Raw genomic sequence first — 206,312 nt, forward strand, 5'->3', positions numbered from 1 at the left:
GCGGGCGCACCAGTCCGGCCGGGCGCCGGAGGGGTGGACGTTCGTCGTCGACGGCAGGCCGGACGTGTCGGAGCAGCGGGCCGACTGGGTGATCCGCGACGAGCCGACGACGACCGAGCGTCTCCCCAACCGCAACCGCGCAGAGTTCCAGGGCTGGGGCCCGGGCACGAGCGTCTTCGGGCGCGATCCGGTCATCCAGGTGCGCTACGTCCACGAGTTCTGGGGCACCGCGACGGGCTGGTCCACAGTGCGCCCGCGCGCGGGCAGCGCGCCGTACCAGGTGCAGGCGACGTGGCAGGTCGACTCGTGCGTCGGGGGGTCGCCCCTCACCGCGAGCGGACGGTCCTCCAACGCGCCGGACGGGTCGTCGGCGGCGTTCACGTTCGGCAACGGGGGTCTGCGCTACTTCGACGCCGAGGGCCGCCCGCTCGCCCATGAGGCCGGCACGTGGAACGTCCCCGTCGGCGCCGCGAGCGTCGAGGGCGTCGCGGTCACCGCCGCGTGGGACGCCCAGGGCTGGGGCCTCGCACCGGCCAGCACGACGTTCTCCGGCTCGTGCCAGCCGAACAACGGCAACCCTCCGGCACCCTGACCCCCGGGCATCCGCCCCTCCCATCCCGATCCCCGGGCCCACGACGAAGGACACGACATGACCATCACCCAGGAGCAGGCCGACTGGTTCGCGCAGACGTTCGGGCAGATCGCCGACAACGTCGAGCGCGCCGTGCTCGGCAAGCGCCACGTGGTGGAGCTCGTCCTGACGGCGATGCTGAGCGACGGGCACGTGCTGCTGGAGGACGTGCCGGGAACGGGCAAGACGTCGCTCGCGCGTGCCATGGCGCAGTCGGTGCAGGGAACCAACACCCGCATCCAGTTCACCCCCGACCTCCTCCCGAGCGACATCACGGGGCTCAGCGTGTACGACCAGAAGGAGGGCGTGTTCGAGTTCCACGCGGGCCCGATCTTCGCCAACATCGTCCTCGCCGACGAGATCAACCGCGCGAGCCCCAAGACGCAGTCCGCGCTGCTGGAGGTCATGGAGGAGGGCCGGGTGACCATCGACGGCGTGTCGCGCGAGGTCGGCGTGCCCTTCCTCGTGCTCGCGACGCAGAACCCCGTCGAGCAGGCGGGCACGTACCGGCTGCCCGAGGCGCAGCTCGACCGCTTCATGATGCGCACCTCGCTCGGCTACCCCGACCACGCCGCGACGGTGCGGATCCTCGACGGCGCGGCGATCGCCACGGCGGACCTGACCCCGATCATCACGCCGCAGGCCCTCATCGGCATGGCCGACCTCGCCGCCCAGGTGTACGTGGACGCCCTCGTGCTGGACTACATCGCGCGCCTCGTGGAGGGCACCCGCACGGCCGACGAGGTGCGGCTGGGCGTCAGCATCCGCGGCGCGCTCGCCCTCACGCGCGCGGCACGCACGCGCGCCGCCTCGCAGGGACGCGTGTACGCGACGCCCGACGACGTCAAGACGCTCGCCGTGCCGGTCCTCTCCCACCGCCTGATCCTGCACGCCGAGGCCGAGTTCGACGGCGTCACGCCCGAGACCGTGGTCGGACAGGTGCTGCTGGATGTCGTACCGCCCGCGAGGCGCGAAGCGGTATGAGCACCGCCCGGCAGCGAGACGCGGTGGGGTCCGCCCCGGCGCGGCTCACCCGCACGGCCCAGTCCACGGGGACGACGGGCCGGACGCTCACGACCGCCACGGCGACCGCGACGAGCGTGGCCCCATCGGGCCGCGGACGCGCGTTCGTGCGGTTGGCGGTGCGGGGGACACGGGTCTGGCGCGCGGCCGGTGCGGCGATCGGGGCCGCCGCGGAATGGGCGGGCGACACGATCCGGCCGGCGGGCGTCCTCGTGGCCGTCGCCGCCACAGCGGGGATGGTGCTGGGCATCGTCTTCGGCTGGGTCGAGTTCATGGTCGCGGGGGCGGCATCCCTCCTCCTGCTCCTCGCGGCCGTGCCGTTCCTGTTCGGCGCCCGCGCGTACGACGTCGACCTCTCGCTGACGCACGAGCGGGTCGTCGCCGGCGCCGGCGTGCACGGCAGCATCGCCGTCCGCAACGACGGCCACCGCATCGCCCTCCCCGGCCGCATCGACGTCCCCGTCGGTGCCGGTCTCGTGGAGTTCGGCGTGCCGCTGCTGCGTCCGGGGCACGCCGTCGATCAGCCGCTGGACATCCCGGGCCTGCGTCGCGGGATCGTGCGGGTGGGTCCGGCGACGACCGTGCGCAGCGACCCGATCGGGCTGCTGCGTCGCGAGCACTCGTTCCACGACGTGCACGACGTCTACGTGCACCCGAGGACGACCTCGCTGCCGTCCTCGAGCGCGGGACTCATCCGCGACCTCGAGGGCAGCCCGACGCGGCGCCTCGTCGACGCCGACATGTCGTTCCACGCGATCCGCGAGTACGCGCCCGGTGACTCCCGCCGTCAGATCCACTGGCGCTCGACGGCGAAGACCGGCCGGCTGATGGTGCGCCAGTACGAGGAGTCCCGGCGATCGCGCATGGCCGTCGTGCTCGCCGTGGCCGAGGCGGAGTACGCCGACGCCGACGAGTTCGAGCTGGCCGTCTCGTGCGCCGCATCGCTCGGGCTGCGCGCCGTGCACGACGCCCGCGACGTGCAGATCGTGACCGGCTCCGAGATCCCCCGCGTCGTGCGCGGTCGCCTCCGTGCGATCACCCGGATCCCCGCCGCCGCGCCCCGCCCCATGCTCGACGGCTTCAGCGGCGTCGTCCTGCTGGACGGCACGATGCCGGTGGCCGAGGTCTGCCGCCTGACGGCGGAGTCGACGGAGCGCCTCTCGATCGCGTTCGTCGTGGTGGGGTCCGCCGTCTCGCTGTCGCGTCTCCAGCAGGCGGCACTCGCGTTCCCCGCCGACACCGCCGTCGTCGGCGTCATCTGCGACGAGCGCTCGCATCCGCGCATGCAGCCGCTCTCGGGCATGACCGTGCTGACCGTCGGCACCCTCGACGACCTGTCCGGTCTCCTCCTGCGTGGGGCCGCCTCGTGAGCGCCCGGGAGCCGGCGACGGGAGGTGCGCCTCCGGCGCGGGAGGGGACGGATGCCGCGCCCCGCGGCGACGGCGGCGCGCTCGGGCTGCGCGGGTCGTGGTGGGCGCCCCGCATCGCGGCCGGCGTCGTGTTCACGGTGCTCATCGCGACGATCGCCGCGGTCGCGGCCTGGCCGATCTACCGCTCCGGCGGGCTCGTGGTCCTCGTCATCGCCGGCGTCGTCACCGGCGGCGCGATCGCCGCCGTGGCGCGCGCCCGGCGCTGGAGCGGCTGGATCGTCGCGGCCCTGCTGTCGGCGGCGGTGCTGGTGCTCGGGATCCCGCTCGCCGTGCCGTCGCGCCTGGGCGGGCCGAGCGAGCTGGCGCGCGGGCTCACCGAGCTCGCGAGCGGGCTGCTGTTCGGCTGGAAGGACCTGCTCACGGTCGAGCTGCCCGTCGGCGCGTACCGCAACCTCCTCGTGCCGGCGCTGGTGGTGTTCCTCATCGGGACGTGCGTCGTGCTCCTCCTCGCCTGGCGCGAGGACCGCGTCGCCTACGCGGCGGTGCCCGTCGCCCTCGTCATGGTGACGTTCGGGCTGTTCTTCGGACGCACCACCGTGAGCGCGCCCCTCGTCCTCGGCCCGGTCGTCCTCCACGCACCGCTCGAGACCGCGGTCGGCGTCGCGGGCCTCACGACCTGCCTGCTGTGGCTGGCCTGGCGCACCCACGACGAGCGCGTGCGCGCGCTGCAGCGCGCCGCGGCATCCAGCGGCGTCCGCATCTCGCGTCGTCCCTCTGCGGCGGACCGCCGGCGCACGGCGCTCGGCGCGTCGATGGTCGCGGGGGCTCTCGTCATCGCCGTCGTCGTCGTGCCGTTCGCCGCCCGCGGGGCGGAGCGCGAGGTCCTGCGCTCGGCGGTCGGCCCCGACATCGACGTCTCGGCCGAGGTCAGCCCGCTGTCGGAGTACCGCGCCCTGTACGCCGACGACCGGGCCGACGACGTGCTCTTCACCGTCGAGCCGGTCTCGGGCGCCCTGCCCGAGCGGCTGCGCATCGCGACCCTCGACGCGTATGACGGCGAGGTCTTCCGCTCCGGCGGCGAGGGCGCCGTCGAGGCCGGTCGCTTCGTGCGCGTGCCGTCGTCGCTGGACGCCGGGGACGGCTCGGCCGTCGTCGCCCGCATCCGCATCGACGACTGGGACGGCATCTGGATGCCGACGCTCGGCCGGCTGTCCGCCGTCGAGTTCGCCGGCGAGAGGGCGGCATCCCTGGCCGACGGCTTCTACTACAACGCGTCGGCGTCGGCCGGTGTGCAGACCGCCGCCGGCGGCCTCCGAGGCGGCGATCGCTACGTCGTCCGCGGCGTCCAGCCCGCGACGGACGATCTCGCCGGACTCGAGGCGCCGGGCAGCCCCGGCGGGGTCGCGGCGCCCGAGAGCCTGCGGGCGTGGATCGGCGAGCACGCGACCGGCGCGGACGGCGAGGCCCTCGCGGGCCTGGTGACGCTGCTGCGCGAGCGCGGCTACCTGAGCCACGGACTCACGCAGGACGAGGCGACGCCGGCCTGGGCCCGGGCGCTCCCCGACTACCGGTTCCAGCCGAGCGCATCGGGGCACTCGCTGGCCCGGATCGAGACGATGTTCGCCCGGCTGCTCGAGCGCGAGAGCGACCCGCGCGCGGCGGCATCCGGGAACTACGTCGCGGCGATCGGGGACGACGAGCAGTTCGCGGTCGCGACGGCCCTCATCGCCCGCGAGCTGGGCTTCCCGTCGCGCGTCGTGCTGGGCGCCCGCCTGTCGTCGGCCGAGCCCGGTCTCGCGACGTGCGACGACGGCGCGTGCCGTGCCCGGGACCTCTCGGCCTGGGTCGAGGTGCAGTCGGCCGACGGCGAGTGGGTGCCCGTCGACGTCACGCCGCAGTTCGCGCAGTCGCCGAGCCTCGAGGTCACCGAGCAGCGCGACCCGGAGAACGTGACGGAGGTGCGACCGGAGACCGTCGAGGAGGTCGTGCCGCCCGATCCCGCGCAGGAGGACACGGTCGACGATCAGGCGACCGACGAGGGCGCGGGCCTGGACCTTGCGTGGCTGTGGCCGGCGCTGCGGACGGCCGGCATCGCGCTGCTCGTGGCGGCGCTGGTCCTCGGCCCGTTCCTCGTGGTGCTGGGGGCGAAGGCGGCGCGCCGCCGCGGCCGCCGACGGGCTCGGAGCCCGGCGTCGCGCGTCGCGGGCGGCTGGGACGAGTACGTCGACGCGGCGCTGGACAGTGGCCGCCCGCTGCCCCGCGCGGGCACCCGCACGGAGCTGGCCGTCGCCTTCGACACGCCTGCCGGGATCGCCCTGGCGCGCGACGCCGATCGCGCGGTCTTCTCCCACGCCGCCGTATCGGACGAGGAAGCCCGCCGCTACTGGGATGCTGTAGACGCGGAGCGGCGCGCTCTGCGTCGCGCAAGGGGCTTCTGGCGAGGGGTCCGCGCGACCGTATCGTTGAAATCGTTGGTCCGCCCGCTGGCGCCCGAGAAGCGCGTCGGCACGAGATTCGCCGAAAGGGGGAGACGCCGGGCCGAGCCCGTGCGTCCCACGCCATGAACGCCACCGATGCCACTGGAGCGCTCTTCGGATCGCTGACCAGCCTGCTGCTGTTCGCCGGCCTCTACGTCTGGACGGCCCTCGCGCTCTCGGCGGTGTTCCGCAAGTCCGGCGTCGAGCCGTGGCAGGCGTGGGTCCCCGTGCTCAACCTCGTGGTGCTGCTGCGCCTCGCCGGCCTCTCGCCCTGGCTCCTGCTCCTCGCCCTCATCCCCTTCCTCGGCTGGATCCCGCTGCTGGTGGTGTTCGCGCTGGCCGTCTACCGCCTCAGCGTCGCGTTCGGCTTCGGTGCGGGGATGACGGTGCTGGCCATCCTCGCCTTCCCGGTGTGGGCCTCCGTCGTGGGCTGGGGGAGCGCGCGCTGGGTGGGCTGGGAGCAGAGCGGCTCCGGGGTGCGCCGCTCCTCCGACGCCGGTCTCCCGCCGCTGCCCCCGTTCGCCTCCACCACCCCGCACGCCGACACGGGTGCGTTCCCGCCGGCACCGCCCGCACCGGCCGCCGCGTCCGCCTTCGCGCCGCCGCCGGCTCCCGTCGCGACTCCGTCGCCCGCTGCGGCGTCGTCTCCCGCCGCGGACTGGCCGTCCGCCGGGGCCTCGCCGTCCGTCGAACGCGTCGCCCCCAGCTCGGCGGCGGACGCGTCGCCGGTCGCCCGGTCCGGTACCGGCCGTGCCGAGGACGGACGCGCGCCGCGCGCGGACGTCGCTCCGCCCGCCGGTGGATGGGCGCCGCCGCCCCTGCCGGGGCGTCCCGTCGCCACCACGCCGGCCCCCGCCGGTCGCGCGGACGACGCCGATCCGTGGCAGGGCTTCGCACTGGACTCGACCGATCACGGCGACGAGGTGACTGGGGCGTTCCCCGGCGCGCCCGCCCCGATCTCCGCCGTCCCGGCCGTCCCGGCAGCCGAGGCCCCCGCCGCGCCCGCTCCGGCGACTCCCGCCGGGCCGGCGCTGCCGCCGGCCGAGCCGGACGCCGACGCCGCCGCGCCGGCTCCGCTCGCGGCTCCCACGGCGCCGCTCCCGGCGGCGTCGGTGCCGGCCGCTCCGGTCCCCGCGGCGCGCGAGGAGTCGGCCGCGCCCGTGACCGACGAGGCCGACGACGTCTCCGCGCAGCCGCCCGTCACCCGGGTGCCCGCCGCCGCCCCCGGCCGCGACGGCTACGGGGGCTGGGCCCCGACCCGCTCTGCGGTGGACGACGCGGATGCGTTCCCCGAGGCATCCGGGCCGGTGTCGGCCGTCTACGGCGCCCCCGACGCGGGTGCACCGCGCGCGGCCCGCTCGTCGGTGTCGGCCTTCCACGGCAAGCCCGAGATCCCCGACGAGGACGACATCGACGCCCTCGACCAGACGATCATCGCCCGCCGCAAGCGCAGCGACTGGACGCTCGTGCCGCCCGCCGGCGAACCGGTGGCGCTGTCGGCCGACGTGGTGATCCTCGGCCGCCGGCCGGCGAGGGACCCCGAGTTCCCGCAGGCGCAGCTCGTCGCCATCCAGGACGGCACCGTGTCCAAGACCCACGCCCGGCTGCGGCTGCGCGACGACCGCTGGTACGTCACCGACCTCGACTCCACGAACGGCGTGCTGTTCGCCACCGTCATGGGCACCGAGGTCGAGGTCCCTCGCGGTGAAGAGGTCGAGGCCGGCGACCGGTTCCTGCTCGGCGACGCGGAGGTGCGCCTCCAGCGGAGCGACGGGTGATCGACCCCGACGACGAGCGCACCGCCTGGTCGCGGCGCAGGGGGCCCGCCGAGCCGGTCGACGATGTCACGGTGCCGCGTGCCGGCGCTCGCGGCGCCGCGTCGGCCGCCACCGGGGACGCGGTCGCCCCGGCCGCAGCGGAACCCGGCGAGCAGCCGACCGCGTCCGACGCGCCGCCGGGACCGCGGCGCCGCGGACCGGCGGAACCCCTCGACGAGTCGACGAGCACGCGCCTGCGCTCACGCGGACGCATCGACGCCGCCACCACGCAGACCGAGCATCGCGGAGCCGGCGCGGCCGCCCCGCCGCAGGAGGTGGGCGGCGACGTGCCGGCGGTCGGCGGGCGAGTGGCCCATGGCCCCTCGACGGCCGAGGCGTACCGGGCACGCGCCCTCCCGGCCACCCCGCCGAGGACGCGGGAACCGCAGCCGCGCTCGCCGCAGGCGTTCGTCGACACCGCGGCCGCAGCGGCCCGCGAGCGGCGGCGGACGCGTCGGCGAGCCGTGCTGCTGGTGGCCGCGGCATCCGTCTGCGCCCTCCTGGCGGTGACCGCGCTGGTCGCGCTGCTGACGATCGGCTGACCGTCAGGGGCGCGCGTTTGCCCACCCCCCGAAACCCACGTATCATAGATCGGGTGTGCGCTCACGCGCGCCGTCAACCGTGCCTCGGTGCGGCGAACGGTGTGGGCGCCGCATCTCAGGGACCGGCCTGCGAACAGGCCGCCCCCACGGCATATCCATCACACAAAGCGCGGAAGTCATTCTGCCGCGCCGATGGATCCACGTGAGCCCGCAGCGTCATGGATCGAAAGATCCGGATGCCGCGGGGGAGACCACGACGCTGTCACCGTGCAGCACAACAAGGAGAGAACGTGCCAACCATTCAGCAGTTGGTTCGCAAGGGCCGCTCGCCCAAGGTCGCGAAGACCAAGGCGCCCGCGCTCAAGGCGAACCCGCAGCAGGCGGGTGTCTGCACCCGCGTGTACACCACCACCCCGAAGAAGCCGAACTCGGCGATGCGCAAGGTCGCCCGTGTGAAGCTCCGCAACGGCACCGAGGTCACCGCCTACATCCCCGGCGAGGGCCACAACCTGCAGGAGCACTCGCTCGTGCTGGTCCGCGGCGGTCGTGTGAAGGACCTCCCCGGTGTCCGCTACAAGATCATCCGCGGTGCGCTCGACACCCAGGCTGTCAAGAACCGTAAGCAGGCCCGCAGCCGCTACGGCGCGAAGAAGGGCTGAGAAAGATGCCTCGTAAGGGACCCGCCCCGAAGCGCCCCGTCGTCAACGACCCGGTGTACGGCGCCCCCGTCGTCACCCAGCTCGTCAACAAGATCCTCGTCGACGGCAAGAAGTCGCTCGCCGAGTCGATCGTCTACGGCGCCCTCCGCGGCGTCGAGGCCAAGAACGGCCAGGACGCCGTCGCCACCCTCAAGAAGGCCCTCGACAACGTGCGCCCGACCCTCGAGGTCAAGTCGCGCCGCGTCGGCGGCTCGACCTACCAGGTGCCGGTCGAGGTCAAGCCTCACCGCGCCAACACGCTCGCCCTCCGCTGGCTCGTGAGCTACGCCAAGGGCCGTCGTGAGAAGACGATGACCGAGCGCCTCCAGAACGAGATCCTGGACGCCTCGAACGGCCTCGGTGCCGCGGTCAAGCGCCGCGAGGACACCCACAAGATGGCCGAGTCGAACCGCGCCTTCGCGCACTACCGCTGGTAACCAGCATCCCGCCGCTCCCGTGACCCACGGGAGCGGCGGACCCCCCGAAACCCGGTTGTCGAGCAGGCGCACGAGCGCCGTATCGAGACACAACAGCTAAGGACACCCCGTGGCACAAGAAGTGCTCACCGACCTCAACAAGGTCCGCAACATCGGCATCATGGCGCACATCGATGCCGGCAAGACGACGACGACCGAGCGCATCCTGTTCTACACGGGCGTCAACCACAAGATCGGCGAGACGCACGACGGCGCTGCCACCACCGACTGGATGGAGCAGGAGCAGGAGCGCGGCATCACGATCACGTCGGCCGCCGTCACCTGCTTCTGGAACAAGAACCAGATCAACATCATCGACACGCCCGGCCACGTGGACTTCACGGTCGAGGTCGAGCGCTCGCTGCGCGTCCTCGACGGCGCGGTCGCCGTGTTCGACGGCAAGGAGGGCGTCGAGCCCCAGTCCGAGACGGTGTGGCGTCAGGCCGACAAGTACGACGTGCCCCGCATCTGCTTCGTCAACAAGATGGACAAGCTGGGCGCCGACTTCTACTTCACGGTCGACACCATCGTCAACCGTCTGAAGGCCAAGCCGCTCGTGCTCCAGCTGCCCATCGGCTCGGAGAGCGACTTCGTGGGCGTCGTCGACCTCGTCGAGATGCGCGCGCTGGTGTGGCCCGGCGACGCCAAGGGCGACGTGACCATGGGCGCCAAGTACGAGATCCAGGAGATCCCGGCCGAGCTCGCCGACAAGGCCGCCGAGTACCGCGAGATCCTGCTCGAGGCCGTCGCCGAGTCCGACGAGGAGCTTCTCGAGAAGCACTTCGGCGGCGAGGAGCTGACGGTCGCCGAGATCAAGGGCGCCATCCGCAAGCTGACCATCGCCTCCGAGCTCTACCCCGTGCTGTGCGGCTCGGCGTTCAAGAACCGCGGCGTGCAGCCGATGCTCGACGCGGTCGTGGACTACCTGCCGTCGCCGCTGGACGTCCCCGCCATCGAGGCGAAGGACCCCAAGAACGAAGAGATCATCATCGAGCGCCACGCCGACCGCGAGGAGCCCTTCGCGGCGCTCGCGTTCAAGATCGTGACGCACCCCTTCTTCGGTCGCCTCACCTACATCCGCGTCTACTCGGGTCACCTCGACTCGGGCGCCCAGGTCGTCAACGCGACCAAGGGCAAGAAGGAGCGCATCGGGAAGATCTTCCAGATGCACGCCAACAAGGAGATGCCGGTCGACTCGGTCACCGCCGGTCACATCTACGCGGTCATCGGCCTCAAGGACACCACCACCGGTGACACCCTGGCCGACTCGAACAACCAGGTCGTCCTCGAGTCGATGACGTTCCCGGAGCCGGTCATCGAGGTGGCCATCGAGCCCAAGACCAAGGCCGACCAGGAGAAGCTGGGTCTGGCGATCCAGAAGCTCGCCGAAGAGGACCCGACGTTCCGCGTCGAGCAGAACGCCGAGACCGGCCAGACGGTCATCAAGGGCATGGGCGAGCTGCACCTCGACATCCTCGTGGACCGCATGAAGCGCGAGTTCCGGGTCGAGGCCAACGTCGGAAAGCCCCAGGTGGCGTACCGCGAGACGATCCGCAAGACCGTCGAGCGTCACGACTACACCCACAAGAAGCAGACCGGCGGTTCGGGCCAGTTCGCGAAGATCCAGTTCGCGCTCGAGCCCCTCGAGGTCACGGCCGACAAGACGTACGAGTTCGAGAACAAGGTCACCGGTGGCCGCATCCCGCGCGAGTACATCGAGCCCACCAACCAGGGCTTCCAGGACGCCATGAACGTCGGCGTGCTCGCCGGCTACCCCATGGTCGGCGTGAAGGCCACCCTCATGGACGGCGCGTCGCACGACGTCGACTCGTCCGAGATGGCGTTCAAGATCGCGGGCTCCATGGGCTTCAAGGAGGCCGTCCGCAAGGCGAACCCCGTCATCCTCGAGCCGCTCATGGCGGTCGAGGTGCGTACTCCCGAGGAGTACATGGGCGACGTCATCGGCGACCTGAACTCGCGTCGCGGCCAGATCCAGTCGATGGAGGACGCCCAGGGCGTCAAGGTCGTGCGTGCGCTGGTCCCGCTCTCGGAGATGTTCGGCTACATCGGCGACCTGCGTTCGAAGACCTCGGGCCGCGCGGTGTACTCGATGGAGTTCGACAGCTACGCCGAGGTTCCTCGCAACGTGGCCGACGAGATCGTCCAGAAGACCAAGGGCGAGTAACCCTGCACTCCGGGATGCCTCGGCGACGAGGCATCCCGGAGCACAACTTCACACAGAATCACCAGAACCGTCTCCACTAAGGTGGAGATATCCCCGTAGACGTCCGGTCGCAAACCAGTGCCCGGAACTTCTACATGACCGTCCTGAGGAGGACCCAGTGGCTAAGGCCAAGTTCGAGCGGACCAAGCCGCACGTGAACATCGGAACGATCGGTCACGTCGACCACGGCAAGACCACGCTCACCGCAGCGATCTCGAAGGTGCTCGCCGACAAGTACCCGTCGGCCACCAACGTGCAGCGTGACTTCGCGTCGATCGACTCCGCTCCCGAGGAGCGTCAGCGCGGTATCACGATCAACATCTCGCACGTCGAGTACGAGACCCCCAAGCGTCACTACGCTCACGTCGACGCCCCGGGTCACGCCGACTACATCAAGAACATGATCACCGGTGCCGCCCAGATGGACGGCGCGATCCTCGTCGTCGCGGCCACTGACGGCCCGATGGCGCAGACGCGCGAGCACGTGCTGCTCGCCAAGCAGGTCGGCGTGCCCTACCTGCTGGTCGCGCTCAACAAGAGCGACATGGTCGACGACGAGGAGATCCTGGAGCTCGTCGAGCTCGAGGTCCGCGAGCTGCTCTCGTCGCAGGACTTCGACGGCGACAACGCCCCCGTCGTGCGCGTCTCGGGCCTGAAGGCTCTCGAGGGCGACGCCGAGTGGGTCGAGAAGATCGTCGAGCTCATGGACGCCGTCGACGAGTCGATCCCCGACCCGGTGCGTGACAAGGACAAGCCGTTCCTCATGCCCATCGAGGACGTCTTCACCATCACCGGCCGTGGCACGGTCGTCACGGGCCGCGCCGAGCGCGGTACCCTCGCGATCAACTCCGAGGTCGAGATCGTGGGTCTGCGCCCGACGCAGAAGACGATCGTCACCGGTATCGAGATGTTCCACAAGCAGCTCGACGAGGCGTGGGCCGGCGAGAACTGTGGTCTGCTCCTGCGCGGCACCAAGCGTGACGACGTCGAGCGCGGCCAGGTCGTCGTGAAGCCCGGTTCGGTCACCCCGCACACCAACTTCGAGGGCACGGCGTACATCCTGTCCAAGGAGGAGGGCGGCCGTCACAACCCGTTCTTCACGAACTACCGTCCGCAGTTCTACTTCCGCACCACCGACGTCACCGGCGTCATCACGCTGCCCGAGGGCACCGAGATGGTCATGCCCGGCGACACCACCGACATGACGGTCGAGCTGATCCAGCCGATCGCCATGGAGGAGGGCCTCGGCTTCGCGATCCGTGAGGGTGGCCGCACCGTCGGCGCCGGCACGGTGACCAAGATCATCAAGTAAGTCCTTTCGGACGTCAGACGGATGCCGCGGCATCCGTCGCCGACAAGGGGTCGGGCTCTCGGAGCCCGGCCCCTTTCGTCGTTACCCCGGACTGTCGCCGGGGCGACGTGACAGGCCAGAATGGCCTCGGCGCACCCCACCCGGGGGTCGCGGTGAGGAGCCGGAATGGGTATCGAGGACATCGTCAACCAGGGGAAGGACTTCCTGGAGCAGAACAAGGACAAGATCGACGACGTCATCAAGTCCGAGCACGCCGAAGGTGTCAGCGACAGCGCTCTCGACGCCGCCGCCGAGTTCGTCAAGAAGGTCGCGCCCGACAGCGTCGACCAGCACGTGGACGGCGTGCGCGAGAACATCGACAAGGCCGTCGGCAACGAGTAGGGCTCAGAGCGAAGGGCGGTCCGCGAGGCGGACCGCCCTTCGTCCGCGCGTCGCGGGGGAGTATCGCGAGCGCGCCGCCGATCTGCGTCGAGCTTCTCTTCGGGGGTCAGAGAGCTTGCGCGACGACCGGCGGGGTCACGGGGGCGCCATGGCGCGCCATCCAGGTGGTGAGGTTCTCGTCGAAGCGCGGGCCGTCGAACTGCTGAGCGTGCCGCACGACCTCCTCCGTCGGCAGGGCGACGGCGCGCGTCGCGGCGGCGACGAGATCGCTTCGAGAACGGGGATCGAACAGCGCGCCGCCGACGCCCTCCCGGATGGATTCGCTGGCACCGCCGACGCGGTTGGCGATCACCGGCGTACCCGCCGCCATCGCCTCGACGGCGACGATGCCGAAGTCCTCGACCGGTGGGAAGACGAACAGGCCGGCGCGCTCCATCAGTGCGAACAGCATCGCGTCGGACGGCGCGACCTGCAGGTGCACGGGTACCCGCGCGGTGCGGCCGCGCTCGCGCAGCTCGCCCTCGAGCGGCCCCGATCCCGCGATGAGGACGGGCATGCCCAGCGCCTCGCCGGCCGCGATCACCAGGTCCAGCCGCTTGTACGGGATGAACCGGGACACCCCGAGCACGAAGTCGCGCGGGAGGGCGTCGAGCCGGCGCCGCTCGCGGTCGGTGAGCTGGTCGCGCCACGCGCCCGACGAGATGTACGAGACGTCGACCGGCGGATTGATGACCGTCGCCTCCACGCCCCACGCCCGCTGCACCCGCTGCGCCACGAAGCGGCTGTTGGCCGCCACGGCGGTCGCGCGCGCCGCGGTGCGCCGGTCGAGGGCCCGCAGCGGCGGGCCGGCGATCCGGGCGGCGAGGTTGTCACCCCGGCCGTCGAGCTCGGGCGCCCACAGGTAGCGGGCCGGGGTGTGCGCGTAGACGAACGTCGGCGTGCCGGGCTGGGTGAACTGGACGTGATGGGCGAACGCGTAGGAGCTCACCAGCGCCCAGTCGGGTGAGCCGTGGGCGGGGCGCCGCCACGCGAGCGGCATGAGCGGCAGCGCGAGCGCCTTGTGATGTCGTAGCGGCGTGCGGGCCAGCCACGTCTCGCGCACCTTGCGGCCGCGGTGCCTGCCGGGCGCGTCGTTCCACAGGCACAGGATGTCCGCGTCGGGGAACAGCCCAGCGAAGCGGTCGACCACGCGCTCGGCACCGCCGACCGCTTCGATCCATTCGGCGACGATCAGCCCGCTCATGCCGTCGTCCTTCCCGGAAGCAGCGCGGCGCGCGCGGTGCGGAGCATGATGACGAAGTCGCCCGCGAGAGTCCAGTTGTCGACGTACGACAGGTCCAGCCGCACCGACTCCTCCCACGACAGCGACGAGCGTCCGCTCACCTGCCAGAGGCCGGTGATGCCCGGTTTGACCATGAATCGCCTGTGCACATGGTCGGCGTACCGCGCCACCTCGCGGGGGAGCGGCGGCCGGGGGCCGACGAGCGACATCGACCCCATCAGGACGTTCACGAGCTGCGGCAGCTCGTCGAGGCTGTACTTGCGCAGGAACCGTCCGATCGGCGTCACGCGAGGGTCGTCCAGCATCTTGAAGAGCACCTCGTTGCCGACCTCGCGTCCGGGCTCGAGGCCGGCGAGCATCTCTTCGGCATCCGGCACCATCGTCCGGAACTTCAGCATCTGGAAGGCGCGGCCGTCCAGGCCGATACGGGTCTGGCGGAACAGCACCGGCCCTGCCGACGTCCTGTTGATGATGAGCGCGAGGGCGGCCATGAGCGGCGCGAAGAAGACCAGCGCGAGGGCGGAGACGGCGATGTCGGCCGTCCGCTTGAGGAAGCGCTGACCCTTGCTGTACCGCGGCGTCTCGACGTGGATCAGCGGCAGGCCCGCGACCGGACGGGTGTGGATGCGCGGACCGACGATGTCGGCGATGCTCGGCGCCAGGATGAGGTGACGGCGGTCGGCCTCGAGGGCCCACGAGATGCGCTTGACCCCGGACGGCGGGAGCTCGTCGGTGCTGGTCACCGCGACGGTGTCGGCCCCGGCGGCGTCGAGCGCCCCCAGAACGCCTCGGATGTCGCCGCGCACCGGGATGTCGGTGCCCGGCACGGTCTGCCCCGGCTGCCCGTCCGGGATGCAGGCGCCCACGACGTGGTAGCCGGCGCTCGGGGACCGGCGCAGCGCGGCGGCGATCTGCGCGACCGACTCGCTCGAGCCGACCAGGAGCACCGTGGCGCTCCAGTCGCCGCTGACGCGGCGCGTGATCAGCCAGCGCCGCCACGCCCAGCGCTCGATGAGCAGGAGCGCGATCCCCAGCGGGAAGCTGATGAGCAGGTACCCGCGGGCGACGTCCACGCGCAGCAGGAACGCCAGGATCGCGATGATCCCGAACAGGCGCGTGCTCACCGAGATGATGCGGGTGTACTCGGCCGACCCGCTGCCCGCGATCCGCGCGCTGCGCGAGTCGACGAGGCTCAGCGACCACATCCACACGGCCAGCAGAATCGCCGAGAACGCCCAGTACGACGCGCCCGTCAGGAACGAGTCCTCGCGGATCACCACGTTCGAGCTGTCGAGTCCGAACCACGCGATCTGCGTGCCGAACACGACCCCGGCGAGCACCGCGAGATCGCTCAGCCACAGCCGGCGCGAGTATCGATCCCGCCAATGGTCCGTGCCGGTCGGCCGCGCGGGTGCGCGATCGACGCGAGCGACGGTCTCCCCAGACTCGACCCGCTTCTTGGAACTTCTTGTCAATGCGTCGACATACGGCCTTTTAGCCGCGTCGACAAAATGCGACGCCACTGCTTTCCCTCCCCGTCGCAACCGCACGCAGTCCTTCGGGTCCTGCGTGCCGACGGAACTCCCCAGTTCGCCAGCGGTTGCGTGTGGTCATTCTGCCACGACCTCGCCGGTGCGGGAAGCACCGGGCGCAAACTCGGCTCGGCGAGCCTGCTCGGGCGGGTGCCAGGCTGGGAAGGCGCCGAGCATAGCCGCGTCCCGACACGCCCGAGTTTGCGACACGCCCGGGCTGCACGTAGACTAGTGAGGTTCCACATTCCGGCGCCCCTCTTGGCGTGCGCCGGATCACTGCCAGGGCAGTGCATAGGCAGCGCACATGCGCAGAGTCCTAGGCCGCGGGCAGCAGAACCACCACATCTCGAGTCCACCCACTGCGGAGCACCGTTTCGCGTGGGCGGAGAACGGATGACGGGAGCAGCGCTTCGGCGCGGCATCCGGATTGACATGAGAACAGCGGTGCCCCTCGACGGGCTCGGCGGCCGGAAGGTCGCCGGCCGCGAGAAATGTGCCCGGCGCGCAAGCGCCATGTGCGTCCAATGCCCGAGAGGTACGACGCGGAAAGAGAGTGAGCAGACTATGGCGGGACAGAAGATCCGCATTCGCCTGAAGTCGTACGACCACGAGGTCATCGACTCGTCGGCGCGGAAGATCGTCGACACCGTGACCCGTGCGGGCGCGACGGTCGTGGGCCCCGTGCCCCTTCCGACGGAGAAGAACGTGATCGCCGTGATCCGTTCTCCCCACAAGTACAAGGACAGCCGCGAGCACTTCGAGATGCGCACCCACAAGCGTCTGATCGACATCGTCGACCCGACGCCCAAGGCGGTCGACTCGCTCATGCGCCTCGACCTTCCGGCCGATGTCAACATCGAGATCAAGCTCTGAGGTTCGACATGGCTGACATCAACTCCAAGGTTTCCAAGGGCCTGCTCGGCACCAAGCTCGGCATGACCCAGGTCTGGGACGAGAACGGCAAGCTCGTTCCCGTCACCGTGATCGAGATCGCTCCGAACGTCGTGACCCAGGTCCGCACGCCGGAGAAGGACGGCTACAAGGCCGTCCAGATCGGCTACGGCCAGATCGACCCCCGCAAGGTGAACCAGCCCCTGACGGCCCACTTCGAGGCCGCCGGTGTCACCCCGCGCCGTCACCTCACCGAGATCCGCACCGCGGACGCCGCTGACTACTCACTCGGTCAGGAGCTCACGGTGGACGGCACGTTCGAGGCCGGCCAGCTGGTCGACGTCGTCGGCACCAGCAAGGGCAAGGGCACCGCGGGTGTCATGAAGCGCCACAACTTCAAGGGCGTCTCCGCCTCGCACGGTGCGCACCGCAACCACCGCAAGCCCGGTTCGATCGGCGCCTCGTCGACCCCGAGCCGCGTTTTCAAGGGCATGCGCATGGCCGGCCGTATGGGTGGCGAGCGCGTGACCGTCCTCAACCTCACGGTGCACGCCGTCGACGCCGAGAAGGGTCTGCTGCTCGTCAAGGGCGCCGTCCCCGGCGCGCGCGGCCGCATCGTCTACGTCCGCAACGCAGTGAAGGGTGCCTGATCGCATGGCTGACTCGACTCTCGCGCTCGACGTCGTGAACGCAGACGGCAAGAAGGCCGGCTCCATCGAGCTGCCCGCCGCGCTGTTCGACGTCAAGACGAACATTCCGCTCATCCACCAGGTCGTCGTCGCGCAGCTCGCGGCGGCTCGCCAGGGCACCCACTCGACCAAGCGTCGCGGTGAGGTCTCGGGCGCCGGCCGCAAGCCCTTCAAGCAGAAGGGCACGGGCAACGCCCGCCAGGGCTCGATCCGCGCGCCGCAGATGACCGGCGGTGGAATCGTGCACGGCCCGAAGCCGCGCGACTACTCGCAGCGCACCCCCAAGAAGATGATCGCGGCCGCCCTCCTCGGCGCGCTCAGCGACCGCGCCCGCGGCGAGCGTCTCCACGTCGTGGAGTCGTTCGGCATCGAGGGTGCTCCGTCGACCAGGGCCGCCGCCGCGGTGCTCACGGGTCTCGGCGCCGTCAAGAACGTGCTCGTGGTGGTGGACCGCTCCGACGACATCAACGTGCTGAGCGTCCGCAACATCCCGTTCGCGCACGTGCTGCCGTTCGACCAGCTCAACGCCTACGACGTGCTCGTCTCGGACGACATCGTCTTCACCAAGGCCGCCTACGACGCGTTCGTCGCGTCCAAGACCGCCACCACCGAGGAGGCCTCGGCATGACCGCCGTCAACAAGGACCCGCGCGACATCATCCTGAAGCCGGTCGTTTCGGAGAAGAGCTACGGGCTCATCGACGAGGGCAAGTACACCTTCCTCGTCGACCCCCGCGCCTCGAAGACCGAGATCAAGCTCGCGATCGAGAAGATCTTCGGCGTCAAGGTCGCAGCGGTCAACACGCTCAACCGCACGGGCAAGGCTCGTCGCACCCGCTTCGGCACCGGCAAGCGCAAGGACACCAAGCGCGCCATCGTGACCCTGAAGTCGGGCACCATCGACATCTTCACGGCAGTCGGCTGACGGTCGGGACAGAGGACTAGAGAACTATGGCTATTCGCAAGTACAAGCCCACGACCCCGGGTCGCCGCGGCTCGTCGGTGGCCGACTTCGCCGAGATCACCCGATCGACGCCCGAGAAGTCGCTCCTCCGCCCGCTCAGCAAGACCGGTGGCCGCAACAACCAGGGCCGCATCACCACCCGCCACATCGGCGGTGGCCACAAGCGTCAGTACCGCGTCATCGACTTCCGTCGCAATGACAAGGACGGCGTCAACGCCAAGGTCGCTCACATCGAGTACGACCCCAACCGCACCGCGCGCATCGCGCTCCTGCACTACTTCGACGGCGAGAAGCGCTACATCCTCGCGCCGAACAAGCTGGCGCAGGGCGACATCGTCGAGTCGGGCGCCTCGGCTGACATCAAGCCGGGCAACAACCTGCCGCTGAAGAACATCCCCACCGGTACCGTGATCCACGCCATCGAGCTCCGCCCCGGCGGCGGCGCGAAGCTGGCGCGCTCGGCCGGCACGTCGGTTCGCCTCGTGGCGAAGGACGGCCCCTACGCCCAGCTGCGTCTGCCCTCGGGCGAGATCCGCAACGTCGACGCGCGCTGCCGCGCGACCGTCGGCGAGGTCGGCAACGCCGAGCAGTCGAACATCAACTGGGGCAAGGCCGGCCGCAACCGCTGGAAGGGCATCCGCCCGACCGTCCGCGGTGTCGCGATGAACCCCGTCGACCACCCGCACGGTGGTGGTGAGGGTAAGACCTCCGGTGGTCGTCACCCGGTTTCGCCGTGGGGTCAGGCCGAAGGCCGCACCCGTCACGCGAACAAGGAAAGCGACAAGTACATCGTCCGTCGTCGCAACGCCGGCAAGAAGCGGAAGTAGGAGTAGAGGAAGATGCCTCGCAGCCTTAAGAAGGGCCCCTTCGTCGACGAGCACCTGCTTCGCAAGGTCGTCGTCCAGAACGAAGCCGGCACCAAGAACGTCATCAAGACCTGGTCGCGCCGTTCGATGATCATCCCGGCCATGCTGGGTCACACCATCGCCGTGCACGACGGTCGCAAGCACATCCCCGTGTTCGTGACCGAGACCATGGTCGGCCACAAGCTGGGCGAGTTCGCGCCCACCCGCACCTTCCGCGGCCACGTGAAGGACGACAAGAAGGGCCGCCGCCGCTGACGCGGGGGCAGAGGAGAGAGAAATGGTGGAGTCCATCGCACGCGTGCGACACATCCGCGTGACCCCTCAGAAGGCTCGTCGTGTCGTCGCGCTCATCAAGGGCAAGCAGGCTGAGGAGGCCCTGGCCATCCTCAAGTTCGCGCCGCAGGGTGCGAGCGAGCCGATCTACAAGCTCGTCGCCTCGGCGATCGCGAACGCTCGCGTGAAGGCCGACAAGGACGGCGAGTACCTGGACGAGCAGGACCTGTACGTGAAGAACGCGTACGTGGACGAGGGCACGACGCTCAAGCGTTTCCAGCCCCGTGCACAGGGCCGCGCCTTCCAGATCAAGAAGCGCACCAGCCACATCACCGTCGTGCTCTCGACCCCCGAGGTCGCGGAGACGGCGCCGGCTGCCAAGAGCAAGAAGGCGAGCAAGTAATGGGACAGAAGGTCAACCCGTACGGCTTCCGCCTCGGCATCACCACGGACCACGTGTCGCGTTGGTTCTCGGACTCGACGAAGCCCGGACAGCGCTACGCCGACTACGTGGCCGAGGACATCAAGATCCGTCGCCTGCTGACGACGTCGCTTGACCGCGCCGGCGTGAGCAACATCGAGATCGAGCGCACGCGTGACCGCGTCCGCGTCGACATCCACACCGCCCGCCCGGGCATCGTGATCGGCCGCCGCGGCGCCGAGGCCGAGCGCATCCGTGCCGACCTCGAGAAGCTCACCGGCAAGCAGATCCAGCTGAACATCCTCGAGGTCAAGAACCCCGAGGCCGACGCCCAGCTCGTCGCGCAGGGCATCGCCGAGCAGCTCACCGCTCGCGTGGCGTTCCGCCGCGCGATGCGCAAGGGCCTGCAGGGCGCTCAGCGCGCCGGCGCCAAGGGCGTCCGCATCCAGGTCTCCGGCCGCCTCGGCGGCGCCGAGATGAGCCGCTCGGAGTTCTACCGCGAGGGTCGTGTGCCGCTGCACACGCTGCGCGCGAACATCGACTACGGCTTCTACGAGGCCAAGACCACCTTCGGCCGCATCGGCGTGAAGGTCTGGATCTACAAGGGCGACCTGACCAACAAGGAGCTCGCTCGCGAGCAGGCCAACCAGAAGCCGGCGCGCGAGCGCGGCGACCGCCGTGGCCCCCGTGGCGACCGTGGCGACCGCGGTGACCGCGGTGACCGCCGCAACGAGGCCCCCGTGGCAGAAGGAGCGTCGGCGTAATGCTCATCCCCCGCAAGGTCAAGTACCGCAAGCAGCACCACCCCGGCCGCTCGGGCCAGGCCACCGGCGGCACGAAGGTCTCCTTCGGCGAGTTCGGCATCCAGGCCCTCACGCCCGCGTACGTGACGAACCGTCAGATCGAGTCCGCTCGTATCGCGATGACCCGTCACATCAAGCGCGGCGGCAAGGTGTGGATCAACATCTACCCCGACCGTCCGCTCACCAAGAAGCCGGCCGAGACCCGCATGGGTTCCGGTAAGGGCTCGCCGGAGTGGTGGGTCGCGAACGTCAAGCCGGGTCGCGTCCTCTTCGAGGTCGCCGGCGTCAACGAGGAACTCGCTCGTGAGGCGCTGACCCGTGCCATCCACAAGCTGCCTCTCAAGGCACGCATCATCAAGCGCGAGGAGGGCGACGCGTAATGGCGATCGGCACCAAGACGCTCGCTCCGAGCGAGCTCGACACGTTCGAAGACCAGCGCCTCGTCGAGGAGCTGCGCAAGGCCAAGGAAGAGCTGTTCAACCTGCGCTTCCAGTCGGCCACCGGCCAGCTCGAGAGCCACGGCCGCATCCGTGCGGTCAAGCGCGACATCGCGCGGCTCTACACCGTGATCCGTGAGCGCGAGCTCGGCATCCGTGCCACGCCCGCTCCGCTGGAGACGGCGACGAAGGCGAAGAAGACGAAGGCCAAGAAGGCGGATGCCGCCGACTCGGCCGCGAAGGAAGAGGCCGAGTGATGGCTGAGAAGAAGCAGGCCGAGGTCGCCGCCAAGGGCCACGAGTCGGCCGAGCACGACGTGCGCGACGCGGACGCCCGTGGCTACCGCAAGGCCCGCCGCGGCTACGTCGTCAGCGACAAGATGGACAAGACCATCGTCGTCGAGGTCGAGGACCGCGTGAAGCACCCGCTGTACGGCAAGGTCATCCGCCGCACCTCCAAGGTGAAGGCGCACGACGAGGGCAACACGGCCGGCATCGGCGACCTCGTCCTCATCAACGAGACCCGCCCGCTGAGCGCGACCAAGCGCTGGCGTCTGGTCGAGATCCTGGAGAAGGCCAAGTGATTCAGAACGAGTCCCGCCTCAAGGTCGCCGACAACACGGGTGCCAAGGAGCTGCTCACCATCCGCGTCCTCGGTGGCTCGAACCGCCGCTACGCGGGCGTGGGTGACATCATCGTGGCCACCGTCAAGGACGCGATCCCGGGCGGCAACGTCAAGAAGGGCGACGTGGTCAAGGCCGTCGTCGTCCGCACCGTCAAGCAGACCCGTCGTCCCGACGGCTCGTACATCAAGTTCGACGAGAACGCCGCCGTCATCCTGAAGAACGACGGGGAGCCCCGCGGCACCCGCATCTTCGGACCGGTCGGCCGTGAGCTTCGCGACAAGAAGTTCATGAAGATCGTCTCGCTCGCACCGGAGGTGATCTGACCCCATGGCCAAGATCAAGAAGGGCGACCTGGTTCAGGTCATCTCGGGCGCCAAGCCCGAGCGCGGCGGCGACCGCGGCAAGCAGGGCAAGGTCCTCGAGGTCCTTGCCGAGCAGAACCGCGTGATCGTCGAGGGCGTGAACTACGTCACCAAGCACAACCGCGTCGGCCAGTCGCAGCGCGGCACCAAGACGGGCGGCATCGAGACGATGGAAGCCCCGATCCACATCTCCAACGTCCAGCTCGTGGACCCCTCGACCAAGAAGCCGACCCGTGTCGGCCACCGCGTCGAGGAGCAGACGAAGGACGGCGTGAAGCGCAACGTCCGCGTGCGCTACGCGAAGAAGTCAGGCAAGGACCTCTGAACATGAGCACCACTGCCGTGGAGGCTGGCAAGATCCAGCCCCGCCTGAAGCAGAAGTACAACACCGAGATCAAGAAGGCCCTGCAGGACGAGTTCGGCTACGCCAACGTCATGCAGACGCCCGGCCTGGTCAAGGTCGTCGTGAACACCGGTGTCGGCGAGGCAGCTCGCGACAGCAAGGTGATCGATGGCGCGGTCGACGACCTCACCAAGATCACCGGCCAGAAGCCGGTCGTGACCAAGGCCCGCAAGTCCATCGCGCAGTTCAAGCTGCGCGAGGGCCAGGCCATCGGCGCGCACGTCACCCTCCGCGGTGACCGCGCGTGGGAGTTCATCGACCGTCTGGTCAACCTGGCGCTGCCCCGCATCCGCGACTTCCGCGGCCTGTCGGGCGCCCAGTTCGACGGCAACGGCAACTACACCTTCGGTCTCCAGGAGCAGTCCGTGTTCCACGAGATCAACCAGGACAAGATCGACCGCGTCCGCGGCTTCGACATCACCATCGTGACGTCGGCGAAGACGGACGACGAGGGCCGCGCGCTCCTGCGCCACCTCGGCTTCCCGTTCAAGTCGGACGACGCCCAGGCGTGATCCATTGACGGATGCCGCGACCGGCGCGAAGGCGGCGGTCGCGGCATCCGATCCCATAACTGAACACCGTCATCATGGAAGGTCGTCTGTCGTGTAACGGCAGCCGAAACCTCGTGAACAAAGGAATCAACTCATGACAATGACAGACCCGGTCGCAGACATGCTGACCCGTCTGCGCAACGCGAACTCGGCGCACCACGACTCCGTGTCGCTGCCGAGCTCCAAGCTCAAGACCCACATCGCCGAGATCCTCAAGCAGGAGGGCTACATCTCGTCGTGGGAGGTCAGCGACGCACGCGTCGGCCAGACCCTCACGCTGACGCTCAAGTACGGCCCGAACCGCGAGCGGTCGATCGCCGGCATCAAGCGCGTCTCCAAGCCCGGTCTGCGCGTCTACGCGAAGTCGACCGAGATCCCCCGCGTGCTCGGCGGGCTCGGCGTGGCCATCCTGTCCACCTCCTCTGGCCTCCTCACGGACCGCCAGGCCGAGCAGAAGGGCGTGGGTGGGGAAGTCCTCGCCTACGTGTGGTGATCTGACATGTCGCGTATCGGTCGTCTTCCGATCGACATCCCCGCCGGTGTGACCGTCTCGGTCGAGGGTCAGGATGTCGCCGTCAAGGGCCCCAAGGGCGAGCTGTCGCTCACCGTGGCCCGTCCCATCGAGGTCAAGGTCGAAGAGGGCCAGGTCGTCGTGACCCGCCCCGACGACGAGCGCTCGTCGCGCTCGCTGCACGGCCTGACCCGCACGCTCATCAACAACAACATCATCGGTGTCACCCAGGGCTACTCCAAGGGCCTCGAGGTGGTCGGCACGGGTTACCGCGTCGCGCAGAAGGGCACGTCGGTCGAGTTCGCTCTCGGCTTCTCGCACCCGGTGCTCGTCGAGGCGCCCGCCGGCATCACGCTGACGGTCGAGGGCAACAACAAGCTCACCGTCTCGGGCATCGACAAGCAGGCTGTCGGCGAGACCGCGGCCAACATCCGCAAGATCCGCAAGCCCGAGCCGTACAAGGGCAAGGGTGTGCGCTACGCCGGCGAGGTCGTCCGGCGCAAGGCCGGAAAGGCTGGTAAGTAACCATGGCTGTGAAGTCGAAGTCCGACGCGCGCGCGCGTCGTCACGCCCGCCTTCGCAAGAAGGTCGTCGGCACCCCCGAGCGTCCGCGCCTGGTCGTCACGCGCTCGGCGCGCCACGTCTTCGTGCAGATCGTCGACGACAGCAAGGGCCACACGCTGGCCTCGGCCTCGACCCTCGAGACCGACCTGCGCGTGTCCGACGCTGACAAGACCGCCAAGGCCCGCAAGGTCGGCGAGCTCCTCGCCGAGCGCGCGAAGGCCGCCGGCGTCTCGGACGTCGTGTTCGACCGTGGCGGCAACCGCTACGCCGGCCGTGTCGCGGCGATCGCCGACGGCGCCCGCGAGGGAGGTCTGAACCTGTGAGTGACAACAAGGAGAACATCGTGACCGACCAGGCTGCAGCCGAGGCTCAGGCCCCGGCCGCCGAGGCGCCCGCCGAGCGCGAGCGCGAGCCGCGCCGCGGTGGTCGCGAGCGCAACCCCAACCGCGACCGCGGTGGCCGCGACCGCAACGAGAGCCAGTTCCTCGAGCGCGTCGTCACCATCAACCGCGTGTCGAAGGTCGTCAAGGGTGGCCGTCGCTTCAGCTTCACCGCGCTCGTCGTCGTCGGCGACGGCAACGGTGTGGTCGGCGTCGGCTACGGCAAGGCCCGTGAGGTGCCGCTGGCGATCTCGAAGGGCGTCGAGGAGGCCAAGCGCAACTTCTTCCGCGTGCCCCGCGTCGGCTCGACCATCCCGCACCCGGTGCAGGGTGAGGCCGCTGCCGGTGTGGTGCTGCTGCGCCCGGCCGCTGCCGGTACCGGTGTCATCGCCGGTGGCCCGGTGCGTGCCGTGCTCGAGTGCGCCGGCATCCACGACGTGCTGTCGAAGTCGCTCGGCTCGTCGAACACGATCAACATCGTCCACGCGACGGTGGAGGCCCTGAAGCAGCTCGAGGAGCCCCGTGCGGTCGCCGCACGCCGTGGCCTCGACTTCGACCAGGTCGCCCCCGCCCGTCTCGTCCGTGCCGAGGCTGAGGCCGCGGCCGCTGCGAAGGCAGGTGTCTGATGGCTGCGCGTCTGAAGGTCACGCAGGTCAAGTCCAAGGTGAGCGAGAAGCAGAACCAGCGCGACACGCTGCGTTCGCTCGGTCTGAAGCGGATCGGCGACTCGGTCGTCCGTCCCGACGACGCGCAGACGCGCGGCTACGTCCGGACCGTCGCCCACCTCGTCAAGGTTGAGGAGATCGACTGATGGCTGAGAAGGCCGAGAAGAACGAAGCCGTCGAGGCTGAGAAGAAGGCCCCGAAGAAGGCTGCCGCCTCCAAGGCCGCCTCCTCCAAGGCCGCCGACAAGGCCCCCGCCGCCGCCAAGGCCGACAAGGCTGAGAAGGCTGCGCCGGCCAAGAAGGCGCCGGCCAAGAAGGCTGCTGCCAAGAAGGACGTCCCGGCTGCGCGCCCGGGCGTGCTGAAGGTGCACCACCTGCGTCCGGTCCCCGGCTCGAACACCCCCAAGACCCGCGTGGGTCGCGGTGAGGGCTCGAAGGGCAAGACGGCCGGCCGCGGTACCAAGGGCACCAAGGCCCGCTACCAGGTCAAGGTCGGCTTCGAGGGCGGGCAGATGCCGCTGCACATGCGCACCCCGAAGCTCCGCGGCTTCAAGAACCCGTTCCGCGTCGAGTACCAGGTCGTGAACCTGGACAAGCTCGCGGAGCTGTACCCGGCCGGTGGCGACGTCACCGTGGGCGACCTCGTCGCCAAGGGTGCGGTGCGCAAGAACGAGAAGGTCAAGGTGCTCGGCACCGGCGACATCTCGGTGAAGCTCAACGTGGCGGTCGACAAGGTCTCGGGCTCTGCCGAGCAGAAGATCGTCGCCGCGGGCGGCACCGTCAAGTAATACGCGCGCAGTGGGGGTCGGAGCTTGCTCCGGCCCCCACTGGGTTACCCTGGACGTCGGCACGTCTGCGTGCCGATGCCCCCCACTGGAGGAATCCTCTTGTTCAGCGCCATCGCGCGGATCTTCCGCACTCCTGACCTTCGGCGGAAGATCGCATTCACCCTGGCGATCATCGCCCTGTACCGCTTCGGTGCCCACGTGCCCGCGCCGTTCGTCGACTTCCCGAACGTGCAGTCGTGTCTCCGGCAGTCCGCCGGCACCGAGGGTCTGCTGTCGCTGGTCAACCTCTTCTCGGGTGGCGCTCTGCTGCAGCTGTCGATCTTCGCGCTGGGTGTCATGCCGTACATCACCGCGACGATCATCGTGCAGCTGCTGCGCGTGGTCATCCCGCACTTCGAGACCCTCTACAAGGAGGGCCAGGCGGGCCAGGCCAAGCTCACGCAGTACACGCGGTACCTGACGATCGCGCTGGCGCTCCTCCAGTCCACCACCCTGGTCACCGTCGCCCGCAGCGGTCAGCTGTTCGGCGTCACCGGCGTGCCGGAGTGCGAGAACCTCCTCACCGAGGAGGCGTGGTGGGCGCAGCTCCTCATGATCATCACGATGACGGCCGGCACCGGCCTCATCATGTGGTTCGCCGAGCTGGTGACCGAGCGCGGCATCGGCAACGGCATGTCGCTGCTCATCTTCACCTCCATCGCCGCGGCCTTCCCCGCCTCGATGTGGGCGATCTGGCAGTCGCGCGGCTTCGAGGTCTTCCTCCTCGTGCTGGCCGTCGGCATCGTGGTCGTCGCGCTCGTCGTCTTCGTCGAGCAGTCGCAGCGCCGCATCCCCGTCCAGTACGCCAAGCGCATGGTCGGGCGCCGCACCTACGGCGGCACCAACACGTACATCCCGATCAAGGTGAACATGGCCGGCGTCGTGCCCGTCATCTTCGCCTCGTCGCTGCTGTACATCCCCGCACTCATCGCGCAGTTCAACCAGCCGCAGCCGGGCGAGGAGGTGCCGGGCTGGGTGCAGTGGATCCAGGCGTACCTCGTCACCGGCGACAACGCGCTGTACATGCTGCTGTACTTCCTGCTCATCGTCGGCTTCACGTACTTCTACGTCGCGATCACCTTCAACCCCGTCGAGGTCGCCGACAACATGAAGAAGTACGGCGGGTTCATCCCCGGCATCCGCGCCGGCCGCCCGACCGCCGAGTACCTCGACTACGTCCTCACGCGCATCACGCTCCCGGGCTCCATCTACCTGGGTCTGATCGCGCTCCTCCCGCTCGTCGCCCTCGCCACGGTCGGCGCCAACCAGAACTTCCCGTTCGGCGGAGCCTCGATCCTCATCATCGTCGGCGTCGGACTCGAGACGGTGAAGCAGATCGACGCGCAGCTTCAGCAGCGCCACTACGAAGGGCTCCTCCGATGACCCGACTTCTGATCGTCGGCCCGCAGGGTTCAGGCAAGGGCACGCAGGGCGTGCGCATCGCCGAGGCGTTCGGCATCCCCGCCATCTCGACCGGCGATGTGTTCCGCGCGGCGGTCGCAGAGGGCTCCGAGCTCGGCCTGCAGGTCAAGGCCATCATCGAGGCGGGCGACCTGGTCTCCGACGAGCTGACGAGCGCGGTCGTGCGCGACCGCCTCGCGCAGGCCGACGCGGCGGAGGGCTTCCTGCTGGACGGCTACCCCCGCAACATGGCCCAGGTCATGCACCTCGACGAGTTCCTCGAGGGGCGCGACGAGTCCCTCGACGCGGTGATCGAGCTGGCCGTGCCGCGCGACGAGAGCATCGCCCGCATCGCCGGGCGCGCCGCCGAGCAGGGCCGCAGCGACGACACCGAAGAGGTCATCGCCAACCGCCTGGCGATCTACGAGCGCGAGACGGCGCCGATCCTCGAGGTGTACCGCACGCGCGGCATCGTCGACGACATCGACGGCGTGGGCTCGCTCGACGAGATCACCGACCGCATCATCGCCGCGCTCGAGGCGCGCGGCCTGGTGCGCGTCCCGGTCTCCTGAACGTGTCGCTGCGCCGCTCCATCTACAAGTCCCCCGCCCAGCTGCGGGCGATGGTGGAACCCGGTCTCATCACCGCCGCCGCCCTCGACGCGGTCCGCGGCCTGATCGCGCCCGGCGTCACCACCGCGGAACTGGATGCCGCGGCATCCGAGGTCATCACCGGCCGTGGGGCGAAGTCGAACTTCCAGATGGTCCGCGGGTACCGCCACACCATCTGCGCGTCGGTCAACGAGCAGGTCGTGCACGGCATCCCGGGCGACCGCGTGCTGGCGCCCGGTGACATCCTGTCGATCGACGCCGGAGCCGAGTACAAGGGGTGGAACGGGGACTCCGCGTTCACCGCGGTGCTGCCCGACGAGACGCGCCCCGCGGTCGTCGCGGAGCGGCAGCGCCTGTCGGACGTGACCGAGGGGTCGCTGTGGGCCGGCATCGCGTCGCTCGCGACCGCCCGCCACCTCGGCGAGGTGGGCGCCGCCATCCAGGAGTACATCGAGGCGAACTCCCCGGAGTCCGGCGCCTACGGCATCCTGCGCGAGTACGTCGGGCACGGCATCGGCCGCAAGATGCACGAGTCGCCCTCGGTGTTCAACTACCGCGTCGCCGATCCGGGGCCCGAGGTGCGACCCGGCCTCGTCCTCGCGATCGAGCCGATGGTCGTCATCGGCGACCAGGCCACCTTCATCGAAGACGACGGGTGGACCGTGTCGACGCTCGACGGCACCGCCGGCTCCCACTGGGAGCACAGCGTGGCCGTGCACGAAGACGGAATCTGGGTGCTGACCGCACCCGACGGCGGAGCCGCGGGCTTGGCGCCCCTCGGCATCACGCCGCGTCAGATCGCCTAGGGAGGCTCTCGAAATGGCACAGGCCGGCGCACGCAAGGTCAACTGGTTCGCGATCTGGGTGACCATCGCCGTGGTGGTGGCGCTCGTGCTCGTCGCGGTGCTCGTGGTGACGCTCAACAACCAGGCCGCGCCCAAGCCGCTGCCCACCGAGGTCAACCCTCCGTCGGCGTCGAACATCGACACCGAGACCGGTGCGATCCTCGTCGGCGAGGGCGAGGACCGCCTCGACACCTACGTCGACTTCATGTGCCCGGTGTGCAACCAGTTCGAGCAGGTGTACGGCGCCGAGATCGAAGGCCTGGTCGACGACGGCAGCATCACGCTCGGCATCCACCCCATCTCGATCCTCGACCGGCTGTCGAACGGCACGCAGTTCTCGACCCGCTCGGCCAACGCCGCGTATTGCGTGGCCGAGGCCGACCCGGACGCCTCGCTGCCCTTCCTGCAGGCGATGTTCGAGAACCAGCCCGCCGAGAACACCGACGGCTTGACGAACACCGAGATCCTCGAGATCGCGTCGGGCGTGGGCGTCACCGGGATCGACTCGTGCGTGAACGACGGCAGCTACGCCGGCTTCGTCACAGCGATGACGGAGCAGACGCCGGTGCAGCCCGGACAGTCCGGCATCGCCACGCCGACCGTCGCCGTGAATGGCGAGGTCATCTCCAACTCCGACCTGCCCCCCGCGGGCGCGCTCGCGACCCTCTTCGAGTGACCGGATGCCGCGCCCCGCGGCATCCGCCCCTCCTCCCACGCGCGTCGGCGCACGCGGGCGCCCGGCGCGCCCGGGCGTTCGCCGCACGCGGGCGTCCGGCGTGGGCGGCCGCCCGGCGTGGGCGCCTGGCGTGGGCGGCATCCGTTCCCCAACATTCAGGGTAAACACCGCGTGCGCGACGAGACACCGTGCGGCACCGTGGTGTGCCGTCGCGTTTGCGGTGTATCGCCCGCTCGAGGGACCGTGACGGGTCAGCGGGCGACGGGTCAGCGGGGCGACGGGTCAGCGGCGCGGTGGATCAGCGGCGCGCTGCGGGCGTGCCGGCCGCGGGTGCGCTGGGGACAACGGGCGTGCGGGAAACGGCGGGCGTGCGCGGGAGAGAGCGCGGGTTGGCCCGCATGGTCGCGAGCAGCCGGCTCCGCGGTGCGGCGACCCGCGGCACGCCGAGCCGTTCCAGCTCGCCGATCACCGGCGCGACGGCCATGCACGCAGCCCAGTCCCACCGACCGAACTCCCGGCAGTGCCGTCGCAGCCGGTCCTCGCGCCGCTTCTCGGCCTGGACGCCCTCGAGGGTCTCCTCGGCGGTCGCTCGGACGTACTTGCCGTAGCCGTCGGATTCCGCGACGGCCTTCGCGCTCTCCCACCAGAAGTCGGTCCGGTCGGTGATGCCGTCGGTGACGAACACGCGCTGGAGGTCTGGCGGCTCGAAACCCGACCAGACGATCACCGCGCGGCTGACGCTCTCACCCGGCGACTCAGCACGCGCATCGACCATGGGCAGCAGAAGGTTGCGCAGCGCGCGCCCGCGCGTGTTCGGAAGGGCCGCGGCGGCCGCCTCGAGGTCGGCGACGGCGAGCATCCCTCCTTGCACCCGCGACACCGCCGCATCTCCGACGGCAAGTCCGAACGGTGGCGGCAGCACGCGCATCAGATCCGCCGTCGTGGTGGCGGGCGTCGTCATCGTGTGGGCGCCGAGCGTCACGGTCTCGGGGACGGCGACGCAGCTGTGCACGAAGACGTCCCCGAAGCGTCGCGACCTGGTCCGGGCCAGCGCGTACACGTGGATCAGAGCAGGCTCGCCGAAGACGGGTAGCCCGAGCAGCGCGGCAGCGGACTCGTATGCGAAGACGGCGTCGGAATTCACCAGCGCGTACGCGTGCACGCGCGCGAGATACCGCTCCCAGGGGCGCAGCGCGTCCCATGCCGGTCGGGCGGCATAGACGCCGGTACGCACGCGGTGGAAGTGCGCGCTGTTGCGGAGCCCACGCGTGCCGGCGAAGGCGTCACGGACGCTGACGAGTTCGATGGGCGAGGGCCGGACCACGCCGACCGGCAGAACCTGTGCCATGCGGCCATGGTCGTGGCCGCGGCATCCGCTCGTTCCGCGCCTGCGCTCAGACGTGAGGAACTCGCGCCCCGTGCCCGAGGTTGCGCCCCCGTGGAGGAAGGGCAGACACCGCATCGCTCGCGAGACACCGCGCCCGAGTGTGGCGCCTCGTCGCGAACGTGGTGTTTGCCCTGGAAAGGGGGTGCGCAGACGTCGGGGGAGAACGGATGCCGCGGGCGCTGGGATGCCGCGGGCCTGGGGCACCGCGGTCCGGCCGAGTCGGGGTCCTGGGGATGCCACGGGCCCGGCGATGCCCGCCACCCGAGGGGAATCCTGAGCGGCAGCCGTGACGGCGCGGCGGGCATTTGCCGAGGCATCCGCTATCACGTATGCTTGATCTTTGGTGCGTTGCGCCTTCATCGGCGTGTCGTCGCACCGACATCCCATCCACCCGCAGACCGACCGGTCTGCACAAGTGTTAGCGAGCGTATGGCGAAGAAAGACGGTGTCATCGAGATCGAGGGCGTCGTGTCCGAGGCGCTGCCCAACGCGATGTTCCGCGTCGAGCTCACCAACGGACACAAGGTTCTTGCCACGATCTCAGGCAAGATGCGGCAGAACTACATCCGCATCATCCCCGAGGACCGTGTGGTCGTGGAGCTCTCGCCCTACGACCTGACGCGCGGTCGCATCGTCTACCGCTACCGCTAGACCGGTCGAGAAGTAACGCCCCACGCGGCACACGCACGCGTGCCCGGCGAAGACAGCGAAGAGAAGAAATCATGAAGGTCAACCCCTCCGTCAAGCCCATCTGCGACCACTGCAAGGTCATCCGCCGCCACGGTCGCGTCATGGTCATCTGCAAGTCGAACCCGCGTCACAAGCAGCGCCAGGGCTGAACGGATGCCGCGCCCCGGCGCGGCCCGCGACTCACAACTCAATACACACACAGGCAGCATCAGAACCCGCACCGCGGGGGACACCTCGGGCGGAGGCCCGGGCACCGATGCTGCTCCACACCTCCACTCACTCCTAGGAGAGCCGCATGGCACGTCTTGCCGGCGTCGACATCCCGCGCGACAAGCGCGTGGTGATCGCCCTTACCTACATCTACGGCGTTGGCCGTACCCGCTCGAACGAGATCCTCAAGGCGACGGAGATCGACGAGAACATCCGCGTCAAGGACCTCAGCGACGACCAGCTCATCGCACTCCGCGACTACATCGAAGGCAACTACAAGGTCGAGGGTGATCTCCGCCGCGAGGTCGCCGCCGACATCCGCCGCAAGGTCGAGATCGGCTCCTACGAGGGCCTGCGCCACCGCCGCGGCCTCCCGGTGCGCGGTCAGCGCACCAAGACGAACGCCCGCACCCGCAAGGGCCCGAAGCGCACCGTCGCCGGCAAGAAGAAGGCGCGCTAAGGCGCGGCCCCCAGGTTCAGGAGAGCAAAGCAATGGCACAGGCCAAGTCCGCCGCGCGCAAGCCGCGCCGCAAGGAGAAGAAGAACATCGCGCTGGGCCAGGCCCACATCAAGTCGACGTTCAACAACACGATCGTCTCGATCACCGACCCGTCGGGCGCCGTCATCAGCTGGGCATCGTCCGGTGGCGTGGGCTTCAAGGGCTCGCGCAAGTCGACGCCGTACGCCGCCGGCATGGCCGCGGAGTCCGCTGCCCGCCAGGCGCAGGAGCACGGTGTCAAGAAGGTCGACGTCTTCGTGAAGGGCCCGGGCTCGGGCCGCGAGACCGCGATCCGCTCGCTGACGGCTGCCGGCCTCGAGGTCGGCTCCATCCAGGACGTGACGCCGCAGGCCCACAACGGCTGCCGTCCGCCCAAGCGCCGCCGCGTCTGACTTCCCGCCCTTCGACGGGCTCAGGATCCGTATCGGTCACTGAGCCCGTCGAAGGGCTACCGCACGCTTAACGGATGCCTCGATCCGAGGCATCCCCGAGTAAAACTCAACACCTCACCCACCGCACGTGTCATATAGCGGGCACGTGATCGAAAGGAACACATAGTGCTCATCGCACAGCGTCCCACTCTGACCGAGGAGAAGGTCGGGGAGTTCCGCAGCCGTTTCGTCATCGAGCCGCTGGAGCCCGGCTTCGGCTACACGATCGGCAACGCGCTGCGTCGCAGCCTCCTGTCCTCCATCCCCGGCGCGGCCGTGACGTCGATCCGCATCGACGGCGTCCTCCACGAGTTCAGCACCATCCCGGGTGTGAAGGAGGATGTCACCGAGATCATCCTCAACATCAAGCAGCTCGTCGTTTCGAGCGAGCGCGACGAGCCCATCACCGCGTACCTGCGCAAGACCGGCGCCGGTGAGGTCACCGCCGCCGACATCTCCGCTCCCGCCGGTGTCGAGGTGCACAACCCCGAGCTGGTCATCGCGACCCTCAACGACACCGCGAAGTTCGAGCTCGAGCTCACGATCGAGCGCGGCCGCGGCTACGTGTCGGCGACGCAGAACCGCAACGAGTACGCCGAGGCCGGCCAGATCCCGGTCGACTCGATCTACTCGCCGGTGCTCAAGGTCTCGTACCGCGTGGAGGCCACGCGTGCGGGTGAGCGCACCGACTTCGACAAGCTCGTGCTGGACGTCGAGACCAAGTCCTCGATCGCCCCGCGCGACGCCGTCGCGTCGGCCGGTCGCACGCTGACCGAGCTCTTCGGCCTGGCCCGCGAGCTCAACGTCGAGGCCGAGGGCATCGAGATCGGCCCGGCGCCGGTCGAGACCGTCCTCTCGAACGAGCTGTCGATGCCGATCGAGGACCTCGACCTGTCGGTCCGCTCGTACAACTGCCTCAAGCGCGAGGGCATCAACACCGTGTCGGAGCTCGTCGCCCTTTCGGAGACGCAGCTGATGAACATCCGCAACTTCGGTCAGAAGTCGGTCGACGAGGTGCGCGACAAGCTCGTCTCGCTCGGCCTGTCGCTGAAGGACTCGGTCCCCGGGTTCGACGGCGCGCACTTCTACGGCGGCTACGACGACGAGACCGTCTGAGTTTCGGCTTTCGACCTTTAAGACACTGGAGTAACTGAGAATGCCCAAGCCCACCAAGGGTCCCCGCCTCGGAGGCGGCCCCGCCCACGAGCGTCTGCTGCTTGCGAACCTGGCCGCCGCGCTGTTCACCCACAAGTCGATCAAGACGACCGAGACCAAGGCCAAGCGCCTGCGTCCGCTCGCCGAGCGCCTGATCACGTTCGCCAAGCGCGGCGACCTGCACGCGCGTCGCCGGGTGCTGTCGGTCATCGGCGACAAGTCGGTCGTGCACGAGCTCTTCACCGAGATCGCGCCGCTGGTCGCGGACCGTGAGGGCGGCTACACCCGCATCACGAAGGTCGGCAACCGCAAGGGCGACAACGCGCCCATGGCCGTGATCGAGCTCGTGCTCGAGCCCGTCAACCCGAAGCCGAAGTCGGCCAAGAAGTCGGCTTCCGCCGCCGCCCCGGCCGCGGCCGAGGAGGCCCCGGCCGAGGAGACCACCGCCGAGGAGTCGAACGTGAGCGAAGAGCCCGTCGAGGACACCACTCCCGAGGAGTCGGCCACCGCGGCCGGCGCCGAGTCGCCCGAGGAGGGCGAGGCCGCCGAGGCTGCCGCCGAGGACGCCGTCGTCGAGGACGACAAGAAGTCCGAGTGATCGGACGCCGGGCGTCGCCGCCCGGCAGGTCGCGGCATCCGTGCCCGGCCACCCTTGCACCGCGAGACCCGTCACCCGTCAGGGTGGCGGGTCTCGCTGCATCTTGCCCGCGCTGCGCGACCCTCGCGCCGCCTGCGCCCATCGCTCTCACGCGGTCGCGGGGCCGCCGCTCGGCCTCCCCGCGGCTACGGCGACGGCGTGAGGTCGAGCTGCAGGCCGCGGATGAGGTCGTTCGCATAGGCGCGGCGCTCCCTCGCGAGTTCGTCGACGGCGGCGGCGACCGTGTCGGCGAAGATGCGGCCACCCGCGTCGCCGGGGTGGATGCGGTCCTGGGCGAGCAGGTTCTCGTGCGCCGCGATCGCTCCCGACCAGTCGGCGACGATGACGTTGCGGTGCGCGTCGGCGAAGGCAGCGAGCTGGGCGTTGACGCCCGGGATCCAGTCGCGCGGCGCGTGGGCGTTCACCAGCACGAGACCCCGCTCGGGGCCGATCGCGTCGGCGAGCTTCTCCAGTGCGCCGGGGTCGACGGGGCCGTTCGTGCCGAGCGCCACCACGACGTACGGGCGCAGCCGGTCGGTCGCGGTGAGCGACCCCAGGATGCCGGGCCCGGCCCACATGGACCGCGAGACCTCTGCGTCGATCTCGATGCCGGGGAGGCGCTTGACGAGTCCGCCGGCCGACGCCAGCATGACGGAGTCGCCCACGGCGGTGATCTGGTCTCCCGCGACCTCGTCGTTGGCGGGCGCGGCGGCCGTGGCATCCGTCTGCTGTCCCGATCCGGGCGGAGGCGCCACGGGGGCGGGTGGGCGTTCACGCATCGCCTCCGCCAGTGCCTCGCGGCCCGCCTCGACCGCGGCTTCGGCGCTGGACTCCTCCGGCGCGGCGGCGAGCGCGGCGCCGGTGCCGGCCAGCACCAGCACGCCCGCCAGGGCGACGCCGAGCGCGCGCAGGCGCGCCCGAGGCCCGCCGCGGAGCCGCCGGCGCAGCATCCGAGCCGAGGCGCCGAAGCCCAATCGGCGGACGGGCGTCTCGACGAACCGGTACGAGAGAGCGGATGCCGCGCCCGTGACGCCGAGCACCCCGAGGCCCAGCCACACCGGGACGGCGGCGACGGTGGCGTCGGGCGCGAACACGGCGACCGCGAGCACCAGCAGCGGCCAGTGCCACAGGTAGATGCCGTAGGAGCGGTCGCCGATCCAGCGCAGCGGCGCGGCGTCGATGCCGCGCCCGAGCCAGGAGCCCGGCCACACGCCCGCCACGATGACGACGGCGCTCAGCAGGCTCGCGACCAGGAGCGCGCCGGGGAAGGTGGCGGCGCCGTCCTGCGGCGGCATCGACGCCAGCACGACGACACCGCCGATCGCCAGCACACCCGCCGCCCCGGTGAGGTGCCGCGCGACCGGCGAGAGCGCGAACGGCCGCCGCAGGAGCGGCGGCAGCGCGAAGGCGAGCGCGACGCCCAGGAGCAGCCCGAAGGCGTGCGTGTCGGTGCCGAAGTAGGCGCGGGTGGGGTCGTCGGCACCGGTGACGACCACGCCCATCCAGACCGCCGAGACCGCGGCGAGGCCCGCGGCCAGCGCCGCGCGGAAACGTGCGCCCGGCAGCAGGAGCAGCAGCGGAAGCAGCAGCGGCCACAGCAGGTAGAACTGCTCCTCGACCGCGAGCGACCAGACGTTGCGGAACAGCTCCGGCGTCGTCGCGGCGAAGTACGTCTCGCCGCCGGCGATGGAGAGCCAGTTGTAGCTGAAGGTGGCGGCGCCCACCACTTGCGCGCCCAGGCGCACCAGCACGTCTCCGCCGACGACCCAGGCGAGCGTCGAGCAGACGCCGACGACGAGTGCGAGCGCCGGCAGCAGCCGCCGCGCGCGGCGCTGCCAGAACCGGCCGAGCGCGATGCGGCCCGTGGCGTGATGCTCCCGCAGGAGCAGGCTCGTGATGAGGAACCCGCTGATGACGAAGAACACGTCGACCCCGACGAAGCCGCCGGGAAGGACGGCGGGCGGGAACAGGTGGTACAGCACCACCAGGATCACGGCGATCGCGCGGAGCCCGTCCAGTCCCGCGAAGCGGGCGGCGGGGCGAACGGCGGGCGCAGTCGACGTCATGGCTGGTTGTACGAGGAGGGGAAACGGCAAGTCTACGCGGCCCGCCTCAGGACGCACGGCAGCCGCCCGCGGGTCGGGGCCGCGCGAGGCGACCGCGCGGCGGGCGAATAGGGTGGAGTCCGTGCGCATCCGGCTCGACATCGCCTACGACGGCACGCACTTCCGCGGGTGGGCGCGTCAGCCCGGGCTGCGGACCGTGCAGGAGACGCTCGAGTCCGCGCTCGCCCGCGTCGTCGGCGGCGACCCCCGCCTCGTCGTCGCCGGGCGCACCGACGCGGGCGTCCACGCCACCGGGCAGGTGGCGCACGTCGACCTCGACGACGCCCAGCAGAGCCGCATGCTCGCCAGGCACGCCCGGCCGGGCGCGGGCGCGCAATCGCCGGACGACCGCGCCGCGGCGCTGGCCGCACGGATGAGCGGGGTCGTGGGCGCGTACGCCGACGTCGCCGTCCTCGGCTCCCGCATCGCGCCGGTCGGCTTCGACGCGCGCTTCTCGGCGGCGTGGCGTCGGTACGAATACCGCATCGGCGACACCGTGACCGGGTACGACCCGCTCGAGCGTCATCGCACCACGTCGGTGCGCGCCTCCTTGGATGCAGAGGCGATGGATGCCGCGGCCCGCGCGCTCATCGGGCTTCACGACTTCGCCGCGTACTGCAAGCCCCGCGAGGAGGCGACCACGATCCGCACGCTGCTCGAGTTCGACTGGCGACGCGACGGCGCCGGCGTCCTGGTCGCGAACGTCAAGGCCGACGCGTTCTGCCACAGCATGGTGCGCGCGCTCGTCGGCGCGTGCGTCGCGGTGGGCGAGGGCAGGCTCGACATCGACGACGTGGTCGACATCCGCGACGCGCGGGAGCGGGTGCCGGAGGTCAAGGTGCTCGCCGCGCGCGGTCTCACCCTGACGGAGGTCGGCTACCCCGCCGACGACCTGCTCGGGCAGCGCGCCGAGCAGACCCGCGCGCGCCGCGACCGGGAGTAGGCCGCCTCACCGGACGGGCTGCGCGCGCTCCCAGCGGTGTCCGCCCGCGCGCTGCGCACGCTCCATCGCCTCGTGGGCCGCCGCGCTGAGGGTCGCGAGGTCGTACGCGCCGTCGGCAGTCTTGGCCCAGCCGACGCTCGTCGAGAACTCGACCGCGAGCGGCTGATCCGGGGTGACCGTCGAGACGCGGTCGAGGAGGTCGCGGATGCAGTCCCGGATCGCTCCATCAGGTCGGGAGATGAGCACGAAGTAGCCCGACGGACCGTCGGCGCCGATGTCGGCGTCGGCGGGGAACGACGCGCGCACGTTGGCGCGGAACCGCGCGAGGATCCGCCGGAAGGCGACCTCGCCTCCGGCGACGCGCAGCGAGTCGGTGTCGTCGAGCGACACGCTCAGCAGCGACCACCCGGACTCGTTCGACTCCCGCGCGCGCGCGAGCCGGTCGGCGGCGACGGCCGGGAAGGGGTCGGCGGGCTCTTCGGACCCCGCGGCGTCGGGGGAGCGGGCGAGCGACAGCAGCGTGACGATCGCGCAGGTGAGGTAGGCCAGGAGCCCGATCGCCTTGAGGTCCGGCAGCGCCGGGGCGGTGAGGTGGGAGCCCAGCGTCACCGTGGCCGCGATCAGACTGGCCACGGCGATGAGGGGAAGCGTCGCCGAGGCGATCGTCAGCGGCAGCAGCCGGCCCATGCTGCGCTCGTCGCGGTGCAGCAGCTCAAGCGCCGACAGCGCGGCGAGCGCCGCCGAGGCCACGTAGGCCAGCGAGAACACCAGTGTGTGGGCGTCGGTGCCGTCGGTGACCGCGTACGCGACGCCGGCGACGAACCCGAGGGCCGGGCCGAGCCAGGGCAGCGATCGCTTGTCCTGGTCGGCCCGCAGCCCCGACCAGACCAGCGCCGGCGCGCCGAGCGCGAAGCCGGCCGAGGCGTCGGCGAGCTGGTGCAGCGATGCCGCGTTGGCGACGACCGTGCCGTAGGCGGACAGCGTGACCTGGAGGAACATGAGCGACCACAGGAGGGTCGCCAGGCGTGGGCGGTAGAGGAATCCGAGCCCGATCATGATCATCGACATCAGCGTCGCCAGGACCGCCAGCACGACGGCGTCGTCGAGGCTCGAGTAGGTCATGAGGCCTCCGCGGGGATGCGCACCGTGACGGTCGTTCCCGTGCCGGGCTCGCTGGCGATGTCGATCGTCCCGTCGTGCGCCTCGATCACGTCGCGCACGATCTGCAGGCCGATGCCCGTTCCGGGGATGCCGCTGTCGACGGCGGCGGCGGAGCGGAAGTAGTGGTCGAACACGCGCGGGAGGTCTGCGGCGGGGATGCCGATGCCGCTGTCGGCGACCACGAGCTCGACATCAGTGCCCGTACGTCGTGCCGAGACCTCCACCGTCCCGCCGGGCGGTGTGTACTTGACGGCGTTGCCGAGCAGGTTGTCGGCCATCTGGCGGAGGCGGAATGCGTCGCCCCAGATCAGCACCGGCGGGCCGGGCGAGAGGGAGAGCGCGACCCGCCGCTCCGAGGCGTTCGCAGCGAACGACTCCACCGAGGCGTCCAGGATCGCCCGGAGGTCGGTGACCGCGCGCGCGTCGCGGTCGGCGCGGGTCGTCGCGTCGGTCGGCGCCGAGAGGATCGAGGTGATCAGATGCATCATCCGCTCGCCCGATTCCTCGATGACGGCCAGGCGCCGCCGCACGTCGGAGTCGAGGTCATCGCGCTCGAGAAGCCGGTCGGCGTGGCCCAGGATGCCGGTGAGCGGATTGCGCAGCTCGTGGGAGATGACCGCCGCCAGCGCATCGCGTCGCCGGTCCGCCGTCAGGAGGCCGGTGACGTCCTCGGCGATCAGCACCGTGCTCGGCTCCTCGTCCTCGCGCGGCTCCTGACGCCGGCTCGTGACCGACAGCGCGTGCCAGTTCCCCTCGACGTCGTACAGCCACACGCGCTCGGCATCCAGCTCCTCGCCCCGCGCGGCCCGTGCGTACGTCCGGGCGCCTTCTCTCAGCGCCGTGCCGCGCAGCCCGTCGTACTCGATCGAGCGGGGCGGCTGACTCGGGTCGGCCCCGTCCAGTCCGTAGAGCTCACGGTACGCCGTGTTGGAAGAGATCAGCTCCCCGGACCGGTTGATGCGGGCGATGGCGATGTGAACCCCGTCGAGGGTCTCGCTCACGCGCCGCCGTTCGATCGAGGCGGTGTCGAGAGAGTGACGGATGCGTCGGGCCTGACGACGCAGGAGCGTGCGGTAGGCGTGGCCCTGGCGGGCGGTGGCATGCACCGTCGCGCCGACGAACGCCAGCGCCAGGAGCACGATGAGCACGCGGAGGGCGCTCGCGGGCGTGGTGCCCGAAGCCAGGATCTCGGCGACGCCGATCGCGCCCACGAGCGCGAGTCCGACGGCGAGCCGCCCGAGGCTGAACAGCGCCGCCAGCCACGCGATGGGGACGACCCAGAGGTGCGAGAGGCGCAGGTCGGTGCCGAAGGTCAGCAGGCCCACCCAGATGATGTCGAGGTAGGGCAGCACCGTCGCGGCGGACTCGGGGTACTTGTGCCAGGGCACGATCAGCGCGGCGACCGTGGTGACGAAGACGCCGGCGACGCCGATCGCGAGGGGTGGCACGACCAGCACCTGCGGATCCATGATCGCCGTCAGGACGGTGATGATCCCCACGACTGCCCCGAACGACAGCTGCCAGATCCAGACCGTGTGGACGCGGCTGTCCGTCTCGCGGGGATCGTAGACCGGGTCGGAGGACCGGGTGAGTTCCGTCGTGGCGTGCACGCCGACCGCCTATTCGCGCGCGGCGGCGGACGTGAGGCGGTAGCCGACGCCCCGCACGGTCTCGATGTACCGCGGATCGCCCGGGTCCTCGCCGAGCTTCCGTCGGAGCTTGGCGATATGGGTCTCGATCGTGCGCATCTCGACCTCGGTCACGGGCGCGTCGGCCGCGCCACGGCTCTCGCCGCGCGACACGCGCACCAGCTCCTCCTTGGTGCGCACCCGGCGGCCGGTCGACAGCAGCGCCGCCAGCAGGTCGAACTCGGTGCGGGTGAGGCCGACGTCGACGCCGCCGCGCTCCGCGATGCGCGTCGACGGGTCGACGACCAGGTCGTCGTGCACGAGCGCCGCCCCGTCGGAGGCGGGCGCGGGCGGGCTCGGAGAAGCGCTCGAGTCGCCGGCACCGGCCTTCGGCGAGGGCGCGACCGACTTGGACCGTCGCAGCACGGCATCGATCCGCGCCCGGAACTCGCGGGCGCGGAACGGCTTGGCGACGAAGTCGTCGGCCCCCGACGAGAGTGCGAGCACGGCATCCGCCTCATCGGTGAGCGCGGAGACCACGATGATGTGGGTGGCGCTGCGATCGCGGATGCGCCGGGTCGTCTCCAGGCCGTCGATCCCGGGCATGTTGATGTCGACCGTCGTGATGAGGGGCTCGTGGACCGCCACGGCTTCGATCCCCTCCGCGCCCGAGGATGCGCCGAAGGCGGTCAAGCCCGCCGACTGGAAGATGTCGACCAGCAGATCCCGCACGACGTCGTCGTCTTCGATCACCACGGCGGCTGCCGACATGGCCTCGCTCATGCTGTCTCCTCGCGTCGCACCTGCCCGAATTGTTCCACACGCCCCCTCGGCCCGCGCGGCTGAGCCGGACGGGACGCGCCGGGCATCGCTCACTGTCGCTCCGACTGGCTGAGCAGCCGCTCGACGACGGTGGCGCCGACGCGCTCCCACCGGTCGCCGCCCTTCTCGCTCGCCAGCGCCGCGGCCTCCCGCGCGGTGTACACCAGCGCGTCCAGTTCGTACCCGAGCACCGAGGCGGGCGCCCAGCCGGCGCTCGCGGTCGGCCGGATGGGCATGGCGCCGTGCACGTCGAGCGAGGTGACCCGCTCGAGGCTGGTGCGCAGCAGGTCGCGCACGGCGGCGTCGGGCCGGGGGACGAGGACGACCACGGCGCCGGGGGCGGGCGCACCCACGTCGGACTCCGCAGGGAAGACCCCGCGCACCTCGTCGACGAGCCGCTCCGAGAGGTTCGCGAAGGCGGGAGCCCCGGCGGTCTGGCGGATGTCGGCGGCGTCGTCGAGGCTGAGGTACACGACCGACCAGGGCTCGGAGGTGCGCGCTGCGCGCAGCAGGCGATCCTGCGCGATCCGCTCGAACTGCTGCCACGCCGTCGAGACCGTGGCGATGCGGCCGAGACCGCTGTCGCGGGCCGTCGTTCCGACCACGGCGATGAGCGCGCACGCCACGTACACCAGCATCCCCACCGATGACACCAGCCGCACGAGGGCGAAGTCGTCGCCGCCCGACGGCGGGAAGACGAAGCCGGCGACGAGGGTCGCCGCGCCGGTGACCGAGAAGGCGATCGAGACGATGCCGAAGGGCAGGAGCAGCTTGTCGCTGCGCCGGGAGGCCGCCGACAGCCAGTCCATCACGAACAGGGCGGCGAAGACGGATGCCGCGAAGAAGACGGCGCGGTACGCCACGGTGAACCACACGATGCCGTCGACGGCGGCGAGGGTCACCGCCGAGCCGGCGGCGACCACCGCTCCGGTCCAGACGAGCGGACGGAACCGCCATGCCGCTCGGAAACCCGACCAGAGGAACGCCGGCGCGCCCATCAGCGCCCCGAGCGAGGCGCGGCGCAGCGCTTCGGAGCCGGAGACTTCCCCGGCCACGACGCCGTAGGTCGCGAGCATCGCGAGGGTGAACGCGATGCTCCAGTACAGCGTCGCCGTTCCCGGTCTCACCAGGAACGCGATCCCGATCGTGAGCATCGTGGCGAGCGTCGTGATCACCGCCTGCGCGATGAGGAGCTCCACGCCCGATCCGACGATGAGGTCGGTCATGCTCGTCCTTCCGTGCTGCGCGACGCGGCCGAGCCGGTCTCCAGCTCCGCCGCCCGCGGGAGGCGCACGGTGACCGTGGTGCCTGCGCCCGCCTCGCTCTCGATGGTCAGGGTGCCGCCGTGGGCGCGCACGATGTCGTTGCTGATGCCGAGCCCGAGGCCGGTGCCGCCCGACGTCTTCTTCGCCTCGGCGGTGCGGAAGTAGGGCGTCAGGATCAGGGGGAGGTCATCGGCGCCGATGCCGATCCCGGTGTCGGAGACGGTGAGCGCCACGGTGTCGCCCTCGGTCGCTCCCACGATCCGCACCCGCCCGTCGCGCGGCGTGTACTTGATGGCGTTGCTGACGATGTTGTCGACGACCTGACGCAACCGGAACCCGTCGGCGGTCACCCACAGCGGGTCGTCCGCCTGCAGGTCGATCGCGATGTCGCCGGCCGCGGCCGTCGGGCGGAACGACGTGACCGAGTCGAGGAGGATCTGGCGCAGGTCGAGGTCGTCGAGCGTGTCGCGCCCGGAGAACCCGCGGCGGGACGTCGAGCCGAGGCTCTCGGTCATCTTCAGCATCCGCTCGCTTGCGGCGACGATCGACCGGAACCGCTCGCGCGTGCGCGGTGTCAGGTCGTCGAGCTCGAGGGCGAGCTCGGCGTTGCCGATCAAGACGGTGAGCGGATGCTTCAGCTCGTGCGACGCCATCGCGGTGAAGCGCTCCCGCTCGCGCTCGGCGTACGTCAGTGCGGTGACGTCGTGCACCAGCAGGAGGATCGAGGACTCCTCGTCGCCGCGCGCGGCGAGGCGCTTGGCGGTGACCGAGAGGGCGCGCCACTCGCCGCCCGCGGTGAAGAGCCACACCGACGCGTCCACGAACGTCTCGCCGCGCGCGGCGCGTGCGAACGGACGCTCCGAGAACGGCACGGGCATGCCGCGCAGGCCGGTGTACTCGACGGAGCGCGCGGGCAGGGTGAGATCCAGCGGGTCGAGCCCGTACAGGCGCGAGTAGGCGTCGTTGACGGCCAGGACGGCGCCGCCCTCGGAGATGCGCACGATGCCGGTGTCGATGCCGTTGAGGATCTCGGTCGTGCGCCGCTCCTGGTCGGAGCGGCGGTCGAGCGTCGCCGTGAGCCTGCCGGCCTGCCGGCGCAGCAGGCGGCGCAGGGCGCGGGTGCGACGCAGCGCCAGGTGCGACGTGATCCCGATGAACGTCAGTGAAAGCAGCACGACGAAGGCCCGCAGCGCCGCCATCGTGCCCGTGAGCATCGCCGAATCGATGAGGATGATGAGCCCGATGAGCGCGAGCATCGCCGCCAGCGCGGTCGCGCGGAAGTGCATGGCGACCCACATGACGGGAAAGCCCCAGAGGTAGCCGAGGCGCAGATCCAGGTCGCTGGAGAGCAGGCCGATCGCGACCGCGTCGGCGAAGGGCACCGCGAGCACGGCGGAGGCGGGGAGCTGCGACCACGGCAGCGCGAGCACGGCCAGCGTGAGCAGCACCACCGCGAGCGTTCCGACGAGGAAGGTCCACCGGCCGAAGATCGCGGGCTGCAGCGCCATCGCGAGGACGGCGGTGATCAGCACGCTCGCGGCCAGGACGAGCTGCGTCAGCCAGATCGACCGGGTGCGGGCATCGGGCGTGCGCACGACGAACACTGGTCGTGCAGCCCCGGTAGCCATGACGCGATCCTATTGGCCCGGCCCGCCCCTCCCCGCCGAAGTGACAGAGAGTCGGAGAACGCCTTCTTGCGGATCTCTTGCGGAAACCTTGCGCCGGTGCTCGCGCCGCCTCGGAGGCCGCTTGCGGTAGGCGGGGGATGCTTGGTGCGTGCCGGAGAGACCGGCCGAGAAGCGAAAGCGACGAACGTGTCAGACCAGGTCCCGCTCACCCGCAGCACGCGGACGATGCGCGTCAGCGAGGGAACCCCTCTCGCCGAGCACACCGCCGCATCGTGCGGGTCCGCCGATGACCTGGGGGCGGTGCTCGATGACACCTCGGCGCATCGGTCGTCGATCGGCTGCGTGGTCCCGGCGCGCAACAAGGAGGACTCGATCGCCCAGGTGCTCGAGGCGCTGCTCGGCCAGACCCGGGTGCCGGACGTCATCCACGTGGTCGTCAGCAACACGTCCGACCGCACCGTGGGCATCGCGTCGTCGTATGCGGGACCGCACGAGGTCGCGACCGAGCTCGGGGAGCAGTTCACCGAGGTGTTCGTCCACGACATCGGACGGATCCCCGGCACGCGGGCCGGCGCGCTCAACTACGGCTACACGCTCGTCGAGGGCCACGACTACCTGCTGGGTGTCGACGGCGACGTCGTCGCCGACGTCACGGCGGTCGAGCACCTCGAGGCCGAGGCGACCTCCGACAGCCGCATCGGCGGCATCTCGGCGATCTCGTCGCTCGGCGCCCTCTTCTCGATCTTCTTGACGCAGGCGCTGCGCGACGTCATGAACGACAACCACCGGTCCACGCCATGGATCGACGGTTCCGAGGACGCGGACACACTGTCGCGGCAGCTCGAGAGCGCCGGCTATCTCAGCCGGGTCGTGACGGAGCGGCAGGCGCTGTCCATGCTCTTCAGACTCATCCGTCGAAAGGGCGGGTGCAAGGTCTGATCCGGACCCGAAGCGGATCAGAACTGGGGAAGACGCCGGGGAGGGGAGCCCCGGCGAGGGGGAGGCGGAGAGGGTGCCCGTTTGGGGAAGCGGGCACTCTCCCGGAACGCAGCCGCGGAGGCATCCGCTCGTCTGGGGCGGGCGGATGCCTCCGCCGCGGCATCCGTCGATCAGACCGCTTCCGAGGTCAGCCGGTAGCCGACGCCGCGCACCGTCTCGATGTACCGCGGGTTGGCGGCGCTGTCGCCGAGCTTGCGGCGCAGGTTGGTCATATGGGCCTCCACCGCCCGCTTGTCGGCGTCGCCGACGAAGTAGCTGGTGACGTAGGACTCTCCGCGCAGCACCAGGGTGAGATCGGCCTTGCTGCGCACGCGGCGCTGGGACTCCAGCAGCGTGGCGAGCAGGTCGAACTCGGTGCGGGTGAGGTCGAGCTCCTCGGCGCCCAGGAGCACGATGCGGTTCTCGGGGTGCAGCCGCAGATCGCGGTGCGCGAGCCATTCCGCCGAACCGTCGACGGCGGGGACGGATGCCGCCACCGCGGGCCCGGCAGACTCCGGCACCGCCGGGGTCCAGGTGGTGGTCTGCTCGACCGGCTCGGCCGGCTCGGTGCTCGTGCGGGCGCGACGCATCAGCGCCTCCACGCGGGCGCGGAGCTCCCGCGGCCGGAAGGGCTTGGGAAGGTACTCGTCGGCGCCGGCGCCGAGGCCCGCGATGACGTCCGCCTCGTCGTTGAGTCCCGTCAGCATGATGATGAGGGTGTCGGACTGGGCGCGGATGCGCTTGGCCGCCTCGATGCCGTCGATGCCCGGCATGTTCACGTCGATCGTGGTGAGGACGGGCTGGTAGGTGAGCACGGCCCGGACGCCGTCGATCCCGTTGCCCACCGAGACGGTGGAGAACCCGGACGACTCGAGCACTTCGGCCAGCACGTGACGGATGTCGGCATCGTCCTCGATGATGACGGCGGTCTTCGGCACGTCGGGTGGGGTCGACATGGGAGGTGTGTCCTCTCAGGCGGTTGGACAGCGTGCACCGATCACCGACCCCAGCAGCGGACCCCGACGCGTCGCAAGTACTCCCGATGCTACACAACCCGCGAATGCCTGGTCGGGCGTCAATCCACGACGCGTGCGCGGATCCGACCGACCGCCTCGCCTCCGAGCCGTCGCGGGGCTCAGGCCGTCCGGGGACGCGCGCCGCGCAGGCGCACCGCCGGTGCGGCGCGGCGCACCGCAGGTGCTGCGGAGCGGGCGCGCGAGGCGGCACCGGTCTTCGAGCCCACCAGCTCGAGCAGGGCGGCGGCGAGCGGACTGGCGGAGGACGCCTCGGCCTCGAACGCGCGGGCGACGATCGTCGCGGCGCGCTCGAACTCGCTGGCCTTCTCGAGCGCGGCCCGGCGTTCGCCGACGACGCGGTCGGCGGCGGCGTACTCGGCGCGCAGCCGCGCGCGCTCGTCCTCGTCGAGCCCGCGGCGCTGGGCCGTGCGCTCGAGCGCCTCGCCCGCGCGCGTGCGGGCGGCCACGCTGCGGCGCAGCTCGCGCTCGGCGGCCTCGCGTGCGGTGCGGCTGGCGGTGAGGGCGTCGGTGAGGTCGGCCCGGACGGTGCCGGCGGAAGCGGAAGCGGACATGGGATCCTCCTGGGTCGGGTCTGTCGTGACGGTTCACGGTCGGGCGCCGTAGTGCGGCACACCACTTCAGAGGCGGGGCATCCCGTTTTCGTACATCCCGTGCGCGATGCTCGGAGCGTGGTGAGAAGTCACGACATGGTCTTGTCAAGGCCACCCGGCGCCCGGGCCTGCGGAATAGGCTGGCCCCCGACATGAAGGTCATCTCGTACAACCTGCGCAAGCACCGGGCAGCCGGTGAGCTCATGCATCTGGTCGAGCGTCACGGCGCCGACGTGCTCTGTCTGCAAGAGGCCGACACGTCCGACATCCCGGACGAGATCTCGGGCCTCCGTCTGGCGGACTCCACCCAGCGGAACCGTCTCGGCCTCGCCGTGTACTACCGCGAGAACACGTATCGCGCCGTCGAGGTGCGGGCGCTGGCGCTCAAGAAGTCGCTGCACGACCGGGTGCTCAAGCCCGCCGAGGAGAGGCTGCTGGGAGTGCGGCTGCACGACATCGACGAGAACACCGACCTCATCGTGGCCTCGTTCCACGCGGCGCCGCTGACCGCGCTCAACTCGCTGCGCCGCCACCAGATCCGCACGGCGCTGTCCGAGCTGCAGCAGCTGGGCGAGGGGCTGCCGGCGCTCATGGTCGGCGACTACAACTATCCGGTGTTCAAGGAGCACCTCAGCCAGCACGTGCGCGAGCAGGGGTACGAGCTGAACCTCAGCGACTCGCGCACGTACACGCGGTACCGCTTCTTCCGCGGCCACTACGACTTCGCCACGTCGATCGGGTTCGAGATCGACCGGGTGCGGACGCTCCCGCAGGGGCTCAGCGACCACCTGCCGATCCTCGTGACGGCGCATCCCGCCGCCGGCGTCCGCCGTGTCGTCGAGGTGGCGGAGGCGGAGTCGGGCGCCGCCTGACCCTCCCCGGCGTCGTGAACCGTCAGGTGGCGATGAGCGTCGGGTCGGGGTCGGACCACTTCTCGAGGCCCTGCACCACCCAGAACGCGAAGAACAGCGTGAGGGCGGCCGCCTCGAGGATGAGGACGATCGGGATGCCGGAGCCGTCCGCCTGGGGCAGCAGGATGACGTACGCCACGAGCACCAGCACGAGGCCGACCGCGATCGCGGTGTAGAGGACTCGGAAGACGGGCGCGGGCCGGGGTCCTCGCCGGGGGAAGGCGCTGCGCAGCGCCACCGCGGCGAACAGTGCGAAGAAGAGCGTGGTCGCGACGAAGTGGCCCTGCTGGAGGAAGAGGTCGCGCGCGAACGCCCAGGTCAGCCCGGTCGCGGCGAGGATGACCGCCGCGATGAGGAGCGACGTCCACACCGCGGGCAGCGACACCTGCCGCAGCGCCGCGAGGAGCAGTGCGACGAGCAGGACGAGCACGCCCAGCACGAGGTAGACCGCGACGCCGTTGGCGGCATCCGCTTCATATTCCGGCGGGAAGCAGCGCTCCGCGCACGAGACGGCCACCCCTGGCACGGCGTCCGGCGGGATCGTCGTCGGAACGAGCGCGATCAGCGGTGCGAACAGCGCGGCGGCGTCCAGGAGCGCCCGCTCTGCGCCGCGGCCTGACAGCGCGACGAGGGCGAGCGACACGGCGATGAGCGCACCGACGAAGACGTTGCGGGCGGGCGTGTAGAAGTAGTCGCTGACCGTCGTGAGCCAGCCATAGGTCGCGGCGGCCTGGCCGATGGCGACGAAGATCGCGACCACGGTGCCGGCGACGCCGATGCGGAGATACCGGTAGGTGCGCTCGAGCGAGGTCGAGACGACGACGTCTGGTGCGGCCACGGGCTCACGATATCCGCTCCCGCCGGTAGACTCGCCGCACACTGCGCGGCATCGTCGCGGCGCCCGACCGAGGGGAGCCGCGATGACGGATGCGCCCCTGTCGTTCGACCGGTCACCCGATCGGGGCGCGGACCGCGCGAGACGGACCGGCCTTCGCCTCCTCGTCCTCTACGGTGCCGTGCTGGCGGTGATCGCGTTCTGGCCGACGCCGGTGGATCGGGACGCGACGGGACTGCTGCGCGAGATCGCGCGCGTCGTGCCGCTGCTGTCGTACGACGTCGTCGAGTTCATCGCGAACGTCGCGCTCTTCATGCCGCTCGGCGTCCTGCTCGCGCTGGCGCTGCCGCGCCGCCGCGCACTGGTCGTGCCGGTGGCGCTCGCCGTCACGATGATCATCGAGCTCGGGCAGGCGGCGTTCCTCGCCGAGCGCACCGCGAGCCTGAGAGACATCTTCGCCAACACGCTGGGGGCGGCGCTGGGGCTGCTGATCGTGGTGATCGCCGAGCGGGCGTCGTCAGGTGCCGTAGTAATAGCGAACCGAATCGCGCGACCCGGCGACGGCGAGGACGTAGAACGCCAGGGGTAGGCAGACGGCCACGATCACGGTGGCGACAAGAACAGTCATAAGGGCACGGAGCAAGAGAGGTCACGTTCGGGGGAGACGACGCGGGGTGCCTTCCAGCCTACGAGCCGTCGGCGTCGGCTCTTGACGAGGCGGTGTCCCCTTTTCGGGGGACAAGCGCCGACGGCGGGGTGCGGCCCGCGCCGAGTGAAGTCGCGGTGTTCTCACAACCTCGGACGGTTAGCATGGCACCGTGCAACCCCAAGATGCGCCGATGGGCGAGGAGAACTCTCTGCGTCGTCACGCGCGTCAGGCGACCGTGCAGGCCGACACGGCCCCGGCGGCGGCATCCGACGATATGGCCGACCTCTACGAGCCCGATCCGGCACCGGTCGGACGGCCACGCAAGCGTCGTGTCTGGCTGTGGGTGGTGCTCTCGATCATCCTCGTTCTGCTCGTCGCAGGCGTGATCGCGGGCGTGCTGGCCATGCAGTTCATCTCCGAGGCGAAGGTCGCGCGGTCCGCGCTGGAGCGGGCGAAGACCGGGATCACCGCCCTCAACTCCCAGCTGGGGTCGGAGGACCCGACGAAGCTGGAGGCGACCGCCGCCGACATCACGGCGAATGTGAAACTGGCTGCCGAGACGGTGGACGGCCCGCTGTGGGACATCGCCGCGCGTGTGCCGTTCGTGGGGCAGAACGTCGACGCGGTGCAGCGGGTGACTCGCGCGGTGGACGTGCTGGTGCTGCGGGCGCTGCCGCCGGGCATGCAGTTCATGTCGACCGCCGACCTCGACAAGCTCACCGTCGAGGGCGGCGGCATCAACCTCGAGCCGTTCCGGCAGGTGCAGGGCTCGATCCCCGAGATCGCCTCCGCCTTCGCCGACGCGCAGGCACTCGTGGCTCCCATCGACCGGGCGTCGCTGCTGCCCGAGGTGGGCGAGCCGATCGCCGACATCCTCGATGTCATCGGCGATGCCGCCCCCGCGCTCGCGGTGGCGGAGAAGTACCTCCCGACGCTGCTGAACATCGCGGGATCGGGCGGCACGAAGACCTACCTCCTGGTCTTCCAGAACAACGCCGAGATCCGCGCGACCGGCGGCAACCCGGCCTCGACCATGATCGTCACGATGACCGACGGCAAGCTCGGGTACGCCGACCAGGCGACCTCGGCGACCTTCTACGAGGCGGGCACCCAGGGCAACGAGTACATCTCGCTTCCCGCCGAGACGACCGGCCTCTACCTGCCGACGCTCACCCGCCACAACCAGGACTACAACTTCACCCCGGACTTCCCGACCACGGCTCAGCTGTTCCAGGCGATCTTCGCCGACACCACCGGGCAGTCCTTCGACGGTGTGATCTCCATCGACCCGGTGGTGCTCTCGCACATGCTGGCCGTCGCCGGCCCCGTGACCCTGAACACGGGCGAGCAGCTCAATGCCGAGAACGCCGTCAAGGTGCTGCTGAGCGACTCGTACGAGATCTACCCCGACGGGGCGACATCCGACGCGTTCTTCACCGACACGGCCAAGCGCGTGTTCGACCACCTCACCGCGGCGTCGTGGGATCCGCTCAAGATGCTCGACGCGCTGGAACAGTCGGCCGAGGAGCAGCGGGTCTACCTCTCGTTCACGGACCCTGCCGCGCAGGCGCTGGCCGACGAGTTCGGCCTCGACGGCGCGCTGAAGCCCGACAACACGACCCAGACCCAGGTCGGCATGTACCTCAACGACTCGTCGGTCGGCAAGCTCGAATACCACCTGTCGTCGACGGTCAACGCCTCGTGCGACCCCGCCGCCCGCACCATCACCACCACGATGACGCTGCACAACGGCATCACCGACGACATCAAGAGCGAGTACACGCTCGGGTGGCGCAACGACAACTACGGGCTGCCGCGGACGACCATGATGCTCGACGTGCTGTTCTTCGCACCGCCCGGCGCGCAGATCACCTCCACCGACCCTGCGGTCGGTCAGGTGGCACGGTGGGAGCGCAGCGGTGTCGAGAAGGGCAACACGGCGCTTAGCAAGACCGTGTTCGTGCCGAAGAACGAGACGGTGACCGTGTCGTACACGGTCGCGCTGCCGCAGGGCGAGCTCGGTCCGCTGAACCTGCGTTACACACCGACCGCCAACGCCACCCCGGTGACCATCGACTCGAGCTGCAACGCGCTCTTCCCGCCCGCCGCTGGCTGAGCAGGCATCCGGCGCGAAACGGTGCGTCGGTGGCGCATTCCGGGACTTCCGCTCGATTTCACAGATCCGTCCACGTCGGGCGGACTCGCCGGGGCTAGGATCGCATCGATCGATGGCCACACCCGACGGTCGCGGCATGTGGGATGCCGTAGGCCTGAGGCCGAGAAGATGCTTGGGGCATCGCTGGGAAGAACGTGTCGGAACGACGCCTGCGTCTGTGGGAGACGCCAAGTGACAACGCCGGATCAGACCGCGCGCAGCGGCTCGGCGTGCCTGCGCTCGAACCTGTCGCCGCTGTCGGCATCGAGTTGGAGTCGGATGCCGGCGGGTTCACCGTGCGCAACGTCTCGGACTCGGACCATTCGGTCCTCATCACACTGATGGCGCGCGCACGCGGAGCGGATGAAGCCTCGGCCCGTGCGCGACTGCTCGTGCTGACGTCGTCCCGATCTGCGGCGGCGGTGCTGCGTGTCGCGGCGGCGGACGACGCCGCGTACGCGTGTCTCTGGCTCGGCGACATCGAGGCCCATGAGCGCGCCGCCGGCGACGTCTCGGCCGCCCGTTCCGGGGCGGTCGTATTGCCCCTGCGTGCGGGTGCCTCATACCGGCTGGCGCACGAGCCCGCTGCCCTGCAGCAGGGTGTCGTCGTCGCCGCGATCGCCGCGCTGGGGGTGGGCATCGACGGGGCTCTCATCCCCGTCGAGCGCGGGCCCTCGGCATCGATCGGCGAGCGGCCGGTCCTGCCTCTCTGAGCGGGCCGGGGCGCCTCAGGTGTTCGCCGCGTCGGAAGAGGTGCCACCGCGGGTTGACCCGGGGTTGGGAGCGTCCGCCCCGGAAACGCTGAAGGTCGCCATGGCGATCACCGGCAGCGACCACGCGGCGGTCTTCATGACGCTCCGCCGGCCTGCGACGAGTGGTCCGGTGGTCGGCGACGCCTCACTGTCGACCATCTCTGCTCCTCTGGGTCCGTCGGATTCGGGACCTCGTCACGACTCTGCCGATCGGCGGCGAGGGAGATGGACGCGCTGGCGCGCGACAGCGGGGACGTGTCGCGGATTGACGCCTCGGTGACCGGCGGTCGTCTCAGCGCGCGCGGGCGGCCTGCGGAGTCGGGGCGCCGATGGCGTGCAGGCCCCGTCGCATCGCCGCTGCGTTGGTGAAGCCGGCGTGCGTGGCGATCTGCGACGTGGTCAGGGCGTCGTACCGCGGGTCGCGCAGCAGGGAGAGGGCCAGTTCGGCGCGGACATTGCGCAGCTCGGCGGCAGGAGACGTCCCCTCCTTGGCGAACAGCCGCTGCAGATGGCGCGTGGACAGGTGCAGGTCTCGTGAGAGTTCCTGCAGTCCGTACTCGGGGTCGGCCCGGTTCAGCAGCATGAGCATGCGTGCGCGGTGCATCGGGCGGACGGCGTGGAAGCCCGCGGCATCCGTCTCCCGATGTTCGAGCAGGACGCCGTAGGCCATCTCGACGAGCAGCCGCTCGACGACGTAGTCCGAGACGCGGGTCTGGACTTCGGGCCGCTGCGCGATGGACTCGGCGAACCCGTGCAGTCCCGTTGCAAGGGCGGTGCGCGAGAGTTCCACGGGCTGAGGCGCCGGCGGCACACTCGTGTCGATGACGGAGTCGGTGTCGAGCCAGACGACGGTCGCGAGGGCGTCGGCCGTCCAGCGCAGCAGCGCTGTGTGGGTGTTGTGCAGCAGCACGCCCGCGCGGCGCGTCGGAGACGTTTCGCCGAGCGCGAGGCCGCCTTCCGATGCGAAGACGACGGCGGTCAGCGGGCGGTCGGCAGGCTGCGCGCTCCAGCGCCACGTGGGGGTGCGCACGCGGTGGGCGCTGACGACGGCTGTGCGGTATTCCTGCACGCCGATGAGGCCGTGGCCTGTGGCCTCCGGGCCGAGATGCGCGGTGAGTGCGCGTCGAAGTGCTCCGTTTGGCATGGTGTCCGATCACGTCAAATTGATGTGGTCGACCGCAGCTTCGTCGCGAGCAGCCTCAGGGGAGTCTAATGGACGACTTCCGGGGGCTCCATTACGCGACCCACCAGGGTGTCGAGGAGCGTTATGCGCCTACCTGCATCGACAGGACGACCGGATGCCTGCCGGCGAGGTGAGGACGCGTCCCGGAAACATCTCCTGCCTACTGTGGCGGCGGGGGAGCTTCGTCCGAGAGGAGGAGTCTGCGATGGGTCGACGAACACGTGCGCGCCAGCGTCGCTACGAGGACGCGCGGGAGCCGTTCCTGCTGCGGGAGTTCGGGGGCGCTCCTGGGTGGATGCTGATCATCGCCCTGCTGATCGTGGCGGGGATCGTCGTCGCCGCGGTCCTCAACCTGGCGTGAGCAGCAGGCGCGCGCGACGTGAGCGATCATGCTCGCCGGCGCGCGCCCTGCGCAGGCTTCAGCCGTCAGGGACGCCCCATGCCGCGGTAGTCCCACCCCGCGTCGCGCCACGCTGCGGCATCGAGACAGTTCCGGCCGTCCAGGATGATGCGCCCGGTTGCGAGGGTGCTCGCGTGCTCGGGCGAGAGCTGCCGCCGGTACTCGTCCCATTCCGTCACCACGATCACCGCGTCGGCGCCTCGCAGCGCTTCGTCGCGGTCCTCCACGTAGTTGAGCTGCGGGTGGATGCGACGCGCGTTCTCGATCGCCGCCGGATCGGTGATCGTGACCCAGGCGCCGAGGCCGTGCAGCCGCACGGCGACGTCGAGTGCCGGCGAGTCGCGGATGTCATCGCTGTGCGGCTTGAACGCCGCACCCAGCACAGTGACGTTCTTCTTGAAGACCGAGCCGCCGAAGGCTTCCACTACGAGCTCCACCGCGCGATCGCGGCGCCGGAGGTTGATGGCGTCGACCTCGCGCAGGAAGGCGATCGACTCGCCCTTCCCGAGCTCTTCGGCGCGCGCCGAGAACGCACGGATGTCCTTGGGGAGGCATCCGCCGCCGAATCCGATGCCGGCTCCGAGGAAGCGACGGCCGATGCGCGCGTCGTGTCCGATCGCGTCGGCGAGCTGCGTGACATCGGCGCCCGTGACCTCGGCGATCTCAGCCATGGCGTTGATGAACGAGATCTTGGTGGCGAGGAAGGCGTTCGCGGCGACCTTGACCAACTCGGCGGTGGCTCGATCGGTGACGATGAACGGCGTGTTCTTCGCAATGGACGGGTGGTAGACCTCGCGCAGGATGTCCGCCGCCCGCTGGCCGAGTTGTCCCTCGGGGACACCCGCCACAAGGCGGTCGGGGTCGATGGTGTCCTGAACGGCCCACCCCTCGCGCAGGAACTCGGGGTTCCAGACCAGCGTCGCGCCGGTCTCCTCGATCCGGGGGGCCAGCCCCGCCGCGGTCCCGACGGGAACCGTCGACTTTCCGGCGACGACATCACCCTCGGTCAGGTAGGGGAGCAGCCCATCGACGGCGGCGTTGACGTACGTCAGGTCGGCCGCGTAGCCGCCGGCCTGCTGCGGCGTTCCCACGCCGATGAAGTGGACCTTGGCCCCCTCGGCCGCGGACATGTCGGTGGTGAACGTGAGCTTGCCCGACTCGATGCCCGCAGCGAGGATCTCCTGCAGTCCGGGCTCGAAGAATGGCGCCTCACCGCGCGAGAGCGAGTCGATCTTGCGCGCGTCGACGTCGATGCCGACCACCTCGTGGCCGATCGACGCCATCGCCGCGGCGTGCACGGCACCCAGGTAGCCGCAGCCGATCACAGACAGACGCATGGAAGCTCCTCATGTGTAGGGGACTGCCACGCCGGCGGACCGTTGGCGGCGAAGAGGCAAGACTTTCCTATCAGAGTGTGTAGGGCAGGCCCGGTAGGAAGATCGGCGGGGACTATCGCGCGCCGGGTTCGAGCGCGGATCTCGGGTCCGCAGTGCCACTCGATCGCTCGCCAGGCCTCGCCGGCCTGACCTCCGTCCTGGACTAGTTGCCTGATCAACGCCCCACTCTGCGCGACCGGCAGCACAGTCTGCCTGAGCACAACTAGCAGTCAGCGAACGTGGCCGACTGCGAGCGATCCCAGTTTGTCGTGAGGTGGATCAATCGTGTCGTGCGTCGTAAACATAAACCGAATGGTCGCTCTGCGGCTCTGCCAGGTCGCTTTCTTGACGCCGTTGCATCGTATGGTTGGCGTGCATCCCAATGCTGTCGGTGCGCGGACATACGGCGATTCGGGAGGCGGTTCATCATGACCAGATCAGTGGCCATACTGGGAACGCGAGGCTATCCCAGCTACTACGGAGGCTTCGAGACAGCGGTTCGCAAGCTCGCCCCGTTCCTCGCCGAACAGGGTTGGGACGTCACTGTTTATTCTCGCGAAGGCGCGGTCCGAGAGGATGATCCCTTGCGGGACCCGCGTGTCAAGGTGGTCTACACCTCTGGTCTGGAACGAAAGTCCGCGAGCACTCTCAGCTTTGGGTACACGGCGTCGCGCCACGCGATTCGAGCTCGCCCGGACGTGGCGCTCGTCATGAACGTCGCCAATGGCTATTTTCTCCCTTCTCTAAAGCGCGCCAGCATCCCGACCGTCGTGAATGTCGACGGTATCGAGTGGCACCGCGCTAAATGGGGGCGTTTGGCGAAGGCCATGTTCAAGCATGGCGCAACGCTAACTGCAAAGTGGGGCGACGCTCTCGTCTTCGACGCCCTAGAGATCGGCAGATTCTGGAACGAACAATTCTCCCGGGATGGTTGGTACATTCCCTATGGTGGGGACCCAGTACCGCCGCTCCCCGTCGAGCCCGGATACACAAGCGGCGACTACGCGCTCGTCGTGGCCCGGTTTGTGCCTGAAAACACGATCCCCGAGTTCATCGAAGCGACGACTGAGATCGCTACCTCTCACCGCGTCGTGATCGTGGGCTCCAGTGGTTATGGCGGCGAGATCGAGACGCGAGTACGTGAACTCGTCGCTTCGAACGAGAACATCGCTTGGCTCGGTCACGTGAGCGACGATGCGCGGCTGCACGCCCTCTGGCAACACGCTGGTGCGTACTTCCACGGACATAGCGTGGGCGGCACGAACCCGGCACTGGTGCAGGCAATGGCAGCCGGTGCTCCCGTGGTCGCTCGCGATACCGTGTACAACCGGGAAGTTCTCGGTCAGGGTGGCCACTTTGTGCCGCCGGATCCGCACAGCATTGCTATGGGTGTCCGAAGGATGCTAACTGATCAAACTCTGCGCAATGAGTCTCGCCGTAACTCGTTGCAGAGAGCTCAAGCGGAATACACGTGGGAATCGGTTTGTGCCCGATATGAGGAAGCGTTGCTCTCTGTGATTGAGCACTCGAAGGCGGTCCGTGAGTACGTCTAATCGGACGCTCCGTCTCATCCCCGAGCTCAGGAACTACCACATTGCGAACCGAGACGACCTTTCGCCATCGGACACATTCTACTTCGAACGCAAGTACGACCTAGTCGGCGAGATCCCCGACACTTTTCAGCAGGTCGCGTTTAGACGCGCGTTGCGACTCGCGCTCAGTGGCCGTTACACGCAACTCGTGATGTGGGAGCCGCTCTGGGTGAGGCTGCTTCCGAAGCACGGCATTGTCATACTTGCATGGAAGCTCGGGACTATCCGTCGCCGGCCGGTTCTCAGCTTCGCGATGGAGAACAATAGTCTTGCATCACTGATGACGGGGGGCCGATCCCTGCCGCGTTGGGCTGTGGCCGCATTCGGGTGGGTTCTAGGCTCCTATATTCGGTTTGCTTACGCGAGAATCGCCTATGCGAGCGATGGCGCACGCCGAAACTATGAGCGACTTCCCGGAGTCCGCCAAATTACCAGTACGACGATACCGAATCTGCCAGCCCGAGGCCCGCTGAGCGCCGCAGACGGAGCGCCGGGCACAGTCGTGATGGTCGCACGAATGGAGTCCCGGAAGGGAACAGGCGTGATCGTCCAGGCGTGGCCGGAAGTTGAGAAGGCCAATCCCGACGCGAGGTTGCGCATCGTAGGTTCCGGTCCAGACAGTGACCTGATCTCGCGTTGGGCTGCGGAGTCTCCTGATACGCGTGAGTTTCTGGGCGCACAGGCGCACGAGTCGGTCATGCGGATTGTCGCCGACGCTCAGGTTCTCGTCCTGCCGTCAGTACGCGACGGACGGTGGCGCGAACAGATCGGGCTACCGATTCACGAGGCACTCCTCAACGGACTTACGGTCGTCACGACCGACGAAACAGGGCTCGCTGATTGGCTCGCCTCGCGGGGCCACTACGTCGTCCCGATGCAAGCCGTCGTAGACGCGCTCCCAGCTGCAATCCTCGGAGCACTCAACTCTCCGATCTCGCGTCATGAGGTCGTTTCACAGCTGCCCGATCGTGACGCGCGGGTGGTCGCCGACTTGTGGCTTACCGGAGCGTCCAATGCGCCCTGAGAGTCGCGTCGTGGTAGTCAACACTCTCGGTGGCGCACTTGCTCATTACACAAGAGAGCTGGTGCACGACTTAGAAGAGTCTGCCATCGAGGTTGAGGTGGTCGCCATCGACGAACCGTCTCAGACGAACGGCTCTTCGCTCCAGTGGCTGCGAGCTTACATTCGTGCCCTGCGGTTCGCGAGACGACTAAGGCGACCGATCCTCGTCACATGGCCGTTACTGGGATACATCGATCTGTTGATTCTTCGCGTGTTCGCGGGCCGGAGGGGCTCGATAGTCGTCCACGATCCGCGTCCACTGGTTGCCGCTTATGGATATGGAAGACTGGCACAAGCCGTCGGGGCGCTGGTCAGCGCTCAACCCATCATTGTGCACTCCATCCAGGCTCAGCAGGCCGTCGAAAACCGGCGACTTCGCGGATCGGCGCAACTCGTTGCTCACCCCATGCTCCGGCCGATCGAGAAGCATCGGGAGGCCGGCGCCGAGAGACTGGTGCGTGTACTCGGCCAGTTCAAGCCCGACCGTGACCTTGACGTGCTGCGGGACCTCGGTAGCCGTATGTCGAACGTACGTCGCGAGGTCGTGGGGCGAAGGTGGCCGAAGATTGACGGCTGGTCGGTGCGAGACGAGTTCGTCCCCGAGAGCGAGCTTGCCGAGCTGCTCACAAGCAGTGACGCAGTTCTCGTGCCCTATCGACGGTTTTTTCAGAGCGGCATCGCGATCCGTTGTCTTGAAGTCGGAACTCCCGTCGTCGGTCCCACGGGCACGAGCATGGACACATTGCTCGGCGTTGCCTCGCAATTGCTTGCCGCGGATGACTGGGTGCCGTGCGTTGAGTTTGCCGTCTCCGAGGAAGGACTCGCGGCCGCTGCCAACGCCGCGGCCGCCTGGTACATTCGGGCGGTTTCTGACTGGAAGTCGTGGGCGCAGCGACAGGGAGTCCACAGTGACTAGACGCGACGAGCTCCTGCGGCGGGCCGTATCCATCCTCGAGGAAATCGCGATGGAGTTGCGGAACCGGTTTTCTCGCCGTCGCGTGGTCGCAGCCGATGGTGAATCTGTCGTCAGCCTCACGAGCTACGGCACACGGTCGCTCCGCGTCTATCTAACCATCGAGAGCATCGGCCGGGGGCGGACGCGACCTCGGCGGTTGCTGCTCTGGCTTGACGACGGGCAGATCCTCGCTCATCCCCCAAAGCAACTCGTTCGTCTTCAACGTCGTGGCCTCGAGATACTCGCCACCCGCGACCTCGGCCCCCACAAGAAGTACTTCCCGTATGTGACATCGAACGAGCTTTCCGCACCCCTTGTGACGGCGGACGATGACGTCTACTACTCCAAGCACTGGCTGGAGACGCTCGAACAAGCCCACATTGACGCGCCCGATGATGTAATCACTCTACGTGCTCGGTGGATCCGACTCACGGACTCGGGAGTCGCGCCATATGCGCGGTGGTCGCGCGCTCCCCTCGGGACTGCCTCGCCAAGGGTGTTTCCGACCGGCATCGGTGGCGTGCTCTACCCGTCTGCCGTGCAGCGTGCGTTGCGCGACGCCGGCGACGCGTTCGTTGATTGCGCTCCGCGCGCGGACGACATCTGGTTACATGCGACGACGATTCGCGCCGGTGCAGTCGCGCGGCAGGTGGCCGCGCCAACTCGTCTCGAGATCATCCCGGTTCGCGCTGCTGGCGAAAGTGGACTGTGGGAATCCAATGTTGTCAAGAGCGGCAACGATATCCAAGCGACGGCTACCTATTCCGCCGATGACCTGGCACTCTTGAGAAACGCCGACGCCTCTGGGGATCGCCGGACTGCTTCCTAATTCGATTGGCAGGGCTTGAGGTGTTCTCCAGGGTTCGAGGCGCACGAATGCTCGTAGCGACCGCTGTTTCCGCGCTCCTTGTTTTGACCGCGTCCGTCGGTGGAACGCGTCCCGCATTTGCCGCGGCAGACGACACGACATTGATTATCAGGTCGGCAGACTTTTCCGCGATCGCCACCTCCCAGGAAGGACTCATCGTCGATTGGCGATCCCAGATTCGGGATAGGGCTGAGCTTCTCCTCGGGAAGGAGCCGGTCGCCTACAACTCGCAGGACCTTCTCGAGGGTTCGCGCGAGATCCTGCGGCGCACGTACGACCTCGGGTTCATGTGGCGAATCACTGGTGATCAGCGCTACGCTGCCCGACTCGCTCAAGAGCTCGAAGCTGCTGCGGCGTTCCCGAAGTGGAACCCGAAGGACGACCTCTCTCTCGGGGAGATGGCGCATGCGACAGCAATAGGGCTGGACTGGCTTCGCAACTACCTATCGAGCCAGCAGCAGACGACTATTAGCAGCGCAATCGTCCTCAAGGCACTCGAGCCCGCGGCGGAGCAATACTCCAACCCTGCCTCGAGCCAATGGGTCAACGCCGAGGGCAACTGGAACGTCGTCGTGAACGCTGGCGTATCGCTCGCTGCGCTGGCCGTGAGGGACTTCGAGCCGACCCTGTCGGGACGCGTGCTCGGCTCCGCACGTCAGAGCATCAGATCGGGACTTCGCGCCTACTCGCCCGATGGCTCCTACTTCGAGGGACTGACCTACTGGAACTACTCGACGACTTACCTAGTCACGCTGATTGCAGGCCTCAGGACTGCCGCGGCAACGGACTGGGGCCTCCTCGACGTTCCCGGGATCCGCCAGACATTTCAAGCTCCGACGCATCTGCTCGGACCGAGCGGGCGGTCATTTGCGTACGGTGACGCATGGAGCACCGAATCCTTCACAGAGCCGCTTCTCGGTCTTGCGTCACTGACTGGTGATCCGATGGCCCTGCGGCAAGCCGTGGTGGGTTACGGTCGCTCATCCGCCGACAACGTTTCAGCGCGGTCGCTCATCTGGTACCTGCAATCAGCCGATCTCGACGCACCTGACGTGCCCTTGGACCATTCCTTCCCCGATACCGGAATCTTTGCGGCGCGTTCGGCATGGGATGATTCGCGTGCTTCGTTCCTCGCGTTCAAGGCGAGTAGCCGACTCGCGAACGGCCACACAGACCTCGATGCAGGCACGTTTGTGTATGACGCGCTTGGAGTCCGCTGGTTCTACGAGCTCGGCGCCGACTCGTACTCTCTGCCTGGGTACTTCGACACCACGGGGGGGCAAAGGTGGGGGTACTATCGCAAAGCGCCGGAGGGTCAGAACAGCCTTGCGTTCGACGGCCACCTCGCTTCCTCCGCTCGCGCCAGTTCGGCGTCCTTCACTGCATTGCGCCCCGACGTTGCAGCGGCAGTCGCGGACCTCAGCGACGCCGCGCCCGCTGGGGTTTCGTGGAAGCGCGGGGTGAAGCTATTCGATGGTAGGCAGCAATTGCTCGTTCAAGACGAGGTCCAGGCGGGGACCCCGACCTCATTCTGGTCGTATTTCCACACGCAGGCCGACATCGCGCTGGCCGAGGATCGAAAAAGCGCTGTTCTATCTCTGGATGGACGTCAAGCGCTCGTGCGGCTGGTATCGCCCGTTGGTGCAGTCCTGACCGGAACAACCGCGACTCCGTCGCCAACTTCTCCTCAGTCGCTCGCGCAAGATGGGAACGCCGCATTCAATAAGCTTGCTGTCCGAATAGAAGACACCCGCTCAACAACCGTCACCTTGCAGGTGACACCCCTCGTGCCCGGCCAAGCGCCAGCGTCGCGGGCAGGGGTGGTCGCCCTGTCGGCGTGGACGTCGACACGCGAGAGCGCAGCACTGACGAGCCTCAAAGTGGGCGGCATCCCTGTTCCAGACTTCAGGGCCGATACTCTCCGATACACCTGGGGAACGGGAACGCAGGACGTTGTCCGAACAGTGTCCGCCACCGCGCCGACCGGCTCCGCGGTCACCGTGAAACAGGCTACGGGATTGCCTGGCTCGGCAACTGTGACCGTGACGCGGTCGGGGGCTATACCGCAGACGTACACCATTAGCTTCGTTCGCGCCGCGATGACTGTTGCCGGAGTATCGGCGACGATCTCGACGAACGCCGCAAACGTCGTCGACGGCGACCTCTACTCACGGTGGACAGCCTCGGGCTTCCACCGGGTCCATCTCGACCTTGGCGTCGTGAGACGCGTCAACCACGTCGAGGTCAATTGGGGGGTTGGTGGAGCGAGCGGCGTGCCATACAACATCCAGGTCTCCTCAGATGGGGCATCCTGGCAGGTGGTGTTCGAGGGCACTGCCACCTCGACGCGAGCATTTCAATGGGCGTCGTTCAATACGGGACCTCGAAACGCTCGCTATGTCCGGATAGGCGTCAACCCAGACGGGCAAAGTCGCAAAGTGGTCATCAACGAGGTCCGTGCTTACGGAGACAACGACCCGTACTTCGCCGAGTCCCCTGTAACAGCCAAGCCGGAGCTTAACGTCCCGGCTATACCGGAACTTCATGTCGGGGATTCTCATCCAGTTTCCACGAAAGTCAATGATGCCCCAGCCGCGGTCGGCGCTGTCAGTCACTCGTCGTCGAACACCGCCGTAGCACGGGTATCTGCCGACAGGGTCGAAGCCGTCAGTGCAGGGCGAGCAGTAATCGTGTCAGAGGTGTCGGCGTCCGGGTGGCTTCTGCGCGAGTACACCAGCGTGACCGTCATCAACACCTCAGAGGTTGTGCTAAAGCCTTCCGCAGATGCTCATGTGCAAGGTGGTGCCCCAGGAGACACGAACTTCGCTCGATCCCTCAAGATGTATGTCAGGCATATTGACGCCTATCCCCAATTCGATCGGTATGCCTATGTGTCGTTCGACCTAAGTGGGATAGCCGCTGCGGAGATCGAGTCTGCGGTACTTTCAGCCACTGCAAAAGTCGAGGATCAGGGAGGGCGGGTCGAAACGCTGAATGCGCGCGCGGTCAGTTCGGTATGGGACCCGTCCGTGTTGACCTTCAACAACCGCCCAGCCATGGGAGGGACGGTTGGATCCATGCAGATCTCTCCGATCGCCGCTCGCGTCAGCATGGATCTGACGGACTATATGAAGTTGCGCGCCGGAGGAGTCGCTTCGTTCGGCATCACCCAAGATGCTCCGGCAGGCGGGGTAGGACAGCTGAGCGTTATCGACACTAGTCGCACCAGCAACTCTCCCACGTTGACCATCACGCTCCGCGATCCGGGCGCACCCGTGCTGGCCACCCCATCGATCAGCGTCGCGCGCACTGATAGCGGTAGTCAGGACGGTTTTGTTATGGGTGGGGCTTCTGGCTCCGCCGGCTCAACCGCGATTGTTCAAGCATTCGCTGCACCGACTGGCCAGTGTCTTCCGGTTGCCGAATCCGGAAGCCTGATCGGAGAGACCGAAGTTACTTTTGACGCATCCGGCATGGCCGCTTACACGGTCAGTGGTGGAGTCCCGACGGGAAGCGATGTGTTCGCTCGCCTGACACAGGGTTCCCGAGTGTCCACGCCGTCAGCATGTCAGACACCTGATGCCGGTGAGGTCGTGTTGACGCCGTCCGCTGATGTGCATGTTCAGGGGGGGTCAACAGCGGATACCAATTTCCGTCGTTCGGTTCAGATGTACGTGAGGCATGTAGATGCCTACCCGCAATACGACCGCTACGCGTACCTGTCGTTCGATCTTGCTTCGATCGACGCAGAGCAGATCGAATCCGCTGTGCTATCCATGACAGCGATGCTGGAAAGCCCCAGCGACCGCACTGAGACCCTGAATGCTCGCGCAGTCAGCGCATCATGGGACGCGGCCACACTAACGTTCAACACCCGGCCCGCGCTCGAAACAACGCTAGGCAGTATGTCAGTTTCAAGCAGCATCTTCCGTGGAGAGATTGACCTCACCGAGTACATGCGCTCACGCGCCGGCGGGGTCGCGTCCATAGCGATCACACAGGACGCCCCTTTCGACGGCATTGGTCTCTTGAGCGTTGTTGACAGCAGCCGATCGAGTAACCCGCCCACACTCACTATCACCTTCACGGGGTAGCTGCTCACGCGCGGCCCTCGACACGCTTCATTGCACCGACACGATTGGACAATTCCTTGTCGACCAGCCCCAGCCTGTACTGGTTCTCGCCCATGCATTCGGCTCGGAGCGCGCTTTCTGAGCTGCGACAGCACGGGAGCGCGTGGCTTCGACTCGTCAGCCCGCGACGGCCGAGGGTCTCGAACTACGGAGACGAGCTAAGCCGCTTGATCGTCGAGCGTGTCTTGGGCGAAGGCGTGCGCTGGGCGACCATCGGTGCTGCTGACATGGTTGCTTTGGGATCGGTGATTGACCTGTACAACTCGAGGGCGGGTGCCGGTCGGATATGGGGAAGCGGAATCGCTGACCCTGACCGTGAGTACGACCTGGACAGGATCGCACCGGCAGTCATCGGCGTGCGGGGCCCGCTCACGCGCGAACGTCTCGGCCTGCCGGCGACCACCCCGCTTGGTGACCCAGGCCTTCTGGCACCGCAGTTCTGGCAGTTCGGATCCCGCCAGCGCAACCTCATGGTGCTCGTGCCACACTACAGCGCATTCAATACTGCGGCTGGGCGTGACGCAATCAATACACTTCGACGGAACGGATTTACCATCGCGCCGCCGAACATGAAGCCAGAAGAGATGATGTCCCTGATTGCCCGCGCTCAGTATGTGGCCAGCTCAGGACTGCACGGGATCATCCTCGCGCACGCGTTTGGTACGCCCAGCACGCTCGTAAGCCTTAAGTCCCGCACCGCCACTTCCCCCGCTTTTAAGTATCGAGATTTCTTCAGCTCGATTGGGATCGAGCCTCGGCTCGTCGATTGGCGGGCCACTCTTCCGAGCGACAACCGGTCGATCGCCGAGCGGAAAACCGCGCAAGATCGGCTCGACGCGGCTCAAGGGGCAGTTGCGCAGCTTACCCGTGAGCTGGAACTGTCTGCGACCGCCCTGACGAACGACGCGTCGCGCACGACCACGTGAGCAGGCGAGACGCGGCGCTTGATGCGCTCCGAGTCCTCGGCATAACCGCGGTCGTTGCTGGACATGTCTGGGACAACCAGGCGATTCGCGAACTCATTTATACGTGGCATGTGCCACTCTTCTTCGTTCTCAGTGGTTACTTGTGGAAGCGGGGGCGCTCCGTTCGGGCCGAGGCAGCGAGTCGGTGGCGCACTATCGGCCTGCCGTACGTGGCGTGGCTTGTGATCATTGCAATCCCCTTCTTGATCGTGAACGCTCAAGGCGGTACGGACGTTCTTGCTCAGACCGTAAGGATCATCGCAGGCGGCGCCTACATTGGCCGGCCATTCTCGGCGTTCTGGTTCATGACTGCCCTGCTCATCGCGTGCGTCGTCTTTCGATGGCTTGAGCGATTCCCGCCGATAATGGCGTGGTCCACCGCGCTCTTCGGACTTGGTTTGGCGACTTTCGTGCCGAACCTGGTGGCCAAGGTGCCGCTCTCCGGAGGTGTTGCGGTAGCCGCCATCACCTTCCTCCTCATCGGCCAGGCCATGCGAGATCTGCGTCATCGCATCGGTCGGCCCGTCGTCGTCGGCTTTGCGTTGCTCTGCCTTTCAGCGGCGCTCATCATCGCGCAAGTTGCCCGACCACTTGACTTGAAGCGATCCGACTTCGGTACGCCGATTTTGAGTCCGTTCGTCGCCGCTGCGATCTGCATCGGACTCATCCTCCTTAGCGAGGCGATTTTCGCGAAGGCTGAAGGATGGCTCCCACGCACGCTCACATCGCTAGCGACCGTCGGCACCGTGGTTGTTCTCAGTCACGCCGTCGTGCTGTGGATACTTGATACTCCCAAGAATGGCTCGTGGCTGGACTTCCTGCCCGCGCTGACGATTCCATGGGTGGCCGCGTGGTTGCTTGCCCGGACGATGGCGTCGCCAGTACTGGTTGGGGCGCCGAGATTCGTCGCGATCAATCCGATGGGACGCTCCGTATAGCGAGCGGGCGAACCTGCTTGGGATCGCTCTGCTACGTCGTCCCCATCACTCGAAGCGGCACTACCCGCGCACAGGGTTCGAGTCGCGCAGGCGGCGGCTTCGGTTTGCTTCCGGTTAAGACGAATCGCGAACGCGCATCAGCCGATTGAGCGAGCGGGACCTCATCCCTAGGCTGCTCGATGTGCGGGCTCAGGGAGGTGCGCGTTCGTCTCATGATCCTCGGCATTCGCCACGGCTGGCGCTGCCAGCGAAGCGAGAGCCACGAACGCCCAGAGAATCGCGGCACTGGCACTGTTCGTGGCGAGCGAACTGAATGTCTGGACCATGACGAGAGCTGTAAGTGCGGCAAACCGAGCTCCACCAAGAGCGTTCCGCCCAAGGAAAATGAACGCCAATGCTAGCGCGAAGTACCCAACGCTGAACAGCACGCCATAGTCCACCGAATACATCAAGCCCGCGCTCTCGAGCGAAGAACGCAAGCCCTCCTGACGTTGAAATTCAGCCGACCCACCGGGGCCCCACCCCACAATTGCGAACTCGCCGACCCGGCGACCGAACGCCTCCATCGCGGCGAAGCGCACTGAGCTGGATCCGCCATCGTCGGCGAACTTCTCGAAGACATTGGTTGCGAGTGGTCCCTGGAACACCAGAATCGCGGCAACGGCGCCACCCGCCGCGGCGGTCACGCGGGCGCCAACCGTGCGACCCTTGCGGAGGACGATGAAGGCTCCGCCGATCAGCGCGGCGATCAACCCGGTTCGACTCTCCGTAAGCATGATCCCGCCGATGATCGCCGCGAAGAGAACGAACTGAAGCAAGCCCGAGCGGAGCGTGACGAGCAATGGCACCGTGCACGCGAGAAGTAGGGAGAGAACGAGCGGATGGTCAGTCGTCCCCATGCCGCGCGTGTAGTCGCTGGTGAACCAGTAATACGCGGCGAACTGATCCACGAAAAGGAAAGGTGCGCCAGCAATCCAAGTGGCGAAGGCAATCGCGATCTGCGCTAGAGCAAGGAGGATCACTGCGTTCCGCAGCGGGGACCGTACATCGCCCCACGCCATGCTGGTCCTGATCAGAACGAGCATGACCCACGGAGCCAGTACGGTATCAGTAGGAACTGTCGCACCGTTGGCAGCGAACCTGAGGCAAACGAACAGGAATCCCAGGAGCGCAAGCATAGCCAGGTAGAGCAAGGGGTGGGAGCCGAGTTCGCCGAAGAGTTGCCTCGGCCGAGCCAGCACGCAAAATGCGAGCGCGACGAATGCGATTATTGTGCCCGGGTGGCCGCTCCCGTCGGTTATGGAGCTCCCCATAACGAAGGGGACCAGTACGTACGCGGCCACCATGGCGATGGGTACGACGCTGGCCCGCCTGATCCACCAGATCGCAAGAACGACAGCGACCGCGGCCCAAACAGCAAGCGCCACGTGGTCTCCTTTCGGGGCGGGTTATCGTGCGCGAGGCAGGCGCGTTGCTTTGGCGAGGAGTTCGAAGTCGCTACGCCGGGGCAGTAAGAAGTCTTTCACGGGCAAGCCGAACCCCCGCTTGAGCCAGAACAGGTTTAGACCACCGGCGATGACGTTCGCGCCGAGCTGAGCCGTCGCGGCGCCGAGACTTCCCAGCCAGGGCACGAGCGCGAACATCATGGCGACGTTCGCGACGAGCGCGACAGCGAGGGAGGCGCTGCGCAGCTCCGGACGGTGACGCGCGTTGAGCCCTTGGCCCGCGATCGATCCCGGATTACCGAGAGCTACCGCGGCAAGGAGTACCCACAGAGTAGGAAGGGCCGCTCTGAACTCTTCCCCGAACAAGAATGGCACGGCCCAGATCGAGAGCAGACCGATCAATATGGCCATGACCGCTGTGACGATCGTGGATACGCGCGTTGTGTCTGCCAACCGCTTCGCATCTGACTTACGAGACTCGGTTGAGAAGACCACGGTGGAAACCGCTGCATTGAAGATGAGGGCCGCCTCACTGATCGTCGCCGCCACCGCGAAGAGACCCAGCTCGTAGGCGCCGGACAAAGGAACCATCAGGGTTTGACCGATCCGAATCAGGAGAATCCCGCTGAGCGAACCAAGCCAGACCCGAGCGCCGTACGAGAGGACCGCAAAGCTCGAATGAGCCGTGTCTGATTCGGGTCTTTCTGTTCTCTTGCCGAACGGCAATGCGAAGTACACGACGATCCCGGCGAACGTCGTGACAGACATGATCAACGTTGCCGAGATCAGGTTCAGTGAGCCGGCAATCCACATCGCGCCGAGCGCTGCAAGGCGGATGATGGCCGACGTGAGCTTCTCGGACGTCACCAGCCACCATCGCTGCAACCCCAAAGCGAGCGCGCGCAACCCCGCAAGAATCAAAGCCGGCGTAACGGCAAGGCTCGCGAGGGTGATTAGCTTCGCGAGATCCTGATCCCCCGCAGCGAGCACGGGGCTCAGTAGCGCGATGAGCGTCGTGCTCGCGAGACCGGCGAAGCCCAGGAGAACCAATGACACCGCGATCATGCGAGCTTCTCTCGGGGCGCGTCGCGAGGTGAAGTACGTGATCGCGCTAGGCAACCCCAGCGTGGCGGCGTTGCTCGCAAGCAAGAGCGGTGCAGTCGCGGCCGCCAGCTCTCCTCTGCCAGCAACCCCGAGCGAGAGCGCCAGCATCGGCGCCGTCAGGAGGCCGACTGCAGGAGCGATGATGTTTCCCACGGCTGTGATCGCTACGGCACGCTTGGTACTCACTCCACAACATCCCTTGCATAGACGCTGGCCAGGGAACGGTGGTCGTCTTGCCGCCATCTTAGGATTGGTGCGGCAGTGAGCTGGCGAGCCGTTGGTCGCCATCGCCTCATCCTGCCGTCTTGCGGCCTATTCGCCCGTATATGTCGCCTCATGGACCGCGTTGTGCAAGGGTGTGCGGCGACGATGTCTAACTCCGCCGCGACTCCTGACGCTCGGCGGACGCCAGCAGCAAAATCCATCAGATTGATCCGGGACGACCAGATCGGCGGGCCCTCCACCGCGGCGTATGTCGGGCTAGCCATCACCGTGATCTCGTTCGGGCTTGGCCTGAGACATCTGAAATGTGGACTTCGCTGGTTCGGGCAGTGCCCCACGGGACGAGTCGTGCGGCAGCATCGATCGGCTTTTGTACGACCGATCCGAAGAGCGCTCTCCACAATGGCGTGAGTTGCACCTCCACAGCCCTGTGCAGAAGCCAAGCGCTGAGTATCAGCCCGGCGAGCATCAAGGCGATCACGACCCAGAAGTTTTCGTTGGTCGCGAACCGATTGAGTATGACGTAGCCGATGTGCGCGTGAAGCAGGTACATGGGGTAGGTCACAGCCCCAAGCCACCGCGATCCCGGTACCGAAAAGCCTGCCACCCGCGGAATCAGTGCGCAGAGGACGACGCCGAAACAGACGAGGTCGAGGGCTATCCGAATGGTGGTCCCGCCGCTGTCCACCTCGGGCGTCCCCCACCCGGGAATACGGCTGATGGTGAAAAGGATCGATGTGGCGACCGCCGCAACAAGTCCCGCGAGACGGTACAGGCTGAACCCGTGGCGCCTGATGAGGTCGATTATGGCTCCCCCTGCGAAGTAGCAGAAGTACCCGCTGAAAAGCGGTACGGAGGCGACGCCGATCAGAGCAAGAGCAAGCATGCTCAGCGCCCACCCTGGAAGAATCACGGGGAGCCACTTGCGGAATCCCAGAAAGAGTACTGCGAACACTGCCGCGTAGAACACGAGCTCTAGGCTGAGCGTCCAGTACACGCCGTCAATTGGTGGCTCGCCGAAAAGCGCGGGCATCATCGTTACGTTCGCGAGGAACTGCGAGACGGTCACACCGAACTCCGGTGCTCCGGCGAGCGCGACAACACCTGTCGTGACGACCAGGGCAACCCAGTAGGCCGGGTAGAGCCGCAGCGCCCGTCCCGCTGCGAACTTTCCGGCGGAGCCCCTACTTGCCGAGAATCCGATCACGAAGCCACTGATAACGAAGAACTGCGCAACACCGATGGAGCCGTACTTGGCGATGTCCCCCGCTGGGGTGAGGCTGACGGTCGTCACCTTCTCGCCAGCGACCCCGTTGTATAGCCAGTGGAAGGCGACGACTGACAGCGCCGCGACGAACCGTAGGACGTCAATGTACTCGACGCGAGTCGAAGGACGTCGACCGAGCGGCTCAATCTCTGCCATGCGTTGTCCGTTCGCGAGGGAGGCGTATGAGCGTCAGGCGGCCGTCGAACCGGGGGCCAGGACGGCCTTGCCGGTCTTCAGGATGATCAGGAGGTCGCCCAGGAGCGTCCAATTCTCCACGTAGGAGAGGTCGAGGCGCACCGAGTCCTCCCACGAGAGGGTGGATCGGCCGCTCACCTGCCACGCGCCGGTGATGCCGGGCTTGGCGAGGAACCGGCGATGCACGTGGTCGGCGTACCGCTCCACCTCGCTCGCGAGCGGCGGCCGCGGACCGACCAGAGACATCGAGCCGCCGATCACGTTGAAGAGCTGGGGCAGCTCGTCGAGGCTGTACTTGCGCATGAGACGACCGACGGGGGTCACCCGCGGGTCGTTCGACATCTTGAACAGCACCTCATTGCCGACATCGCGCTGCTGGTCCTGCAACTGCGGCAGGAGTTCCTCCGCGTTCTGCACCATGGAACGGAACTTCAGCATCGTGAACTCGCGCCCGCCGAGCCCGATCCGGGTCTGACGGAAGAACACCGGACCATCGCTGGACAGCCGCACCGAGATGGCAAGGAACACCAGCAGCGGGCTCAGGAGGACGACGCCGACGAGGCTCGCCGTCAGGTCGGTCGCGCGCTTGAGGAACAGCTGGCCCTTGCTGAACCGTGGCGTCTCGACGTGGATCAGCGGAAGACCGGAGACGGGACGCGTGTGGATGCGAGGGCCCGCGATGTCGACGATGCTCGGCGCCAGGACGAGGTGCTGCCGGCCGGACTCCAGGCCCCACGAGATCTGCTTCACCTTGAAGGGCGGCAGCTCGTCGGTGCTCGTCACGACGACGGTGTCGGCACCGACGGCCGCCATGGCGCCGGCGACGTCGTTCACATTGCCCATGACGGGCACGTCCGAGCCCTCGATGGTGGCGGCCACGCGCCCGGTCGGCACGCAGGCGCCGACGACGTGGTAGCCGGCGCGCGGAGAGCGCTGGAGCTCATGCGCGATCTGCGCCACCGAGGCGTCGGAGCCCACCAAAAGCACTCGGGCGGAGTACTCGCCTCTCGCGCGCCGGGCGAGAAGCCAGCGACGCCAGACATGCCGTTCGGCGAGAAGCAGCAGGGCGCCCGCCGGCAGTGCGATCAGAAGGTAGCCGCGCGCGACGTCCAGCCGCAGCAGGAACGAGGCGATGATCACGACGCTGAACACCACGAAGCTCGCGTTCGCGACCCGCACGTACTCGGTCGAGCCCGTGCCGACCACTCGCGGGCTGCGAGAGTCGGCCATGGTGAGGCCGATCATCCACAGGGTCATGAGCACGGCCGAGAAGACCCAGTACGACACGTCCGTCAGGCGGCTGTCGGCGCGGATCGCGACCTGTGCGCTTCCCGTGCCGAACCAGACGAGCTGCGTCCCGTAGACGACCGTGATGAGGACGAGGAGGTCGCTGACCCAGAGCCGACGCGCGTAGCGTGTCGCCCAGCTCCTCGGCGCCGCCGCGGGGCGCTCGAGGGCGGCCTTCTGCGGGGAAGGGGCGAGGACCGGGTCGGAGTCACGGGGACGGCGTGCCGGTTCCGCCGAGGACTCGGGAGACGGCGCGACCGGGCGGGATGATTCGACGTTCACATCAACTGTCACGGAGCCCCCTTATGCGATCCGGCGCCAGGAGACTCACTCGGGCGCGGTGTAGCAGGGCGCCTGTTGAGGTCGCCTGCGAACCCTCCCTTGTCTTCAGGAGGCTACTTGGGGGGTGCCGCGAGGCTGAGCCACCCGCGCGTGCTTGGCGCGATCCGGAACCTCCGGTGTCGCGAATTGACGCTGGTGTCCGCCGAACGGATGACACCACCCGGAGTCGGTTCGCGCGGCTCGACCGCTCAGCGAGGGGCGACGGCGCGGGCGAGGAACAGTGCCACGGCGTCGGCCGCGGGGGCGAGCTGCGTCGCCGACTGCTCGTACACTGCGGCGGACTGCCGGTAGGGGTCGATCACATCGAGGTCATCGGGGGAGGCGACCGGCTCGACCACGCCACGCAGCGCCGAAGCCAGGTCCACCGCCGCACGAAGCGCCTCCACCGCGTCCGTCGATCCGGCGACCTCGGCGCGAAGCTCGTCGTCGCTGATCCCCGCCGCGATGTGGGCGAGTTCGCGGATGGTAAAGGTCTTCCGGGTCGCCGCCGGGGTCAGCTCCACGAGGGCGCGCCGATGCTCGCGCGACATCGCCAGCACGAGATCCGCACCGCGGATCAGCTCGACCGTCACCTGCTGCGCGACGTGGGCGGCGGCATCCGTCACCCCCAGGCGATTTGCCCACTCGAGCGCCGGATCGGGCATGCCGACCCCCACCAGGGCGCTCACTCCGGCGCTCTTGACGGTGACGATCGACGGGTTGAGCCGCGCGCGCAGCAGCTGCTCGGCGAGCGGACTGCGGCAGACGTTGCCGGTGCAGACCGTGAGGATGCGGAACGTCATCACGCCTCCGCGGCGCGGGCCTTGCGCAGCTCGGCGCGCGTCTGGCCCTTCTCGCGGATGTCGTGCGTCGCGCTGTAGGTGTAGCTTCCGTAGCCGTAGCTGTCGGGGCCCTTCGTCGGCAGCATCGTGACGATGATGCCGAGCAGGCGGCTGCCGATGCCGTCGAGCGCCTTCACGGCGCCCTCGAGCTGCGGCTTGCGCGTCGAACCGGACGCGGCCACGAGGATCGCGCCGCTCGTGAACTTGGAGACGACGGCCGCGTCGGTCACGAGGAGCAGCGGCGGCGCGTCGACGAGGACGTAGTCGAACGCCTCGGTCAGCGCGTGCAGGGTCTTCTGCATCGCCTGGCTGCCGAGAAGCTCCGACGGGTTCGGGGGGATACGGCCGGCCGGCAGCACGAACAGCTTGCCGCGCCCCCAGCGCTGGAGGACGTCCCTCAGCTCCGCGTGTCCGATGAGCACGTCGGTGAGACCGACGCCGCCCTCGATGCCCATGTACTCGGCGACCTTCGGCAGGCGCAGGTCGCCGTCGACCAGCGCCACGCGGGCTCCGGTCTCGGCGAGGGCGATCGCGAGGTTCGCGGTGGTCGTCGACTTGCCCTCGCCAGGGCCTGCGCTCGTGATCACGAAGGACCGCGATCCGCCGTCGTGATCGACGTCGACGAACTGCAGATTGGTGCGCAGCGTGCGGAACGACTCGGCGCGAGGATTCATCGGGTCGGAGTGCACGATGAGCGGGCGCTTCTTGGTGTCGGGGTCGAACGCGATGCCGCCAAGCACCGACTTGTCGGTGACCTGCTCGATGTCGTGGGTCGAGTGGATGCGCGTGTCGAGGACGGTGCGCAGCACCGCGAAGCCGACGCCGGCGGCGAGGCCGACCAGGAGGCCGAGGGCGATGTTGAGGGGAGCGTTGGGGCTGGACGCGGAGGTCGGCACCAGCGCGGGCTGGATCGTCTCGATGCGGACGAGGCTCGGCGCTTCTCCGTCCGGCTTCTCGAGCTCATTCACGACGACGTCGGCGAAATTCGCGCCAACCGAGTTCGCGATCGCCGCGGCCTGACCCGGGTCCTCATCGGTGACCGTGGCCGAGATGATGACCGTGTTCGGCGGGACGGAGGCCGACACGTTGCGCGAGAGCTCGGACGAGGTCACATCCAGGTCGAGGTCGTCGATGACGCGATCCAGCACGACGGCGCTGTTCACCACGTCGACGAAGCTCGTCACCGCCTGCCGTGCGTAGTTCGTGCCCTGCGCCAGCTCGCCCACGAGGGCGCTGTCGGTCGATCGCACCGACACGTAGAGCTCGGTCGTGGCCTCGTACTCGGGCGTCTTCAGCAGTGACCAGCCGAAGCCCACAGCGGCACCGAGAACGGTGAGAGAGAGGATGAGCACCCAGTTGCGGTGCAGGATTCGTACGTAGTCGCGCAGTTCCAAAATCTCGTCCCTTTCAGCGCGTTCACAGAGCCGCGACCACCAGGACCGCGCGCGGGGTGAGCGCGCGCGGCTCGCTGCGGCGATTGTATCCTTGCCGTGCACGTCGGCCGACACGCGCAGCACACCTTCTCCGGCCGGTCCATTCGAACCAGGGAGGCTTGGTGAGCACGCTCGACGATCTCTTCGGTGAGGCGGGTCACACCGCATCGCCGGGGCCCGGGATCGACCCCCGGGAACGCGAGCGGCTGCGGCGTCTGGTCGGCGCAGGAGCCGCCGGCGCGGCGAGGCCCGCGGGGTCGACGCAGGGGCGAGCGAGCCTCGCCGACATCGTCGGAGAGGCAGGAGCCGCCGCTCCTGGCCCCCAGCGTCAGGCGTCGGCCGCCCCTGTTCCGGACAAGTCCGCGGCGCGGCCCCGGCGGCAGCGCTCTCGCCGCCGGACGCCCGCTGACTGGGTGAACGCTCTCGTCGCGACCGTGGCCGTCGCGGCGGTTGTCGGCGTCGGCGCACTCGTGCTCGTCGAGCGCACCACCCAGGACGACGTCGCCCAGGCTGCGCAGAGTCTTCGCCAGCAGGAGGCCGAGGTGCGCAATCGTGCGACGACCCTGCAGACGTCGCAGGGGCTCTACAGCACCGCCATCACGGATGCCGCAGCCCTGGCGGCGGAGGCGGATGCCGCCCTTGTAGGGCTGGAGGGCAAGAGCGATGAGGCCGCGCGGGCGACGGCGGTGCAGGCACTCGACGCGTTCGGCAGCGCGCTCGCCGGACACCAGGCCGCCGACGATGCGGTGGAACTCGGCCGCGCGACCCCGGAACCGACGGACCTGGCATCCGTCGCCGCTGCGCTCGACGACGTGCGCGAGGCCTCGGAGGCGATCGACGAGGCGATCGATCGCACCCGGGAGGCGAGGTCGGCACTGACAGCCGCCCAGGATGCCTTCAGAGCGGCGCTCGCTACGTTCGGGGCCACCCTGCCGGCGTCCGCCGCCGAGGTCGTCGACGAGAACCTCGCCGCGGTCGAGTCGTACCGGGAGGCAGTCCGCGTCACCGCGGATGACGTGGGGGTCGCGCAGGGTCGAGGAGAGAGCGGCCTGGCCCAGATGGTCTTGTACGGCCAGGCGGTGGATGCGCTTCGCGCGGAGAACCAGCGCGTTCTCGACCTGAGGTCGCAGATCCGTCGCGACAGCTGGACGCCTCCCCAGGTGGTCGAGCCGCCGCCGCCGGTCGAGGAGGAGTCCGTGCCGCCGCCGCCCGAAGGGGAGGTCACGGAGCCGGGCACCGACCCGGGGATCATCCCCGGCCCGCCGATCCAGCCGGTCCCGACCGACCCTCCGAGCTGAGGCGCGCCCCGCGATTCCGCCTGACGCCCGCGACGCCTGTCGCGCAATGGACGGAGGGTGGCGCGAAACGGTGTACCCTGAGTCGATTCGGCCGTGACTTAGGGAGGGCGCGCGCCGTTGACTCCGATGCCCCCGATCAACGTCCCCAGCGACGACGGCTCGTCACCCCAGGCTTCCCCAGCCGACGGTGGCGAGGTCCGAGCGCGCGCTCTGGCGGACTTCTTCGGGGCGGAGTCACGTGGTCCGGTGGCGGAGGGGCAGGTTCACGACCCGACCACCGCCGACCGGCTCGCCGAGTTCTTCGCACGACCGCCGCGCCGGGATCCGGTCGACGCGCCTGTCCCGGCGCAGGGGGCACCGGCGCCCACGCTTGATCACGCGCCCGCGCCCGATCCTGCGGGCGCGGAGTTCGATGGCGTGCCCTCTGAGGCCGATCGGATCCCGGCCGACGACGCCGAGCCCGACATCGCCGACGCCATCCCGCCCGCAGCCCCAACCGACGACGAGCTCTTCGCGCTCGATGACGACGACCTGCTCTCGTATGACGCCGACGACCTCTTCATGTTCGACGCCGACGGTGAGCTGATCCCGCTCGACGATGCGCCCGGCGTGCCGATCGAGGCATCCGCTCCGCCATCGGCGGTCGCTCCGGAAGCCGTTGCGGCAGCCGCGGTCGTGGCCGGAGACGCCGAGGCTGTCACGGTTCCGGGTCGCGCCGCTGCGGGCGTCGCGCCGGCGGGACGATCCGCCGAGCGACGCCCGCCGTCTCAACGTGCCACGAAGCGCGAGGCGCGGCGCGCGGCGAAGGCGGCGGCGGCCGCGCAAGCGGCCCAGGGCGAGTTCGCCTCGACGCCGCGTGGAATGCGAGCCTGGAGCAAGGGCACGTGGTGGTCCGTGGGGATCGCGGTCGCGCTCATCCTGATGCTCGTGGCCGCGAGCATCACCGTGTCGCAGCTGCTCCAGGCGCAGGCCGAGGAGCTCGCCGCGGCGACCGCCGAGTTCGAGGCCGCCGCCGACGCCGCCGACGAGCCGGTGCCGGCGATGGAGGCGGCGTACGCGGAGTACGACACCACCGCGGCAGCCGCCCGCGCCGCGGCCGACAGCGCCACGCCGGCACTCGCAGCGGTCGCGGGGATGAGCGACCAGCCCGCGCTCGACGCGGCGAACGCGGCCGCAGGTGCCGTCATCGCTCTTCTGGACAGCACGACGCTGCCCGAGCGGCCGGCCGCCTATGACGCCCCCGACGTGACGACGATCGACGACGTGCAGTCCGCGGAGGATGCGGCGGCGGACGCCCGCGCCTACTCCGCCGCCGTCGCGGCGACCACCGAAGAGGTGAAGGCGGCGACCGCCGCGGTGACACAGCAGGTCACCGCGCTGACCGAGGCGCAGCGCGCGCTCGGAGCGACCCTCCCCGCCACCGCCGAGGGGATCGCCGCCGAGAACGACCTGGCCTTTCAGAGCTTCCGTGACGACGTCATCGCCACGGCGGCCGCGGTCGGCGCCGCGAGGAGCGCGGGAGCGAGCGGCGACGCCGAGCTGCTCGCCTATGCCGCCGCGGTGACCGCGCTGCGCGAGGATCAGCTGAGGGCGGAGGAGGCATCCCGCCGCTTCTTCTCGGCACCCGTGACGCCTGAGCCCGAGCCGGCGCCTGAGACGCAGGAGCAGCCGCCCGCCGAGGAGCAGCCACCGCCGGAGGAGCAGCCACCCGCGGATCCGGTGGAGCCGATCGTGCCCTGAGCCCCTGCCGCGCCCGGGCGCGCGCTGACGGTTTGGACGAGGCATCCGGATGCCGTAGACTCGATCTTTGGTGTTCGGCTCAGCTGACCCGGCACCGCGAACGTGAGCCCTCCACTGGCGCCCTTCGACAGGCTCAGGAACCGGAAACCGGATCTCCGACTGCCGAAGCACCCCGGAGTGGGATTCACGAACCTCTCCGTTCGATCAAGAAAGCAGCACTACTGTGACGCGCACTTACACCCCCAAGGCTGGCGAAGCCCAGCGCGAGTGGCTGGTCATCGACGCGACTGACGTCGTCCTCGGCCGCCTCGCCTCGCACGCCGCCGCGCTCCTGCGTGGCAAGCACAAGGCCACCTTCGCCCCCCACGTCGACATGGGCGACTTCGTCATCATCGTCAACGCCGAGAAGGTCGCGCTGACGGGCCAGAAGCTCGAGCAGAAGAAGGCCTACCGCCACTCGGGCTACCCGGGCGGCCTCAAGTCCGTCACCTACTCGGAGCTCCTCGAGAAGAACCCGGTCCGCGCCGTCGAGAAGGCCGTCCGCGGCATGCTCCCCAAGAACACCCTCGGCCGCGACCAGCTGTCGAAGCTCAAGGTCTACCGCGGTGCCGAGCACCCGCACGCGGCGCAGAAGCCCACCGCGTACGTTTTCGACCAGGTCGCCCAGTAAGCGCCGCACAGAACAGGACACACTGATGGCGAACATCGAAGAAACCCCCAGCAGCTACTCCACCGAGTCCCAGGTCGACGAGACCGCCGTCGCCGCCGAGCGCCCCGTGCTCTCGGTGTCGGGCGCAGCCGTCGGTCGCCGCAAGCAGGCCATCGCCCGCGTGCGCGTCATCCCGGGCTCCGGCACCATCACCGTCAACGGCCGTGCGTTCGAGGACTACTTCCCGAACAAGCTGCACCAGCAGCTCATCACCGACCCGTTCACGGTGCTCAACCTCACCGACGCGTACGACGTCATCGTCCGCATCTCGGGTGGCGGCCCCTCGGGCCAGGCCGGCGCGCTGCGCCTCGGCATCGCCCGTGCGCTGAACGAGATCGACGTCGAGAACAACCGCCCGACCCTCAAGAAGGCCGGCTTCCTCTCGCGCGACGCCCGCGTCATCGAGCGCAAGAAGGCCGGTCTCAAGAAGGCCCGCAAGGCGCCGCAGTACTCGAAGCGCTGATCGGCTTCCTCTCCGCATGCCGATCTTTGGCACGGATGGGGTGAGGGGGCTGGCCAACGGCCCCCTCACCGCCGATCTCGCACTGACCCTGGCCCAGGCGACCGCTGTCGTCCTGGGCCAGGGTCGTACGGCCGAGGCGCGTCGCGCCGCCGGCAAGCGCCTCACGGCCGTCGTCGCGCGCGACCCGCGCGTGTCTGGCGAGTTCCTCTCGGCTGCGGTCGAGGCAGGGCTCGCGTCCTCGGGCGTCGACGTGTACGACGCCGGTGTGCTCCCCACGCCCGCGACCGCGTTCCTCATCGCCGACATCGATGCCGACTTCGGCGTCATGGTGTCGGCATCCCACAATCCCGCTCCCGACAACGGCATCAAGATCTTCGCCACCGGCGGTGTGAAGCTGCCCGACGTCGTCGAGGAGCGCATCGAGCAGGCGATGCAGGGGCCGAAGCTGCAGCCCACCGGGGCCGGCGTCGGTCGCATCCGCCGCTTCGCCGACGCCGAGGACCGCTACGTCGTGCACCTGCTCGGCTCGCTGCCGAACCGCCTCGAGGGGTTGCACGTCGTGCTCGACTGCGCGCACGGCGCGGCATCCGGCGTCTCTCCCGAGACGTTCCGCGACGCCGGCGCGAAGGTCACCGTCATCGGCGCCGACCCCGACGGCCTCAACATCAACGACGGCGTCGGATCCACCCACCTCGATCTGCTCGCCGAGCACGTCGTCCGCGTCGGAGCCGACGTCGGCATCGCGCACGACGGCGACGCGGACCGCTGCCTCGCCGTGGACGCGGAGGGCCGCATCGTGGACGGCGACCAGATCATGGCGATCCTGGCCGTCGCGATGAAGGAGCGCGGCGCCCTCAAGGACGACACGCTCGTCGCGACCGTCATGAGCAACCTCGGCCTGCACCGCGCCATGGACGCCCACGGCATCCGCCTCGAGACGACCGCAGTCGGCGACCGGTACGTTCTCGAGACGATGAACAAGCACGGCTACTCCCTCGGCGGCGAGCAGTCCGGGCACGTCATCATGAGCGAGTTCGCGACGACCGGCGACGGCCTGCTCACGGGCCTGCACCTCGTGGCCGAGATGGCACGCACGGGCAAGACGCTCGCCGAGCTGGCGTCGGTCATGACGGTGTACCCGCAGGTGCTCGTCAACGTGAAGGGCGTCGACCGGACGCGCGTGGGCGATGAGATCGTGCAGGATGCCGTCGCCCGCGCCACGGCAGAGCTCGGGCTGTCCGGGCGCGTGCTGCTGCGCCCCTCGGGCACGGAGCCGCTCGTGCGCGTCATGGTCGAGGCCGGTTCCGAGGACGACGCACGTCGTCACGCGGACGCCCTGGCCGACGTCGTGCGCGAGCGCCTCGCGCTGTAGCCGCCTCTTCACGGGAAGCCCGGCCGTCCTCGGACGCCCGGGCTTCCCGCATTCGCGGCCGAGGTGTCTGTCACGGCGCATCCGCCTGCATCGGGGCGATCGCCGGCGCTAGCCTGGGGGCATCCGAAGGGAGCCATCGTGGGTGAAGCCATCGTCGTCGGAATCACGGATGCCGCCGTCGCGCGTCGCGCGGTCGATTGGGCCGCGCAGCGCGCGAGGGAGCGCCGGCAGCCGCTCGAGCTCGTCACCGTCGTGGGAGGCGCCGTCGGCGCCGTGGGGGAGGACTCGGTCCTCGCCGCCGCGCTCGAGGAGGCGCGCGAGCGCGTGGAGCACGAGGCGTCGCGCATCGCCGCGGACGGGCTGGTCGTGCGGACGCGCGTCGAGCGCGGCAACCCGGTGGCGAAGCTCGTGGACGCCTCGGCCGACGCGGCGCTGCTCGTGATCGGCAGCGACTACCCGGGCCAGGGATCGCGGGCGGCCCGGGGCGCGCACGGCCTGCGCATCGCGGCGGGAGCCCACTGCCCGGTCGTCGTGGTTCCCGACGCGGACGCCGCCGGACGGTCGGGCGTGGTCGTCGGGGTCGACGGCTCGCCGGTGTCGGAGAAGGCGGTGGCCTTCGCCGCGGACGAGGCCGACCGCCTCGGCGAGCCCCTCATCGCCGTGGCGGTGTGGACGCCCCTCGAGGCGCCGCGCAACATGGGGTCGTATCCGGCGGAGTACCTCGAGAACATGGAGAAGCTCACCGCCGAGGCCCTCGCCCTTTCGCTGGCCGGGCTCGGCTCGCGCTACCCCGACCTCGAGATCGTGCGGAAGGTGGAGCGCGGCTACCCGTCGCAGATCATCAACGGGCTGGCGGGCTCCGCGCGGCTGACGGTGGTCGGCTCGCACGGCCGCGGCGCGCTCGCGCGATTCCTGCTGGGCTCCATCAGCCAGGAGGTGCTCGGCCGCCTGGCGACCGTGACCGCGGTCGTGCGCTGAGTCGCGGGGAGCGGGGCTGCGGTGCGGCTAGAAGTCGCGCGTCCGGGTCTCTCGACCCCGCCCTCGTCAAGCCGCGATGTCGTAGGTATGTTCTAACCTGACGGTATGCTTCTCGACGCGGATGCCTACGAGCCTCCGATACCGGACGCGCTCGACCTCGTGGTCGAGGTGGCGGACATGATGTCGATCTTCGCCGCTCAACGGTTCGTGCGGGTGGAGGCGATGCGCCGAGAGGCTATGGCGGATGCCGTCGCCCGCGGTAATCGCTTCACAGACGTCGTCGAACGCGGGGTCCGGCTGGAGCTCGCTGCTGCGCTGCGCACCACCGAGTACGCCGCGGGTGAGCTGATGCGCATGGCTGAAGCGATCGTTCAGCGGTACCCGTCGGTCCTCCAATCGTTGCGGCGCGCGCGGATGACCGAGCGGCACGCCGAGATCCTGGTCACAGCTGTCGACGAACTCGAACCCGAGCTGCGTGCCGCGCTGCTGCCCGAGGCCGTCGAGCTGGCGGAGTCGATGCCGGTCGGTTCGTTCCGGCGGCTCCTTCGCCGGCGGATCGACGCCTCGCGCGCCGTCTCGATCGCCGAACGTCACGAAGCGGCGGTCGCGTTGCGCAGGGTCGTCGCCGAGCCCGCTGCCGACGCGATGTCTTGGCTGCATCTCTACGTGCCCGCGGTCGAAGCACAGGCGATCTATGCCCGTGCGACCTCCATCGCGAAGGTTATCGTCGCGCACGAGAGTGAGAGTCGCTCGCTCGAGCAGGTGCGCGCCGACGTGATCTGCGACCTGCTGATCGAAGGTGTGACGGATGCGCACCCCGACGAGGCCCGCGGCATCCGCGCAACGGTGGCGATCACCGTTCCTGCGCTCTCGCTGCTCGAGGAGCACGACCGTGCCCGCGAGGCCGCCGGCCTGGCGCCCGCCGTGGTGGAGGGTGTGGGGCCGATCCCTCTCGAACGAGCGCGCGAGCTATGCGGCGGTGTGGAGGGATGGATGCGGATCCTGGTGCACCCCGAGACATCGACGGTCCTGTCGGTTGGTCGCGAACTCTATCGACCGCCGGCTCCGATGCGACGGCTCGTGCAGTGGAGGGCCGAGCGATGCATGGCGCCGGGATGCGGGATGCCGGCCTCGCGGTGCGAGATCGATCACACCGTCGCCTGGGAGTCCGGGGGTGAGACTCGCATAGACAACCTGAACCCGCTCTGCCGCGGGCACCACAAGGTCAAACATCACGGTGGGTGGCGGGTGAGACAGGTGCGCGACAGCGGCGGCGCGCTCGAGTGGATATCGCCGGCCGGTCGACGGTATGTGGTGCCACCGGAAAGACCACTCCATATGCCCGCCTTCCGGCCGTCGGACGCGGTCGGGGCTCCGTTCTAGCCGCGTCCCAGACCGGCGAAACGCATGCAGGTCGGATTCCGTGCCATCGGTACGTACCAGGCCGCGCGCCGTCGGTCGCCTCGCCCCAGGCAACGGGGGGCGTTTGCGCGAGGCGGTGCGTGAGACGGGCGGCGGTCGGGCCCCTCACACAGCCCTGCGCCGCCGCGCGCTCACCGGGAGTGCGGCGCGGCCTAACCTGGAGGAATGGGGAACGGTAGGGCATCCGGGGCCGGACGCGCGCGGGTCAGCGACGTCGCGGCGGCCGCGGGAGTGTCGCCGACGACCGTGTCGCACGCACTCAGCGGCGCTCGCGCGGTGAATGCCGACACCCGCGAGCGCATCCTGGCGGTCGCGCGCGAGCTCGGCTATGTGCCCGACAGGGTGGCGAGCGGGCTGCGGCGACGGCGCACCGGCGTCGTCGGTCTCATCGGCGACGACCTCGCGGCGACGCCCTTCGCCGGCCGCATCATCGAGGGGGCACGACGCGCCGGCCTCGAGCGCGACGTGCTGCTGATGGTGGCCGAGAGCGGAGGCGACGCCGATGCCGAGCGGGATCTGGTCGCACGGTTCCTCGCGCAGCGCGTCGACGGGCTGCTCATCGCCCGCATGTACCACCAGCGCGTCGAGCGGCCCGCCGTGCCCGACGGCTTTCCGGTCGTGCTGGTCGACGCGGCGCCCGAGCCCGGATGGGAGGTCGATGCCGTCGTGCCCGACGAGGCGCAGATCGCGACACTCGCCTGCCGGCGGCTCACCCGCGACGGGCACCGCGACATCGCCTACGTCGGCACGACCGACGAATCCCGCGCCGCCCGCGGGCGGCTCATCGGCATCCGCTCCGCACTGGGCGACGAGGGCATCGCGCTGGGCGACGACCGGCTCGAGCTCTGCGCGTCCGACGCCGCCGGCGGCCGGGAGGCGGGCGGGCGCCTGCTCGACCAGCGGCATCCCCCGAGCGCGATCATCTGCTTCAACGACCAGATCGCCATGGGCGTGATGCAGGCGGCCGCGAGGCGTGGCATCCGTGTTCCCGAAGGGCTCTCCGTCGTCGGCATCGACGATCTGCATCCCGTGGCAGACGCGCTCGATCCGGGCCTCACCACGATCGCGCTGCCGCACGAAGAGATGGGGCGATGGGGGATGGCGCGGCTGCTCGACCGGATCGACGGGACGGTGTCGGCACCGGCTGAGAGCCTGCACCTCCTGCGGGGATGGCTGGTGGAGCGCGCGTCGGTCGTGGCGCCGGCGACGACGCCGCGACGGTAGCGCGCCTCGGCCTATCGAGGCTCCGGCTGCCGGTCGATCGGCGCAACGCGCAGCGGCGTGAGGAAAGCGTCGCTCACCGACACCGAACCGTTCGCCCCCTCGATCCGCAGCCCGCGCTCGCCGGCGGTCCCGAACGTCGCCATCGTCAGAGCAGCCTCCCCGCCGCCGGCGAACACCTCGACGGAAGCGGCATCCACCACGATGTCCAACGAGACCCGCCCGTCTCTGGACGCCACCGGCGCCGTGCGCACCATGCGATAGGCGTCGGGCATCTCGGACGCGGCCGCGTCGGCGTCGCGCGCGACGAATGCGACCTGGTCGCGGAAGTCGTATCCGACCGTCGCGAACGTCCCGTCCCCGCCGAGCACCTTTATGCGCAGCTCGCCGTCCTCCTCGCTCGCCGCCTCCAGCCTCAGCCGGTACGCGCCCGACGCCGGAGTGGCGACGTCGACGCCATGGCGCTCGTCGATGCGCACATCATCGACGGCCGCGGGCTCACCCTCCAGCGCCCGCAGCCCGGGAGCAGGCGACGAACGCAGGGTCGCCCGCTCGCCGTCCGACCGCAGCGTGAGGGAGCGCACGAGCGAATGCGAGCCTCCGTGCCAGTCCTCGGTGGGGAACTGCCCGGCATACGCCCAGTTGTTCATCCAGCCGATCCCATATTGAGTCGCCAGGCGCTCCTCGACGCTCATCCGCGGATCATCCCATGTGACCGACGCGTAATAGTCCGCACCGCGGTCGAGCCACTGATGCCCGGTGCCGTCGGGAGTGAAACGCTCACCGTCCCACTCGCCGATCCAGTAGGCCGTGCCCGTCGTCATACCCTCGGCGGCACCGTTCGCACCGGCGACCAGCACCCAGCGCACGTCATCGGGATCTCCGTCGACCGACATCGGGAACAGATCAGGACACTCGAGCACACCGAGGCCCGACGTCGAGAAGTCGGACGTGTACGTCCAGTCCCGCAGATTCGGCGACGTGTAGAAGCCGATCCGATCATGCTCGGCCAGCGCCATGACCCAGTGCCCGGCCGACTCGTCCCAGAACACCCGGGGGTCGCGCCAGTCGGCGACTCCGGGGTTGTCCATGACGGGATTGCCCTCGTACGACGCGAAGCTGTAGCCGCCGTCGCGGGAGAAGAACAGCGACTGCCGCTGCACCCCGTCGACCTGCTGCGTGACGAGCGCGATGACGGCGCCGGGGCCGAAACCTGCGGTGCCCCTCTCGTCGACGACCGCGGTGCCGGTCCAGATGTCGCCCAGCCCGTTGCCGTACTTCTCGATGGCGACGCCCTCGTCCTGCCAGTGCACGAGGTCGGTCGACGTCGCGTGGTACCACGCCGTGCCGTTCCCGTCAGGATGGTCCGCGTTGTAGAGGTAGTAATAGTGCCAGACGCCGTCCAGCAGGAACGGCTTCTGGGGGTCGTTCATCCAGTTCCGCTCCGGCGTGATGTGCACGGCCGGTCGATGAGGCGACCAGTCGGCGGGCCGCTGGAACCCGTCTGAGGCCGAGGACCCCGGTGCCGGGCGCACCTGGTGGTCGTCGTCCGCGGAACGCGTCAGGGCGGACACCGCAGCGAGCACCACTGCGACCGCTGCCAGCGCGGCGGCCACGAGCACGAGCGCGCTGCGGCGCCGGGGCGTGGGCAGAAGGTCGTGGGCGGGCATGTCGGCTTCCTTCCGTCGGGATGTCCGTGTCGGAGCGGCGGAACGGATGCCTCGGCACGAGGCCGTGCCGAGGCATCCGGTCGTCGGATCACTTGATGGGGGTGACCTTGCCGCCGGGGTTGATGTTCAGGTTCGCCGGGACATCTGCCCATCCGCCGAGCCCGCCGTCGCCGTAGGAGTAGTCGACGCTCGTGTCGTCGCCGGAGATGTCCACCTTCACCGTCGGAGCCAGCGTGCCGCCGCGGACGAAATCGTCGTGCGTGCCGATGGTGTCGATGAACGACTGCACCAGACCGCCGGGCATCACGTAGTGCGAGTAGGCCTGGAAGGCGCCCGGGTGCTGGTTGTAGTCCGGCGCGAAGGGCTGGCCCTGCGCGTAGTTCAGGTTGGTCGGGTTTCCCAGCGCGAGACCGGAGCCGCCGTTGAGCGGCTGGAAGTCGGAACGGATGCCGTCGCCGACGAATCCGTAGACGCCCTCGGGTCCGTCGATCCCGGCCGCGAACGTGCCGCGGTGCGTGATGGTGAAGAGGTACGCCTTGCCGTCTTTGAAGATGAACTGCGGGCGCTCGGTCTGGTCGGTGACGCAGTTGGCCGACAGGATCGGCGGGAGGAACTCCCACTCGGTCAGGTCGTCGTTGGTCGCCTTCGCGAGGCCGACGTTCGCGATCTGGTACGGCGCGCCGGACGCGTTGACCTCGTCGACCGTCTCGGCGAACGGGTCGCCCGGCTGGTAGCCGAGGTCCTCTTCGGCGCAGTAGGCCTCTTCGCGGGCCATCGCGGTGTTGCCCTCGAACACCATGTACGTCTCACCCGGGTTGGCGGGGTCCTCGAACGTGAACGGGTCGCGGAAGTTGAAGAACGGGTTCTGCTCGCCCGTCTGGTAGTACGTGCCGTCGGCCCGCAGCAGGTCGTGCACCTCGTCGAAGCCCGTGAGCTTGACGCCGTTCCCGGTGGCGTGCACCTTGCCGACGCTCAGCGCCAGACGCGGGTCGTAGGGCTTGCGGTCCTTGCCCTGCTCGTCGCGGTAGAAGGCCACGTCGGTGAAGAACAGCTTCACCTCGCCGCCCTTGAACACCCGTGCGGAGCCCGACCACTGGGTCTGGTGGCTGAAGGACTTGTCCTCGAAGATCTCGCCGGTCACGCCCTCGTCGAAGACGAGGCCGCCGTAGGTCCAGCCGCCGTTCTCCGGCCGCTCGTCGGCGGGGATGCCGGCGGGGCGGAAGAAGTAGCCGATCTTGGCGTACACGTGGCGCTCGTCGAAGCCGAGGCTGCGGTCGGCGACCAGCGAGAAGATGACCTCCTGGCCGTTGATGGAGTACTGGTTGCCGTCCTCATCGGTCAGCGGCCAGGTGTCCCACACCCAGACCTGCTCGTTGGACATGTCGGGGAAGTCCTGCGGGACCTCCGGCATCGTCAGCGACGAGGGCATGGAGTTCTCTCGAGACGGGGTCGTCGGGTCCGATAGGCGCTTGAGCTGCCGGGCGTCGGCGCGGGTCCACTTCGCGGTGAAGTCGTCCTCGGGGGCGTACGCCTCCTGGGTGTGCGTGGTGGGCTGAGGGCCGTCCTGGAGGTCGGGCAGCGCGCCCGCCGTCGACGGGGTCGCCACAGCGGCAGCAGGGAGGCCGACCAGGGCCGAGGCTGTCACGGCGACAGCCGCGAGCCCCCCTGTCAGAAGACGCCTGCCGCGCTTCGGGGGAGTGTTCATGAGTCGTTGCTCCTTCGGTGGGGAGTAATGCAAATCGATTTGCATCACCTATTCATATAAACACGATCGCGCCGGCCGCGCATGTCGTCCTTTCGGGGGACATGCCTTTCCCGACTTCGCACTTGACGCCGAGCGCGACAGCGGTTCATAATCAGTTTCGTTCGATAAATCGATTTAGCACGAGGGAGTGTCGACGATGGCCCGGGCTCGGATCTCAGACGTGGCGGCGGCAGCCGGTGTGTCTGTGACGACCGTGTCCCTCGTCATGAACGACGTCGAATCCCGCATCTCGGAGGAGACCAGGGCACGCGTCCGCGAGGCCGCCCGCTCCATCGGATACGCTCCGAGCTCGGTCGCCCGCGGGCTGCGCACCCAGCAGACCCGAACCGTCGGACTCATCTCGGACCAGATCGCGACGACGCCGTTCGCCGGCGACATGCTCGCCGGCGCGCAGGACGCCGCGCGCGAGAACGACCACCTGCTCTTCCTCATCGACACCGGCGGCGACAGCGCCATCGAAGCGGACGCGATCCGCGCACTGTCCGCGCAGCAGGTCGACGCGATCATCTACGCGTGCATGTGGCACCAGATCGTCCCGGCCCCGACCGGACTCCCTGCGGCGGCGGTCTTCCTCGACTGCCGGCCCGAGGGCGGGGGATTCCGCTCCGTCGTCCCCGACGACCGCGCCGGGGGCGCGGCGGCCGTGCGCGAACTGGTCGCCGCGGGGCATCGGCGCATCGCCTACATCGACACCGACGACAACCCCATCGCCTCGACGCTGCGCCACGAAGGCTACCTCGAGGTCCTCGCCGAGGCCGGCATCCCCGTCGACCCCGCCCTCCACGTGCACGGTGAGACGACCGCCCGCGGCGGACGCGCCGCATTCGAGCGGCTGCTCGAGCTTCCCGAGGAGCAGCGCCCCACCGCAGTCTTCTGCTTCAACGACCGTATGGCGGTGGGCGTGTACATCGCCGCGCACCGCCGCGGCCTCGACATCCCGCGGGATCTGTCGGTCGTCGGGTACGACGACCAGCAGCTCGTCGCCGCGGAACAGGATCCCCCTCTGACCACCATCGCGCTGCCCCATTACGACATGGGTCGCTGGGCGATGGAGGTCGCACTCGGCGTCCGTGCGGAAGGGGATGAGGACGCCGCGCACCTGATGGAGTGTCCCGTCATCCGACGAGACTCCGTGGGCCCGCCGCCGGCACACGTCGGCAAACAGAACCGGCGACGGGCTTGACACAACGAGCGGCCGCCGAAGGCGGCCCCCGACCGATGACCTACGCAGGCGTAGGTCACAAGAAAAGGAAACCACAACCATGCGCACAAGGACCCCGATCCTCGTGTCTGCCGGACTGGTCTCGGCCCTTGCCCTGACCGGCTGCGGGCAGGCCGGTGAAGGCGAGACCACGACCGATGACGGCCGCACCCAGTTGACGATGTGGACCCACTCCGCCGGCAACCCGGCAGAGCTCGAGGTCTACGAGCGGATCATCTCGGACTTCAACGACTCCCAGGACCAGTACCAGGTCGTGCACGAGTCGTTCCCGCAGGGCGCCTACAACGACGCGATCGTCGCGGCCGCAGCATCCGGCGATCTTCCCTGCCTTCTCGACCTCGACGGGCCGATCATGCCGAACTGGGCGTGGGCGGGCTACCTGCAGCCGCTCGAGCTGCCCACCGAGCTCACCGACTCGCTGCTGCCCACCGCGGTCGGCGTGTGGGACGGCGAGATCTACTCCGCCGGCTACTGGGATGCCGCGCTCGCGATCTTCGCCCGCCAGTCGGTGCTCGAGGAGAACGGCATCCGCATCCCCACCATGGAGGAGCCGTGGACGCAGGATGAGTTCGGCGAGGCCCTCGCCACCCTGAAGGCGAGCGGCTACGAGACGCCGATCGACATCGGCGCCGAGGACACCGGCGAGTGGTGGCCGTACGCCTACTCGCCCCTCCTGCAGAGCTTCGGCGGCGACCTCATCGACCGCGAGAGCATGCTGACCGCCGACGGTGCGCTCAACGGGCCCGAGGCGGTCGCGTGGGGCGAGTGGTTCGCCGGTCTCTTCGCCGACGGGTACGCCGACAACGGCGGGACCGTGGGCAATCAGGAGTTCGTCGACGACGAGGTGGCGCTCAGCTACACGGGCGTGTGGAACGCCGTCGCCGCGCTCGACGCGGTCGGAGACGACCTGCTCATCCTGCCCCCGCCGGACCTCGGCAACGGACCTGCGATCGGCGGCGGCTCGTGGCAGTGGGGCATCTCCTCGGAGTGCAACGACGCCGACGGCGCTCGCGAGTACCTCGAGTTCAGCTTCCAGGACGAGTACATCACCGAGTTCGCCGACAAGCAGGTCGTGATCCCCGCCACCGAGGCGGCCGCGCAGGCATCGGAGTACTTCGGCGACGACGGCGCCCTGCGCCCGTTCGTAGAGTTCTCGCAGGAGTACGCGGTGCTGCGTCCCGAGACCCCCGCCTACGCGGTGATCTCGGCCACGTTCGAGACCGCTGCGAAGGACATCATGAGCGGCGCCGACGTGCAGGAGACGCTCGATCGCGCGGTGTCGGACATCGACGCCAACATCGAGTCGAACGACGGCTACGGCTTCCAGTGATCCGCCGCGCCGGCGGGGGCCTCATGCCCCCGCCGGCGCATCCTCAGAGAGACCTGCCATGACTGTCACTCCACCGACGGTCGCCGCCGAAGAACCTCGGCGCGAACTCCGTCGCTTCCGCTCCATCAAGGGGCGCGAGACGTGGGCAGGACTCGGGATGATCGCCCCCGCCGGCATCCTCCTGGTCCTGTTCCTGATCATCCCCGTGATCCTCGCCTTCACGCTGTCGTTCACCAACGCGCGACTCATCTCACCCAACCCGCCGCGCTTCGTGGGGATGGACAACTTCGTCCGCGCGTTCACCGCCGACCCGCTGTTCGTGCAGTCCGTCGGAAACACCGCGATCTTCGCGCTGGTCGTCGTGCCCGTGCAGGCCGCCCTCGGGCTTCTGCTGGCGGTGCTCGTCAATCGGCGCATGCGCGGGGTCACCGCCTTCCGTGTGATCTTCTTCATCCCCGTCGTCACCTCGATCGTCGTGGTGTCGATCCTGTGGAAGTTCATGTATCAGCAGGACGGCCTGATCAACTCGATGATCGACGCCCTCACCTTCGGCCTGTGGTCGGGCGTCGACTGGCTGAACGATCCGCAGACCGCACTCGGCGCGATCATCTTCATGTCGATCTGGCAAGCCGTCGGATTCCACATGATCATCTGGCTCTCGGGTCTGCAGACGATTCCCGAGGAGCTCTACGAGGCCGCCCGGATGGACGGCGCGAGTCCGTGGCGCCAGTTCACGAACGTCACCTGGCCCGGCCTCCGCCCGACCATGGTGTTCGTGCTCGTCACGATCACGATCGCAGCGCTCGGCCTGTTCGTGCAGGTCGACGTGATGACCCAGGGCGGCCCGCAGGGCGCGACCTCCACCATCGTCTTCCACGCGGTGCGGAAGGGCTACGAGCAGCAGGAGATCGGCTATGCCGCCGCGATCTCGCTCATCTTCTTCGTCGCCGTGCTGATCATCGCGCTCATCCAGCGCCGGTTGACGCGAGAGAAGGACTGAGTGATGTCCGAAACCCGAACCCTCACCACCGCATCACGCGGGTCGGAGCGCCCTCGACGCGTCCGGACCACGGCGAGCGAGAAATCGCATCGGCTGCGCGGCAAGATTTTCGTGTACGTCGCGATGTCGCTGTTCGGCGTGCTGTTCCTGTTCCCGCTCGTGTTCATGTTCGTCTCGAGCCTCAAGCCCGACGCGCAGATCCTGCAGGACATCGATTCGGTGAACGCGTTCCTCCCCACCGGAGACATCAGCCTCGCCAACTACTTCGGCGTCTTCGATCGTGTGCCCGTCGCGCGGTTCCTGTTCAACTCCGTGTTCGTCACCGTGCTCACCGTCGGGTTCGGCCTCATCGTGAACTCGATGGCGGGGTTCGCGCTGTCGCGCCTGGAGTGGAAGGGCCGCATCGTCGTCCTGGCGATCGTCATCGCGACGCTGATCGTGCCGTTCGAGACCATCGCGGTGCCGATGGTCTACTGGGTCGCGCAGCTGCCCACCCTCGTCATGGAGGGCGGCGTGCTGAAATACGACTTCGGCTGGCTGAACACCTACGAGGTGCAGATCGTGCCCTTCATCGCGAACGCGTTCTCGATCTTCCTGTTCACGCAGTACTTCTCCACGATCCCGAAGTCGCTCGACGAGGCCGCCCGCATCGACGGCGCCAGCTGGTTCACGATCTACCGCCGCATCCTGGTGCCGCTGTCGGGCCCCGCGTTCGCGACGGTCGCGATCCTGACGTTCCTGCCGGCGTGGAACCAGTACCTCTGGCCGCTGATGGTGGTGCAGAAAGAGGAGCTGCGACCGGTGATGGTCGGCATGCAGTACTTCTTCCAGCTCAACACCGCGTGGGGCGAGGTGATGGCGTACACGTCGCTCATCACGATCCCCGTGCTCATCGTGTTCCTGGTGTTCCAGCGGGCGTTCGTGAGCAGCATCGCGGCGAGCGGGGTGAAGGGATGACGACGGATGCCGCGCCCCGCGGCGGCCCCGGACAGGTGGGCGCCGCCGCACCCCGCGTCTTCGTGATCGGCGAGGCTCTCGTCGACATCGTCCATCGCGCGATCGGTGCCGTGGACGAGGCCCCCGGCGGGAGCCCGGCCAACACGGCGCTCACCCTGGGCCGCCTGGGCCGGCGGCCGGCGCTCGTCACGCGCCTGGGCGACGACGAGCGGGGGCGGCGGATCCGACGCTGGCTCGAGGTATCCGACGTGGAGGTCGCCGCCTCGGCGGCCCCGCGCACGGCGACGGCGACCGCGCACCTCGACGCGGCCGGGGCCGCCACCTATTCCTTCGACCTGGAGTGGGACCTCGGCGCCGAGGTGAGCGGACTCGAGGGCGCGCTCGCCGCGACGGCGGACCTCGTGCATGTCGGCTCGGTCGCGACGGTGCTCGCCCCGGGGGACGCGCAGGTCGTGGCCCTGGTGCGGGCGGCCCGCCCGCGCGCGCTCATCACGTACGACCCGAACATCCGGCCCTCGCTCGTCGACGACCCCGCGCGCGTGCGCGCCCGGGTGGACGACCTCGTCGCCCTCGCCGACGTCGTCAAGGCGAGCGACGAGGACCTCCACTGGCTCGCACCCGGGCGCGATGCCGTCGTGATCGCACGCGAGTGGGTGGCCCGCGGTCCGGCGCTCGTCGTCGTCACCCTCGGCTCGCAGGGCGCGATCGGGGTGACCGCCGACGGCGAGGTGGTGGTCCCGGGGATCCCCACCGACGTCGTGGACACCGTGGGCGCCGGCGACACGTTCATGGGCGCGCTCATCGACGGCCTGCTCGAGCGCCGCATCACCGGAGCCGACCTGCGGGCGCCCGGGGGCGGCATCCGCTCCGCCGAGGTGGCGGCGCTGCTCGAGCAGGCCGCGCGCGCCGCCGCGATCACCGTGTCGCGCCCAGGCGCCGACCCGCCCCGGCGCGACGAGCTCACCGTCGCGCGCACGGCGTGACCCCACCTCTCACGGCCGCGCCGTGACCGACCTCTCACGGCCGCGACGGCCGTGAACCGACCGCATGTCGCGCGATCGACCGACCGCGCGCAAGACCTCGAAGGATCACTGTGTTCGACCTCCCCGGCTCCTGGGTATGGGACTTCTGGTTCGCCGACGACGGCGACCGCTACCACCTCTTCTTCCTCTACGCCTCGCGCGCGCTGCGCGACCCCGACGCCCGGCACTACCGCGCCTCGATCGGTCACGCGGTCTCGACCGACCTCGTGAACTGGACCCAGGTGGAGGACGCGCTCGTGCGCAGCGACGCCCCCGCGTTCGACGACCTCGCGACGTGGACGGGCTCGGTGGTGCGGCATCCGGACGGCACGTGGTTCCTCTTCTACACCGGCGCCACGGCCGCTCCGGACGGCAAGAACATCCAGCGCATCGGGTACGCGACCTCGCCCGACCTCCACGTGTGGACCAAGGCCCCTGGCCCCGTGCTCGAGGCGGAGGGGCCGTGGTACGAGAAGCTGTCCAGCGGCGCCTGGCACGACGAGGCGTTCCGCGACCCGTGGGTGTTCCCCGACCCCGAGGGGGACGGCTGGCACATGCTGCTCACCGCGCGCGCGCCGGAGGGCCCGGTCGACGGCCGCGGCGTCATCGGGCACGCGTGGTCGGCCGACCTGCGCACGTGGGAGCTGCGCGAGCCCCTGTCGGCGCCGAGTCCCGGGGGCTTCGGGCAGCTCGAGGTGGTGCAGGCCGAGGTCGTCGACGGCAGGCCCGTGCTCATCTTCTCGTGCCTCGGCGACCAGGCCACGGCCTCGCGCCGCGGCAGCCACGGCGGCACGTGGGCGGTGCCGGCGGAGAGTCTCCTCGGGCCGTTCGACGTCGACGCGGCGTACCCGCTCACCGATGAGTCGCTCTACGTCGGCCGGCTGCTGCGCCGCCGGTCGGACGGGCAGTGGCTGCTGTTCGCCTTCCGCCACGTCGGCGAGGACGGCCTCTTCGTCGGAGGCGTCACCGACCCGATGCCGGTGCGCTGGGAGGGGGACCGGCTGGTGCGGCAGGTCCGCGAGCGCGTGGACGAGGCGCCCCTGGCGGGCGGCTGACCCCGAGCGGGAACGAGGCTGCGCGGACGTCCCGGGAAGCTCGACTTGAGATATGAGACTTCCAGTCTCTAGAGTGGCGAGGGCGCGCGGCCATTGGGGTGGCCTGCGTGCTGATCCGACCGACGGCTCCGTGCCGCTTCGTGGGTCTCACGGTGCCGGGTTGTGGGGACCCGGCACCGCGACCCCCGCGGACGCCGGTGCGGCGCGCGGTCGCGGTCGGGGCGATAATCGAGGCGTGCACCCTCCTGATCCACCCCGGACGCGTCGGCCTGCGGGCGAGACCCGCGCGCTGATGCTCGAGACCGCGGTGAAGCGGGTCGAGGCCGAGGGGCTGCTGCTCGACTACTCCAACATCGCGCTCGAGGACCTCATCCGCGTGGCGGGGGTGCCGCGGTCCACCGTCTTCCGGATCTGGCCCGATCGGGGGGCCTTCGTCGCCGATCTCGTGCGGGCGCTGTTCGACGCCGACCCAGGGTTCGACACCGGCTTCGACGGCGAGACGCTGCAGCTGCTGCAGGGGGCCATCGCGCAGGGCGCGGCGGACACCGACCAGCCCGCCGGTGTCGGCCGCGGCGTGGCGCTTCGCAGGGTCGTCCGACTCGCCGTCGCCCACAACGTGGTCGCGGTCGAGCACTCCGTGGCCTACCGGGCGTACAAGACCATGTCGGCCGCACTCGCGAGCGGCGACGCCGTTCCCGGCGGGCACGAGATCAGAGCGCTGCTCTCCGAGATCGAGGACAGATACTGCGAGCGCATGGCCGAGCTGTACCGGACGCTCAACGGCGCGCTCGGCGTCCGGATGCGCCCCGGGGTCGACGAGCGCGACCTCGCCGTGGCGATCATGGCCACGATCGACGGCATGACCGATCACCGGCGCATCAACCCGGCGATGATCGACGCGCCCCGCGTCGTCACCATGGGCCCCGAGGGTCCCGAGGAGTGGCACGTCGCAGCGCTCGCCGTCTACGGCATCTACGCGGCCTTCACCGAGTTCGACGAATGACCCGCCCCTGAGCGGGTGACCCGCCGCTGAGCGGCTCGGCTCACCAGCCCAGCTCCTCGATGTAGCGCAGCAGCACGCCCTCCCGCAGCGCCCACGGCGACACCTCGAGCTCATCGACATCCAGCGCGCGCATCGCCTCGTGGAGCACGACCGCGCCCGCGACGATCTGGAAGGTGCGGTCCGCCGTGATGCCGGGCAGCTCCTGGCGGGCGGACGCGGGAATGCGCGCGAGCCGCGGAATCCACGAGCCGAGGGCGTCGCGCGGGAGCAGCATCCGCTCGATCCCCGACCATCCGGGCACCGGATAGCCGACCAGCTTCGCCAGCGACCGGATCGCCTTGGACGAGCCGACGACGTGATCGGGCCGGGGCAGCGCGCCGAACGACTTCGCGACGGGCGCGAGGGTCGCGCGCGCGTGGTCGCGGAGCCTCTCGACGGCGGCTTCGCCGGGCGGGTCGTCGGGCAGGAAGCGCACGGTCATGCGGCCCGCGCCGAGGGGGACGGATGCCGCCGACTCGGGCAGCTCGTCCGCTCCGGCGGCGATCTCGAGCGAGCCGCCGCCGATGTCGAAGAGGAGGATCTGGCCGGCCGCCCAGCCGAACCAGCGGCGGACGGCGAGGAAGGTGTAGCGCGCCTCGGTCTCGCCGCCGAGCACCTGGAGCGGCTGGCCGAGCGCCTCCTCGATGAGCCGGATGACCTCGGAGCCGTTCTTCGCCTCGCGGACGGCGGAGGTCGCGGTGGCCAGGAGCTCGTCGACGTTCTCCGACGCCGCGACCTTCCGGGCCTGCGTGACGGCGTCGACGAGCGCCGTCACGCCCTCGTCGGTGATCGAGCCGTCGGGCGCGAGGTAGCGCATGAGCCGCAGCACGGTGCGCTGGCTCGTGGTCGCGAGAGGCCTGCCTCCCGGACGGGCGTCGGCCACGAGCAGATGGACGGTGTTCGAGCCGATGTCGAGGACTCCGAGGCGCACCCGTTCACCCTAGCGGCGCGGCCCCCCGCGCCGTTCCCGCCCTCGACCCTTCAGGGCATACACCGCATCGGCGACGAGGCACCGCGGAGCGGCGTGGTGTCTCGTCCGGGATGTGGTGTTTCGCAAGGTCGTTCAGGGCATACACCGCATCGGCGACGAGGCACCGCGGGGCGGCATGGTGTCTCGTGCGAGATGTGGTGTTTCGCAGGGGGCGCTGGGTCAGAAACCGCAGCAACGGAGGGAGGCCGAGGGCGCGGCATCCGTCACGCGTGCGCCACCGGATACGATGGGCGCGATGTCCGCCGATGAAGCGACCCTGCACGAGACGGGCGTGGTCGCCCCCGCTCTGTCCCTCTACCGCGAGATCGAGCGCGCCGACTGGGCGCGACTGGCCGCCGGGGTGACGCAGCCGCTCAGCGAGACCGAGATCGTCCAGATCCGCGGGCTCGGCGATCGCCTGGACATCGCCGAGGTCGCGCAGGTCTACCTGCCGCTGTCGCGGCTGCTGTCGCTGTACGCCGAGTCCACCAAGCGCCTGGGAGCCGAGGAGTCGGCGTTCCTCGGCGAGACGGACTCCACGACGCCCTTCATCGTCGGCGTCGCCGGCTCGGTCGCCGTCGGCAAGTCCACGATCGCCCGCCTCCTGCGCGAGCTCACCAGCCGCTGGCCGGGCACGCCGCGCGTCGAGCTCATCACGACCGACGGCTTCCTGTACCCCAACGCCGAGCTCGAGCGGCGGGGGCTCATGGAGCGCAAGGGCTTCCCCGAGTCGTACGACCGCCGAGCGCTCGTGTCGTTCCTCACCGAGGTGAAGAGCGGCGCCCCCGAGGTGCGCGCCCCCTTCTACTCGCACATGCGGTACGACATCGTGCCCGATGCGGTCATCACCGTGCGCCGCCCCGACATCGTGATCGTCGAGGGGCTCAACGTGCTGCAGCCGCCGCCCACGCCCAACGACGTCGCGGTGAGCGACCTGTTCGACTTCTCCATCTACGTCGATGCGGATGCCGCGCACATCGCCCAGTGGTACGTCGAGCGCTTCCTCGCGCTGCGTCGCGCCGCGTTCAGCAACCCGAACTCGTTCTTCAACGTGTTCGCGCAGCTGTCCGACGAGGAGGCCGTCGAGCGCGCCCTCGGGTTCTGGAACTCCATCAACCTGCCCAACCTCGAGGAGAACGTGCTGCCCACGCGGCACCGCGCGAACCTGGTGCTGCAGAAGGCGGCCGACCACACGGTCGAGACGGTGCTGCTGCGCAAGCTCTGACGCGCGGCCGATCGAGCGGATGCCTCCAAGGGAGGTGCGCCCGCGCCCGGAGGGTGGTTGACATCCGACCCGGGCAGGGCCAAGTTCATAGATGACACCGCCCGATGGGGTGGGCGGCGTTCGAGTCTGGCGCTCTTCGCACCGCCGTGCCGCATGCGGCGCGACGGTCCGTGCGGTTGCACGTGCTGTCACACCACGCTCCATCCGTCGTCCCAGGGGGTGGGATGGACGAGTTGCCCGCCCGGCTGCTCCGGGCCGCGCTCCAGTACATCGTCGGGCGCCTGCGCGCGATCCCGACGCCGGCGAAGCTGCAGGAGCTCGTCGGCGGCGCGCTGCCGCCCGACACCGCTCCCGTCGCCGCGCGCCTCGCGGCAGGTCTCGTCCAGGCCGACCTCGCGGAGGCCAAGGCGACGGCCGGCGACATCGCCGGCGCCGCGACCGCGGCGTGGGCCGCGGTCAAGGAGTTCTTCGCTGCAGCCGCTCTGCTCGGCGTGGACGCGACCGCCGCCGCGAAGAAGGCCGTCGACGCCCGGCCGCCGGGTGCGCTCGTCAGCCGGCTCGGCCTGGAGCAGCCCACCGCCACGGCCGCCCCCGACAAGGTCGAGCTGGCGTGGGCGCGGCGTGACGTGCGCGTCGCGCTGTTCCGCGCCGGCACCATCCGCCTCGCCGTCGGGCTGTCCGACACCGGTCTGCGCATGTCGGTGCGCGGCGGCGAGGTGCGCATCGACCTCGGGGAGCGCACCGACGGCGTGCTGAAGATCCTCGTCGGCGCCGCGGGAAGCGCCGCGGCCGACCTGGAGCTCACCGTGGACCACCGCGGGCTCACCGCCGGCGGCAGCCTCGGGCCGATCGAGCTGCCCGCGCGCCTGGAGGCGCAGGTGGTCGACCTCGAAGGGATGGAGCTGGCGCTCGAGCCCTCGGGCGCCACCGTGGCGCTGACCGTGCGCAGCCGGCTCGCCGTCGACGTCGCGGGGGTGATCGGCGCCCGGGTGGACGGCTCCGGCGTGCGGCTGGTGCTCGACCCCGGGCGCATCCTCAGCGGCGCGCCGCCCTTCGGCGAGGGGGCCGGTGCCATCGTGCCGGTGCTGCCGCGGGGCATCGGCCTGTCGCTCAGCGCGGGCCCGGTGAAGGGCTCGGGCTACCTCCTCGTGCTCCCCGACGGCTACGGGGGCGTGCTCGATCTCGTCCTGGGGCCGGTCACCGTGACGGCGTTCGGCCTGCTTCGCTCGCGCGGCGCCGACGGGATGTCGTTCGTCGCGGTGATGTCGGTCAGCTTCGCCGTGCCCATCGAGCTCGGGCTGCTGTTCACCCTCAACGCGGTCGGGGGGATCGTGGGGCTCGGGGTGACGGTCGATCCGGCCGCGATCTCGTCGGGGCTCAAGGACGGCGTGCTGGACAGGCTGCTGTTCCCCGAGGACGTCCGCAAGGCCGCCCCCACGATCCTGCAGACCCTCGGACGCGTGTTCCCGCCTCGGGCCGGCGGCTTCGTCATCGGACCGATGCTGCGCCTGGGCTGGGGCCGTCCCGTCACGCTGATGACCCTCGATGTCGCCGTCCTCCTCGCCGCCCCCGATCCCGTGATGATCGTGCTCGGGCGCGCGCGCTGCGTGATCCCGAGCGAGAGCGCGGCGATCATCGACCTGCGCGCCGCCGTCATGGCTCAGGTCGGCCGGGGCATCATCCTGCTGCGCGCCGAGCTGTACTCCTCGCGGATCGGGTTCTTCTCCGTCTACGGCGGCATCGGTATGCTGGTGCGCTTCGGCGACGACCGCACCGTGGTGCTGAGCGCCGGCGGATTCCACCCGACGTACACGCGCAAGCCGCCCGAGCTCGCCGACCTCGGCAGGATCGGCGCCGAGATGTCGCCGCCGATCGGGCTGCAGTTCCGCGTGCAGGGCTACGTCGCCCTCACGCCGAACACCGTGCAGTTCGGCGGCTCGATCGAGCTCGCCTACTCGGTCGGGGTCGCGGCGGTCCGCGGCGGGCTCACGCTCGACGCGCTCATCCAGTTCGACCCCTTCGGCTTCGAGGTCGACGCCACCGCCCGGGCGCACGTCGAGGCGCTCGGATGCTCGCTGTTCGGCGTCTCGCTCTCGCTGCACCTGTCGGGCCCGAGCCCCTGGCGCGTCCGCGGCACGGGCAAGGTGTCGCTGCCGTGGCCGCTGCCCGACCCGAGCATCTCGTTCGGTCCCGTGCAGTTCGGGGACGCGTCCGCCCCCCTCCCGCCGCCCACCGTGCGTCCGCTGGCGCTCGTGGCGGAGGCGCTGCGCGATCCGCGGGCGTGGCAGCGCATCGACCGGCAGGGCGTGCGGTCACCGGTGCGCCTGGCCGCACTGCCCGACGGCGCCCTGGTGATCGAGCCGTGGGGCCTCGTGCGCGCCAGTCAGCGGCTCGCGCCGCTGGACATGACGCTCGACCGCTGGGGCGCGGCATCCGTCCAGCCCGCGGGGTGCCGTCTGGCGCTCTCGGGCGCCGTGAAGATCGGTCCGGACGGACCGGGGCGCACGGATGCCGATCACTCGGCCGTCGCCGAGACGTTCGGGGTGGGCCAGTTCATGACGCTCACGAAGGACGCGCAGCTCGCCGCCCCGGAGTTCGAGGAGCGCACCGGCGGCTTCGCGATCGACCCGGCGGACGCCACGACGCAGGCCGGCGTGCTGCGCGGCTTCGCCACCGACGCGACGATGACCTACGACGACTCGTGGCCGGGGGCGCCCGAGAAGAAGCGGGCCGGCGTCGGCTTCTTCGACCTGTCGGGGTGGGCGCGCCTCGTGCTGGAGGCGGGGCCGGCCGGCGCGACCGGGCTGCGCATCGGCGACAGCTACCGCGCCGACGACCTGGAGCGGCGCATCGCGGTGCGGCCGGTGAGCGAGACGCGGGTCACCGACGTGCGCACCGGTGCCGTCATCGCCGAGTTCGCGCCGTGGACCGACGCCGTCCACACCGCAAGCGGAGCGCTCGGCGGCCTGGCCGCCATGACCAAGGTGGCAGCGACATGAGGGCGGCGGAGTCATGAAGGTCTTCGACGTCACCGCCCGGATCCCAGCGATCGCCCCGGAGGACGCGGGCGCGGCGAGCTTCACCTTCCTGCCGTACTTCCGCACCGGCGCGGCCGCCGGCATCCGGCAACCCGTCTTCACCGAGGGCGCCCGCGCCCGCACCACCGTCGACGTGTCGTTCGCGCTCACCGACGGCTCGGGCAGCGAGACCGTCTCGCAGCCGATCACGCTGCGGGGCCCGGGAGACGTGCTGGGGATCGATCCGGCGCAGATCATCCGGCGCCACCCGGCGCCCGGCACGGGCAATGCTCCCACCGGCGACCTCGTCCACGTGGAGTTCGATGCGCCCGACCTGCCGTGGATGTTCACGCCCGCGGCGCCCGCGTCCGGCCGCCTGCCGCCGTGGCTGCGACTGGTCGTCGTGCCCTCCGCATCGATCGTGCGACAGGTGGCGCCCGCGGGTCCCGACCTGCCGCCGGCGGTCGAGGTGCCGGTCGCCGAGCTGCCGCCGCCCGAGGACGCGTGGGCGTGGGCGCACGCGCAGGTGTCGGGCAAGGGTCACGACGACCAGGCGCTGACGCGCCACCTGGGGTCGCCGCAGCTCAACCTGTCGCGCCTGGTGAGCCCGACCCGGCTGCGTCCGCACGAGCGCTGGACCGCGCTCGTCGTGCCGACGTTCGAGGCCGGACGGCGCGCCGGCATCCGCGGCGGAACGATCGACTCGCTCGCGTGGGCGTGGGGGCCGGGCGGCGCCGACACCGTCGTGCTGCCGGTGTACGACCGGTGGGAGTTCGCGACCGGCGACGAGGGCGGCTTCGAGGAGCTCGCGCGCAGCATCGTGCCGGTGCCGGCGGCCGACGGGCTGGGCCGGCGCTGGGTCGACACGTCGCAGCCCGGAAGCGGCGTCACCGTGGCCGCCGCCGACGGCCCGCGCGCGGTGCATGGCGCGCTCATCGCGCCCACCGCGTCGGGCGAGCCCGAACCGTCGGATCAGGGACGGTGGGATGCCGCGGCCACGGCGCGGCTGCGAGCGCTCGTCGATGCGAGCACCGACCCCGCGGCGGACCCCGAGGTGGGGCCGCCCCTGTTCGGCGGCGCCCACGTGCTGACGGACGTGCTCCCGGCCGATGCCGGCGAGCCGCGCTGGCTCGCCGAGCTCAACCTGGATCCCGCCCACCGCGTCGCGGCGGCCCTCGGCACCGCCGTGGTGCAGATGGACCAGGAGCCGCTGATGGCCGCGGCCTGGTCGCAGCTGCAGAACGTGCGGGAGGCCAACGAGGTGCTGCGCGCCGCGCAGTTCGCCCGCGTCGTGTCGACGGCGCTGCACCGGCGGACGATCGAGCGGATGCCGTCCGCTCCGCTCCTGGCCGCCACGGCGCGCGCGCACGCCCAGGTCGACCTCGGCGGGATCACCGTGCGGGCGACGGTCGCGGCCAGCGCCCTTCCGCCGGCGGCGCTCGGCGGCGCGCTGCGCCGGATGGCCCGCCCGCTCGGGCGCACGGCGCGGTTCACGGCAGCGGACGAGCGCGTGGCGCAGAGCGAGCGCCTCATCGCCGACGGCGACGCCGGCGCCGACTGGGTCCTGCCCGTCGCCGGGCCGGCGACAGGCGCGACGAGCGAGCTGATGGCGCACCTCGAAGAGGAGGACGTCTCGCTGCTGAGCGGGGTCACCGACGACGACGAGACGACCGCGCTGCTGTCCGAGCTCCTCGACGCCCTGCCGACCCCCGACGAGGTGCGGGCGCTCGAGGACACCCCGGGGCTGCGCGTGCACCTGCGACACCTCGGCACCCTCCTCGGCACGGCGTGGCAGCTGTCCCGCACGCGTGACGAGTGGGAGCTGCCCGGCCCCGGCGTCGCCCGCTTCCCGAAGACGGGCGCCGACCCCGCAGATCTCGGGCCGTTCGAGACGCGGCTGCTCGAGGAGGGCGTGTTCGAGCCGCTGTTCGCCGCCCTCGACGAACGCGGGTACGACGGAAACCACCCGTTCGAGACCACCCCCACGCCCGACCACCTCATCCCGATCATCGAGCGTCCCGGAGAGGACCTGATCGCCACCTTCGGCGAGGCCGCGACGGGCGCCGCGCCCGAGCCGGTCGAGCCGCCGCGCGAGCGCCTGGACATCCCCGCGCTCGACCTGGTCGGCTTGCTTCGGCCGCTGTTCACGGTGCCGCGGCGGGCGCGCACGCGCCTTCCCGGTCTCGCCGGACTGTTCGGCCGCGACCCCGACGACCTGGAGCGGGTGCTCGCGGCGCCGGAGTTCCGGCATCCGCTCTACGAAGCCCTCAGCCGGTACGACCGGGAATGGCTGATGCCCGGCGTCGCAGCCATCCCCGAGCCCGACATGGTGACCGCCCTGCAGACCAACGCCGCCTTCGTGGAGGCCTTCCTGGTCGGCGCCAACCACGAGTTCGCCCGCGAGCTGGTGTGGCGGGAGTACCCCACCGACGGCCGGGCCACGAGCCTGCGACGATTCTGGACGCCGGAGCCCGACCTCCTCGGCGGGGTGCATACGATGCGCACCGGCGAGCTCGGCTCCCACCTCGACCCGGCGCGTGCCGGGAAGCTCGTGTTCGTGGTGCGCGGCGAACTGGTGCGGCGGTTCCCGAACGTGCTCGCGAACGTCGCGGCGTCCACGAACGTCGACTACCCGGTCGAGTACGCGTCGCGCCCGGTGGCGAGCCTCTTCCGGCTCGCGCTGACGCCGAACCTCCTGCTCGTCGCGGTCGACCTCACCGCCGTCGCCGCGGCCGCCGCCGACACCGGCGGGGAGGCCCCGAACGCCGGAGCGTTCTGGTTCACGCTCGCCGAGCACGTCGGTGCGCCGCGGTTCGGCCTCGACGAGATCGACCCGCCGGCCGGCGTGACGCCCCCGCGCGACGGTCTGGCCTGGGGGCACTGGCTGCCCGCGGGCGCGCGGCACCTGCCGGCCACGGTGCCCGCGACGACGGACGCGCCGGCGGTCGCCGAGACCGCGGCGAAGGTCGCCTGGGCGCTGTTCCAGAAGCCGGCGCGCGTGGGGTTCCGGGTGCGGACGCTGATCGACGACATCTCCACCGAGCGCGAGGACGACCATGGGTGACGTGTGGGCCGAGGTGGATCCGTCGGTGCCCGTGCTGCTGGTGCCGGTGCGCGTCGAGACGCAGTCCCGGCACGCCACCCGCGACGGCGAGACGGTCACCGAGCTGCGGGTGCGCATCTACCCCGACGACATCGCCGTCGACGACGCGACCGGTCGCGCGGCGCTGCTCCCAGACGCCTTCCGCGTGGTCGCCTGGCAGGACGGCGTGCCGTCCGCGGCGGACGGCGAGCCGGTCGACCTCGACGACCTCGGCGTCCGGCTCGGCCACCTCGGCGCGCCCGGCGAGGATCGCCTGCAGGCGGAGGCCGAGTTCCGCGAGCGCGCGCTGGCGCTGCAGGCGCTCGCCGAGGAGGCATCCGGTCCCGCCGACTGGATGCGCGACTACGACGTCGCGGTGCAGCGCGGGCTCGCGGTGACCGTGACGCTCGAGCGGGGGGACGCGACCGTCGATCGGCTGTACGTGTGGGGGGTGCGCCAGGCGGACCCGGATGCCGAGCCCGGCGTCGTGCTCGCCGCGCTGCGCGCCCACGGCGATCGGGCGCTCGTCGGCCCGGGGACGCCCACGAACAACACCGAGTCGGCGCGGTCGGGCTGGAGCGCGGGGGCGACCCCGCCGGCGCCGAGCCCGGGCACGGGCGCCGCCGTCGCCCGTGCGCTCGGCATCGACGACCCGGCCGCGTTCGACGACTGGCCCGCCGGCGCCGACGACGGCGAGCCGGCCAGGGCGATGGCGGAGGTGCTGTGGCCGGTCACGTGGGAGGCGTGGCTGAGCGATGCGCTGCCCGCCCGTGCCCTGTCGCCCTTCGACCGGTGGGACGTGCGCGAGCATCTCGCCGACTGGGTGCGTCCGTCCGGTCCACTTCCGGCGGTGCGTGCCGGCCGCCAGCCGTACGGACTGCTTCCGGTCACGCTCACCTCCCGGTATGAGCCGGTCGCCCCGCGGCGGCCGGGCCGCCCGGATGCGCTCGTCGCGTTCGCGGTGCGGGCCGCCCGCGGATGGTGGACCATGGCGGCACCCCCGCCCACCGTGATGGACGGCGACCTCGCCGCGGCGCTTCCGAGCATCCTCGGACTCGCCCCGGCGAGCCGCAACGTGCGCGTGCGGCGGGTGCTGCGCACCGACAACGCGCTCGGCGCCTCGCTGAAGCGCTCTTCTCCGGGCCTCGAGGAGGAGCGCGCCGACATGACCCGCGTGCTCGAGGAGCGACTGCGGATCGGACTGGGATCGCTGCGCCGGATGCCGCATCTCGGCCGGCCCCGCATGCTCGGCCTGCCGCTCGTCTCCGAGAGCGACGAGGACGCGCTGGAAGCGCTCGTCGACCACGACGACCTCACCTTCGAGGACAGCGTGCTCCAGGTGCTCATCACGGTGGCTCGCTCGACCTCGCTCGCCGCCGCGCGCGCGGCGCTCGCCGCGATCATGCGCCCCATGGACTTCGGCGAGGAGGAGATCGGGATCGTCCTGCGCGAGCCGCAGAGCGGGCTCGGCACTCAGATCCGCGAGCAGCTGGCGGAGCGGCTGAGAGGGAGCATGCAGCCGGGGCCCGACGCTTCGGAGGAGGAACTGCGGCTGGACGCGGTCATGGCGGAGATCACCGTGCCCGACCTCTTCGACCTCGAGGGCATGACCTCGAGCGACCGCCCGCGGCACGAGCTCGGACTGCTCCGCGAGCGCGAGCAGGAGATCATCGAGGCGCTCCGGCGCTCGCCGCTGTCGGATCGGCTCTTGTTCGCGTTCAGCGACGCGCACCGCGTGCGGGAGCTGGCCGCCATGATCCTCGACTACCTCTTCGCCACCGACACCGCCTCGCGCGTGCGACTCGGGCTGGCGCGGCTGCGCGGGCAGGAGCTGACCCAGCGCGAGCGGGTGTTCGCCGGAGCGCTGGATGCCGCATCCCACCGGCTGGACGCGTGGGCGACGTCCCTCGCGACCTGCAGACTCGACCGCCTGCGCACGGACCGGCCGCGCGGGCTCGCCGTCGCGTCGTACGCGTGGCTGGAGGACATCGCACTCACGCCGCGCCCGGCGGACCCGGACGAGGCCGTGCGCTCACCGGGCGTGGGGTGGCTGCAGGCGCCGTCGCCCCAGCACGCCGCGACGGCCGCGGTGCTGCGCAGCGCACGCCTGACGCACGCGCCGGGCGACGGCGCGGGAGCCGCCCTCGAGATCGACCTCAGCAGCACCCGGGCGAGGGAGGCGATCGACGTCGTGCGCGGCATGCGGCAGGGGCAGCAGCTCGGCGCGCTGCTCGGCTACCGCTTCGAGCGCTGGCTGCACGAGACCGACCTGTCGCTCAACCGCTTCGTACCGGCGCTGCGCGCCCTCGCCCCGCTCGTGGTGGGCCGCGAGACGCCGGCGACGGCCGGCGACGACGACGCGCTGGCGTACACCGGCTCGGTGGTCGACGGCGTCGCGCTGCGCGACAAGCCGGCGCCGGCGGTCGAGGCCAAGCTCGCGAGCCCCGGACCGGGCGTCACGCCCGCTGCGCCCGGCGAGGTGGCCGACGTCCACGCGCTCATCGCGCGGCTCGACGAGGTGGCGGATGCCGTGGCCGACCTGCTCCTCGCCGAGGGCGTGCATCAGCTCGCGGGCGGCGACGCCGCGCGCGCGACGGCGGCGATGAACGCGATGTCGGGTGACACGCTGCCGGAGGAGCCCGAGGTGCCGCGGTCGCCGCTCGAACGGCACGGCGTCACCGCGCGCGTCGCGGTGATCGGCGGCACGGGCGCGGGCGGCCTCGAGGCGGCGGGCGGGTGGGTTCCCGGCATCCGCTCCCGTGCCCATCCCGTGCTCGAGGCGTGGTGCCGCGACGTGCTCGGCCCCGCCGACCGCATCGCGATCCACCTCCGCGGCAACAACTCCGTCTTCCTCTCGGCGCTGCGCCTCGGAGCGCTCGATCTGGTGCTCGCGGCGGACGGCAGCGCCGACGGCCTCGCCCGGTTCTGGGCGCGCTGCCGGCGCGCCCGGCCGTCGCTTCCCGCCGAGCCCCCGACCGGGAACGCCGCGCTGCGCCCAGGACGCATCAGCCTCGGCGACGCGTGGGAGCTCGCGACGGCCGCGCGCGCCGTGCTGACCACCGCGCGACCCCTCGAGCCGCGGGATCTCGTCGCCGCCGGCGGCGCGGCCGCACCGGACTTCGCCGTCGACGAGGCCGAGCTGACGGCTCGCGCCCAGCGTGCGCGCGACGACCTCGCGGCACTGGTGGGTTCCGTCCCGACCACCCGGGCCGCGCTGCTGCGCCGTGCCGACGAGCTCGCACTCGTCGGGGTCGGCGACGGCACCGACCCGGCGGCGCTCACCGGAACCGCCGAGGAGGGGCGGGTGGTCCTGGAGGCGTACGTGTCGGGCCTCGATCAGCTCCTCGCCGGGCGGCTCGCCGCCGCCGCGACCGCGCCGCCCGCTGAGGCGCTCGCCGAGCTGCTGGGCGGCGTGCCCGTCGTCCCGCAGCTCGACCCGACCGGCCCGCCCGAGCTCGCCGGGGCGCTGCTTCCCGTCGCGGGACTGCCGGTGCGGCGGTGGATGGCACGCCTGAGCACCGTGCGCCCCGGCGTCGCGGCGTACGCGACGCTGTCGGCGCTGCGTTCCGCGACCGAGCGCGCCGGTGCACTGCGGGCGGCCGTGTTCGGGGCGGACCGGTGGGTCGGCGACGCCGCCCCACCCGCGGCATCCGTCACCACCCTCGTCTTCGAGCCCACGGCGCGGTTCGCGCCGACCGGGACGATGGCGGGCTTCGTGGTCGACCAGTGGGCCGAGCACCGGCCCGCGCGCCGCACGATGAGCGAGGGGGCCGACCCGACGCGCGAGGACCTCGTCTCGACCGGACTCGCGGTGCACGCGAACGCTCCCGGCGCCCGCGCCCCGCAGGCGCTGCTGCTGGCCGTCTCGCCCGACGGCGGCGGCTGGACCGAGGAGCGCGTGATCACGCTCCTCGACGAGGTGCGCGAGCTCGTGCGCATGCGGCTCGCGACACCGGCCGACGTCCCGGAGCTGGGTGAGCTGCTGCCGGCGATCGGGGTGCCCCACTGGTCGGTGTTCGACGAGCACGTCGTGGACCCGCGGCTGTTCCTGTCGCCGCAGAACATCGTCTCGACGTTCACGAAGGGAGGCTGACGGTGGCAGGCATGTTCCGCGCGGTGCCGTTCCCCGGACGCGGCGGCATCCGTCCGTTCACGACGAGGATCGAGCCCAACCCGGTGAGCGGAGACCCGGCGACGGGGCTCATGGCGCAGGTCTGGGACCCGCTGTGGCTGCTCGGCCGCCAGTGGCAGCTCGGCGAGCTCACCGGCGAGGACACCGGCACGCCGCTCGCGGTGACGGTCGACGCGCAGTTCGATCCGCTCGTGGCGTGGCATCCCGGCCCGTTCGACGGCGCGGAGTCCGGATGGCGGGCGCTGGATCCCGGTGAACTGCTCGAGCCGCTGGTCGAGGACGAGTCCGCGCACCCGCTTCCGCCTCGGGCGGCGGCCGCGGTCGCCTGGGCGCTGCAGGACGCGCTCGCCGAGCTGGGGGAGACGGCCGCCGTCGCGGCGCTCGTCCGGCGCTGCGGGGTCAAGAAGGACGTCAGCCCGGCCGAGGGCGAGCCGGCGGGGGACTGGGCGGGCGTGAACGGCGTGCTCGCCGGCGCGGCGCTGGACGCCGCGCGGGTCGCGGACGCGTTCTCCGGCGGCACGCCAGGGTGGTTCACGGCGGCGCTGCGCCCGGGGGCTGCCCGCCGGCGCGTCGCCATGGCCGCCGTGGCGGAGTGGCTCGCGTGGTACGCCGCCGAGGTCGAGCCGGCGGCGACGCCGTCGAGCTGGATCCCCGGCCGGCTCGAGTACGAGTTCGCCGTCGCGACCACCGGCGCCGTGCTGCACGCGCCCGCGCACGGCGGGGGCGAGATCGGCTGGGCGGCGTTCGATCTCGAGCCCGACCGGGATCCGCCCGACGCCGGGGACGCGGAGGCCGTCCCGCTCACCCGCCACCTGCTGGCATCGCAGCTGACGTTCCCGGGCATGCCGACCTCGCGCTTCTGGGAGTTCGAGGACGCCGACCTCGACCTCGGCCAGGTATGGGCCGACCCGCACGAACTGGCTCGCGTGCTCGTCGTCGAGGCCGCGCTCGTCACCGGCGACGACTGGCTCGTCCTGCCGGTGGACTGCCCGCCGGGAGGGGTGCTGCGGGTGCAGCGCGTGACGTGGCGCGACACCTTCGGCTCGCTGTGGTTCGCCGACGAGCAGCCGTCCCCTGTGCCGCCCGGCGGGTTCGCCGCGCCGTGGCGCATGTACGCCGTCAGCGAGGCCCGCCGCGGAGGGCCGGGCGGTCGCGCCGAGGTCGCCGGGATCCTGGTGCCCCCCGCGCCGGCCAGCACGCTCGGCGGCGCGCCCGTCGAGGACGTGCGGTTCGTGCGCGACGAGACCGCGAACCTGGTGTGGGCGATCGAGCAGACCGTGCCCGCGCCGTCGGGCGATCCCGCGCCCGTCGTGCCGCCGCCCGCGCCGGCGCTCCCGCCCATCGACCCCGGCGACGAGCCCGTCGACCAGGTGCTCGGGTACGAGCTGGTCACGTTCGTGCCCGCGAACTGGTTCCCGTACGTCTCGCGCGTGGGCGAGCGCGGCGTCTACCTGCAGCGGGCCGACCTCGACCGCGGCGACCAGACGGTGCAGCCGGCGGGCGTGCTGCTGTCGGAGGAGCAGCAGCGGATCATCTTCGCCGGCGAAGTCCCGCGGCAGGGGGTGCGGGTGCAGCGGACCCCGCGACTGGCACGCCGCGCCGACGGCTCGTGGGTGCAGTGGACCGCCCGCTCGGTGCGCCCCGCCGCCGGCGAGGGCGAGAGCGGACTGCGCTTCGACCGCACGCGACGCCCCACCGGCTGACGACGAGCCCCGCGACGCGGACGGTGACGGATGCCGCGCGCCGCGGCATCCGCTATTCGTTCAGTCTCCTCGCAAACCGCCGCGCTTACCATTGTCGGCATGTGTGGAATCGTCGGATACGTGGGCCCTCGCCAGAGCCAGGCCGTTCTGATCTCCGGGCTCTCGCGGCTCGAGTACCGCGGCTACGACTCCGCGGGCATCGCCGTCATCGACGGCGACGGGGGCCTGGGCATGCGCAAGCGCGCCGGCAAGCTGAAGGTGCTCCGCGACGACCTCGCCGCGCACCCGCTCGCCGACGGGACGACCGGCATCGGGCACACCCGCTGGGCGACGCACGGCGGCCCCACCGACGGCAACGCCCACCCGCACCTCGCCGACGACGACAAGCTCGCCGTCATCCACAACGGCATCATCGAGAACTTCGCCGAGCTGAAGGACGAGCTGCTCTCCGACGGCTTCACGTTCCGCAGCGAGACCGACACCGAGGTCGCCGCGGTGCTGCTGGGCCGCGAGTACCGCCGCACGCGCGACCTCGTCACCGCCTTCCGCGCCGTGGTCTCGCGCCTGGAGGGCGCCTTCACGCTCCTCGCCATGCACGAGGACCAGCCCGGTCTCGTCGTCGGCGCCCGCCGCAACTCGCCGCTGGTGATCGGCCTCGGTGAGGGCGAGAACTTCCTCGGCTCCGATGTCGCCGCCTTCGTCGAGCACACCCGCAACGCCCTGGCGATCGGCCAGGACCAGATCGTCGCGATCACGCCCGGCGGCGTCGAGGTCACCGACTTCTCGGGCAACCCCGTCGAGGTCGAGCCGTTCGAGGTCACCTGGGATGCCGCCGCCGCCGAGAAGGGCGGCTGGTCGTCGTTCATGGCCAAGGAGGTCTCGGAGGAGCCGGAGGCCGTGGCCAACACGCTGCGCGGCCGCGTGCGCGACGGCGAGGTCGTCATCCCCGAGCTCGACGGCCTCGACGAGCTCTTCCAGGGCATCTCGCGCATCATCGTGATCGCCTGCGGCACCGCGGCGTACGCTGGCCAGGTCGGCAAGTACGCGATCGAGCAGTGGACGCGGATCCCCGTGGACGTCGAGCTCGCCCACGAGTTCCGCTACCGCGACCCGGTGATCGGCGCCGACACCCTGGTGGTCTCGATCTCGCAGTCGGGCGAGACCATGGACACACTGATGGCCGTCAAGTACGCGCGCGAGCGCGGCGCCAAGACGCTGTCGATCTGCAACACCCAGGGCGCGACCATCCCGCGCGAGTCCGACGCGATCGTGTACACGCACGCGGGTCCTGAGGTCGCGGTCGCCTCGACGAAGGCGTTCGTCGCCCAGATCACCGCGCTGTACCTCATGGGTCTGCACATCGGGCGCATCCGCGGTGCGGTCAGCGCCGCCGACGCGCGCGACCACGTGCGCGAGCTCGAGGCGATCCCGGGCAAGATCTCGCAGATCCTCGAGCGCGAGCAGCCGCGCATCGAGCACTTCGCGCACTGGATGGCCGACACCCGCTCGGTGCTGTTCCTCGGACGCCACGTGGGCTACCCGATCGCGCTCGAGGGCGCGCTCAAGCTCAAGGAGCTCGCCTACATCCACGCCGAGGGCTTCGCCGCCGGCGAGCTCAAGCACGGACCCATCGCACTCATCGAGCCCGGCCAGCCGGTGTTCGTCATCGTGCCGTCGCCGCGCCAGTCGGCCGAGATGCACAAGAAGGTCATCTCCTCGATCGAGGAGATCCGGGCGCGCGGCGCCCGGGTCATCGCGATCGCGGAGGAGGGCGATGCCGCCGTGCTGCCCAAGGCCGACGAGGTGCTGCGCATCCCGCTCGCCGGACCCTTCTTCGAGCCGCTCCTCGCGGTCGTGCCGCTGCACATCTTCGCGATGGGCCTCGCCACGGCGAAGGGCCTCGACGTCGACCAGCCCCGCAACCTCGCGAAGTCGGTCACGGTCGAGTAGCGGCATCCGGCCCTCGCGCTCCGGTCCCGGCGTCGTCGCGTCCTGTGGCGTCCTCCCGACCTCACACACCGTCGAGGAACCGCGTACTCGGCGAGATCGCACGCTATCGGCGCCGATGTCGTGGTCGTTCGCCGAGTAACCGCGATGTCGGCGGGTCCCTTCATCCGCCCTCTCGCTGTTCCCCTCGTCGTCGCCTCACCCCGTTCTCCTCACCCCTTCCCCTCACCTCACGCCCTCACCCGGCCGTCGAGTAACCGCGTACTCGGCGAGATCGCACGCTATCGGCGCCGATGTCGTGGTCGTTCGCCGAGTAACCGCGATGTCGGCGGGCAAAGGTCGGCGGGCAAAGGTCGGCGGGGGAGGTGCGGCCGTCGCGGCGCGATAGTCTGGCGGATGCCGCGTCCGCGGCGGCAGGAGGACCACATGATCGTCGGGATCGGCGTCGACCTGGTCGACATCCCGCGGTTCGAGCGGACCATCGAGCGCACCCCCCGGCTCGTCGAGCGCCTCTTCTCGGACGCGGAGCGCGTGCTCAAGCCGCACTCGCTCGCGGCCCGCTACGCCGCCAAGGAAGCGCTCATCAAGGCGCTCGGCGGCTCGGACGGCGTGCACTGGACCGAGATCGAGATCGCGTCCGAGGCATCCGGTCGACCCGTCTTCTCACTCTGCGGCTCGACGGCCGCCGTCATCGCCGAGCGGGGGATCACCGCGCTGCACCTGTCGCTCTCGCACGACGCGGGCCTCGCGACCGCCTATGTCATCGCGGAGTCCGCGCCCGGCGTCGCGTCCGACGACACCGGCACCGACACCGGCACCAGCGACGCCCCCGACACCACAGGGGACCGCGCATGAGCCGCCTGCCTGCCGGCGCCCTGCGCGAGGCGACGGTCGACGTCGGCGCGATCGAGGACAACGTGCGGCACCTCCGCCGGCTCACCGGCTCGGAGATCATCGCGGTGGTGAAGGCCGACGGCTACGGGCACGGCGCCGTGCGATCCGCCAACGCCGCGCTGGCCGGCGGCGCCGCGCGCCTGGGGGTCTCCGACATCACCGAGGCGCTGGCGCTGCGCCGTGTCGGCATCGATGCCCCGATCGTCGCGTGGCTGCACGCGCCGGACGCCGACTTCGCCGAGGCGGCCGCCCTCGGCATCGAGCTCGGCATCTCGAACCTCGGCCAGCTGCAGAAGGCTGCGGCCGCGGCATCCGGCGACCGTCCCGTCGGCGTCCACCTGAAGCTCGAGACCGGCCTCTCGCGCAACGGCATCGCGCCCGACGACTACCGCGTCGTCTTCGCCGAGGCGGCGCGCCTGGAGCGCATCGGCCGCATCCGCGTGATCGCGCTCTTCAGCCACCTCTCCAACGCCTCGGCCGCCGACGACCGTGCGGCGCTGACGGCGTTCGAGGAGGGCGTGGGGGTGGCCGCCTCGCTGGGGCTCGCCCCGCCGCTGCGGCACATCGCCGCGACGCACGCCGCGATCGACCTGCCCGAGTCCCGGCTCGGGTGCGTGCGCATCGGCATCGGGCTGTACGGGCTCTCGCCGTTCGACGACCGCACGTCGGCCGACCTCGGCCTGCGCCCCGCGATGACCCTGCGCGGCGCGGTGGCGGCGGTGCGCCGCGTGCCCGCCGGCAAGGGCGTGTCGTACGGCTACGACTACCGCACCGACCGCGAGACGACGCTCGCGCTGGTCCCGCTCGGCTACGCCGATGGTGTTCCCCGCCAGGCGTCCGGCGCAGGCCCCGTGCTGATCGACGGGCGCCGGTTCACAGTGGCCGGGCGGATCGCGATGGACCAGTTCGTCGTGGACGTCGGCGACCACCCGGTCTCGGTCGGCGACGAGGCCGTGCTCTTCGGCGACCCGACCCTGGGCGCGCCGTCGGCGACGGAATGGGCGGATGCCGCCGGCACGATCAACTACGAGATCGTGACGCGGGTCGGACCCCGCGTGGCACGGCGGCAGGTGTCGGAATGACCGGCGACGACGACATGACCGGGAACGACGACGGCGCCCCCGTTGTTGCACCCGGCGTGAAGGCGACCCAGGGAATCGACGCACTGGCGGGCACCCGCGAGATCACCTCGCCCGAGGCGATGGAGGCGCTCGGCGAGGAGATGGGACGGATGCTGCGCCCCGGCGACATGGTGGTGCTCACCGGCCCCCTCGGGGCGGGCAAGACGACGCTCACGCGCGGCATCGGCCGCGGCCTCGACGTGCGCGGACCCGTCCAGAGCCCGACGTTCGTCCTCGCGCGCACGCATCCCTCGCTCTCCGGCGGCGCTCCGCTGGTGCACGTGGACGCCTACCGACTCGGCTCCGCCGCGGAGCTCGACGACCTCGACATCGACTTCGACGGCTCGGTCGTGATCGTCGAGTGGGGACGGGGACTCGTCGACGGCATCCGGGATCACTGGTGGGACGTCGAGATCGAGCGCGAGTGGCACGGCCGCGGCGTCGACACCGCGTGCGGCACGACCGCCCACGACGCCGAGCTCGACGCCGACAGCCCGCGGCGGGTGTCGATCGCCCGGCGCCCGTAGCCGACGCCCGAGGACGGCCGACTACCCTGGAAGGGTGATTCTGAGCATCGACACCTCGCTCGGCTCCGCCGTGGCGGTGGTCGAGCTCGACGGCGTCATCCGCTCGGAGGTGCAGAGCCCCGACCCGCGCGGTCATGCCGAGGTCATCGGCACGCTCATCGAGCGGGCGCTGGCGGAGGCATCCGTCGATCCCTCCCGGATCACGCACGTCGCCGCGGGCATGGGGCCGGGGCCCTTCACCGGCCTTCGCGTGGGCATCGCCGCCGCGCGCACGTTCGCGCTCGGCCGCGGCGTGCCGGTCGTGCCCGTGCCCAGCCACGACGCCGTCGCGCTCGAGCTGCTGCTGCACACCGCGCTCACCACGGACTGGGGGTACGCCACCGGCGCCGAGGACGCCGACGCCGGCACATTCGCGGTGGTGACCGACGCCCGCCGGCGCGAGTTCGCCTACACCGTGTACCGCGGCATCGACGACGACGGCCTGCCGATCCGCACCGCCGAGCCCGCACTCGCCCCGCGCGACGATCTCGACGGCGTGCTCGCCGGCCTGGGCGCCGCGCGGCGCGACGCCGATCGCATCCCCGCCGCCATGCTCGCGCTCGCGGCGGCCCGCGCCCTCGCCGCCGGGCGCAGCCTCGCGTCCGCCGACGCGCTGTACCTGCGCTCGCCCGACGTGACGCCCTCGCTCGCGCCCAAGCGGGTGATCGCGTGACCCTCCGCGCCGCCACGGGCGACGACCTCGCCGCCATCATGGCGCTCGAGCGCGCCTCGTTCCCCACCGACGCGTGGTCGGAGGCGATGATGCGCGAGGAGCTCGCGTCGCCGCACGGCTGGTACGTTGTGGACGAGGAGGCCGGCCGGCTGCTCGGCTACGCCGGCCTGCGGGCGGTGAAGAGCGCGAAGGATGCCGACGTCCAGACCATCGCGATCGCCGAGGCGTCGCGGGGCCGTGGTCGCGGCCGGGCCCTTCTTCGGGCCCTCCTCGATGAGGCCCGCCGACGCGGCGTGGTCGAGGTGTTCCTCGAGGTCCGCGCCGACAACCCGGTCGCCCAGGCGCTGTACGCCTCGGAGGGCTTCCTCGAGATCGGACGCAAGCCCCGCTACTACCAGCCCGACGACGTCGACGCCGTGGTGATGAAGCTCGACCTGCGCGGCTGGGCCGCGGCGCGGCATCCGTCCGCTCCGGCTGAGTCCGCGATCCGGACTTCGGACGATCGCACGCTTTCCGGAGCGGATCGCCCCCAGGATCCGGAAAACGGCGGGACCTCCGAATTCCGGAGCGGCGGGGCCTGGGAGGGGGGAGTGTGCACGTGAGCGCATCGACGTTCCCGGCCGAGCCGCTCGTGCTCGGAATCGAGACGAGCTGCGACGAGACGGGCATCGGGATCGTCCGCGGGCGCACGCTGCTGTCGAACACGATCGCCAGCTCCATGGACGAGCACTCCCGCTACGGCGGCGTCGTTCCCGAGGTCGCGGCGCGCGCGCACCTGGAGGCGCTGCAGCCGGCGATCGAGGCGGCGCTCGCCGAGTCCGGCGTGGCCCTGGCCGACCTGGACGCCGTCGCGGTGACGAGCGGGCCGGGACTTGCCGGCGCCCTCATGGTCGGCGTCGGTGCGGCCAAGGCGCTCGCGGTGTCGCTGGACAAGCCGCTCTACGCCGTCAACCACCTCGTCGGCCACATCGCCGCCGACATCCTGGATTCCGAGGCGCCGCCGCTCGAGTACCCCACCGTCGCGCTGCTCGTGAGCGGAGGCCACACCTCGCTCCTCCTCGTCCGCGACCTCACGAGCGACGTCGAGCTGCTCGGCGAGACGATGGACGACGCCGCCGGCGAGGCGTTCGACAAGGTCGCGCGGCTGCTCGGGCTGCCCTATCCGGGAGGTCCCGAGATCGACCGCGCCGCGGCATCCGGCGACCCGCACGCGATCACGTTCCCCCGCGGGCTGTCTCGGGCGTCCGACATGGCGCACCACCGCTACGACTTCTCGTTCTCGGGGCTGAAGACCGCGGTCGCCCGGTGGGTGGAGCAGCGCCGTGCCGCGGGCGAGGAGGTGCCGGTCGCCGACGTCGCGGCGAGCTTCCGCGAGGCCGTCGTCGACGTGCTCGTCACGAAGGCGCTGGCGGCGTGCCGCGACCACGGCGTGCCCCGCCTGCTGCTCGGCGGCGGCGTGATCGCCAACCGCCGCCTGCGTGACGTCGCCCTCGAGCGGGCGGCCGCCGAGGGCGTGACGGTGCGGATCCCGCCGCTGTCGCTGTGCACCGACAACGGCGCCATGATCGCGGCGCTGACGTCGGAGCTCATCATGGCGGGCCGCCCGCCGTCGACCCTCGAGTTCGGCGCCGACTCCACCCTGCCGGTCACCGACATCCAGGTCGCGGAGCGGGCATGACAGGCGACGAGCGGATGCCGCCTCCCGCCGCGCCGGAATCCCCGGCGCGTCCCGCCGACGGCCGGGTCGTCGGTGGCGGTGCCGAGGCGGCGGCCGCGGCCGGCGGGATGACGACTGAGGCGCCGGCCGGGACCGGCGGGGCGACGGTGGAGGCGCCGTCGCCGGACGTCGAGCTCGCGCAGGAGGCGTCCCCTCTTCCCGGTGAGCATCGCGGCGGGTTCTCGCGCCTTCCGACGGCGCCCGTCCCGGTGACCGTCGAGACGGCGCCCGCCGAGCCGGGCGGCGAATTCTCGGCCGACGCCGGCGACTGGGTGGCTCCCGACGACGACGCGTTCAGCCGCGGGCTCGCCGGGTGGGCGCTCGCCTTCGGCATCATCGGGCTGATCGTGTCGCTGTTCGTCGGCTGGGGTTTCCCCATCGGCCTGGTCGCCGTCGTCTCGGCGATCATCGCGCTGCGCCGCCCGCTCGAGAGCCGGGCGGTCGCGGTGTGGGCGATCGCGCTCGGCACGGTCTCGATCCTCTACAGCGCGGGGTGGCTGCTCTTCGCCGCGATGCGGGCCAACCTCTTCGGCTGACGGCAGGGTCCGACGGAATCGGCCGCTGACTCGGCCAGGCCCCGACCGGGCGGCCCGGCTGGGTCAGACGCGGTCGGCGAGGATCGCGGTCCGGCGGGTGCCGATCCGCGTCAGGATCAGCGTCGCCGCCTCGCCGCCGCGCAGCTTCAGCCGTGTCCGCAACGTCGCCGGGTCGACGTCGACGCCCCGCTTCTTGATCTCGAGGCGCCCGATGCCGCGCTCCCGCAGCGCCTTCGCGAGGGCTTTCTCATCGGCCGGGAGCGTCTCGCGCACGCGGAAGGTCGACACGAACGGCGACGTCAGGGCGGCGTCCGACGTCAGGTAGGCGATGTGCTCGTCGAGCATGCCCGCCCCCAGCGAGCGCGCGACGTCTCCGATGAGCCGCGCGCGGATCACCGCGCCGTCCGGCTCGTGCAGGTACGCCCCGAGCTCGCGGGCCGGCTCGTCCGAGGCATCCGCCCCGCTGGTCAGCTCGTGGGCCCACTCGCCGCGCATGACCAGCGCCGCGCGCCGAACGCCCGCACGCGCCAGGGCGCCCGACCACAGCACGAGCTCGACCGTGGAGCCGTCCGCGCTCACCCACTGGGCTTCGACGTCGTCGGGGATGGACTTGCGGTCCAGCCCGGGGCCGAGCTTCACGCCGGACGGCATGCGGCGCGCGAGGTCGAACACCCAGTCGAGCGGCGGTGACCAGTCCTCGGGGCGCGTGCGCGCCGTCTCGGTATGCCCGGCGGTGCGACGCGCCGGGTCGAGCCACACCGCGTCGACGCCGGCGAGGTCGGCCGTCTCGGCGGTGCCGTGGCGCACCTCGGCGTCCGCGCCGAACGGAGCGAGGTTGTAGGCGGCGATGCCGGCAGTCACCTCGTCGGCTTCGACGGCCGTGACCCTCAGGCCCAGCCCCGCGAGCCCGAGCGCGTCGCCGCCGATGCCGCACCCGAGGTCGGCGACGTGCGTGAAGCCCGCCTCGCGGAAGCGGGCCGCATGGCGGACCGCGATCGGCAGGCGCGTGGCCTGCTCGAGGCCTGCGCGCGTGAAGAGCATCCGGGCGGCGAGATCGCCGAACTTCGCGGTCGCCCGGGTGCGCAGGCGCGCCTGGCCGACGACCGCCGACACCAGGTCGGGGGAGTGCCCCTCGCGGCGCAGGCGCGTGACCGCGCGGGCGACGTCGTCGGAGGACTCCACCGGCGCCATCGCGTCGAGCAGCCGCAGGCCCTCGGGCGTCAGCAGCGCCTCCAGTTCGGACATCTCCACCCGCCGAGCCTACGGGCTCGAACCCCGGGCGATCCCCGAAGCCCCCGATCGGATCCCCCATCCCGGAGGGGGGAACTGCGGGATACCTCCGGATGTGGGCGGACGCGCCCAGGAAGAGACTCATCCCACACCGCCAACCTGGCTCAGCGAGAAAAGGATTGATCATGGCTGACGACAACACCAACGTGCTGGGTGTTCAGACGAACATCGAAGACGTCCTCTCCAACAACGAGGTCGGGAACACCGACGTCGAGGTCGAGGACAACGTCGTCGGCAACGACGGCAACGTGGTCGGCAACGACACGGACGTCGATGTCGAGGACAACAACGTCAACAGCGCGGTCGGCAACGACGACAACAACGTCAACAGCGCCGTCGGCAACGACATCGCATCCGACAACGAGATCGGCAACACCGACGTCGACATCGAGGACTCGGGCAACGAGACCGACATCGAGGACACCGGCAACGAGGACTCGTACAACGACACCGAGGTCGACATCGAGGACTCGGGCAACGAGACCGAGATCGACGTGGAGGACTCGGGCAACGAGGACTCCTACAACGACACCGAGACCGAGATCGAGGTGGAGGACTCGGGCAACGAGGACTCGTACAACGAGACCGAGGTCGAGATCGAGGACTCCGGCAACGAGGACTCGTACAACGAGACCGAGACGGAGATCGACGTCGACATCACGGACTCGTTCAACGAGACCACGCTGAACGACGATTCCGTCACCGTGGGCGTGCGTCAGTACAACACCGGCGTCGGCGGCGACCTCAACATCGGCGGCGTGCTGGGCGGTGGCGCTGCGGCGGCCGCTGCCGCAGCGGGTGCGGGCGCGCTGCACCTCGAGCTGGACAACCGCGCGACGGTGGTCGACAGCTCGGTCAACCAGAACATCGCCGCGGGCGACGACGTCAACCAGGCGTTCTTCGGCGGCAACGTCGTGAACTCCGGCGACGCCGGTGCCGCCGCCGGCGACGACGCGACCGTCGACAACTCGTGGACCAACACGGAGGTCGGCGACGTCTCGATCGGCAACACGTGGATCGACACGCACATCAAGGACTCGTTCCAGGACAACTCGACCAACGAGTGGAACGAGTTCGAGGTCGAGATCGACGACTCGTTCAACGACTACTCCGACCACACCGAGGTCGAGGTCGAGATCGAGGACTCCTTCAACGAGGAGTTCAACACCGAGGTCGAGAACGACTTCGAGTGGGAGAACAGCGGCAACTTCTTCAGCCCCGGCGGGGACGTCGCAGGCGACAACCTCATCGATCTCTGATCACCGACCACCTTGCCCGGTCGCCTCACCCGGCGGCCGGGCAAGACCGGTGTGCGGGATCGATGGCCCGCCGCCACGGGCGGCGGGCCGATGTCGTAGCGTGGTACCGGGGGAGACGCGTCGAGGGGGACACACGTGTCTGATGCTGTAGCCGTCAGGAGTTCGAGCGCGCAGGATGCCGAGCCCGCGGCGCCGTCCGCGGTGGAACGCGCGACGAGCAAGGCGCTCGTCGCGATCGTCGACAACGTGGGCCGGCTGGCCGCGTCGACGGGACGCGCGGACCTGGCGCGGCGCCTGGACCACACGCACGAACGGCTGCAGGACCCGAACGTGCGGGTCATCGTCGTCGGCGAGTTCAAGCAGGGCAAGAGCAAGCTCATCAACGCGCTCGTCAACGCCCCCGTATGCCCGGTCGACGACGACGTGGCCACCAGCGTGCCGACCTCCGTCGGGTACGCCCCGACCCCCGACGCGTGGGTGACGCTCGCGCCGTCGGACGACGGCGAGCCGCCCGTCCGTCAGCAGATCGCGCTGGAGGACATCGCCCAGTTCGTCTCCGAGAGCGGCAACCCGAGCAACGAGCGCAAGGTGGTCGCCGCCGAGGTCGTGCTCCCCAGGGAGCTTCTCAAGGGCGGACTGCGCCTGGTCGACTCGCCCGGCGTCGGCGGGCTCGACTCGACCAACGCCCTCGCCACCCTCGCCGCACTGTCGTCCGCGCACGCCGTCCTGCTGGTCTCGGACGCGTCGCAGGAGTACACCGAGCCCGAGGTGCAGTTCCTCAAACACGCCATGCGCGTCTCACCGAACGTGGCCGCGGTGCTCGCCAAGACCGACATCTACCCGCAGTGGCGCGACATCGAGCGCATCGACCGCGCGCACCTCGGCGATATCGGCGACGTGCCGATCTTCGCCGTCTCGAGCGATCTGCGCCTCATCGCCGCCGAGGCGCAGGACCGCGAGCTCAACAACGAGTCCGGCTTCCCCGCCCTCGTGGCGCACCTTCGTCAGGACGTCCTCGGCCGCGCCGAGCTCATCCACGCGCGAAGCGCCGTACACGATCTGCTCTCCGTCGTCGAGCAGCTGAAGATGTCGCTCACGTCCGAGCTCGAGGCGATCCTCCACCCGGAGGACACCCCGAGGCTCATCGCGCAGCTCGAGGACGCCCGGACGCGCGCCGATGAGTTCCGCGGCCGCTCCTCGAAGTGGCAGGTCACGTTGAACGACGGCGTCGCCGACCTCATCTCCGACATGGAGCACGACCTGCGCGACCGGCTGCGCAAGGTGCAGCGGGAGGCCGAGGACGCGATCGACGAAGGCGATCCGGGTCCGATCTGGGACCAGATCACGGAGTGGCTCGACCAGCGGGTGTCGGCGGCCGTCTCGGAGACGTTCGTCTGGACCGACGAGCGCTCACGGTGGCTGTCGGAGGAGGTCGCCGAACTGTTCAACGAGGGCGAGGCGGACCTGCCGATCATCGAGGTGGGAGACACCGAGGGCGTCCTGGACCCGGTCGAGGGGATCTCCGACCTCGGTCACCGCCAGATGGGGGCGGCCGAGAAGATCTTCATCGGCGTCCGCGGCTCGTACGGCGGCGTGCTGATGGTGGGCCTGGCGACCGGTCTCATCGGCCTCACGCTCATCAACCCGCTGTCGATCCTGGCCGGCGTGCTCGTGGGCCGCCGCGCGTACCGCGAGGACATGAGCTCGCGGCTGACCAGGCGCAGATTCGAGGCCAAGACGCTCGTCCGGAAGTACCTCGACGAGGTGCAGTTCCAGGTGGGGAAGCAGCTCAAGGACCGCCTGCGCATCGTCCAGCGCGCCGCGCGCGACCACTTCGGCAGCATGGCCGACGAGATCCACCGCTCGCTGTCGGACGCGGTGCTGGCCGCCAAGCAGGCCGCCGGTGCGTACGCGGGCGAGAGCGACAAGCGCGTGAAGGAGCTGCAGGCGCAGGTCCAGCAGCTCGAGGCGCTGCGGGCGAAGATCCCCGCGCTTCCTCCGGCGCGGGCCGTGGAGGCCGCGAAGCGGTGAGCACCTCCACGGCAGCAGACACGGCCGCGCTCGTCCGCGCCGCCTCCGAGCTCTACATCGACGATCCTGCCGCCATGGCGGTGCTCTCCGACCTCGATCGCCGGCTGCGGGAGCCCTTGCGGCTGGCTCTGGCGGGGATGGTGAAGGCGGGGAAGTCCACGCTGCTCAACGCGATGCTGGGCGAGCGTCTCGCTCCGACCGACGCCGGCGAGTGCACCCGTGTGGTGACGTGGTACCGGTACTCGGCGACCCCCACCGTCACCCTCCACCCGCATGAGGGACCGCCGCGGCGGATGCCGATCCATCGCGAGGAGGGCCGTCTCGTCCTCGAGCTCGGCGACATCTCGCCGGAGGACGCGGCGTGGATCGATGTGGGGTGGCCGTCGACGGGCCTGCGCTCGCTCATCCTGATCGACACCCCCGGCATCGCGTCGCTCTCGCGGGACGTCTCGGCGCGATCCACCCGGTTCCTCGTCCCCGACACCGAGCCGTCGTCGGCCGACGCCATCGTCTACCTCATGCGCCATATGCACGCGTCCGATCTGAAGTTCCTGGAGTCGTTCCGCGACACGGCGGCAGGCGCCTCGCGGACGGTCAATGCGGTGGCGGTGCTGTCTCGCGCCGACGAGATCGGGGCGGGCCGCATCGACTCGCTGCTGTCGGCCGGCAAGGTCGCGCAGCGCTACGAGAAGGACGGCGAGCTCGCCTCGCTGTCTCTCGGGGTGGTCCCGGTCGCGGGGCTGCTGGCGGAGAGCGCGCGAACCATGCGGGAAGACGAGTTCAGCGCGTTCCAGGAGCTCGCCGCCCTCGATCGCACGGCGCGCGAGGCGCTGATGGTCTCCGCCGACCGCTTCGTCCGTCCCACGGACTCGACGCGGCTCAGCGAGGAGGAGCGCCGTCGGCTGCTGAGCCGCTTCGGCATCTTCGGCGTGCGTCTTGCCGGCGCCCTCATCCGCGCGGGCGCGACGGATTCGACGCAGCTCTCGGAGCAGCTGGTGCAGCAGAGCGGGCTGAACGAGCTGCAGCAGTTCATCGGGGAGCAGTTCCGCAGCCGTGCGGCGGCGCTGAAGATGCGAGGGGTGCTCGATGCGCTCCAGGCGCTCCTGCGCGACAGCCCTCGTACAGGCACCGAGGCGATCGTCGGGGGAGTGGAGCGGATCTACGCCTCCGCGCACGCGCTGCGGGAGCTGTCGCTCCTCGCCCGTGCGCGATCCTCCCACCTGCCGTTGAGCCGATCCGATGCCGTCGAAGCCGAGCGCATCATCGGCGGCCGGGGCATATCGGCGCCCGCTCGCCTCGGACTGCCGGACTCGGCCACACCGTCGCAGCTGCACGAGACGGCGGTGGAGCTGCTGGTCCGCTGGCGGAGGCTCGGCGCGTCTCCGCTGGCCGAGCGGGCGACCGTGGACGTGGCGCGCCAGGTGATCCGCAGCCTCGAGGAGGTGGCGTCAGAAGTCGCCCTCGCCGCCGGCACGGCGGACGTCGTACTTGCGGGCGGTCCACTGCAGGGCGCCGCGGAACGAGCTGAAGAGGAGCGCGAGCGCCGCTAGCGCCCACTGCGCGAACAGCACCTGGCGCAGCACGGGTCCGTGCTCTCCCGTGGCGAAGAACTCGGACGACAGCAGGAACAGGCCGATCTGCCCCAGCACCGTCGCCAGCTGCCACCACCTCACGTTCGGCTTGCGATTCGTGAAGGACACCAGCAGCACGATCTGGATGAGCAACAGCGAGACCATCACGGCGAACACCGACCAGTAGAGGATGTCGGCCGCCGCCGTGTAGGTCTCTTCGCTGCGGCCCTCCGCGACGCCCTTGACGACCTCGGTGATCAGCGGCACCTGGTCCTCGCGGATCACGAAGAGGTAGACGACCGCGATGCCGCCGGTGAGGAGGCTCAGCACCCACAGGAACTGGCTGAGCCGTACCGTGAAGGGCGGCGGCAGCTTCGTCAGGATGGGCGCGGCGTTCGGGCTCCCGGTAGGCGGACGCTCCGGAGCCTCTCGTCGCGACCGTGATGCGGACGCCGGCGGAACGCCGTCGCGCGGCCCCGCCGGCGGAGCGCCGTCGCGCGACCCCGACGGTCGGGCGGCCGACACCTCGGCGGCGGTCGCCTTCGCCACCGGCACCCGGCCGATGGCGGTGCCCGTCTGCTGCGGCGGGTCCCCGAACGTCGGCGGAGGGGGCTTCGGGCGCGCGCTCGCGCGCCCTGGACCGGCCAGGGCGCGCGAGCGGTCGTCGTCGGCGGGCTCGGACACGTCGGACCTCAGAACTCCTCCTCGGACTCCGGCTCGATGTACGTCTCGTCGATCGAGATCACCGTCGCGTCCTCGGACGCGTAGTTGCCCTCGTTCGACATGTCGACGTCCGTCACCGTCTGCGTCGTCTCGGTGTCGGTGAACGACTCCTCGACGTCCACGTCGACCGCGACGTCGGTGGAGCTGTCGTTCACCGAGTCCTCGATGTCGACCTCGATGTCGTTCTCGGTGTTGGTGGAACCGTCGTTGAACGAGCCGTCGATGGTGGTCGTCGTCTCCTCGTTGCCAATGCTGACGTCGCCCACGGTCGTCGTGTCGTTCGAGTTGTCCACGGCGGCGTCCTCGCCCGCGGCGGCACCGTTGTCACCGCTGTTGACCACGGCCTCCTGGTCGAAGATCTGGTTGACGTCGCCGTCGGCCCAGATGTTCTGGTTGACCGACTGGTCGACGATCGTCGCCCGGTTGTCGATCGCGAAGGACTGGGTGATGTTGGTGATCTCGTTCTCGACGGTCGGCGGCTTCGGCGGGCCGGGAGGGGCGGGCGGGGGGGACGGCTTCACGTAGACGTCGGGACGGTCGACGATGACGGGCGCGACGGCGCGGACGTCGTCGACGCAGGCCTCGCTCAGCCCGTTGCGCGCGAGCGTGCCCTCCGGATCCTCTTCGAACTCCGCCGCGGCCGCTGGGTCGTTGAGCAGGCTGAGGATGAACTCGATCAGGGCATCGGCAATCGTTGCCAGCGGTGTTGTCATGACTCGGCTCCTGTCACTTCGAGGCTCATTGCTGAGGTTAGGTGGTCGTCGCTCCGGGTGAATCGGGGATTCCCCCGAAGCGGAGGTGAGGGTCTACGGGGTTCTGCGGCCGCGTGCGGGGTCGTCATACGTGCCCCTCGGAAGCCGGGTCCGGCTGGCTCAGGGCGACGCGCAGCTTGGCGATCAGATCGGAGCGCGATGTCGCGCCGAGCCGGCGCCGGATGCTGGCGATGTGGTGCTCGGCCGTCCGCGGCGAGATGAAGATCGTCTCCCCGATCTCGGCGTAGGTCTTCCCCTGCACGACCAGGCGCGCGACATCCGTCTCGCGTTCGCTGAGCCCGGGGGCGGCGCTCGGGCGCGCGGTGGCGCTCTGGGCCGCGGCATCCGTCGTCCGCATCTCCTGCGGATGCAGCTCGCGCGCGCACGCGAGCAGCCGGGCCGAGACCTTCCGGTCGTCCGAGCGGTTGGCGCCGTGCCGGGCGAGCCGCGCGGCGTCCCACTTCAGCCCGATGGCGCCGAGCGCCTGGGCGGACGCCTCGACGGCGTCGGCATCCACCGTCCCCGCCAGCACCGAGGTCCACAGCCGTCCCGCACTCGCCATGGTCGCCGCGACGCGACTGCTGGAGGCCGCATCCACGAGCGCGTGGGCATGGGGTCCGAGATAGTCGGGATGGTCGAGCAGGATGCCGCGCTGTATGCCGGCCCACCGCAGATGGGCCGTCCACAGGGGCGGCGACCCCAGCGACTCCACGACCCGAAGGGCCTGGGCGAACAGCGACTGGGTCGCGGTCTCGTCGCCGACGCGTGCGCCGGCGGTCACGAGCTCCGCGACCGGCAGCAGCGTGTAGAGGTCGACGTCGGCCTCCATCAGGCTGTCCCGGCCGCGCCGCCAGGCGACCGCGAGCCCCGCCGCATCCTCGTACCGCCTGGCGAGGCCGACGCGGACGGCCTGCGCCAGCAGGTCGTCCCGCGGCGACGGGGTAGGTGCCAGCGCGAGGGCGGCGTCGAGGGACTCGCGCGCCTTCCCTCCCTGGGCGAGACCGAGTGCGACCGCTGCGCGCCACAGCATCAGCCGGGACAGCATCCACGGCGTTCCCGTGTGACCCTCGATCGCGGCGTCGACGACCGACTCCGCCGTGGCGAGATCCCCCGCGCTGATCGCGGCGACCGCGGCGATCACGGCGGGAAGCTCCGGCATCGGCGCCGACGAGCGCGACGCAGTGTAGAGGTGCGACCCCCGCACGAGATCGGCGAGGGCGGCGCCCGGGTGCGCCGGTTCCAGCGAGGCGCGCAGTCCCCGGCGGACGAGCCCCATCGCGACGGTCAGGGTGGAGGGCGCCCCGACCGGGGCCGGCGGGGCTTCGCCGTCATCGGCGAGCGCCCGGCGGTCGCCGATGCCGATGCGGGCGATGAGCTCTCGAGCGGATGCCTCGGCCGACGTCGGCGGCAGAGCGTCGTAGACGGCGCAGCCGGTCTGGAGCATCCCCCGCATCGACCACGTCGCGGCGGCGACGTCGGCGAGCCGGGCGTCCACGGCGGCGTCGCGGTCGGGGGACGCCATCGCTTCGTCGATCCGCTGGGCGGCGTCGTCGATGTCGCCGGTCGCCCACGCCACCTGGGCGCGTTTGGCGTGGAGGTCGGCGGAGGACGCTCCGGCCTCGGCGGCGGCGCGGTAGAAGTCCCCGGCGCGCACGGGGTCCACGTCGATCAGCTGATCCCCGCGCTCGATCAGCGCCGCGCCGAGACGGGCGTCGCGCACGTCGGAGAGCCAGTCGGGCCCGCTCCGCCCGGCGGGATCGACCCCGCCGGGATGAGCGGTCACGAGCTCGACGATCCGGCGGGCGGGAAGGGTCGCGCAGACGGCGGCGCGCACGATCGGCACGGGCCGCCCGTTGCGCAGGAGCAGGCCGTCGGCGTATGCCTGTGCGATGACACCGTCGGGGTCGCCCGGCAGCTCGGCTGCGGGCGGGGTGTCATCCCCGGCCGCCACGCTGATCGTCTCCACCGCGCGCCGCACCTCCGGGTTCACGACGCCCAGCCGGTGCGCGACGCTCTGCCCGAGCACGCGACCCAGCGCCAGATGGCCGGCGTCGTCGGCGCAGTCGCGATCGTCGTGCGCGGTCAGCGCCGCGGAGACGAGCCAGGAGACGCCGCCGGTCGCCTCGAGGATGTGGTCCAGGCACGGCGCTGAGATCTCGCGGCCGGTGGCGGAGAGGTGGTCGAGCACGTCCGAGCGCGTCACGTGCCCGAGGACGAGCGCGGGCCGGCCGCGCTCCAGGTGGCGCGCGATGTCCGACAGCCGGCTCGAGGTCGGCCACGGCCTGCTCGCTGCCACGAGGGAGCTGTCGGGATCGGCGGCCCGCGCGCTGAGGCCGTCGAGCTGTGCCGACGGCAGCAGATGCAGGTCGTCGACGAGGAGCACGCTCCCGGCGGGGACGCGCGTCACGTCGGTGTCGGGACCGAGCACGTGCAGCGGCACATCGCTGCCGGCGAGGTAGCGCTGCGCACCCCGGAGGATCGTCGTCTTGCCCGATCCGGCGTTGCCCGAGATGAGCATCCGGGTCGGGGTCTCGCGCTCGGTGAGCACATCGATGAGAGGCTGCGCGTGGCGCGCACCCGTGAAGTCGGCGGCGTCGAAGTACGACGCCATGACGGCGGTCGGCGTTGACATCGGATCCCCAGGCGGTCCGGCGGCGTCAGGAGACGGTCTCGGGGGCAGGGGAGGGATCCGGTGCCGGCTGCACCTCGGTGGGCGCCGGCTCCGGTGCCGGGTCGGCCGGTGGCGACGTCGGCTCCGGCTCCGGCTCGGGCTGGGGGACCGGCTCGGGCTCCGGCTCCGGCGTCGGCTCCGGCTGCGTCGTCGGCTCGGGTTCCGGCTGCGTCGCCGGCCCCGGCTCGGGCTCCGGTTGGGTCGTGGGCTCCGGTTGCGTCGTCGGTGCCGGCTGCGTCGTCCCGCCGGTCGTGGGGCCCGGATCGGGCCGCGGGGCGCTGCCGGTCGGAGCCGGGGTCGACGATCCGGCGGCCGGCCGCGTGGACGTGCCTTCCCTCGTCGTCGTCGAGGTCGTGCGGTTCGGCGTCGCCTTCGAGATCGGCGCGCCCTGCCGGCTGTTCTGCTTTCCGGCGCCCGGATCTGCCGCGCCGTCCGACCCGGGGCCCGACTCGGGCGCCGTCTCGACCGCATCGGCGTCGTCCGGCTCCGCGGGATCAGCTGCGTTGTCCTCGGCGGGTGCCGGCGTCGGCTCCCAGCCCGACAGCGAGAGGAAGCCCTCGCTGCCGTTGCCGAGCGTCATCGTGCTGCCGAAGACGATCGCCGCAGCGACGAGGACCGCCGCCGCCGAGACGGCGATGGTGTGCCGGAGGCCGGGTCCCGTCTGCGCGACGACCGGAGAGACCGGCGCCGCCGGTGCTGATGCGTCGACGGCGGCTGAGAGCTCGAGCACCGCGCTCGGTGCGCCCTCGAAGACGACGAGTTCGCCGCGTGCCGTGATCTCGCCGTCTATGGCGCGGATCAGCGCGGTGTGAGCTGCTCCCAGCGCGATGGAGGCCTTCGGATCGGCGTCGATGGCCGTGGGCCGGTCCAGGCGCTCGGAGAGCCGCTGGGTGATCAGCGGGATGCGGGAGGATCCGCCGATGAGCAGCACGGCGTCGAGCTGGGCGGGGTCGATCTCGACCGCGTCGAGCGCCCGCTCGAGCGCGTCGATCGTCCGCGACACGAACGGGTCGATCATGTCCTCGAACTCGGCGCGGGTCAGCCGGACGCTCGAGCGGCCGGCCGCGACCAGCACGGGGACCACGACGTCGGAGTCGAACGACAGCGCCTCTTTGGCGTCCACGCATTCACGGCGAAGCTGCGACAGCGCGACCCGCGCATCGGCGAAGGAGTCGTCGAGCGCCTCGCTGGAGACGTCGGCGGAGCGGAGCACGTGGCGCACCACCGCGTCGTCGAAGTCGGTGCCGCCGAGGTCGCTGAGGCCCACCGGCTCGCCGATGAGCTCGAACGAGGACTCCCTCTTGCGCAGCAGCACGCCGTCGAACGTGCCGCCGCCCAGGTCGTAGACGGCGATGGTCGCTCCGGGCGCGAGCTCGCGCGAGGCCTCGTAGTGGCGTGCCGCGGCCTCGGGCTCGGTCATGTACTCCACGTCGCGGATCCCGACGTCCGCCAGCGCCGCGCTGATCAGACCGAGACGGTGCGGTCCCCAGGTGACCGGATGCGTCAGGATGACGCCCGCCGGCGCGGTGCCCTCCCGCTCGCCGACGATGGCGATGATGTCCGCGACGGTCCGCGCGTAGAGCTCTTCGGCGCGGATCGCCCGATCGCCCACGACCAGCGGGACCTCGTCTCCGATGCTGCGCTTGAACTCGCGGATCAGCCGTTCCGGCTCCGTCACGCCTCGCCGCTCGGCGGCATCGCCGAAGAGGAGGTCGCCCGCCTCGCCGACGAAGACGACGGCCGCGACGCTGTCGCCGCGGCGCCCCAGTGCGAACGGCGCCGATGAGATGCTGCCGTCCCCGGTGATGCGCGCTGTTGCCGCGCCGACCCTGCTGGTCCCGAGATCCACAGCAAGGTAATACTGCTCAGCCATGCGAAAACATGCCCCCACGTTTCGATGTGCGAGCTCCCCCGATCCCGCGTCGAAGCTCTCTTCCCCAAGAGAGGCCCGACAGTCGCCGATGATACGCCGTCATGCGATCGCGTCTCAAGGGATGAGTGGGAAAGCGAAGCGCCCCGGCGTTCCGGTCATCCGTTGGCACTCACGTTGCGTGAGTGCCAGCCGGTTGCCTAGACTGACATCAGCACTCTCAAGGGCAGAGTGCTAACGAGTCTTAGTCTCAAGAAGGAAGAGGTAGACCGTGTCGGTTTCCATCAAGCCGCTCGAGGACCGCATCGTCATCAAGCAGGTCGAGGCCGAGCAGACCACGTCCAGCGGTCTGGTCATCCCCGACACCGCCAAGGAGAAGCCCCAGGAGGGCGAGGTCGTGGCGGTGGGCCCGGGTCGTATCGACGACAACGGCAACCGCATCCCGCTCGACGTCGCCGTCGGCGACCGCGTGATCTACAGCAAGTACGGCGGGACCGAGGTCAAGTTCGGCGGCGACGAGTTCCTCGTCCTGTCGGCCCGCGACGTCCTGGCGGTCGTCGTCCGCTGAGTCCCGCGCGCCGCGCGAACCGAGAGGGTCGGATGCTTCGGCATCCGGCCCTCTCGCCGTGTGCCGGGCTCATCCCCGCGCCGCCCGCGTCGGGCGGGCGTAGGCTGACCCGGTGAGTCACGAGCAGTCCCGCCTCCCCGAACGCGCCGAGGCGGACGGGCTCGACGACTCCACGGCGCTGGACCTCGGGGTCACGACCAGCACCGGCGCCGTCCGCGTCGCCGAGGCGCGGGAGCGCTCGGTGGGCGGGATCTACACGTTCTCGGCGTACCTGCTGTGGGGCTTCCTGCCGCTGTACTTCCTGCTGCTGGCTCCCACCGGGCCGTGGGAGATCGTGGCGTGGCGCATCCTGCTGTCGCTCGCGTTCTGCGCGCTGCTGCTCACGGTGACGCGCACGTGGCCCCGGCTCGTCGCCATCTTCCGGCAGCCGCGGGTCCTCGGGCTGACCGTGATCGCGGGCCTGGTCATCTATGTCAACTGGCAGGTCTTCATCTACGGCGCGCTCACCGGGCACGTCATCGAGACGAGCCTCGGCTACTTCATCAACCCGATCGCCACGGTGCTGCTCGCGGTGCTCGTGCTGCGGGAGCGCCTGCGGCCGACGCAGTGGGTCGCCATCGGCATCGCCGCGGCGGCGGTCACCGTGATCGTCGTCGGCTACGGCGCCTTCCCGTGGATCGCCCTCACCCTCGCGGCGTCGTTCGGCGTGTACGGCCTGGTCAAAAAGAAGGTCGGGCCGTCGGTGGATGCCGTCAGCGGCCTCACCCTCGAGACGCTGTGGCTGACCCCGATCGCGGTGGCGGTCCTCGTGATCGTCGGCGTGACGGAGGGGCTCACGATGGGCGCCGCCGGCTGGCCGCACGCCGTGCTGCTGAGCCTCGCGGGCATCGTCACCGCGATCCCCCTGCTGCTGTTCGCCGCGGGCGCCCGCCGGGTCTCGCTCACGACGATCGGGCTGCTGCAGTTCGTGGCGCCCATCCTGCAGTTCCTCGTGGGGTGGCTGGTGCTCGGGGAGCCGATGCCGCTGGAGCGGTGGATCGGCTTCGGGCTGGTGTGGCTCGCCCTCTCGGTGCTGACGGTCGACTCGATCCTCCACGCCCGGCGCATGCGCGCCGCCGCGTGAGGCCTCGTCGCTCAGCTCAGCGCACGAGGCGTGCGATGGCCTGCGAGGCCTCGGTGATCTTCGCGTCGGCCTCGGGGCCGCCCAGGCGAGCCGCGTCCACGACGCAGTGGCGCAGGTGGTCGTCGAGGAGCCCGACCGCGACGGCCTCGAGCGCCGAGGTCAGGGCGCTGATCTGCGTGAGGATGTCGATGCAGTACTTCTCGTCCTCCACCATCTTGTGGATGCCGCGGGCCTGACCCTCGATGCGCTTCAGGCGGTTGAGGTACTTGTCCTTGTCGGTGATGTAGCCGTGGTGGGAGTGCTCTCCGGCGGGCGAAGGCGCGAGGGTGGTGTCGGTCATGTCGGACTCCTTCAGCGGTGACGGGTGGAGAGGCTCTGGAACCGGCGCAGCCGCAGGCTGTTGCCTACGACGAAGACGCTCGAGAAGGCCATCGCCGCTCCGGCGATCATAGGGTTCAGCAGCCCGAGGGCCGCGAGGGGGATCGCGGCGACGTTGTACGCGAAGGCCCAGAACAGGTTCACCTTGATGGTGCCGAGCGTGGCCCGCGAGAGCCGGATCGCGTCGGCGGCGCTGCGCAGATCGCCGCGGACGAGCGTGATGTCGGATGCCTCGATCGCGGCATCCGTCCCCGTCCCCATCGCGAGTCCCAGGTCTGCCTGAGCGAGGGCGGCAGCGTCGTTGACGCCGTCGCCGACCATCGCGACCACGCGGCCCTCCGCCTGCAGCGCCTCGATGACGGCGACCTTGTCGTGCGGGAGCACCTCGGCGGTGACGCGCTCGATGCCGACCTCGTCGGCGATCGCGCGCGCCGCGGCGGCGTTGTCTCCGGTGAGCAGCACCGGCGTGAGCCCGAGCGCGCGCAGCTGCGCGACGGCCTCGGCGCTCGTCGGCTTCACCTGGTCGGCCACCACGAGGAGTCCTCGCACGGCGCCGTCTGCGGCGACCAGCACGGCGGTGCGCCCGAGCGCCTCGGCGGATGCCTTGGCCGCGGCGACATCGGCGGGCAGCGCGAGCGACCAGTCGGCGAGGAGCGCTTCGCGTCCGACGAGCACGGCGTGGCCGTCCACGACGCCCGACACGCCCTTTCCCGGCACGTTCTGGAACGCCTCGACGTCGGCGAGCGGCCCGGTCTCGTCGGCGGCCGCGCGGGCGATCGCCTGCGCGATCGGGTGCTCGGACGCGTGCTCGAGCGCACCCGCGAGACGGAGGAGCTGGGAGCGACCGGATGGCGCGGCATCCGTCTGCCCCGTCTGCGACGCGACCACCACGTCGACGAGGGCCATCCGGCCGGTCGTGACCGTGCCGGTCTTGTCGAGCACGACGGTGTCGACGGTGCGCGTGGACTCCAGGACCTCGGGCCCCTTGATGAGGATGCCGAGCTGCGCGCCGCGGCCGGTGCCGACGAGCAGCGCGGTGGGGGTGGCGAGCCCGAGCGCGCAGGGGCACGCGATGATCAGCACCGCGACGGCGGCGGTGAAGGCCATGGATGCCGGGGCGCCGGTGAGCAGCCATGCCACGAGCGTGCCGAGCGCGAGCAGCAGCACGACAGGCACGAAGACCCCGGAGATCCGGTCGGCCAGGCGCTGCACCTGCGCCTTGCCGGACTGGGCCTCCTCGACCAGGCGCGCCATCTGGGCGAGCTGCGTGTCGTCGCCCACGCGGGTCGCGCGCACCACGAGCCGCCCGCCGGCGTTGACGGTGGCGCCGACGACCGCGTCGCCGGGCACGACCTCGACGGGCACGGACTCGCCGGTGACCATCGAGGCGTCGACGGCCGACGTCCCCGATGCCACGACGCCGTCGGTGGCGATCTTCTCGCCGGGCCGCACCACGAACTCGTCGCCGACGCGCAGCTCGGCGATAGGCACGCGCACCTCCGTCGCGCCCGCGGCGGTCGGCCGCAGCACGGCGACGTCCTTCGCGCCGATCTCGAGGAGGGCCCGCAGCGCCGCACCCGCGCGCCGCTTCGAGCGCTGCTCGAAGTACCGGCCCGCCAGCACGAAGGTGGTGACGCCCGCGGCGACCTCGAGATAGATGTCGCCCGCACCGTCGCTCGGGGTGACGGACCACTCGAACGTGTGCGTCATCCCGGGCATGCCGGCGTGCCCCAGGAACAGCGCGTACACCGACCACAGGAAGGCCGCCGACACGCCGAGCGAGATGAGCGTGTCCATGGTCGCTGCGCCGTGGCGGAGGTTGACCCACGCCGCGCGGTGGAAGGGCCACGCGCCCCACACCACGACCGGGGCGGCCAGGGCGAGCGACGCCCACTGCCAGTACGTGAACTGCAGCGGCGGGATCATCGCCATGAGGATCACCGGCACCGACAGCACGATCGATCCGATCAGCCGCTGCCGCAGCGCGCGCAGCTCGGGATCCGCATCCTCGGACGCGGTCGCGTCCTCCACAGGGGGAGCGGGCACCGCCGCGGTGTAGCCGGTCTTGACGACCTCGTCGATGAGCGTCTGCGCGTCGAGGCCCGAGGGGCCCCGCACGACCGCCTTCTCGGTGGCGTAGTTGACGGATGCCTCGACCCCGTCGAGCCGGTTGAGCCGCTTCTCGATCCGCGAGGCGCAGGACGCGCACGTCATGCCGCCGATCTCGAGCTCGATCCGGGCGGCCGGGGCCGAGGCGGGGGCCATCAGGCGCGGACCGCGGTGTAGCCGGCCTCGTCGACCGCGGCGATGACCGCCGCGTCGGCGAGCTCGGCGGAGGACACGATCTTCAGGGTGCCGGCGGCGGCGCTGACGTGGACGTCCTCGACGCCGGCGAGCTTGGACACCTCGCCGCGCACGGATGCCTCGCAGTGCCCGCAGCTCATGCCCGTCACCTTGTACTCGGCCTCAGTCATGTCTTCCCTCTCTTGGAACCGGTCGGTGATACCCCTGTGGGGTACCTCGGTGGCCAGTCTATACCGCTGGGGGGTATGGTGGCGCCGCGGGCCGTTATCGGAACGGAATGCCCCGGTCACACGCGTTACACATCGTTAACGAATGGCAACACTGCGCGCCCTCCGGCGCGGTTAGGTTTATCGCATTGGGTCGGGCGCCCGAGCCGCGCCCACATACATACAGCAAGGAGCAACATGAGCGTCTTCACCCGCTCGCGCAAGGCCACCGTCCTCGGTGGCATCGCGCTCGCCGGCGCCAGCGCCCTCGTCCTCGCCGGTTGCACCGGCGGCGGTGACACCGGCGGAGGCGAGACCAGTGCCCCCAGCGAGGACCGCGAGGAACTCTCGCTGAACATCGGCACGGTCCTTCCGCAGACCGGAGCCCTGGCGTTCCTCGGCCCGCCCGAGGAGGCCGGTGTCGGCCTCGCCGCGGCCGACATCAACGAGGCCGCCAAGAGCATCACGGTCGACGTGGAGTTCGGCGACTCGGGCGACCCCGACAACAAGGCCTACGAGACCACCGTCCCGCGCCTGCTGGGCAACGACGTTCAGGCGCTCATCGGCGCCGCCTCGTCCGGTGTAACCAAGCTGTTCCTCGACCAGGCGGTCGCCGCGGGCGTCATCACGTTCTCCCCGGCCAACACCTCGCCGGACTTCACCACGTGGGACGACGACAACCTCTACTGGCGCACCGCTCCCAGCGACCTGCTCCAGGGTGAGGTGCTCGGCAACCTGATCGCCGAGGACGGCCACCAGAGCCTCGGCATCATCTACCTCAACGACGCGTACGGCACGGGTCTCGAGGCGGCGCTGACCGAGAACTTCGAGGCCGCCGGTGGAGAGGTCGTCGCCAGCCAGGCGTACAACGCGACCGACACCACGTTCGACGCGCAGGTCAGCGCGGTGCTCGCCGAGAGCCCCGACGCGATCGCCGTGATCGGCTTCGTCGAGACCTCGACGATCGTGCCGGCCATCGTGGCGGAGGGCTTCGACGGAGGCAACTTCTACTTCGTCGACGGCAACACCAGCCAGTGGGGCGACGAGATGCCGGTGAGCATCGAGGGCTCGAAGGGCACGCAGCCCGGACCCGCTCTCGAGGACGACTTCATCGAGCGCCTCAACGAGTGGTGGACCGGCGAGGGCAACGAAGAGCTCGCCGACCTCAACTACGCCGCTGAGTCGTACGACGCCGTCGTGCTCCTGGCGCTGGCCGCACTCGCAGCCAACTCCAACGACCCGGCCGACATCGCCGGCAAGCTGCAGGAGGTCTCGGGCGGCAGCGGCGAGGGTGAGAAGTGCACCTCGTTCGAGGAGTGCGCCGACATCATCCTCGACGGCGGCACCGCCGACTACGACGGCTACTCGGGCAACGTCACGTTCGACGAGAACGGCGACCCGACCGAGGCGTCGATCGGCATCTTCGAGTACGGCGCCGACAACACGCACACCCGCATCAACTGATTCGGGTCAGTCGACACCAGAGGGCCCCGGAGCGATCCGGGGCCCTCTGCCGTTGTCGCCCCAGTGGCCGGGATGCCGCGCGCACACGAAGAAGTGGAGCGGATGCCTCTCTCCGAGGCATCCGCTCCGATTCCTGGTGCAGGTGCGGAGTCAGTGCCCCTCGGTGCCCAGCGTGCCGAGGTAGAGGCCGACGACCTTCGGATCGTTCAGCAGTTCGCGGCCGGTGCCGTGGTACGCGTCGCGGCCCTGGTCGAGGACGTAGCCGCGGTCGCAGATCTGCAGGCAGCGACGGGCGTTCTGCTCGACCATGATGGTCGTCACCCCCGCCTTGTTGATGTCGGAGACGCGGATGAACGCGTCGTCCTGGCGCACGGGCGACAGACCGGCCGAGGGCTCGTCCAGCAGCAGCACCGACGGGTCCATCATGAGCGCGCGCGACATCGCGACCATCTGCCGCTCACCGCCGGAGAGCGAGCCGGCCCGCTGCTTGAGGCGCTTGCCCAGTTCGGCGAAGATGCCGGTGACGAACTCCAGGCGCTCGGCGTACACCTTCGGGCGCTGGTACAGGCCCATCTGCAGGTTCTCCTCGATGCTGAGCGAGGGGAAGACGTTGTTGGTCTGCGGCACGAAGCCGACGCCGCGCTGCACGAGCTTGTCGGACTTCAGCCCGACCACGCTCTCGCCGTCGACGGTGATGTCTCCGTCGCGCACCTTCACCATGCCGAAGATGGCCTTCAGCAGCGTCGACTTGCCGGCGCCGTTCGGGCCGATGATGCCGATCAGCTCACCCTTCCGGGCGACCAGGTTGGCGCCGTTGATGATGTTGATGCCGGGCAGGTACCCGGCCGTGAGGTCCTTGACCTCCACCACGATGCGGTCGGTCTTGGCCGCCTCCGCGGTGGCGCCCGCGGCGGTCGGCGACCCTGCGCCCGTCGATGCGCTCACTTGGACTCCTCCTCGGCCTCGTGGATCGAGGCCTCCTCGGCCTCGCGGATCTCTTCGAGCAGCTGGACGGCGGAGGTGTCGAGCTCGCCGGCGACGCGGCCGGTGACCACGCCCAGATCGACGTCCTGGTGGCTGCCGAGGTACGCGTCGATCACCGCCTGGTCCTCCATCACCGTGTCGGGCGGTCCCTCGGCGACGACCTTGCCCTCGGCCATCACGACGACCCAGTCGGCGATGTGGCGCACCATGTGCATGTCGTGCTCGACGAAGAGCACCGTCATGCCGAGGTCCTTCAGGTCGAGGATGTGGTCGAGTAGCGACTCCGTCAGCGCGGGGTTCACGCCGGCCATCGGCTCGTCCAGCATCACCAGCGTCGGGTCGCTCATGAGAGCGCGCGCCATCTCGAGCAGCTTGCGCTGACCGCCGGAGAGCGACGCGGCGTAGTCGTCGGCCTTCGCGTCGAGCTTGAAGCGCGCCAGCAGCTCACGCGCCTTCTCTTCGATGCCGTCGTCCTGCTTGCGCCAGAGCGCCGGGACGATGCTGGCCCAGATGTTCTCTCCCTTCTGGGCCGTGGCGCCGAGCTTCATGTTCTCGAGCACGGTGAGCAGCGACAGCGACTTGGTCAGCTGGAACGTGCGCACCTGGCCCATGCGGGCCACCTTGAACGAGGGGATGCCGGCCAGCTGCTTGCCGTCGAACGACCATGCACCCGAGTTCGGCTTGTCGAAGCCGCACAGCAGGTTGAACAGCGTCGTCTTGCCGGCGCCATTGGGGCCGATGAGCGCCGTGATGGCGTTGCGGGGGATCTCGAGGTGGTCGACGTCGACAGCGGTGAGGCCGCCGAACCGGCGCGTCACGCCGTCGACGATGAGGATCGGGTCGCTCTTGGCGACACCCGGGACGGGGTCGCCCTTGGCGAGTCCGCCGGTCTTCGGGCGCCGGATGGAACCGGTCGCGGTGGGGACCGCGCCGGTGCCGGCCGGGGGGACCGGCGGGACGGCGTCCGGACCCTGCGGCGCCGGCTCGGGCGTGATGGGCGGGTTACTTGACAAAGGTCAGCTCCCTCTTGTTTCCGAAGATGCCCTGCGGGCGGAAGATCACGATCAGCATCAGCGCGACACCCACGAGGATGAACCGCAGGATGCCGGCTTGGATCGGCGTCATCGGCAGGATGCCCTCGCTGGCCAGTGCCGGCAGGACGTTGTCGAGGAACGCCATGATGACCCAGAAGATGACCGAGCCGACCGCCGGGCCGAAGACCGTCGCCGCGCCGCCGAGGAGCAGGATCGTCCACAGGAAGAACGTCAGTGACGTCGTATAGGTGGCGGGGATCACGGCCGAGGGGAGTGCGAAGACCACACCGCCCAGCGCACCGAAGATGCCGCCGATGATGAGCGCCTGCATCTTGTAGGCGAAGACGTTCTTGCCGAGCGACCGCACCGCGTCCTCGTCCTCGCGGATGCCCTTCAGCACGCGCCCCCACGGGCTGCGCATGAGCGCCCACACCAGGTAGATCGCGATCGCGAGCAGGAGGGCGCCGAACACGCGCACCCACAGCTGGTCGGCCGTCCACGTCCACGGGCCGAAGCCGTAGGTGCCCTCGGGGAACGGGTTCGCGGCCCGGAAGCCGGCGTGGTACCCGCCCAGGCCGTCCGCCGAGTTCGTGTACTCGTCGAACACCGTGGTGGTGAACAGCAGACGCACGATCTCGGCGGCCGCGATCGTCACGATGGCCAGGTAGTCCGCGCGCAGTCGCAGCGTCGGGATACCGAGGATGAAGGCGAACACGACGGCGCCCAGCATCCCGATCAGGATTCCCACCCACCACGGCAGGCCGAAGCTCAGGATCGAGATCGCGTACGAGTACGCCCCGATCGCCATGAACCCCGCCATGCCGAAGTTGAGCAGGCCCGCGTAGCCGAAGTGGACGGCGAGGCCGGTGGCAGCCAGCGCGTACGCGATGGTCGTCGGCTGAAAGAACCAGCTCGCGGTGTTGTTGAAGATCTGTCCCCAATCCATCTCGCGGCCCCTAACCCACTCGTTCCTTGCGACCCAGGATTCCCTGTGGTCTGACCAGCAGCACGAGGATGAGCACGGCCAGCGCGCCCACGTACTTCAGGTCGGGAGGCAGCCACAGCGTGGAGATCTCCACGAGCAGACCCACGATGATCGAGCCGATCAGGGCGCCGAACGCCGTGCCGAGACCGCCGAGGGTGACCGCGGCGAAGATCAGCAGCAGGATCTGCACGCCCATGTCCCACCGGACGCCCGGGCGGAAGTAGGCCCACAGCACGCCGGCGAGGGCGGCCAGCGCCGCCGACATCATCCACACGATGCGGATGACCCCGTCGACGTCGATGCCGGAGGCCGCGGCGAGTCCGGGGTTGTCCGAGATGGCCCGCGTCGCCTTGCCGACGCGCGTGCGCACGAGCCAGAACGCGACGGCGACGATCACCACGATGCTGATGCCCATCGAGGCCATGTCGATCACCGAGAGCGAGACCGGGCCGATGATGCGGATCTTCGCCGCGCCGGCGCCCGGAAGCTGATAGCTCGTGCCGCCGATGAAGAACTGGAAGGTGTAGCGCAGCGCGAGCGACAGGCCGATGCTGACGATCATCAGCTGCACCAGGCCCAGGCCGCGCCGTCGCAGCGGGCGCCACAGTCCCGCGTCCAAGCCCCACCCGAAGGCCGCGCCGAACACGAGCACCAGCGGGATGACGATCCACATCGGCCACGTCAGGAACGTGCCGAAGACGAGCGCCACGATGGCACCGAAGGTGACCATCTCGGCGTGGGCGAAGTTCGTCAGGCCCGTCGTGCCGAAGATCAGCGAGACGCCGATCGATGCGAGCGCGAGGAGGAGGCCGAAGTTCAGGCCGTTGATCACGAGTGCGACGACCCGGTCGAACTGCGTCGCCACGACGCGCTCGCCCTCGCCGAGGAAGAGGTTGAGGATCTTGCTGTTGGTCAGGCCGAACGTCACCTCGAACGATCCGCTCGTGCCCTCGATGGGCTGCGTGCCTTCGGGCAGCTGCTCCGGGTCGACGATGACGCCCTCGGGGAGGGTGTCCTCCTCGATGGTGAGGACGTAGTCGTCCTTCTCGGGGACGTACAGGCGCCAGCGGCCCTCGGCGTTGGTGACGGTCTCGGCGTCGAAACCGCCCCCCTCGATGGACATCGTCACGCCCTCGACGGGCTCGCCCTCGAAGGTGACGACGCCGCCGAAGTAGTAGTCGGTCTGCTCCTGGTCGGCGCCCGGGGTGTCGGGGGCGTCCGCGTGCGCGCCGGTGGGGGTGGACAGGAAGACCATGCCCGCCGCCATCAGCAGTCCGAAGAGCAGAACGATCCAGCGGCGGCTGCTGATCGTGATCGCAGTCGAAGGACCCACAAAACCTCCAGTTCGGCACCACGCGGACACCGAAGCTCGGGTCGCATCGGCCGTGATGAACGACGCTACGACTGTAATGTGTCGGCGCTGTTTCGCCTACGGTCACCTGTGGATACGTGACCCGATCGGAATCGAGGCCCGCGGGACGCGCGTGCGCTCGCGCGCGCGGGGCGCGCGTGCCGTTCTCGCGGGGAATGAATCGGTCCCGCGGGACGCTTAGAATCGAAGGCGGAGCGTCACGAGCGCACCGGCCGTCGTCGTCCACACCCGAGAGAACGCGCCGAGCGCGCAGGAGACCCCATGGAGCACAACGACCCCTTCGGCTTCGTCGGACTGACCTACGACGATGTGCTGCTGCTGCCCGGCCACACCGACGTGATCCCGAGCGAGGCCGACACGTCGTCCCGCGTGACGCGTCGCATCACGGTCGCCACGCCGCTGCTCTCGGCGGCGATGGACACGGTCACCGAGGCGCGTCTGGCCATCGCCATCGCCCGCGAGGGCGGGCTCGGCATCATCCACCGCAACCTCTCCATCGAGGAGCAGGCGTCGATGGTCGACCGCGTCAAGCGCAGCGAGTCGGGCATGATCACCGACCCCATCACGACGACGCCGGACGCGACGATCGAAGAGGTCAACACGCTCTGCGCGACCTACCGCATCTCGGGTCTCCCGGTGGTCGACGACGGCGGCCGCCTCGTCGGCATCGTCACCAACCGCGACATGCGGTTCGTGTCGGGCTTCGAGCGCCAGACCACCAAGGTGCGCGACGTCATGACGAGCGAGAACCTCGTCACCGGCCGCGTCGGCATCAGCGCCGGCGAGGTCATCGCCCTCTTCGCGCGGCACCGCGTCGAGAAGCTGCCGCTCATCGACGACGACGGCACGCTCGCGGGCCTCATCACCATCAAGGACTTCGACAAGAGCGAGAAGTACCCGCTCGCCACCAAGGACGAGCAGGGCCGCCTCCGGGTCGGCGCGGCGATCGGGTTCTTCGGCGACGCGTGGCAGCGCGCAGAGGCGCTGCGCGACGCGGGCGTGGACGTCATCGTGGTCGACACCGCGAACGGCCAGTCGGCCGGCGTCATCGACATGGTGCGCCGCCTGAAGGGCGACGCGTCGTTCGCCCACATCGACGTGATCGGCGGCAACGTCGCCACGCGCGAGGGCGCGCAGGCGCTCGTCGACGCCGGCGTGGACGCCGTCAAGGTCGGCGTGGGCCCGGGCTCCATCTGCACCACCCGCGTGGTCGCCGGCGTCGGCGTGCCCCAGGTGACCGCGATCTACGAGGCAGCCCTCGCCGCGCGCGAGGCGGGCGTCCCGGTCATCGCCGACGGCGGCCTGCAGTACTCCGGCGACATCGCCAAGGCGCTCGTCGCCGGTGCCGACACCGTCATGCTCGGCTCCCTCCTGGCCGGCACCGACGAGTCGCCGGGCGAGATCGTGTTCCAGGGCGGCAAGCAGTTCAAGCAGTACCGCGGCATGGGATCCCTCGGCGCCCTCCAGACGCGCGGCAAGAAGACGTCCTACTCGAAGGACCGCTACTTCCAGGCCGACGTCCCCAGCGACGACAAGCTGATCCCCGAGGGCATCGAGGGTCAGGTCGCGTACCGCGGCCCGGTCTCGGCGGTCGCCTACCAGCTGGTCGGCGGCCTGCGTCAGTCGATGTTCTACGTTGGCGCCCGCACCGTCGAGGAGCTCAAGGCCAAGGGGAAGTTCGTGCGCATCACGGCCGCGGGCCTCAAGGAGTCCCACCCCCACGACGTCCAGATCGTCGTGGAAGCGCCCAACTACAAGAGGTGACGCCTCTTCGAGGCATCCGTCCGCCGGCCGCCGCAGTCGCTAGCCTGTCGGCATGATCAGACAGCGCGTGCACGCCGCCGCGACGCAGCGCACCACGCGGCTGGAGGCCTTCACCGACGGGGTGTTCGCGATCGCGGCCACGCTGCTCGTCCTCGACCTCACGCAGCACTCGCTCGGCGACGTCGGCTCCGACGCCGAGATGTGGGCGGCCGTCGGCGGCATGTGGGAGCTCTTCCTCAACTTCGCGCTGAGCTTCGTGCTGCTGTGCCTGATGTGGATGGTGCACGTGCAGCAGTTCGAGCACGTCGCGCGCGTGGACGCCACGATGGTGTGGCTCAACAACGCGCGGCTGCTGTTCATCGTGCTCGTGCCGTTCGCGACGAATCTGACGACCGAGTACTCCGAGTACCTCGCCGGCAGGCTCGCGATGCCGATCGCCTTCTTCCTCGCGATCCTCTTCAGCTGGCTGCAGTGGGGATGGGCGGTGCGGCGGCACGAGGTCATGCTCCCCGACATGTCGCACGACGAGGCGGTCGCGTGGGGCCGCGGCTCGCTGAGCGCGCTGCTCATCTCGGGCGCCGTCGTGGCGTTGGCGCCCTGGATCGGCTCGGCGGCGTTCCTGCTGTTCCTCGTCGACGGGCCGCTCACCCGCCTGCTGCGCGGCAAGGGTTGACCGAGCACGTCGGGTCGCGGCGGCATCCGTCGACTCTCTGTCGCCGGCCATCCGTCGAGATCGTGTGATCTCGTCGAGAACGCACGTTGTTGGCGCCCGCGACGTGTGATCTCGGCGAGAGGGCGCGATCTCGGCGCCGTCTGATCGGGGGATGCCGCCCCTTGGCCGCCGTCCGGGGCGCGGCGTCCGTCGACATCTGGGATCTCGTCGCTAGCGCGTCGGGTCGCGGCATCCGTCGAGATCGTGTGATCTCGTCGAAAGCGCACGTTGTCGGCGCCCGCGACGTGTGATCTCGGCGAGATGGTGCGATCTCGATGCCGTTTGATCGGGGGATGCCGCCCCTTGGCCGCCGTCTGGGGCGCGGCGTATCGTCGGGGGCATGTGCCGGAACATCCACACGCTCCACAACTTCGAGCCGGCGGCGAGCTCCGACGAGGTGCACGCGGCCGCGCTCCAGTACGTGCGCAAGATCGCGGGCACCACGAAGCCCTCGAAGGCGAACCAAGACGCGTTCGACCGCGCGGTGCACGACATCGCCCACGTGACCCAGCACCTCCTCGACGATCTCGTCGCCACCGCCCCGCCCAAGAATCGCGAGGTCGAAGCGGCCAAGGCACGGGAACGGGCGATCAAGTCCGGCCGCTACGCCGCACCCGCGGCCTGAGGCGGCCGCGGCCTGAGGCGGCCGTGGCCGGCCGGGGTGTTGAGGCGGCCGGGGGCGGCCGGCGTGCTGAGGCGGCCGGGGGCCTGAGCCGCACCGGAGTCCTGCGGTAGTCTGGTCGGCTCCCCACCGGAACGCCCGGTCCCGCGGAGCAGTGAAGGAACACCGTGGGGTACATCGACATCGCCGCCGTCTCGTATGCGCTGCCGGACGGCCGGCCGCTCCTCGACGAGGTCTCGTTCCGGGTCGGCGAGGGGTCGACGACCGCGCTCATCGGGCAGAACGGCGCGGGCAAGACCACGCTGCTGCGCATCATCCGCGGCGAGACCCCGGCGCTCTCGGGCGTCGTCTCGATCGATGGCGGGCTCGGCGTCATGGACCAGTTCGTCGGCCACGGCGAGCCGGGGCAGACGGTGCACGATCTGCTGATCGCGGTCGCCCCCGATCGGGTGCGCCGCGCCGCGCGCGAGCTCGAGGACGCCGAGGCGGCGATCATCGAGCAGGACGACCTCGACACGCAGATGCGGTACGCGGGCGCCATCGCCGACTACGCCGAGGCCGGCGGCTACGAGTACGAGACCGTCTGGGACACGTGCACGACGGCGGCCCTCGGCATCCCGTTCTCCCGTGCCCGGTTCCGCGAGCTGGCCACGCTCTCCGGCGGCGAGCAGAAGCGGCTCGCGCTGGAGGCGCTGCTGCGCGGGCCCGACCAGGTCCTGCTGCTGGACGAGCCCGACAACTACCTCGACGTCCCGGGCAAGCGGTGGCTCGAGGAGCGTCTGCGCGAGACCGCGAAGACGGTGCTGCTGGTGTCGCACGACCGGGAGCTGCTCGCGCGTGCCGCCGACCGGATCGTGACGCTCGAGGCGGGCGGCGCCGGGAGCACGGCGTGGGTGCACGGCGGCGGGTTCGGCACCTACCACCGTGCGCGGGAGGACCGGATGGCGCGCCTCGACGAGCTGCGGCGGCGCTGGGACGAGCAGCACGCGAAGCTGAAGGAGCTCGTCGCGACGCTCAAGGTCAAGGCCACCGCCAACGACAGCTTCACCTCCCGCTACCGTGCGGCCCAGACGCGGCTGCGAAAGTTCGAGGAGGCGGGGCCGCCGCAGGAGCGTCCGCGGCAGCAGGAGCTGGACGTCCGCCTGCGAGGGTCGCGCACCGGCCGTCGCGCGGTGGTGGCCGAGCAGCTCGAGCTCACCGGGCTCATGAAGCCGTTCGACCTCGAGGTGTGGTTCGGCGACCGCGTCGCGGTGCTCGGCTCGAACGGCTCGGGCAAGTCGCACTTCCTGCGGCTGCTCGCCCGCGGCGGCACCGACCCCGACGGCCGGCTCGGACATGTGACGACGACCGGCGCCGCGCTCGCGCCGGTCTCGCACACGGGGCGCGCGGTGCTCGGGGCGCGCGTCGTCCCGGGCTGGTTCGCGCAGACGCACCGTCATCCGGAGTTCGAAGGCCGCACGCTGCTGGACATCCTGCACCGCGGCGAGGACGCGCGGTCCGGGCTCCCGCGGGAGGCGGCATCCGGCGCGCTCGACCGCTACGGGCTCGTGGCGCAGGCCGAGCAGGCGTTCGGCAGCCTGTCGGGCGGGCAGCAGGCGCGCTTCCAGATCCTGCTGCTCGAGCTGTCCGGCGCGACGCTGCTGCTGCTGGACGAGCCGACCGACAACCTCGACCTCGTCTCGGCCGAGGCGCTGCAGGATGCGCTCGCCCGCTTCGAGGGGACCGTCCTCGCGGTGACGCACGACCGGTGGCTGGCGAAGTCGTTCGACCGCTTCCTGGTCTTCGGGGCGGACGGCCGGGTGTTCGAGTCCGGCGAGCCGGTGTGGGACGAGGCGCGCGTCGCGCGTGCGCGGTGACGGATGCCTCGGGTCGCGGCATCCGTCACCCGCCTCCGTCGTCGCCCCGACCTCACCTCTCCCGGGTTGGCGACCTAACCTTCGCCGGGTTGGGGCGCATCACGTCCGGTTGGGGCGCACCGCGTACGCCCCAGATGCGCGCGGCGCGCCCCAAACCCCGGGAATGGTTGCGAGAGCCCGGCGGGTCCCGACCGGGGCAAGGGGCTGGTGGACGGTCCTCTCGCCTGATTATCGGATCCGGAATTCGGACTTCCGGCCGCTTTCCGGATCGGACGCGGCCGTGCGCGCCGGAAACGGTGCACAACTCCGGTTTCCGGATCCAGGCGCGGTGACGGATGCCTCGCCCCGCGGCATCCGTCATCCCGCATTACAGGGCGGCGGACCTGGCCGCCTTCCACTCGCTCGGTTCCCGGATCCGGAATTCGGACTTCCGGCCGCTTTCCGGATCGGACGCGGCCGTGCGCTCCGGAAACGGTGCACAACTCCGGTTTCCGGATCCGCGCGCGAGTGACGGATGCCTCGCCCCGCGGCATCCGTCATCCGCGCCAGTCCCGGCCCCGACCTCACCCCGCCGGGTTTGGGGCGCCTCACGCCCGTTCGGGGCGCACCGCGTACGCCCCGAACGCGCGCGGCGCGCCCCAAACCTGGGGTGAACGCGCGCGGCGCGCCCCAAACCCGGGGTGAACGCGCGCGGCGCGCCCCAAACCCGAGGTGAACGCGCGCGGCGCGCCCCAAACCCGGAGGTGAACGCGCGCGGCGAGCCCCAAACCCGAGGCGAACGCGCGCGGCGCGCCCCAAAACCCGGGAGGAAGACCTACCGCGACCGGGGGCTTCGGGCGGCGGGAAGCCCGCCCGGTAGGCTGGTCGGGTGAGCATGGACATGGAGCTCGGCCGGGCCAAGCGCGCACGCCGCGCCTACACGTTCGACGACATCGCGGTGGTGCCCTCGCGGCGCACCCGCAACCCCGAGGACGTCTCGACCGCGTGGACGATCGATGCCTTCAGCTTCGACATCCCGGTGCTGGGCGCCCCGATGGACTCGGTCGTGAGCCCGCGCACGGCCATCATGCTCGGCCAGCTCGGCGGCCTGGGCGTGCTCGACCTCGAGGGCCTGTGGACCCGCTACGACGACCCCGAGCCGCTGCTGGCCGAGATCGCCGGCCTCGAGAAGGCCGCCGCGACCCGCCGCATGCAGGAGCTGTACGCCGAGCCCATCAAGCCCGAGCTGGTGCGCGACCGGCTCGCCGAGATCCGCGCCGCGGGCGTCACCGTCGCCGGCGCGCTCACCCCCCAGCGCACCCAGGAGCTCTACGAGACCGTCGTCGCCGCCGGTGTCGACCTCTTCGTCATCCGCGGCACCACGGTGTCGGCCGAGCACGTCTCGTCGGTCGACCAGCCGCTCAACCTCAAGAAGTTCATCTACGACCTCGACGTCCCTGTCATCGTGGGCGGCGCGTCGACGTACACCGCGGCTCTGCACCTCATGCGCACCGGCGCGGCGGGCGTCCTCGTCGGCTTCGGCGGCGGCGCCGCGTCGACCACGCGCGTCACACTCGGGCTGCACGCCCCCATGGCCACGGCGGTCGCCGACGTCGCCGGGGCGCGGCGCGACTACCTCGACGAGTCGGGCGGGCGCTACGTGCACGTCATCGCCGACGGCGGCGTGGGCACGTCGGGCGACATCGTCAAGGCGATCGCGATGGGCGCCGACGCCGTCATGCTCGGGGTGGCGCTGGCGCGGGCGACGGATGCCCCGGGCCGGGGCTTCCACTGGGGCCCCGAGGCGCACCACGCCAAGCTGCCGCGCGGCCGCCGAGTGAAGGTGGACCAGGTCGCCTCGCTCGAGGAGATCCTCTACGGCCCGGCGCCCGTCGCCGACGGCACCGCGAACCTCATCGGGGCCCTCCGCAAGTCGATGGCCACCACCGGATACTCCGACCTCAAGGAGTTCCAGCGCGTCGAGGTGGTCGTCGCCCCGTACGCCGCGGGATGACGGATGCCATGACCGACCCTTCGACGGGCCCCGCGGCCGGCGGAGCCGGGGAGCCGGGTCGACCGGCTGCCGAGCGGCCGCAACCCGACGCCGAGCCCGCCGGACCAGTCGACCCCGCCGATCCCTTCGAGCCCGGAGGACCCGACGCCGACCCCGCGCACCCCGACCCCGCCGATCCCTCCGAGCCCGGAGGACCCGACGCCGACCCCGCGCACCCCGACCCCGCCGCCCCCACCGATCCCCCAGAGGCGTTCCCTCCGACGCTGCGGGAGGTCATGCTCCGACCGGCGTGGATCGGAATGCTGCTGCTGTGCCTGGTCGTGGCCGGCGTCTTCGCGTGGCTCGGGCAGTGGCAGCTCGGACGCGCCATCGACACCGACCCGCTGCCGCCCGGCGTCACGGAGGACGTCCGCCCGCTCTCGGACGTCGCCCAGCCGGGGGAGTACCTCCCCGAGCCGCTCGTCGGCCAGCGCGTCGAGACCTCCGGCCGGCTCGTCCCCGGTGATTTCCTGATCGTCCAGTCGCGCTTCAACGACGGCGTCGAGGGGTACTGGGTCACGGGCCAGCTGCGGCTGGACGAGACCGAGACGGAAGCGGGCGAGCCGACCTCCATCGCGGTGGCGCTCGGCTGGGCGGCGTCGGAGGACGACGCGCTCGCCGCCGTCGAAAGGCTGGACGACGAGGCATCCGCCCTCGGCTCCGTCGCCGTCACCGGACGCCTCATCTCGGACGAGGGCCCCGTGCCGCCGCCCGCCGGGGCCGACCCGCAGACGATGACGCGCATGTCGCCGGCGATGCTCCTCGGCCAGTGGAACGACGTCGAGGAGCTGTTCGTCTACCGGCCCTACCTGACCTCCGACGAGCCGTTCGGCGGACTCGAGGCGATCTCGTCGCCGGCGCCGGCCGAGACCTCCAGCGTCAACTGGCTCAACATCTTCTACGCGGTCGAGTGGGCCGTGTTCGCCGGCTTCGCGTTCTACCTCTGGTATCGCCTCGCCAAGGACGCGTGGGAGCGGGAGCTCGAGGACTTCGAGGACGACGACGAGGCGGATGCCACGGCCACAGGCCCCGACGGGCGCACGGAATCCCGCGGGTAGACTGGGGCCATGCCCCGCGCCCCGAAGCTCGCTTCCTTTCCGGCGATCCGCGGAGCCCTGAGGTTCTACCAGGTCTGCTCGGTCATCACGGGCACCATGCTGCTGCTGCTGGTCGCCGAGATGATCGCCAAGTACGCGCTCGGCTACGAGCTGTTCCTCGGCGGATCGGGCGGCCTCCTGTGGTTCGCGCCGGTCGTCGAGACCGCTGCGGGTCTCGAATCGACCGGCGACGGGTTCAACCTGTCGCTGGGCATCCTCGTCGCCCACGGCTGGTTCTACGTCGTCTACCTCATCTCGTGCTTCCGCGTGTGGAGCCTCATGCGCTGGAACCTGTGGCGCCTGGCGATGCTCGCCGCCGGCGGCATCGTGCCGCTGCTGTCGTTCTTCATGGAGGCCCGCGTCGGCCGTGACGTGAAGGCCTATCTCGCCGAGCGCGAGGCGGCGGAGCTGCACGCGGGCACCGAGCGCTCGACCGCCGCCGACTCACTTGCGACCCCCGCCCCCGCGATCCCCACGGAGAACCAGCGTTGACCGAACAGACCGAGACCTCCCAGCGTCCCGTCCTCGTCGTCGATTTCGGTGCGCAGTACGCGCAGCTGATCGCCCGCCGCGTGCGCGAGGCCGGCGTCTACAGCGAGATCGTGCCGCACACCGCGACCGCCCAGGACATCGCGGCGAAGAACCCGGTGGGCATCATCCTCTCGGGCGGACCGTCCTCGGTGTACGAGGAGGGGGCGCCGTCGCTGGACACCGGCGTGTTCGACCTCGGCGTGCCGACGCTGGGCATCTGCTACGGCTTCCAGGTCATGGCGCAGGCGCTCGGCGGCGAGGTCGCGCACACCGGCCTGCGCGAGTACGGGGCGACGGATGCCGCGGTCAGCGGTGACGGCGGCGTGCTGCTGGCCGGTCAGCCCACCGAGCAGAACGTGTGGATGAGCCACGGCGACCAGGTGTCGCGCGCGCCCGAGGGCTTCGACGTGCTCGCGTCGACGGATGCCACGCCCGTCGCCGCGTTCGGCAGCGACGAGCGCCGCTTCTACGGCGTGCAGTGGCATCCCGAGGTCAAGCACACCGACTACGGGCAGAACGTCATCGAGAACTTCCTGCACAAGGCGGCGGGGCTCCCGGCCGACTGGAACAGCGGCAACGTCATCGCCGAGCAGGTGGAGAAGATCCGGGCGCAGGTCGGCTCGGGCCGCGTGCTGTCGGCTCTGTCGGGCGGCGTCGACTCGGCCGTCTCGACGGCCCTCGTGCACGAGGCCGTCGGCGACCAGCTCGTCGCCGTGTTCGTCGACCACGGTCTCCTCCGCAAGGGCGAGCGCGAGCAGGTCGAGCAGGACTACGTCGCCTCCACGGGCGTGCGCCTGGTGACCGTCGACGCGCGCGAGCAGTTCCTGTCGGCGCTCGCCGGCGTCAGCGACCCGGAGCAGAAGCGCAAGATCATCGGCCGCGAGTTCATCCGCGCCTTCGAGAAGGTGCAGGCCGACCTCGTCGCCGAGGCCGCGGCCGAGGGCGAGCCCATTCGCTTCCTCGTGCAGGGCACGCTGTACCCCGACGTGGTCGAGTCCGGCGGCGGCACGGGCACGGCGAACATCAAGTCCCACCACAACGTCGGCGGCCTCCCCGAGGACCTGCAGTTCGAGCTCGTCGAGCCACTGCGCACCCTCTTTAAGGACGAGGTGCGCGCGATCGGGCGCGAACTCGGCCTCCCGGAGGCGATCGTCGCGCGACAGCCCTTTCCGGGCCCCGGCCTCGGCATCCGGATCGTGGGTGAGGTCACCGCTGACCGTCTCGAGATCCTGCGTGACGCCGACGCCATCGCCCGCGAGGAGCTGACCAGGGCGGGGCTGGACGGCGAGATCTGGCAGTGCCCGGTCGTGCTCCTGGCCGACGTCCGCTCGGTGGGCGTGCAGGGCGACGGCCGCACCTACGGCCACCCGATCGTGCTGCGACCGGTGTCGTCCGAGGACGCGATGACCGCGGACTGGACGCGCCTGCCCTACGACGTGCTCTCCCGCATCTCCAACCGCATCACGAACGAGGTGCGCGAGGTCAACCGCGTCGTGCTCGACGTCACGTCGAAGCCGCCGGGGACCATCGAGTGGGAGTGACGTGAACGGATGCCTCGAACCTCGCCGGTTCGGGGCATCCGCCGTTTCCGTCGCCTGATCGTGCCGGCGTCCCCGCCCCGTGCGGGAGGATGGACGCGTGACTGCGGCCCCCGACGACGCCCTTCCCGACGCCGACTACGTGCTGCTCGGCAGCCGCGTCGCTCTCGGCCTGGACGGCGGCTTCGCCGTTGCGGTGCCTACCCGCCTGCGGCTGCTGGCATCCGCCGGCGCAGCCGACCCGCTGCTGCTGAGCGTCGACGGAGCGTCGCCCGAGGCGCACGCCGCGCAGCGGCAGGCGTTCGTCGACGCCGGTCTGCTCGAGCGCACCACATCCGCCCGCAACCTCTTCGACGACCTCGTCGCGGACCCCTCCTGGCTCTTCGCGGCCGGGGCGCCGGCGACCGACTCGGCGGATCCCGGCATCGAGTACCGGGTGGTGACGGATGCCGCGGGCCGGCCGATCGTGTCGCTGCCTGTGTTCCGCGACGACCCGACCTGGCATCTCTCGGGTGCCGCGATCATCGTTCACGCCCCGGACGGCGACCGCGTGCTCCGCGGATTCCGCAGCCTGTACGCCGCATGGCTGACGGCCATCGCCGAGGCCCGGCGGGCGGCGGCCGGCGATCCCGACCGGATGCTGGTCGTGATCCTCGAGTCGCGCCAGATCGGCGAGGCGATGGTCGACTGGGACGACCCGCGCGTGCGGCTGGTGCACACCGTCCACAACTCGCACCTGCCGGCGCCGCACGACGATCCCGACGCCCCCGTGACCGGCATGTGGCAGCGGTGGCTCTCGACGGTCGACCGCTACGACGCCGTGCTGTTCCCCACGGCCGCGCAGCGCGACGAGATCGCCGCCCGGTTCGGCGATCCAGGCACCTTGAACGTCGTGCCGAACACGATCGAGCTCGGCGCGGAGCCTCCGGGCGCGGCATCCCGCGACCCGCTCCGGGTCGTGATGCTCAACCGGCTGGCACCGCAGAAGCGCGTCGACCTCGCGATCCGCGCCTGGGCGCGGGTGGCGGCGGAACTGCCCGACGCGCGCCTCGACATCTACGGCGAGGGCCCGCTGCGGGACGAGCTGCAGGAGCTGATCGAGGAGCTGGGGGTGGCGGCATCCGTCACCCTCCGCGGCTCGACGAGCGACCGGGACGCGATCTTCGACCGGTCGGCGCTGTTCGTCACGTCCACCGCGTTCGAGGGACAGGGTCTGTCGATCGCCGAGGCCCTCGCCCGCGGGCTTCCGGTGGTGTCGACCGACGTCCGGTACGGCCCCCGCGAAGCGGTCGGGGACGCGGGGGTGATGGTGCCGCCCGGCGACGTCGACGCGCTGGCGACCGCGATCGTCGAGCTGCTGCGAGACGACGCCCGGCGCGCCGACCTGTCGTCCCGGGCGCGCCGTGCGGCCGCTGCCTTCACGCCCGACGCCGTGCGCCCGGCCCTCGTCGACGCCCTCCGCACCGCCGTCGAACGCCCCCCGCGCCGCCCCTGACCCGTCGCCCCGTCGCACGTACCCCTGGGTTCACTTGCGCTGTATCTAGGCCGTTTCCGGTTCTCGTGTGCATACAGCGCAAGTGAGCCGGCCGAGCCGCGCTCCGACGCTCGGCGATGTCGGTGGGGGGCCGTACCGTCGGGCCATGGACGTACGGGTGCTCCCGGCGACGGAGGCGGGATGGGATGCCGTCGACACCGTGATGCAGGCCGACGCCTCGTCGCGCAACTGCCTGTGCCAGTTCCACATCCTCGAGAATGCGGACGCGCGCCGCACCACCCGCGAATCCCGGCGAGACCTCCTGCGCGAGCAGGTGCGCAGTCTCGATCCGCCGCGAGGTCTCGTCGCCTTCGGCGCGGACGCGCCCGTCGGCTGGTGCGGCGTCGAGCCGCGCGTGCGGGTGCGGCACGTCCTGGCGAGCCGACTCGTACGCGCTCACAGCCCGTACGCGGCGGACGACCCGGGTGTGTGGGCGATCTACTGCATCCTCGTGCCGCCCGCGCGACGCCGCGCGGGCGTCGGCGCGGCGCTCCTGACGGCGGCCCTCGACCACGCCCTCGAGCACGGAGCGACCGCTCTCGAGGCCTACCCCGTCGACACCTCGAGACGAGGCGGCGAGCTGCCCGCCGGGTTCTCCACCGGCACCGTCGCCATGTTCGACCGGCACGGCTTCGCAGCGGTCGCGGCGCTTCCCTCCGCGCGCACGCTGATGCATCGGCTCGCCTGAGCAGCGTCTTCGACAGCCCCGGCGCGACGCCTTCGCCGCCCTGACCGTCGCCCGTCGCCCCTTGCGCGCCACGCCGCCCCTTCGCCTGGGTTCACTTGCGCTGTATGTACGCCGTTTCCGGGTTTTCGCGTGCGTACAGCGCAAGTCAAAGGGGTTGAGCGGGCGCTCCGCTGAGGGCAGAGCGGCCGGGAGCGGAAACGGATGCCGCGGCGGCCGGCGCGGCGCAGGCTGGGGGCATGACAGACGAAGGCAGAATCCCCCGGTTCGGGGCCGAGGCGCGGCGCGAGCTGCTCCACCAGCGCGTGCTCGTGCTCGACGGCCCCCTCGACGACGACAACGGCACGCTGCTGGCGACGCAGCTCCTCGCGCTCGCGGCGGAGGACGAGGCATCCGACATCGCGCTGTGGATCCACTCGCCCGGCGGGTCGGTGCCCTCGATGCTCGCGATCCGCGACGTCATGAACCTCATCCCCAACGACGTCGCGACGCTCGCCCTCGGGCTGGCGTGCAGTGCCGGGCAGTTCCTGCTGTCGGCGGGCGCGAAGGGCAAGCGGCGCGCCCTGCCGCACGCGCGGATCCTCATGCACCAGGGCTCGGCGGGGATCGGGGGCTCGGCGGTGGAGGTCGAGGTGCAGGCCGACGACCTGCGCCACATGCGCGACACCGTGCTCGGCCTCATCGCACACGACACCGGCCAGAGCGTCGAGCGCATCTTCGACGACTCGCTGCACGACCGCTGGTACACCGCCGCCGAGGCGCAGGACTACGGGTTCATCGACGGCGTCGTCGCGGACTTCGCGCAGGTCGTCCCGCGCCGGCGGCGTCCGGCCGGGCTCGGCCTCGGCCCGGCGGAGGTGGCGGCGTGAGCTCGTACGCGATCCCCAACGTCGTGGCGCAGCATCCGCGCGGCGATCGCATCATGGACGTCTACTCGCACCTGCTCGCGGAGCGCGTCGTCTACCTCGGCACCGGGATCGACGCCGGCGTCGCGAACGCGCTCATCGCGCAGCTGCTGCACCTCGACGCGGACTCCCCGGAGCGTGACATCCAGCTCTACATCAACTGCGAGGGCGGCGACCCGTCGGCGATGCTCGCGGTGTACGACACGATGCAGCACGTGCGGCCGGATGTCGCCACCACGGTCGTGGGGCAGGCGATCGGCGTGGGCGCGGTGATGCTGGCCGCGGGTGCGCCGGGCAAGCGCTCGGTGCTGCCCCACGCGCGCGTCGTGCTGCATCAGCCGGCCGGCCAGGGGAGGGGCGCGATCCCCGACCTCATCCTGCAGGCCGACGAGCTCGTGCGCGTGCGGGGCGAGGTCGAGCAGATCCTCGCGCGGCACACCGGGCAGGATGCCGCGAAGCTCCGAGCCGACACCGACCGCGACCGCGTCTTCACTGCGGCCGACGCCGTGGCCTACGGGCTCGCCGACCACGTGCTCGCGGAGCGGTGAGCCCGCCCGCCCGCCGGCACACTCACTCCTCGGTCGCGCCCGGCCAGACCTTGCCCTCCCAGGGGTCGTAGTCGGCGATGAGCTCCTCCTGCGGCGGGCGCTCGGACTCGGGCACGTGCTGCAGGTTCACCCGCACGCGGTACCAGAGCGAGCTCGACCCGCGCATCCCGTCGACCATCACGTCGGCGGGGTGCAGCTGGGCGGCGACCGACGGATGCCGCTTCGTCCACTCGTCGAGCGCGGCGGTGGCCTCGGGCTTCGTCTTGGTGCGGGCGACCTCGATGAGCGGCATCGTGGACTGCCGCCGGCCAGAGCCGTCGCCGCCGCGTGGCGGCTTCTCGGCGGGACCCAGCTCCTCGGCCAGGCGCAGCAGGCCGTCGAGGGTGCCGACGGCGTCGTCGATGCCGGCGTGCGGGTCGCCGAGGTCGGCGTAGCGCTGCGGCACGGTGAGCACCGTGAACTCCTCGGGGCGACGCGCCCGCACCTCGTCCCAGTCGAGCGGTGTCGACACGCGCGCGTCGGGAAGCGGCCGGATGGAGTACGCGGATGCCACGGTGCGGTCCTTCGCGTTCTGGTTGAAGTCGACGAACACGCTCTCGCCGCGCTCCTCCTTCCACCAGCGGGCCGTCGCAAGGCCGGGTGCGCGGTTCTCGACCTCGCGCGCGAGCGTCTCGGCGGCGAGGCGCACCTGCTTGTAGTCCCACTGGGGCGCGATCCGCACCAGGATGTGCAGGCCGCGCGACCCGCTCGTCTTCGGCCATCCCACCAGGCCCACGTCGTCGAGCACGTCTCGGGCGACGAAGGCCACGTCGACGATCTGCGACCAGTCGACGCCGGGCATCGGGTCGAGGTCGATGCGCAGCTCGTCGGGATGGTCGAGGTCCTCCGCGCGCACGGGGTGCGGGTTGAGGTCGAGGCACCCGAGGTTGACGACCCACGCCAGGCCCGCGGCATCCCGGATCACCGCCTCTTCGGCCGAGGTGCCCCGGGCGTACTGCAGCGTCGCGGTGTCGACGAAGTCGGGATGGTTCTCGGGCACGCGCTTCTGGAAGAACGGCTCGGCGTCGATGCCCTTCGGGAAGCGCTTGAGCACCATGGGGCGTCCGCCCGCGCCGCGCAGGGCGCCCTCGGCCACCGCGAGGTAGTACCGCACCACGTCGAGCTTGGTGATGCCGGGATCCGGGAACACGATCTTGCCGGGGCTCGAGATGCGCACCTCGTGCCCGTCGATCTGGAGGAGCTCGGCTTCCGTCTTGGCAGGCGTCACCCGGCCCACGCTAGCGACGCCCCGCGACATCGGCCAGGGGTTGACGCCCCGCCCGGCCGGGGCGCCGGACGGCTCAGGCGGCCAGCGAGTACGCGGCGCGGCATCCGGCCACCGCGCGCTCGGTCGCCCGCGACCGGAGGTCGTCGACGACACCGGCGGTGAGCTCGATCAGCGTGACCTCGAGCGCCCCGGCGACGGCGGCGATCATCTCGCTCGAGGGCTCCTTGATGCCCCGCTCGATCTCGGACAGGTACTGCGGCGAGACGCCGGCGCGGTCGGCGGTGTCGGCGAGCCGTTCGCCGCGCTCGTGGCGTAGCCGGCGCAGGCGGTCGCCGAGGGCGTCTCGCCAGAGCGGCTCGGGGTGGCGCGGTGCGGACCTCGAGGCGGGCGCGGTCGGCAGCGGGATGATCTCGGCCATGGCGTCACGATAAGACGCCGGCGGCGCAGGTCGCGAGCCGTTCCGCCCACAGCAGAACGTGCGCAGGATCGGATGCCTCGGCCGACACGCCGCCGCCCGGCCACCACGGGCGGCGGGTCGGCCAGAACCTCCGATCCTGTGCGCGCGGTCGTCAGAAGACGACGAGCCCGCGCACCAGGACCCAGACGGCGAACACGACGAGGACGGCCGCGGCGATCCACAGCGCCACGACGTGGCCGACGGCGCCTTCGCGGGTGATGCCGGCCCGCACGAGGAGCACGCCGAGCATGACGGTGAACACCATGCCGACGAGCGGCAGCAGCACGATCGGCCAGGTGCCGGTGGGGAGCCCGAAGCCGAGGACGAGCGGCTCGGTGCGCAGCAGGATGAGCGCGAGGGCTCCCACGAACGCCAGGTTCGCCCCGGCGGCGATCCCCGCCGTGAGCACGGCGCCGTCCGGTGCCTCGCCGTGGCGCCGCACGAGACGGTGGACGCCGTAGCCGAGCGTGTAGAGGAGGATCAGGCCGAGGCCGATCACCGTGACCCCCGCGATGCCGATCTGCCATGGGTTCGGGCTCCGGACGAGATCCGCGTCGAGCCGGTAGACCGCGGTGGTGGGACGGATGTCGGTGGCGGTGAGGAAGTCGATCGGGTCGGCGTCGCCGATGCACGACGTGTCGGGCTCGACCGACGGGTCGCGGAGGAACGCGGCGGCGACGGATGCCGCGCACGGCTCGTACCAGTTGCCCCACACCGCTCCGTGCCCCATGCCCGGGAACTCGTAGCGGTAGGCCGCCGTCAGACCCGCGGCGGCGGGTTCGCTCCACGCGCTCGGCGTCACCGGGTCGAACCGGCCGCTCGTGATGAGCGTGGGGATGGCGCTGGAGACCGGGTCGTTCTCGCTCGCGGGGAGCGCGGGCACGTTCCACACCGCGCAATCCTCGCTGACCGGCGCGAAGCCCGCGTAGTGGGTGAGCAGCGGGTCGGCGGACGTCGTCTCCTCGATGAGCGCCGGGTCGTTGAACGGGACCTCCTCGGCGCACTCGATGGACAGGTTCAGCCCTTCACTGAGCGAATCCGCGTTGTCGATGGCACGCTGCGCGAGCGGAACGACGACGCCGTCATCGCCGCGGTCCAGGCGATCGATGACGAAGGGGAGCACCCGCACCGTCGCGGCGTCGTAGAAGGCGTCGAACAGGCCGCCCATGATGTCGTCGTCCGCGATCTCGAGCTGCAGCGTGCCGCCCGTCCCGGGGTCCCGCACCGCCACGGTGATCGGTTCGCGGGCGGTGCGCTCGAGCACCCGCTCGAGGGAGCCCTCTACGTCGGGGTACCGCTCGTGGCAGTCCGCGTCCGCGGCGCACGCCGCCAGCAGCCAGTCGATGGAGCCCCGCAGCGCTTGCGGGGTCAGCTCGAAGCGGTCGATGTTCGGGGGGTACACGCCGTCCAGCACGACCGCGCGCAGGCCGTCGGGCCGGTCGCGCATCACCGTCATCGCCAGTCGCGACCCGTACGAGACGCCGTACAGGTTCCACTGGTCGTAGCCGAGCGCGGCTCGCAGATCCGCGAGGTCGGCCACGCTCGCCGCGCTCGTGTAGGCGGCGAGATCCATGCCGTCGGCGAGGAGGCGCTCGCGGCACTCCGAGAGGAGCGCGGCGCGCCGCTCGGCGAGCGCCGCTCCCGTGGGCAGCCGCCCGTCCTCGGCCAGGGCGCTCGTGTCGAGCTCCGGGCAGTCGAGCGTGGGTTCGGCATCGACGTCGCCGCGCTGCTCGACGATGATCACGTCGCGGTCGTCGGTGGCCCACTGCGCGTGGTCGAGGAAGTACCAGAGCGCCGACACGCTGCCGCCGCCGGGGCCCCCGGTCGTGGGGAAGATCAGCGGGTCGGCGGCCGGCGCGTCCGAGGTGCTCTTCACCCTGACCACCGGGAGCTGCAGCTCGCGCGCCGGGTCGCCGGCGCCGCCTCGGCCCTCCGGCACGGTCAGGATGCCGCACGTGACCCGGTGGGCGTGCTGCTCGGGGACGTCGACGGAGCACTCGGCCGGCGCGTACCCGAGCTCGGCCATGGCCGGCGTCGCGCCGAGCAACGGGGACGCCAGGCCGAGGAGGACCGCCCACAGGGCGATGACGCCTGCTCTCGTGCGAGCCCGCCTCGGTGCGGTCATGGCGCCACTATAGGCGACCCTCCTCGCTGCGGCGGGAGGCCGTCGCCGCAACGACGGAGGGCCGCCCCTTCCGGGACGGCCCTCCGTGATCAGCTGCGGGTCACTCGCTTCCGCGCAGGATGGCGAGGATGCGAAGGATCTCGACGTACAGCCAGACGACGGTCACCATGATGCCGAACGCGCCGAGCCAGGCGTACTGACGCGGGGCGCCGTTGCGCACGCCCTGCTGCACCTGGTCGAAGTCCAGCACCAGCGAGTACGCGGCCATGATGACCACGAGCACGCCGATGATGAGGCCGAGCGGGATGCCCATGAACTCCTGGCTCAGCAGGCCGAAGGCGCCGCCGGCGATCGGGACGTTGAAGAGCATGAGGCCGACGTTGATCAGCGAGAACACGAGGTAGCCGATCATCGCGATCATGAAGATCTTCGTCGCGCGCTTGGAGGCGCGGACCTTGCCGCTGGCGAAGAGCGCGAGCGTCACGCCCACGACCGACAGCGTGGCCAGCGTCGCCTGCACGACGATGCCGGGCCAGATGAACTCGAAGAACGCCGAGATGCCGCCGACGAACAGACCCTCGAACGCGGCGTACGCGATGATGAGGCCCGGCCGCACCTTCTTGCGCGAGCCGAAGATCACGACGAGCGACAGCACGAAGCCGCCGAGGGCGCCGAGCATCCAGGGGAGGATCGACGGGTTCGGGTTGGCGGGGGTGACGCCGGCCATGGTCCACACCCAGCCGACCGTGGCGGTGACCAGGAGGACGGCGAAGAGGCCGAGGGTCTTCCAGACGGTGTCCTCGATCGTCATGCGACCGGTCTCGACGGCACCGGCGGACGGGGCCGCGTACATGCCCTCGAGGTGCGCCTGGGCCGCGGCATCCGTTCCCGCATGCTGCGCCGTCGCGTACTGCGTGGGCCCGCCGAGGTTCGCCGCCTGCGGACCGCCGGGGTAGGTCTGAACGGCCTTCGGGTCCTGGAAGGCCGGGTTGTTGAACGCGGGGTTGTTGAGGGCCACTGCTCTCACACTCCAATGTCAAGGGAATCCCAGCACGATGCTGTTGATCCACACTATCCGACGGCCGCCCCGCCGGGCACGGACCCGCGCTGTGAGAGGGCTATGAACGGATGCCTCGACCGCCGGTCCCGGCGCCGGTCGAGGGCGCCGCGGCTAGGGTGGGACGGTGCCGCGCCGGACCCCGCTCGTCATCGGGCACCGCGGCGCGCCCGGCTACCGTCCCGAGCACTCCCGCTCGTCCTACGCGCTCGCCTTCGCCATGGGCGTCGATGCGGTGGAGCCCGACGTGGTCGTCTCGAGGGACGGTGTGCTGGTCGTCCGGCACGAGAACGAGATCTCGGGCACGACGGATGTCGCCGACCGCCCCGAGTTCGCCGGTCGCCGCACGACGAAGACCGTCGACGGCAGCTCGCTGACCGGCTGGTTCACCGAGGACTTCACCTGGGACGAGCTCTCGACACTGCGCTGCCGAGAGCGCATCCCCGACCTCCGGCCGGCCAGCGCCAGCTTCGACGGCGAGCAGCCGGTGCTGCGGCTGCGCGATGTGCTCGACGCGGCGCGGGAGGCGTCGCTCGAGCACGGCCGCGAGATCGGCGTCGTGCTCGAGATCAAGCACGCCACGTACTTCGCGTCGGTCGGCTGGGACATCGCCGCGCTGGTCGACGCAGAGCTCCGGGACGCGGGCTGGGCGACCGGGGTGCTGCCGCTCACGATCGAGGCGTTCGAGTCGAGCGTGCTGTTCGCGCTCCAGGCGCGCGGCATCCCGGCGACGTACGTGTATCTGCTGGAGGCCGCGGGACGCCCGTTCGACCTCTATGCCGCGCACGGCACGGCCGCCCTGACGTATGCCCAGACCGCGGCGCCCGCCGGGCTGGACACCCTCGCCGGCCGGGTCGACGGCATCAGCGTCGACAAGCGCATGATCCTGGCGCCCGACAAGCTGGGCCGCACCAGTGGCGCGTCCCGCGTGGTCGGCGACGCCCACGAGCGTGGTCTGCGCGTGTACACGTGGACCTGCCGACCCGAGAACCGATTCCTCATCGGGCAGTTCCGCACGCGGGGCGGCCCGTCGTCGTTCGGGGACTGGGAGTCGGAGTGGGGCGTCATCCGCGACGCGGGCGTCGACGGGGTGTTCGTGGACCACCCCGATCTCGGCGTGGGGTTCTTCCGGGCCTGACGGCGTCGTCGCCGGGGTCGCGGCCGATCAGGACATGCGCTCGCGCACGACGCGCGCGGTCGCCACGGGGTCGGGGCGATGCATGACGGACTCGGGCACGACGACCAGCTCGGCCCCGTCGACAGCCTCCGCAAGGCGGTCGGCCGCCGTCAGCAGGAGGGGGAACGTCTGCTCGCCGCGGAGCACCGTGACGGGAGCGCGGACCGACAGCATCGCATCGCTCGGCGTCGAGGCCTCGCGCACGAGGTTGGTGTCGTAGACCGTCGACTGCGCGAGGGGGAGGAGAGCGGCGAACTGGTCGCTCGCCCGGATGCTCTCGACCATGTCGCGGGGCAGGCCCACGCCTTCGAGCTGGAAGGTCACGACCGCCTCGTCGGGCCGGCCCTCGTCGACGAGTCGCTGCAGCCGCTCGGCGAGGGCGTCGTCGGGCTCGTCGACACCGAAGCGCAGCGGCGGCTCCGACAGGAACAGCGCCCGGACCGGCACTCCGCGCGCTGCCGCGAAGAGGGCCAGCACGGCGCCGGACGAATGCCCGAGCACGGCCGCGTGGCCGCCGACGGCGTCGATCACCGCCGCGAGATCCTCGGCCTCCCGCTCGGGCGTGGAGCCCGGTGCGTCGCCGCTCGAGCCTCGCGCGCGGCGGTCCCACGTGACGGCCAGGAATCCGGCATCCGCCAGCGCGCTCGCCAGCCCTGCGGCGTCGGCGGCGGTGGAGAACGCGCCGCCCACGATGACGACCACCGGGCCGGCGCCCGTCTGCTCGTACGCGATCGGGGTGCCGTCGGCGGAGGTCACGGTGTCCATGAGCTCAGCCAAGCACGGGCATCCGACACCGCACCCCCGCGCAGGGGGTCACGACATCGAGACGCGCCCGTCCGGTGGCGCCGGCTCAGGCCCGGCGGTAGGTGCCGACGACGGGGCAGTCGAACGGGTCGCGGGCGGCGAGCCCGACGCGGTTGAGGTAGTCGATCACGATGCCGTACGAGCGCCACAGCGTCGTCTCGGTGTACGGGACGCCCAGCGTGCGGCAGTGGTCGCGCACGATCTCGCGGGCCTTGGCGAGGTGCGGGCGCGGCATGTTCGGGAACAGGTGGTGCTCGACCTGGTAGTTCAGCCCGCCCATGAGCCACGTCGCCCACCAGCCGCCCGACACGTTGCGCGACGTGCGGACCTGCTTGCTGAAGAAGTCGAGCTTCGCGTCGGGGGCGATGACCGGCATCCCCTTGTGGTTCGGGGCGAACGAGGCGCCCATGTACACGCCGAAGACGGCGAGCTGCACGCCCAGGAACGCGAACGCCATGCCCAGCGGCAGGAAGACGAAGACCGGCGTCCAGACGACGGCGAACCGCGCCGCGAGCATGCCGAGCTCGATCCAGCGGCCCTTGACCTCTCCGCGTCCGACGAGGTGGCGGATGGCGATGAAGTGCAGGTTGAGGCCCTCCAGCGTCAGCAGCGGGAAGAACAGCCAGCCCTGGCGCCGGGTGATCAGGCGACGGATGCCGCGGGCCTGGGCCGCGTCCTCGTCGAGGAAGGAGATCGTGTCGACGTCGATGTCGGGGTCCTTGCCGACCCGATTCGGGTTGGCGTGGTGGCGGGTGTGCTTCGTCGCCCACCACGAGTAGCTCATGCCGACGACCCCGTTGCCGAGGATGCGTGCGAGCCGGTCGTTCGCCGGCCCGGACGCGAGGATCTGCCGGTGCGCGGCCTCGTGGGAGAGGAACGCGACCTGCGTGAACAGGATGCCGAGCGCTGCGGCGATGAGCAGCTGGTACCAGCTGTCGCCGAGCAGGATGAAGCCGGTGACCGCGCCGCCGAAGGCGAGCGTGATGGCCACGCCGACCATGGCGTAGAACCACGGCGTGCGCCGGAGGAGGCCGCTCTCGCGCACCACCTGCGACACCTCGGTGTAGGCGCGGGCGACGGGCGGGAACTCGGCGGTGCCGGCGTAGGTCTGGCGGATGGGGCCGAGCCGGGACTCGAGGACGGATGTGGAGATGATGACACCGTTTCGATGGGGGACCGCTATGGCCGTCGGAAGCCAAAGGCGGTTGCCCATCGCTGTGCCCAGGCTACGGGGATGCGTATGAGGCGGGGGGAATATGCGCCGACTCACGGGCGATCGTCAGGTCCGCGACGGGGGGTCCGGGGCCGCTCCCCGGCATGCGGAAGCGCCCGCCTCGCTGAAGCGAGACGGGCGCCGGAGTCCGATCCGCCGGTTCGATCGTGACGAGAGCCCGGCGGCGCGGATGAGGGATCAGAGCGGGCGGATGTTCGCCGCCTGCATGCCCTTGGGGCCCTGCTCGGCGTCGAATTCGACCTTCTGGTCGTCGCGGAGCTCCTTGAACCCATTGCCGGTGATCGCGCTGAAGTGCGCGAAGAGGTCGGCCGAGCCGTCATCGGGTGCGATGAAGCCGTAGCCCTTCTCGGAGTTGAACCATTTCACGGTGCCAGTGGCCATCGTGTCTTTCCTTTTACTTTTCGGGCCGCCGGAGCGACCGGGGGTGCCGCGCCGAAACATTCGGAGCGGACGATGGAGGCGAGCGGGCGGCGATGCCGGCTCGAAGTGGGAGGCCGCGACCGCCGCGCGGGCGGCGTCGACGGCGTCGTGGCGGCCGAGGTGGACGGCTCGGCTGCTGTAGGCGTCCGCGCCGTCCGAGCCGACGTCGACGAAACCGGCGTATTCGCCGGCGAGGGTCGCCACGAAGACGCCGTCGTCGGCTTGGCGCCAGTCGAGCGCAGGCAGGGAGGTGCTGATCATCAGTGGGAATCCGAGCTCACGGCGATGCGGAACTCTGCGGAGAAGAGGGGCGGCGGCGAGCAGATGGCCGCTGCGGGTTGTGCGGTGAGCGTCTGGATCTGCTTCTCCACGTTGAGGCAGAGGGGGAGCGACACTCATTTCCCCGGACAGGGAACGTTCCACGGTAGCACATCCGCCAGAGGGCCGCTTCCGGCGGTGATGCGACGCGGCGGCCGATAGCCCGGCCGCGTCGCGAACGCAAGGGCTTCGGACCCTGCCGGCCGCCATCCGAGAATGGCGGCATGCGCCACAGCTCCCGCTTCGACGTGTCCGCCTGGGGCATCGGCTGGACGGGGTGGGACCCCGAGCGCCAGGCGCGACGGGAGTCGGTGTTCTCGTTGTCGAACGGGCACATCGGCTGGCGCGGCACCCTCGACGAGGGCGATCCGTGCGAGGTGTCCGGCGCGTACCTCAACGGGCTCTTCGAGGAGCACCCGATGCCGTACGCGGAGGACGGCTACGGCTACCCCGACGTCGGCGAGAGCCTGATCAACGCGCCGGACGGCAAGGTGATCCGGCTGCTGGTGGGCGACGAGCCCTTCGACATCCGCGAGGGTCGCCTGACGTCCCACACCCAGTTCCTGGACTTCCGCGCCGGCACGCTCACGCGCGAGGTGGAGTGGACCTCGCCCGCCGGCCGGTCGGTCCGCGTCCAATCGACGAGGCTCGTCTCGCTCACCCACCGCGCGGTCGCCGCGATCGACTACCGCGTGACGGCCGTGTCGGGCCCCGTCGAGATCACCGTGCTCTCCGAGATCGTCGCGAACGAGCCGCTGCCGCCCGTCCACCCCGACGACCGGGTGATGGAACCGCTCGAGAGGCCCTTCGAGCCGGTGGACCACACGGTATCGGGGACCGGCGCGACGATGCTGCACCGCACCCGTCGCAGCGGCATCCACGTCGCGGTCGCGATGGAGCACGACATCAGCGGGGCGGATGCCTCGTGCGGCACGGACGCGGACGACGACATCGCACGCACGACGGTGACCGCGCGCCTGGCGGCGGGTGACAGCATCCGCATCGTGAAGTTCGTGGCGCACGAGTGGTCGGACGCGGTGACGGATGCCGCGCTCCGCGACCGCGCCGAGGCCGCCGTGTCGACCGCCGCCCGGCTCGGCTGGGACGCTCTGGCGACGCAGCAGCGGGCCTGCCTCGACGAGTACTGGGACGCCGCCGACGTGCGGATCGACGGCTCGGCGCGGCTGCAGCAGGCCGCGCGGTTCGCGCAGTTCCAGGTGCTCCAGGCGGCGGCACGCGCCGAGGTGCGCTCGATTCCCGGCAAGGGGCTCACCGGGCCGGGCTACGAGGGGCACACCTTCTGGGACGCCGAGGCCTTCGTCCTCCCCGTGCTCACGTACACGCTCCCCGACGCGGCGGCCGACGCGCTGCGCTGGCGCCGGTCGACCCTCGACCATGCGCGCCATCGCGCGAAGCAGCTGCATCTGGCCGGTGCCGCGTTCCCGTGGCGGACGATCAGCGGCCGCGAGTGCTCGGGGTACTGGCCGGCCGGCACCGTCGCGTTCCACATCAACGCCGACATCGCCGCGGCGGTGATCCGGCACGTCCGGGCGACGGGCGACGTCGACTTCGAAGGCGAGGTCGGGGTGGAGATCCTCGTCGAGACCGCGCGCCTGTGGGTCTCGCTCGGCCGGTGGGACGACGCCGGCGTCTTCCACATCGACGGGATCACCGGCCCCGACGAGTACTCGGCCCTGGTCGACGACAACACGTTCACGAATCTCGCCGCGCAGAGCAACCTGCGGGGCGCGGCCGAGGCGGCGCGGCGGCATCCCGGCGAAGCAGGGCGCCTGCGGGTGACCGATGAGGAGATCGGCGCGTGGGAGGTGACCGCCGACGCGATGGCCGTGCCGTTCGACGCGCAGCGGAACCTGCACGAGCAGTCCGCCGGCTTCACCCGCCGCGAGCGCTGGGCCTTCGAAGCCACGTCGAAAGACCAGTACCCGCTGCAGGACCACTTCCCCTACTTCGACCTCTACCGCAAGCAGGTGCTCAAGCAGGCCGACCTGGTGCTGGCGCTGCAGTTCCACCACGAGTGCTTCACCGACGACGAGACGGCGCGCGCCTTCGCGTACTACGAGGAGCTCACGGTGCGCGACTCGTCGCTGTCGTCGGCGACGCAGTCGGTGGTGGCGGCGTGGGTGGGGCACCTGGGACTGGCGATCGACTACCTCACCGAGGCGGCGACGATCGACCTCGACGATCTGCGCGACGACATCGACGACGGGCTGCACGTCGCTGCGCTGGCGGGGGTCTGGACGGCGGTGGTCTCGGGCCTGGGCGGCATGAAGGACGGGCCCGACGGGCTCGCGTTCTCGCCCCGGCTGGCGGAGCCGATCACCGGTCTCGGCTTCGGGATCCGCGTCGCGGGCGCGGTGCTGCGCGTGGACGTCGAGGCCGACGCCGCGACGTACACCCTCACCGCGACGGAGCAGCCGCTGCGCCTGCGTCACTTCGGAGAGGAGGTGGAGGTGCGGCCGGGCGCGCCGCTCACGCTCCCCACGCCGCCGCTCGCGGACCCCGGCCCCGCGCCGACGCAGCCGCGCGGGCGCTCGCCGCGGGAGGTCCTGGAGTCCGGCGCCTGAGCCTCGCACCGGGCACGATCTCACGACACTCCGATCCGCCGTCTCCACCCTGCGCGGCCGCGCGACCGCGCACCCGCGGCACACTGTCTGGAAGGCATCGCTGGCCGACCTGCGCCGCAGCCGGTGGCACCAGCATCCGCAGCCCTGATCGCGCGGTTCGTCCAGGGTCTCCGTCGGATCGTCATGGGGCCGGGCTCGGGCATCCGCGTAGGTTCGATGGGTGCCCACTCCGTTCGACGGCGTCCCGCCGCAGCAGTCCACCGCCGACGCCGAGACCGCGACGGGGCCCCGTCCCGGCCCGCACCGCATCCGCGTGACGGATCCGGCACCCGTCACGCCGGCGCCGCTCGAAATGGGCGACGACGCGACCGCCGCCCGCGGCATCCGGCTGACCAGTCGTTTCGTCACGCGCGACGGACGGCCGTGGATCCCGGTCATGGGGGAGTACCACTTCAGCCGTGACCGTCCCGAGCGGTGGGAGCGGGAGCTGCGCAAGATGAAGGCGGGGGGCATCGACGTCGTCGCGACGTATCTGCTCTGGATCGTCCACGAGGAGATCGAGGGCGCGCTCCGATGGGACGGGCCCTGCGACATCCGACGGTTCGTCGAGCTCGCCGACGCCGTGGGGCTGACGGTGATGCTGCGGATCGGCCCGTGGGCGCACGGCGAGGCGCGCAACGGCGGGTTCCCCGACTGGCTGCAGGCGCTGCCCCTCGCGCACCGCTCGAACGACCCGTCCTACCTCGAGCACGTTCGCCGCTGGTACGCGGCGATCGAGGAGCAGGTGCGCGGGCTGTTCCGCACGCCGGAGCATCCGGACGGCCCGATCGTCGGCATCCAGGTCGACAACGAGCTCTACGACGACGGCCCCCATCTGGCGACGCTGCGGGATCTCGCGGAGGACGTCGGCATGCGCGCGAGCCTGTGGACGGCGACCGGGTGGGGCGGGGCGCAGCTCCCGCGCGGACGCGTGCTCCCGGTCTACGCCGGCTACTCCGACGGGTTCTGGGAGGAGTCCGACACCGGCTGGCCGGCGTTCGGCGTCATGCACTTCACGTACAGCACGGTGCGCGACGACCTCACGGTCGGCGCCGATCTGCGCGACGCCCCCGCCGACGCACGCCCCGGTGCGTCGCTCGGCGGCGACGACCCCTGGCCGTTCGTCACGTGCGAGCTCGGCGGCGGCATGACGGTGGCGTACCACCGACGCCCCCTCGTGGATCCGGACGACGTCGCGGCGCTGGCCCTCACCAAGGTCGGAAGCGGCTCGGCGTGGCAGGGCTACTACATGTTCCACGGCGGCACTCAGGTGCAGGGCGAGCTCTCGTCGACGCAGGAGTCGCAGGCGACCGGCTACCCCAACGACGTGCCCGTGCGCGACTACGACTTCTTCGCGCCGCTGGGGACGGTCGGCTCGCAGCGTCCGCACTTCCACAAACTGCGTCAGCAGCACCTGATGCTGAGCGCGTTCGCGACCGAGCTCGCGTCGGCACCGGCCGTCATCCCGGTGCAGCGCGACGGCGCGCCACGCTGGGCCGTCCGCGGCGACGGGCGTCGCGGGTTCCTGTTCGCGAACAACCACCAGCCGGCGATCGCGGCCCTGCCCCCGGTCGCCTACGTGCAGTTCGAGGTCGCCTTCGACGATCGCGCCGTCACGGTGCCGTCGCAGCCGGTGACGCTGCCGACCGGCGCGTGCGTCGCCTGGCCGCTGCGTCAGCGGTACGGCGGGATCCGCGCGCTGACCGCGACCGCCCAGCCCATCACCCGCTTCGAGACCGCAGTCGGCACGGTCGTGCTCTTCGCCGCCGCCGACGGCATCGACCTCGAGCTGCAGTTCGAGGGCGTCGACCCCTCGCACATCCGCGGTGCGCGGGTCCGGGTGGACGACGGCATCGTCCATGCGATTCCGGATGCCGCGCCCGGCGTCGGCTGCGAGGTGATCGTCGGCGACACCACGCTCGTGTTCCTCGACCGCGAGACCGCCGAGTCGGTGTGGCGCGGGGTGATCGACGGGCGCGACACGATCGTGCTGTGGCCAGGGAGCGGCTGGTTCGAGGACGGCTTCCGCGCCGTCCGCGGCGCGGCGGACGCGGTCGTCCACGCGGTGCCGCCGCTGCGCGACGCGCCGCCCGCCGAGGTGGCGGCCGAGGGCACCGTCTTCACCCGGTACGCCCTGCCAGGCGGTGCGCACCCGATCCGGCTCGACGTGCCGGGCTTCGCCGCCGCCCCGGTCGCCCCCGTGCGACGCGGCGGCCCGGCCGGTCGCCTCTCGGCGCCGACCGACCAGGACTTCGAGCATTCCGCCGTCGTCGACGTGTCGCTGCCGGCGGAGGCGTGGGACGCCGAGCAGTCGATCCTCGAGCTGAAGTGGACCGGTGACGTCGTCCGCGCCTACGTGGGGGAAGAGCTGATCGCCGACCAGTTCTGGTCTGGCCGCCCGTGGGAGATCGATCTGACGCCGTACCGGTCGCGGCTGACCTCGGCGCCGCTGACGCTGCGGGCGTTCGCCTGGTCGCCGACGTCGGGCGTCTACGTCGATCCGCGGGTGCGTCCGACCGGCGACGTGCCCGTGCTCGAGATCCGCTCGGCGGTCGTCCGGCGGGTGCGCACCGAGACGCTCCGCTGAGGACCGGCGCGCGCGCTCAGCGCGTGCGCGGAGCGCGACGGGTCCGCCGCGCGGACGGCGGGCACCCGCCGAACCCCTCAGCCCGCGGTCGGCGCAGGTCCCGTCGACTCGCGCCACACGACGCGGGCGATCGGGTCGTCGGCGATCCGCGGCTCCTCGCCGCGGAGCCGGGCGATGAGCCGCGCCATGGCGTTCTCGCCGATGCGCTCGTGGTTGACGTCGACGGTGGTCAGCGACGGGACGAGCACGGCGCTGCCGGGGGTGTCGTCCCAGCCGGTCACGCTGACGTCGCCCGGAACGCTCCAGCCGCGCTGGTGAGCACCGCGGAGCACCCCCATCGCCACGAGGTCGTTGGCGGCGATGATGGCGGTCGGCTCCTCGCCCGCGCGGATGGACTCCACCGCGGCGATCCCCGATTCGCCCGACCAGTCGCCGTCGAACACGCCGGCGGACTGCAGCCCCAGGCGGTCGAGCGTCGCGGTGAACGTCGCGGCGCGCGCACGGGCCGACGCGAACAGCGACGACCCGGCGACATGGAGGAAGCGGCGGTGGCCGAGCCCGGCGAGGTGCTCGATGATCTCCTCCAGGGGGGAGGCGTCGACGAGCTCGCCCATGCCGCGCATCTCGTCGTCGAACGCCGCTGCCACGACGAGCACCGCATCGGCCGGGAGATCGCGCGTGGGCAGGTCGACCGTCGACAGCGCCAGGATGCCGTCGACCTGGCGTGAGTCCGCCAGCTCGAGCACGCGCTCCGCGCGCGCCGCGGCCCCGCCCTCGGGGCTGATGACCTCGACCTGGTAGCCGGCCTCATGCGCGGCGTGCGTCGCCCCCGCGAGCATGCGCGTGGGGTTGTAGGCGAGCGCCGGCAGCACCACGGCGACGCGACCCGTCACGCGCGTGCGCATCGAACGGGCCGCGAGGTTCGGCCGGTAGTGCAGCTGCGCGATCGCCTCGGCGACGCTGTCGCGCGTGCGGGGTTTGAGTCCCTCGCCGCCGAAGCGGAGATACCGCGACACGGTCTGGTGCGAGACGCCCGCGAGGCGGGCGACCTCCATGATCGTCGGACGCCGCGACCCGGTCGGCTGGGTGGTCATCGGCGTCTCCCTCCGCGCTGTCGTCCGTCGCGCTGCGTCTCACGGTACGCCACCGCGCGCGAGTGAACGATCATGGCCGACGTCCGGCGTGCGTGCTGAGGCCGCCTTGACAGTAAAGGTGATCGTTCACTACGGTGGCGGCACCACCAATAGTGAACGAACACTTTCTTGAGAGGACGATGATGTTCCGCAGTAGGAGACTGGCGGCCGGGATCGCGCTGACCGCGTCGCTCGGCCTGCTCGCCGGGTGTGCGAGCGATGCCCCCGAGGGTGCCGGCACGCCGGACCCGGATGAGGAGGTCACCCTCGACTTCGCGTTCTGGGGGAACGACGTCCGTGCCGAGATGTACGACGAGGCGATCGCCGCCTTCAACGAGGAGCACCCGAACATCACGGTGAACTCGACGTTCCTCGCCTGGGACGAGTACTGGGAGAAGCGGCAGACCGAGGCCGCCGGGCGCGATCTTCCCGACGTGTTCCAGATGGACATGACGTACGTCCGTCAGTACTCCGAGAACGGGCTGCTCCTGGACCTCACCCCGTACCTCGGCGGGGTCATCGCGACCGACGGGTACGAGCAGAACGTGCTCGACATCGCGAAGGTCGGCGACGCGACGGCCGGCATGCCGATCTCGACCAACGCGCTCGGCATGTTCCAGAACCCGATGCTCGCCGACGAGGTCGGGGCGGAGCTGTTCCCCGGCGGCGACTGGGACGACTACGACCAGTGGCTGTCCGACGTGCGCGATGCGGCGAACGAGGCGGGCGTCCAGGCGTGGGGTGGGAGCAATCCCACCGGCTTCATCCAGACGTTCGAGCTCGCGCTGCGCTCGGAGGGCAAGTCCGTCTTCACCGAGGACGGCGAGGTCGGGTTCACGAAGGAGGAGCTCGCCGACTTCTGGAACCGCGGCGTCACGCTGCGCGACGACGACGTCGTCACGCCGCAGCAGCGGCTCGAGGAGCTGTCGCCGATGTCCGGCTTCGACGCGGCCGAGCAGCTCTCCGAGATCACGTGGGACAACTTCGGTGCGGGCTACCTCGCCAACCTCGGTGAGCCGTACACCGAGCTCGAGCTCGTGGCGCCTCCCGTCACCGACGAGGGGGCGAAGGATCTGTACATGAAGGCCGGCATGCTGATGTCGGCGGCGCAGACGACCGACCACCCCGAGGCGGCGGCCGCGTTCATCGATTTCATGGTCAACAGCCCCGAGGCGGGGGCGATCTTCGGCACGAACCGCGGCATGCCGGCATCCGAGACGCAGCGGGACGGCATCGAGCTCGATGCGATCGCCCAGCAGATCCTCGACTACGAGGCCTCCATCGCCGACCGGCTCGGCGACCCGCCGCCCGTGCCCATCGTCGGCTACGGGTCGGTCGAGGCGAAGTTCAAGGCGCTGGGTCAGGAGCTCGGCTTCGGGACCATCACGGTGGATGCCGCCGTCGATCAGCTCTTCGCCGAGATCGAGGTGATCGTCGGGCAGTGACCCGGCCCTGCCGGCGCGGCTCTTGCGGTGGGCCGCGCCGGCAGCTGTTCTCCGCGGCCGGTCACCGACTCTCCTGGGGCCGGACCGCCTGAGCGCCGCGTCGTCAAGAGGCGGCGCGATCGCCGCGCGCCGACTAGCGTCGACAGTGCCCCGGCGCGACTGCGCCCCGGACAGGGAGAGCGGATGACACCTGCGAAGGCCGACGAGACCGCTGCGCTGCTGGACGGTCGCTATCGACTGGACGAGTGCGTCGGCGAAGGCGGCATGGCGCGCGTCTACCGCGCCGAGGACGTGATGCTCGGGCGTGCCGTCGCGATCAAGATCATGCGGCCCGGTGTCGACGGTTCCTCCTCCGAGCGCGCCCACAGCGAGATGACGGTCCTCGCCTCGCTCAACCACCCGTCGCTCGTCACGCTCTACGACGCCCGCCTGGTCCCCGGCCGGCCCGAGTACCTGGCCATGGAGTTCGTGGCCGGTCCGACGCTCGCGGCACGACTCGCGGCGGGCGCCCTGCCCCCCGACATCGTGGCGCATCTGGCGACCGAGCTGGCGGAGGCGCTGCACGTCGTGCACAAGGCCGGCGTCGTGCACCGCGACATCAAGCCCTCCAACGTGCTGCTGAGCCCGCCCCAGATCCCCGGCGCCCGCCCGCGCGCGAAGCTCGCGGACTTCGGCATCGCGTACCTCCTCGATACCTCGCGACTCACGTCGCCCGGCCTGGTCATCGGCACCGTCGCCTACCTCGCACCCGAGCAGCTCCGCGGCGGCGATCCGGCCCCCGCCTCCGACATCTACTCGCTCGGCCTCGTGCTGCTGGAGGCGCTCACCGGCGACCGCGCCCACCCGCACGGCGGCGGCATGGCTGCGGCGCTGGCGCGTCTGGAGAACCCGCCCGTCGTGCCCGCCTCGCTGGGCCCGGGGTGGACGCAGCTGCTCACGCGCATGCTCGACACCGAGCCGGGCGCGCGCCCGACGGCTGCCGAGGTCGCGGCGGCCGCCCGCGGACTGACGGAGCGGATGCCGACGGCCGGGGCCGCCGTGGATCGGACCGCTGCGACCGCTGCGACTGTTCCGTTGACCGGACCGACGCTCGTCGCGCCGCTCGCGGGCATCGCGGGTGCGGGAGCGGGTGCTGCTGCTGCCGGCCCGGCCGGTCCCGCCTCGACCCCCGGCTCCGCTGCGGCAGCGGACCCGGCGCGCTCGAACGACGTCGGTCGGACCCGTCGGCGCCCGCGTCCCGTCGCCCTCATCGGGGCGGGGCTCGGTGCTGCCCTGGTCGGGCTCGCGGCCGTGCTCGGCATCTCGGCCCTGAACGCCCCCAGTCCCTCGCCCGAGCCGGCGCTGACCGTCCCCGCCGACCCCGCACCCTCCGAGCCGCCGGCCGACGACTCCGGGAACGACGTCGTCGTCGACCCCGGCATGACCGACGAGGAGCGCAAGGCGGCCGAGGAGGCCCAGAAGAGAGCCGAAGAGGCCCAGAAGAAGGCCGAGCAGGAGCAGAAGAAGCTCGAAGAGGAGCAGCGCAAGCAGGCCGAGGAAGAGCAGAAGCGGCTCGAGGACCAGGGCGACGACGGCGACGACTGAGCGGCGCGCGCTTCAGGCGGGATTCAGCCGCCGAGCGCCAGACTGGAGCGGATGCGGATTCTGGTGGTGGATGACGAGGTGCGCCTGGCCGACGGCATCCGTCGCGGATTGGAAGCCGAAGGCTTCGGCGTGGATGTCGCTCACAACGGCGTGGACGGACTGTGGCGAGCCCGCGAGACCGCGTACGACGCGATCGTGCTCGACCTCATGATGCCGGGCATGAGCGGCTGGCGGGTCTGCGAGGCGCTGCGCGCGGAGGAGAACTGGACGCCCGTGCTGATGCTCACCGCGAAGGACGGCGAGTGGGACCAGGTCGAGGCGCTCGAGACGGGCGCCGACGACTACGTCACCAAGCCCTTCTCGTTCGCCGTGCTCGTCGCGCGGCTGCGTGCACTCATCCGCCGTGGCGGGGTCGAGCGGCCGACAGTGCTCGAGGCGGGCGACCTGCGACTCGATCCGGGAGCCCGCAGGGCGTGGCGCGGGGACGCCGAGATCGACCTCACGTCGCGGGAGTTCTCGGTGCTCGAGCACCTCATGCGCCACCGCGGGCAGGTGCTCTCCAAGCGCGACCTCATCGCCGGCGTGTGGAACGACGACTTCGAGGGCGACCCCAACATCGTCGAGGTGTACGTCGGGCACCTGCGGCGCAAGGTCGACCGGCCGTTCGGTCGCGCGGCGATCGAGACCGTCCGCGGCGCGGGGTACCGTCTGGCGGCCGACGGTGGCTGAGCGACGCCGCCGGTCGCTGCGGACCCGCATCTCCGCGGCCGCGACGCTGGTCGTCGCCGCCGCGCTCGTGGCCGGGGCGCTGGCGTTCTACGGCATCCTCTCCTCCAGCATCCGCGATGCCGCCGTCCGCGGCGCCGAGGCGCGCGCCGAGCAGCTGGCCGCGCGGGTCGACACGGAAGGGCTCTCGGCGGTGACCGAGCTGGAGGACGACATCGTGCAGGTCCTCGACGACGACGGCCGCGTCGTGGCGGCGTCGGAGGAGGCCGACGGCGGCGACCTGCCCGACGGCGAGGGCGCGAGCGTCGCCACGTTCGACGGCGAGCCGATGCTCGTCGTGCGGGAGGACCTCGACGACGGCGCCCTCCTGCTCGCCGTCTCGGTCGAGGACGACCAGGGCACGCTCGCGACGGTGGCGCTGCTGCTCGCGGTCGCCGTCGCAGGCGTCACGGGGCTGGTCGCGGCGATCACGTGGTGGGTGGTCGGGCGCGCCCTCCGCCCGGTCGCGCGCATCCGCGCGGAGGTCGACGACATCACCGCCGACCGCCTCGACCGCCGTGTCGCGGTGCCGGCCTCGGGTGATGAGATCGCCGCGCTCGCCGGCACGATGAACCGCATGCTGGACCGGTTGGATGCCGCGGCCACCGCGCAGCGGCGGTTCGTGTCGGATGCCTCGCACGAGCTGCGCTCCCCGCTCGCGACGATCCGCCAGCACGCCGAGCTGGCCCAGCTGCATCCGGACGCGACCTCCGTCGACGACCTCGCCGGGGTGGTCCACGACGAGGGGCTGCGCATGCAGGAGCTCGTGGATGCGCTGCTGCTGCTGACGCGGCTCGACGAGCAGGCGGCGCTCCGCGAGGACCTGGTCGACCTCGACGACCTCGCGCTCGCCGAGGTGCGGCGGCTGCGCGCGGGCGGCGCCACCGTGGACGGGTCGGGCATCCGCGCGGCGCGGGTGCGCGGCGACGCCAGGCTGCTGGGGCAGCTGGTGCGGAACCTCGCCGACAACGCCGCCCGCCATGCACGATCCGCGGTGGCTATCGGGGTGACAGGTTGTGGCGCGGAGGTGGTGCTGACCGTCGACGACGACGGCGCCGGTGTGCCGCCCGACGAGCGCGATCGCATCTTCGAGCGCTTCGTGCGGCTCGACGAGGCGCGCGCCCGCGACGCGGGCGGCAGCGGCCTGGGGCTCGCGATCGTCCGCGCGATCGCGGAGGCCGAAGGCGGCGGCGTGCGCGTCGAGGACTCGCCGCTCGGCGGGGCGCGGTTCTCGGTCGTGCTGCCCGCCGCATCCTGAAGACGCCTTCAGGACGCTTCAGGCGTGCTTCAGCGGCCGGCCTGCACCATCGAATCATGGACGACAAGAACAGCACCCCCGAGACTTCCCCCACCACGCCCCAGCCCGTCGACGCCGGCCGGGAAGAGGCCGCCCAGGCAGACGCCGCCCGGACCGACGCGACCACGGCCACGGTGACGCCGACTCCCGCTCCCGCAGCCCCGAAGCGCCGCCGCACCCGCGGCCTGCTGATCGCCGGCGGGGCGGTGCTCACCGCCGCGATCCTCGCCGGCGGCGGCATCGCCATCGGCTCGGCGATCGCCGACGAGGCCGACGACGCCGGCGACGCCATCGCCTCGGCGGTGTCGGACGACGGCGCCGATGACGCGACCGACGACGGCTCCGCCGACGACGGCTCTGCCGACGACGACGCGTCCGACGACCGCGCGTCCGGCGACCTGTCGAACCTCGGCACCGACTCCGCCGACGACCTCGTCGCCATGGTCGAGGCCGCGTCCGGCGCCGGCGAGGGCGAGCCGGTGTCGATCGACCTGAAGCGCGACGGCGGCGCCGAGGTGTCGCTCGAGACCGAGAACGGCACCGAGACCGAGGTGCGGGTCGACGCCGCCGGGGAGACATCCGTCACCTCCACCGAGGAAGCCGACGCGGACGACACCGCGCCCCAGAACGTGCTCGACGCCGACGCGATCGCGGCGATCGTCGACGCGGCGCTCGCCGAGGCCGACGGGCGCATCGTCGAGATCGAGGCCGACGACGACAGCACCTCGCCGTGGGACGTCACGGTGCTCACGGCGGGCGGCGAGTTCATCGAGATCGACCTCGACGCGGAGTTCGCCGTCGTGGCGACCGGCGCGGACAGCGACGACTGAGCGCAGCGGGCGGCGGTCACCCGGATCGGGTGGCCGCCGCGTCGCGTCGTGACCGGTCCGGAGGCATCCGAATCGGTCCGAGCTCCGAATCACCCGCGACAGCCTTTCCGCTGTCGCGGGCGCGGCCGACGCCGCGAGACGAAGGAGTCCATCCCATGAGAATCTCAAGAGCCGTCGCGGCCGCCGCGGCGGGAGTGGCCCTGGTCCTGGGGACCGCAGGAGCGGCATCCGCTGCTCACGACGACAACCCGTCGGCGACCGTGGCCAGTTACAGCTACGACCTCGAGTCGATCCAGCCGGCCGACGTGCCCGGCGGCCAGGCCAGCGGGACCACACGGGTCAAGGCGCTGCCCAACGGCAAGCTGCAGGTGACGGTGGAGGCGTGGGGCCTCTCGCCGAACCTGCCCCACGCGATGCATCTCCACGGCGTGCCGGGGAATGCCGCGGACCTCGGCTGCCCGGGTCCCGATGCGGCCGGCCCGGACGGAGTGGTGACGGTGGTCGACGGCGTGCCGTTCTACGGCGGCATCCTCACCTCGCTCACCTCGACCGGAGACGTCTCGCCCAGCAGCGCCCTCGCGCTGGATCGGTTCGCGGTCGCCGACGCCAGCGGATACCTCTTCTACCAGCGCACGCTCACGAGCGTCCCGGGGTACGCGGACGCCGGGATGGTGCAGGTCATCGTGCACGGCATCGACTTCGACGGCAACGGCCAGTACGCGTTCAACCCGGACGACCCGTTCGCCAGCCGCTCGTCGTCGCTGGGTGCGGCCATCCCGCTCGAGGCGACGGTTCCGGTGCTGTGCGGGGGCATCGCAAACTGACGTCGGACGGCGGTCGTCTGCCCGGTGCGGGCACCTCGTGTCAACGGGGTGCCCGCACAGGGCGTTCTGCCTAGCCTGAGGTGATGGCGGTCAGAGAGCTGTGGTTGGTGCGGCACGGGGAGAGCATCGGCAACGTCGCGGCGACGAGAGCCGAGATCGACGGGCTCGAGGTCATCCCCCTCGACGAGCGCGACGCCGACGTCCCGCTGTCCGATACGGGTCGCGAGCAGGCGACGGCGCTCGGCGCATGGCTGCACGACCGGCGGGCGACGATCGACGCCTTCTGGGCATCGCCGTATCTGCGGGCTCGTGAGACGCTCGCACTCGCCCTCGACGCGTCCGGCGCGGACGCCGCGGTGGTGGTGGACGAGCGGTTGCGCGACCGCGAGCTCGGCATCCTGGATCTGCTCACCCGGACCGGTGTCGCGCGCCGCCACCCCGACGAGATGGCCCGGCGCAGGCACCTCGGCAAGTTCTACCACCGCCCGCCCGGCGGGGAGTCATGGGCCGACGTGGCGCTGCGGCTGCGCTCGTTCCTGCGTGAGGCGCTCGAGGGTCCGGGCGAGAGCGTGCTGATGGTGGCCCACGACGCGGTGGTGATGCTCCTGCTGTACGTGCTGCTGCCCCTCCGCGAAGACGAGCTGCTGGCGTTCGCCGAAGACCACACCGTGCTCAACGGGTCGGTCACCCACCTGGTTCGCAGCGACCGCGGCTGGGAGCTCGTCGACTTCTCCGACGTCGCGCACCTGCGGCGAGAGGGCGCCGACGTCACCGCGCACCCGGGGAACCCCGATGTCGAGCCGGCCTGAGCGCGTCACCGAGTCGCTGCTGCGCGGCTGGGGCCTGCCCGACCCCGGCGACTCGAAGAAGTCGCGCGGAGACGTCGTGGTGGTCGGCGGCTCGAGGACGTCGCCCGGTGCGGTGCTGCTGGCGGGCGAGGCCGCGCTCCGCGTCGGCGCCGGACGCGTCGCGCTCGCCGTGCCCCAGTCCATCGACGCCCACGTCGGCATCGCGCTGCCCGAAGCCGGCATCCTCGCGCTCCCCGATGATGCCGAGACGCCCCTCGGCGGCGCGCTGCGGGAGCAGCTCGAGTCGGCGGATGCCGTGCTCGTCGGTCCCGGATTCTCCGACGCCGACGAGACCCGGGCCACGCTGCTCGCCGTCGCGAACGTGGGCCCCGAGGTGCTCGTGCTCGACGCGTTCGCCCTCGGTGTGCTCGGCGATGTGGACCGCGGCGCCCTGCCGGCGCGGCTCGTGCTGAACCCGAACAAGGAGGAGGCCGGGATCCTGCTGGGGCGCGACCTCGACGACCACGTGGACGACGTGCGCGAGATCGCACGCCGCTTCGATGCGGTGGTGAACTGCTACGGCGTGGTCGCGGACCCGTCCGGCCGCGCCTGGCGCGTCGACGAGGGCGACGCCGGGCTGGGCACATCGGGGAGCGGGGACGTGCTCGCCGGCGCGATCGCCGGGTTCGCCGCGCGCGGGCTCGAGCCGTCGCGGGCCGCGGTCTGGGCGGCGTGGACGCACGGCCGCGCGGGGCGGCTGCTGGGCGCGCGCCTCGGACTCGGCTTCCTCGCGGGGGAGCTGGCGCGGGAGCTCCCCGTCGCGATGCGCGACGTGGGGGTCTGACTCAGCGCGGATCGGCGGGGCGGGCCTGCCCCGCCCGGCGCCGCGCCGCGCCGGTGATCCGCAGGGCCGGGAACGTCAGCATCGCAATGAGGATGGCTACGGCGGCACTGCCGGCGGCGGCGAGGTGCGCGGCCGCGAGGCCCGCGTCAACGGCGGCCGCGCTCGTACCACCGGCGTCGACCGTCGCCGCGTACGCCGCCGCGTTGGCGGCGCCGAAGACGGCGATGCCGATGGCGCCCCCGATCTGCGCGGTGGCCGATGCCAGCCCCGAGCTCACTCCGGCGTTGCGCGCGGCCATGCCGTCGGCGATGACGAGGGTGGTCGGCGTGAAGCTGAACGCGACGCCCGTGGCCGCGAGGATCAGCACCGGCAGCACGCGCCAGATGTACGGCGCGCCGGCGTCGATCGACGCGAACAGCAGGTGCGCGACCACGAGCATACCGAGCCCCGCGAGCACGACCTTCTCGGGTCCGAAGCGACGGAGGACGCGCGGCAGCACGAGGGTGCTGACCGCGAACCCGGCGAGGGACGTCGGCAGCATCGCGAGCCCGGCGACGGCGGGCGCGTAAAGGAGGACCTGCTGGATGAGGAGGGCGACGAGCACGAAGCACGCGATGCGCGCCGCACCCCCGAGCATGTTCACGACAATGCCACCGGAGACCCGCGCGTCGCGGAGCGCGGACGGGGAGAGGATCGGGTCGGACGCGCGCCGCTCCACGAGCACGAACGCGAGTCCGGCGCCGACCGCGGCGAGGGCCGCCATGATGACCTCGGGAGAGACGAGACCGGCATGGGGCGCGGCGAGGACCGCGTAGACGACCGCGACCGCGGCGACGGTGACCAGGGAGGCGCCCGTCGCATCGAACGAGCGCCGCGATCCCTTCTCGTCGACCGGGAGCATCGCCCAGCCCGCCAGGAGGATGGCGGCGGAGAAGGCGGCGGTGACCACCATCACGCTGTTCCACCCGAACGAGCCGGTGAGGATGCCGCCGACGGTGACACCGAGCGCCCCGCCGACGGTGGATGCCGCCCCCCACCAGCTCATGATCCGGGTGCGGTCCTCGCCGGTGAAACGCGCGAGGATCACCGACATGGCCGCCGGGCTCAGCATGGCCGCCCCGGCTCCCTGGAGCAGCCGCGCGCAGATGAGCGTCACCTCGTCGGCCGCCAGGGCGCCGACGACGGATCCGATGGTCAGGACGGCGGCGCCGGCGAGGAACATCCGCCGGCGCCCCACGATGTCGGCGGCCCGGCCCGAGACGAGCAGCAGCCCTCCGAACGTCAGGAAGTACGCGTTGAGCACCCAGGCGGTGGCGGTGGCCGAGAGGTCCAGGTCCTCCGCGATGGAGGGCAGCGCGACGTTCAGGATGCTGGAGTCCATCATCACGACCAGCTGGGCGGCGACCAGCGTGAGCACGAGGGACAGCCGGCGGTGCTCAGACATGGGCGATTGCCTCCAGAACGGGGAGCCGCGCCGCGCCGCGGGCGGGGGCGAGGCCCGCGACGAGCCCGGCGACGGCGACGACGACGACGAGCGCGACGAGTTGGTCGACGGGGATCACGATCCCCAACGGCGCGATCGTCGACAACGCGCCGACCGCGGCGAACGCGGCGCCGATACCGAGGGCGAGCCCGGTGACGAGCGCGACCACCGCGACCATCACCGCTTCAGTCTGCACCATCAGCGCCACCCCGCCACGGGACATCCCCACGGAGCGGAGCAGTCCGATCTCACGCGTGCGTTCGACGATCGACAGGGCGAGCGTGTTGGCGATCCCGAGCACGGCGATGACCATCGCGAAACCGAGGAGCACTGTGACCAGGCCGAAGATCTGGTCCACGGTCTGCGTGCGGCCGGCGATGACGGCGGCCTGGTCGCGGACCTGCACCGTCGGGTGGTCGTCGAGCGCCGCTCCCAGCGCCGCCGTCAGCTCCGCGGGGGTCGTGCCGTCGGCGGCGGTGACGAAGATGCTCGCGTCCATGTCTTCGGTGAACAGCCCGGCGTAGGTGTCGAGCGACACGAAGTAGTCGGTCTGCAGCGCCTGGGCGGGGCTGTCGGCGATGACGCCGACGACGGGAAGCGAGCGCTCGCCGGTGCGGGCGAAGGTCATCGGCAGTTCGTCGCCCACGCCGAGCTCGCGGTCGGCCGCGACGCGCTCGGCGATGATCACACCGCCTCCCGTCAGGGCCCCGAGGCTGCCGTCCACCATCCGGATGCCGGCGACGTCGGCGATGCGCTCCGGGTCGAAGGCGGTCAGTGCCGACGTCGACTCGCCGTCCTTCCAGTGCCCGTATTTCAGTCGCGTCGCGGTGCCGACCTCCGCAACGCCGAGGACCTCGTCGTACACGGACGCGTGCACCCCGCCGAGCATCTCCTGGCCGGCGCTCTCGATGACGACGTCGGCCGAGATCACCTCGCGGTACTGCGCGCCTGTCGCCGCCTTCACGGATGCTCCGACGACCGAGACGAACGCCATCAATGCAAGTCCGAACGCGAGCGCCATCACGGTCGCTGACGTCCGCCGGGGCGCGCGCAGGGCGGCGTCCCGGGCGAGTCGCCCCGGCACCGTGCCGGCGCCGGCGCGACCGACCGCCGCGACCAGCGGCCGCAGCGCAGCGGGACCCGCCATGACGACCCCGACGAGGGCGATGATGAGACCCGCGCCCAGCAGCACGACGGGCGCCCCGAACGTGGGCAGCGCGGCGACCACCGCACCGACGGCGAGCAGCGCCGCACCGGTGATGGTCCGTCCGCGACCCACGCTGCGCGCCTCCGCGGCACCGGCGCGCATGACGGCCAGCGGCGACACGGTCGCGGCGCGCCGCGCCGGGCCCACAGCCGACGCGACCGTCACCACGGTGCCGACCGCGAGCGCGATGAGGACGGTGCGCGGCTGGACGACGAGGTCGCCGTCGGGGATGCTGACGCCGAAGGTGCGCGACAGGCCGCGGAGGCCGTACGTGCTGGCGATGCCGAGCACCACTCCGGCTGCGGCGGCGACGGCTCCCACGACCAGGGCCTCGACGAGCACCGACCCCGCGACCTGCGCGCCGGTGGCGCCGGCGGCGCGTGCCACCGCCAGTTCGCGCGTGCGCTGCGAGATGACGATGCCGAACGTGTTCGCGATGAGGAAGGCGCCGATGACGAGCGCGGCGACGCTCATCGCCACGAGCACGATCTGCAGCATCTCGAGGTTCGAGGCGGCTTGCTCGGCGCCGGCGGCGGCGAGGTCCTGCGCGGTGGCGACCTGGACGTCGCCGCCGAGCTCGTCGGCCAGGAGCGGCTGGAGATCGCCGACGGGGAGGTCGGAGGTGATGAGGAGCTCGCTCAGCCCGTCGCCGAGACCGAGCGCGGACTGTGCGCCGGCGAGCGTCGCGAGGGCGACGGCACCCACTGGCGGCCCGTCGGCCTCGCCGAATCCGACCAGTCCGACGATGCGGGCGTCGACGCGCTGCTCGCCGACGACGGTCACGCGATCGCCGACGCCGAGGCCGAGCGCATCCGCGGTGGCCTTGTCGAGGGCGACCTCACCCGGGCCCGACGGGGAATCGCCGTCGAGCAGGGGATAGGAGCCGATGGGCGGCGCGACCCAGGTGGAGAGCTGGATGCCTCCGAGGTCGGTGGCATCCCGCTCCAGACGGGCGGCGCCCTTGGCGACCGGCACCGCGGCGGTGACATCCTGGATGGCGGCGACCTCCTCGAGGACTCCGGCGGCGAGCGGATCCCGCTCGACCTCCACGCCCATACCCGAGTCGAACGCGGTGGCGGTGCGGACCGTCACGTCGGCACCGGCGGCCGCCGTGGCGAACTGGTCGTCGAAGAGCTTCTGAGCGGTGTCGTTGAGGATGAGGCTGCCCGAGACGAAGGCGACCCCCAGCATGACGGCGATCACCGTCAGGGCGAGGCGAAGGCGGTGCGCGACGAGCTGGGCGAGGGCGAAGCGGATCATGCCGCCACCTCCACTGCGGCGTCGAAGCGAGCCATCCGGTCGAGCACGCTCGCGGCGGTGGGGTCGTCGAACCCATCCACCACGGCGCCGTCCGACAGGAACTCGACCCGGTCGGCGAACCCGGCGGCCGAGGGGTCGTGCGTGACCATCACGATGGTCTGACCGAACTCGCGCGCGGCGCGGCGCAGGAAGGTCAGGAGCGCCTGAGAGGCGCGGGAGTCCAGGGCACCCGTGGGCTCATCGGCGAACACGACCTCCGGGCGGGCGGCCAGGGCGCGGGCGACGGCCACCCGCTGCTGCTGACCGCCGGAGAGCTCGGCCGGTCGGTGGGTGAGGCGGTCGGCGATGCCGAGCGTGCCGGCGAGATCGTTCACCCAGTCACTGTCGGCCCGCGCCCCGGCGAGGCGGAGGGGCAGCTCGATGTTCTCCCGCGCCGTCAGCGCGGGAACGAGGTTGTACGACTGGAAGATGAACCCGATGCGGGTGCGCCGCAGGAGCGTGCGCTGCTTCTCGCCGAGCCCGGTCAGTTCCAGGTCGCCGAGACGGATGCTTCCCGAGTCGACCGTGTCGAGCCCGGCCATGGCGTGCATCATCGTCGACTTGCCGGACCCCGAGGGGCCCATGATGACGGTGAACCGGCCGCGCGCGACGGCGAGGCTGGCACGGTCGAGGGCGCGGACGGCGGCGGGCCCCGACCCGTAGGTCTTCACGAGGTCGGCTGCCTGAATGGCGATCGTGGTCATGATTCTTGCTCCCGTTGTCAGTGGATGGTCGTTGTCAGGTGTCGGCGGTAGCGGTCGGGGCTCCAGGAGGCCGCCATCTTCGTGCTCAGGGTCGCGCCGAGGCGTGCGTAGAAGCGCTGGCCGGCGTGGTTGTCGAGCCTCACGCCCCACACGACGAGCAGATCATCGCGGGAGGCCAGACGCGCGGCCGCGTTCATCAGCCGGCCGCCGACGCCGTTGTCGCGATGGCCCGGCCGGACATAGAGGTCGTCGAGTGCGAGGAGGTCTCGGCCGCTCCACAGGTGCAGGCGGCGCACCATCGACGTGAACCCGAGCGCCTCGCCCTCGGCCTCGGCGATCAGCACGGTCACCTCGGGACGCGCCAGCAGGGTGCGCCACTCGGCAGCGCCGACGAGGACGTGCTCCAGCGAATCCTCATGGGCGGCGAGTTCCCGCACCATCTCGTCGAGCACCGCCGCGTCCTCGGGCGTCGCTTCCCGGATCTCGGACATCTCAGCTCCTTACGGTGTAGTAATATCTCTGTACGGTGTACGGATACGTCGTACATATTGCAGCGTACGATGTACGCTGTCAAGCAGGAGGTTCGGAATTGGCAGAAAAGCTCTCACAGCGCGTGATCGCCGACGCGGCCCTGGCGGCGATCGACGCGAACGGCGTGGACGCCCTGAGCATGCGAAGACTGGCGCAGGATCTGGGCACGTCCGCGATGTCGCTGTACACGTACTTCGCCGACAAGGACGCCCTTCTTGACGCCGTCGCGCAGCTGCTGCTCGCCGAAGTGGACACGCCCCCCGAAGACGTCCACTGGCGCGACGCGATGCGGTTCATCATGCGCTCGGTGCGTCATGTCGCGATGCGCCACCCGAACGCCGCGCGCCTGATCCATAGGTTCCCGCCCCACACCCCCGACGCGCTCGCGTTCGTGGAAGCAGGCTTCCGGTCCTTCCGCCGTGCGGGTTTCGACGCGCTCAGCACCGCGCGCTGCTACCGCGCACTCGCCGCCTACTCGCTCGGCACGCTCGACATCGAGGTCGGCGGCTACTTCTCGCCCGAGGCGAGGGCGATCACCCCGCCCATCCGAGACAGCATGCAGGATGCCAGTGCCGAGAAGCTGCTCCCGCTGGTCACCGAGATCGGCCCGACGCTCGCCGGGCAGGACGACGCCGCCGAGTTCGAGTACGGCCTGGAGCTCCTGCTCGACGGGTTCGCCGACGCCATGAGCCGCGCCGGGCGGCCGGTCTAGCGATCGGAAATGCCCGCGGTCGCCGCCGCGTTGGCTTGTCGCATGCGATCGATCGTCTACTCCCGCACCGGCAGCTCGTCCGTCCTCTCGCTCGCGGAGCGGGAGCCCGCGGAACCCGGGCCCGGGGAGGTCCGCGTGAAGGTCGCCGTCTCCGGGGTGAACCCGACGGACTGGAAGGCGCGCGCTTCCGCCGGATCCACGCCGGCGTTCGACGAGGTCGTGCCGAATCAGGACGGCGCCGGAGTCGTGGACGCCATCGGCGAGGGCGTGATGGAATTGGCGGTCGGCGACCGTGTGTGGCTGTATCTCGCCCAGCACCAGCGACCCACCGGCACCGCGCAGGAGTTCACGGTCATCCCCGCTGAGCGCGCCGTGAAACTGCCCGAGGGGATCGGCTTCGATGTCGCAGCGAGCCTGGGCGTGCCCGCGATGACGGCGCACCGGGCGCTCACGGTGCACGAGTTCGGGCCGGCACGGCTGTCGCCGGGATCGCTCGACGGGCGGGTCGTGCTGGTCGCCGGGGGAGCGGGTGCCGTCGGGCACGCCGCCATCCAGCTCGCGGTGTGGGCGGGGGCGACGGTGATCGCGACGGTCTCGAGCGAGGAGAAGGCCGCGCTCGCGCGAGCCGCGGGCGCCGACCACGTCGTGAACTACCGTGACGGCGATGCCGCCGAGCGCATCGCCGCGCTCGCGCCCGGCGGTGTCGACCACATCGTCGAGGTGTCGATCGCGCAGAACGCCGATCTCGACGGGCAGGTAATCGCCAACCACGGCTCGATCGCGTACTACGCCGACAACGGCGGCGCGGCCGCCACGATCCCGGCGCGGCCCACGTTCGCGAAGAACGTGCGGCTCCAGGGTCTGCTGCTCTACACCGTGGGGGATGCCGCGCTCCAGGCCGCCGCGGAGGACATCACCGCTGCGCTGCGCGACGGTGCGCTTCCGGTGGGTGAGGCAGCGGGGCTCCCGCTCACGTGGTTCGCGCTCGAGGAGACGGCGGCCGCCCATGACGCCGTCGAGCAGGGCGCGGTGGGCAAGGTGCTGATCGACGTCTCCGGCGACAACCGCTGACCGCTCAGCGGCGGCGACTAGCACACCGAATCCGCGCGAAAAGTCCATTCCGGGTGTTCTTGCGCTGATCTTGCGGTTCGGATGGGATCGCTCCCACACTCACGCAGATCTTGCGGATGCCTTGCGGGAGCGCTGGCGGTCGCTCGGCGGGACGTTGCGGCGCGGGCTGAAGACTTTCATCGTGCTCGAGGAGCGATCGGGAGACCGGCCGCGCAGGTCCCGGCACCTCTGACTCCGCAGATGAAGAGCGGGCTTCCCGCGAAAGGACATTCCCATGAAGAAGATCGTCAAGGCCTCCATCGCCACCACCGCCGGCGTCATCCTGCTGCTGGGCGGCGCGGGCACGTTCGCCACCTGGAACTCGTCGGCGTCGGCGCCGGGTGCGTCGATCGTGTCGGGCAACCTGGTCGTCGATGCCGCGCAGGCCGAGGGAACCTGGACCGCCAACGGCTCGCCGATCACCATCGCCGACTACGCCGTCGCTCCCGGCGACGTGCTCACCTACACGAAGACGATGAAGGTCGGTGCCGAGGGCGACAGCCTGAGCGCGACGCTCGCCCTGACCGATTCGTCGATCGCACCCGCCGACGCGGGGAACCCCGCTGATGTGGCGCTGGCGGGCTACCTCACCGACTCCGCCGAGCTCACCGCCTCCGGCACCGGCATCAGCGGCACCGGCCCGACGTTCACCGTCACCCCGGGCGCCGGCGTCGTCAGCGAGGACGTCACCGTCACGGTCACCATCGCCTTCCCGTACGGCGAGGTCGTCGGCGGCAACAACGACGCGATGAACGGCGCCGTCACCCTCGACGCGCTGACCGTCAGCCTCACGCAGGACGTCGAGTAATCCGAGAGGGCCCGCCTCCGAAGAGGCGGGCCCTCCGGCGGACGCCGCCCGCTCCGCCCCCTTCTCCCGCTGCGACACCGACCGAGGGACCCCGCCATGACCCGCCGCACCCGCCGCCACGCCGCACAGCGCGACACCCGTCGCGCTGCCGCGCCCCGGCGACTGCTGCTGGGTGCGCTGGGCGCCGCCGGTGCGATCGTCCTCGGCGTCCTGGCCGGCGGGGGAACGTTCGCGATCTGGACGGCGGCGGCGCCGGCGGCATCCGCCGTCACGCTCCGTGCCGGATCGGCGGGCCTCACCGCCACGCCCCTCGAGCTCTCGGCCACCGATCTCTACCCGGGCCGCACCGTCTGGGCACCGACCACCGTGCGCAACACCGGCACCACGGCGCTCGCCCTCGCGATCGACCCGGTGACGAGCTCGGCCGGCGCCACCGCCTTCACGGCGGCGGTCGCCGTCACCGGCGGCACGGTCGCGTCGGCCGCGGACTGCACCGCCGGTCGCGTGCCGGCGACGATGACCACCCGAGTCGGCGCCGCCACCGGTTCCGACCTGCAGCTCACCCTCGCCCCCGGCGCCTCGCACATCGTGTGCATCGGCGTCGGCCTGCCGCACGATGCACCGGCGGACGCGGCCGGGGCAGCGGCATCCGTCCTTTCGCTCACCGTCTCCGGAACGCAGGTGCACCGATGATCCGCCGTCGCCACATCGGACCGATCGCCGCGCTCGTCACCCTCGCGGTGCTCGGCGGCGCGGGTGCGGCGACCGCCGCATGGGTCGCGAGCGCGTCGGTGTCGGCGTCCACCTCGTCCGCGACCGTCGCCACCACGCTGGCGCAGACGGGTGCGCTGACCACGACGTACCGCTACGCCGGCAGTCGTTCGACGGCGGTCGTCGGCGAGCTCACGATCACGAACGCCGGCGGTGCGCCGCTGTCGTATGCCCTCGCCAACCGGGTGACCGGCAGCACGACGCTCGCCCAGAAGACCACCCTGCGGCTGTGGACCGGCACGTGCGGTGCGACGGCTCCCGTCGGCGCGGTCGTGACGACGTTCGCCGACACTGCTCCCGCGCTGCCCGCGGCGGCACGCACACTCGCCGCCGGTGCGAGCGTCAGGGTCTGCGTCTCGACGCAGATCGAGGGCGCCACGAACGCGGAGCTGCAGGGGCAGAGCGCGACCGCGACCTTGAGCGTCACCGGCGCGGTCGGCGCGCACTGGACGACGTCGGCGACCGCCGCCACCATCACGCAGACCGCCTACCGGCTGGCCGCCGCCGGCACACCGACGTGTCTGCGAGAAGGTGGACGCGACATCCGCCTGACGTGGAGCGCCCCCGCTCACCGCACCGACACCGCCGCCATCTCGTACCGGCTGTACGACGTCGCGTCCGGAGCCACCGTTGCGACGGTGACGAGCGCCGATGCGACGGTCTCGGCTGTGTTGAGCGGCACCGCGATCGCCCAGAACGGCACGTACTCCCTCGCCGTCGAGGCGACCGAGACCTCGGCCTCGGGGACGACGGCGTCCGCGAGCGCGCCGGTCGAGGTCACCCGCACCACGAACCCGTCGGAGTCGGCTCAGTCCGGCCCCCGTTACCACTGCGCCTGAACCCCTGCGAGATCGATTCCCATGATGATGACCACCGAAGCTCCGCCGCACATCGCGTCCGGTTCGACGCTCGCTGACGCGGCGCCCGCCGGCCGCGCCGCGTCTCGTCGGCGCGACGAGGGCCAGAGCCTGCTGCACTACCTCGCCGTGTCGCTGAGTGCGTCGATCCTCGTGCTGCTGCTCGGCGTGGCCGTCGCGGTGGTCGGTCTGCCGGTCGTGGTCGGGGGCAGCGCGATGACGGTGCTGACGCAGTCGATGGAGCCGGGGCTGCCGCCGGGGACGCTCGTCGTCATCCGGCCGACGCCGGTGGACGACATCCGCGTGGGCGATGTGATCACGTATCAGATCCGGTCGGGCGAGGCGGCTGTCGTGAGTCATCGCGTGGTCTCGAAGACGTATGCGGATGGCGAGCTGACCTTCATCACGAAGGGCGACAACAATGACGCGGTCGATCCGGAGCCGGTGAGGTCCGTGCAGGTCCGCGGCACGCTCTGGTACAGCCTGCCGCTGCTGGGCTGGGTGAACAACGTCCTCAACGGCTCGAACCGCACCATCGTGCTCGCGGTCGTCGCCGGCGGGCTCTTCCTCTACGCCGCGATCTCGATCGTCGCGGCCGCGCGTGATCGACGGAAGAAGGGGACGACGGATGCCGCGACCCGCGGCCCCGCGACGGACGAGGCTCTCGTCTCCGAAGGATAGAGGGCGACCCGCTGCGTCGCGGCAACTCCCGTCGCGATGCGAACCGCGCGGCGCACTCGGCGCCGGCACGGCGCTACCCGGCGGGGTGGAGTCTTCGACCTGGAGGAGCGAGGTCGCCGAAGTCGTAGCGTCGAGCGACCCGCATGGGCAGCGGGACGGGCGGCAGACCGGGGCGATGGAGGACGAACTCCTCCGTGCCGTCGCGTGTGATGCGCCACCGATGATGATGCAGGTTCATGTGGTGGAACGCGCAGAGCAGGATGCCCCGATCGACGTCGGTGCGGCCGCCGTGCGCGTACGGGTCGATGTGGTGCGCCTCGCAGTACGAGGCGGGTCGGTCGCAGTCGGGGATGCGGCATCCGCCATCACGGACCGCCAACGCGACGCGCTGTGCCGGGCTGAACAGTCGTGCTTCGCGGCCGAGGTGGAGCGGATTGCCGGACGGGTCGAGGGTGACGGTGACCGTCGCGGTGTCGCAGGTTCGAGCCGCGATGACCCAGCCTGGCAGCGTCGAACCGGTGTCTTCGACGAGGGCGACCGCCGGCCGTCCGGTCATGGCGCCGTCGTGGGCATCCTGGGTGGCGACGATGCGGATGCCGGCCTGTCGCGTGCCGAACACCGTCGAGGCGTCGGCGAGCGCGCCGGCCCGGATGATGTCCATGATCAGGTCGTAGGCGATCTGATCGTTCGTGCGCGGATCGTCGGAGAGCTCCTGAGCCCGCGCCGCCTCGTCGGGATCGACGAAGCGCGGTCCGCCGCGACGCGGGCGCAGCGCGGTGGCGATGATGGTGTCGATGCCGACGGCGCCGACGTCGTCGAACGTGAAGCTGCCGCGGCGCACGCCGTCGCGGTCGGTCCAGGTGCGGAAGGAGCGCGCGTCGAACCGCTCGTCGAAGCGGCGCTGCGCGCCCTCGGGGTCGAGCAGGTCGCGGACTGCGCGAGCAGCAGTCCCGAGTTCTTCGACGGTGCGCACCTGCGCTTCATCGACCAGCTGCTGTGCCGCGAGCGCCCACGCGTCGCGCGCCGCCGTATCGTCGGCGTGTTCGTCGTCGACGCCCGCGGGCGGATCGCCGAGACCGCGGAAGATGGCGTCGTGCTGCGCGGACGTCAGCGTGCCCACCAGCAGAGCCTCGCCCAGCGCGGCGTGCCAGGGCGGCGCAGCCGGCGTCCCACAGGTCATCCCCGATTCGTCGTCGCCCGAGCCCGCGTCCGAACCCGCCGGCACGAGTGAGGTGGCCAGCGCCTCCCCGATGCGCACCTGCTTCGTCGCGTCGGCGCGGGTGCTGCCAGTCAGGTCTTGGATGAGCGACACGGCGGACCGGTGCCCGTTCTTCTGTGCGAGGCCGCTGTGACCGGCATCCCTGGTCGAGCGCGCCGCGACGACGCCCGACGCCGCGATACGGACGGACTCTCCGGCGCGCACGAGCGTCGTCGCGCTCCGGATCACCCGCAGGAGTTCGTCGTCGTCGAGTCCGTGCACGGTCGCCGGAATCCGCGCGGCATCGCCGTCTCCGAGGGCGTCCTGCAGGGCGCTGATCGCGTCCTGCAGGTCGGAGAAGATGTCCATAGTTCATTGTGGCATGAGCCTCAGACACTCGAAGATATATACGACTAGCCTATGGATTCACGCGCAAGCCCACCGTCCGCAGGTGGGGGCGGTCGCACCGAATCATGGGCGGCCCCACCCATCCAAACCCCGTCCCCGACCCCGTCCCCGAGAATTTCCCCCGGTCCGGCCCTCGCCCCGCCGCAGCAGGCGTAGCCTCCCGGGCATGACACCTTCGCCTTCGGGGATCACGACGGCCGGGCAGCTGCGCGCATCGGGTCACACCTACCGGCCGGTCCGCATCGAGCTGCGTGAGAACCTCCTCGCCGCCCTGGCGAACGGCGAGGACCCGTGGCCCGGCATCCACGGCTTCGACGACACCGTCATCCCGCAGCTCGAGCGCGCCCTCCTCGCCGGTCACGACGTCGTGCTGCTCGGCGAGCGCGGGCAGGGCAAGACCCGGCTCCTGCGCAGCCTCGTCGGGCTCCTCGACGAGTGGTCGCCGGTGATCGAGGGGTCGGAGCTCGGCGAGCATCCCTTCCACCCCATCGCCCCCGCATCCGTCCGCCGCGCGAGCAAACTGGGCGACGACCTGCCCATCGCGTGGCGCCACCGCAGCCAGCGGTACGCCGAGAAGCTCGCCACGCCCGACACGTCGGTGGCCGACCTCATCGGCGACGTCGACCCGATCAAGGTCGCCGAGGGCCGCTCGCTCGGCGACCCCGAGACGATCCACTACGGACTCGTGCCCCGCAGCAACGGCGGCATCGTCGCCATCAACGAGCTGCCCGACCTCGCCGAGCGCATCCAGGTCTCCCTCCTCAACGTGATGGAGGAGCGCGACATCCAGATCCGCGGCTACGTGCTGCGCCTGGACCTCGACGTGCTCGTCGTCGCGACGGCGAACCCCGAGGACTACACGAACCGCGGCCGCATCATCACGCCGCTGCAGGACCGCTTCGGGGCCGAGATCCGCACGCACTACCCGCAGACGATCGACGAGGAGATCGCCGTCATCCGGCAGGAGGCCGACCTCGTCGCCGCCGTGCCTTCCCACCTTCTCGAGGTGCTGGCGCGGTTCACGCGCAACCTCCGGGAATCGGATGCCGTCGACCAGCGTGCCGGCGTATCCGCGCGCTTCGCGATCGCCGGCGCCGAGACGATCGCCGCGGCGGCCCTGCATCGGGCGACGCGTCAGCACGAGGACGTCGCCGTCGCCCGACCCGTGGACCTCGAGACCGCCGTCGACGTGCTCGGCGGCAAGATCGAGTTCGAGACGGGGGAGGAGGGACGCGAGCGCGCCATCCTCGAGCACCTGCTGCGCACCGCCGTCGCCGACACCGCCCGCGCGCACCTGCGCGGCATCGACGCCCGTGCGCTCGCCGACGCCCTCCACGACGGCGCGACGGTGATGACCGGCGAGCAGGTGACCGCCGCCGACGTGCTCGCCGCGATGCCGGTGCTGGGCGAGTCCGACCTCTACGATCAGGTCGCCGAGCGCCTCGACGCGCACACGCCCGGTGAGCGCGCGGGTGCGCTCGAGCTGCTCCTGGAGTCCCTCTACCTCGACAAGCGCATCGGCAAGGACAGCGCCGGGGGTGAGACGGTCTATGGGTGACCCGTCTGGAGGAGGCATCCGCTGATGGTCCGCTCCTTCCACCGCACACCGGGCCACACCGCGCGCTACGGGCGGTACACCGGCGGCGACCCGCTCGCGCCGCCGGTCGAGGTGCAGTCGGCGCTGGAGGCGATCGGGCAGGACGTGATGTCGGGAACCTCCGCCGACCGCGCGCTGCGCGAGTACCTCCGCCGCGGCGACCGCGACCGCCTCGGTCTGGACGACCTCGCCCGCCGCGTGCGCGAGCGCCGGGCCGAGCTCACGCGGCGGCATCGCCTCGACGGCACCCTCGAAGAGGTCAAGAAGCTGCTCGACCGCGCCGTGCTCGAGGAGCGCAAGCACCTGGTCCGCGACGTGAACCTCGACGACACCACCCGCGCGTTCGCCGAGATGCGGCTCGAGAACCTGCCGTCCAGCACCGCCGCGGCCGTCAACGACCTCGCCGACTACGACTGGCAGAGCCCGAGCGCGCGGGCCGACTACGACCGCATCCGCGAGCTGCTCGGCCGCGAGCTGCTGGATCAGCGCTTCGCCGGCATGAAGAACGCGCTGGAGAATGCGACGGATGCCGATCGGCAGGCGATCCGCGACATGCTCAACGATCTGAACGACCTGCTCGAGAAGCGCCGGATGGGAGACGACACGCAGGAGGACTTCGACGAGTTCATGCGCAGGCACGGGGATCAGTTCCCCGAGAACCCGCAGAACCTCGACGAGCTGCTCGACACGCTCGCCGAGCGGGCTGCGGCGGCGCAGCGGATGCTCAACTCGATGACGCCCGAGCAGCGCGACGAGCTGCTGAGCCTCGCCGAGCAGGCGTTCGGCTCGCCCGACCTCATGCAGTCGCTGTCGCGCCTCGACGACAACCTGCGCTCGCTGCGGCCGGGAGAGGGCTGGACGGGATCGGCATCGTTCTCGGGTGATCAGCCGACGGGTCTCGGCGAGGCGACGGGCATCATGCAGGACCTGTCCGACCTCGATGCGCTGACCGATCAGCTCGGTCAGATGTATCCGGGCGCGCGCATGGACGACATCGACCTCGACGCCCTCGAGCGGCTCATCGGCGAGCGGGCCGCGGTGAGCGCCCGCACTCTGAAAGAGCTCGAGCAGGAGCTGAGGGACACCGGGATGCTGCAGCGGGCGTCCGACGGACAGCTGCGTCTCACCCCGCGGGCGATGCGGCAGCTGGGGCGCGCGCTGCTGCGCGACATCGCGACGCGCCAGTCCGGACGGCTGGGGCGGCGGGAGACGCGCAACGCCGGCGCGGCGGGCGACCGGACGGGGTCGACGCGCGAGTGGGCGTTCGGCGACACCGAGCCGTGGGACATCCCGCGCACGGTGTCGAACGCGGTGCTGCGGACGGTGCTGGACGGGGGCGACGTGTCATCCGGCGTACGGCTCGACACCCGAGACGTCGAGGTCGTCGAGACCGAGCAGCGCACGCAGGCGGCGGTCGCGCTGCTGGTGGACACGTCGTTCTCGATGGCGATGGACGGCCGGTGGGTGCCGATGAAGCGCACCGCGCTGGCTCTGCATCACCTGATCTCGACGCGGTTCCGGGGCGACAACCTGCGGCTGATCGCGTTCGCGCGTCACGCCGAGGTGATCGACATCGAGCAGCTCACCGCCAAGGACGCCGTGTGGGACAAGGGCACGAACCTCCAGCACGCGCTGCTGCTCGCCCAGCGGCACTTCCGCAAGAACCCCACCGCGCAGCCGGTGCTGCTGATCGTGACGGACGGCGAGCCGACCTCGCATCTGCGGCCGGACGGGAGCGTGTTCTTCTCGTATCCGCCGGACCCCCGGACGGTGGCGGCCACGGTGCGCGAGCTCGACACGGTGCAGCGGCTGGGCGCCCAGACGACGTTCTTCCGGCTGGGGGAGGACCCCGGCCTCGCGCGGTTCATCGACGCGCTCGCCCGGCGCGCCTGCGGTCAGGTCGTGGCGCCGGAGCTCGACGACCTCGGGCGAGCGGTCGTCGACAGCTACCTCGGCTCCCGGCACACCGGGCGGGGCTCGCCCGAGGACTTCGGCGACCTTCTCCAGGGCCGGTCCTGGTGGTGGTGACGCGGGCGATCAGCCGTCGCCGGCCGCTCGACCCGCGTCAGCCGCGCACGGCGGCGCGGATGCGCTCGACGGCGAACTTGGGCGAGCGATCCTCGAACAACAGCCCGTTGGTCTCCTGACCGGTGTCGGTCAGCTGCGTGTAGCAGAACCCCGCGAGGCCGTCGGCCGTGCGCACCGCGTGCAGGATCGCGCTCACCTGCTTCTCGAAGGCGTCGACATCGGCCGCGGTGGAGTAGCCCCAGTCCTTCTCGGACCCGGTCGCGAGGCTCACGCCCCCGAACTCCGTGAGGAGCACGGGCTTGGCGGGCCGGGCCGCCTCCAGCGACATGCGCCGCCCGGCCGGGCCGAAGCCGTCCAGCAAGGCGGCGACGCTCGCGTCGTCCCCATACCTCTGGGCGAGCACAGCGGGATCGGCCTCGTAGTCGTGGATCGTCCACAGATCCGATGACGTGTGCTCCCAGCCGTCGTTCGAGACGACCGGTCGCGTACCGTCCAGAGCCCGTGTCAGGTCGGTGATCGATCTGCTCAGTGCGCGCTGTCGCGCATCGTGCGAGATGTGCTGCACGCCCCAGCTCTCGTTGAGCGGTACCCAGACGATGATGCAGGGATGGGACAGGTCCCGCGCGACGATGTCCGTCCACTCTCTGACCAGGCTCCCGATCGCCCGCGCGTCGAAGGCATACGCGCTGGCGGTCTCGGCCCAGATCATGAGCCCGAGCCGGTCAGCCCAGTACAGGAACCGGGGGTCTTCGGCCTTCTGATGCACCCGTGCGGTGTTGAACCCCAGCTCGAGGATCAGCTCCACTTCGCGGCGGAGCATCTCGGGTGTCGCGGCGAGATGCGTCTGCGGCCAGTAGTTCTGGGCGAGGACGGCGCGAATGGTCGTCGGGCGGTCGTTGAGCAGGAGGTGATCGGCGCACGCGTCCACGCTTCGCAAGCCGACGTAGCTGCCGACGACGTCGATCGACGCTCCGTCGGCACTTTCAAGGGCGACCGTCGCCCGCAGCAGGGTGGGCTTCTCGGGCCGCCACAGCAGCTCCTCGTACTGCTGTCCGTTCAGCTGGGCGGGAATCACCAGCCTGATGGGGCAGACGGACCCGCCCATGGTGCGGACGCGAGCCTCGGCGAGGGTCACCCCCTGGTGGGAGATCGCCACAGCGACCCATGAGTCCTCGGGAGGGCGACCGTCGAGGGCGACGTCGATGAGGACGGAAGCGGTGGGGAGGTCGCTGCGCCAGGTGAGGGCGTCCACGGACGCATCCGGGACGCACTCGAGCCAGACGGGCTGCCAGATGCCGGTCGTGCGGTGGTACCAGATCGAGTGCGGCTGCTCGTGCCAGTCCTGCTTGCCTCGCAAGACCGAGACGTCGTCCGGGAGGTCGACCGCGCGGACGACGAGCACATTCTCACCGTCGGGGTCGATCACCGCGGTGATGTCGGCCACGAACGGGGACTGACCGCCTTCGTGCGTCGCGACGAGCCGGCCGTTGACCCACACGGTCGCCGAATGGTCGACCGCTCCGAAGTGCAGCAGCACGCGGCGCCCCTGGGACGGCCAGCCGGCAGCCCGGAGATCGTCCGCCCCCAGGGTGCGTCGGTACCAGACACAGGGCAGGAAGTCCGTCTCGTGGATGCCCGAGGCGGGCGATTCGGGCGGGAACGGCACGACGATCGTGCGCGTGAACTCGACGTCGTCCACCGTGCGGCTGAGGTCGTCGTCGCGGGCGAACTCCCACTCGCCGCCCAGGTCGAGCCATGCCGGTCGCACGAGCTGCGGCCGCGGGTAGGTGCCGTCCTGCGATGTGGCGTCCACGCCGCTGAACTGCCACTGTGCGTTGATCATTCGGAAGCGCCTCTCGTGCTCGCGCGGTGCGCGATGGTGTGGCCGACGGTGTGGATGCCCTGCGTGGGCGGGTCTTCGAAGAGCAGGTCGATCGCCTTTCGTGCGAGCGCCGCAGTATCGGGCGCCACGGAGCTGAGGGTCGGCGTGCTGTAGCGGGCTTCGTCGATGTCGTCGAAGCCGATGACCGCGACGTCGTCGGGCACGCGGATGCCGGAGGTGACCAGCACGTGCATCGCCCCGAGCGCGAGGAGGTCGTTGAACGCGAAGACCCCGTCGAAGTCGACGCCGGCGTCGATCAGCCGGCGGGCGGCGGCGGCGCCGTCGGCGCGGTGGTACTCGTCGACATAGGCGACGAGGCGGTCGTCGACGTCGATCCCCGCCTCCTCGAGGGCGGCGGAGTATCCGGCGAGGCGCAGCAGCGAGGTCTCGTTCGGACCCGAGCTCTGAGCACCGATCGCCGCGATGCGCCGACAGCCCTGTTCGAGCAGGTGCGCCGTCGCGGCCTTCGCGGCGGCCGTGTTGTCCACCGTGACGTGCGGGAACGCGCTCTCGCCGATGTGCTCGCCCAGCAGCACCAGTGGCGTGGTGTCGAGCCGGCCTTCGAGGTCGCGGGCGCCCAGCGCGAGCGGGCTCATGATCAGCCCGTCCATGACCGGTGCGTCGATGCCGTCGCTGATGCGTCGCTCGGCGTCGGCTCTGCCGTCGGTCTGGTTGACGAGCACGGTGATCGATCGCTCCTGTGCAGCTCGCACGAGTTCGGCGGCGAGCTCGGCGAAGTAGGGCTGGCTGAGTTCGGGGATGGCGAGTGCGATCATTCCGCTGCGTCCGCTCCGGAGCTGACGGGCCGCGGCGTTGGGGCGGTAGCCGAGTTCGACGAGAGCGGCACGCACCCGGTCGCGGAGCTCGTCGGTCACCCACCCGGTTCCGTTGACCACGTTCGACACGGTCTTGGCGGAAACGCCGACGCGGTCGGCGACGTCTTTCAGGGTGGTCCGTGGCATCGGTGCCCCTTCCCTTCGTTCGCGGCGCCGTTCAGACTGTCACGACGGCGACGCTTGTTCAACGATTACCAGTCATGTATAACGGTAATCGGTCCGTTCGTTCAACGTTGAACGGAAACTCGAAGGGATTGATCGATGAAGTCACAGCAGACCAGGTCCGCGGGTGCTCGCGGACGAAACCGCAAGGCCGCTCTGACGATCGCCACGCTCAGCGCCGTCGCGGTCGCCCTCGCGGGATGCGCGGGCCAGGGATCGGGAGGCGCCCAGGACGAGACGAACGCCGACGGCAAGATCGTCCTCGACTTCTGGAACGGCTTCACGGGTCCGGACGGCCCCGCGCTGGAGCAGGTGATCGCCGACTTCAACGCCTCGCAGGACGAGGTCGAGGTGAAGGCCAACATCATGCCGTGGGACACGCTCTACCAGAAGGTGCTCACCTCGGTCGCGGGCAACGACGGGCCCGACATCGTCGCGATGTCGGCGACGCGCATGCCGCAGTTCGCGGACGAAGGTCTCTTCATGCCGCTGGACGACTACTACGAAGACCCCGATCACGAGACCGATGCGCTGGCCACGGCCGCGGTCGAGGCATCCATGTTCGACGGCGAGAACTACGGCGTCCCCGTCAACTACGCGACCATGATGATGTTCTACAACAAGGACCTCTTCTCGGCCGCGGGACTCGACCCCGAGGCGCCGCCGACGACGTGGGACGAGTTCGCGGCGATGGTTCCGCAGCTCACGGTCGACGAGAACGGCGACGGCAAGCCCGAGCAGTACGCGATCGCCCTCGCCGACCACGAGACCGTCCCGATCTTCCCCTCGCTGCTGTGGGGCACCGGTGGCGGCATCGTCTCGGAGGACGGCACGACCTCCCTGCTCGGCGACCCCGAATCGATCGAGGCTCTCGAATTCTGGGTCTCGCTGGTCCGCGAGCAGAAGGCCGCTCCGGTGGGCCTGAACGGCGCCGACGCCGACAAGCTGTTCCAGACCGGCAAGGCGGCCATCGAGATCGTCGGGCCGTGGATGACCACCGGCTTCGACGAAGCGGGGCTGAACTACGGACTCGCCAAGCCGTTCGCCGGGCCGTCCGAGGACGCCGTGCTCGCCGACGTCGTGTCGATGGGGCTCCCGTCGAACACCAGCGACGCCAAGAAGGAGGCCGCGTACGAGTTCTTCGCGTACTGGAACTCGGTGGAGGGTCAGACGACGTGGGCCAACGGCTCGGGCTTCCCGCCCACGCGCGCCGACGTCGCCGACCAGGTGACCGAGAGCCCCTACCCGGCGATCTTCGGGGCCCCCGAGGTCGCCGAGAGCGCTCGCGTGCTCATGCCCGGCATCGCCGCCGGCGGCCCGATCCTCGAGACCGTCTTCACCCCGGCCCTGCAGCGGGCGCTCAACGGCGAAGGCACCGTGCAGGACATCTTCACGGAGGCGTCCACCCAGGTGCAGGCGGAACTGGACAAGTAACCACACGAGGCGGGCGGCGGCCCGGTCCGCCGCCCGCTCCTCGGAAAGGTCTCACATGACGACGACCATCGCGCCGGCGCCGCCCGGCACGACAGCTCCTCCTCGCCGCCGCGGTCTGCGCGCGAACGGCCGCCGCGCGCTGACGGCGTGGCTGTTCCTCACGCCCGCGCTGCTGGTGCTCCTCGCCTTCACGCTGTACCCGATGGCGCAGGCGGTGTACCTCTCTCTCACCGACTACAACCTCATCCGCGCCGCCGAGTGGGTGGGTCTCGCGAACTACGCCGAGCTGCTCCAGGACCCGGCGTTCTGGAACGCGTTCGGCAACACCGTCCTGTACGCGCTCGTCGTCACGCCGGTCACCGTCGTCCTCGCGCTGCTGTTCGCGCTGATGCTCAACCGGAGCTTCACGGGGCGGGCCTTCGCGCGCACCGCGATCTTCCTGCCGTTCATCGTGTCGCTGGGGATCATCGCGATCGCGTGGGCGTTCCTGCTCGATCCCAACATCGGCCTGCTCTCGTACTGGCTCAGCTTGATCGGCATCACGCCTGAGCAGGGGTGGCTGACCGACCCGCGCTACGCCATGGCCGCCGTGATGATCGTCGGCGTCTGGAAGAACGTGGGCTTCTACATGGTGATCTACCTCGCGGGGCTCCAGTCGATCCCGGTCGACATGTACGAGGCCGCGCGCCTGGACGGAGCAGGACCGTGGCAGCGTTTCCGCAGCATCACCCTGCCGCTGCTGTCGAACCAGACGCTCCTGGTCTCGGTGCTCGCGTTGATCGCGACGCTCCAGGCCTTCGATCAGATCTGGGTGATGACGCGCGGCGGTCCCTTCTTCCGCACCGAGACGCTGGTCATGCTCATCTACCGCGAGGGCTTCCAAGAGCTCCGCTTCGGCTACGCCTCCGCCATCTCGTTCGTGCTGCTGGTCTTCGTGTTCGTCCTCTCGATGATCCAGTTCGGCTTCCTCCGTCGTAAGCAGGTGACCTACTGATGTCCGCACCCACTCTGACGAGATCGACGGATGCCGCGACCCGGCCGCCGTCGGCCCCTCGCCGCCGCCCTCGTGACACGAGGGGCCGCACCGGCCGCTGGCTGCTGGCGATCACGTCCATCCTCACCGGCCTGGTCGTGCTCCTGCCGATCATCTGGATGGTCTTCACCGCGTTCAAGCCGGAAGCCGACATCGTGAGCTATCCGCCCACGCTGTGGCCGCGCGAACTCACCCTGGATCACTTCGTCGAGGTGTGGGAGCGCATCCCCTTCGCGCGCCTCTACCTGAACACGATCATCTTCGCCGGCGGTGTGACGCTGATCTCGCTGCTGTTCGACTCGATGGCCGCCTATGCCCTCGCGCGGATCCCCTTCAAGGGCCGGGGTATCGTGTTCGTGCTCATCCTGCTGCTGCTCATGCTGCCGTTCCAGGTGACGCTGATCCCGCTGTACGACATGCTGAGCGGAATGGGCCTGACGAACACGCTCCCGGGCCTCATCATCCCGCGCATGACGAACGCCTTCGGCATCTTCTTCCTCACGCAGTTCTTCCTCTCGCTGCCGAAGGACCTCGAAGAGGCGGCGCGTATGGACGGGGCATCCGAGTGGCGGATCTACTGGGGCATCATCATGCCGCTGGCGCGCCCCGCTCTGCTGACCCTCGGGCTCTTCCACTTCCAGTACAACTGGAACGACCTGCTGTGGCCCCTCGTGATGTCGTCGTCGGTGGAGACCTCGACGCTTCCCGCGGGTCTTGCGCTCTTCATGGGTCAGCACGTGGTCGAGTACGGGCTGCTCATGGCGGGCTCGCTGCTCGCGCTGCTGCCGGTGGTCATCTTCTTCCTGCTGATCCAGCGGAGCTTCGTCGCCGGCATCGCCACCACGGGTCTCAAATGACCGCCGGACCTCGTTCCTGTCCCCTCACACGAAAGGATGCCGCGTGAGCGACGTCTCCTGGTTCGCCGACGGCCGCCTTCGCTACGGCGTCGGCATCGAAGACACGTTCATCCCGCAGGAAGCGGTCGGCCACCGCAAGCTCGACGAGTACGAGCTCACCCAGCACTACTCCCGGTGGCGTGAGGATCTCGATCTCGTCGCCGAGAGCGGTGCCGAGTTCGTGCGGTGGGGGATCCCCTGGTACCTCGTCGAGCCGCGACCGGGCGAGTTCGACTGGTCGTGGATCGACCAGGTCGCCGGGAGGATGAGAGAACTGGGGCTGCGCTGCATCGTCGACCTGATGCACTACGGCACGCCGCTGTGGCTCGAGAACTCATTCCTCAACGCGTCGTACCCCGAGCGCGTGGCGGCATACGGGCGGGCCGTCGCAGAGCGGTACCGCGACACGTGGACCGACTACACGCCGTTGAACGAGCCCGCGGTGAACGCCGAATGGTGCGGCCAGAACGGTGCCTGGCCTCCGTACCTGCGCGGACAGGACGGTTTCGTGAAGGTGCTGATGGCGCTCGCGCGGGGCATGGTGCGCACGCAGCAGGAGATCGCCGCCGTCCACCCCGACGCCACTTTCGTGCACGTCGACGCGGGCTTCCTCTACGACGGCGAGACGACGCCCGAACCGCGGGAGGTCCTCGATCAGCGCCGGTTCCTCGCGCTGGACCTCATCACGGGACGGGTCGATGACACATCGCCGCTTCGAGGATGGCTCGCCGGCCACGGCGTGACCGACGCCGACCTGCAGTGGTTCCGCGACAACGCGGTGCAGCCGGACGTGATCGGCGTCAACTACTACCCGCACTTCACCAAGGGACGTGTGGAGGAGGGGACGTTCGTCCCCGTGCGGGCGGGTGTCGCCGGGCTGCGCGAGCTGATCGAGCTGTACTCGTCGCGCTACGACGCCCCGCTCGCCGTCACAGAGACCTCACTCGTGGGCAGCCCCGAGGAGAAGATCGCGTGGCTGCGGGAGTCGACCGCCGAGGTCGAGGCGCTGCGCGCCGAGGGGAAGGCCATCGTGGGCTACACGTGGTTCCCCTTCTTCACGCTGGTCGACTGGCTGTACCAGTTCGACCAGAAGAAGCCGGACGACTGGTTCCGGGAGTTCGGGCTCGTCGACCTCGTGCGCGGCGCGGACCAAGGGCTCGAGCGCGTCAAGAACGAGGCGTTCGACGTCTTCCGCGACCTGGCAACGCGACCGGGGAAGTAGCCGCCGGCGCGTCGTGAAGGAGCCCCCACCGTGGTCGGTGAGGGCTCCTCGACATGCGCGCGTCAGCGGCAGTGGCTGCTGTTGCTGATCTTCGCGTCGACCGTCACGTAGCGGGGCCGGTAGTTGTCCACCTCGGTGTAGAGGTCGTTCGTGTCGAAGCTGTTCACGTTGTACGTCACCAGCAGCGTGTGACCGTCACCGAGTTCGGGGTGCGCCTTGGCGTTGTAGGTGAAGATGTTCCCGCCTGTCTCCGGCGTGGAGTAGAGGACCGTTTTGCCGGTCCACGGACCTTCCAGGCTGGTGCTCCGGTACATCACGATCTTCGAGCTGAGGATCTCGGTCGCGTCGCCGGTGACGAGGGTGAAGCGGCCCTGGAAGCTGCTGACGCTGAACTCGTTGGAGACGCCTTCCAGGATCCGCTTCGTGGTGGCGTGGTCGGTCGACCAGCCCTCGTCGCCGAGATACTCCCACTGACCATCGGCGAGGTCGCCGCCGGCCACCCGCGCGAGGTGGGCGAACTTCTGAGCACCAAGGTCCTCCACGCCGTAGACGTAGGTGTAACCGTCCTCCGTGTTCTCGTAGATCGCGGAGCCCCAGTTGATGCCGTCCGTCTGGATCTCGTCGACCGAGATCAGCTCGAGGGTCGACGCATCGAAGGTCGCCACGCCGTTGCCGGCGAACGCGAAGTCCCACATCGTGTCACCGGTCTTCACGAACTCGACGAGCAGCACCTGCAGCTCGTCACCATGGACGGTCGCATCGCCGAACCAGTACCAGTCGCGGGCCTCATCGGCGCCGGCGACCTTGACGAGGGACTCGGGGGCTTCCGGGGTGCCGCCGGTGTAGGTCGTGATCTCGCCGCCGTCGTCCACGTTGATCGAGTTGTGGATGAACGGCGAGTCCAGGGGACGCCCATGCGTCTCGTTCACTTCCCCCAGGAACGTGTCGGAGTAGATCCATGCGGTTCGTCCGTCAGGCAGCTCCACGCTGTAGGCGGAGTCCGCGCCGGTCCACTGCCCGGCGGTGTCGCCGTACTGCCCGAAGCGGTCCCGCAGCTGCTCGTCGACGGCCGCTGTGACGTCCACGCACGTAGGAGCTGCCGCTGCGGAAAGCGGAATGGATGTCGCCAAGAGCCCTGTTGCGCCCAGCACGGAGGCGGCAGCCATCCGTCCCGCTCGGGCTCGTGTTGCCTGAAGCATGTCGATATGCCCTCCCCGGCACCTTTGCCGGTCAGGGAACGCGATGCGGGAGCATCCCGTTCCTGTTAACGTTACCAAGCAGGGAGCGTAGCAAGGCTCATCGCTCTGGACCAGCCCCCTCGGTGAACTTCCCGCCATGGCATCCAGAGCGCGGTATACGGTGAATCCGGCGACGAGGCGAGAGGAACGCACATGGTCGGTGTCGGCTCACACGGCAAGCCGCCGACCGTCAAAGAGGTGGCCCGGCACGCCGGTGTGAGCCCGATGACGGTCTCCCGCACCCTCGCGGGCGGCGCGAATGTGCGGCCCGACCTGCAGGAGCGGGTGCTCGCCTCGGTCCGCGAGCTCGGCTACCGCCGGAACGAGAATGCGCGGATCCTCCGCCCCGGCCAAGCAAGCGGTCTCATCGGCGTCGCCATCACCAATCTGGGCAACCCCTACTACGGCAACTTCGCGCTCGGTGTCGAGGAGGTCGCGGCCGAGACGGGCCGGCGCATCGTGCTCGGCAACACCGGTGGCGACCCCGCGCGCGAGCGGCAGCTCGTCGCGGACTTCCTCGGTCGTCAGGTGGAAGGGCTCGTACTGGTGCCGGCGGGGGGTCCCTCGGATCATCTGCAGCCCGAGCGGCTCGGCGACGTTCCGCTCGTCCTGGCCTCGCGACGCATCTACGGACTCGACGTCGACGTCGTGCTGCTGGACGATGTCGGCGGCGCGTACTGCGGTACGCTCGCGCTGCTCGACGCGGGTCACACCCGGATCGGCTACCTCGGCTACGTCAGCTCGGCCTTCACCGGGGCGCGTCGATACGAGGGCTATGTGCGCGCCCTCGAGGAGCGCGGCATACGCCCCGACCCGGATCTCGTGCTGCGCGAGCACGAGGATGCCGGACCGGCCGGCGGCGGGATCCGACGCCTGCTCGATCTCGCCGAGCCGCCGACGGCGATCTTCAGCGCGAACAACCGCAACAGCATCGACGCGCTCCGCGAGATCGGCCGGCGGCTGCGAAGCGGCGCGACAACGGGGGAGATGCCCGCGCTGGTGAGCTTCGACGACTTCGAGCTCGCCGAGCTGATGCCGGTGCCGGTGACGATCGTCGGCCACGATCCCCGCCAGCTCGGGCGGGAAGCGGCGCGGCTGCTCCTGTCCCGCCTCGGCAGCGGCGCGCGCCATGACGGACCGGCGCGCATCGTCGAGATGCCTGTTCGCGTCGCGCCGGCGGCTCCCACCGAGTGACGGATGCCTCGGACTTGCCTCGCATCGAACCGCTCGCTATGGTAACGATACCAATCGCTCACCCCGCGACGTCGAGGAGGACCGCAGTGCGCACGCTGGCAATCGACCTCGGCGGCACCGCCGTCAAGCTCGGCGTCTTCGAATCCGGTGCCATCGTGGCCGGCGACGAGTTCGCCACCGTCGACGGGCAGATCGGCCTCGAGGACATCGCAGGACGGATCGATGCACTGCTCGGTGGGGAGGCCCCCTCATCGATCGGCATCGCCGTTCCCGGCGTGGTCGATCCCCGCACATCGAGCCTGCTGGCAGCTCACGGCAAGTACGCCTCGCTGCACGACGTCGACCTCGCCGCCTGGTCGGAGGACCGGTTCGGATGCCGTGCCGTCGTCGAGAACGATGCCCGAGCCGCGCTCATCGGCGAGGTCGCCGACGGCAGCGCGCGCGGCGCGCGCGACGCCGTGCTCATCGTGCTGGGCACGGGGATCGGCACCGCTGCGATCCTCGACGGCCGTATCGTGCGGGGTCGCCACGGTCACGGCGCCATCCTCGGCGGCCACGTCACCGTCGATCTCGACGGCCCGCGGTGTCCGTGCGGCAACATCGGCTGCGCGGAGGCGCTGGCCAGCACGTGGGCGCTGAATGCCGCGGCCGCTGTGGGGGAGCTCGCGCTCGGCCCCGCGCTCGCCGCCCGTCGCGCCGAATACAGCGGGATCGGCATCCGCGATGTCATCGAGACCCGCGACGAGGCGGAGTCCGCCGCCATCCTCGACCGGTACATCCGCACATGGGCCGCCGTCGTCGTGACCCAGTGCCATGCCTTCGACCCCGATGTCGTGGTCGTGACCGGCGGCGTCATGCGCTCCGGCGACGTCATCCTCCCTGCGCTCCGGGACCGGGTGCACGCCGACCTGTGGTCGTCGTCGTTCCGTCCTCCCTTCGTCACCCCCGACAACCCCTCCACTTCGGTCCTCCGCGGACTGGCAGCACTCGCACGCGAACACGAAAGCAAAGGACGGCCATGACCGTTGAGACGCGGGGCGTCCCGCTCGAGGACTACATGCTCGACGACCGGAGCAGCTACGAGAAGCTGCCGACGGTGCCGCTGCCGGCTGGCAGCGAGGTGCTCGTCGGCGACGACGCGTGGAAGGCCGCGATGGACATCGCCTCCGTTGTGACGGGTCATCCGCTCATCGCGGTGGATGTGTATCCCGGCGGCGACGTCGCGGCGATCGCCGCACGGATCCGCGCGGCACTGCCCGACGCGGAGGTCATCGACGTCGAGGAGGCGGCGGCGGCCGACCCCGCGGCCATCGACGCGCTCATCGGGCGCAACCTCACCGACGACCGAGTCTTCGGCGTCATGAGCCACTTCACCGTCGACGAGTTCTACGACGCCGACCGCCTCGCCGCGCTGCAGCAGCGGGTGGACGAGCGCAGCGCGCCCACGGTGCTCGTCGGCTGGGGCGCCGACCTCGCGGCCCGGCGCCGCGCGGACGCGCTGGTGCTCGTCGACATGGCGCGCTGGGAGATTCAGCAGCGGATGCGCGCCGGCGCCTCCAACTGGCGCGCGCACAACGGTGACCTCGATGTGCTCCGCAAGTACAAGCGCGGCTTCTTCGTCGAGTGGCGCGCCGCCGACCGGCACAAGCGCACCCTGTTCGACCGGGTGGACCTGCTCGTCGACGGCAATGCGGCGCCCGACGCCGCCGGCGCGGTGCGCGGTGCGGACTTCCGCGGCGCGCTCGCCGGCGCGACCGCCCGCCCGTTCCGCGTCGTCCCCTTCTTCGATCCTGGGGTCTGGGGTGGCCAGTGGATGAAGAACACACTCGACCTCGACCCGGCCGCGCACAACTACGCGTGGTGCTTCGACTGCGTACCCGAGGAGAACTCGCTCCTGCTCGAGGCCGGTGGCCGCGTCGTCGAGATCCCCGCGATGGACCTCGTCCTCAGCCGTCCGCGCGAGCTACTCGGCGCCCGCACCTATGCCCGCTTCGGCGCCGAGTTCCCGATCCGCTTCGACTTCCTCGACACGATGGGCGGCGGCAACCTCTCCCTGCAGGTGCATCCGCTCACGGAGTACATCCGCGACACGTTCGGCATGGCGTACACGCAGGACGAGAGCTACTACATGCTCGATGCCGCCGACGACGCCGTCGTCTACCTCGGCGTGAAGACCGGAATCGACCCCGAGGCGATGATCGCCGACCTGCGCGCGGCGACGGACGGGGAGCATCCGTTCGACGCCGAGAAGTACGTCAACGTGTTCCCGGCACGCAAGCACGACCACTTCGCCATCCCGGCCGGCACCGTGCACTGCTCCGGCGAGAACTCGATGGTCCTCGAGATCTCGGCAACGCCGTTCATCTTCACGTTCAAGCTCTGGGACTGGGGCCGGGTGGGCCTGGACGGTGTACCGCGCCCGGTCCACATCGACCACGGCGAACGGAACATTCAGTGGGACCGCGACACGGAGTGGGTGAAGCGCAACCTGGTCGGCCAGGTTGAGGAGATCCGTCGCGAGCCTGGGCTCGTCGAGGAGCGGACCGGCCTGCACGAGCTCGAGTTCATCGAGACGCGCCGCCACTGGTTCGAGAACGAGGCCGCGCACGACACCGACGGCACGGTCAACGTGCTCAACCTCGTGGAGGGCGACGAGGTCGAGGTCGTGAGCCCCGCCGGCGCCTTCGCCCCGTACACGATCCACTACGCCGAGACGTTCATCGTCCCCGCTGCGGTGGGTCCGTACGTCATCCGACGGTCGCCGAACTCCCGGAGCGAGCGGTTCGCGACGGTCAAGGCCTACGTCCGCGGAACGCGCTCCAGCGACAGCTGACCGCCCCGGGCGCCGCCGAGAGGCAATCGGAAGCGGCGAACGGACACATAACTGAACAGCAATCCTCGCGGCGTCTGCCGCACCCGACCGCCCCAGCCTTGCATCGGCTCATCCGAGTTGGTACTTTGGGCGAGCGGTTGGTAACGATACCAAACCAGGACAAAGGAGTTCCAGTGAAGTCACGACGCATGGCCGGAGCCGGCATCGCCGCCTTTACCGCCGCCACGCTGCTGCTGACCGGCTGCTCGGGCGGTGGAGGCCGCGACGACTCCGCCGCAGCCACGACCGGCACGCTCGATTTCTACACCGACAAGGCGGCGTGGGAGCCCGATTTCGACGAGTTGAACGCCACCAGCGAAGAGGCCGTCGACATCACCCTCAACACGACCGGCTATTCGGATGCCGCGCAGTACGACGCATTCATCAAGCAGTCGTTCCGCACCCAGAAGAGCCCCGGGCTGTTCACCTGGCACACCGGCGACTCGCTCAAGCAGCTCGTCGACGAGGGCCTCGTCGCCGAGACGACCGATCTTTGGACGAAGGCGATCGACGAGGGCTGGGCGACGGAAGACCTTCGCAGCGAGTACACGTTCGACGACAAGCAGTACTGCGTGCCCATGAACATCGCGTACTGGGTCATGTACTACAACAAGAACATCTTCGAGGAGCAGGGCATCGAAGAGCCCACGACGTGGGAAGAGCTCGATGCCGCGGCGACGACGCTCAAGGACGCCGGAATCACGCCCTACTATCAGACGAGCATCCTGTTCACGTTCCAGTGGTTCCAGCAGCTCGTCGCGGGCACCGACCCGGCCCTCTACGAGGGCCTGTCGACCGGTGACGTCAAGTACACCGACCCTGAGATCGTCGAGATCATGAACATCTGGCTCGACCAGCAGGAGAAGGGCTGGTTCAGCGACGCCGGCAGCACGGTCGACCCCGCGGTCGGCCTCAAGCAGGGCGACTTCGCGATGATCAACTTCGGCTCGTTCTTCAACGGCTCGCTCGACGGCGCCGGCATGGTGTCGGGCGAGGACTACGACATGTTCGTCATCCCCGCGGTGGACGCCGACCTCGGCACCACTCCTGTGGCCGTCGAGTCCGGTCCCCTCTGCGTGGCGGAGAGCTCCACGCAGAAGGACCTCGGCCTGGCGTACTCCGAGTGGTGGATGTCGCCTGACGCCCAGACCGCGTGGAACGCCGCCCGCGGCGATGTGGCCTTCAACCCGAAGGCGACCGTCAACGACCCGATGCTCTCCGAGCTCGGCACCACGGTGGCCGACGGCAGCCACACCCTGTTCACCCGCTACTTCGAGGCGACGCCCACGCCGATCCTCACCGTCGCGCTCGAGCAGTTCGGTGCATTCAACGCCAACCCCGGCGACCCGATGCCGTTCCTCGAGGCCATCCAGGCCGAGGCGGACAAGTACTGGGCCGACCAGGAGTAAATCGCATGGCGCTCGCTCAGACGACCCCACGGGAGCGGGCGGCGGGGGGGGGGCGGGGGCGGGGGCGCGGGGCGGAGCGGGGGTGCGGGTGGGGGGGGGGGGGGGCGGGCGGGGGGGGCGGGGGGCGCGGCGGCCACGTGACCGCGTGCGGCGGGGCGTGCAACCGCGGTGCAGATGAGGCGAAGCCCACGTTCCGGCCACCCCGCATGAGGGGAGCCCCGGGGACCGCTGCGGGAACACGGGCGCCGTTGGATCAATCTCGGTGGGGCTGCGCCGGCACGGGCGCAGCTACATCAGTGCGACCACGAGCAGCTGGGCGATGATGATCTTCACGATCATCGCCATCGGATACACCGTGGAGTAGCCCATCGCGGGCAGCTCGTTCTTCGCGTGGTCGTTGACGTACTGCAGCACCGCCGGGTGGGTCTGCAGGCCGGCGAGGATGCCGGCGGTCTGGCCGAAGGGGATCTTCAGGAACTTGTGGCCGATGACCAGCGTCAGAATCGCGGAGCTCAGCGCGATGATCGCCGCCATGCCCAGCACCGTCAGCGACGACGGGTCGGACAGGGCCTCCTTGAAGCTCGCGCCGGCGGTGGTGCCGATGCCGGCGAGGAACAGCGCCAGACCGACCTGGCGGAACGCCAGGTTCGCCGAGTAGGGGATGGGCCACACCAGCGGGCCCGTGCGGCCCAGGGCGCTGAGCACCAGGGCGACGACCAGCGGACCACCGGCGGAGCCGAGCGAAATGGACACGCCACCTGGGATCGGCACCGGGATCATGCCCAGCAGCACGCCGAGCAGCAGACCCAGGACCAGCGGGAACAGGTTGACGTCCGACAGGCGCTTGTAGGAGTCGCCGAAGAACTTCGTCGCGTAATTGATGCGGTCCGGCGTGGCCACGACACGTACGCGGTCGCCGAGCTCCAGCTTCATGTCCGGCGACGCCACCATGTCCAGGTCACCGCGGCGCACGCGGGTGATGACCATGCCGTTCATCTTCGGGTGCAACTGCGACAGCGGGATGCCGCAGACCGTGTCCGACGACACGAAGATGCGGCGGAACTCCAGCCGGCCGTCGTGCGTCGGATCACCCGGCAGCAGCGTGCCGATCTGCTTCGCGGCCTCCGGGATCTCGTCCTCGGTGCCCACGACCGACACGACGTCGCCGACCTCGATGGTGTCGCCCTCCGCCGGCACGTACAGGCGGCCCTTGTGCTCGATGCGCGAGATGCTCACGTCGACGCCCAGCTTGCCCGGAAGGTCCGTCACGGACGGCAGACCGGCGCGCTCGACCTCGATGCGTCGGGTGTGCAGCGG

181 protein-coding genes (1 of these 181 only partly in view) are annotated in these 206,312 nt (G+C 70.7%); 128 read left to right on the forward strand and 53 right to left on the reverse strand.

Going from position 1 to position 206,312, the window contains the following annotated elements; translation table 11 throughout:
- The 11 genes from ACWGUG_RS05465 to ACWGUG_RS05515 all read left to right on the forward strand — a co-directional run.
- Nucleotides 1–592: the 3' portion of an Ig-like domain-containing protein gene (locus ACWGUG_RS05465; protein WP_452324062.1), read on the forward strand. 5,369 nt of this gene lie to the left of the window's left edge; 592 of the gene's 5,961 nt are visible here — the last part of the coding sequence; the start codon falls outside the window, past its left edge; the stop codon is at nt 590–592.
- A gap of 57 nt (nt 593–649) precedes the next feature.
- Complete coding sequence (locus tag ACWGUG_RS05470) at nt 650–1,615, forward strand: AAA family ATPase (protein ID WP_452324063.1); 966 nt, start codon at nt 650–652, stop codon at nt 1,613–1,615.
- Entirely contained in the window at nt 1,612–3,024 is a 1,413-nt protein-coding gene (locus ACWGUG_RS05475) for a DUF58 domain-containing protein (RefSeq protein ID WP_452324064.1), read from the forward strand. Before ACWGUG_RS05470 ends, ACWGUG_RS05475 begins: the two co-directional genes overlap by 4 nt.
- Complete coding sequence (locus ACWGUG_RS05480; RefSeq protein ID WP_452324065.1) at nt 3,021–5,588, forward strand: transglutaminaseTgpA domain-containing protein; 2,568 nt, start codon at nt 3,021–3,023, stop codon at nt 5,586–5,588. Before ACWGUG_RS05475 ends, ACWGUG_RS05480 begins: the two co-directional genes overlap by 4 nt.
- Nucleotides 5,585–7,279, forward strand: a complete 1,695-nt coding sequence (locus ACWGUG_RS05485; protein WP_452324066.1) for a DUF5684 domain-containing protein — start codon at nt 5,585–5,587, stop codon at nt 7,277–7,279. Before ACWGUG_RS05480 ends, ACWGUG_RS05485 begins: the two co-directional genes overlap by 4 nt.
- Nucleotides 7,276–7,860, forward strand: a complete 585-nt coding sequence (locus ACWGUG_RS05490; RefSeq protein ID WP_452324067.1) for a hypothetical protein — start codon at nt 7,276–7,278, stop codon at nt 7,858–7,860. Before ACWGUG_RS05485 ends, ACWGUG_RS05490 begins: the two co-directional genes overlap by 4 nt.
- A gap of 290 nt (nt 7,861–8,150) precedes the next feature.
- Nucleotides 8,151–8,519 (forward strand): 30S ribosomal protein S12, encoded by a 369-nt coding sequence (gene rpsL, locus ACWGUG_RS05495; protein ID WP_106816548.1) that lies wholly within the window; start codon nt 8,151–8,153, stop codon nt 8,517–8,519.
- 5 nt (nt 8,520–8,524) lie between these two features.
- Nucleotides 8,525–8,995 carry a 30S ribosomal protein S7 gene (gene rpsG, locus ACWGUG_RS05500; RefSeq protein ID WP_106816549.1) on the forward strand — a complete coding sequence of 157 codons (471 nt, stop codon included), beginning with the start codon at nt 8,525–8,527 and terminating at the stop codon, nt 8,993–8,995.
- Nucleotides 8,996–9,104: 109 nt separating this feature from the next.
- Nucleotides 9,105–11,219 (forward strand): elongation factor G, encoded by a 2,115-nt coding sequence (gene fusA / locus ACWGUG_RS05505; protein ID WP_336398071.1) that lies wholly within the window; start codon nt 9,105–9,107, stop codon nt 11,217–11,219.
- A 157-nt stretch (nt 11,220–11,376) separates the two neighbouring features.
- Nucleotides 11,377–12,570 (forward strand): elongation factor Tu, encoded by a 1,194-nt coding sequence (gene tuf, locus ACWGUG_RS05510; protein ID WP_336398072.1) that lies wholly within the window; start codon nt 11,377–11,379, stop codon nt 12,568–12,570.
- Between the two features lie 165 nt (nt 12,571–12,735).
- A complete protein-coding gene (locus ACWGUG_RS05515) occupies nt 12,736–12,951 on the forward strand; it encodes a hypothetical protein (RefSeq protein ID WP_336398073.1) in 216 nt (71 codons plus the stop codon).
- Nucleotides 12,952–13,057: 106 nt separating this feature from the next.
- On the opposite strand, the gene ACWGUG_RS05520 is transcribed toward ACWGUG_RS05515, so the two are convergent.
- Complete coding sequence (locus tag ACWGUG_RS05520) at nt 13,058–14,194, reverse strand: glycosyltransferase (protein WP_452324068.1); 1,137 nt, start codon at nt 14,192–14,194, stop codon at nt 13,058–13,060.
- Nucleotides 14,191–15,756: a sugar transferase gene (locus ACWGUG_RS05525; protein ID WP_452324069.1), complete on the reverse strand. Its 1,566-nt coding sequence runs from the start codon at nt 15,754–15,756 to the stop codon at nt 14,191–14,193. Before ACWGUG_RS05525 ends, ACWGUG_RS05520 begins: the two co-directional genes overlap by 4 nt.
- A 573-nt stretch (nt 15,757–16,329) precedes the next feature.
- On the opposite strand from ACWGUG_RS05525, the gene rpsJ reads away from it, so the two are divergent.
- From rpsJ to ACWGUG_RS05645, 24 genes are all read left to right on the forward strand, one after another.
- Nucleotides 16,330–16,638, forward strand: coding sequence for a 30S ribosomal protein S10 (rpsJ, locus tag ACWGUG_RS05530; protein WP_106816553.1), 309 nt, complete (start codon nt 16,330–16,332; stop codon nt 16,636–16,638).
- 8 nt (nt 16,639–16,646) lie between these two features.
- A complete protein-coding gene (gene rplC / locus ACWGUG_RS05535) occupies nt 16,647–17,306 on the forward strand; it encodes a 50S ribosomal protein L3 (protein WP_336398077.1) in 660 nt (219 codons plus the stop codon).
- 4 nt (nt 17,307–17,310) lie between these two features.
- Nucleotides 17,311–17,973, forward strand: a complete 663-nt coding sequence (gene rplD, locus ACWGUG_RS05540; RefSeq protein ID WP_336398078.1) for a 50S ribosomal protein L4 — start codon at nt 17,311–17,313, stop codon at nt 17,971–17,973.
- Nucleotides 17,970–18,269, forward strand: a complete 300-nt coding sequence (gene rplW / locus ACWGUG_RS05545; protein WP_045301485.1) for a 50S ribosomal protein L23 — start codon at nt 17,970–17,972, stop codon at nt 18,267–18,269. The genes rplD and rplW overlap by 4 nt, the downstream gene beginning before the upstream one ends.
- Before the next feature lie 26 nt (nt 18,270–18,295).
- Nucleotides 18,296–19,135 (forward strand): 50S ribosomal protein L2, encoded by an 840-nt coding sequence (rplB, locus tag ACWGUG_RS05550; RefSeq protein ID WP_194414505.1) that lies wholly within the window; start codon nt 18,296–18,298, stop codon nt 19,133–19,135.
- Between the two features lie 12 nt (nt 19,136–19,147).
- Nucleotides 19,148–19,429, forward strand: a complete 282-nt coding sequence (rpsS, locus tag ACWGUG_RS05555) for a 30S ribosomal protein S19 (RefSeq protein WP_018171448.1) — start codon at nt 19,148–19,150, stop codon at nt 19,427–19,429.
- A 22-nt stretch (nt 19,430–19,451) separates the two neighbouring features.
- Complete coding sequence (rplV, locus tag ACWGUG_RS05560) at nt 19,452–19,850, forward strand: 50S ribosomal protein L22 (protein ID WP_109210486.1); 399 nt, start codon at nt 19,452–19,454, stop codon at nt 19,848–19,850.
- Entirely contained in the window at nt 19,850–20,632 is a 783-nt protein-coding gene (rpsC, locus tag ACWGUG_RS05565; RefSeq protein WP_452324070.1) for a 30S ribosomal protein S3, read from the forward strand. Before rplV ends, rpsC begins: the two co-directional genes overlap by 1 nt.
- Nucleotides 20,632–21,051, forward strand: coding sequence for a 50S ribosomal protein L16 (gene rplP / locus ACWGUG_RS05570; RefSeq protein ID WP_018171451.1), 420 nt, complete (start codon nt 20,632–20,634; stop codon nt 21,049–21,051). Before rpsC ends, rplP begins: the two co-directional genes overlap by 1 nt.
- Nucleotides 21,051–21,365 carry a 50S ribosomal protein L29 gene (rpmC, locus tag ACWGUG_RS05575; protein ID WP_318354390.1) on the forward strand — a complete coding sequence of 105 codons (315 nt, stop codon included), beginning with the start codon at nt 21,051–21,053 and terminating at the stop codon, nt 21,363–21,365. Before rplP ends, rpmC begins: the two co-directional genes overlap by 1 nt.
- Complete coding sequence (rpsQ, locus tag ACWGUG_RS05580) at nt 21,365–21,691, forward strand: 30S ribosomal protein S17 (protein WP_336398079.1); 327 nt, start codon at nt 21,365–21,367, stop codon at nt 21,689–21,691. Before rpmC ends, rpsQ begins: the two co-directional genes overlap by 1 nt.
- On the forward strand, nt 21,688–22,056 hold the full coding sequence (gene rplN / locus ACWGUG_RS05585) for a 50S ribosomal protein L14 (protein ID WP_336398080.1): 369 nt from the start codon (nt 21,688–21,690) through the stop codon (nt 22,054–22,056). Before rpsQ ends, rplN begins: the two co-directional genes overlap by 4 nt.
- Nucleotides 22,057–22,060: 4 nt before the next feature.
- Nucleotides 22,061–22,420 (forward strand): 50S ribosomal protein L24, encoded by a 360-nt coding sequence (gene rplX, locus ACWGUG_RS05590; RefSeq protein ID WP_172990762.1) that lies wholly within the window; start codon nt 22,061–22,063, stop codon nt 22,418–22,420.
- 2 nt (nt 22,421–22,422) lie between these two features.
- Nucleotides 22,423–23,010 (forward strand): 50S ribosomal protein L5, encoded by a 588-nt coding sequence (rplE, locus tag ACWGUG_RS05595; protein WP_336398081.1) that lies wholly within the window; start codon nt 22,423–22,425, stop codon nt 23,008–23,010.
- Between the two features lie 133 nt (nt 23,011–23,143).
- On the forward strand, nt 23,144–23,542 hold the full coding sequence (rpsH, locus tag ACWGUG_RS05600; protein WP_318354393.1) for a 30S ribosomal protein S8: 399 nt from the start codon (nt 23,144–23,146) through the stop codon (nt 23,540–23,542).
- A gap of 6 nt (nt 23,543–23,548) precedes the next feature.
- The gene (gene rplF, locus ACWGUG_RS05605; RefSeq protein ID WP_336398082.1) at nt 23,549–24,085 is read left to right on the forward strand and encodes a 50S ribosomal protein L6; all 537 of its coding nucleotides are present in this window, start codon (nt 23,549–23,551) and stop codon (nt 24,083–24,085) included.
- A 2-nt stretch (nt 24,086–24,087) separates the two neighbouring features.
- Nucleotides 24,088–24,447, forward strand: a complete 360-nt coding sequence (gene rplR / locus ACWGUG_RS05610) for a 50S ribosomal protein L18 (RefSeq protein ID WP_336398083.1) — start codon at nt 24,088–24,090, stop codon at nt 24,445–24,447.
- A complete protein-coding gene (gene rpsE / locus ACWGUG_RS05615; RefSeq protein WP_336398084.1) occupies nt 24,444–25,130 on the forward strand; it encodes a 30S ribosomal protein S5 in 687 nt (228 codons plus the stop codon). The genes rplR and rpsE overlap by 4 nt, the downstream gene beginning before the upstream one ends.
- Nucleotides 25,130–25,315: a 50S ribosomal protein L30 gene (rpmD, locus tag ACWGUG_RS05620; protein ID WP_018171461.1), complete on the forward strand. Its 186-nt coding sequence runs from the start codon at nt 25,130–25,132 to the stop codon at nt 25,313–25,315. The genes rpsE and rpmD overlap by 1 nt, the downstream gene beginning before the upstream one ends.
- On the forward strand, nt 25,315–25,956 hold the full coding sequence (gene rplO, locus ACWGUG_RS05625) for a 50S ribosomal protein L15 (RefSeq protein WP_336398085.1): 642 nt from the start codon (nt 25,315–25,317) through the stop codon (nt 25,954–25,956). Before rpmD ends, rplO begins: the two co-directional genes overlap by 1 nt.
- A 99-nt stretch (nt 25,957–26,055) precedes the next feature.
- The gene (gene secY / locus ACWGUG_RS05630) at nt 26,056–27,378 is read left to right on the forward strand and encodes a preprotein translocase subunit SecY (protein WP_336398086.1); all 1,323 of its coding nucleotides are present in this window, start codon (nt 26,056–26,058) and stop codon (nt 27,376–27,378) included.
- Nucleotides 27,375–27,968, forward strand: a complete 594-nt coding sequence (locus tag ACWGUG_RS05635) for an adenylate kinase (protein ID WP_336398087.1) — start codon at nt 27,375–27,377, stop codon at nt 27,966–27,968. Before secY ends, ACWGUG_RS05635 begins: the two co-directional genes overlap by 4 nt.
- A gap of 2 nt (nt 27,969–27,970) precedes the next feature.
- On the forward strand, nt 27,971–28,813 hold the full coding sequence (gene map / locus ACWGUG_RS05640) for a type I methionyl aminopeptidase (RefSeq protein ID WP_452324071.1): 843 nt from the start codon (nt 27,971–27,973) through the stop codon (nt 28,811–28,813).
- A gap of 13 nt (nt 28,814–28,826) precedes the next feature.
- On the forward strand, nt 28,827–29,528 hold the full coding sequence (locus ACWGUG_RS05645; RefSeq protein WP_452324072.1) for a DsbA family protein: 702 nt from the start codon (nt 28,827–28,829) through the stop codon (nt 29,526–29,528).
- A 298-nt stretch (nt 29,529–29,826) separates the two neighbouring features.
- Here the strand turns inward: ACWGUG_RS05645 and ACWGUG_RS05650 are convergent, their stop codons facing one another.
- On the reverse strand, nt 29,827–30,876 hold the full coding sequence (locus ACWGUG_RS05650; RefSeq protein WP_452324073.1) for a hypothetical protein: 1,050 nt from the start codon (nt 30,874–30,876) through the stop codon (nt 29,827–29,829).
- A 468-nt stretch (nt 30,877–31,344) separates the two neighbouring features.
- Between ACWGUG_RS05650 and infA the strand changes: the two genes are divergently transcribed.
- From infA to rplQ, 6 genes are all read left to right on the forward strand, one after another.
- Entirely contained in the window at nt 31,345–31,566 is a 222-nt protein-coding gene (gene infA, locus ACWGUG_RS05655; protein WP_005050493.1) for a translation initiation factor IF-1, read from the forward strand.
- A 71-nt stretch (nt 31,567–31,637) separates the two neighbouring features.
- The gene (gene rpmJ, locus ACWGUG_RS05660) at nt 31,638–31,754 is read left to right on the forward strand and encodes a 50S ribosomal protein L36 (RefSeq protein WP_005050492.1); all 117 of its coding nucleotides are present in this window, start codon (nt 31,638–31,640) and stop codon (nt 31,752–31,754) included.
- Between the two features lie 146 nt (nt 31,755–31,900).
- Entirely contained in the window at nt 31,901–32,275 is a 375-nt protein-coding gene (gene rpsM / locus ACWGUG_RS05665; protein ID WP_336398091.1) for a 30S ribosomal protein S13, read from the forward strand.
- Nucleotides 32,276–32,307: 32 nt separating this feature from the next.
- Nucleotides 32,308–32,706, forward strand: coding sequence for a 30S ribosomal protein S11 (gene rpsK / locus ACWGUG_RS05670; RefSeq protein WP_018171470.1), 399 nt, complete (start codon nt 32,308–32,310; stop codon nt 32,704–32,706).
- Between the two features lie 165 nt (nt 32,707–32,871).
- Nucleotides 32,872–33,861, forward strand: a complete 990-nt coding sequence (locus ACWGUG_RS05675; protein ID WP_336398092.1) for a DNA-directed RNA polymerase subunit alpha — start codon at nt 32,872–32,874, stop codon at nt 33,859–33,861.
- A gap of 40 nt (nt 33,862–33,901) precedes the next feature.
- Nucleotides 33,902–34,498, forward strand: coding sequence for a 50S ribosomal protein L17 (gene rplQ / locus ACWGUG_RS05680; protein ID WP_452324074.1), 597 nt, complete (start codon nt 33,902–33,904; stop codon nt 34,496–34,498).
- 185 nt (nt 34,499–34,683) lie between these two features.
- On the opposite strand, the gene ACWGUG_RS05685 is transcribed toward rplQ, so the two are convergent.
- Nucleotides 34,684–36,603, reverse strand: coding sequence for an acyltransferase family protein (locus ACWGUG_RS05685; protein WP_452324075.1), 1,920 nt, complete (start codon nt 36,601–36,603; stop codon nt 34,684–34,686).
- Nucleotides 36,604–36,724: 121 nt separating this feature from the next.
- Here ACWGUG_RS05685 and truA point away from each other — a divergent pair, with 121 nt between their 5' ends.
- A complete protein-coding gene (truA, locus tag ACWGUG_RS05690; protein WP_452324076.1) occupies nt 36,725–37,585 on the forward strand; it encodes a tRNA pseudouridine(38-40) synthase TruA in 861 nt (286 codons plus the stop codon).
- A gap of 6 nt (nt 37,586–37,591) precedes the next feature.
- Here the strand turns inward: truA and ACWGUG_RS05695 are convergent, their stop codons facing one another.
- The 5 genes from ACWGUG_RS05695 to ACWGUG_RS05715 form a co-directional block, all read right to left on the reverse strand.
- On the reverse strand, nt 37,592–38,707 hold the full coding sequence (locus ACWGUG_RS05695) for a hypothetical protein (RefSeq protein ID WP_452324077.1): 1,116 nt from the start codon (nt 38,705–38,707) through the stop codon (nt 37,592–37,594).
- Entirely contained in the window at nt 38,704–40,356 is a 1,653-nt protein-coding gene (locus ACWGUG_RS05700; RefSeq protein ID WP_378883970.1) for a sensor histidine kinase, read from the reverse strand. Before ACWGUG_RS05700 ends, ACWGUG_RS05695 begins: the two co-directional genes overlap by 4 nt.
- Nucleotides 40,357–40,365: 9 nt before the next feature.
- The gene (locus tag ACWGUG_RS05705) at nt 40,366–41,157 is read right to left on the reverse strand and encodes a response regulator transcription factor (protein WP_452324078.1); all 792 of its coding nucleotides are present in this window, start codon (nt 41,155–41,157) and stop codon (nt 40,366–40,368) included.
- 89 nt (nt 41,158–41,246) lie between these two features.
- Nucleotides 41,247–42,422 carry a hypothetical protein gene (locus tag ACWGUG_RS05710; RefSeq protein WP_336398099.1) on the reverse strand — a complete coding sequence of 392 codons (1,176 nt, stop codon included), beginning with the start codon at nt 42,420–42,422 and terminating at the stop codon, nt 41,247–41,249.
- Nucleotides 42,419–44,089: a sensor histidine kinase gene (locus ACWGUG_RS05715; RefSeq protein ID WP_336398100.1), complete on the reverse strand. Its 1,671-nt coding sequence runs from the start codon at nt 44,087–44,089 to the stop codon at nt 42,419–42,421. The genes ACWGUG_RS05710 and ACWGUG_RS05715 overlap by 4 nt, the downstream gene beginning before the upstream one ends.
- A gap of 186 nt (nt 44,090–44,275) precedes the next feature.
- Here ACWGUG_RS05715 and ACWGUG_RS05720 point away from each other — a divergent pair, with 186 nt between their 5' ends.
- On the forward strand, nt 44,276–45,028 hold the full coding sequence (locus ACWGUG_RS05720) for a glycosyltransferase (RefSeq protein ID WP_452324079.1): 753 nt from the start codon (nt 44,276–44,278) through the stop codon (nt 45,026–45,028).
- Nucleotides 45,029–45,198: 170 nt separating this feature from the next.
- On the opposite strand, the gene ACWGUG_RS05725 is transcribed toward ACWGUG_RS05720, so the two are convergent.
- Together ACWGUG_RS05725 and ACWGUG_RS05730 are read right to left on the reverse strand one after the other, a co-directional pair.
- A complete protein-coding gene (locus tag ACWGUG_RS05725; RefSeq protein WP_336398102.1) occupies nt 45,199–46,023 on the reverse strand; it encodes a response regulator transcription factor in 825 nt (274 codons plus the stop codon).
- A gap of 179 nt (nt 46,024–46,202) precedes the next feature.
- Nucleotides 46,203–46,655: a hypothetical protein gene (locus ACWGUG_RS05730; protein ID WP_336398103.1), complete on the reverse strand. Its 453-nt coding sequence runs from the start codon at nt 46,653–46,655 to the stop codon at nt 46,203–46,205.
- Between the two features lie 191 nt (nt 46,656–46,846).
- On the opposite strand from ACWGUG_RS05730, the gene ACWGUG_RS05735 reads away from it, so the two are divergent.
- On the forward strand, nt 46,847–47,566 hold the full coding sequence (locus ACWGUG_RS05735; RefSeq protein WP_336398104.1) for an endonuclease/exonuclease/phosphatase family protein: 720 nt from the start codon (nt 46,847–46,849) through the stop codon (nt 47,564–47,566).
- 22 nt (nt 47,567–47,588) lie between these two features.
- Here the strand turns inward: ACWGUG_RS05735 and ACWGUG_RS05740 are convergent, their stop codons facing one another.
- Nucleotides 47,589–48,443, reverse strand: a complete 855-nt coding sequence (locus ACWGUG_RS05740) for a hypothetical protein (protein ID WP_452324080.1) — start codon at nt 48,441–48,443, stop codon at nt 47,589–47,591.
- Between the two features lie 82 nt (nt 48,444–48,525).
- On the opposite strand from ACWGUG_RS05740, the gene ACWGUG_RS05745 reads away from it, so the two are divergent.
- The 3 genes from ACWGUG_RS05745 (at nt 48,526) to ACWGUG_RS05755 (ending at nt 51,957) form a co-directional block, all read left to right on the forward strand.
- Complete coding sequence (locus ACWGUG_RS05745; protein ID WP_452324081.1) at nt 48,526–49,029, forward strand: VanZ family protein; 504 nt, start codon at nt 48,526–48,528, stop codon at nt 49,027–49,029.
- A gap of 229 nt (nt 49,030–49,258) precedes the next feature.
- Entirely contained in the window at nt 49,259–51,205 is a 1,947-nt protein-coding gene (locus ACWGUG_RS05750) for a DUF4012 domain-containing protein (protein WP_452324082.1), read from the forward strand.
- A 269-nt stretch (nt 51,206–51,474) separates the two neighbouring features.
- Nucleotides 51,475–51,957: a hypothetical protein gene (locus ACWGUG_RS05755; protein WP_452324083.1), complete on the forward strand. Its 483-nt coding sequence runs from the start codon at nt 51,475–51,477 to the stop codon at nt 51,955–51,957.
- Between the two features lie 15 nt (nt 51,958–51,972).
- Here ACWGUG_RS05755 and ACWGUG_RS05760 read toward each other — a convergent pair whose 3' ends face one another.
- A complete protein-coding gene (locus ACWGUG_RS05760; RefSeq protein ID WP_452324084.1) occupies nt 51,973–52,155 on the reverse strand; it encodes a hypothetical protein in 183 nt (60 codons plus the stop codon).
- A 133-nt stretch (nt 52,156–52,288) separates the two neighbouring features.
- Entirely contained in the window at nt 52,289–53,140 is an 852-nt protein-coding gene (locus tag ACWGUG_RS05765; protein ID WP_452324085.1) for a helix-turn-helix domain-containing protein, read from the reverse strand.
- Between the two features lie 244 nt (nt 53,141–53,384).
- Here ACWGUG_RS05765 and ACWGUG_RS05770 point away from each other — a divergent pair, with 244 nt between their 5' ends.
- A complete protein-coding gene (locus ACWGUG_RS05770; protein WP_336398111.1) occupies nt 53,385–53,540 on the forward strand; it encodes a hypothetical protein in 156 nt (51 codons plus the stop codon).
- A 65-nt stretch (nt 53,541–53,605) separates the two neighbouring features.
- On the opposite strand, the gene ACWGUG_RS05775 is transcribed toward ACWGUG_RS05770, so the two are convergent.
- Entirely contained in the window at nt 53,606–54,916 is a 1,311-nt protein-coding gene (locus tag ACWGUG_RS05775; RefSeq protein ID WP_452324086.1) for a UDP-glucose dehydrogenase family protein, read from the reverse strand.
- Nucleotides 54,917–55,383: 467 nt separating this feature from the next.
- Here ACWGUG_RS05775 and ACWGUG_RS05780 point away from each other — a divergent pair, with 467 nt between their 5' ends.
- The 7 genes from ACWGUG_RS05780 (at nt 55,384) to ACWGUG_RS05810 (ending at nt 65,469) form a co-directional block, all read left to right on the forward strand.
- A complete protein-coding gene (locus tag ACWGUG_RS05780) occupies nt 55,384–56,508 on the forward strand; it encodes a glycosyltransferase (RefSeq protein ID WP_452324087.1) in 1,125 nt (374 codons plus the stop codon).
- Nucleotides 56,495–57,571: a glycosyltransferase family 4 protein gene (locus tag ACWGUG_RS05785; RefSeq protein ID WP_452324088.1), complete on the forward strand. Its 1,077-nt coding sequence runs from the start codon at nt 56,495–56,497 to the stop codon at nt 57,569–57,571. The genes ACWGUG_RS05780 and ACWGUG_RS05785 overlap by 14 nt, the downstream gene beginning before the upstream one ends.
- Nucleotides 57,572–57,581: 10 nt before the next feature.
- A complete protein-coding gene (locus tag ACWGUG_RS05790) occupies nt 57,582–58,526 on the forward strand; it encodes a hypothetical protein (protein WP_452324089.1) in 945 nt (314 codons plus the stop codon).
- Nucleotides 58,519–59,394, forward strand: coding sequence for a hypothetical protein (locus tag ACWGUG_RS05795; protein ID WP_452324090.1), 876 nt, complete (start codon nt 58,519–58,521; stop codon nt 59,392–59,394). The genes ACWGUG_RS05790 and ACWGUG_RS05795 overlap by 8 nt, the downstream gene beginning before the upstream one ends.
- A gap of 47 nt (nt 59,395–59,441) precedes the next feature.
- On the forward strand, nt 59,442–63,527 hold the full coding sequence (locus ACWGUG_RS05800; RefSeq protein WP_452324091.1) for a CBM96 family carbohydrate-binding protein: 4,086 nt from the start codon (nt 59,442–59,444) through the stop codon (nt 63,525–63,527).
- Between the two features lie 206 nt (nt 63,528–63,733).
- On the forward strand, nt 63,734–64,492 hold the full coding sequence (locus tag ACWGUG_RS05805) for a polysaccharide pyruvyl transferase family protein (protein ID WP_452324092.1): 759 nt from the start codon (nt 63,734–63,736) through the stop codon (nt 64,490–64,492).
- On the forward strand, nt 64,489–65,469 hold the full coding sequence (locus tag ACWGUG_RS05810) for an acyltransferase family protein (protein ID WP_452324093.1): 981 nt from the start codon (nt 64,489–64,491) through the stop codon (nt 65,467–65,469). The genes ACWGUG_RS05805 and ACWGUG_RS05810 overlap by 4 nt, the downstream gene beginning before the upstream one ends.
- A 167-nt stretch (nt 65,470–65,636) precedes the next feature.
- Here the strand turns inward: ACWGUG_RS05810 and ACWGUG_RS05815 are convergent, their stop codons facing one another.
- The 6 genes from ACWGUG_RS05815 to ACWGUG_RS05840 form a co-directional block, all read right to left on the reverse strand.
- A complete protein-coding gene (locus ACWGUG_RS05815; protein ID WP_452324094.1) occupies nt 65,637–66,896 on the reverse strand; it encodes an O-antigen ligase family protein in 1,260 nt (419 codons plus the stop codon).
- 21 nt (nt 66,897–66,917) lie between these two features.
- Nucleotides 66,918–68,306, reverse strand: coding sequence for an oligosaccharide flippase family protein (locus ACWGUG_RS05820; protein ID WP_452324095.1), 1,389 nt, complete (start codon nt 68,304–68,306; stop codon nt 66,918–66,920).
- A gap of 199 nt (nt 68,307–68,505) precedes the next feature.
- Nucleotides 68,506–69,663, reverse strand: a complete 1,158-nt coding sequence (locus ACWGUG_RS05825; protein ID WP_452324096.1) for an acyltransferase family protein — start codon at nt 69,661–69,663, stop codon at nt 68,506–68,508.
- A 33-nt stretch (nt 69,664–69,696) separates the two neighbouring features.
- The gene (locus ACWGUG_RS05830) at nt 69,697–71,283 is read right to left on the reverse strand and encodes a sugar transferase (protein ID WP_452324097.1); all 1,587 of its coding nucleotides are present in this window, start codon (nt 71,281–71,283) and stop codon (nt 69,697–69,699) included.
- Nucleotides 71,284–71,519: 236 nt separating this feature from the next.
- Complete coding sequence (locus tag ACWGUG_RS05835; protein ID WP_452324098.1) at nt 71,520–72,113, reverse strand: arsenate reductase/protein-tyrosine-phosphatase family protein; 594 nt, start codon at nt 72,111–72,113, stop codon at nt 71,520–71,522.
- Nucleotides 72,113–73,546 (reverse strand): polysaccharide biosynthesis tyrosine autokinase, encoded by a 1,434-nt coding sequence (locus ACWGUG_RS05840; protein ID WP_452324099.1) that lies wholly within the window; start codon nt 73,544–73,546, stop codon nt 72,113–72,115. The genes ACWGUG_RS05835 and ACWGUG_RS05840 overlap by 1 nt, the downstream gene beginning before the upstream one ends.
- Before the next feature lie 161 nt (nt 73,547–73,707).
- Between ACWGUG_RS05840 and ACWGUG_RS05845 the strand changes: the two genes are divergently transcribed.
- From ACWGUG_RS05845 to ACWGUG_RS05880, 8 genes are all read left to right on the forward strand, one after another.
- Nucleotides 73,708–74,883, forward strand: coding sequence for a hypothetical protein (locus ACWGUG_RS05845; protein ID WP_452324100.1), 1,176 nt, complete (start codon nt 73,708–73,710; stop codon nt 74,881–74,883).
- 126 nt (nt 74,884–75,009) lie between these two features.
- Nucleotides 75,010–76,623 carry a hypothetical protein gene (locus ACWGUG_RS05850; RefSeq protein WP_452324101.1) on the forward strand — a complete coding sequence of 538 codons (1,614 nt, stop codon included), beginning with the start codon at nt 75,010–75,012 and terminating at the stop codon, nt 76,621–76,623.
- 223 nt (nt 76,624–76,846) lie between these two features.
- Nucleotides 76,847–77,293 carry a 50S ribosomal protein L13 gene (rplM, locus tag ACWGUG_RS05855; protein WP_336398128.1) on the forward strand — a complete coding sequence of 149 codons (447 nt, stop codon included), beginning with the start codon at nt 76,847–76,849 and terminating at the stop codon, nt 77,291–77,293.
- A 25-nt stretch (nt 77,294–77,318) separates the two neighbouring features.
- Nucleotides 77,319–77,795, forward strand: coding sequence for a 30S ribosomal protein S9 (gene rpsI / locus ACWGUG_RS05860; RefSeq protein ID WP_336398129.1), 477 nt, complete (start codon nt 77,319–77,321; stop codon nt 77,793–77,795).
- A 16-nt stretch (nt 77,796–77,811) separates the two neighbouring features.
- Entirely contained in the window at nt 77,812–79,167 is a 1,356-nt protein-coding gene (gene glmM / locus ACWGUG_RS05865) for a phosphoglucosamine mutase (RefSeq protein ID WP_336398130.1), read from the forward strand.
- A 138-nt stretch (nt 79,168–79,305) separates the two neighbouring features.
- Nucleotides 79,306–80,145 (forward strand): universal stress protein, encoded by an 840-nt coding sequence (locus tag ACWGUG_RS05870; RefSeq protein WP_452324102.1) that lies wholly within the window; start codon nt 79,306–79,308, stop codon nt 80,143–80,145.
- Nucleotides 80,146–80,250: 105 nt separating this feature from the next.
- On the forward strand, nt 80,251–81,528 hold the full coding sequence (locus ACWGUG_RS05875) for a DUF222 domain-containing protein (protein ID WP_452324103.1): 1,278 nt from the start codon (nt 80,251–80,253) through the stop codon (nt 81,526–81,528).
- 204 nt (nt 81,529–81,732) lie between these two features.
- Nucleotides 81,733–82,791: a LacI family DNA-binding transcriptional regulator gene (locus ACWGUG_RS05880; RefSeq protein WP_452324104.1), complete on the forward strand. Its 1,059-nt coding sequence runs from the start codon at nt 81,733–81,735 to the stop codon at nt 82,789–82,791.
- Between the two features lie 11 nt (nt 82,792–82,802).
- Here the strand turns inward: ACWGUG_RS05880 and ACWGUG_RS05885 are convergent, their stop codons facing one another.
- Both ACWGUG_RS05885 and ACWGUG_RS05890 read right to left on the reverse strand, forming a co-directional pair.
- Nucleotides 82,803–84,458 (reverse strand): glycoside hydrolase family 32 protein, encoded by a 1,656-nt coding sequence (locus ACWGUG_RS05885; protein ID WP_452324105.1) that lies wholly within the window; start codon nt 84,456–84,458, stop codon nt 82,803–82,805.
- An 88-nt stretch (nt 84,459–84,546) separates the two neighbouring features.
- On the reverse strand, nt 84,547–86,163 hold the full coding sequence (locus ACWGUG_RS05890; protein ID WP_452324106.1) for a glycoside hydrolase family 68 protein: 1,617 nt from the start codon (nt 86,161–86,163) through the stop codon (nt 84,547–84,549).
- Between the two features lie 196 nt (nt 86,164–86,359).
- Here ACWGUG_RS05890 and ACWGUG_RS05895 point away from each other — a divergent pair, with 196 nt between their 5' ends.
- From ACWGUG_RS05895 to ACWGUG_RS05925, 7 genes are all read left to right on the forward strand, one after another.
- Nucleotides 86,360–87,406, forward strand: a complete 1,047-nt coding sequence (locus ACWGUG_RS05895) for a LacI family DNA-binding transcriptional regulator (RefSeq protein WP_336398331.1) — start codon at nt 86,360–86,362, stop codon at nt 87,404–87,406.
- Between the two features lie 79 nt (nt 87,407–87,485).
- A complete protein-coding gene (locus ACWGUG_RS05900; protein WP_336398143.1) occupies nt 87,486–88,775 on the forward strand; it encodes a sugar ABC transporter substrate-binding protein in 1,290 nt (429 codons plus the stop codon).
- A gap of 58 nt (nt 88,776–88,833) precedes the next feature.
- The gene (locus tag ACWGUG_RS05905) at nt 88,834–89,775 is read left to right on the forward strand and encodes a carbohydrate ABC transporter permease (RefSeq protein WP_336398144.1); all 942 of its coding nucleotides are present in this window, start codon (nt 88,834–88,836) and stop codon (nt 89,773–89,775) included.
- Nucleotides 89,776–89,778: 3 nt separating this feature from the next.
- The gene (locus ACWGUG_RS05910) at nt 89,779–90,732 is read left to right on the forward strand and encodes a carbohydrate ABC transporter permease (protein ID WP_452324107.1); all 954 of its coding nucleotides are present in this window, start codon (nt 89,779–89,781) and stop codon (nt 90,730–90,732) included.
- Nucleotides 90,729–91,715 carry a carbohydrate kinase family protein gene (locus tag ACWGUG_RS05915; RefSeq protein ID WP_452324108.1) on the forward strand — a complete coding sequence of 329 codons (987 nt, stop codon included), beginning with the start codon at nt 90,729–90,731 and terminating at the stop codon, nt 91,713–91,715. The genes ACWGUG_RS05910 and ACWGUG_RS05915 overlap by 4 nt, the downstream gene beginning before the upstream one ends.
- 110 nt (nt 91,716–91,825) lie before the next feature.
- The gene (locus tag ACWGUG_RS05920) at nt 91,826–92,809 is read left to right on the forward strand and encodes a family 43 glycosylhydrolase (protein ID WP_452324109.1); all 984 of its coding nucleotides are present in this window, start codon (nt 91,826–91,828) and stop codon (nt 92,807–92,809) included.
- 292 nt (nt 92,810–93,101) lie between these two features.
- Nucleotides 93,102–93,812 carry a hypothetical protein gene (locus tag ACWGUG_RS05925; protein WP_452324110.1) on the forward strand — a complete coding sequence of 237 codons (711 nt, stop codon included), beginning with the start codon at nt 93,102–93,104 and terminating at the stop codon, nt 93,810–93,812.
- Between the two features lie 40 nt (nt 93,813–93,852).
- On the opposite strand, the gene ACWGUG_RS05930 is transcribed toward ACWGUG_RS05925, so the two are convergent.
- Nucleotides 93,853–94,782 carry a Ppx/GppA phosphatase family protein gene (locus ACWGUG_RS05930; RefSeq protein WP_452324111.1) on the reverse strand — a complete coding sequence of 310 codons (930 nt, stop codon included), beginning with the start codon at nt 94,780–94,782 and terminating at the stop codon, nt 93,853–93,855.
- A gap of 295 nt (nt 94,783–95,077) precedes the next feature.
- On the opposite strand from ACWGUG_RS05930, the gene coaA reads away from it, so the two are divergent.
- The 13 genes from coaA (at nt 95,078) to ACWGUG_RS05995 (ending at nt 115,434) form a co-directional block, all read left to right on the forward strand.
- Entirely contained in the window at nt 95,078–96,046 is a 969-nt protein-coding gene (gene coaA, locus ACWGUG_RS05935) for a type I pantothenate kinase (protein ID WP_452324112.1), read from the forward strand.
- Between the two features lie 224 nt (nt 96,047–96,270).
- The gene (locus ACWGUG_RS05940) at nt 96,271–99,045 is read left to right on the forward strand and encodes a DUF6603 domain-containing protein (protein ID WP_452324113.1); all 2,775 of its coding nucleotides are present in this window, start codon (nt 96,271–96,273) and stop codon (nt 99,043–99,045) included.
- Between the two features lie 13 nt (nt 99,046–99,058).
- Nucleotides 99,059–102,127 (forward strand): hypothetical protein, encoded by a 3,069-nt coding sequence (locus ACWGUG_RS05945; protein WP_452324114.1) that lies wholly within the window; start codon nt 99,059–99,061, stop codon nt 102,125–102,127.
- Entirely contained in the window at nt 102,120–106,238 is a 4,119-nt protein-coding gene (locus ACWGUG_RS05950) for a hypothetical protein (RefSeq protein WP_452324115.1), read from the forward strand. Before ACWGUG_RS05945 ends, ACWGUG_RS05950 begins: the two co-directional genes overlap by 8 nt.
- Nucleotides 106,239–106,240: 2 nt before the next feature.
- On the forward strand, nt 106,241–107,980 hold the full coding sequence (locus ACWGUG_RS05955; RefSeq protein WP_452324116.1) for a hypothetical protein: 1,740 nt from the start codon (nt 106,241–106,243) through the stop codon (nt 107,978–107,980).
- Nucleotides 107,981–108,079: 99 nt separating this feature from the next.
- Nucleotides 108,080–109,930, forward strand: coding sequence for a glutamine--fructose-6-phosphate transaminase (isomerizing) (gene glmS, locus ACWGUG_RS05960; protein WP_452324117.1), 1,851 nt, complete (start codon nt 108,080–108,082; stop codon nt 109,928–109,930).
- Between the two features lie 423 nt (nt 109,931–110,353).
- The gene (locus ACWGUG_RS05965; protein WP_452324118.1) at nt 110,354–110,782 is read left to right on the forward strand and encodes a holo-ACP synthase; all 429 of its coding nucleotides are present in this window, start codon (nt 110,354–110,356) and stop codon (nt 110,780–110,782) included.
- Nucleotides 110,779–111,903 carry an alanine racemase gene (gene alr, locus ACWGUG_RS05970; RefSeq protein WP_452324119.1) on the forward strand — a complete coding sequence of 375 codons (1,125 nt, stop codon included), beginning with the start codon at nt 110,779–110,781 and terminating at the stop codon, nt 111,901–111,903. Before ACWGUG_RS05965 ends, alr begins: the two co-directional genes overlap by 4 nt.
- A 14-nt stretch (nt 111,904–111,917) precedes the next feature.
- Nucleotides 111,918–112,469 (forward strand): tRNA (adenosine(37)-N6)-threonylcarbamoyltransferase complex ATPase subunit type 1 TsaE, encoded by a 552-nt coding sequence (tsaE, locus tag ACWGUG_RS05975; protein WP_336398332.1) that lies wholly within the window; start codon nt 111,918–111,920, stop codon nt 112,467–112,469.
- A gap of 34 nt (nt 112,470–112,503) precedes the next feature.
- Nucleotides 112,504–113,181, forward strand: coding sequence for a tRNA (adenosine(37)-N6)-threonylcarbamoyltransferase complex dimerization subunit type 1 TsaB (tsaB, locus tag ACWGUG_RS05980; RefSeq protein WP_452324120.1), 678 nt, complete (start codon nt 112,504–112,506; stop codon nt 113,179–113,181).
- Complete coding sequence (gene rimI, locus ACWGUG_RS05985) at nt 113,178–113,783, forward strand: ribosomal protein S18-alanine N-acetyltransferase (RefSeq protein WP_378884104.1); 606 nt, start codon at nt 113,178–113,180, stop codon at nt 113,781–113,783. Before tsaB ends, rimI begins: the two co-directional genes overlap by 4 nt.
- Nucleotides 113,774–114,859, forward strand: a complete 1,086-nt coding sequence (tsaD, locus tag ACWGUG_RS05990) for a tRNA (adenosine(37)-N6)-threonylcarbamoyltransferase complex transferase subunit TsaD (protein ID WP_452324121.1) — start codon at nt 113,774–113,776, stop codon at nt 114,857–114,859. Before rimI ends, tsaD begins: the two co-directional genes overlap by 10 nt.
- The gene (locus ACWGUG_RS05995; protein ID WP_452324122.1) at nt 114,856–115,434 is read left to right on the forward strand and encodes a hypothetical protein; all 579 of its coding nucleotides are present in this window, start codon (nt 114,856–114,858) and stop codon (nt 115,432–115,434) included. The genes tsaD and ACWGUG_RS05995 overlap by 4 nt, the downstream gene beginning before the upstream one ends.
- A gap of 63 nt (nt 115,435–115,497) precedes the next feature.
- Here the strand turns inward: ACWGUG_RS05995 and ACWGUG_RS06000 are convergent, their stop codons facing one another.
- Entirely contained in the window at nt 115,498–116,685 is a 1,188-nt protein-coding gene (locus tag ACWGUG_RS06000; RefSeq protein WP_452324123.1) for a THUMP-like domain-containing protein, read from the reverse strand.
- Nucleotides 116,686–116,849: 164 nt separating this feature from the next.
- On the opposite strand from ACWGUG_RS06000, the gene ACWGUG_RS06005 reads away from it, so the two are divergent.
- From ACWGUG_RS06005 to ACWGUG_RS06015, 3 genes are all read left to right on the forward strand, one after another.
- The gene (locus ACWGUG_RS06005) at nt 116,850–117,983 is read left to right on the forward strand and encodes a hypothetical protein (protein WP_452324124.1); all 1,134 of its coding nucleotides are present in this window, start codon (nt 116,850–116,852) and stop codon (nt 117,981–117,983) included.
- A gap of 135 nt (nt 117,984–118,118) precedes the next feature.
- A complete protein-coding gene (locus ACWGUG_RS06010) occupies nt 118,119–120,014 on the forward strand; it encodes a dynamin family protein (protein WP_452324125.1) in 1,896 nt (631 codons plus the stop codon).
- The gene (locus ACWGUG_RS06015) at nt 120,011–121,564 is read left to right on the forward strand and encodes a dynamin family protein (RefSeq protein WP_452324126.1); all 1,554 of its coding nucleotides are present in this window, start codon (nt 120,011–120,013) and stop codon (nt 121,562–121,564) included. Before ACWGUG_RS06010 ends, ACWGUG_RS06015 begins: the two co-directional genes overlap by 4 nt.
- Here the strand turns inward: ACWGUG_RS06015 and ACWGUG_RS06020 are convergent.
- The 4 genes from ACWGUG_RS06020 to ACWGUG_RS06035 all read right to left on the reverse strand — a co-directional run bounded on the left by ACWGUG_RS06020 (nt 121,463) and on the right by ACWGUG_RS06035 (nt 127,604).
- Nucleotides 121,463–122,269: a hypothetical protein gene (locus ACWGUG_RS06020; RefSeq protein WP_452324127.1), complete on the reverse strand. Its 807-nt coding sequence runs from the start codon at nt 122,267–122,269 to the stop codon at nt 121,463–121,465. The genes ACWGUG_RS06015 and ACWGUG_RS06020 overlap by 102 nt on opposite strands.
- Before the next feature lie 8 nt (nt 122,270–122,277).
- The gene (locus ACWGUG_RS06025; protein WP_452324128.1) at nt 122,278–123,021 is read right to left on the reverse strand and encodes an IniB N-terminal domain-containing protein; all 744 of its coding nucleotides are present in this window, start codon (nt 123,019–123,021) and stop codon (nt 122,278–122,280) included.
- A 124-nt stretch (nt 123,022–123,145) separates the two neighbouring features.
- Nucleotides 123,146–125,692: a LuxR C-terminal-related transcriptional regulator gene (locus tag ACWGUG_RS06030; RefSeq protein ID WP_452324129.1), complete on the reverse strand. Its 2,547-nt coding sequence runs from the start codon at nt 125,690–125,692 to the stop codon at nt 123,146–123,148.
- 25 nt (nt 125,693–125,717) lie between these two features.
- Nucleotides 125,718–127,604, reverse strand: a complete 1,887-nt coding sequence (locus tag ACWGUG_RS06035) for an Hsp70 family protein (protein ID WP_452324130.1) — start codon at nt 127,602–127,604, stop codon at nt 125,718–125,720.
- 268 nt (nt 127,605–127,872) lie between these two features.
- Here ACWGUG_RS06035 and groES point away from each other — a divergent pair, with 268 nt between their 5' ends.
- Both groES and rarD read left to right on the forward strand, forming a co-directional pair.
- Nucleotides 127,873–128,169, forward strand: coding sequence for a co-chaperone GroES (gene groES, locus ACWGUG_RS06040; RefSeq protein WP_045275440.1), 297 nt, complete (start codon nt 127,873–127,875; stop codon nt 128,167–128,169).
- A gap of 241 nt (nt 128,170–128,410) precedes the next feature.
- Nucleotides 128,411–129,292, forward strand: coding sequence for an EamA family transporter RarD (gene rarD / locus ACWGUG_RS06045; RefSeq protein ID WP_336398333.1), 882 nt, complete (start codon nt 128,411–128,413; stop codon nt 129,290–129,292).
- A 16-nt stretch (nt 129,293–129,308) separates the two neighbouring features.
- Here rarD and ACWGUG_RS06050 read toward each other — a convergent pair whose 3' ends face one another.
- The 3 genes from ACWGUG_RS06050 to ACWGUG_RS06060 are packed head-to-tail and all read right to left on the reverse strand — an operon-like array spanning nt 129,309 to nt 132,144.
- Nucleotides 129,309–129,632: a metal-sensitive transcriptional regulator gene (locus tag ACWGUG_RS06050; RefSeq protein WP_336398163.1), complete on the reverse strand. Its 324-nt coding sequence runs from the start codon at nt 129,630–129,632 to the stop codon at nt 129,309–129,311.
- An 11-nt stretch (nt 129,633–129,643) separates the two neighbouring features.
- A complete protein-coding gene (locus ACWGUG_RS06055) occupies nt 129,644–131,935 on the reverse strand; it encodes a heavy metal translocating P-type ATPase (RefSeq protein WP_452324131.1) in 2,292 nt (763 codons plus the stop codon).
- Nucleotides 131,935–132,144 (reverse strand): heavy-metal-associated domain-containing protein, encoded by a 210-nt coding sequence (locus ACWGUG_RS06060; protein WP_452324132.1) that lies wholly within the window; start codon nt 132,142–132,144, stop codon nt 131,935–131,937. The genes ACWGUG_RS06055 and ACWGUG_RS06060 overlap by 1 nt, the downstream gene beginning before the upstream one ends.
- A 234-nt stretch (nt 132,145–132,378) precedes the next feature.
- Here ACWGUG_RS06060 and ACWGUG_RS06065 point away from each other — a divergent pair, with 234 nt between their 5' ends.
- Nucleotides 132,379–133,644: an ABC transporter substrate-binding protein gene (locus ACWGUG_RS06065; RefSeq protein ID WP_336398166.1), complete on the forward strand. Its 1,266-nt coding sequence runs from the start codon at nt 132,379–132,381 to the stop codon at nt 133,642–133,644.
- Between the two features lie 150 nt (nt 133,645–133,794).
- Here the strand turns inward: ACWGUG_RS06065 and ACWGUG_RS06070 are convergent, their stop codons facing one another.
- The 4 genes from ACWGUG_RS06070 to ACWGUG_RS06085 all read right to left on the reverse strand — a co-directional run bounded on the left by ACWGUG_RS06070 (nt 133,795) and on the right by ACWGUG_RS06085 (nt 137,902).
- Complete coding sequence (locus tag ACWGUG_RS06070; RefSeq protein WP_336398334.1) at nt 133,795–134,517, reverse strand: ABC transporter ATP-binding protein; 723 nt, start codon at nt 134,515–134,517, stop codon at nt 133,795–133,797.
- 68 nt (nt 134,518–134,585) lie between these two features.
- Nucleotides 134,586–135,533: an ABC transporter ATP-binding protein gene (locus tag ACWGUG_RS06075; RefSeq protein ID WP_336398335.1), complete on the reverse strand. Its 948-nt coding sequence runs from the start codon at nt 135,531–135,533 to the stop codon at nt 134,586–134,588.
- Between the two features lie 97 nt (nt 135,534–135,630).
- Nucleotides 135,631–136,608 (reverse strand): branched-chain amino acid ABC transporter permease, encoded by a 978-nt coding sequence (locus ACWGUG_RS06080; RefSeq protein WP_336398167.1) that lies wholly within the window; start codon nt 136,606–136,608, stop codon nt 135,631–135,633.
- Nucleotides 136,609–136,618: 10 nt separating this feature from the next.
- Nucleotides 136,619–137,902 carry an ABC transporter permease subunit gene (locus tag ACWGUG_RS06085; protein WP_378884310.1) on the reverse strand — a complete coding sequence of 428 codons (1,284 nt, stop codon included), beginning with the start codon at nt 137,900–137,902 and terminating at the stop codon, nt 136,619–136,621.
- A gap of 378 nt (nt 137,903–138,280) precedes the next feature.
- Between ACWGUG_RS06085 and guaB the strand changes: the two genes are divergently transcribed.
- From guaB to ACWGUG_RS06145, 12 genes are all read left to right on the forward strand, one after another.
- Nucleotides 138,281–139,783: an IMP dehydrogenase gene (gene guaB / locus ACWGUG_RS06090; RefSeq protein ID WP_452324133.1), complete on the forward strand. Its 1,503-nt coding sequence runs from the start codon at nt 138,281–138,283 to the stop codon at nt 139,781–139,783.
- A gap of 52 nt (nt 139,784–139,835) precedes the next feature.
- The gene (locus ACWGUG_RS06095) at nt 139,836–140,456 is read left to right on the forward strand and encodes a TMEM175 family protein (RefSeq protein ID WP_336398170.1); all 621 of its coding nucleotides are present in this window, start codon (nt 139,836–139,838) and stop codon (nt 140,454–140,456) included.
- A 379-nt stretch (nt 140,457–140,835) separates the two neighbouring features.
- Complete coding sequence (locus ACWGUG_RS06100; protein ID WP_336398171.1) at nt 140,836–141,120, forward strand: DUF2277 domain-containing protein; 285 nt, start codon at nt 140,836–140,838, stop codon at nt 141,118–141,120.
- Nucleotides 141,121–141,284: 164 nt separating this feature from the next.
- Nucleotides 141,285–142,973, forward strand: a complete 1,689-nt coding sequence (locus ACWGUG_RS06105) for an ABC-F family ATP-binding cassette domain-containing protein (protein WP_452324134.1) — start codon at nt 141,285–141,287, stop codon at nt 142,971–142,973.
- A gap of 874 nt (nt 142,974–143,847) precedes the next feature.
- Nucleotides 143,848–144,966 (forward strand): GuaB3 family IMP dehydrogenase-related protein, encoded by a 1,119-nt coding sequence (locus ACWGUG_RS06110; RefSeq protein ID WP_336398336.1) that lies wholly within the window; start codon nt 143,848–143,850, stop codon nt 144,964–144,966.
- Between the two features lie 275 nt (nt 144,967–145,241).
- Complete coding sequence (locus ACWGUG_RS06115) at nt 145,242–146,063, forward strand: SURF1 family protein (protein ID WP_336398337.1); 822 nt, start codon at nt 145,242–145,244, stop codon at nt 146,061–146,063.
- A 9-nt stretch (nt 146,064–146,072) separates the two neighbouring features.
- Nucleotides 146,073–146,594 (forward strand): DUF3817 domain-containing protein, encoded by a 522-nt coding sequence (locus tag ACWGUG_RS06120; RefSeq protein ID WP_336398173.1) that lies wholly within the window; start codon nt 146,073–146,075, stop codon nt 146,592–146,594.
- Complete coding sequence (gene guaA, locus ACWGUG_RS06125) at nt 146,591–148,174, forward strand: glutamine-hydrolyzing GMP synthase (protein ID WP_452324135.1); 1,584 nt, start codon at nt 146,591–146,593, stop codon at nt 148,172–148,174. Before ACWGUG_RS06120 ends, guaA begins: the two co-directional genes overlap by 4 nt.
- A 97-nt stretch (nt 148,175–148,271) precedes the next feature.
- Nucleotides 148,272–149,666, forward strand: a complete 1,395-nt coding sequence (locus ACWGUG_RS06130; protein WP_452324136.1) for a glycosyltransferase — start codon at nt 148,272–148,274, stop codon at nt 149,664–149,666.
- Nucleotides 149,667–149,811: 145 nt separating this feature from the next.
- The gene (locus tag ACWGUG_RS06135) at nt 149,812–150,393 is read left to right on the forward strand and encodes a GNAT family N-acetyltransferase (protein ID WP_452324137.1); all 582 of its coding nucleotides are present in this window, start codon (nt 149,812–149,814) and stop codon (nt 150,391–150,393) included.
- A gap of 236 nt (nt 150,394–150,629) precedes the next feature.
- On the forward strand, nt 150,630–151,259 hold the full coding sequence (locus tag ACWGUG_RS06140) for a ClpP family protease (protein WP_452324138.1): 630 nt from the start codon (nt 150,630–150,632) through the stop codon (nt 151,257–151,259).
- Nucleotides 151,256–151,843 (forward strand): ClpP family protease, encoded by a 588-nt coding sequence (locus ACWGUG_RS06145; RefSeq protein WP_336398178.1) that lies wholly within the window; start codon nt 151,256–151,258, stop codon nt 151,841–151,843. The genes ACWGUG_RS06140 and ACWGUG_RS06145 overlap by 4 nt, the downstream gene beginning before the upstream one ends.
- A gap of 22 nt (nt 151,844–151,865) precedes the next feature.
- Here the strand turns inward: ACWGUG_RS06145 and ligD are convergent, their stop codons facing one another.
- The 4 genes from ligD to ACWGUG_RS06165 all read right to left on the reverse strand — a co-directional run bounded on the left by ligD (nt 151,866) and on the right by ACWGUG_RS06165 (nt 156,710).
- Nucleotides 151,866–153,110, reverse strand: coding sequence for a non-homologous end-joining DNA ligase (gene ligD, locus ACWGUG_RS06150; protein WP_452324139.1), 1,245 nt, complete (start codon nt 153,108–153,110; stop codon nt 151,866–151,868).
- A 73-nt stretch (nt 153,111–153,183) separates the two neighbouring features.
- Nucleotides 153,184–153,528, reverse strand: a complete 345-nt coding sequence (locus ACWGUG_RS06155) for a helix-turn-helix domain-containing protein (RefSeq protein ID WP_452324140.1) — start codon at nt 153,526–153,528, stop codon at nt 153,184–153,186.
- 151 nt (nt 153,529–153,679) lie between these two features.
- Nucleotides 153,680–155,692: an alpha/beta hydrolase gene (locus ACWGUG_RS06160; protein WP_452324141.1), complete on the reverse strand. Its 2,013-nt coding sequence runs from the start codon at nt 155,690–155,692 to the stop codon at nt 153,680–153,682.
- Between the two features lie 100 nt (nt 155,693–155,792).
- A complete protein-coding gene (locus tag ACWGUG_RS06165; protein ID WP_336398182.1) occupies nt 155,793–156,710 on the reverse strand; it encodes a Bax inhibitor-1/YccA family protein in 918 nt (305 codons plus the stop codon).
- 166 nt (nt 156,711–156,876) lie between these two features.
- On the opposite strand from ACWGUG_RS06165, the gene ACWGUG_RS06170 reads away from it, so the two are divergent.
- Nucleotides 156,877–157,887: a glycerophosphodiester phosphodiesterase family protein gene (locus tag ACWGUG_RS06170; protein ID WP_336398183.1), complete on the forward strand. Its 1,011-nt coding sequence runs from the start codon at nt 156,877–156,879 to the stop codon at nt 157,885–157,887.
- 27 nt (nt 157,888–157,914) lie between these two features.
- Here the strand turns inward: ACWGUG_RS06170 and ACWGUG_RS06175 are convergent, their stop codons facing one another.
- The 3 genes from ACWGUG_RS06175 to ACWGUG_RS06185 all read right to left on the reverse strand — a co-directional run bounded on the left by ACWGUG_RS06175 (nt 157,915) and on the right by ACWGUG_RS06185 (nt 160,345).
- On the reverse strand, nt 157,915–158,691 hold the full coding sequence (locus ACWGUG_RS06175) for an alpha/beta fold hydrolase (protein ID WP_378884145.1): 777 nt from the start codon (nt 158,689–158,691) through the stop codon (nt 157,915–157,917).
- 85 nt (nt 158,692–158,776) lie between these two features.
- On the reverse strand, nt 158,777–159,943 hold the full coding sequence (locus ACWGUG_RS06180; RefSeq protein WP_336398185.1) for a fatty acid desaturase family protein: 1,167 nt from the start codon (nt 159,941–159,943) through the stop codon (nt 158,777–158,779).
- A 198-nt stretch (nt 159,944–160,141) separates the two neighbouring features.
- Nucleotides 160,142–160,345, reverse strand: coding sequence for a cold-shock protein (locus tag ACWGUG_RS06185; RefSeq protein WP_336398338.1), 204 nt, complete (start codon nt 160,343–160,345; stop codon nt 160,142–160,144).
- A 581-nt stretch (nt 160,346–160,926) separates the two neighbouring features.
- Between ACWGUG_RS06185 and ACWGUG_RS06190 the strand changes: the two genes are divergently transcribed.
- Both ACWGUG_RS06190 and ACWGUG_RS06195 read left to right on the forward strand, forming a co-directional pair.
- On the forward strand, nt 160,927–163,287 hold the full coding sequence (locus tag ACWGUG_RS06190; RefSeq protein WP_452324142.1) for a glycoside hydrolase family 65 protein: 2,361 nt from the start codon (nt 160,927–160,929) through the stop codon (nt 163,285–163,287).
- Between the two features lie 220 nt (nt 163,288–163,507).
- Nucleotides 163,508–165,913 (forward strand): beta-galactosidase, encoded by a 2,406-nt coding sequence (locus ACWGUG_RS06195; protein WP_452324143.1) that lies wholly within the window; start codon nt 163,508–163,510, stop codon nt 165,911–165,913.
- Between the two features lie 77 nt (nt 165,914–165,990).
- Here the strand turns inward: ACWGUG_RS06195 and ACWGUG_RS06200 are convergent, their stop codons facing one another.
- Nucleotides 165,991–167,007 carry a LacI family DNA-binding transcriptional regulator gene (locus tag ACWGUG_RS06200; RefSeq protein ID WP_452324144.1) on the reverse strand — a complete coding sequence of 339 codons (1,017 nt, stop codon included), beginning with the start codon at nt 167,005–167,007 and terminating at the stop codon, nt 165,991–165,993.
- A 179-nt stretch (nt 167,008–167,186) separates the two neighbouring features.
- On the opposite strand from ACWGUG_RS06200, the gene ACWGUG_RS06205 reads away from it, so the two are divergent.
- From ACWGUG_RS06205 to ACWGUG_RS06240, 8 genes are all read left to right on the forward strand, one after another.
- Nucleotides 167,187–168,491, forward strand: a complete 1,305-nt coding sequence (locus tag ACWGUG_RS06205) for an ABC transporter substrate-binding protein (protein ID WP_452324145.1) — start codon at nt 167,187–167,189, stop codon at nt 168,489–168,491.
- A gap of 183 nt (nt 168,492–168,674) precedes the next feature.
- Nucleotides 168,675–170,075 carry a protein kinase domain-containing protein gene (locus ACWGUG_RS06210; protein WP_452324146.1) on the forward strand — a complete coding sequence of 467 codons (1,401 nt, stop codon included), beginning with the start codon at nt 168,675–168,677 and terminating at the stop codon, nt 170,073–170,075.
- A gap of 51 nt (nt 170,076–170,126) precedes the next feature.
- Nucleotides 170,127–170,804 (forward strand): response regulator transcription factor, encoded by a 678-nt coding sequence (locus tag ACWGUG_RS06215; protein ID WP_336398191.1) that lies wholly within the window; start codon nt 170,127–170,129, stop codon nt 170,802–170,804.
- Nucleotides 170,797–172,098, forward strand: a complete 1,302-nt coding sequence (locus tag ACWGUG_RS06220) for a sensor histidine kinase (RefSeq protein ID WP_452324147.1) — start codon at nt 170,797–170,799, stop codon at nt 172,096–172,098. Before ACWGUG_RS06215 ends, ACWGUG_RS06220 begins: the two co-directional genes overlap by 8 nt.
- A gap of 56 nt (nt 172,099–172,154) precedes the next feature.
- A complete protein-coding gene (locus tag ACWGUG_RS06225; RefSeq protein ID WP_452324148.1) occupies nt 172,155–172,967 on the forward strand; it encodes a PepSY domain-containing protein in 813 nt (270 codons plus the stop codon).
- 155 nt (nt 172,968–173,122) lie between these two features.
- On the forward strand, nt 173,123–173,791 hold the full coding sequence (locus ACWGUG_RS06230; RefSeq protein ID WP_336398194.1) for a hypothetical protein: 669 nt from the start codon (nt 173,123–173,125) through the stop codon (nt 173,789–173,791).
- A gap of 83 nt (nt 173,792–173,874) precedes the next feature.
- Nucleotides 173,875–174,600, forward strand: a complete 726-nt coding sequence (locus ACWGUG_RS06235; RefSeq protein WP_452324149.1) for a histidine phosphatase family protein — start codon at nt 173,875–173,877, stop codon at nt 174,598–174,600.
- A complete protein-coding gene (locus tag ACWGUG_RS06240; RefSeq protein ID WP_336398196.1) occupies nt 174,584–175,423 on the forward strand; it encodes an ADP-dependent NAD(P)H-hydrate dehydratase in 840 nt (279 codons plus the stop codon). The genes ACWGUG_RS06235 and ACWGUG_RS06240 overlap by 17 nt, the downstream gene beginning before the upstream one ends.
- 1 nt (nt 175,424) lies before the next feature.
- Here ACWGUG_RS06240 and ACWGUG_RS06245 read toward each other — a convergent pair whose 3' ends face one another.
- Genes ACWGUG_RS06245 through ACWGUG_RS06260 form a run of 4 tightly spaced genes read right to left on the reverse strand, consistent with a single transcriptional unit; the run spans nt 175,425 to nt 180,607 of the window.
- Nucleotides 175,425–176,867, reverse strand: a complete 1,443-nt coding sequence (locus tag ACWGUG_RS06245; protein ID WP_452324150.1) for an MFS transporter — start codon at nt 176,865–176,867, stop codon at nt 175,425–175,427.
- Nucleotides 176,860–179,373, reverse strand: a complete 2,514-nt coding sequence (locus ACWGUG_RS06250) for an ABC transporter permease (protein WP_452324151.1) — start codon at nt 179,371–179,373, stop codon at nt 176,860–176,862. The genes ACWGUG_RS06245 and ACWGUG_RS06250 overlap by 8 nt, the downstream gene beginning before the upstream one ends.
- A complete protein-coding gene (locus ACWGUG_RS06255; protein ID WP_452324152.1) occupies nt 179,370–180,116 on the reverse strand; it encodes an ABC transporter ATP-binding protein in 747 nt (248 codons plus the stop codon). Before ACWGUG_RS06255 ends, ACWGUG_RS06250 begins: the two co-directional genes overlap by 4 nt.
- 17 nt (nt 180,117–180,133) lie before the next feature.
- Complete coding sequence (locus tag ACWGUG_RS06260; protein WP_452324153.1) at nt 180,134–180,607, reverse strand: N-acetyltransferase family protein; 474 nt, start codon at nt 180,605–180,607, stop codon at nt 180,134–180,136.
- Between the two features lie 98 nt (nt 180,608–180,705).
- Between ACWGUG_RS06260 and ACWGUG_RS06265 the strand changes: the two genes are divergently transcribed.
- The 6 genes from ACWGUG_RS06265 to ACWGUG_RS06290 all read left to right on the forward strand — a co-directional run bounded on the left by ACWGUG_RS06265 (nt 180,706) and on the right by ACWGUG_RS06290 (nt 185,586).
- Nucleotides 180,706–181,359: a TetR/AcrR family transcriptional regulator gene (locus ACWGUG_RS06265; RefSeq protein ID WP_378884190.1), complete on the forward strand. Its 654-nt coding sequence runs from the start codon at nt 180,706–180,708 to the stop codon at nt 181,357–181,359.
- A 42-nt stretch (nt 181,360–181,401) separates the two neighbouring features.
- Nucleotides 181,402–182,430, forward strand: a complete 1,029-nt coding sequence (locus tag ACWGUG_RS06270) for an NADPH:quinone reductase (protein ID WP_452324154.1) — start codon at nt 181,402–181,404, stop codon at nt 182,428–182,430.
- Between the two features lie 274 nt (nt 182,431–182,704).
- The gene (locus ACWGUG_RS06275) at nt 182,705–183,277 is read left to right on the forward strand and encodes an alternate-type signal peptide domain-containing protein (protein WP_452324155.1); all 573 of its coding nucleotides are present in this window, start codon (nt 182,705–182,707) and stop codon (nt 183,275–183,277) included.
- Between the two features lie 96 nt (nt 183,278–183,373).
- A complete protein-coding gene (locus ACWGUG_RS06280; RefSeq protein ID WP_452324156.1) occupies nt 183,374–183,970 on the forward strand; it encodes a hypothetical protein in 597 nt (198 codons plus the stop codon).
- Nucleotides 183,967–184,887, forward strand: a complete 921-nt coding sequence (locus tag ACWGUG_RS06285; protein ID WP_452324157.1) for a hypothetical protein — start codon at nt 183,967–183,969, stop codon at nt 184,885–184,887. Before ACWGUG_RS06280 ends, ACWGUG_RS06285 begins: the two co-directional genes overlap by 4 nt.
- 24 nt (nt 184,888–184,911) lie before the next feature.
- Nucleotides 184,912–185,586 carry a signal peptidase I gene (locus tag ACWGUG_RS06290; RefSeq protein ID WP_452324158.1) on the forward strand — a complete coding sequence of 225 codons (675 nt, stop codon included), beginning with the start codon at nt 184,912–184,914 and terminating at the stop codon, nt 185,584–185,586.
- A 73-nt stretch (nt 185,587–185,659) separates the two neighbouring features.
- On the opposite strand, the gene ACWGUG_RS06295 is transcribed toward ACWGUG_RS06290, so the two are convergent.
- Nucleotides 185,660–187,153 carry a DUF222 domain-containing protein gene (locus ACWGUG_RS06295; protein WP_452324159.1) on the reverse strand — a complete coding sequence of 498 codons (1,494 nt, stop codon included), beginning with the start codon at nt 187,151–187,153 and terminating at the stop codon, nt 185,660–185,662.
- Between the two features lie 205 nt (nt 187,154–187,358).
- Between ACWGUG_RS06295 and ACWGUG_RS06300 the strand changes: the two genes are divergently transcribed.
- Entirely contained in the window at nt 187,359–188,750 is a 1,392-nt protein-coding gene (locus ACWGUG_RS06300) for an AAA family ATPase (RefSeq protein WP_452324160.1), read from the forward strand.
- A 24-nt stretch (nt 188,751–188,774) separates the two neighbouring features.
- Nucleotides 188,775–190,817 (forward strand): VWA domain-containing protein, encoded by a 2,043-nt coding sequence (locus tag ACWGUG_RS06305; RefSeq protein WP_452324161.1) that lies wholly within the window; start codon nt 188,775–188,777, stop codon nt 190,815–190,817.
- 37 nt (nt 190,818–190,854) lie between these two features.
- Here the strand turns inward: ACWGUG_RS06305 and ACWGUG_RS06310 are convergent, their stop codons facing one another.
- Complete coding sequence (locus tag ACWGUG_RS06310) at nt 190,855–192,660, reverse strand: glycoside hydrolase family 2 protein (protein WP_452324162.1); 1,806 nt, start codon at nt 192,658–192,660, stop codon at nt 190,855–190,857.
- Nucleotides 192,657–193,661 carry a LacI family DNA-binding transcriptional regulator gene (locus ACWGUG_RS06315; RefSeq protein WP_452324163.1) on the reverse strand — a complete coding sequence of 335 codons (1,005 nt, stop codon included), beginning with the start codon at nt 193,659–193,661 and terminating at the stop codon, nt 192,657–192,659. Before ACWGUG_RS06315 ends, ACWGUG_RS06310 begins: the two co-directional genes overlap by 4 nt.
- Before the next feature lie 135 nt (nt 193,662–193,796).
- Here ACWGUG_RS06315 and ACWGUG_RS06320 point away from each other — a divergent pair, with 135 nt between their 5' ends.
- The 4 genes from ACWGUG_RS06320 to ACWGUG_RS06335 are packed head-to-tail and all read left to right on the forward strand — an operon-like array spanning nt 193,797 to nt 198,282.
- Nucleotides 193,797–195,131, forward strand: coding sequence for an ABC transporter substrate-binding protein (locus ACWGUG_RS06320; RefSeq protein WP_452324164.1), 1,335 nt, complete (start codon nt 193,797–193,799; stop codon nt 195,129–195,131).
- 55 nt (nt 195,132–195,186) lie between these two features.
- On the forward strand, nt 195,187–196,125 hold the full coding sequence (locus ACWGUG_RS06325; protein WP_452324165.1) for a carbohydrate ABC transporter permease: 939 nt from the start codon (nt 195,187–195,189) through the stop codon (nt 196,123–196,125).
- Nucleotides 196,125–197,021: a carbohydrate ABC transporter permease gene (locus tag ACWGUG_RS06330; RefSeq protein WP_452324166.1), complete on the forward strand. Its 897-nt coding sequence runs from the start codon at nt 196,125–196,127 to the stop codon at nt 197,019–197,021. Before ACWGUG_RS06325 ends, ACWGUG_RS06330 begins: the two co-directional genes overlap by 1 nt.
- A gap of 43 nt (nt 197,022–197,064) precedes the next feature.
- Nucleotides 197,065–198,282 carry a family 1 glycosylhydrolase gene (locus ACWGUG_RS06335; RefSeq protein ID WP_452324167.1) on the forward strand — a complete coding sequence of 406 codons (1,218 nt, stop codon included), beginning with the start codon at nt 197,065–197,067 and terminating at the stop codon, nt 198,280–198,282.
- A gap of 62 nt (nt 198,283–198,344) precedes the next feature.
- Here ACWGUG_RS06335 and ACWGUG_RS06340 read toward each other — a convergent pair whose 3' ends face one another.
- The gene (locus ACWGUG_RS06340; RefSeq protein ID WP_452324168.1) at nt 198,345–199,367 is read right to left on the reverse strand and encodes a DUF4185 domain-containing protein; all 1,023 of its coding nucleotides are present in this window, start codon (nt 199,365–199,367) and stop codon (nt 198,345–198,347) included.
- Nucleotides 199,368–199,673: 306 nt separating this feature from the next.
- Between ACWGUG_RS06340 and ACWGUG_RS06345 the strand changes: the two genes are divergently transcribed.
- From ACWGUG_RS06345 to ACWGUG_RS06360, 4 genes are all read left to right on the forward strand, one after another.
- Nucleotides 199,674–200,714, forward strand: a complete 1,041-nt coding sequence (locus tag ACWGUG_RS06345) for a LacI family DNA-binding transcriptional regulator (protein WP_452324169.1) — start codon at nt 199,674–199,676, stop codon at nt 200,712–200,714.
- 86 nt (nt 200,715–200,800) lie between these two features.
- Nucleotides 200,801–201,736, forward strand: a complete 936-nt coding sequence (locus tag ACWGUG_RS06350; protein WP_452324170.1) for an ROK family protein — start codon at nt 200,801–200,803, stop codon at nt 201,734–201,736.
- A complete protein-coding gene (locus ACWGUG_RS06355) occupies nt 201,733–203,547 on the forward strand; it encodes a class I mannose-6-phosphate isomerase (protein ID WP_452324171.1) in 1,815 nt (604 codons plus the stop codon). Before ACWGUG_RS06350 ends, ACWGUG_RS06355 begins: the two co-directional genes overlap by 4 nt.
- Before the next feature lie 173 nt (nt 203,548–203,720).
- Nucleotides 203,721–204,995, forward strand: a complete 1,275-nt coding sequence (locus ACWGUG_RS06360) for an ABC transporter substrate-binding protein (RefSeq protein ID WP_452324172.1) — start codon at nt 203,721–203,723, stop codon at nt 204,993–204,995.
- A 288-nt stretch (nt 204,996–205,283) separates the two neighbouring features.
- Here ACWGUG_RS06360 and ACWGUG_RS06365 read toward each other — a convergent pair.
- On the reverse strand, nt 205,284–206,312 hold a 1,029-nt coding region (locus tag ACWGUG_RS06365; RefSeq protein ID WP_452324173.1), incomplete at its 5' end, for an aspartate-alanine antiporter-like transporter.

The organism is Microbacterium sp. NPDC055455 (assembly GCF_053619935.1).

What these genes read in the sequence shown, in the direction of transcription:
- ACWGUG_RS05775 (WP_452324086.1), bottom strand. Translation starts at nt 54,916, where the DNA reads ATGCGTCTGTCTGTGATCGGCTGCGGCTACCTGGGTGCCGTGCACGCC.
- ACWGUG_RS06080 (WP_336398167.1), bottom strand. Translation starts at nt 136,608, where the DNA reads ATGGATTGGGGACAGATCTTCAACAACACCGCGAGCTGGTTCTTTCAG.
- ACWGUG_RS06330 (WP_452324166.1), top strand. Translation starts at nt 196,125, where the DNA reads ATGTCCGCACCCACTCTGACGAGATCGACGGATGCCGCGACCCGGCCG.
- ACWGUG_RS06230 (WP_336398194.1), top strand. Translation starts at nt 173,123, where the DNA reads ATGAGAATCTCAAGAGCCGTCGCGGCCGCCGCGGCGGGAGTGGCCCTG.
- rpsH (WP_318354393.1), top strand. Translation starts at nt 23,144, where the DNA reads ATGACAATGACAGACCCGGTCGCAGACATGCTGACCCGTCTGCGCAAC.
- ACWGUG_RS06325 (WP_452324165.1), top strand. Translation starts at nt 195,187, where the DNA reads ATGACGACGACCATCGCGCCGGCGCCGCCCGGCACGACAGCTCCTCCT.
- ACWGUG_RS05905 (WP_336398144.1), top strand. Translation starts at nt 88,834, where the DNA reads ATGACTGTCACTCCACCGACGGTCGCCGCCGAAGAACCTCGGCGCGAA.
- ACWGUG_RS05890 (WP_452324106.1), bottom strand. Translation starts at nt 86,163, where the DNA reads ATGAACACTCCCCCGAAGCGCGGCAGGCGTCTTCTGACAGGGGGGCTC.
- ACWGUG_RS06310 (WP_452324162.1), bottom strand. Translation starts at nt 192,660, where the DNA reads ATGATCAACGCACAGTGGCAGTTCAGCGGCGTGGACGCCACATCGCAG.
- rplP (WP_018171451.1), top strand. Translation starts at nt 20,632, where the DNA reads ATGCTCATCCCCCGCAAGGTCAAGTACCGCAAGCAGCACCACCCCGGC.
- rpmD (WP_018171461.1), top strand. Translation starts at nt 25,130, where the DNA reads ATGGCTGCGCGTCTGAAGGTCACGCAGGTCAAGTCCAAGGTGAGCGAG.
- ACWGUG_RS06355 (WP_452324171.1), top strand. Translation starts at nt 201,733, where the DNA reads ATGACCGTTGAGACGCGGGGCGTCCCGCTCGAGGACTACATGCTCGAC.
- rpsI (WP_336398129.1), top strand. Translation starts at nt 77,319, where the DNA reads ATGGCGAACATCGAAGAAACCCCCAGCAGCTACTCCACCGAGTCCCAG.
- ACWGUG_RS05780 (WP_452324087.1), top strand. Translation starts at nt 55,384, where the DNA reads ATGACCAGATCAGTGGCCATACTGGGAACGCGAGGCTATCCCAGCTAC.
- ACWGUG_RS06320 (WP_452324164.1), top strand. Translation starts at nt 193,797, where the DNA reads ATGAAGTCACAGCAGACCAGGTCCGCGGGTGCTCGCGGACGAAACCGC.
- rplR (WP_336398083.1), top strand. Translation starts at nt 24,088, where the DNA reads ATGGCTGTGAAGTCGAAGTCCGACGCGCGCGCGCGTCGTCACGCCCGC.
- ACWGUG_RS06295 (WP_452324159.1), bottom strand. Translation starts at nt 187,153, where the DNA reads ATGGACATCTTCTCCGACCTGCAGGACGCGATCAGCGCCCTGCAGGAC.
- ACWGUG_RS06175 (WP_378884145.1), bottom strand. Translation starts at nt 158,691, where the DNA reads ATGGACACCGTGACCTCCGCCGACGGCACCCCGATCGCGTACGAGCAG.
- ACWGUG_RS05760 (WP_452324084.1), bottom strand. Translation starts at nt 52,155, where the DNA reads ATGGTCGACAGTGAGGCGTCGCCGACCACCGGACCACTCGTCGCAGGC.
- ACWGUG_RS06270 (WP_452324154.1), top strand. Translation starts at nt 181,402, where the DNA reads ATGCGATCGATCGTCTACTCCCGCACCGGCAGCTCGTCCGTCCTCTCG.
- rplE (WP_336398081.1), top strand. Translation starts at nt 22,423, where the DNA reads ATGAGCACCACTGCCGTGGAGGCTGGCAAGATCCAGCCCCGCCTGAAG.
- rpsK (WP_018171470.1), top strand. Translation starts at nt 32,308, where the DNA reads ATGGCACAGGCCAAGTCCGCCGCGCGCAAGCCGCGCCGCAAGGAGAAG.
- ACWGUG_RS06095 (WP_336398170.1), top strand. Translation starts at nt 139,836, where the DNA reads ATGATCAGACAGCGCGTGCACGCCGCCGCGACGCAGCGCACCACGCGG.
- ACWGUG_RS05710 (WP_336398099.1), bottom strand. Translation starts at nt 42,422, where the DNA reads ATGACCGACCTCATCGTCGGATCGGGCGTGGAGCTCCTCATCGCGCAG.
- rplD (WP_336398078.1), top strand. Translation starts at nt 17,311, where the DNA reads ATGGCTGACTCGACTCTCGCGCTCGACGTCGTGAACGCAGACGGCAAG.
- ACWGUG_RS05875 (WP_452324103.1), top strand. Translation starts at nt 80,251, where the DNA reads ATGCTTCTCGACGCGGATGCCTACGAGCCTCCGATACCGGACGCGCTC.
- ACWGUG_RS05820 (WP_452324095.1), bottom strand. Translation starts at nt 68,306, where the DNA reads ATGGCGACCAACGGCTCGCCAGCTCACTGCCGCACCAATCCTAAGATG.
- ACWGUG_RS06085 (WP_378884310.1), bottom strand. Translation starts at nt 137,902, where the DNA reads ATGGTCTTCCTGTCCACCCCCACCGGCGCGCACGCGGACGCCCCCGAC.
- ACWGUG_RS05800 (WP_452324091.1), top strand. Translation starts at nt 59,442, where the DNA reads ATGCTCGTAGCGACCGCTGTTTCCGCGCTCCTTGTTTTGACCGCGTCC.
- ACWGUG_RS06180 (WP_336398185.1), bottom strand. Translation starts at nt 159,943, where the DNA reads ATGGGCAACCGCCTTTGGCTTCCGACGGCCATAGCGGTCCCCCATCGA.
- ACWGUG_RS05730 (WP_336398103.1), bottom strand. Translation starts at nt 46,655, where the DNA reads ATGTCCGCTTCCGCTTCCGCCGGCACCGTCCGGGCCGACCTCACCGAC.
- ACWGUG_RS05735 (WP_336398104.1), top strand. Translation starts at nt 46,847, where the DNA reads ATGAAGGTCATCTCGTACAACCTGCGCAAGCACCGGGCAGCCGGTGAG.
- ACWGUG_RS06305 (WP_452324161.1), top strand. Translation starts at nt 188,775, where the DNA reads ATGGTCCGCTCCTTCCACCGCACACCGGGCCACACCGCGCGCTACGGG.
- ACWGUG_RS06255 (WP_452324152.1), bottom strand. Translation starts at nt 180,116, where the DNA reads ATGACCACGATCGCCATTCAGGCAGCCGACCTCGTGAAGACCTACGGG.
- rplB (WP_194414505.1), top strand. Translation starts at nt 18,296, where the DNA reads ATGGCTATTCGCAAGTACAAGCCCACGACCCCGGGTCGCCGCGGCTCG.
- ACWGUG_RS06140 (WP_452324138.1), top strand. Translation starts at nt 150,630, where the DNA reads ATGACAGACGAAGGCAGAATCCCCCGGTTCGGGGCCGAGGCGCGGCGC.
- ACWGUG_RS05705 (WP_452324078.1), bottom strand. Translation starts at nt 41,157, where the DNA reads ATGAGCGAGGCCATGTCGGCAGCCGCCGTGGTGATCGAAGACGACGAC.
- glmS (WP_452324117.1), top strand. Translation starts at nt 108,080, where the DNA reads ATGTGTGGAATCGTCGGATACGTGGGCCCTCGCCAGAGCCAGGCCGTT.
- ACWGUG_RS05940 (WP_452324113.1), top strand. Translation starts at nt 96,271, where the DNA reads ATGGACGAGTTGCCCGCCCGGCTGCTCCGGGCCGCGCTCCAGTACATC.
- ACWGUG_RS06235 (WP_452324149.1), top strand. Translation starts at nt 173,875, where the DNA reads ATGGCGGTCAGAGAGCTGTGGTTGGTGCGGCACGGGGAGAGCATCGGC.
- ACWGUG_RS06285 (WP_452324157.1), top strand. Translation starts at nt 183,967, where the DNA reads ATGATCCGCCGTCGCCACATCGGACCGATCGCCGCGCTCGTCACCCTC.
- ACWGUG_RS06240 (WP_336398196.1), top strand. Translation starts at nt 174,584, where the DNA reads ATGTCGAGCCGGCCTGAGCGCGTCACCGAGTCGCTGCTGCGCGGCTGG.
- ACWGUG_RS05825 (WP_452324096.1), bottom strand. Translation starts at nt 69,663, where the DNA reads ATGGCAGAGATTGAGCCGCTCGGTCGACGTCCTTCGACTCGCGTCGAG.
- ACWGUG_RS06280 (WP_452324156.1), top strand. Translation starts at nt 183,374, where the DNA reads ATGACCCGCCGCACCCGCCGCCACGCCGCACAGCGCGACACCCGTCGC.
- rplO (WP_336398085.1), top strand. Translation starts at nt 25,315, where the DNA reads ATGGCTGAGAAGGCCGAGAAGAACGAAGCCGTCGAGGCTGAGAAGAAG.
- ACWGUG_RS06225 (WP_452324148.1), top strand. Translation starts at nt 172,155, where the DNA reads ATGGACGACAAGAACAGCACCCCCGAGACTTCCCCCACCACGCCCCAG.
- rpsJ (WP_106816553.1), top strand. Translation starts at nt 16,330, where the DNA reads ATGGCGGGACAGAAGATCCGCATTCGCCTGAAGTCGTACGACCACGAG.
- ACWGUG_RS05895 (WP_336398331.1), top strand. Translation starts at nt 86,360, where the DNA reads ATGGCCCGGGCTCGGATCTCAGACGTGGCGGCGGCAGCCGGTGTGTCT.
- ACWGUG_RS06005 (WP_452324124.1), top strand. Translation starts at nt 116,850, where the DNA reads ATGGCTGACGACAACACCAACGTGCTGGGTGTTCAGACGAACATCGAA.
- rpmC (WP_318354390.1), top strand. Translation starts at nt 21,051, where the DNA reads ATGGCGATCGGCACCAAGACGCTCGCTCCGAGCGAGCTCGACACGTTC.
- ACWGUG_RS05470 (WP_452324063.1), top strand. Translation starts at nt 650, where the DNA reads ATGACCATCACCCAGGAGCAGGCCGACTGGTTCGCGCAGACGTTCGGG.
- ACWGUG_RS06190 (WP_452324142.1), top strand. Translation starts at nt 160,927, where the DNA reads ATGCGCCACAGCTCCCGCTTCGACGTGTCCGCCTGGGGCATCGGCTGG.
- ACWGUG_RS05945 (WP_452324114.1), top strand. Translation starts at nt 99,059, where the DNA reads ATGAAGGTCTTCGACGTCACCGCCCGGATCCCAGCGATCGCCCCGGAG.
- rpsG (WP_106816549.1), top strand. Translation starts at nt 8,525, where the DNA reads ATGCCTCGTAAGGGACCCGCCCCGAAGCGCCCCGTCGTCAACGACCCG.
- ACWGUG_RS05515 (WP_336398073.1), top strand. Translation starts at nt 12,736, where the DNA reads ATGGGTATCGAGGACATCGTCAACCAGGGGAAGGACTTCCTGGAGCAG.
- ACWGUG_RS06120 (WP_336398173.1), top strand. Translation starts at nt 146,073, where the DNA reads ATGCCCCGCGCCCCGAAGCTCGCTTCCTTTCCGGCGATCCGCGGAGCC.
- ACWGUG_RS05915 (WP_452324108.1), top strand. Translation starts at nt 90,729, where the DNA reads ATGACGACGGATGCCGCGCCCCGCGGCGGCCCCGGACAGGTGGGCGCC.
- ACWGUG_RS05900 (WP_336398143.1), top strand. Translation starts at nt 87,486, where the DNA reads ATGCGCACAAGGACCCCGATCCTCGTGTCTGCCGGACTGGTCTCGGCC.
- ACWGUG_RS06025 (WP_452324128.1), bottom strand. Translation starts at nt 123,021, where the DNA reads ATGACAACACCGCTGGCAACGATTGCCGATGCCCTGATCGAGTTCATC.
- ACWGUG_RS06115 (WP_336398337.1), top strand. Translation starts at nt 145,242, where the DNA reads ATGCTCCGACCGGCGTGGATCGGAATGCTGCTGCTGTGCCTGGTCGTG.
- ACWGUG_RS06345 (WP_452324169.1), top strand. Translation starts at nt 199,674, where the DNA reads ATGGTCGGTGTCGGCTCACACGGCAAGCCGCCGACCGTCAAAGAGGTG.
- ACWGUG_RS05925 (WP_452324110.1), top strand. Translation starts at nt 93,102, where the DNA reads ATGCTCGAGACCGCGGTGAAGCGGGTCGAGGCCGAGGGGCTGCTGCTC.
- ACWGUG_RS05850 (WP_452324101.1), top strand. Translation starts at nt 75,010, where the DNA reads ATGCCCCCGATCAACGTCCCCAGCGACGACGGCTCGTCACCCCAGGCT.
- ACWGUG_RS06050 (WP_336398163.1), bottom strand. Translation starts at nt 129,632, where the DNA reads ATGACCGACACCACCCTCGCGCCTTCGCCCGCCGGAGAGCACTCCCAC.
- ACWGUG_RS05715 (WP_336398100.1), bottom strand. Translation starts at nt 44,089, where the DNA reads ATGGCTACCGGGGCTGCACGACCAGTGTTCGTCGTGCGCACGCCCGAT.
- ACWGUG_RS05520 (WP_452324068.1), bottom strand. Translation starts at nt 14,194, where the DNA reads ATGAGCGGGCTGATCGTCGCCGAATGGATCGAAGCGGTCGGCGGTGCC.
- guaB (WP_452324133.1), top strand. Translation starts at nt 138,281, where the DNA reads ATGGAGCACAACGACCCCTTCGGCTTCGTCGGACTGACCTACGACGAT.
- ACWGUG_RS06300 (WP_452324160.1), top strand. Translation starts at nt 187,359, where the DNA reads ATGACACCTTCGCCTTCGGGGATCACGACGGCCGGGCAGCTGCGCGCA.
- ACWGUG_RS05770 (WP_336398111.1), top strand. Translation starts at nt 53,385, where the DNA reads ATGGGTCGACGAACACGTGCGCGCCAGCGTCGCTACGAGGACGCGCGG.
- ACWGUG_RS05475 (WP_452324064.1), top strand. Translation starts at nt 1,612, where the DNA reads ATGAGCACCGCCCGGCAGCGAGACGCGGTGGGGTCCGCCCCGGCGCGG.
- rplX (WP_172990762.1), top strand. Translation starts at nt 22,061, where the DNA reads ATGGCCAAGATCAAGAAGGGCGACCTGGTTCAGGTCATCTCGGGCGCC.
- rpsQ (WP_336398079.1), top strand. Translation starts at nt 21,365, where the DNA reads ATGGCTGAGAAGAAGCAGGCCGAGGTCGCCGCCAAGGGCCACGAGTCG.
- rpsS (WP_018171448.1), top strand. Translation starts at nt 19,148, where the DNA reads ATGCCTCGCAGCCTTAAGAAGGGCCCCTTCGTCGACGAGCACCTGCTT.
- rpsC (WP_452324070.1), top strand. Translation starts at nt 19,850, where the DNA reads ATGGGACAGAAGGTCAACCCGTACGGCTTCCGCCTCGGCATCACCACG.
- rplQ (WP_452324074.1), top strand. Translation starts at nt 33,902, where the DNA reads ATGCCCAAGCCCACCAAGGGTCCCCGCCTCGGAGGCGGCCCCGCCCAC.
- ACWGUG_RS06100 (WP_336398171.1), top strand. Translation starts at nt 140,836, where the DNA reads ATGTGCCGGAACATCCACACGCTCCACAACTTCGAGCCGGCGGCGAGC.
- ACWGUG_RS05910 (WP_452324107.1), top strand. Translation starts at nt 89,779, where the DNA reads ATGTCCGAAACCCGAACCCTCACCACCGCATCACGCGGGTCGGAGCGC.
- ACWGUG_RS06185 (WP_336398338.1), bottom strand. Translation starts at nt 160,345, where the DNA reads ATGGCCACTGGCACCGTGAAATGGTTCAACTCCGAGAAGGGCTACGGC.
- ACWGUG_RS05635 (WP_336398087.1), top strand. Translation starts at nt 27,375, where the DNA reads ATGACCCGACTTCTGATCGTCGGCCCGCAGGGTTCAGGCAAGGGCACG.
- ACWGUG_RS06030 (WP_452324129.1), bottom strand. Translation starts at nt 125,692, where the DNA reads ATGTCAACGCCGACCGCCGTCATGGCGTCGTACTTCGACGCCGCCGAC.
- ACWGUG_RS06290 (WP_452324158.1), top strand. Translation starts at nt 184,912, where the DNA reads ATGATGACCACCGAAGCTCCGCCGCACATCGCGTCCGGTTCGACGCTC.
- ACWGUG_RS06210 (WP_452324146.1), top strand. Translation starts at nt 168,675, where the DNA reads ATGACACCTGCGAAGGCCGACGAGACCGCTGCGCTGCTGGACGGTCGC.
- tsaE (WP_336398332.1), top strand. Translation starts at nt 111,918, where the DNA reads ATGACCGGGAACGACGACGGCGCCCCCGTTGTTGCACCCGGCGTGAAG.
- ACWGUG_RS06250 (WP_452324151.1), bottom strand. Translation starts at nt 179,373, where the DNA reads ATGATCCGCTTCGCCCTCGCCCAGCTCGTCGCGCACCGCCTTCGCCTC.
- rplC (WP_336398077.1), top strand. Translation starts at nt 16,647, where the DNA reads ATGGCTGACATCAACTCCAAGGTTTCCAAGGGCCTGCTCGGCACCAAG.
- ACWGUG_RS06135 (WP_452324137.1), top strand. Translation starts at nt 149,812, where the DNA reads ATGGACGTACGGGTGCTCCCGGCGACGGAGGCGGGATGGGATGCCGTC.
- ACWGUG_RS06060 (WP_452324132.1), bottom strand. Translation starts at nt 132,144, where the DNA reads ATGACTGAGGCCGAGTACAAGGTGACGGGCATGAGCTGCGGGCACTGC.
- ACWGUG_RS05485 (WP_452324066.1), top strand. Translation starts at nt 5,585, where the DNA reads ATGAACGCCACCGATGCCACTGGAGCGCTCTTCGGATCGCTGACCAGC.
- ACWGUG_RS05645 (WP_452324072.1), top strand. Translation starts at nt 28,827, where the DNA reads ATGGCACAGGCCGGCGCACGCAAGGTCAACTGGTTCGCGATCTGGGTG.
- ACWGUG_RS06205 (WP_452324145.1), top strand. Translation starts at nt 167,187, where the DNA reads ATGATGTTCCGCAGTAGGAGACTGGCGGCCGGGATCGCGCTGACCGCG.
- glmM (WP_336398130.1), top strand. Translation starts at nt 77,812, where the DNA reads ATGCCGATCTTTGGCACGGATGGGGTGAGGGGGCTGGCCAACGGCCCC.
- infA (WP_005050493.1), top strand. Translation starts at nt 31,345, where the DNA reads ATGGCGAAGAAAGACGGTGTCATCGAGATCGAGGGCGTCGTGTCCGAG.
- rplF (WP_336398082.1), top strand. Translation starts at nt 23,549, where the DNA reads ATGTCGCGTATCGGTCGTCTTCCGATCGACATCCCCGCCGGTGTGACC.
- rpsM (WP_336398091.1), top strand. Translation starts at nt 31,901, where the DNA reads ATGGCACGTCTTGCCGGCGTCGACATCCCGCGCGACAAGCGCGTGGTG.
- rplV (WP_109210486.1), top strand. Translation starts at nt 19,452, where the DNA reads ATGGTGGAGTCCATCGCACGCGTGCGACACATCCGCGTGACCCCTCAG.
- ACWGUG_RS05995 (WP_452324122.1), top strand. Translation starts at nt 114,856, where the DNA reads ATGACAGGCGACGAGCGGATGCCGCCTCCCGCCGCGCCGGAATCCCCG.
- ACWGUG_RS06215 (WP_336398191.1), top strand. Translation starts at nt 170,127, where the DNA reads ATGCGGATTCTGGTGGTGGATGACGAGGTGCGCCTGGCCGACGGCATC.
- ACWGUG_RS05965 (WP_452324118.1), top strand. Translation starts at nt 110,354, where the DNA reads ATGATCGTCGGGATCGGCGTCGACCTGGTCGACATCCCGCGGTTCGAG.
- coaA (WP_452324112.1), top strand. Translation starts at nt 95,078, where the DNA reads ATGTCCGCCGATGAAGCGACCCTGCACGAGACGGGCGTGGTCGCCCCC.
- ACWGUG_RS05650 (WP_452324073.1), bottom strand. Translation starts at nt 30,876, where the DNA reads ATGGCACAGGTTCTGCCGGTCGGCGTGGTCCGGCCCTCGCCCATCGAA.
- ACWGUG_RS06245 (WP_452324150.1), bottom strand. Translation starts at nt 176,867, where the DNA reads ATGTCTGAGCACCGCCGGCTGTCCCTCGTGCTCACGCTGGTCGCCGCC.
- ACWGUG_RS05685 (WP_452324075.1), bottom strand. Translation starts at nt 36,603, where the DNA reads ATGACGTCGACTGCGCCCGCCGTTCGCCCCGCCGCCCGCTTCGCGGGA.
- ACWGUG_RS06160 (WP_452324141.1), bottom strand. Translation starts at nt 155,692, where the DNA reads ATGACCGCACCGAGGCGGGCTCGCACGAGAGCAGGCGTCATCGCCCTG.
- ACWGUG_RS06110 (WP_336398336.1), top strand. Translation starts at nt 143,848, where the DNA reads ATGGACATGGAGCTCGGCCGGGCCAAGCGCGCACGCCGCGCCTACACG.
- rpmJ (WP_005050492.1), top strand. Translation starts at nt 31,638, where the DNA reads ATGAAGGTCAACCCCTCCGTCAAGCCCATCTGCGACCACTGCAAGGTC.
- ACWGUG_RS06065 (WP_336398166.1), top strand. Translation starts at nt 132,379, where the DNA reads ATGAGCGTCTTCACCCGCTCGCGCAAGGCCACCGTCCTCGGTGGCATC.
- ACWGUG_RS05835 (WP_452324098.1), bottom strand. Translation starts at nt 72,113, where the DNA reads ATGACGTTCCGCATCCTCACGGTCTGCACCGGCAACGTCTGCCGCAGT.
- ACWGUG_RS06055 (WP_452324131.1), bottom strand. Translation starts at nt 131,935, where the DNA reads ATGGCCCCCGCCTCGGCCCCGGCCGCCCGGATCGAGCTCGAGATCGGC.
- ACWGUG_RS05695 (WP_452324077.1), bottom strand. Translation starts at nt 38,707, where the DNA reads ATGACCTACTCGAGCCTCGACGACGCCGTCGTGCTGGCGGTCCTGGCG.
- ACWGUG_RS05880 (WP_452324104.1), top strand. Translation starts at nt 81,733, where the DNA reads ATGGGGAACGGTAGGGCATCCGGGGCCGGACGCGCGCGGGTCAGCGAC.
- ACWGUG_RS05950 (WP_452324115.1), top strand. Translation starts at nt 102,120, where the DNA reads ATGGGTGACGTGTGGGCCGAGGTGGATCCGTCGGTGCCCGTGCTGCTG.
- ACWGUG_RS05725 (WP_336398102.1), bottom strand. Translation starts at nt 46,023, where the DNA reads ATGTCGACCCCACCCGACGTGCCGAAGACCGCCGTCATCATCGAGGAC.
- ACWGUG_RS05745 (WP_452324081.1), top strand. Translation starts at nt 48,526, where the DNA reads ATGACGGATGCGCCCCTGTCGTTCGACCGGTCACCCGATCGGGGCGCG.
- ACWGUG_RS06315 (WP_452324163.1), bottom strand. Translation starts at nt 193,661, where the DNA reads ATGCCACGGACCACCCTGAAAGACGTCGCCGACCGCGTCGGCGTTTCC.
- ACWGUG_RS05885 (WP_452324105.1), bottom strand. Translation starts at nt 84,458, where the DNA reads ATGCCCGCCCACGACCTTCTGCCCACGCCCCGGCGCCGCAGCGCGCTC.
- ACWGUG_RS06035 (WP_452324130.1), bottom strand. Translation starts at nt 127,604, where the DNA reads ATGGCTGAGCAGTATTACCTTGCTGTGGATCTCGGGACCAGCAGGGTC.
- ACWGUG_RS06260 (WP_452324153.1), bottom strand. Translation starts at nt 180,607, where the DNA reads ATGTCCGAGATCCGGGAAGCGACGCCCGAGGACGCGGCGGTGCTCGAC.
- ACWGUG_RS05765 (WP_452324085.1), bottom strand. Translation starts at nt 53,140, where the DNA reads ATGCCAAACGGAGCACTTCGACGCGCACTCACCGCGCATCTCGGCCCG.
- ACWGUG_RS06275 (WP_452324155.1), top strand. Translation starts at nt 182,705, where the DNA reads ATGAAGAAGATCGTCAAGGCCTCCATCGCCACCACCGCCGGCGTCATC.
- ACWGUG_RS06155 (WP_452324140.1), bottom strand. Translation starts at nt 153,528, where the DNA reads ATGGCCGAGATCATCCCGCTGCCGACCGCGCCCGCCTCGAGGTCCGCA.
- ACWGUG_RS06200 (WP_452324144.1), bottom strand. Translation starts at nt 167,007, where the DNA reads ATGACCACCCAGCCGACCGGGTCGCGGCGTCCGACGATCATGGAGGTC.
- alr (WP_452324119.1), top strand. Translation starts at nt 110,779, where the DNA reads ATGAGCCGCCTGCCTGCCGGCGCCCTGCGCGAGGCGACGGTCGACGTC.
- rplW (WP_045301485.1), top strand. Translation starts at nt 17,970, where the DNA reads ATGACCGCCGTCAACAAGGACCCGCGCGACATCATCCTGAAGCCGGTC.